General features: G+C 32.5%; 213 protein-coding genes, 1 tRNA gene and 1 rRNA gene (1 of these 215 cut by a window edge). 80 read left to right on the plus strand and 135 right to left on the minus strand.

Annotated features, from left to right (window positions below; translation table 11 throughout):
* From rrf to EV145_RS03265, 3 genes are all read left to right on the plus strand, one after another.
* A 5S ribosomal RNA gene (rrf, locus tag EV145_RS03255) occupies positions 1–91 on the plus strand; the annotation flags it as partial.
* Positions 92–583: 492 nt separating this feature from the next.
* On the plus strand, positions 584–1,036 hold the full coding sequence (locus EV145_RS03260; RefSeq protein WP_133523802.1) for a DUF1569 domain-containing protein: 453 nt from the start codon (positions 584–586) through the stop codon (positions 1,034–1,036).
* Between the two features lie 15 nt (positions 1,037–1,051).
* The gene (locus EV145_RS03265; protein ID WP_133523803.1) at positions 1,052–1,486 is read left to right on the plus strand and encodes a nuclear transport factor 2 family protein; all 435 of its coding nucleotides are present in this window, start codon (positions 1,052–1,054) and stop codon (positions 1,484–1,486) included.
* Positions 1,487–1,489: 3 nt separating this feature from the next.
* On the opposite strand, the gene EV145_RS03270 is transcribed toward EV145_RS03265, so the two are convergent.
* Both EV145_RS03270 and EV145_RS03275 read right to left on the minus strand, forming a co-directional pair.
* On the minus strand, positions 1,490–2,134 hold the full coding sequence (locus tag EV145_RS03270; RefSeq protein ID WP_133523804.1) for an endonuclease III domain-containing protein: 645 nt from the start codon (positions 2,132–2,134) through the stop codon (positions 1,490–1,492).
* Between the two features lie 48 nt (positions 2,135–2,182).
* The gene (locus EV145_RS03275) at positions 2,183–3,049 is read right to left on the minus strand and encodes an alpha/beta hydrolase (RefSeq protein WP_133523805.1); all 867 of its coding nucleotides are present in this window, start codon (positions 3,047–3,049) and stop codon (positions 2,183–2,185) included.
* A 138-nt stretch (positions 3,050–3,187) separates the two neighbouring features.
* Here EV145_RS03275 and EV145_RS03280 point away from each other — a divergent pair, with 138 nt between their 5' ends.
* The 6 genes from EV145_RS03280 (at position 3,188) to EV145_RS03305 (ending at position 12,829) form a co-directional block, all read left to right on the plus strand.
* Positions 3,188–4,615: a glycogen synthase gene (locus EV145_RS03280; RefSeq protein WP_133523806.1), complete on the plus strand. Its 1,428-nt coding sequence runs from the start codon at positions 3,188–3,190 to the stop codon at positions 4,613–4,615.
* A complete protein-coding gene (locus EV145_RS03285) occupies positions 4,605–5,885 on the plus strand; it encodes a glucose-1-phosphate adenylyltransferase (protein ID WP_133523807.1) in 1,281 nt (426 codons plus the stop codon). Before EV145_RS03280 ends, EV145_RS03285 begins: the two co-directional genes overlap by 11 nt.
* Positions 5,886–5,956: 71 nt before the next feature.
* Entirely contained in the window at positions 5,957–7,861 is a 1,905-nt protein-coding gene (gene glgB, locus EV145_RS03290; RefSeq protein ID WP_133523808.1) for a 1,4-alpha-glucan branching protein GlgB, read from the plus strand.
* 201 nt (positions 7,862–8,062) lie between these two features.
* Complete coding sequence (locus EV145_RS03295; protein WP_133523809.1) at positions 8,063–10,462, plus strand: glycoside hydrolase family 31 protein; 2,400 nt, start codon at positions 8,063–8,065, stop codon at positions 10,460–10,462.
* An 85-nt stretch (positions 10,463–10,547) separates the two neighbouring features.
* Positions 10,548–11,360: a M48 family metallopeptidase gene (locus EV145_RS03300; protein ID WP_133523810.1), complete on the plus strand. Its 813-nt coding sequence runs from the start codon at positions 10,548–10,550 to the stop codon at positions 11,358–11,360.
* Between the two features lie 152 nt (positions 11,361–11,512).
* The gene (locus EV145_RS03305) at positions 11,513–12,829 is read left to right on the plus strand and encodes an MFS transporter (RefSeq protein WP_133523811.1); all 1,317 of its coding nucleotides are present in this window, start codon (positions 11,513–11,515) and stop codon (positions 12,827–12,829) included.
* A gap of 130 nt (positions 12,830–12,959) precedes the next feature.
* Here the strand turns inward: EV145_RS03305 and EV145_RS03310 are convergent, their stop codons facing one another.
* From EV145_RS03310 to EV145_RS03325, 4 genes are all read right to left on the minus strand, one after another.
* Positions 12,960–13,682, minus strand: coding sequence for a head GIN domain-containing protein (locus EV145_RS03310; RefSeq protein ID WP_133523812.1), 723 nt, complete (start codon positions 13,680–13,682; stop codon positions 12,960–12,962).
* A 19-nt stretch (positions 13,683–13,701) separates the two neighbouring features.
* Positions 13,702–14,763 (minus strand): hypothetical protein, encoded by a 1,062-nt coding sequence (locus EV145_RS03315; RefSeq protein WP_133523813.1) that lies wholly within the window; start codon positions 14,761–14,763, stop codon positions 13,702–13,704.
* Positions 14,747–15,283 carry an anti-sigma factor gene (locus EV145_RS03320; protein WP_133523814.1) on the minus strand — a complete coding sequence of 179 codons (537 nt, stop codon included), beginning with the start codon at positions 15,281–15,283 and terminating at the stop codon, positions 14,747–14,749. Before EV145_RS03320 ends, EV145_RS03315 begins: the two co-directional genes overlap by 17 nt.
* 89 nt (positions 15,284–15,372) lie before the next feature.
* Entirely contained in the window at positions 15,373–15,927 is a 555-nt protein-coding gene (locus EV145_RS03325; RefSeq protein ID WP_133523815.1) for an RNA polymerase sigma factor, read from the minus strand.
* Between the two features lie 349 nt (positions 15,928–16,276).
* On the opposite strand from EV145_RS03325, the gene lon reads away from it, so the two are divergent.
* The 9 genes from lon (at position 16,277) to rpsA (ending at position 27,746) form a co-directional block, all read left to right on the plus strand.
* Positions 16,277–18,730 carry an endopeptidase La gene (gene lon / locus EV145_RS03330; RefSeq protein WP_133523816.1) on the plus strand — a complete coding sequence of 818 codons (2,454 nt, stop codon included), beginning with the start codon at positions 16,277–16,279 and terminating at the stop codon, positions 18,728–18,730.
* A gap of 215 nt (positions 18,731–18,945) precedes the next feature.
* Positions 18,946–19,965, plus strand: coding sequence for a type IX secretion system protein PorQ (gene porQ, locus EV145_RS03335; RefSeq protein ID WP_133523817.1), 1,020 nt, complete (start codon positions 18,946–18,948; stop codon positions 19,963–19,965).
* Positions 19,966–19,969: 4 nt separating this feature from the next.
* Positions 19,970–20,575 (plus strand): murein L,D-transpeptidase catalytic domain-containing protein, encoded by a 606-nt coding sequence (locus EV145_RS03340; RefSeq protein WP_133523818.1) that lies wholly within the window; start codon positions 19,970–19,972, stop codon positions 20,573–20,575.
* A 283-nt stretch (positions 20,576–20,858) separates the two neighbouring features.
* A complete protein-coding gene (gene cmk, locus EV145_RS03345) occupies positions 20,859–21,551 on the plus strand; it encodes a (d)CMP kinase (RefSeq protein WP_133523819.1) in 693 nt (230 codons plus the stop codon).
* A gap of 69 nt (positions 21,552–21,620) precedes the next feature.
* Positions 21,621–22,997 (plus strand): nucleoside permease, encoded by a 1,377-nt coding sequence (locus EV145_RS03350; RefSeq protein WP_133523820.1) that lies wholly within the window; start codon positions 21,621–21,623, stop codon positions 22,995–22,997.
* A 415-nt stretch (positions 22,998–23,412) separates the two neighbouring features.
* Complete coding sequence (locus tag EV145_RS03355; RefSeq protein WP_133523821.1) at positions 23,413–24,657, plus strand: TPR end-of-group domain-containing protein; 1,245 nt, start codon at positions 23,413–23,415, stop codon at positions 24,655–24,657.
* 45 nt (positions 24,658–24,702) lie between these two features.
* Positions 24,703–25,068, plus strand: coding sequence for a hypothetical protein (locus EV145_RS03360; protein ID WP_133523822.1), 366 nt, complete (start codon positions 24,703–24,705; stop codon positions 25,066–25,068).
* Between the two features lies 1 nt (position 25,069).
* On the plus strand, positions 25,070–25,612 hold the full coding sequence (locus EV145_RS03365) for a hypothetical protein (RefSeq protein ID WP_133523823.1): 543 nt from the start codon (positions 25,070–25,072) through the stop codon (positions 25,610–25,612).
* Between the two features lie 355 nt (positions 25,613–25,967).
* A complete protein-coding gene (gene rpsA, locus EV145_RS03370; protein ID WP_029270489.1) occupies positions 25,968–27,746 on the plus strand; it encodes a 30S ribosomal protein S1 in 1,779 nt (592 codons plus the stop codon).
* A gap of 154 nt (positions 27,747–27,900) precedes the next feature.
* Here rpsA and EV145_RS03375 read toward each other — a convergent pair whose 3' ends face one another.
* The 3 genes from EV145_RS03375 to EV145_RS03385 form a co-directional block, all read right to left on the minus strand.
* Positions 27,901–28,431 (minus strand): ExbD/TolR family protein, encoded by a 531-nt coding sequence (locus EV145_RS03375; RefSeq protein WP_133523824.1) that lies wholly within the window; start codon positions 28,429–28,431, stop codon positions 27,901–27,903.
* A gap of 25 nt (positions 28,432–28,456) precedes the next feature.
* On the minus strand, positions 28,457–28,990 hold the full coding sequence (locus tag EV145_RS03380) for an ExbD/TolR family protein (RefSeq protein WP_133523825.1): 534 nt from the start codon (positions 28,988–28,990) through the stop codon (positions 28,457–28,459).
* Positions 28,991–29,077: 87 nt separating this feature from the next.
* Positions 29,078–30,028: an LD-carboxypeptidase gene (locus tag EV145_RS03385; RefSeq protein ID WP_133523826.1), complete on the minus strand. Its 951-nt coding sequence runs from the start codon at positions 30,026–30,028 to the stop codon at positions 29,078–29,080.
* 353 nt (positions 30,029–30,381) lie between these two features.
* Between EV145_RS03385 and EV145_RS03390 the strand changes: the two genes are divergently transcribed.
* Complete coding sequence (locus EV145_RS03390) at positions 30,382–30,936, plus strand: fasciclin domain-containing protein (RefSeq protein ID WP_133523827.1); 555 nt, start codon at positions 30,382–30,384, stop codon at positions 30,934–30,936.
* An 84-nt stretch (positions 30,937–31,020) separates the two neighbouring features.
* Here EV145_RS03390 and EV145_RS03395 read toward each other — a convergent pair whose 3' ends face one another.
* The 7 genes from EV145_RS03395 to EV145_RS03425 all read right to left on the minus strand — a co-directional run bounded on the left by EV145_RS03395 (position 31,021) and on the right by EV145_RS03425 (position 37,946).
* The gene (locus EV145_RS03395; protein ID WP_133523828.1) at positions 31,021–31,866 is read right to left on the minus strand and encodes an EamA family transporter; all 846 of its coding nucleotides are present in this window, start codon (positions 31,864–31,866) and stop codon (positions 31,021–31,023) included.
* A gap of 74 nt (positions 31,867–31,940) precedes the next feature.
* Positions 31,941–32,081, minus strand: coding sequence for an SsrA-binding protein (locus EV145_RS03400; RefSeq protein ID WP_133523829.1), 141 nt, complete (start codon positions 32,079–32,081; stop codon positions 31,941–31,943).
* Positions 32,082–32,171: 90 nt separating this feature from the next.
* Positions 32,172–34,040 (minus strand): M56 family metallopeptidase, encoded by a 1,869-nt coding sequence (locus EV145_RS03405; protein ID WP_133523830.1) that lies wholly within the window; start codon positions 34,038–34,040, stop codon positions 32,172–32,174.
* A gap of 5 nt (positions 34,041–34,045) precedes the next feature.
* Positions 34,046–34,414, minus strand: a complete 369-nt coding sequence (locus EV145_RS03410; RefSeq protein ID WP_133523831.1) for a BlaI/MecI/CopY family transcriptional regulator — start codon at positions 34,412–34,414, stop codon at positions 34,046–34,048.
* A 77-nt stretch (positions 34,415–34,491) separates the two neighbouring features.
* On the minus strand, positions 34,492–36,189 hold the full coding sequence (locus tag EV145_RS03415; protein ID WP_133523832.1) for a M56 family metallopeptidase: 1,698 nt from the start codon (positions 36,187–36,189) through the stop codon (positions 34,492–34,494).
* Positions 36,190–36,195: 6 nt separating this feature from the next.
* Entirely contained in the window at positions 36,196–36,564 is a 369-nt protein-coding gene (locus EV145_RS03420) for a BlaI/MecI/CopY family transcriptional regulator (RefSeq protein ID WP_133523833.1), read from the minus strand.
* 164 nt (positions 36,565–36,728) lie between these two features.
* The gene (locus EV145_RS03425) at positions 36,729–37,946 is read right to left on the minus strand and encodes an MDR family MFS transporter (RefSeq protein ID WP_133523834.1); all 1,218 of its coding nucleotides are present in this window, start codon (positions 37,944–37,946) and stop codon (positions 36,729–36,731) included.
* A gap of 99 nt (positions 37,947–38,045) precedes the next feature.
* Here EV145_RS03425 and EV145_RS03430 point away from each other — a divergent pair, with 99 nt between their 5' ends.
* From EV145_RS03430 to EV145_RS03450, 5 genes are all read left to right on the plus strand, one after another.
* A complete protein-coding gene (locus EV145_RS03430) occupies positions 38,046–38,645 on the plus strand; it encodes a DUF1684 domain-containing protein (RefSeq protein WP_133523835.1) in 600 nt (199 codons plus the stop codon).
* Positions 38,645–39,295 (plus strand): TatD family hydrolase, encoded by a 651-nt coding sequence (locus tag EV145_RS03435; protein WP_133523836.1) that lies wholly within the window; start codon positions 38,645–38,647, stop codon positions 39,293–39,295. The genes EV145_RS03430 and EV145_RS03435 overlap by 1 nt, the downstream gene beginning before the upstream one ends.
* Positions 39,296–39,471: 176 nt before the next feature.
* On the plus strand, positions 39,472–40,188 hold the full coding sequence (locus tag EV145_RS03440; protein ID WP_133523837.1) for a ThiF family adenylyltransferase: 717 nt from the start codon (positions 39,472–39,474) through the stop codon (positions 40,186–40,188).
* A gap of 137 nt (positions 40,189–40,325) precedes the next feature.
* Positions 40,326–40,988 (plus strand): HAD family hydrolase, encoded by a 663-nt coding sequence (locus EV145_RS03445; protein ID WP_133523838.1) that lies wholly within the window; start codon positions 40,326–40,328, stop codon positions 40,986–40,988.
* 70 nt (positions 40,989–41,058) lie between these two features.
* On the plus strand, positions 41,059–41,901 hold the full coding sequence (locus EV145_RS03450) for a DUF2911 domain-containing protein (protein WP_133523839.1): 843 nt from the start codon (positions 41,059–41,061) through the stop codon (positions 41,899–41,901).
* Between the two features lie 251 nt (positions 41,902–42,152).
* Here the strand turns inward: EV145_RS03450 and EV145_RS03455 are convergent, their stop codons facing one another.
* From EV145_RS03455 to EV145_RS03525, 15 genes are all read right to left on the minus strand, one after another.
* Positions 42,153–42,782 (minus strand): MCP four helix bundle domain-containing protein, encoded by a 630-nt coding sequence (locus tag EV145_RS03455; RefSeq protein WP_133523840.1) that lies wholly within the window; start codon positions 42,780–42,782, stop codon positions 42,153–42,155.
* Positions 42,783–42,816: 34 nt separating this feature from the next.
* Positions 42,817–43,419 (minus strand): hypothetical protein, encoded by a 603-nt coding sequence (locus EV145_RS03460; protein WP_133523841.1) that lies wholly within the window; start codon positions 43,417–43,419, stop codon positions 42,817–42,819.
* Positions 43,420–43,626: 207 nt separating this feature from the next.
* Positions 43,627–43,965 carry a DUF805 domain-containing protein gene (locus tag EV145_RS03465; protein WP_133523842.1) on the minus strand — a complete coding sequence of 113 codons (339 nt, stop codon included), beginning with the start codon at positions 43,963–43,965 and terminating at the stop codon, positions 43,627–43,629.
* Between the two features lie 7 nt (positions 43,966–43,972).
* The gene (locus tag EV145_RS03470) at positions 43,973–45,709 is read right to left on the minus strand and encodes a sodium:solute symporter (protein WP_133523843.1); all 1,737 of its coding nucleotides are present in this window, start codon (positions 45,707–45,709) and stop codon (positions 43,973–43,975) included.
* Between the two features lie 123 nt (positions 45,710–45,832).
* On the minus strand, positions 45,833–48,358 hold the full coding sequence (locus EV145_RS03475) for a PIG-L family deacetylase (protein ID WP_133523844.1): 2,526 nt from the start codon (positions 48,356–48,358) through the stop codon (positions 45,833–45,835).
* Between the two features lie 215 nt (positions 48,359–48,573).
* Positions 48,574–50,199 (minus strand): hypothetical protein, encoded by a 1,626-nt coding sequence (locus EV145_RS03480; RefSeq protein WP_133523845.1) that lies wholly within the window; start codon positions 50,197–50,199, stop codon positions 48,574–48,576.
* Between the two features lie 203 nt (positions 50,200–50,402).
* A complete protein-coding gene (locus tag EV145_RS03485) occupies positions 50,403–50,912 on the minus strand; it encodes a hypothetical protein (RefSeq protein WP_133523846.1) in 510 nt (169 codons plus the stop codon).
* Between the two features lie 196 nt (positions 50,913–51,108).
* Positions 51,109–52,932, minus strand: a complete 1,824-nt coding sequence (locus EV145_RS03490) for a hypothetical protein (RefSeq protein ID WP_133523847.1) — start codon at positions 52,930–52,932, stop codon at positions 51,109–51,111.
* A 40-nt stretch (positions 52,933–52,972) separates the two neighbouring features.
* Positions 52,973–54,073 (minus strand): AI-2E family transporter, encoded by a 1,101-nt coding sequence (locus EV145_RS03495; RefSeq protein ID WP_133523848.1) that lies wholly within the window; start codon positions 54,071–54,073, stop codon positions 52,973–52,975.
* A gap of 109 nt (positions 54,074–54,182) precedes the next feature.
* A complete protein-coding gene (locus EV145_RS03500) occupies positions 54,183–54,713 on the minus strand; it encodes a mechanosensitive ion channel domain-containing protein (RefSeq protein ID WP_133523849.1) in 531 nt (176 codons plus the stop codon).
* 11 nt (positions 54,714–54,724) lie between these two features.
* On the minus strand, positions 54,725–55,309 hold the full coding sequence (locus EV145_RS03505) for a Maf-like protein (RefSeq protein WP_133523850.1): 585 nt from the start codon (positions 55,307–55,309) through the stop codon (positions 54,725–54,727).
* Positions 55,302–56,228 (minus strand): geranylgeranylglycerol-phosphate geranylgeranyltransferase, encoded by a 927-nt coding sequence (locus EV145_RS03510; RefSeq protein ID WP_133523851.1) that lies wholly within the window; start codon positions 56,226–56,228, stop codon positions 55,302–55,304. The genes EV145_RS03505 and EV145_RS03510 overlap by 8 nt, the downstream gene beginning before the upstream one ends.
* 61 nt (positions 56,229–56,289) lie before the next feature.
* Positions 56,290–56,817, minus strand: a complete 528-nt coding sequence (locus tag EV145_RS03515) for a KdsC family phosphatase (RefSeq protein ID WP_133523852.1) — start codon at positions 56,815–56,817, stop codon at positions 56,290–56,292.
* Positions 56,801–57,562 (minus strand): Rossmann-like and DUF2520 domain-containing protein, encoded by a 762-nt coding sequence (locus EV145_RS03520; RefSeq protein ID WP_133523853.1) that lies wholly within the window; start codon positions 57,560–57,562, stop codon positions 56,801–56,803. Before EV145_RS03520 ends, EV145_RS03515 begins: the two co-directional genes overlap by 17 nt.
* A gap of 178 nt (positions 57,563–57,740) precedes the next feature.
* Entirely contained in the window at positions 57,741–59,426 is a 1,686-nt protein-coding gene (locus EV145_RS03525; protein ID WP_133523854.1) for a glycoside hydrolase family 28 protein, read from the minus strand.
* Between the two features lie 314 nt (positions 59,427–59,740).
* On the opposite strand from EV145_RS03525, the gene ccsA reads away from it, so the two are divergent.
* Positions 59,741–62,959, plus strand: coding sequence for a cytochrome c biogenesis protein (ccsA, locus tag EV145_RS03530; RefSeq protein WP_133523855.1), 3,219 nt, complete (start codon positions 59,741–59,743; stop codon positions 62,957–62,959).
* Between the two features lie 83 nt (positions 62,960–63,042).
* Here the strand turns inward: ccsA and EV145_RS03535 are convergent, their stop codons facing one another.
* From EV145_RS03535 to EV145_RS03550, 4 genes are all read right to left on the minus strand, one after another.
* Positions 63,043–63,777, minus strand: a complete 735-nt coding sequence (locus EV145_RS03535) for a DUF3667 domain-containing protein (protein WP_166638402.1) — start codon at positions 63,775–63,777, stop codon at positions 63,043–63,045.
* 28 nt (positions 63,778–63,805) lie between these two features.
* Complete coding sequence (locus tag EV145_RS03540; RefSeq protein ID WP_133523857.1) at positions 63,806–64,189, minus strand: DoxX family protein; 384 nt, start codon at positions 64,187–64,189, stop codon at positions 63,806–63,808.
* A 90-nt stretch (positions 64,190–64,279) separates the two neighbouring features.
* Positions 64,280–65,068: an anti-sigma factor domain-containing protein gene (locus EV145_RS03545; protein WP_133523858.1), complete on the minus strand. Its 789-nt coding sequence runs from the start codon at positions 65,066–65,068 to the stop codon at positions 64,280–64,282.
* Complete coding sequence (locus EV145_RS03550; RefSeq protein ID WP_133523859.1) at positions 65,068–65,598, minus strand: RNA polymerase sigma factor; 531 nt, start codon at positions 65,596–65,598, stop codon at positions 65,068–65,070. The genes EV145_RS03545 and EV145_RS03550 overlap by 1 nt, the downstream gene beginning before the upstream one ends.
* Before the next feature lie 367 nt (positions 65,599–65,965).
* Here EV145_RS03550 and EV145_RS22335 point away from each other — a divergent pair, with 367 nt between their 5' ends.
* Complete coding sequence (locus EV145_RS22335) at positions 65,966–66,112, plus strand: hypothetical protein (protein WP_166638403.1); 147 nt, start codon at positions 65,966–65,968, stop codon at positions 66,110–66,112.
* A 409-nt stretch (positions 66,113–66,521) separates the two neighbouring features.
* Complete coding sequence (locus tag EV145_RS03555) at positions 66,522–67,106, plus strand: glutathione peroxidase (RefSeq protein WP_133523860.1); 585 nt, start codon at positions 66,522–66,524, stop codon at positions 67,104–67,106.
* Between the two features lie 218 nt (positions 67,107–67,324).
* Here EV145_RS03555 and EV145_RS03560 read toward each other — a convergent pair whose 3' ends face one another.
* Positions 67,325–67,822, minus strand: a complete 498-nt coding sequence (locus tag EV145_RS03560) for a GNAT family N-acetyltransferase (RefSeq protein ID WP_133523861.1) — start codon at positions 67,820–67,822, stop codon at positions 67,325–67,327.
* Positions 67,823–67,837: 15 nt separating this feature from the next.
* A complete protein-coding gene (locus EV145_RS03565) occupies positions 67,838–69,013 on the minus strand; it encodes a thioredoxin family protein (RefSeq protein WP_133523862.1) in 1,176 nt (391 codons plus the stop codon).
* A gap of 173 nt (positions 69,014–69,186) precedes the next feature.
* Between EV145_RS03565 and menD the strand changes: the two genes are divergently transcribed.
* On the plus strand, positions 69,187–70,851 hold the full coding sequence (gene menD / locus EV145_RS03570) for a 2-succinyl-5-enolpyruvyl-6-hydroxy-3-cyclohexene-1-carboxylic-acid synthase (protein ID WP_133523863.1): 1,665 nt from the start codon (positions 69,187–69,189) through the stop codon (positions 70,849–70,851).
* Positions 70,852–70,941: 90 nt separating this feature from the next.
* On the plus strand, positions 70,942–71,283 hold the full coding sequence (locus tag EV145_RS03575; protein ID WP_133523864.1) for a DUF2853 family protein: 342 nt from the start codon (positions 70,942–70,944) through the stop codon (positions 71,281–71,283).
* Between the two features lie 57 nt (positions 71,284–71,340).
* Here EV145_RS03575 and EV145_RS03580 read toward each other — a convergent pair whose 3' ends face one another.
* Entirely contained in the window at positions 71,341–72,690 is a 1,350-nt protein-coding gene (locus EV145_RS03580; RefSeq protein ID WP_133523865.1) for a M28 family metallopeptidase, read from the minus strand.
* Positions 72,691–72,833: 143 nt separating this feature from the next.
* On the opposite strand from EV145_RS03580, the gene EV145_RS03585 reads away from it, so the two are divergent.
* The 6 genes from EV145_RS03585 (at position 72,834) to EV145_RS03610 (ending at position 79,515) form a co-directional block, all read left to right on the plus strand.
* A complete protein-coding gene (locus tag EV145_RS03585) occupies positions 72,834–73,691 on the plus strand; it encodes a S1 RNA-binding domain-containing protein (protein WP_133523866.1) in 858 nt (285 codons plus the stop codon).
* 742 nt (positions 73,692–74,433) lie between these two features.
* On the plus strand, positions 74,434–75,267 hold the full coding sequence (locus EV145_RS03590; RefSeq protein ID WP_053473251.1) for a 1,4-dihydroxy-2-naphthoyl-CoA synthase: 834 nt from the start codon (positions 74,434–74,436) through the stop codon (positions 75,265–75,267).
* A 94-nt stretch (positions 75,268–75,361) separates the two neighbouring features.
* Positions 75,362–76,324, plus strand: coding sequence for a 1,4-dihydroxy-2-naphthoate octaprenyltransferase (menA, locus tag EV145_RS03595; RefSeq protein ID WP_133523867.1), 963 nt, complete (start codon positions 75,362–75,364; stop codon positions 76,322–76,324).
* Between the two features lie 27 nt (positions 76,325–76,351).
* Entirely contained in the window at positions 76,352–77,029 is a 678-nt protein-coding gene (locus EV145_RS03600; RefSeq protein ID WP_133523868.1) for a metal-dependent hydrolase, read from the plus strand.
* Between the two features lie 164 nt (positions 77,030–77,193).
* Positions 77,194–78,396 (plus strand): tetratricopeptide repeat protein, encoded by a 1,203-nt coding sequence (locus EV145_RS03605; protein ID WP_133523869.1) that lies wholly within the window; start codon positions 77,194–77,196, stop codon positions 78,394–78,396.
* A 75-nt stretch (positions 78,397–78,471) separates the two neighbouring features.
* Positions 78,472–79,515: an o-succinylbenzoate synthase gene (locus EV145_RS03610; protein WP_133523870.1), complete on the plus strand. Its 1,044-nt coding sequence runs from the start codon at positions 78,472–78,474 to the stop codon at positions 79,513–79,515.
* Positions 79,516–79,599: 84 nt separating this feature from the next.
* Here EV145_RS03610 and EV145_RS03615 read toward each other — a convergent pair whose 3' ends face one another.
* Both EV145_RS03615 and EV145_RS03620 read right to left on the minus strand, forming a co-directional pair.
* Positions 79,600–80,148: a hypothetical protein gene (locus EV145_RS03615; RefSeq protein WP_133523871.1), complete on the minus strand. Its 549-nt coding sequence runs from the start codon at positions 80,146–80,148 to the stop codon at positions 79,600–79,602.
* A gap of 16 nt (positions 80,149–80,164) precedes the next feature.
* Positions 80,165–81,076, minus strand: coding sequence for an OmpA family protein (locus tag EV145_RS03620; protein ID WP_133523872.1), 912 nt, complete (start codon positions 81,074–81,076; stop codon positions 80,165–80,167).
* 186 nt (positions 81,077–81,262) lie between these two features.
* Here EV145_RS03620 and EV145_RS03625 point away from each other — a divergent pair, with 186 nt between their 5' ends.
* Complete coding sequence (locus EV145_RS03625) at positions 81,263–81,739, plus strand: CYTH domain-containing protein (RefSeq protein WP_133523873.1); 477 nt, start codon at positions 81,263–81,265, stop codon at positions 81,737–81,739.
* 3 nt (positions 81,740–81,742) lie between these two features.
* Positions 81,743–82,708: a YpdA family putative bacillithiol disulfide reductase gene (locus EV145_RS03630; protein WP_133523874.1), complete on the plus strand. Its 966-nt coding sequence runs from the start codon at positions 81,743–81,745 to the stop codon at positions 82,706–82,708.
* A 154-nt stretch (positions 82,709–82,862) separates the two neighbouring features.
* Here the strand turns inward: EV145_RS03630 and EV145_RS03635 are convergent, their stop codons facing one another.
* Entirely contained in the window at positions 82,863–84,431 is a 1,569-nt protein-coding gene (locus tag EV145_RS03635) for a protein adenylyltransferase SelO (RefSeq protein ID WP_133523875.1), read from the minus strand.
* 93 nt (positions 84,432–84,524) lie between these two features.
* Positions 84,525–85,055 carry a peptide-methionine (S)-S-oxide reductase MsrA gene (gene msrA / locus EV145_RS03640; protein WP_133523876.1) on the minus strand — a complete coding sequence of 177 codons (531 nt, stop codon included), beginning with the start codon at positions 85,053–85,055 and terminating at the stop codon, positions 84,525–84,527.
* Between the two features lie 182 nt (positions 85,056–85,237).
* On the opposite strand from msrA, the gene EV145_RS03645 reads away from it, so the two are divergent.
* The gene (locus EV145_RS03645) at positions 85,238–86,725 is read left to right on the plus strand and encodes an aminotransferase class V-fold PLP-dependent enzyme (protein WP_133523877.1); all 1,488 of its coding nucleotides are present in this window, start codon (positions 85,238–85,240) and stop codon (positions 86,723–86,725) included.
* A gap of 235 nt (positions 86,726–86,960) precedes the next feature.
* Here the strand turns inward: EV145_RS03645 and EV145_RS03650 are convergent, their stop codons facing one another.
* The 6 genes from EV145_RS03650 to EV145_RS03675 form a co-directional block, all read right to left on the minus strand.
* Complete coding sequence (locus EV145_RS03650; protein ID WP_133523878.1) at positions 86,961–88,703, minus strand: APC family permease; 1,743 nt, start codon at positions 88,701–88,703, stop codon at positions 86,961–86,963.
* 142 nt (positions 88,704–88,845) lie between these two features.
* Positions 88,846–89,316, minus strand: coding sequence for a nuclear transport factor 2 family protein (locus EV145_RS03655; protein ID WP_133523879.1), 471 nt, complete (start codon positions 89,314–89,316; stop codon positions 88,846–88,848).
* 52 nt (positions 89,317–89,368) lie between these two features.
* Positions 89,369–89,893, minus strand: a complete 525-nt coding sequence (locus EV145_RS03660; protein WP_133523880.1) for a hypothetical protein — start codon at positions 89,891–89,893, stop codon at positions 89,369–89,371.
* A 10-nt stretch (positions 89,894–89,903) separates the two neighbouring features.
* Entirely contained in the window at positions 89,904–90,377 is a 474-nt protein-coding gene (locus EV145_RS03665; protein ID WP_133523881.1) for a hypothetical protein, read from the minus strand.
* 6 nt (positions 90,378–90,383) lie between these two features.
* Positions 90,384–91,061 (minus strand): peptidoglycan DD-metalloendopeptidase family protein, encoded by a 678-nt coding sequence (locus EV145_RS03670; RefSeq protein ID WP_133523882.1) that lies wholly within the window; start codon positions 91,059–91,061, stop codon positions 90,384–90,386.
* An 11-nt stretch (positions 91,062–91,072) separates the two neighbouring features.
* On the minus strand, positions 91,073–91,738 hold the full coding sequence (locus EV145_RS03675; protein ID WP_133523883.1) for a spermidine synthase: 666 nt from the start codon (positions 91,736–91,738) through the stop codon (positions 91,073–91,075).
* 66 nt (positions 91,739–91,804) lie between these two features.
* Here EV145_RS03675 and EV145_RS03680 point away from each other — a divergent pair, with 66 nt between their 5' ends.
* On the plus strand, positions 91,805–92,356 hold the full coding sequence (locus EV145_RS03680; protein WP_133523884.1) for a 1-acyl-sn-glycerol-3-phosphate acyltransferase: 552 nt from the start codon (positions 91,805–91,807) through the stop codon (positions 92,354–92,356).
* An 82-nt stretch (positions 92,357–92,438) separates the two neighbouring features.
* On the opposite strand, the gene EV145_RS03685 is transcribed toward EV145_RS03680, so the two are convergent.
* Positions 92,439–92,915 (minus strand): helix-turn-helix domain-containing protein, encoded by a 477-nt coding sequence (locus EV145_RS03685; RefSeq protein ID WP_133523885.1) that lies wholly within the window; start codon positions 92,913–92,915, stop codon positions 92,439–92,441.
* Between the two features lie 312 nt (positions 92,916–93,227).
* On the opposite strand from EV145_RS03685, the gene EV145_RS03690 reads away from it, so the two are divergent.
* The 4 genes from EV145_RS03690 (at position 93,228) to EV145_RS03705 (ending at position 98,139) form a co-directional block, all read left to right on the plus strand.
* The gene (locus EV145_RS03690; RefSeq protein WP_133523886.1) at positions 93,228–94,382 is read left to right on the plus strand and encodes a M14 metallopeptidase family protein; all 1,155 of its coding nucleotides are present in this window, start codon (positions 93,228–93,230) and stop codon (positions 94,380–94,382) included.
* Positions 94,383–94,459: 77 nt separating this feature from the next.
* On the plus strand, positions 94,460–94,939 hold the full coding sequence (locus EV145_RS03695; RefSeq protein ID WP_007805990.1) for an Lrp/AsnC family transcriptional regulator: 480 nt from the start codon (positions 94,460–94,462) through the stop codon (positions 94,937–94,939).
* 90 nt (positions 94,940–95,029) lie between these two features.
* The gene (locus tag EV145_RS03700) at positions 95,030–97,612 is read left to right on the plus strand and encodes a phosphoenolpyruvate carboxylase (protein ID WP_133523887.1); all 2,583 of its coding nucleotides are present in this window, start codon (positions 95,030–95,032) and stop codon (positions 97,610–97,612) included.
* 11 nt (positions 97,613–97,623) lie between these two features.
* Complete coding sequence (locus EV145_RS03705) at positions 97,624–98,139, plus strand: DinB family protein (RefSeq protein WP_133523888.1); 516 nt, start codon at positions 97,624–97,626, stop codon at positions 98,137–98,139.
* A 102-nt stretch (positions 98,140–98,241) separates the two neighbouring features.
* Here EV145_RS03705 and recQ read toward each other — a convergent pair whose 3' ends face one another.
* The 6 genes from recQ to aroB all read right to left on the minus strand — a co-directional run bounded on the left by recQ (position 98,242) and on the right by aroB (position 104,755).
* Complete coding sequence (gene recQ / locus EV145_RS03710) at positions 98,242–100,368, minus strand: DNA helicase RecQ (protein WP_133523889.1); 2,127 nt, start codon at positions 100,366–100,368, stop codon at positions 98,242–98,244.
* A 125-nt stretch (positions 100,369–100,493) separates the two neighbouring features.
* Positions 100,494–100,904: a DNA primase gene (locus tag EV145_RS03715; RefSeq protein ID WP_133523890.1), complete on the minus strand. Its 411-nt coding sequence runs from the start codon at positions 100,902–100,904 to the stop codon at positions 100,494–100,496.
* Positions 100,905–100,913: 9 nt separating this feature from the next.
* Positions 100,914–101,882: a deoxyhypusine synthase family protein gene (locus EV145_RS03720; protein ID WP_133523891.1), complete on the minus strand. Its 969-nt coding sequence runs from the start codon at positions 101,880–101,882 to the stop codon at positions 100,914–100,916.
* Positions 101,883–101,986: 104 nt separating this feature from the next.
* Positions 101,987–103,390, minus strand: coding sequence for a decarboxylase (locus tag EV145_RS03725; RefSeq protein ID WP_026728689.1), 1,404 nt, complete (start codon positions 103,388–103,390; stop codon positions 101,987–101,989).
* 60 nt (positions 103,391–103,450) lie between these two features.
* Positions 103,451–103,630: a hypothetical protein gene (locus tag EV145_RS03730; RefSeq protein ID WP_133523892.1), complete on the minus strand. Its 180-nt coding sequence runs from the start codon at positions 103,628–103,630 to the stop codon at positions 103,451–103,453.
* Between the two features lie 57 nt (positions 103,631–103,687).
* Positions 103,688–104,755 (minus strand): 3-dehydroquinate synthase, encoded by a 1,068-nt coding sequence (gene aroB, locus EV145_RS03735; RefSeq protein WP_133523893.1) that lies wholly within the window; start codon positions 104,753–104,755, stop codon positions 103,688–103,690.
* 268 nt (positions 104,756–105,023) lie between these two features.
* Here aroB and EV145_RS03740 point away from each other — a divergent pair, with 268 nt between their 5' ends.
* Positions 105,024–106,196 carry a proline dehydrogenase family protein gene (locus EV145_RS03740; RefSeq protein WP_133523894.1) on the plus strand — a complete coding sequence of 391 codons (1,173 nt, stop codon included), beginning with the start codon at positions 105,024–105,026 and terminating at the stop codon, positions 106,194–106,196.
* Positions 106,197–106,300: 104 nt separating this feature from the next.
* Here the strand turns inward: EV145_RS03740 and EV145_RS03745 are convergent, their stop codons facing one another.
* Positions 106,301–108,091: an ABC transporter ATP-binding protein gene (locus EV145_RS03745; protein ID WP_133523895.1), complete on the minus strand. Its 1,791-nt coding sequence runs from the start codon at positions 108,089–108,091 to the stop codon at positions 106,301–106,303.
* Between the two features lie 264 nt (positions 108,092–108,355).
* Here EV145_RS03745 and EV145_RS03750 point away from each other — a divergent pair.
* Positions 108,356–108,430 (plus strand) — tRNA-Val (locus tag EV145_RS03750).
* Positions 108,431–108,488: 58 nt separating this feature from the next.
* Positions 108,489–108,740 carry a GIY-YIG nuclease family protein gene (locus EV145_RS03755; protein ID WP_133523896.1) on the plus strand — a complete coding sequence of 84 codons (252 nt, stop codon included), beginning with the start codon at positions 108,489–108,491 and terminating at the stop codon, positions 108,738–108,740.
* 133 nt (positions 108,741–108,873) lie between these two features.
* Here EV145_RS03755 and EV145_RS03760 read toward each other — a convergent pair whose 3' ends face one another.
* Positions 108,874–109,398, minus strand: coding sequence for a hypothetical protein (locus EV145_RS03760; RefSeq protein ID WP_133523897.1), 525 nt, complete (start codon positions 109,396–109,398; stop codon positions 108,874–108,876).
* Positions 109,399–109,906: 508 nt separating this feature from the next.
* Between EV145_RS03760 and EV145_RS03765 the strand changes: the two genes are divergently transcribed.
* From EV145_RS03765 to EV145_RS03780, 4 genes are all read left to right on the plus strand, one after another.
* Positions 109,907–111,211, plus strand: a complete 1,305-nt coding sequence (locus EV145_RS03765; protein WP_133523898.1) for a M20/M25/M40 family metallo-hydrolase — start codon at positions 109,907–109,909, stop codon at positions 111,209–111,211.
* Positions 111,212–111,492: 281 nt separating this feature from the next.
* A complete protein-coding gene (locus tag EV145_RS03770) occupies positions 111,493–112,608 on the plus strand; it encodes a nuclear transport factor 2 family protein (RefSeq protein WP_133523899.1) in 1,116 nt (371 codons plus the stop codon).
* Positions 112,609–113,157: 549 nt separating this feature from the next.
* A complete protein-coding gene (locus EV145_RS03775; RefSeq protein WP_243739194.1) occupies positions 113,158–113,817 on the plus strand; it encodes a GNAT family N-acetyltransferase in 660 nt (219 codons plus the stop codon).
* A 216-nt stretch (positions 113,818–114,033) separates the two neighbouring features.
* Entirely contained in the window at positions 114,034–115,185 is a 1,152-nt protein-coding gene (locus tag EV145_RS03780; RefSeq protein ID WP_133523900.1) for a PQQ-binding-like beta-propeller repeat protein, read from the plus strand.
* 67 nt (positions 115,186–115,252) lie between these two features.
* Here the strand turns inward: EV145_RS03780 and EV145_RS03785 are convergent, their stop codons facing one another.
* A complete protein-coding gene (locus EV145_RS03785) occupies positions 115,253–116,098 on the minus strand; it encodes a class I SAM-dependent methyltransferase (RefSeq protein ID WP_133523901.1) in 846 nt (281 codons plus the stop codon).
* Between the two features lie 325 nt (positions 116,099–116,423).
* Between EV145_RS03785 and EV145_RS03790 the strand changes: the two genes are divergently transcribed.
* Together EV145_RS03790 and EV145_RS03795 are read left to right on the plus strand one after the other, a co-directional pair.
* On the plus strand, positions 116,424–117,290 hold the full coding sequence (locus EV145_RS03790; protein WP_133523902.1) for a chromate resistance protein ChrB domain-containing protein: 867 nt from the start codon (positions 116,424–116,426) through the stop codon (positions 117,288–117,290).
* A 59-nt stretch (positions 117,291–117,349) separates the two neighbouring features.
* Positions 117,350–117,847 carry a hypothetical protein gene (locus tag EV145_RS03795; RefSeq protein WP_133523903.1) on the plus strand — a complete coding sequence of 166 codons (498 nt, stop codon included), beginning with the start codon at positions 117,350–117,352 and terminating at the stop codon, positions 117,845–117,847.
* A gap of 10 nt (positions 117,848–117,857) precedes the next feature.
* On the opposite strand, the gene EV145_RS03800 is transcribed toward EV145_RS03795, so the two are convergent.
* Positions 117,858–118,472 carry a class I SAM-dependent DNA methyltransferase gene (locus tag EV145_RS03800; RefSeq protein WP_133523904.1) on the minus strand — a complete coding sequence of 205 codons (615 nt, stop codon included), beginning with the start codon at positions 118,470–118,472 and terminating at the stop codon, positions 117,858–117,860.
* 38 nt (positions 118,473–118,510) lie between these two features.
* Positions 118,511–118,921 (minus strand): VOC family protein, encoded by a 411-nt coding sequence (locus EV145_RS03805; protein ID WP_133523905.1) that lies wholly within the window; start codon positions 118,919–118,921, stop codon positions 118,511–118,513.
* A gap of 136 nt (positions 118,922–119,057) precedes the next feature.
* Here EV145_RS03805 and EV145_RS03810 point away from each other — a divergent pair, with 136 nt between their 5' ends.
* On the plus strand, positions 119,058–119,501 hold the full coding sequence (locus EV145_RS03810; RefSeq protein ID WP_133523906.1) for a PepSY-like domain-containing protein: 444 nt from the start codon (positions 119,058–119,060) through the stop codon (positions 119,499–119,501).
* A 276-nt stretch (positions 119,502–119,777) separates the two neighbouring features.
* The gene (locus EV145_RS03815; RefSeq protein ID WP_133523907.1) at positions 119,778–121,229 is read left to right on the plus strand and encodes a glycosyltransferase; all 1,452 of its coding nucleotides are present in this window, start codon (positions 119,778–119,780) and stop codon (positions 121,227–121,229) included.
* Between the two features lie 102 nt (positions 121,230–121,331).
* Here EV145_RS03815 and EV145_RS03820 read toward each other — a convergent pair whose 3' ends face one another.
* The gene (locus tag EV145_RS03820; RefSeq protein WP_133523908.1) at positions 121,332–121,706 is read right to left on the minus strand and encodes a hypothetical protein; all 375 of its coding nucleotides are present in this window, start codon (positions 121,704–121,706) and stop codon (positions 121,332–121,334) included.
* A 224-nt stretch (positions 121,707–121,930) separates the two neighbouring features.
* On the opposite strand from EV145_RS03820, the gene EV145_RS03825 reads away from it, so the two are divergent.
* Positions 121,931–123,055: a serine hydrolase gene (locus EV145_RS03825; protein ID WP_133523909.1), complete on the plus strand. Its 1,125-nt coding sequence runs from the start codon at positions 121,931–121,933 to the stop codon at positions 123,053–123,055.
* Positions 123,056–123,078: 23 nt separating this feature from the next.
* On the opposite strand, the gene EV145_RS03830 is transcribed toward EV145_RS03825, so the two are convergent.
* From EV145_RS03830 to EV145_RS03865, 8 genes are all read right to left on the minus strand, one after another.
* A complete protein-coding gene (locus EV145_RS03830; RefSeq protein ID WP_133523910.1) occupies positions 123,079–124,011 on the minus strand; it encodes a transglutaminase in 933 nt (310 codons plus the stop codon).
* A gap of 18 nt (positions 124,012–124,029) precedes the next feature.
* Positions 124,030–124,881 carry a substrate-binding domain-containing protein gene (locus EV145_RS03835; RefSeq protein WP_133523911.1) on the minus strand — a complete coding sequence of 284 codons (852 nt, stop codon included), beginning with the start codon at positions 124,879–124,881 and terminating at the stop codon, positions 124,030–124,032.
* A gap of 50 nt (positions 124,882–124,931) precedes the next feature.
* Positions 124,932–125,405 (minus strand): DUF4265 domain-containing protein, encoded by a 474-nt coding sequence (locus EV145_RS03840; protein WP_133523912.1) that lies wholly within the window; start codon positions 125,403–125,405, stop codon positions 124,932–124,934.
* Positions 125,405–125,797, minus strand: a complete 393-nt coding sequence (locus EV145_RS03845; RefSeq protein ID WP_133523913.1) for a VOC family protein — start codon at positions 125,795–125,797, stop codon at positions 125,405–125,407. Before EV145_RS03845 ends, EV145_RS03840 begins: the two co-directional genes overlap by 1 nt.
* Positions 125,798–125,800: 3 nt before the next feature.
* The gene (locus EV145_RS03850) at positions 125,801–126,241 is read right to left on the minus strand and encodes a DinB family protein (RefSeq protein ID WP_133523914.1); all 441 of its coding nucleotides are present in this window, start codon (positions 126,239–126,241) and stop codon (positions 125,801–125,803) included.
* Between the two features lie 35 nt (positions 126,242–126,276).
* Positions 126,277–127,146, minus strand: a complete 870-nt coding sequence (locus tag EV145_RS03855; protein WP_133523915.1) for a nucleoside phosphorylase — start codon at positions 127,144–127,146, stop codon at positions 126,277–126,279.
* 117 nt (positions 127,147–127,263) lie between these two features.
* A complete protein-coding gene (locus EV145_RS03860) occupies positions 127,264–127,596 on the minus strand; it encodes a translation initiation factor (RefSeq protein WP_133523916.1) in 333 nt (110 codons plus the stop codon).
* A 112-nt stretch (positions 127,597–127,708) separates the two neighbouring features.
* Complete coding sequence (locus EV145_RS03865) at positions 127,709–128,659, minus strand: isopenicillin N synthase family dioxygenase (protein WP_133523917.1); 951 nt, start codon at positions 128,657–128,659, stop codon at positions 127,709–127,711.
* 173 nt (positions 128,660–128,832) lie between these two features.
* Here EV145_RS03865 and EV145_RS03870 point away from each other — a divergent pair, with 173 nt between their 5' ends.
* Together EV145_RS03870 and EV145_RS03875 are read left to right on the plus strand one after the other, a co-directional pair.
* The gene (locus EV145_RS03870; RefSeq protein ID WP_133523918.1) at positions 128,833–130,809 is read left to right on the plus strand and encodes a thiamine pyrophosphate-dependent enzyme; all 1,977 of its coding nucleotides are present in this window, start codon (positions 128,833–128,835) and stop codon (positions 130,807–130,809) included.
* 69 nt (positions 130,810–130,878) lie between these two features.
* The gene (locus EV145_RS03875; protein WP_133523919.1) at positions 130,879–132,621 is read left to right on the plus strand and encodes a DUF885 domain-containing protein; all 1,743 of its coding nucleotides are present in this window, start codon (positions 130,879–130,881) and stop codon (positions 132,619–132,621) included.
* A gap of 191 nt (positions 132,622–132,812) precedes the next feature.
* Here EV145_RS03875 and EV145_RS03880 read toward each other — a convergent pair whose 3' ends face one another.
* The 3 genes from EV145_RS03880 to EV145_RS03890 all read right to left on the minus strand — a co-directional run bounded on the left by EV145_RS03880 (position 132,813) and on the right by EV145_RS03890 (position 134,849).
* The gene (locus EV145_RS03880; RefSeq protein WP_133523920.1) at positions 132,813–133,784 is read right to left on the minus strand and encodes a zinc-binding alcohol dehydrogenase family protein; all 972 of its coding nucleotides are present in this window, start codon (positions 133,782–133,784) and stop codon (positions 132,813–132,815) included.
* Positions 133,785–133,862: 78 nt separating this feature from the next.
* Positions 133,863–134,438, minus strand: coding sequence for a Crp/Fnr family transcriptional regulator (locus EV145_RS03885; protein WP_133523921.1), 576 nt, complete (start codon positions 134,436–134,438; stop codon positions 133,863–133,865).
* Between the two features lie 9 nt (positions 134,439–134,447).
* Positions 134,448–134,849, minus strand: coding sequence for a glyoxalase (locus tag EV145_RS03890; protein WP_133523922.1), 402 nt, complete (start codon positions 134,847–134,849; stop codon positions 134,448–134,450).
* A 115-nt stretch (positions 134,850–134,964) separates the two neighbouring features.
* Here EV145_RS03890 and EV145_RS03895 point away from each other — a divergent pair, with 115 nt between their 5' ends.
* The gene (locus EV145_RS03895; RefSeq protein WP_133523923.1) at positions 134,965–135,393 is read left to right on the plus strand and encodes a hypothetical protein; all 429 of its coding nucleotides are present in this window, start codon (positions 134,965–134,967) and stop codon (positions 135,391–135,393) included.
* 58 nt (positions 135,394–135,451) lie between these two features.
* Here the strand turns inward: EV145_RS03895 and EV145_RS03900 are convergent, their stop codons facing one another.
* Together EV145_RS03900 and EV145_RS03905 are read right to left on the minus strand one after the other, a co-directional pair.
* Positions 135,452–136,711, minus strand: coding sequence for a mechanosensitive ion channel family protein (locus EV145_RS03900; protein ID WP_133523924.1), 1,260 nt, complete (start codon positions 136,709–136,711; stop codon positions 135,452–135,454).
* Positions 136,704–136,997, minus strand: coding sequence for a DUF3817 domain-containing protein (locus EV145_RS03905; protein ID WP_133523925.1), 294 nt, complete (start codon positions 136,995–136,997; stop codon positions 136,704–136,706). The genes EV145_RS03900 and EV145_RS03905 overlap by 8 nt, the downstream gene beginning before the upstream one ends.
* A gap of 105 nt (positions 136,998–137,102) precedes the next feature.
* Between EV145_RS03905 and EV145_RS03910 the strand changes: the two genes are divergently transcribed.
* From EV145_RS03910 to EV145_RS03925, 4 genes are all read left to right on the plus strand, one after another.
* Positions 137,103–137,636 carry a DUF6155 family protein gene (locus EV145_RS03910; protein WP_133523926.1) on the plus strand — a complete coding sequence of 178 codons (534 nt, stop codon included), beginning with the start codon at positions 137,103–137,105 and terminating at the stop codon, positions 137,634–137,636.
* A gap of 108 nt (positions 137,637–137,744) precedes the next feature.
* Positions 137,745–139,283 (plus strand): DEAD/DEAH box helicase, encoded by a 1,539-nt coding sequence (locus EV145_RS03915; RefSeq protein ID WP_133523927.1) that lies wholly within the window; start codon positions 137,745–137,747, stop codon positions 139,281–139,283.
* 187 nt (positions 139,284–139,470) lie between these two features.
* Entirely contained in the window at positions 139,471–140,805 is a 1,335-nt protein-coding gene (locus tag EV145_RS03920; RefSeq protein WP_133523928.1) for a DEAD/DEAH box helicase, read from the plus strand.
* 82 nt (positions 140,806–140,887) lie between these two features.
* A complete protein-coding gene (locus EV145_RS03925; RefSeq protein WP_133523929.1) occupies positions 140,888–142,156 on the plus strand; it encodes an NAD(P)/FAD-dependent oxidoreductase in 1,269 nt (422 codons plus the stop codon).
* Between the two features lie 45 nt (positions 142,157–142,201).
* Here the strand turns inward: EV145_RS03925 and EV145_RS03930 are convergent, their stop codons facing one another.
* Both EV145_RS03930 and EV145_RS03935 read right to left on the minus strand, forming a co-directional pair.
* Positions 142,202–142,486, minus strand: a complete 285-nt coding sequence (locus EV145_RS03930; protein ID WP_133523930.1) for a DUF4242 domain-containing protein — start codon at positions 142,484–142,486, stop codon at positions 142,202–142,204.
* Positions 142,487–142,645: 159 nt separating this feature from the next.
* The gene (locus tag EV145_RS03935; protein ID WP_133523931.1) at positions 142,646–143,875 is read right to left on the minus strand and encodes a multidrug effflux MFS transporter; all 1,230 of its coding nucleotides are present in this window, start codon (positions 143,873–143,875) and stop codon (positions 142,646–142,648) included.
* A gap of 141 nt (positions 143,876–144,016) precedes the next feature.
* Here EV145_RS03935 and EV145_RS03940 point away from each other — a divergent pair, with 141 nt between their 5' ends.
* On the plus strand, positions 144,017–144,436 hold the full coding sequence (locus tag EV145_RS03940; RefSeq protein WP_133523932.1) for a hypothetical protein: 420 nt from the start codon (positions 144,017–144,019) through the stop codon (positions 144,434–144,436).
* Positions 144,437–144,782: 346 nt separating this feature from the next.
* Here the strand turns inward: EV145_RS03940 and EV145_RS03945 are convergent, their stop codons facing one another.
* The 10 genes from EV145_RS03945 to EV145_RS03985 form a co-directional block, all read right to left on the minus strand.
* Positions 144,783–145,244, minus strand: a complete 462-nt coding sequence (locus EV145_RS03945) for a hypothetical protein (protein WP_133523933.1) — start codon at positions 145,242–145,244, stop codon at positions 144,783–144,785.
* 940 nt (positions 145,245–146,184) lie between these two features.
* A complete protein-coding gene (locus tag EV145_RS03950) occupies positions 146,185–147,036 on the minus strand; it encodes a hypothetical protein (protein WP_133523934.1) in 852 nt (283 codons plus the stop codon).
* A gap of 6 nt (positions 147,037–147,042) precedes the next feature.
* Positions 147,043–147,564, minus strand: coding sequence for a hypothetical protein (locus EV145_RS03955; protein WP_065450151.1), 522 nt, complete (start codon positions 147,562–147,564; stop codon positions 147,043–147,045).
* A 99-nt stretch (positions 147,565–147,663) separates the two neighbouring features.
* On the minus strand, positions 147,664–148,266 hold the full coding sequence (locus EV145_RS03960; RefSeq protein WP_133523935.1) for a hypothetical protein: 603 nt from the start codon (positions 148,264–148,266) through the stop codon (positions 147,664–147,666).
* The gene (locus tag EV145_RS22340; RefSeq protein ID WP_166638404.1) at positions 148,259–148,435 is read right to left on the minus strand and encodes a hypothetical protein; all 177 of its coding nucleotides are present in this window, start codon (positions 148,433–148,435) and stop codon (positions 148,259–148,261) included. The genes EV145_RS03960 and EV145_RS22340 overlap by 8 nt, the downstream gene beginning before the upstream one ends.
* A 103-nt stretch (positions 148,436–148,538) precedes the next feature.
* Positions 148,539–148,940, minus strand: coding sequence for a hypothetical protein (locus EV145_RS03965; protein ID WP_065450149.1), 402 nt, complete (start codon positions 148,938–148,940; stop codon positions 148,539–148,541).
* A gap of 114 nt (positions 148,941–149,054) precedes the next feature.
* Positions 149,055–149,531 carry a hypothetical protein gene (locus tag EV145_RS03970; protein WP_065450148.1) on the minus strand — a complete coding sequence of 159 codons (477 nt, stop codon included), beginning with the start codon at positions 149,529–149,531 and terminating at the stop codon, positions 149,055–149,057.
* A 3-nt stretch (positions 149,532–149,534) separates the two neighbouring features.
* The gene (locus EV145_RS03975; RefSeq protein WP_065450147.1) at positions 149,535–150,254 is read right to left on the minus strand and encodes a hypothetical protein; all 720 of its coding nucleotides are present in this window, start codon (positions 150,252–150,254) and stop codon (positions 149,535–149,537) included.
* A gap of 276 nt (positions 150,255–150,530) precedes the next feature.
* The gene (locus tag EV145_RS03980) at positions 150,531–151,724 is read right to left on the minus strand and encodes a hypothetical protein (RefSeq protein ID WP_065450146.1); all 1,194 of its coding nucleotides are present in this window, start codon (positions 151,722–151,724) and stop codon (positions 150,531–150,533) included.
* Between the two features lie 83 nt (positions 151,725–151,807).
* The gene (locus EV145_RS03985; protein ID WP_133523936.1) at positions 151,808–152,134 is read right to left on the minus strand and encodes a hypothetical protein; all 327 of its coding nucleotides are present in this window, start codon (positions 152,132–152,134) and stop codon (positions 151,808–151,810) included.
* A gap of 683 nt (positions 152,135–152,817) precedes the next feature.
* Between EV145_RS03985 and EV145_RS03990 the strand changes: the two genes are divergently transcribed.
* Together EV145_RS03990 and EV145_RS03995 are read left to right on the plus strand one after the other, a co-directional pair.
* Positions 152,818–154,737, plus strand: coding sequence for a DUF294 nucleotidyltransferase-like domain-containing protein (locus EV145_RS03990; RefSeq protein ID WP_133523937.1), 1,920 nt, complete (start codon positions 152,818–152,820; stop codon positions 154,735–154,737).
* Between the two features lie 3 nt (positions 154,738–154,740).
* The gene (locus EV145_RS03995) at positions 154,741–155,337 is read left to right on the plus strand and encodes a 3'-5' exonuclease (protein WP_133523938.1); all 597 of its coding nucleotides are present in this window, start codon (positions 154,741–154,743) and stop codon (positions 155,335–155,337) included.
* A gap of 106 nt (positions 155,338–155,443) precedes the next feature.
* Here EV145_RS03995 and acs read toward each other — a convergent pair whose 3' ends face one another.
* The 7 genes from acs to EV145_RS04030 form a co-directional block, all read right to left on the minus strand.
* Positions 155,444–157,351, minus strand: a complete 1,908-nt coding sequence (acs, locus tag EV145_RS04000; protein WP_133523939.1) for an acetate--CoA ligase — start codon at positions 157,349–157,351, stop codon at positions 155,444–155,446.
* A gap of 495 nt (positions 157,352–157,846) precedes the next feature.
* Positions 157,847–159,316, minus strand: a complete 1,470-nt coding sequence (ilvC, locus tag EV145_RS04005) for a ketol-acid reductoisomerase (protein WP_133523940.1) — start codon at positions 159,314–159,316, stop codon at positions 157,847–157,849.
* A 62-nt stretch (positions 159,317–159,378) separates the two neighbouring features.
* Complete coding sequence (gene ilvN / locus EV145_RS04010) at positions 159,379–159,900, minus strand: acetolactate synthase small subunit (protein ID WP_133523941.1); 522 nt, start codon at positions 159,898–159,900, stop codon at positions 159,379–159,381.
* Positions 159,901–159,989: 89 nt separating this feature from the next.
* On the minus strand, positions 159,990–161,678 hold the full coding sequence (gene ilvB / locus EV145_RS04015; RefSeq protein WP_133523942.1) for a biosynthetic-type acetolactate synthase large subunit: 1,689 nt from the start codon (positions 161,676–161,678) through the stop codon (positions 159,990–159,992).
* A gap of 152 nt (positions 161,679–161,830) precedes the next feature.
* Positions 161,831–163,504 (minus strand): dihydroxy-acid dehydratase, encoded by a 1,674-nt coding sequence (gene ilvD / locus EV145_RS04020; RefSeq protein ID WP_133523943.1) that lies wholly within the window; start codon positions 163,502–163,504, stop codon positions 161,831–161,833.
* 272 nt (positions 163,505–163,776) lie between these two features.
* Complete coding sequence (gene leuB, locus EV145_RS04025) at positions 163,777–164,895, minus strand: 3-isopropylmalate dehydrogenase (RefSeq protein ID WP_133523944.1); 1,119 nt, start codon at positions 164,893–164,895, stop codon at positions 163,777–163,779.
* A gap of 76 nt (positions 164,896–164,971) precedes the next feature.
* The gene (locus EV145_RS04030; RefSeq protein WP_133523945.1) at positions 164,972–166,147 is read right to left on the minus strand and encodes a 2-isopropylmalate synthase; all 1,176 of its coding nucleotides are present in this window, start codon (positions 166,145–166,147) and stop codon (positions 164,972–164,974) included.
* Between the two features lie 155 nt (positions 166,148–166,302).
* On the opposite strand from EV145_RS04030, the gene EV145_RS04035 reads away from it, so the two are divergent.
* Positions 166,303–167,847, plus strand: a complete 1,545-nt coding sequence (locus EV145_RS04035) for a hypothetical protein (protein ID WP_133523946.1) — start codon at positions 166,303–166,305, stop codon at positions 167,845–167,847.
* Between the two features lie 113 nt (positions 167,848–167,960).
* Here the strand turns inward: EV145_RS04035 and EV145_RS04040 are convergent, their stop codons facing one another.
* The gene (locus tag EV145_RS04040; protein WP_133523947.1) at positions 167,961–169,616 is read right to left on the minus strand and encodes a M1 family metallopeptidase; all 1,656 of its coding nucleotides are present in this window, start codon (positions 169,614–169,616) and stop codon (positions 167,961–167,963) included.
* Between the two features lie 167 nt (positions 169,617–169,783).
* On the opposite strand from EV145_RS04040, the gene EV145_RS04045 reads away from it, so the two are divergent.
* Positions 169,784–170,482 (plus strand): carbohydrate-binding family 9-like protein, encoded by a 699-nt coding sequence (locus tag EV145_RS04045; RefSeq protein ID WP_133523948.1) that lies wholly within the window; start codon positions 169,784–169,786, stop codon positions 170,480–170,482.
* Here the strand turns inward: EV145_RS04045 and EV145_RS04050 are convergent.
* The 12 genes from EV145_RS04050 to EV145_RS04105 form a co-directional block, all read right to left on the minus strand.
* A complete protein-coding gene (locus EV145_RS04050) occupies positions 170,443–171,054 on the minus strand; it encodes a hypothetical protein (RefSeq protein ID WP_133523949.1) in 612 nt (203 codons plus the stop codon). The two genes, EV145_RS04045 and EV145_RS04050, sit on opposite strands and share 40 nt — an antisense overlap.
* A 66-nt stretch (positions 171,055–171,120) precedes the next feature.
* Positions 171,121–171,834, minus strand: a complete 714-nt coding sequence (locus EV145_RS04055; protein WP_133523950.1) for a hypothetical protein — start codon at positions 171,832–171,834, stop codon at positions 171,121–171,123.
* A 79-nt stretch (positions 171,835–171,913) separates the two neighbouring features.
* A complete protein-coding gene (gene hisIE, locus EV145_RS04060; protein ID WP_133523951.1) occupies positions 171,914–172,510 on the minus strand; it encodes a bifunctional phosphoribosyl-AMP cyclohydrolase/phosphoribosyl-ATP diphosphatase HisIE in 597 nt (198 codons plus the stop codon).
* Between the two features lie 105 nt (positions 172,511–172,615).
* Positions 172,616–173,371, minus strand: a complete 756-nt coding sequence (hisF, locus tag EV145_RS04065; RefSeq protein ID WP_133523952.1) for an imidazole glycerol phosphate synthase subunit HisF — start codon at positions 173,369–173,371, stop codon at positions 172,616–172,618.
* A gap of 94 nt (positions 173,372–173,465) precedes the next feature.
* The gene (gene hisA / locus EV145_RS04070) at positions 173,466–174,218 is read right to left on the minus strand and encodes a 1-(5-phosphoribosyl)-5-[(5-phosphoribosylamino)methylideneamino]imidazole-4-carboxamide isomerase (protein WP_133523953.1); all 753 of its coding nucleotides are present in this window, start codon (positions 174,216–174,218) and stop codon (positions 173,466–173,468) included.
* A gap of 88 nt (positions 174,219–174,306) precedes the next feature.
* Positions 174,307–174,897: an imidazole glycerol phosphate synthase subunit HisH gene (gene hisH, locus EV145_RS04075; RefSeq protein WP_133523954.1), complete on the minus strand. Its 591-nt coding sequence runs from the start codon at positions 174,895–174,897 to the stop codon at positions 174,307–174,309.
* Positions 174,898–174,998: 101 nt separating this feature from the next.
* Positions 174,999–176,135, minus strand: a complete 1,137-nt coding sequence (gene hisB, locus EV145_RS04080) for a bifunctional histidinol-phosphatase/imidazoleglycerol-phosphate dehydratase HisB (RefSeq protein WP_133523955.1) — start codon at positions 176,133–176,135, stop codon at positions 174,999–175,001.
* 245 nt (positions 176,136–176,380) lie between these two features.
* The gene (hisC, locus tag EV145_RS04085) at positions 176,381–177,427 is read right to left on the minus strand and encodes a histidinol-phosphate transaminase (protein ID WP_133523956.1); all 1,047 of its coding nucleotides are present in this window, start codon (positions 177,425–177,427) and stop codon (positions 176,381–176,383) included.
* A gap of 111 nt (positions 177,428–177,538) precedes the next feature.
* Positions 177,539–178,822: a histidinol dehydrogenase gene (hisD, locus tag EV145_RS04090; RefSeq protein WP_133523957.1), complete on the minus strand. Its 1,284-nt coding sequence runs from the start codon at positions 178,820–178,822 to the stop codon at positions 177,539–177,541.
* Positions 178,823–178,928: 106 nt separating this feature from the next.
* Entirely contained in the window at positions 178,929–179,786 is an 858-nt protein-coding gene (gene hisG, locus EV145_RS04095) for an ATP phosphoribosyltransferase (protein ID WP_133523958.1), read from the minus strand.
* A gap of 324 nt (positions 179,787–180,110) precedes the next feature.
* Entirely contained in the window at positions 180,111–181,496 is a 1,386-nt protein-coding gene (locus EV145_RS04100) for a sensor histidine kinase (protein ID WP_133523959.1), read from the minus strand.
* Entirely contained in the window at positions 181,497–182,162 is a 666-nt protein-coding gene (locus EV145_RS04105; protein WP_133523960.1) for a response regulator transcription factor, read from the minus strand. It abuts the gene before it with no gap.
* A gap of 203 nt (positions 182,163–182,365) precedes the next feature.
* Here EV145_RS04105 and EV145_RS04110 point away from each other — a divergent pair, with 203 nt between their 5' ends.
* Entirely contained in the window at positions 182,366–184,501 is a 2,136-nt protein-coding gene (locus tag EV145_RS04110) for an LTA synthase family protein (protein ID WP_133523961.1), read from the plus strand.
* A 138-nt stretch (positions 184,502–184,639) separates the two neighbouring features.
* Here the strand turns inward: EV145_RS04110 and EV145_RS04115 are convergent, their stop codons facing one another.
* Positions 184,640–185,638 (minus strand): zinc dependent phospholipase C family protein, encoded by a 999-nt coding sequence (locus EV145_RS04115; RefSeq protein WP_133523962.1) that lies wholly within the window; start codon positions 185,636–185,638, stop codon positions 184,640–184,642.
* Between the two features lie 142 nt (positions 185,639–185,780).
* Between EV145_RS04115 and EV145_RS04120 the strand changes: the two genes are divergently transcribed.
* The gene (locus EV145_RS04120) at positions 185,781–186,761 is read left to right on the plus strand and encodes a hypothetical protein (protein ID WP_243739195.1); all 981 of its coding nucleotides are present in this window, start codon (positions 185,781–185,783) and stop codon (positions 186,759–186,761) included.
* 1 nt (position 186,762) lies between these two features.
* On the opposite strand, the gene EV145_RS04125 is transcribed toward EV145_RS04120, so the two are convergent.
* The 21 genes from EV145_RS04125 to EV145_RS04225 all read right to left on the minus strand — a co-directional run bounded on the left by EV145_RS04125 (position 186,763) and on the right by EV145_RS04225 (position 212,893).
* A complete protein-coding gene (locus EV145_RS04125; protein ID WP_133523964.1) occupies positions 186,763–187,728 on the minus strand; it encodes a YeiH family protein in 966 nt (321 codons plus the stop codon).
* A 74-nt stretch (positions 187,729–187,802) separates the two neighbouring features.
* Complete coding sequence (locus EV145_RS04130) at positions 187,803–188,699, minus strand: LysR family transcriptional regulator (protein ID WP_133523965.1); 897 nt, start codon at positions 188,697–188,699, stop codon at positions 187,803–187,805.
* Positions 188,700–188,795: 96 nt separating this feature from the next.
* Positions 188,796–190,823, minus strand: a complete 2,028-nt coding sequence (locus EV145_RS04135) for a hypothetical protein (RefSeq protein WP_133523966.1) — start codon at positions 190,821–190,823, stop codon at positions 188,796–188,798.
* 147 nt (positions 190,824–190,970) lie between these two features.
* Complete coding sequence (fabG, locus tag EV145_RS04140) at positions 190,971–191,717, minus strand: 3-oxoacyl-[acyl-carrier-protein] reductase (RefSeq protein WP_133523967.1); 747 nt, start codon at positions 191,715–191,717, stop codon at positions 190,971–190,973.
* Between the two features lie 166 nt (positions 191,718–191,883).
* Positions 191,884–192,159: a hypothetical protein gene (locus tag EV145_RS04145; RefSeq protein WP_133523968.1), complete on the minus strand. Its 276-nt coding sequence runs from the start codon at positions 192,157–192,159 to the stop codon at positions 191,884–191,886.
* A gap of 147 nt (positions 192,160–192,306) precedes the next feature.
* Positions 192,307–193,650, minus strand: a complete 1,344-nt coding sequence (locus EV145_RS04150; protein ID WP_133523969.1) for a DUF4302 domain-containing protein — start codon at positions 193,648–193,650, stop codon at positions 192,307–192,309.
* Positions 193,651–193,662: 12 nt separating this feature from the next.
* Positions 193,663–194,523, minus strand: coding sequence for a putative zinc-binding metallopeptidase (locus tag EV145_RS04155; protein ID WP_133523970.1), 861 nt, complete (start codon positions 194,521–194,523; stop codon positions 193,663–193,665).
* A gap of 18 nt (positions 194,524–194,541) precedes the next feature.
* Complete coding sequence (locus tag EV145_RS04160) at positions 194,542–196,029, minus strand: RagB/SusD family nutrient uptake outer membrane protein (RefSeq protein WP_133523971.1); 1,488 nt, start codon at positions 196,027–196,029, stop codon at positions 194,542–194,544.
* Positions 196,030–196,040: 11 nt separating this feature from the next.
* Entirely contained in the window at positions 196,041–199,748 is a 3,708-nt protein-coding gene (locus EV145_RS04165) for a SusC/RagA family TonB-linked outer membrane protein (RefSeq protein WP_133523972.1), read from the minus strand.
* Positions 199,749–199,988: 240 nt separating this feature from the next.
* Entirely contained in the window at positions 199,989–201,101 is a 1,113-nt protein-coding gene (locus tag EV145_RS04170) for a FecR family protein (RefSeq protein WP_133523973.1), read from the minus strand.
* Between the two features lie 89 nt (positions 201,102–201,190).
* Complete coding sequence (locus EV145_RS04175) at positions 201,191–201,805, minus strand: RNA polymerase sigma factor (RefSeq protein WP_133523974.1); 615 nt, start codon at positions 201,803–201,805, stop codon at positions 201,191–201,193.
* A gap of 263 nt (positions 201,806–202,068) precedes the next feature.
* A complete protein-coding gene (locus tag EV145_RS04180; RefSeq protein ID WP_133523975.1) occupies positions 202,069–204,600 on the minus strand; it encodes a T9SS type A sorting domain-containing protein in 2,532 nt (843 codons plus the stop codon).
* A 122-nt stretch (positions 204,601–204,722) separates the two neighbouring features.
* Positions 204,723–205,151 carry a hypothetical protein gene (locus EV145_RS04185; RefSeq protein ID WP_133523976.1) on the minus strand — a complete coding sequence of 143 codons (429 nt, stop codon included), beginning with the start codon at positions 205,149–205,151 and terminating at the stop codon, positions 204,723–204,725.
* Positions 205,152–205,292: 141 nt separating this feature from the next.
* Positions 205,293–206,165 carry a succinate--CoA ligase subunit alpha gene (gene sucD, locus EV145_RS04190; protein ID WP_133523977.1) on the minus strand — a complete coding sequence of 291 codons (873 nt, stop codon included), beginning with the start codon at positions 206,163–206,165 and terminating at the stop codon, positions 205,293–205,295.
* A gap of 84 nt (positions 206,166–206,249) precedes the next feature.
* The gene (locus tag EV145_RS04195; RefSeq protein WP_133523978.1) at positions 206,250–206,612 is read right to left on the minus strand and encodes a nuclear transport factor 2 family protein; all 363 of its coding nucleotides are present in this window, start codon (positions 206,610–206,612) and stop codon (positions 206,250–206,252) included.
* Position 206,613: 1 nt separating this feature from the next.
* Positions 206,614–207,543, minus strand: a complete 930-nt coding sequence (locus EV145_RS04200; protein WP_133523979.1) for a UDP-3-O-(3-hydroxymyristoyl)glucosamine N-acyltransferase — start codon at positions 207,541–207,543, stop codon at positions 206,614–206,616.
* Between the two features lie 136 nt (positions 207,544–207,679).
* Positions 207,680–208,246: an elongation factor P gene (efp, locus tag EV145_RS04205; protein ID WP_133523980.1), complete on the minus strand. Its 567-nt coding sequence runs from the start codon at positions 208,244–208,246 to the stop codon at positions 207,680–207,682.
* 94 nt (positions 208,247–208,340) lie between these two features.
* A complete protein-coding gene (gene lpxA, locus EV145_RS04210; RefSeq protein WP_029270176.1) occupies positions 208,341–209,126 on the minus strand; it encodes an acyl-ACP--UDP-N-acetylglucosamine O-acyltransferase in 786 nt (261 codons plus the stop codon).
* Between the two features lie 73 nt (positions 209,127–209,199).
* Entirely contained in the window at positions 209,200–210,588 is a 1,389-nt protein-coding gene (locus EV145_RS04215; protein ID WP_133523981.1) for a bifunctional UDP-3-O-[3-hydroxymyristoyl] N-acetylglucosamine deacetylase/3-hydroxyacyl-ACP dehydratase, read from the minus strand.
* The gene (lpxD, locus tag EV145_RS04220) at positions 210,581–211,624 is read right to left on the minus strand and encodes a UDP-3-O-(3-hydroxymyristoyl)glucosamine N-acyltransferase (protein ID WP_133523982.1); all 1,044 of its coding nucleotides are present in this window, start codon (positions 211,622–211,624) and stop codon (positions 210,581–210,583) included. The genes EV145_RS04215 and lpxD overlap by 8 nt, the downstream gene beginning before the upstream one ends.
* A gap of 39 nt (positions 211,625–211,663) precedes the next feature.
* Positions 211,664–212,893: an HD domain-containing protein gene (locus EV145_RS04225; protein ID WP_133523983.1), complete on the minus strand. Its 1,230-nt coding sequence runs from the start codon at positions 212,891–212,893 to the stop codon at positions 211,664–211,666.
* A gap of 210 nt (positions 212,894–213,103) precedes the next feature.
* On the opposite strand from EV145_RS04225, the gene EV145_RS04230 reads away from it, so the two are divergent.
* From EV145_RS04230 to EV145_RS04250, 5 genes are all read left to right on the plus strand, one after another.
* Positions 213,104–214,657 (plus strand): bifunctional response regulator/alkaline phosphatase family protein, encoded by a 1,554-nt coding sequence (locus EV145_RS04230; RefSeq protein ID WP_133523984.1) that lies wholly within the window; start codon positions 213,104–213,106, stop codon positions 214,655–214,657.
* Between the two features lie 84 nt (positions 214,658–214,741).
* Positions 214,742–215,149, plus strand: a complete 408-nt coding sequence (tsaE, locus tag EV145_RS04235) for a tRNA (adenosine(37)-N6)-threonylcarbamoyltransferase complex ATPase subunit type 1 TsaE (protein WP_133523985.1) — start codon at positions 214,742–214,744, stop codon at positions 215,147–215,149.
* 112 nt (positions 215,150–215,261) lie between these two features.
* Positions 215,262–215,735, plus strand: coding sequence for a GNAT family N-acetyltransferase (locus tag EV145_RS04240; RefSeq protein ID WP_133523986.1), 474 nt, complete (start codon positions 215,262–215,264; stop codon positions 215,733–215,735).
* An 84-nt stretch (positions 215,736–215,819) separates the two neighbouring features.
* On the plus strand, positions 215,820–217,019 hold the full coding sequence (locus tag EV145_RS04245; protein ID WP_133523987.1) for an alanine dehydrogenase: 1,200 nt from the start codon (positions 215,820–215,822) through the stop codon (positions 217,017–217,019).
* Positions 217,020–217,055: 36 nt separating this feature from the next.
* Complete coding sequence (locus EV145_RS04250; protein ID WP_133523988.1) at positions 217,056–217,442, plus strand: DUF4258 domain-containing protein; 387 nt, start codon at positions 217,056–217,058, stop codon at positions 217,440–217,442.
* Between the two features lie 169 nt (positions 217,443–217,611).
* Here the strand turns inward: EV145_RS04250 and EV145_RS04255 are convergent, their stop codons facing one another.
* Positions 217,612–218,283: a uracil-DNA glycosylase gene (locus EV145_RS04255; RefSeq protein WP_133523989.1), complete on the minus strand. Its 672-nt coding sequence runs from the start codon at positions 218,281–218,283 to the stop codon at positions 217,612–217,614.
* A gap of 110 nt (positions 218,284–218,393) precedes the next feature.
* Between EV145_RS04255 and EV145_RS04260 the strand changes: the two genes are divergently transcribed.
* From EV145_RS04260 to EV145_RS04270, 3 genes are all read left to right on the plus strand, one after another.
* Positions 218,394–220,559 (plus strand): endonuclease MutS2, encoded by a 2,166-nt coding sequence (locus EV145_RS04260; protein WP_133523990.1) that lies wholly within the window; start codon positions 218,394–218,396, stop codon positions 220,557–220,559.
* Between the two features lie 309 nt (positions 220,560–220,868).
* The gene (locus tag EV145_RS04265) at positions 220,869–221,174 is read left to right on the plus strand and encodes a GIY-YIG nuclease family protein (protein ID WP_133523991.1); all 306 of its coding nucleotides are present in this window, start codon (positions 220,869–220,871) and stop codon (positions 221,172–221,174) included.
* Positions 221,175–221,180: 6 nt separating this feature from the next.
* A complete protein-coding gene (locus tag EV145_RS04270; protein WP_133523992.1) occupies positions 221,181–221,624 on the plus strand; it encodes a thiol-disulfide oxidoreductase DCC family protein in 444 nt (147 codons plus the stop codon).
* A gap of 216 nt (positions 221,625–221,840) precedes the next feature.
* On the opposite strand, the gene ettA is transcribed toward EV145_RS04270, so the two are convergent.
* The 3 genes from ettA to holA form a co-directional block, all read right to left on the minus strand.
* Positions 221,841–223,532, minus strand: coding sequence for an energy-dependent translational throttle protein EttA (gene ettA / locus EV145_RS04275; protein ID WP_035680920.1), 1,692 nt, complete (start codon positions 223,530–223,532; stop codon positions 221,841–221,843).
* Positions 223,533–223,609: 77 nt separating this feature from the next.
* Positions 223,610–223,786 carry a CAL67264 family membrane protein gene (locus EV145_RS04280; protein ID WP_243739209.1) on the minus strand — a complete coding sequence of 59 codons (177 nt, stop codon included), beginning with the start codon at positions 223,784–223,786 and terminating at the stop codon, positions 223,610–223,612.
* A gap of 70 nt (positions 223,787–223,856) precedes the next feature.
* A complete protein-coding gene (holA, locus tag EV145_RS04285) occupies positions 223,857–224,861 on the minus strand; it encodes a DNA polymerase III subunit delta (RefSeq protein WP_133523994.1) in 1,005 nt (334 codons plus the stop codon).
* Positions 224,862–224,955: 94 nt separating this feature from the next.
* Between holA and EV145_RS04290 the strand changes: the two genes are divergently transcribed.
* Genes EV145_RS04290 through EV145_RS04300 form a run of 3 tightly spaced genes read left to right on the plus strand, consistent with a single transcriptional unit; the run spans position 224,956 to position 227,316 of the window.
* Positions 224,956–225,408, plus strand: a complete 453-nt coding sequence (locus tag EV145_RS04290) for a type I restriction enzyme HsdR N-terminal domain-containing protein (protein ID WP_133523995.1) — start codon at positions 224,956–224,958, stop codon at positions 225,406–225,408.
* Between the two features lie 20 nt (positions 225,409–225,428).
* Positions 225,429–226,448 carry a glycosyltransferase family 2 protein gene (locus EV145_RS04295; RefSeq protein WP_133523996.1) on the plus strand — a complete coding sequence of 340 codons (1,020 nt, stop codon included), beginning with the start codon at positions 225,429–225,431 and terminating at the stop codon, positions 226,446–226,448.
* A 34-nt stretch (positions 226,449–226,482) separates the two neighbouring features.
* The gene (locus tag EV145_RS04300; RefSeq protein ID WP_133523997.1) at positions 226,483–227,316 is read left to right on the plus strand and encodes a flagellar motor protein MotB; all 834 of its coding nucleotides are present in this window, start codon (positions 226,483–226,485) and stop codon (positions 227,314–227,316) included.
* 225 nt (positions 227,317–227,541) lie between these two features.
* On the opposite strand, the gene EV145_RS04305 is transcribed toward EV145_RS04300, so the two are convergent.
* The 3 genes from EV145_RS04305 to EV145_RS04315 all read right to left on the minus strand — a co-directional run.
* Positions 227,542–228,576: a carboxypeptidase-like regulatory domain-containing protein gene (locus EV145_RS04305; protein ID WP_133523998.1), complete on the minus strand. Its 1,035-nt coding sequence runs from the start codon at positions 228,574–228,576 to the stop codon at positions 227,542–227,544.
* 78 nt (positions 228,577–228,654) lie between these two features.
* Positions 228,655–229,275, minus strand: a complete 621-nt coding sequence (locus EV145_RS04310; protein ID WP_127340013.1) for an L-threonylcarbamoyladenylate synthase — start codon at positions 229,273–229,275, stop codon at positions 228,655–228,657.
* 82 nt (positions 229,276–229,357) lie between these two features.
* A protein-coding gene (locus tag EV145_RS04315) for an ATP-dependent helicase (RefSeq protein ID WP_133523999.1) crosses the window boundary here: on the minus strand, positions 229,358–230,686 show its 3' portion. The gene runs 1,008 nt beyond the window's last position; 1,329 of the gene's 2,337 nt are visible here — the last part of the coding sequence; its start codon lies beyond the right edge, outside the window; its stop codon occupies positions 229,358–229,360.

Genomic DNA, 230,686 nt, shown 5'->3' on the forward strand with positions numbered 1-230,686 from the left:
GGGCTCACCTCTTCCCATCCCGAACAGAGTAGTTAAGCCCGCCTGCGCAGATGGTACTGCAGTCATGTGGGAGAGTATGTCGTCGCCTTTCTTTTAAGAATCCTTCCCGATTTATCGGGAGGGATTTTTTGTTTTATGGCTCTTTGTGTTTTTTGGCCGCAAAGGACGCAAAGTTTTTTTATCGATTCTTTATTGCTGTCTTTATCCCGAAAAGGCTTTTCATGGCGGACTTTGCGCAGATCTTTGCGTTCTTTGCGGTTGGACAGCAATAAAAGCATCAGCTTTCTTGTGTAAAGAGTACTTGTTGTTTGCCAAAAAACTGCGTTAGGGATGGGAGCGGCATCCTTTTGCGATACCCTGGACATCTTCCCCATCCTAAAACCCCAAATCGCAAAAGATACAGCGGACAGCCCGGCCCGGAGGGAAACGCCATAATCTCCACTTTTAAATTATATTATTGAAAAACAGCATATTACCATGTGTTCTTTAAAATTTTTGCTATCTATATACGTGATAAAAATTATTATAAAAATGTATTTATCGTTAAATTTTATATTTTTGTTTTCTAATTGAATTTACAGCTATGCAAAATGTTTTTCAGAAAGAGGATTGTGATTTATTTGTGAAAAGAATTAATCTTCTTACGCCAGATTCAAGTGCGCTTTGGGGTAAAATGAGTGTTGCCCAAATGCTTGCGCATTGTAATGTTACTTATGAAATGGTTTATGAAAATATCCATTCGAAACCTAATGGATTTATGAAACTTATTTTAAAATTGCTAGCAAAAAAAACAGTGGTTGGCGACAAACCTTATCCGCGAAATATTAGAACAGCTCCACAATTTATTATAGTAGATAAGCGTGATTTTGATTTAGAAAAAAACAGACTTATTGGTTATGTAACTAAAACACAGGAATTAGGGGAAAGTGAATTTGAAGGAAAAGAATCTCTTTCCTTTGGAAAATTGACTGCTAAGGAATGGAATAATATGTTCGCTAAACATTTAGATCACCATTTTTCTCAATTTGGAGTTTAATAAAAACTAATTTATATGAGAGTTTATTTTATTCTATTTTTTCTTTGCATAGGATTAGTTTCTAATGCGCAAAAACAGGAAGTTCAAAAAAGCATTGAAATTTTTTTTGAGGGGTTTCATCAAAAAGACACTTTGAAAATAAAATCGGTTTGTGCAGATAAAATGATTCTGCAGTCTATTAGTGAGAGTGCTTCAAAGGGAAATAAATTATCTGATGAAACAGCAAGAGAATTTTACAAATCAATTGCATCAATTCCGTCTAACATGAAATTTCAAGAAAAAATTCTAAGTTATACAATTCAAATTGATGTGACAATGGCTCATGTTTGGGCGCCATATGAATTTTATCTGAATGATAAGTTAAGTCATTCTGGTGTGAATACTTTTACTTTATTTAAAGAGAAAGATTCCTGGAAAATTATTTATTTAATAGATACTCGTAGAAAGTAAGTTTTAAAGAACTTCAGTGGCATAATAAAAGCAGATATCAGTCAAGAGACATTCTTCACATTTTGGTTTTGGTCTGCAGGTTTCTCTCCCTAAAAAAGAAATTGCCATACCAATTTCGGACCAAATATTTTTGGGCAAGACCTGCATTAAGTCTTTCTCTACCTTGTTTCCGTCTTTTGCTTCTTTTATTATTCCGATTCTGGGAGCTACACGAATAACATGTAAATCAGCAATAATGCCTTCTGCTGGTTTATTTGTTTCTCTCAAAATAACATTGGCTGATTTTCTTCCAACTCCTTTCAAAGCTGTTAAGTCTTTCATATTTAAAGGAATATCAGTATCATTCTTTATGCTTTTTGCAATTTCTAACAGCCAATTTGCTTTTGTGCCAAAGTTTCGAACTTTACTAATATAAGGTATGAATGTTTCGAGGTCTGTTTTGGATAAACTATTCAGCGTTGGGAATTTTTCGAATAGTGCAGGAGCGATTTTATTAATATTTGCATCAGAATCTTGTGCTGATAAAATTACCATTACTAGTAACTGATAAGTATTTTGATATTCTAAAGGATGCTTTTTTCCTTTATATTTCTTTAAAATGGGTTTTAATTTTGTTTCCCAATCTGATGTTTCTCCAAATAAATCCATTTCAATTTTACTTTAAGTTAGATATATGAAAGTGTAACTATCACAAAATTAGTTAGTTTTGATGAAATCAATGATTTTTTTAATAACATTTTGATTGCCAAGTATTTTTCTATGACCTAAACCATCTGTTAAATATAAAATTCCATTTTCAAGCTGTTGATGAATGTGAATTCCGGCTTTCACAGGAACTTCAGGATCGTCGTTGTCATGAATTACTAAAACGGGTATTTTTACTTTTTGGGCTGCTCTGTAAGCAGAAAAGTCATCCATTTTCACCTGATATTTTTCTTCAAAAAGATTACGAAGACGTTCACTTATTTCTTGTTTTAAGCCTAATTTTGAAATAAACTCATCTAAAATATCCTGAACAATATCACCGCTCCCTATAATAATTGCTTTGTTTGTTTGCAATCCATCTTTTAAAGCATTTAAAACTGACATTCCGCCCAAAGAATGTCCTATTGCAATTTCGAATGGGCCAAATTGTTTTTCAATTTCTAATATAGATGCAATAAATTCAGACATTATTGTCGATTTTCCTCTGGATTTTCCATGCGCTGGAGCATCAAAGCTAACTGTTGAATAACCACTTTTCAAAAGTTCATCTGCTATTTTGAACAGCTGTGTACCTCTTCCGGACCAGCCGTGAACTAATAAAATTTTACGATTACTTTCCCCATATTGATACGTTGCAATGTTTTTGTTTATTGCAGGTACATGAATTATTTTGTGAACACTTTTAGAATCCATTTCAAGTTCTCTTTTTGGAACTTTATGTTTTATAGGTGTTGTAAATAATTTTGCAGCATATCTAGTAACCAATTTGGTAGAAATAAAAGCGCATATTTTACAGGATAGGATAATAAACTGTGGAATTTTTAATGATTTAGTAGGATTGGTTTCCTTTTTTGACATATTGATAATTTTTTTTTGACGGCTGAATTCTCCTTATTTTTTCCTAAATTTAAAAAACATAAAAGTAGCATATTAATGATTACTTGCAGAAAAAAATAAATCAGTTACCACTATTTAATACCGTTATAAATTTTTAGCATGGAAATATTTCATTTAAGTGCAGAGTGTTACCCAATGGCTAAAGTAGGCGGACTTGCTGATGTTGTTGGGGCATTGCCTAAATATCAAACAAATGCAGGCCATCAAGTAAGAGTTGTTGTTCCTTGTTATGATACAAAATTCAAAAAAGAAAACGAATTTGAATGTGTTCACTGGGGAAATGTCAAGTTAGGAAATTTTGATTTTCCTTTCAGTGTTTTGAAAGAGACATCTGACAAATTGGGTTATGAGCTGTATCTTATCGAAATTAAAGAATTATTCGATCGCCCAAATGTTTATGGTTATGAGGATGACATTGAGCGTTTTTTATCTTTTCAAATAGCAAGTTTAGACTGGATTTTGGCTCGTAAAAAGGTTCCTGAAATTATAAACTGCCACGATCATCATACTGGAGTTGTTCCGTTTATGATAAAATATGCGTATAAATATGCAAGTCTCCAAAATGTAAAAACAGTTATCACAATCCATAATGGTTTGTACCAGGGCTGGTTTGGTTTTGACAAATTACATTATTTACCAGAATTTGATTTAAAACATATTGGGTTTTTAGAATGGAATAATTCCCTTAATTCTTTAGCCGTCGGTGTAAAGTGCGCTCATGCAGTTACAACGGTTTCACCAAGTTATTTAAATGAAATTAATTATGCAGCAAATGGTTTAGAATCGCTATTTAATTCAGTGCGAAGTAAGTCCAAAGGGATTTTAAATGGAATTGATATTGAAGTTTGGGATCCTTCAACAGATAAAATGCTGGAATCTCATTATTCAATCGAAAGTTTTGAATCAGGAAAGCAAAAAAATAAGGAAAAACTCTGTGAGCAATTTGATTTAGATCCTGCAAAACCGCTTTTTAGTTTTATTGGCCGCTTATTTGAAGAAAAAGGGGGTGATTTATTGCCACAAGCTTCAGCATTGGCACTATCTGAAAATTTTGAAAATATAAATATTCTGATTTTAGGATCAGGAAATTCAGAAATAGAAGCGCAATTGACACAATTGCGTAATGATTACAAAGGCAACTACAATGTTTTTATTGGTTATAATGAAGAATTGGCGCATTTAATTTATGCTGGTTCAGATTATATTTTAATGCCTTCAAGAGTAGAGCCCTGCGGTTTAAATCAGATGTATGCAATGCGTTACGGAACTGTACCGATTGTGAGAAGAACAGGAGGCTTAAGAGATACAGTGATTGATTTTGGAGATGAAGGAAATGGTATTTGTCATGATCAGGCTTCGGTTGGAGATATTTGTTATTCAATAAATCGTGCCGTGAAACTTTATGATGACAAAATAAATTTCAATACAGTTTTAAAACGAGGAATGGCAGCAGATCATTCCTGGGAAAGAGTGTGCCAAGAATATATTGAGATATACAACCTAATAATTGAGAAAAATGAAATTTAAAAAGAAAAATGTAGTTGCTATTATTTTAGGAGGAGGACAAGGATCACGTTTGTTTCCATTAACTGAAACAAGATCAAAACCTGCAGTACCAATTGGCGGAAAGTACCGATTAGTGGATATTCCTATTTCAAATTGCATCAATTCTGATATTTTTAAAATATTTGTTTTGACACAGTTCAATTCTGCATCATTAAATGCACACATTAAAAACACTTTTAATTTTAGTATTTTCAGTCAGTCGTTTGTTGATATTTTGGCAGCTGAACAGACTCCAGATAATCCAACTTGGTTTCAAGGCACCGCTGACGCCGTTAGACAATGTATGTCGCATTTTTTGAAACACGATTTTGACCATGCATTAATTCTTTCGGGAGATCAATTATATCAAATGGATTTTAACGAAATGTTAGAAGCTCATATTGCTGCAGATGCCGAAATTTCTATTGCAACTTTACCAGTAAATGCTAAAGATGCACCAGAATTTGGAATTCTTAAAACCGATCATGAAAACACGATTCATGCTTTTATAGAAAAGCCAGATGCTTCTTTACTGCCGGAATGGGAGTCTGAAGTTAGTGAACATATGCAGGAAAAAGGCAAAAAATATCTTGCTTCAATGGGAATCTACATTTTCAATAAACCATTGCTAGAAGAGTTAATGTCTAATCCAGAAACGAAAGATTTCGGAAAAGAAATTATTCCCCAAGCTGTTGGAAAACACAAAATTTTAAGTTATCAATATGAAGGATATTGGACAGACATTGGAAATATTGAATCATTTTTTGAGGCTAATATTGGTTTAACCGCTGATATTCCGGAATTTAATTTGTTCGATAATGACAATAAAATCTTTACAAGACCGAGATTGCTTCCTCCATCAAAATTTAGAAATTCGATTATCAATCAATCACTTATATCTGAAGGCTGTATTATAAATGCCAAAGAAATTAAAAGTTCAGTAATTGGAATTCGTTCTCGAATTGGCGTCGGTACTGTTCTTGAAAACTGTTATGTAATGGGTAATGATTTCTATCAAGATTTAGATGAGCTGAATCATGAAGCAAGTGTCAATAAAATTCATGTTGGAATTGGCGAAAACTGTTTTATAAAAAATGCTTTAATTGATAAAAATGTGCGTATTGGAAATAACGTTCATATCAGCGGTGGGAAGCATTTAGATAATTTTACCAATGAATTGTACAGTATAAAAGATGGTATTGTAGTTATTAAAAAAGGAGCAATTCTCGCAGATAATTTTAGAATTGAATAACTTTCAGATTAAATTCCAATAGATCCCGACAGCTATCGGGCCAAATTCAAATGTTGCCTTAAAAACCAAATATGACAAAAGTAATTACGCATTCACTATTTACCGATTTTGATATTGATTTATTCAAAGCTGGAAAACATTTCAAATTGTATGAAAAGTTAGGAGCACATTTAATTGAAGTAAATGGAGTTAGGGGAGTTTATTTTGCCGTTTGGTCACCCACGGCGAAGTCGGTTTCCGTAGTTGGCGATTTTAATTACTGGACACAAGGCGAGCATCAATTACAAGTTCGCTGGGATTCTTCGGGGATTTGGGAAGGATTTATTCCGGACATTTCCAAAGGCACTCTCTATAAATATAAAATTCAATCGAATATTGATGGAGTCGTAACTGAAAAAGCCGATCCCTTTGCGTTATATTGTGAAAAACCACCACATACAGCATCTGTTGTCTGGGATTTAGATTACAATTGGAAAGACAAGAGTTGGATGGACTCCCGTCATGAAAATAATGCTCTTGATAAACCTTATTCGGTTTATGAAGTACATTTGGGATCATGGAAACGTGGTGAACACAACCGATTTTTGACCTACTTAGAATTGGCAGATGATCTAGTCAACTATGTTAAAGAAACTGGTTTTACACACGTTGAATTTATGCCCATTATGGAATATCCTTATGATCCTTCATGGGGTTATCAGTTAACAGGGTATTTTGCGCCAACCTCTCGTTTTGGCAAACCACAGGATTTTATGGTTTTGGTCGATAAACTGCATCAGGCTGGTATTGGTGTTATTTTAGACTGGGTTCCGTCGCATTTTCCTGATGACGCGCATGGATTAGGTTTTTTTGATGGTTCGCATTTATACGAGCATCCAGATCGCAGAAAGGGTTATCATCCAGATTGGAAAAGTCTTGTATTTAATTACGGACGTAATGAAGTTCGTGCTTTTTTAATCAGTAATGCTGTTTTTTGGCTTCAAAATTATCATGCCGATGGACTAAGAGTTGATGCTGTTGCGTCAATGCTTTATCTTGATTATTCAAGAAAGGAAGGAGAATGGGAAGCTAATATTTATGGTGGAAGAGAGAATCTCGAAACGATCAGTTTTCTTAAAGAATTTAATGAAGTTATCTATGCTAATTTTTCTGGTGTTCAAACTATTGCAGAAGAAAGTACTTCATTTCCGATGGTTTCAAGACCAACGTTTACAGGAGGTTTAGGTTTTGGAATGAAATGGATGATGGGCTGGATGCACGATACTTTAAAATATTTTCAAAAAGAAACTGTTTATCGAAAATACCATCAAAATGATTTGACTTTTTCAATGACGTATGCTTTTACGGAAAACTTTATGCTTCCGTTTTCTCATGATGAAGTGGTTTATGGCAAAAAATCAATTGCAAATAAAATGCCTGGCGATGAATGGCAGAAATTTGCTAATTTAAGATTGCTTTACGGATATATGTTCACACACCCCGGAACAAAATTATTGTTTATGGGATCTGAATTTGGTCAGAGCGACGAATGGAATTTTGAAAAAAGTCTGGATTGGCATTTGTTGCAATATGATTATCATTCCGGAATTAAAAAAGTGATCACAGATTTAAATCAATTATATAAATCCACTCCGGCATTGTATGAAAAACAATTTACAGGAGAAGGTTTTGAATGGATTAATTATTCTGATCATCAAAATGCAGTTCTTTCTTATATCCGAAAAGGGAATAATCCAGATGAAAATATTATTGTAGTATGCAATTTTACACAAGTTGTGAGAGAAAACTATAGAATTGGTATCTCTAAAAAAGGAAAATTGGCAGAAATTTTTAATACAGATGCCTCAATTTATGGTGGAAGCGGTGTTGGAAATTCTAAACCATTAAAAATAGACGCTGTTCCTTATGACGGAAGAGATTTTTCTGTCGAATTAATTTTACCGCCTTTAAGTGTTACTATATATTCTTTCGTATAGAAAAGGAAGTTTGATTTTCTGTAATGTCAATTTAGCAGTTTAAGGTTTTTAAATTGTCGAATTATCGATTTTTAGAGTGCTATTTTGCAACACTTTCAGAAAAAACGTTTTCGTGAATAAACCTTTTATTCATAGTGCTTTACCAAGTTTTTTTGTATGTTTGAAATAAGGATAGAGTTATAAATTTAAGATAACAGCGATATGATTACAAATACATCATTAGAACATAAAGGCAACTTGTTTCCGTCAAAAATAGTTTATTATGAACATGAAGGCGATTCAATTTCTTTTTATACAGACAATAATGTAATCTTAAAAGTCACCGTTCTTCGTGACAGTTTAATCCGTTTTCGTTTTACGACAAAAGGTTACTTTAGCAATGATTTTTCATATGCCATTGATAAAACACAACTTCATGGTTATAATTTTCTGAAAGTTACTGAAGATGAAAATTATTTCGAAATTACAACCAGTAAAGTGGTATGTAAAATCAAAAAAGCTGATGTACGTTTGTCTATTTATGACTTAAACAATTGCTTAATTCTTCAGGATGAACTTGGTTTTCATTGGGAAGAAAGTTATGAATATGGCGGAAATGTCGTCAAAATGAGTAAATCTTCAAGAGATGGAGAATGTTTTTACGGCCTTGGCGACAAAGCCACTCAAATGAATTTAAAAGGTAAAAGAGTAGAGAATTTTGCCACTGATCAATACGCTTACCAAAAAGAGCAGGAACCGCTTTATAAAGTTGTTCCGTTTTATATTGGCTTGCATAACAAACAATCTTACGGTATTTTCTTTGACAATACATTTAGAACCTTTTTTGATTTTTGTCAGGAAAGAAGAAATGTAACCAGCTTTTGGGCTGAAGGAGGAGAAATGAATTACTATTTTATTTATGGTCCTCAAATGCAGGATGTTGTCACGACATATACCGATTTGACTGGAAAGCCAGAATTACCGCCGCTATGGGTTTTGGGCTATCATCAATGTAAATGGAGTTATTATCCAGAAAGCAAAGTAAAAGAAATCACTTCAAAATTTAGAGAACTTAAAATTCCGTGTGACGCTATTTACCTGGATATCGATTATATGGAGGGTTTTCGATGTTTTACATGGAATAAAGAATATTTTCCAGATCCAAAAAAGATGGTTACCGAGTTAGCCGAAGATGGATTTAAAACAATCGTTATCATTGATCCGGGAATCAAAATCGATAAAAACTACTGGGTTTATCAAGAAGCTTTAGAGAAAGATTATTTCTGTAAAAGAGCCGATGGTCCTTATATGAAAGGTAAAGTTTGGCCGGGAGAATGTAATTTTCCAGATTATACAAATCCCGTAGTTAGAGAATGGTGGGCTGGATTATTTAAAGAATTAATTTCAGATATTGGCGTAAAAGGAGTCTGGAATGATATGAACGAACCCGCTGTTATGGAGGTTCCAAATAAAACATTTCCTATGGATGTTCGTCATGTTTACGACGGAAATCCTTGCAGTCATAGAAAAGCCCATAACATATATGGAACCCAAATGGCGAGAGCCACTTATCATGGTGTAAAACGTTTTGTATATCCTAAAAGACCATTCGTAATAACAAGATCGGCGTATTCAGGTGCACAGCGTTATACGTCGTCATGGACAGGTGATAATGTTGCAACTTGGGAACATTTATGGATTGCAAATATTCAGGTTCAGAGATTGTCGATTTCAGGAATGGGTTTTACCGGTTCTGATATTGGTGGTTTTGCGGAACAGCCAACAGGTGAGTTATATGCACGCTGGATTCAGTTAGGTGTTTTTCATCCTTTTTGCAGAACACATTCTTCTGGAGATCACGGAAACCAAGAACCTTGGGCTTTTGATGAAGAAGTGATTAATATTACAAGAAAATTTGTAAGTCTTCGTTATCAATTGCTCCCTTATTTATATACTATGTTCTGGCAATATATTGAAGAAGGTGTACCAATGTTGAAACCTTTAGTATATTATGATCAAGATGATACGCAAACGCATTATCGCAATGATGAATTCATCTTTGGAAACCAAATTTTAGTTTGTCCAATTCTTGAACCTAATGCTGTAGGAAGACGTATGTATATTCCTAGAGGTGAGTGGTATAACTTCTGGACAAATGAATTTGCAGTAGGAGGAAGAGAAGTCTGGATTGATACCAAATTTGATGAGATTCCGGTTTTTATAAAAGCCGGTGCTGTGATTCCGAAATACCCGGTGCAACAGTATGTTGGCGAATTAGAATTTGATGAATTAATGCTGGATGTTTATTTTAAGCGAGGCAAAGAGAAATCTGTAGTTTATGAAGATGCACAAGATGGTTACGACTACAAAAAAGGCCGTTACAGCTTTCTGTCTTTCAGAACGATTGGAAAAGAAAAGGAATTGATTATTCAGCTTCATAAAGACGGGAAATATGATACACCTTACAGCAAATATAAAATCAATTTAATTGGGCTTCCTTTTAAAGTAACAGAGATTGAAATCGACAATGAAAAAATCGAATTTGATAAATTAAGCTTTGAGCAAAATAAATTCTTAATTGTTGATAAAGAGTTTAATGAACTACATATAGTTGGTGAATAAGTAAATTCTGATAAATTTTAAGGAAATTATATAAATAACAATTTAATATTAATTGTATTTTTGGATGTTGAAAAATATCAAAATCATGAAGAAACATTTAATATTTGGAGTTTTTATAGCTCTTTTAATTGGAAGCTGCGCAACAAATCCAATAACAGGAAAACAAAATTTAAATTTTGTTTCAAACAGCGAATTATTTCCATCTTCTTTTCAGCAGTACAATCAGTTTTTGACTGAAAATAAAGTTATTACTGGAACAGCTGATGCGAAACTTGTTGAGACAGTAGGGTATAAAATTAAAATGGCCGCCGAAAAATACCTAAATTATTTAGGACAGACACAATACTTAAAAGATTATCGTTGGGAATATAAACTGGTTGATAATAAAGAAGTTAATGCGTGGTGTCTGCCAGGAGGAAAAATAGTTGTGTATTCAGGTATTTTGCCTGTAACACAAAATGAAGCTGGGTTAGCAACAGTAATGGGACATGAAGTTTCGCATGCTTTAGCTAATCACGGAGCGCAAAGAATGTCTGCCGCACAATTGCAGCAAATAGGTGGTGCAGCTTTGGGAGCGGCAACGAGCGGAAAATCTGAATCAACGCAGCAAATATTTGCACAAGCTTACGGAATTGGTTCTGAAGTTGGTGTTATGTTGCCTTTCAGCAGAAGTAACGAAAGCGAGGCTGATAAAATTGGCCTAACATTAATGGCAATTGCAGGTTATAATCCCGATGATGCTGTTGCATTCTGGAGCAGAATGTCTGCCAAATCAGGAGCATCTGGCACTCCCGAATTTATGAGTACGCACCCATCTGATGCGACAAGAATTGCCAATATAAAGGCACTAATTCCTGAAGCTAAAGCTATTGCGCTTAAAGTGGGAACTATAAAATAAAATTCTATTGATCAAATAAATAATTATTAAAGCTATTCTTTATGAGTAGCTTTTTTTATGCTTCATAATTTAATAATGTACGAATCGAATATTTTCTATTTAATTATGATAAAAATTAGATAAATTCGTAGCGTACTAACAACACCATTTCTATGAAAAACCTACAAAAAGGAGATAAAAAATTATTAAATGCCTGGGCGTTTTATGATTGGGCTAACTCCGTTTATACACTTACGATTGCGTCGGCAGTATTCCCAATATTTTACGAACAGTTATTTGCAGACCGTAGTCATTATATTGATGTTTTTGGGATGCATCTTAAAAATTCAGCTTTAATCACTTTTACAACTGCTTTTGCATTTTTAGTAGTTTCTTTTATTTCACCATTATTATCAGGAATAGCTGATTATGTGGGGAATAAAAAGGCTTTTATGAAATTTTTCTGTTATTTAGGTGCTTTATCTTGCATGGGATTATATTGGTTTGATCTCGGAAATATTTATGTAGGTCTAGTATTTTATTTTTTAGGATTAATTGGATACTGGGGAAGTTTAGTTTTTTACAATTCTTATTTGCCAGATATCGCTTTTGACGAGCAACAGGATAGTATTAGTGCTAAAGGATATTCATTAGGATATATTGGAAGTGTTATATTATTGATTATCAATTTAGCGATGATCATGAAACCTGAAATTTTCTCTATAACAGGTGATGACGCCGCTATGAAAGCAATGCGTTATTCTTTTATTATGGTAGGAGTTTGGTGGGTATTATTCAGTCAATATTCTTATTATTATTTACCAAAAGGGAGCAAGGATTCCGGTGAAAAATTGACAAGATCTGTTGTGTTTAATGGTTTCAAAGAACTAAAAAAAGTTTGGGGATTATTACAGGATAATATTCCATTAAAACGTTATTTAGGTGGTTTTTTTGTTTCAAGTATGGCTGTGCAAACTGTTATGCTTGTGGCAACTTATTTTGGTGCTCAGGAAATTCAATGGTCATCTAAAGAAGAAAGTACAATTGGTCTGATAGTTTGTATTTTAATCATTCAATTAGTTGCAGTTGTTGGTGCAGTTATAACATCAAGAGCATCTGCAAAATATGGAAATATTCCAACTTTAATTGTAATTAACGCAATCTGGGCGGTATTTTGTGCACTTGCCTTCTTTATAACTTTACCAATGCATTTTTATGTTATGGCCACAGTTGCCGGATTTGTAATGGGAGGAATTCAGGCATTATCACGTTCAACTTATTCAAAATTATTGCCTGACACAAAAGATACGGCTTCATTTTTTAGTTTTTATGATGTTGCTGAAAAAATAGGAATCGTAATAGGAATGTGTATTTACGGGATTATTGATCAACGAACAGGAAGCCCCCGAAAAGCTATTGTTATTTTGGCAATTTTCTTCGTTACTGCAATTTTTCTGTTATTGAGAGTTAATAAAAAAGAGGCAATTTAAAGTGCCTCTTTTTGTTTTCATATTTTATTGTTTAAAAATAAAAGCTCAATAATAAAAGAGGAATGATTAGTTCGTTTTTTGATTTGATGATTCTTAAAAAAATCTTTTATTATTGAGCTTTATTTAAAATTTATGCTTTGGAAATGCTTCCTGAACCTGAAACTTTTACATCACGTTTTTCAGGGTTTCCTGTATATTTAATATCTCCTGAGCCAGAAACTCTCGCCGTTAAACTTTCGTTGCAGTTTACTTTAACATCACCCGAACCTGAAACCGTTATATTAGCATTTTTTGATTTCAAATTTGTAGCTTCAATATCGCCAGAACCAGAAAGTTTAATAACTAAATCATTTGAATTCCCTTTTAACTTAATGTCTCCCGAACCGCTCAAGCTAAAATCAAAAGAATTTGCTGCAACATCTAAATCAATATCACCTGACCCTGACAATTTTGCTGAAAATTTATCATTTTTAATTGGAGATTTGGCAACAATATCACCTGAACCTGACAAGCTAAGTTCAGATATTTTTTCAAATGGAACTGTTAGTTCTACTTTTTTTCCTGTACTCGGGCGCAAATTTGTTCCTTTTTTTACATAAATTTTTAAAGCGTTATCTTCAACTTCGACTATAATTGCTGACAAGATATTTTGTTCTCCTTTAATTGTAATTTTCCCTTCTTTTCCTGCAACTAAATCAACATCAAAAAAGCCAGAGATCTTAATTGCATCGTATTCTGAAGTTGTTCTTGTTTCAGTTACAATATTGCCATTTCCGTTGATTTTTTCTTGTGCATTAGCTGTATAGCCAAATAAAAATGCTGCGCAAACTACTGATTGAATAATTTTTTTCATGGTTTTTGATTGTTTAAAATTATTGTTTTTTTACTAATGATACGTTTCCGTAAGTTGAATTAATTATTACCTTATTCTGACCTTTCTTTTTATGATAACCGCTTATGCTCTTTGAACTATTTTTGGTTTCATTCACATTGATTTCTAAATCATCACCGTTTTTAATACTAGCATATTTAGTGTTAATGTCAAAATCAAATGCATAATTGTAATTGTAGCCTAATGTAATATCTGTATAGCCCGAATTAATATTGACATTTTTTGCTTTTTCAGTCAAGGTGCCAATGTTAACTTTACTGTAATTGGTGTCTATATTTAAATTATTTGAAACTTCGACTACAGAAACCGTCAAATAATTTCCTGAGCCTGTACATGAATTTACTTTTTGAAATTTCAAATTCCCGTAATTACAGTCGTATTTAATGTTTTGTGCGTCAGAAATAACTAAATCAGTATAATTTGCATCAAAATTCAAATTCCCCGAATCGTTTACTTTTAAACCTGAATAACGTGCTTCGATTAAACCATTTTTGATATAGTCAATTGATGAATTTTGGCAGTATTCAATATTTAGCTTGTTGTTTTGATTGTTTAACTTCCCAAGAGTAACTTTTCCATATTTGCAACTTATATCAGTTGCGCCTTCTAAAATTAGAGATGTAATATTTCCGTACTTATTGGCCAGCTTTACAGTTCCGTTTTTCGGAATTTTGATTACATAATTAATCTCAAAACTATTGCTGCTTCCTCGGCCTTTGTTTGTCGAATTTCCAATTTTAGTAATAGCGGTAACCATTGATTTTAAAGCTGTAATATCAACATCAATTGTGTTTAGTTTTTCGTTTACCCAGTTTTCATTTCCGCCAGTAACTTTGATCGTAATGTCAAGATCAATTTTATCTTCGTCCCAAGTTGAAATTGAAATGTTTCCATATTTGTTGTCAATATCAATTCCTGCATTCGAATTTACGATATAGGTTTTCTTGATATTTTTTTGTTTCGAAACGTTAGTGTCATCATTTGAAAACCCCAAAAAAGGTATCAAGATGAACAGAATTAGTATTTTATAATGTTTTTTCATGGCTTGTGTTTTTTAAATTTTCGTTTTCTTCAATTCTTTTCAAAACCGTCTGCAAAAAAGATATTCTGGTTTGCAGATTGCTTATCATGGCATAAATAATTTGTTTGTTTTCGCCATTTTTTTGCAATTCATTAATGATTTTTTGATAATCGGCATCAAAAACTTTCATTTGTTTTAATGCATCATTTATGATTTGCTCATTTTCAGGCGAACTTTTTTCTTTGAGTTTAACCAGTTCGTTATCAATTAAAATATTGAAAATAGAATCAGTACGCTGTGTTTCTTTAGATGCAAATTTGAATTCCTTAGGTTTTTCATTTTGGTAAAAAACAGCGACTCCAAGCATTAATACGATCGAAGCTGCAATAGAAGCCACAAACCAGTAATTTTTCTTTTTTGGTTCTTTTCTGTTTAGTTTATTCAAAAAAACGTCCTGATGATCTGGATTTAATTCCTGAACATCCCATTGGTTTTCAAATTTGTCGAATAATTGATCTAAATTGTCATTTTCCTTTTTCATATATCCAAATTTTTATTTTTTAGAGGTGATATAAGATATCGCCTTTATATTTGTTTTTTGTTGCCACAAAATTGTTTTAGTTGGCGATTTCATATTTCCTCTAATTTTTTCCGCAAACTTTCTTTAGCTCTGCTTAATGTAGTTCGGCAGTTTTGATAACTGATGTTCAAAATTTCGCTTATTTCTTCCTGATCGTAACCTTCAATGTAAAAAAGTGTCAGAACCATTCGGTAACTGTCTTTCAGACCTAAAATAGTATCTAAAACTTGTTTTACCTTTAAAGTGTTAAAATCAATGGTTTGAGAATAAAAGTCATCATTTTCTTCAATTTTATAAAGCGTCTTGCTCAGATCTTCAACCTGAAAAGCGTTATTCTTTTTATAAAAATCAATACTATAATTGATCACAATTCTCTTCAGCCACGCGCCAAAAGCAACTTCTTGTTTGTAGTCGTTTATTTTTGTAAATGCCTTCAAAAAACCTTCTTGCATGACGTCTTGTGCAAAATGTTCGTCTTTTACAATACGGTACGCCACATTGTACATGGCTTTACTGTAACGGTTGTAAATTTCAAATTGGGCTTTTTGATTGTTCTCTTTACAAAGCGCGATTAATTCTTCGATATTTTGGTTAGTTATACTCAAGTAATATTTGCTAGTTTTTTATAATGACTTTGCTTTTTTTAGTTTGTTACAGTTTTGAAAAAAATATTTTTATTTTTTTTAAGATCTAAATTTTGAGCATTCAATTCTTAATTAGGAATAAGGTTGTATTTAGTATTAAATGTAATCATTTACAGATCATTTTATTCTTGCAATCAGCTCACTTTTACTTCTAATGTTTCTTTTTTGCTTTTGGCACAATGATTGTCTATTTTTATCGCCTGTCTTGTAAAGATAACATTTAGCATAATTTTACTAAAAACTGCTTAAAGGAATGTTACTTTTGTAGATGGTATAAAAACTTTAATGACAAAACGACTTATATACTATTATGTCAAATCATAAAATACTTACTATTGACAATCTGTCACTTCAAGAATTTGATTCAGAAGCAGAATTAATTCCATTATTAACTCCAGAAGACGAAGAGGAAATGAATAACGAGGAACTTCCTGTTTCTCTGCCAATTTTGCCTTTGCGTAATACGGTTTTATTTCCAGGTGTTGTAATTCCTATTTCAGCAGGAAGAGACAAGTCTATCAAATTGATAAATGATGCCAATGCCGGCGGAAAAATTATTGGAGTAGTTTCTCAAATTAATGAAGAAGACGAAGATCCATCTAAAGATGATATTCATAAAATTGGAACTGTAGCCAGAATTCTTCGTGTTTTAAAAATGCCTGACGGAAATGTTACGGTTATTTTGCAAGGAAAAAAACGATTTGAAATTGACGAAGTAGTTTCAGAAGAGCCTTATATTACTGCAACTATCAAAGAAGTTTCAGAAGAACGCCCAGATGAAAATGATACCGAGTTTACGGCTATTTTAGATTCTGTTAAAGAATTGGCTATCCAGATTATTAAAGAGAGTCCGAACATTCCTTCTGAAGCAACATTTGCAATTAAAAACATTGAAAGCCAATCGTTTTTGATCAATTTTGTTTCTTCAAACATGAATTTATCTGTAAAAGAAAAGCAAGGACTTTTATCGATAAATGGATTAAAAGAACGTGCGTTAGAAACTTTGCGATATATGAATGTTGAGCTTCAAAAATTAGAATTGAAGAATGATATTCAGTCAAAAGTTCGTTTTGATTTAGATCAGCAACAGCGTGAATACTTCCTTCATCAGCAAATGAAAACCATTCAGGAAGAATTGGGAGGCGTTTCGCAGGAAGAGGAAATGGATGAAATGGGGCAGAAGGCCAAAACCAAAAAATGGGACGAAAAAACGCAAAAACATTTCGAAAAAGAACTATCTAAAATGCGCCGTATGAATCCGCAGTCTCCTGATTTCGGAATTCAGCGCAATTATTTAGAATTGTTTTTAGAATTGCCTTGGGGCGAATACTCTAAAGATAAATTCGATTTGAAACACGCTCAGAAAATTTTAGATAAAGATCATTTTGGTCTTGATGAAGTTAAGAAAAGAATGATTGAACATTTGGCAGTTTTAAAATTGCGAAATGACATGAAATCACCAATTATTTGTTTAACAGGGCCTCCAGGAGTTGGTAAAACTTCTATTGGACGTTCTGTAGCCGAAGCTTTAGGACGTGAATATGTTCGTATTTCATTAGGCGGTTTGCGTGATGAAGCTGAAATTCGCGGACACAGAAAAACGTATATTGGTGCAATGCCAGGAAGAATTATTCAAAGTTTGAAAAAAGCTGGAACTTCAAATCCTGTTTTTATCCTGGATGAGATTGATAAATTGTCTAGCGGTAACAGCGGCGATCCTTCTTCAGCTTTGTTAGAAGTTTTAGATCCGGAGCAAAATAGTTCATTTTATGATAATTTCCTTGAAATGGGATATGATTTGTCTAAAGTGATGTTTATTGCAACGTCAAATAATATGGCGGCAATTCAGCCAGCGCTGCGTGACAGAATGGAAGTAATCAAAATGTCAGGTTATACTATTGAAGAAAAAGTTGAAATTGCAAAAAAACATCTTTTTCCAAAACAGTTAGAAGCTCACGGATTGACATCAAAAGATTTGACCATTGGCAAAAAACAATTAGAAAAAATCGTTGAAGGCTATACAAGAGAATCTGGTGTTCGTAATTTAGAAAACAAAATTGCTCAGGTAATTCGTAACGCTGCAAAATCTGTAGCGATGGAAGAGGAGTACAACAAAAAAGTTACTGATGAAGATATTGTAACTGTTTTAGGTGTACCAAGATTAGAGCGTGATAAATACGAAAATAATGATGTTGCAGGTGTTGTTACAGGTTTAGCCTGGACAAGCGTAGGCGGTGATATTTTATTTATAGAATCATTAATTTCTGAAGGGAAAGGTTCATTGACAATTACAGGAAATCTTGGAAATGTCATGAAAGAATCAGCAACTATTGCACTTGAATACATTAAGGCCAACGCTAAAAAATTAGGCTTAGCTATTGAGCTTTTTCAAAAATATAATATCCACTTGCACGTTCCAGAAGGAGCAACGCCAAAAGATGGGCCAAGTGCTGGTATTGCGATGCTAACTTCTTTGGTTTCTTTATTAACGCAAAAGAAAGTGAAGAAAAGTCTTGCTATGACTGGAGAAATTACCTTGCGTGGAAAAGTTTTGCCTGTAGGTGGAATTAAAGAGAAAATATTGGCAGCAAAAAGAGCAGGAATTAAAGAGATTATTTTATGTCACGATAATAAAAGTGATATTGATGAAATTAAAGCGGAATATTTAGAAGGACTTACTTTTCATTATGTAAAAGAAATGAGTGAGGTTCTTGCTTTGGCTCTAACAGATCAAAACGTGAAGAATGCTAAGCAATTGAAATAAATTTCAGTTTAAATTACAATACTTAAAATTCCAAATTCCAAACTGCACACCAGCAGATTGGAATTTGGGATTTTTTTTATGCAAAAATGTGTTTTTCAGATTTTAAAACTCTGGTATAAATATTGATTAATAGATAGTTATAAAAATTATTTTTTACGTTATATAATTTTATCTTTGTTCTTGCGTTATTCCCATATAGGAATCGCCCCAAAAACATGTTCAAACGATTTGTTTTATTTTTAATGTTGTTAATCTGTTCGATTTCTTTCGGGCAAGTTGGAGGGCGCTACACCTATCAATTTCTTAATTTAACGTCTTCGCCGAGGCAGGCAGCGTTAGGTGGAAAAAATATTACTATTTATGATGATGATGTGAATCAGGTGATGTTTAACCCAGCAGTATTAAATGAAGATATGGACAATCATCTTGGTATAAATTATGGCAGTTATTACGGAGAAGCTTCTTATGGAACGGCTTCGTATGCTTATACTTATGATAGGCACATTCAGACATTCTATGCTGGTGTGAGTTATGTGAATTATGGCAGCTTTGAAGGTTATGATGAAAATGGCCAGGCAACATCAGATTTTACAGGGAGTGAAGGCGCTCTTACGCTAGGATATGCATACAATATTCCTTATACAGATGTTCATATTGGAGTAAATGGAAAGCTAATAACTTCGACTTTAGAAAGTTATAATTCCATTGGTGGAGCAATTGATGTGGGAATTATGTATCAAATTGAAAAAAATAATGTAAATTTGGCCCTAGTATTTCGTAATATTGGAACCCAATTTACAACTTACTCAGGAATACAAGAGAATTTGCCCTTTGAAATTATTGCTGGTATCTCGCAAGAACTAGAACATGTACCGCTTCGCTGGCATCTTTCATTAGAAAATCTGCAGCAATGGAACATTTCTTTTTCGAACCCCGTTCGTGGAGAAACCAATATTGATGGATCAACAAGTGACGAGAAAATCTCGTTTGCAAATAATGCTTTAAGGCATGTAGTTATGGGTGTGGAACTTTTTCCACAAAGAGCATTTAATGTGCGTTTAGGATATAATTTTAGAAGAGGCGAAGAATTGCGAATTGATGAACAACGCAATTTTTCGGGAATTTCATTAGGATTTGGCTTAAGAATGAATAAATTAAAATTTAACTATTCTTATTCAAGATATACGTTGGCGGCTAATACAAGTCTTTTTGGTTTAACTTTAAATTTTCAGTAATAATATGAAAATATTTACTTTATTTTTGTTCATGACTGTGAGTGTTTTTACGGGAGCTAAACACTATTTCAATGAAGATGAATCTACGATAACCAATGTCGAGATCGAAAGAATTAACAGCAGAATAACAGACATAAAAAACTTGATCAATCAGGATAACAAATACAATTCTAAAATTGCTTTTTTGATTGATATGAAAGTTCCTTCTGGAAAAAATCGTTTTTTTGTTTATGATTTAGAAAAGAATGAAGTTATAGATCAAGGTCTTGTAGCTCATGGTTCTGGTTCTGAAACCGGTATTAAAGGCATGCTGAAATTCAGCAACATGCCAAATTCTAATTGCACAGCACTTGGCAAATATGCAATAGGAAAAACATATAAAGGAATTTTTGGAAAAGCTTATAGATTAGCAGGTCTAGAAGAAACTAATAATAAAGCTTTAGAACGTGCTATTGTATTGCATGCTTATTCTGCAGTTCCATTGCAGGAGCAGGATTATTACATTAGCAACAGTCACGGATGTCCAATGGTAAATGAAGAGTTTTTTAAAAGAATTCAAAAGTTAATTGATAATTCTAAGACTAATATCGTAATGGATATTTACTATTAAAAACAGCATTCAATAAAGCTAAAAGCATAAAACTTTTTATGATCGAGATTAATTTGATTTTCGATGATAAAAAGTTTTTTTTTGTTTAAAACTTATTTCATCAAATGATCTCATAACTATTATAAATCTTCCATTTAAAGAGAAAGATGGTTACATTTGCAGCGTGTTAAATTAGTCCTCTTTTCGGATTAACACTAGAATAATCAAGACTTGATGATTAAATAGCTGATTTTCAAAACACTGTTTTCGGAATTTGAAATAATAAAAATTTAAAAATATAAAATTGAAAAAAATTACAATTGCAATCGACGGATTTTCATCAACAGGGAAAAGTACTTTGGCAAAACAACTGGCAAAAGAACTTGAATATGTGTATGTTGATACGGGTGCTATGTATCGCGCGGTTGCCTATTTTGCTATGCAGAATCAGCTTATTACAATTGATTCTTTTGATAAAAAAGAATTAATAGAAGCGTTGCCGAATATTCAGCTTGAATTTAAATTCAATGCCGATTTGGGTTTTGCAGAAATGTATTTAAACGGTGAAAATGTAGAGAAACAAATTAGAACTATTGAGGTTTCTAATTTTGTAAGCAAAGTTGCAGAAGTTTCTGAAGTGCGTTCTAAGTTAGTAGAGCAACAGCAGGAAATGGGAAAAAATAAAGCAATAGTGATGGATGGAAGAGATATAGGAACTGTAGTTTTTCCTAACGCTGAGCTAAAAATATTTATGACCGCTAGTGCAGAAACCCGCGCACAGCGACGTTTTGATGAATTACAACAAAAAGGTGATGATGTAACGTACGAAGAAGTTTTGAAAAATGTTGTTGATAGAGATTATATCGACACGCACCGTGACGATTCTCCTTTAGTAATTGCCGACGATGCAATTGAAATAGATAATTCTTACTTAAATAAAGAAGAACAGTTTGCAGCTGTTTTAGAATTAATAAATGATGTTGTAAAAACAGCTTAATTTTTTGCAGATATTATTTTAAATGTTAGTTTTACCGCTTCATTTTTATTTTAAAGACAATTTCAATATATGGGAATTAAAAACAGGTTAATCGTGATGAGCTTTCTTCAGTTTTTTGTTTGGGGAGCTTGGCTTATTACAATTGGAAATTATTGGTTTGGAACCAAAAATTGGGAAGGAACACAATTTGGTTTAGTGTTTGGAACCATGGGAATTGCTTCTTTATTTATGCCCACATTAACCGGAATTATTGCCGATAGATGGGTAAACGCTGAAAAATTATACGGAATTCTTCATATTCTTTATGCAGTAGTTTTATTTGGAATTGCACAAGTAACAACTCCAGATAATTTTATCGCAGTAATGCTACTAGCAATGTGCTGTTATATGCCAACAATTGCTTTGAGCAACTCTATTTCTTATACTTCATTAAAATTAAACGATAAAAATATCGTAAAAGATTTTCCGCCAATTCGTGTTTGGGGAACAATAGGTTTTATTGTTGCTATGTGGATTACAAATTTGAGCGGAAGTAAAGCAACTGAATATCAGTTTTATATTGCTGGAGTTGGTGCGCTAATTTTAGGTTTTTATGCTTTTACTTTGCCAAAATGTGAGCCACAGCGTTTAATTAAGGAAAATGCTACGTGGATTGAAACATTTGGTTTAGAGTCTTTTAAATTGTTTGCAAACTATAAAATGGCTTTGTTTTTTGTTTTTTCTATGTTTTTAGGAGGAGCATTACAATTAACAAATGCCTATGGAGATGTATTTTTAGATGAGTTCAAACACTTTCCAAAATATGCAGATTCTTTCGTTATCAAGTATTCTACTATTATTATGTCGATTTCTCAGGTTTCTGAGACATTATTCATCTTGGCAATTCCGTTTTTCTTAAAGCGTTTCGGAATTAAACAGGTAATGTTAATTTCTATGTTGGCTTGGGTGTTGCGTTTTGGATTATTTGCTTTTGGAGATCCTGTAGGTGGTTTATGGATGATTATCCTTTCTTGTATCGTTTACGGAATGGCGTTTGACTTCTTTAATATTTCAGGTTCATTGTTTGTAGAAAGCAATACCGATTCAAAAATACGTTCATCTGCACAAGGTTTGTTTATGATGATGACCAATGGAGTAGGAGCAGTTTTAGGAAGTTTAACTTCTGGTTGGGCTATAGATCGTTTCTTTACAAAATCATTTGCTAATACAACTGAATTAGCAGGATTTTTACAAACTGATGCGACGAACTCTAAAATGCTAGAATTTGTAAAAGGACAAGGGAATTCTATTTCTGCGGAAGGAATTTTCAGCAATCCAATTTTAATGAAAGACTGGCATACGATCTGGTTGTCATTTGCGGCTTATGCTTTGGTTATTGCAATTGCTTTTGCGGTTTTGTTTAAGCATAAACATGATCCTAAGGAATTGGAGAATTTGAGTCACTAAAAGAAGTCTTTTTTTCAAGACCTTTAGTTTTGAAAAAGTAGAAAAAATAAATAAATACAAATACCATAATGATTTCTTAATAGGGAATCTTTGTGGTATTTTTTGTTAAAGGAATAACATAAATGATTGTTATGGCTAAGACTAAAATAAAATCCCATTCTCTTTCTGAAATGAAAGAGAAATATACTGGAAAGATTGGAAGTAAAGAGAGGGATAAATACGAGAAAAAACTTCTCAAGCATATTTCTAAACTTAAATAAGTTTTTAATTAAGCCTTTGTCAAAATTTAAAACTTTGACAAGATGATTACATATCGTAAACCCGACAGTTTTTAAAACCTGTCGGGTTTCTTGTTTTCTGTAGCATTCTGTTTCAAATAAAAACGATAACTTAGTAATTCATTTTTAAAGCTTTAATGATGCAGAAATTTAGATTATTTGTTTTGCTTTTGATTGGAGTTTCTGGTTTTGGACAAACTAAGGTTTTGTACAATCAAAGTGTTGAAGCGTATAAAAGCAAAGATTATGTTTTGTTTTTGAAGTTGGCTAAACAGTTGGACAGTATCCGGCCAACGCATCCTGCATATACTTATAATTTGGCATCAGCTTATTCTTTAAATGGTAAAATTGAAGAAGCTTTATCGGTTTTAAAAAAGATTGTTCTGGCAAATAATACTATTGCTTTTGAAGATGATGCTGATTTTGAATCTATCAAAATGGAGGGAAGTTTTAAAGATTTACTAGCATTGAAAGCTTCTCAATCAAAAACAATTGAAACTTCTGTAGAGAAAATAAGGCTTTCTGAAAAAGATTTGCATCCGGAAGGATTGCTTTATTTACAGAAACGCAAATTTTGGCTGGCATCAAGTATTCGTAATAAAAAGATTGTTTCTTTTGATGAAAATGGAAAATGTTCGGATTGGTTTACAGAATGTTCTTATTCGGTTTTTGCTTTAAAAACAGATTCGGATGAAAAATATTTATGGGTCGCGTGCTCAGCAATCCCGGAGATGAAAGGTTTTTCTAAAGAAATAGATGGGAAAAGTGAAATTTTGAAAATTGAAATTGCCACGAAAAAATTGATTAAACGTTATGCTGTAGATGGAAATCATGTTTTTGGAGATTTAATTGTGACTAAAAATAATGAAGTTTATATTTCAGATAGTGCTGAACCGATTATTTATAAAATTGAAAAAGAGAATTTAGTTGTTTGGAAAGATTTGAGAAAAGAAGCTTTTAATCTGCAGGGAATTGCTTTAAATAAAAAGGAATCGAAATTGTTTGTGGCTGATTATTTGAAAGGAATTATTTCTATTGATATAAAGTCTCAAAAAGGAAACTGGCTAGAATTTTCGGAAGAAACCTCTAAAAAAGGAATTGACGGATTGGTTTTTTACAAGAATTCGTTAATTGCGATTCAGAATGGAGTAGTACCGATTAGGATTGTACGTTATAATTTGGATGAAACCGAAACTAAAATAATTGATTTTAAAGTTTTGGATAATAATAGGGAAGAATTTAATGAACCTGCATTAGCAACTTTGGTTAAAAACAAAATGTATTTCTTTGCCAATTCGCCTTGGAAATTCTATGATAAAGATTTTCAATTAGATGAAAGCAAATTTGAAAATCCGAAGTTGTTTGAATTGGATTTAGATTGATATTATTCTTTTAAAAATTATTTTTGATTTAAAAATTTTAAGATTATGATTAGACAAATTTTAGGAGTTATTATCGGTTACGCCATTTTCGTAATTAGCTCTATATTGCTTTTTAAATTCTCAGAAGTGAATCCGCACGAAGAGACTTCGAAATTATTTATGACTTGGACATTTGTTTACGGAACTGTTTTTTCGTTCATCAGCGGACTTGTAACTCAATTAATTGCAAAGACGAGAAACTTAAAAGTCAATTATGTGCTTTTTATTATCATGGCTGGTTTTGCGACTTTTTCACTTTTTAAGTCAGGTGGTAGTTCCTGGACGCAATTGTTGGCTATTTTTGTTTTTTCGCCGATTTCTGTTTTGGGAGGATTGTTTTGGATTAAGAGAAATGTAACTAGTAAAAAGTAAGATGAGAGAAGTAAAAATGTTTTTTCTGGTTTTTTTATTCTTTTTTAGTGGTAGTATTTATGCACATAAAGATAGGGGAGAGTATCCACAAAGTATTAAATTTATTTTTGCTGATAAAGAGGCTTTAGTCCTGAATTATAATGATCCGAGATTAGAAAATATTTGTAATGAAATAATTTCCGGAAAAAAGAAATTGACTGAAGCGGATGTGAGTTACAAAACTGGCGAAGTAATAACTGCTAAATTTGATGGTGCAAGCTGGACTTCAATTAGTATATTGTATAGAAGTAAAAGAGTATTTGTCGCGGAAAATATCATTAAAAAGATTAAAGAAATTCATTTTTCAACCCTCACTTTGTCTTGGTCATCAGATTATGAAAAGGCTTTTTTATCACCTTATTTTATAATAAGCTTCGATATGGGATCAGAACGTTTTTATGGTGAGTTTCCTAATGTACAACTGTTTTTTGAGAAGCAAGTATTTTCAAGAGCTGAAGTTTGGAAACAAATTAGTGAGAATGGTAGACAAGGTGCTAAATTGTAATTTTTTGAAGTTACTAATGTTTCAACTTCTTCAGTTTATCGGTTCTTAAAAACCACTACTCATTCTTGTCTAGCCCCGATAGAAGTGGAAATCCTTTTGTGCCGGTGTTCGGCGCAAAAGATTGAAACGGATAGCGGGACTGAACGTCTTGAAAAACCTGAAATCTTCTGCTCCTGAATAATTGGCTGATAATCATTTAGAATTGTTTTGCTATTACAAATATTTGTATTAATTTTGCAAACCTTTTGGCAAAGAAGAGTTTCCTTTAGGTATCAACTATTTATGTAAAACAACTTCTGTTTTTTCTACTGCTTTATGAAACTCGAGGAAAACAGAATACAAATTTTTTATCAGCATGTCTGAACAATTAAAATCACAAGAAGAGTTTTTAGCAAATTTTAACTGGCATAACTTCCAAGAAGGAATTGATGCAGTAGACGAGAAAAACTTACAAGAATTCGAAGAACTAGTTTCAAAAACTTTCATCGCTACAGATCAAGAAGAAGTAGTTGAAGGTGTAGTTGTTAGAATTACAGATAGAGACGTTATCGTTGATATCAACGCAAAATCGGAAGGTGTTATTTCTTTAAACGAATTCCGTTACAACCCAAACTTAAAAGTTGGTGACAAAGTAGAAGTATTAATCGACATCCGTGAGGATAAAACAGGTCAATTAGTATTATCTCACAGAAAAGCACGTACTATTAAATCATGGGATAGAGTTATTTCTGCAAATGAAACAGGAGAAATCGTTAATGGTTTTGTAAAATGCAGAACTAAAGGTGGTATGATCGTTGACGTTTTCGGAATTGAAGCTTTCTTACCTGGTTCTCAAATTGACGTTAAGCCAATTAGAGACTACGATGTATATGTAAACAAAATGATGGAATTCAAAGTGGTAAAAATTAACCACGAATTCAAAAACGTTGTTGTATCTCATAAAGCGCTTATCGAAGCTGATATCGAAGTACAGAAAAAAGAAATCATCGGTCAATTACAAAAAGGACAAGTATTAGAAGGTGTTGTTAAAAACATTACTTCTTATGGTGTGTTCATTGACTTAGGTGGTGTTGACGGATTAATTCACATTACTGACCTTTCTTGGAGTAGAATCAACCACCCAAGTGAAGTTCTTGAATTAGACCAAAAATTAAACGTTGTAATCCTTGATTTCGATGATGAGAAAACAAGAATTCAATTAGGATTGAAACAATTAAACGCTCACCCATGGGATGCTTTAGATGCTAATTTAACTATTGGTGATAAAGTAAAAGGTAAAGTAGTTGTAATCGCTGATTACGGTGCATTTATCGAAGTTGCAGAAGGTGTTGAAGGTTTAATTCACGTTTCTGAAATGTCATGGTCAACTCATTTACGTTCTGCTCAGGATTTCGTAAAAGTTGGAGATGTTGTTGAGGCTGTTATCTTAACTTTAGATAGAGATGACCGTAAAATGTCATTAGGTATCAAACAATTGACTCAAGATCCATGGACTGATATTACTTCTAAATACCCAGTAGGTTCTAAACATACAGGTATCGTTAGAAACTTTACAAACTTTGGTATTTTCGTAGAATTAGAAGAAGGAATTGATGGATTAATTTACATCTCTGACTTATCTTGGACTAAGAAAATCAAACACCCATCTGAATTTGTAAATGTTGGTGAGAAACTTGATGTAGTTGTATTAGAATTAGATGTTGAAGGACGTAAATTATCTTTAGGTCACAAACAAACTACTGCTAATCCTTGGGATCAATACGAAGATTCTTTCGCTGTAGGAACTATCCACAATGGTGAAATTTCTGAAATCGTTGACAAAGGAGCTACTGTAGAATTCGGAGATGATATCGTTGCTTTCATTCCTACTCGTCACCTTGAAAAAGAAGACGGAAAGAAATTGAAAAAAGGTGATACAGCTGATTTCAAAGTAATCGAATTTAACAAAGAATTCAAAAGAGTAGTTGCTTCTCACACTGCTATCTTCCGTGAAGAAGAAGAGAAAAACGTGAAAGCTGCAACTGAAAATACTTCATCTAACTCTACTACTAATGCACCAGCTGCAACTTTAGGAGATAACAATGATGTATTAGCTGCATTAAAAGCTAAAATGGAAAAAACTGAGAAAAAATAATTCTTAGTAGAGACGCACTGCTGTGCGTCTCTACATCCATATAGAAAGTCCCACAGTAATAGTGGGACTTTTTTTTTACTTTTTGTTTTAGGTTTCAAGTTTCGCGTTTGTCAGTTCGAGCGGAGTTGAGACACTCTTATGAAAATGATTTCTGTTATTTTGAAGCTAGTAATTTGGTTTCTTCAGGAGTGAAATCATTAACAATCGCATAAGAATTTATTCCTATTATTTTCATTTCATCCAAAATATCGACTAAGTTGCCATAATTTGATTTTTTGCTTGGCTTAATAACTGCAGTAAGTCCTCTTCCAGGTTTTCCCAAAGCGGCGGAATATTCTAAAACTTTTTTATTTCTTTCTAATAATTCTTTTCTAATTCCGCTTTTGCCATATTCGATTTCTTTAGGTCCATCAATAGGAACAAATAGCAATCCAGTGTAAGTGATTATTCTGTTTTTATCATCTAAAAGCAGTGTCATGATTCGTCTTTCGTCCGGCATATTACAAACTCGATGGTAATCTTCATCTATGCAGTCGGGTCTTCCAAATTCCATCACTTTTGGTTTCGATAATTCCCCAACAACCATAAAAAATATAATCAGTAAAAAAGAAACACTGACCATTGCAGTTAAATCAACTCTTGTGCTTAACTTTTTACTTCTAACTTTTTTTGGTAGATTTTGCATAGCGTGAGTTTTAAGTTAATCTGAACTATTTTGAAGCTAATAACTGTGATTCTTCCGTAGTGAATTCATTTACAATTGCATACGTTTCAATATTTATAATAGCCATTTCATCTAAAATATCAACCAAATTTTTAAAGTTTGATTTTTTGCTTGGTTTTATAATTACAATAGGGCCATTTTTTGGTTTTCCCAGTGCTGTTGAATATTCCAGAATTGCTTTCTTTTGATTAAAAAGTTCCTTTCGAATTCCGTTTTGCCCATAATTTATTTCTTTTGGAGCTTTACGAGGATTGAATAAAAAACCTGTATAGGTAATGATTTTATTATTTTCATCTAATAAAACTGTTATAGTGCGTTCATTGCTGCCACTACCACAACCCCAATGATGCCAACCATTTTCATATTTTTCCGGCAGACTCAATGCCATAGCTTTTCCCTTAGATAATTCCCCAACAACCATAAAAAATATGATCAGCAAAAATGAAACGCTGACCATTGCGGTTAAATCAACTCTTGAGCTTAACTTTTTGCTTCGAACTTTTTTCGGTAGATTTGGCATATGAATCTGATTTTGATTTTAAAGTTAATCAAAATTTTATTCAGAAAATAAATCTAGTTTAAATAAAAAATAATTTTAAAGGCTTATTTATTTGTAAGAAATAATTACAGACGATGCATTAGATTCTAATTTAACCTTTTTTCCAAAAGTCATTGCGTGATTGTTTCTGATATGTCCTGCAGGAAAATCGAAAATTACAGGATAATCGTATTCTTTTACTGCATTTAAAATAATCTCACGGTGTGTTCCTCCAAACAAAATATTTTCTTCTTTTTTATAATCAAAATCACCAACAATAATTCCCTTTAAATCTTTCAAAAAGCCATTTCTTTTCAGCGTATACATCATTCTGTCTACTCGGTATAAATCTTCGCCAACATCTTCAATAAATAAAATTTTTCCTTTTGGGTCAATGTCTGAATTACTGCCCAACATCGACATAACAATTGATAAATTTCCACCTATCAGAACTCCTTTACTCGTGCCTAATTTATTGAGCGGATTTGTAATTATCTCATAACTTACATCCTGGCCAAACAAAGATTTATAAAGCGTTTCTTTAGCTTCGGGTGTAGCTCTTCTCATTCCTCCAGGCATTGTAGCGTGAATAGAGGCAAACCCTAATCTGTGAACCTGTTCATGAAGCGTAGTGATATCTGAATAACCAATAATCCATTTTGGATTTTTCTTAAAAGCTGTAAAATTCAATTGATCTACAATTCTAACAGTTCCATATCCGCCTCTGGCGCACCATATTGCTTTAATGTTTTTATTGTCTAAAGCTTCTTGCAAATCATTTTCTCTTTCCAAGTCTGTTCCAGCAAAATGATTGTGTCTTTTGAAAAGATTTTCCCCTAATTTAATATTAAGTCCCCAACTTTTTGCGAGTTCAATTCCTTGATTAATTTCTGTTGAATCCGTTAGGAAACCTGCTGGCGCAACAATCATTATTGAGTCACCTACTTTGAGGTAAGGTGGGATTGTATATTGTTTGATTGCTTTATCTGCTTCTGAAAGATAATTTTCTTGATAATTCATTTTATAAGCTGGGGTTTTACATTGAATAAAAGTTAGTAAGATTAAAACAGAAAAAATCGATTTTGTGTGGTGATTAATTGTCATTTTGAGGTTAAATTATTGAGTGTTTTGACTTTTTACTTCTTATTTTTTTTAGATAGATTTTGTATGAAAAATATGTTTTGAATTTAATAATAAAATGATGTACAATCTGTCTGCACCATAAAAATAATCAAAAATATTTTTTATAATCAATCCGCTGTTTTACAGTATGTTTTGAGAATGTTTCAATATTTTTTTAAATTATTTCAGTTTTTCGTAAAACCAAAACGAATATATCGTCGTAAATGAGCTTATAACTTAAAATATTAATTATGAAAACTAGACAATTTTTAGCCACAGCAATTTTAGCATTAACATTCGGATTTACATCTTTTGCTCAAAAAACAGTAATGGTGGGCGGAGCTGCAATGTATCCAAACAAGAATATTATCGAAAATGCAGTTAATTCAAAAGATCATACTACATTGGTTGCTGCTGTACAAGCTGCAGATTTAGTAGAGACTTTAAAAGGCAAAGGGCCGTTCACTGTTTTTGCTCCAACAAATGAAGCTTTTGACAAATTACCAAAAGGAACTGTTGAGTCATTATTGAAACCAGAAAATAAAAAAATGCTGCAAACGATCTTAACCTATCATGTTGTTGCAGGAAAGATGAATGCTTCAGATATTGCAAAATCAATTAAAGCAGGAAAAGGAAAAGCAACGCTTAAAACAGTTAGTGGTGGAACTTTAACTGCTTGGATGGATGGAAAAGATTTATACATTACCGATGAAAACGGAAATAAATCTAAAGTTACAATTGCCGATGTGAATCAGTCGAATGGTGTTATTCATGTGGTTGATGCCGTTTTATTGCCTAAAAAATAATATTTAATCAGATCCCAATAATTAAAATTCCAAATTCAAATATAAAAGTTGGAATTTGGAATTTTAATTTTGAAATATTTCAGATTATCTTTTTGCAGTTAAAGTACTTCCAGCAGAAGCAATTACGACACATACAACAGCAAGAATTTCATAAAGGCTTAAACTTTCCTGCAGGAAAATAAAAGCACAAATAGAAGCGGCCGCAGGTTCAAGGCTCATCAAAATACTGAAGGTTCTTGGAGGAAGCTGACCTAAAGCTTTCATTTCTAATGTAAACGGAATAGCACTCGATAAAAGCGCAAGAGCAACTCCCATTCCGAAAAGCTTTGGAGTAAGATTGACCAATCCGTTTTCAAAAAAACCGAAAGGCAAAACTAAAATCGCCGCAAATAACATTCCTGTAGAAACGGCTTGACCATCATTCATTATTTTTGAGATTTTGCCTCCAAAAACAATATAAGCCGCCCAAAGCGCTCCCGCCAAAAGTGCAAATAGTACGCCTAGAGAATCTATTCGTTCGTTTGACCAAGGTGCAATTAATAAAATTCCGATTGCAGCAAGAACCACCCAACAGTAATCTACTAAACGTTTTGATCCCGCAATTGCGAGCAATAACGGACCAACAAATTCTAAAGTTACAGCGAGGCCAATTGGAATTCTTTCGATGGCAAAATAAAAGATCAGATTCATTGCTCCTAAAGACAAGCCATACGGAATTACAATTTTCCATTGCTCACGCGTAATTGCTTTTAAATTTGGCCTATAGGCCAGTAATAAAAGTAAAGCTGAAATTCCAATACGTATAGATGCCGTTCCTGCAGCGCCAATTGCTGGAAAAAGTGTTTTAGCAATTGCGGCACCGCACTGCACACTAATTATCGCTAATAAAACCGCTGGAACAGGAGGAAGATTGATTTCTCTATTTTTCATAAAAGTAAAAATGCAGAGAAATAATAAAACTATTATTTTCTGCTAAATAAAATAAATTAAATTTTCAGAATTTATTATCCTAAAGCTTTTTTTGTAACAAAAGCACGATAGCCAATAATAGCAATTTGCCATTTTTTGGCTTTTGAGATGTCTAAACCTTGTTTGGTAAAACTTGGCAAGAGAATTTTATTCAATTTGGCTAAAATTTTATACATTGCAGATTTGTTTTTTCAAAGATATAAAAAAAAGACTTTGCGAGTGGCAAAGTCTTTTGTAGTGATTTTTGGTTAAGGAATTGGTTAGAACTAAGCTTTTCTGTTTTCGTCTCTTTCAGCCATTTTTCTATTCTTTTCCTGTTGTTTCATATCTTTAGCATGCTGTTTCATTTGTTTTGCATGTTCCTTCATTTCTTTTTCATGTTGTTTCATGTCAAGTTCATAGCGTCTCATGTCCAGCTCATATTGCTTCATGTTGTTCTCATATTCTTTAGAGTCACTGCCAAATTTCATTTTCATGTCAATATTGAATTTGTCCATGTTCATATTGAATTTCTGCATCGCAATTTCGTATTGTTCCATTTGTTTTTCAAAAATGGCTTCGCGTTGGGACATTATGGTTTCGATTTGTTTTTCATAAGCCTTCATATCAGGTTCAAAAGCTTCCATTTTTTTCTCAAACTCAGCCATTTCTTTTTCAAACTGAGCCATTGCGACTTTGTCTTTTGCGTCTCTTGGTGCTCTAGGAGGTTTTGGCATTTTAGACATATCAATTGCTGGCGCTGGAGGCAGTGGTCCGGCTGGGAATGCTGGTGCAGCAGGAGGAACAGGAGCAACCATATTGCCTGGAGCGCTTGGCGGAGCAGGTGCATCTGGAGCTTCAGGGGCATCAGCTTCGTTCTTAAAATCGGTAATAACTACATTTTGAGTTTTGACCATTGTTGGAGTAGTAATAGTTTCTCCGTTAACTAAAACAATATTTTTAGTACCATTATCATCTGTATTTAATACAATATTACACTCTTTAATTGCTTGTGTACTATTTACTTGCAAAATTTGTTTTTTACCGTTTTCTTTAACAATCTGAATTTTAATAGAAGTAATTTCGTTGTTGCTGTTTCTTTTTAAATCTGAAATTGTAACATCAACATTATGTTCTGATTTAAGTTTTGCTGTTAAGTCTTTTAATTCTTGATCTGTAGTTGATTTAGTAATTCTGAAAACCTCGGCATCTTGAATTTCTGTGACTGCAGTTTTTTCTGCCAAAGCTTTTTTCTCTTGAGCAATCGTTTTTATTTGAAATAAAAATATAAAAGCTGCAAGGGCCGGAATCACAGCATAATATTTCCAGTAATTCCATTTTTTTGATTGATTTTTGTTTAACATGACAATTCGTTTTTTGATTAATGATTGATAAAAATGATTGGTGATTGCAACACAAGTTTCATGTGTTGTTATTTTTAAAAGTGTGTATTGATACGCTTTTTTGTCTGATAATTTTTTTGAAGCTTCATTATCGGCAATAAATTCTAAATTTTGCAAAATCGCTTTTTTGTAAAGCCAAATAATTGGATTGAACCAGAAAAGAATACAGAAAATTCTCGAAATAATTACATCAACAGTATGATGTTGATCGCTGTGTACTTTTTCATGCTCTAAAATACTTTGTAATTCTGCTTCGCTGTACAGTGATGAGTTGTACACGATGTAATCAAAATAAGAAAAAGGAGCAATGTTCTCCGTGACATCAACAAATTTAAAGTCTTCCTGTTGTTTTACTTTTTTTCCTTTTAAAACGGAATTTAAGCTATAAAAATCGATAGCAAATTTTAGCATAAAAGCAGCAAATCCAATTGCGTAAATAGCAAGTGAAACCAGATTCCAATTTATTTCAAAAGGCTCTTCTTCAATAGCTTGCAATTGATTATACGACGAAACATAATCATGATTTAGAGAAGCAGTTTGAGCAACAGGCGAGTAGAGTATTGGAGCTGGATCAACCCAGACTACTTTTGTGTAAATTACAAAAGGTAATACAACCGAAGTAATTAATCCCGCTAATAAAAAATATCTATTACTGGTAAAGAAAGTCTCTTTGCGCAGTAAAAAATAATAAGCAAAATAGAACAAAGCTATTAAACTGCCTGATTTTATGATAAAAGTGAAAAGTGCTTCCATAACGATTATTTTTCTTCTTTTGGATTTTCAATCATTGCTAAAATTTCGCGTAATTCGTTTGCCGAAATTTTTTCTTCTTTGGCGAAAAACGAAACCATACTTTTATACGAGCTGTTGAAATAATTATCAATTGCTGTACTCATAAAGCCTTTTCGGTATTCTTCAATACTCACAATAGGGTAATATTGATGCGTATTTCCAAAAGCGTTATGACTAACATATCCTTTTTCTTCAAGATTGCGCACAATAGTCGAAAGCGTGTTATAATGCGGTTGTTCTTCTGTAATTTCGGACTGAATTTCTTTTACAAAAGCTTTTCTAAGCTTCCATAAAATGTGCATTATCTCTTCTTCTTTGTTGGTTAATTTTTGCATTATTTTGGTTTTGGCTGTTAAAAATAGTTGGTTAAATGAGCCTCGTATTTATTTTCGATTGTAATGAATCGTAAATTTTAATTTGTTGGATGACCTTTTACAACTTTTCCTTGTAAATCTTCAAACTGACTTTTTCCAAACGTAGTTTTAGTTGTAATTTCGACTACACCATTTTTTGCAATATCTCCATATTTATCTTCAGCAGACTTTCCTAATAAAGTGGTGACAGTGCTGATTTTTTTCTGGTCAATATCACTAATATTAAAATCTGGACTTGCTATAGTGCCATTTATAATAATCAAAGGTTTTTGTTCGATAATTAATTTATTAGAATCATTACTGTTTGTAAATATCATAACCCTGTTACTTGGCTTGCTGTTAGAATTTACGCTAACGCTAACAGATTCATTTGTATTTACGCTTACATTAGTAGCGTTAGTATTTGCATTACTGCTTGTAGTAACGCTTGTATGAGTATTATCAGTAGTTTTAACATCACAGTCTATTTTAGAATTTTGAACATTTTTTACTTCAACCTTTCTCTCTTTATTGACAACTTTCACCTGATTTTCTTGATTTTCAGATAAAAAGTCAATTTTTATCGATCCATCATCTTCTGTTGTAACAATAATTTGGCAATCTTTAATGGCTTTACTTCCTCTCACCATAAAAGTTTGATTTTGCTGAGAACCTTTTTGTACTTCAACTTTAATAGAAGTAAGTTCATTGTTTGAATTTCGCTCTACATCAGAAATAGAAGCTTTAACGTCGTGTTTTTTCTTTAAATTTTCGGCAATTTCTTTTAATTCTTGATCTGTGACTTTCTTTGAGATTTTGTAAACATCGACAGAATTACCTGTTTTAGAAACTTCATTTCTACTGGCTTGCTGTCTTTCTTTTGCAATTACTTCGATTTGAAATAACAAAACAAAAGAGACAAGTGCTGGAATTACAACATAGTATTTCCAAGAATTCCTTTTTCGTGATTGATTCTTGTTTAACATAACAATTCGTTTTTTGATTAATGATTGATAAAAATGATTGGTGATTGCGATACAGCTTTCGTGAGTTGTGATTTTTAAAAGCGTGTATTGATACGCTCTTTTATCTGATAACTTTTTTGCGGCTTCTTTGTCAGCAATAAATTCCAGATTTTGCGCGATTGCTTTTTTATAAAGCCAGATAACTGGATTAAACCAAAACAGCAGACAAAAAATGCGGGCTATCAAAATATCTGCAGTATGATTTTGATCGCTATGCACTTTTTCGTGCTCTATAATATTCTCTAATTCTGATGAAGTGTACATTGATGAGTTGTAAACTATATACTCAAAATAGGAGAAAGGAGCAATGTTTTCGGTGGTGTCAATGAATTTGAAGTCGGCTTGTTGCTTAATTTTTTTCCCTTTCAAAACAGATTGCAAACTATAAAAGTCTAATGCGAATTTTATAAATAAAACTAAAAAGCCGAGTCCATAAATTACTAACAGAATGTAATTCCAATTAACTTCAAATGATTGATTTGAAATATTTTGAGAAATGTTTTGGGAAAGAGATACTTGACCTAATTCAAAATTTGAAACAGGAGTTGGTTGTACAAAAATTGTTTTGGTGTAAACCAAAAGTGGCAATAAAGCAGACGTTCCAAGACCTGCAAGTAAAAACCATCTATTTGTATTGAAAAATGTTTCTTTGCGAAGTAAAAAATGATAAACACAATAGAACATTACAACTAAACCTGCTGATTTTGCTATATATATGAAAAGTGCTTCCATAAACGACTATTTTTCTTCTTGTGGATTCTCGATCATAGCCAAGATCTCACGTAATTCTGCTGCAGAAATTTTTTCTTCTTTAGCAAAAAATGAAACCATGTTTTTATAAGAGCTATTAAAATAATTATCAATAGCGGTTTTCATATACTTTTTACTATACGCTTCTAGAGTGATTATAGGGTAGTATTGATGCGTATTTCCAAAAGCATTGTGCGCTACAAAACCTTTTTCCTCAAGATTGCGAACAATAGTCGAAAGTGTATTGTAATGCGGTTGGTCTTCAGTAATTTCTGCCTGAATCTCTTTTACAAAAGCTTTTTTAAGCTTCCATAAAATTTGCATGATTTCTTCTTCTTTGTTGGTTAACTTTTGCATGTCTCCTAATTTTAATCCAAACCTACAACTATTTTTCTAGTTACACAACTATAAAACTAGTTATTTAACTATTTTTTAAGTTTGAATTGCCATTTAGGCGCATGAGATTATTTCAATTTAAAGGTAATAAATTGAAAATTAATTATTTATGTAAAAATGAAAATTTAAGAAATACGTTCGCGTGTTAAAGCTTTTTTTATCCAAAAACAGCAAAGTGTTGCTACAAATCCGCTACAGGCCATAAAAAGCCAGTTGAATTGATAGTGAAAAACAGCTATAATTCCAAAGCCGACTTTTGAGCTTACAATGTGTGCCAAACTAAAACTCATTGTGTACAAAGCCATATATCTGCCTTCCTGACCGCGCGGCGCACGGCTTAAGGCAAATGCATTTGAAAACGGAAAAGTCAAGATTTCGCCAATTGAAATACAAATCATAGCAATTACAAGAATTCCTGCCCAAATATTTATTAACAGTAACACAAAACTAAAAGCCATTAAGAATGACCCGGCGATTATAATTTTTATTTTAGGAAAACCTTTTCTTTCCATAAAACCAACCGTTGGCATTTCTAAAGAAAAAATCAGAAGTCCGTTTAAAGTCATTAATAAGCCTGTCTGAAATTCACTTAATCCAAATTTCTCATTATGATATAAAGGAAGAGTGGTAAAAAGCTGAAAGAAAATCATGGCCGTGATAAAGCTCACAAACAAGAAAACCCAGAATATTTTATCATGAAAAACCGATTTAATTTCAGCAGCACTTTCGGTTTTATCATTGTGTTCTGTCTTTTTCTTTTCTTTAACCAAAAGTGCAAAAATAGATATCGAAATAATACAAGAAGCACCGTCGACCCAAAAAAGCCCAGAATATCCCATTCCCATAATAATAAGACCACCAAGAGCCGGACCAGCTGCAAAACCTAAATTTACAGCAAGACGAACAAGCGTTAAAGCTCTAGTCCTGTTTTCTGGCTTTGCATAAGCGCCAAGCGATACAAACATTGCCGGTCTAAACATATCAGCAATAGTCATCAATAAAAAAAGTGCGATACAAAGTCCCCAGAATGAGGTTATATATTGAACGAAAAAAAGTGAAACACCGCTGGTGAATAAACTAAAAATCATGATTTTGTAAAATCCAATTTTATCCGATAGTTTTCCACCAACCCATGAGCCTAACATAGAACCTAAACCAAATGAAACCATAATCCATCCCACCTGATTGTAGCTAAAATGAAGATCTTCTTTTAAATATTTAGATAAAAAAGGAAGCACCATTGTTCCGGCGCGATTGATGAAAGTGATTATGGCAAGTATCCAAATTTCTCTTGTAAATCCACGAAAATTATTGATGTAATGGTTTAAAGCAGTTTTGAGCATTATAAAATAGTCTTATTTGCAACAAAGTTAGGAAACTTTGTCACGTATTGCGGTTGTTGCTTTGTTACTTTTAAACTATTTTTGCGTAAAATTTCTAAGATGAAAAAAGCGATTGTACTTGTTATATTGATGATTTTAAATTTTGGCTACAGCCAAAAGAAATTTAGTCAAAGCGAAGCTGAAAAATTTCAGAAGCAAATTAATTCTGAATATGCTGATGCTAAGACAAGTCCGTTAATGGAAGAAGATTTAAAGACTTTTAAAACTTTAGATTTTTACCCGATAAACGAAAAGTATTTTGTAATCGCAAAGTTTGAAAAAGCGAAGAATGAAAAAGTTTTCGAAATGAAAACAACCGGAACAAGAACTCCAAAATATATAAAATACGGAACTTTATATTTTACTTTAAATGGCGTTGCCACAAAATTGAATGTTTACAGAAGTATTGATCTTTCTAAACAAGAACAATATAAAGATCATTTGTTTTTGCCTTTTTCTGATTTGACCTGTGGGAAAGAAAGCTACATTGGCGGAAGATATATTGATTTGAAAATTCCGAAAGGAAACACCATCGCCGTTGATTTTAATCAGGCTTATAATCCGTATTGTGCTTATAATCATAAATATTCTTGTCCACTAGTTCCTTTAGAGAATGATTTGAATATTGAAGTTAAAGCAGGAGTTAAGACTTTTCATTAATGGAATTTTTTAATTTTCATACACATCAATTTACAAATCAATCTGCTATTCTAGAGTTGGTTAATCAATATCCGTTGGAGTTTGATGAATCGATTCCGTTTTATTCGATCGGAATTCATCCGTGGCATATTAAGGAAAATCAAATTGATGCAGAATTAAAAATCATAGAAGAAAAGCTTCAAACCAAAAATTGTTTGGCAATTGGTGAATGCGGTTTAGATAAACGTATTGAAGTACCGTTAAACCTGCAAATCGAAGTTTTTGAAAAACAATTGGCTTTAGCCGAAAAATATAAAAAGTCTGTCGTAATTCATTGTGTTGCGGCTTTTCAGGAAGTTATTGAAATTAAGAAGAAATTAAAAATTTCAGTACCAATGATTATTCACGGTTATTCTAAAAATAGTCAGTTGGCAGAACAATTGATTGCAGCAGGATTCTATATTTCATTTGGAAAATATTTATTGCGAAATCCGGATTTAAAAACCGTTTTTCAGAATGTTCCAAATGATCGTTTTTTTCTGGAAACTGATACAATTGAAGAAAATATTCAAGAAGTTTATGAATTAGCTTCAGAATATAAAACTATAACAATAAAGGAATTGCAAGGTATTATCTCAAGTAATTATAAAAGAGTATTTGAGAAAAGTTAAGAGTGAATAGTAAGTAGTAATTAGTGAATAGTAAATAGTTTTCAGCATGTCACCCTGAGCGAAGTCGAAGGGCGCGACAATTGGAAGTTAGGCTTCGACTTCGCTCAGCCTGACAGGCAGTGAAACCTGAAACTTGAAACAAGAAAAAACAAAAACAAAAATAAACAAAAGAAGAAATGGCAGAGTGGACAGAAAGAGCCGAGCTTTTATTTACAAAAGAAGGATTAGAGAACTTGCGTAATGCAAATGTATTAGTAGTAGGATTAGGAGGAGTAGGATCATTTGCAGCTGAATTTTTAGCTAGAGCAGGCGTAGGAAACATGACGATTGTTGATGGAGATGTTGTGGATATTACGAATATTAACAGACAATTACCCGCTTTGCATTCAACAGTTGGTGAGCCAAAAATTACTATTGTTGGTGATCGTTTAATGGATATAAATCCAGAATTGAAGCTAACGCGAGTAAAAGAGTTTTTGTCACCAGAACGTGCTTTTGAAATTGTTTCTCCAGAGTTTGATTATGTGTTAGACTGTATTGACAGTATTACTCCAAAATTAAATTTAATTATTGCTGCAAAACGCAAAAGAGTAAAAATTATAAGCAGCATGGGAGCAGGAGGAAAGATGCTGGCATCTAAAGTAAAAGTTGCAGATATTTCGAAAACAATAAACTGCTATTTTTCAAAAACAATCCGTAAAAGATTAAAAGCAGCAAAAATCAATAAATTGAAAGTAGTTTTTTCATCAGAAATCCAAGATGAAAAAAGTTTAAAATTAACCGATGGAAAAAACTTCAAAAAATCTTTCTACGGAACAAACAGCTACATGCCAGGATTATTTGGACTTCACGCAGCAGAAACTGTAATTCGATATTTGATAACAAAAGAGTAAAAAAAAGGTACTAAGATGCTAAGATTCTAAGGTGCTAAGATTTTTAAAAGCTTAGAACCTGAGTTCCTCGGAACCTTAGCAACTTAAAAAAAAACTTAGAACCTCAGTCCCTTAGAACCTTAGCACCTAAAAAAAAAATGATTAAAACAGTAATTTTTGATATGGACGGCGTTATTGTCGACACAGAACCCGTTCATCGTTATGCTTATTACAAACAATTTTCAGAATTGAATATTGAAGTTTCAGAGGAAATGTACACTTCGTTTACGGGATTTTCGACTCGAAATACTTTTCAGACACTGAAAGGATTTTTCCCAGTAATTGAACATGAGGTTGAAGATTTAATTCAGAGAAAAAGAAACATTTTTAATAATGCTTTTGATACTAAAGCAGATTTGTTTTTGTTAGATGGAGTTGAAGATTTGATTAAGGATTTATATGCCAACGGAATCCAGATTATTCTGGCTTCATCAGCATCAAAAGTTACCATTGAGCGTGTTTTTACTCGATTCAATCTACATCAGTATTTTTCACATATCGTGAGTGGTGAAGATTTTCCGCAGTCAAAACCAAATCCAGCCATTTTTCTTCATGCAGCTTCTTTGTCAATTGCTCCAAAAGAGGAATGTATTATTATAGAAGACAGCACAAATGGAGTAAAAGCGGCAAAAGCTGCAGGAATTTATTGTGTTGGTTATCGAAGTCAGAATTCAAATTTGCAAGATCTTTCAGATGCTGATTTAGTAATCAATCATTTCAATGAATTAAATGCTCAAAAAATATCACAGATTGTAGTCTGAATTAAGTTAAATTTAACATTTGTTAGCTAATTGAATTTGTAAATTTGAACAGAAACAAATAAAACCTAAAATGAAAAAAATACTTATTGCATTTGCTATTTTATTAGCGCCTTTTGCTTCAGAAGCACAGATAAAAACACCACAGGCAAGTCCAAAAGCTTATATCAAACAAACTGTTGGTTTAACTGATGTTGAAGTAACGTATTCAAGACCGGGTGCGAGAGGCAGAGCGGTTTTTGGGAATTTAGTTCCGTTTGGTAAGTTATGGAGAACTGGCGCCAATGAAAATACAATTATCAACTTTAGTGATGACGTTGTAATTGATGGAAAAACTTTGAAAAAAGGGAAATATTCAATTTATACAATTCCTAAAATTGAAAGTTGGGAGATTATTTTTTACTTGTCAACGGACAACTGGGGTCTTCCAGAAAACTGGAGTGATGCTTATGTAGCCTTGAGAACTACAGTAAAAGAAGATGCATTGCCAACTCCGGTTGAGACTTTCACAATTGGAATTAATGGTTTAGATCCAAATTTTGCTTATTTAGAAATGGCTTGGGAAAATTCTCATGTAGCACTTAAATTTGAGGTTCCAACGGCAAAAACAGCAACAGCAAGTATCGAAAAAACTTTGGCTGGACCAACATCAAATGATTATTATGCAGCAGCACAATACTTATTTTCATCAAATGGAAATATAGATACTGCAAGAACATATGTTGACAAATCATTGGATATGGTTACTGACAAACCTTACTATATCTTAAGACTGAAATCAATTATTCAGGCAAAACAAGGTGATAAAAAAGGAGCAGTTGAAACAGCAAAAGCTTCATTAGCAGCTGCTGAAACGGCTAATAATCAAGATTACGTAAAAATGAATAAAGACAGTATCGCTGAGTGGAGCAGATAATTTGTTTTGAAATTCTAAATATTAAAAAATCCAAAGCTTTATAGTTTTGGATTTTTTTTGCGAGTTTTTTAACCGCAAAGAACGCAAAGTAAAAAAAAACAGTCCCTAATAATACCGCAAAGTTCGCAAAGCATTACGAAATAAGCTTTGTGAGCTTTGCGCAAATCCTTGCGAACTTTGCGGTTAAATTCTCATTTCAACTTGAAACCTGAAACCTGAAACTTTGAAACCTGAAACTTTGAAACAAAAAATCAATTCAAACTAGGCGGTTCCGGAATTTTGATATTTCTTTTGATTTTCTTTACAATCAACAGATAAAAAGTAATACCGCCCAAAATTATCAGCGACGCAATTTCAAGTTGGCCAAGACTGTTGTCGTCATTATACATTGCATTTGCAGCTGCGAGTTTTGCTTTTCCTTCTTTAATCTGAATTTGAGATAAAGATTCTAATATTTTTAAAGCTTCAGCGCTTGAAAAGGCAATTTTATCCCAGTTTTTATTTTCAACCTGACTATTAATTTCTTTACAAGAAGCCAAGAAAGCAACAAAATGCTCCTTTTCTTTATTTGTTAAAACCGTTTTGGCGTATAGTTCGTCAATATTGTGAATGATATCAAGTGTATGAATAATTTCATCTTTTTTGATATTATCATTCAAATCCAGTTTTTCAGCTTCCGATTTTATAAAGTGAAGTTCTTTCGAATATTGAAAAATATAATGCGCCACAACAAGACGGTCGTTATAAATCGCATTAATATTTTCGTTTACTTTTTTAGAATTTTGCAGCGTATTGAAGTTGCTCAAAATAATAATCAGCATCACAATCAGCAAAATAAATGCAGCTTTCGTTTTATTGCTATATTTTTTCAAATCTTTCATGGCGATGCGTTTTATAAAATTAGAAAATGCTTTTTTACGGAATCATTGTGTTTTTTGTAAATTCAATATTTTTTACTGCTTGAACCGAGGCTATTTTTATGGTTTTTGATCCTTTTGTAATATAAAAATAATAAAGACTGTTATTGTTAATTAAACTAACCTGTTGCGATTCACCGCTGTTAAAATTGAGGGTATGTTGGAATTTTAATTTGTTATTTTTAATATCGCGTGATAGAAAATAACCGCCAGCAATTCCGTATGAAAGGAAAAAAGAAGAGAGGACTATTGCAAGAGATTTTATAGAAACATCTTTAAAATAGGTTTTTATTTCAGTTTGAGACATAGCTTCTGTTGGCTTCAATTCAAATGCTTTCTGCACAAATTTTTTCTGGCTGTGTTTTGTTAAAATTTTTGGCAGATAAGAATGAAAAACAAATAAAGAAAGTATTGAAATTAAAATAATTGGGTGCGATGTAAATTCAGCAATAGGACTAATTAAAATATCCATGATGGTTGAATACTTCAAAATATTGATTCCTATTTGATAATAGAAAAAACTCTCTTTTAATATCCCCATTATTACAAGAAAAAGGTAACCGAAAGGAAGCAACTTTTGAATATCGTCTGAAATTTTCATTTGCAGTTTTTTAGTTTGTTTATGGTGGTATTTAAACTTACTAAAATAGTATTTTTTACTTACAAATGAAGAAGATTTATAGTATGAAATATTGCAATTATAATTTTAGGAGCTGTTTCCTGCTGTCCGCTATATCTTTTGTGCCGAACCCCGGCACAAAAGGATGCCGCTTCCATCAGGGCTAGGGCATCTCGGTTCTAAATTCACTTAATTATTTTTTAAACCTTTTTTAGCAAATAACAAAAATGCAATGAAAGTTAAATTCAAAACCGGAATAAAATTAAACACAAGAAAAGCTGGATTTACATTTAAATCTCTTAATCTTCTCGTGGTAACAGCCTGCATCGGAACGAATGTAAACAAGACAATAAAACAGCAGTAAAAGAAATGCAAAATAGTTTCATTATTCAAATCAATTGTACGATGCAAATGCAAAGCCAAGGCGTGTAGCAAAATTGTAAAAAAGGCATAAAGTCCATATTCAATTCTTCCTGATTTTTCAGAAAAGGAAGCATAAAAGAAAATGGCATTTCTGAAATATTTCATCTCGATTTTATTCTACAATCACTTTATCTGCATCCGGCTTTCCTCTAAAAAATAAAAACTGCAGTAACAATGATAGTACAATCGTAAGATTTGCTCCAATGAAATTCAGCCATAAATAGCCTAATTTTTCTTGATCGCTTGGGTAAATATAAATCATGAAATAATAAATGATAAATATAGTAAGCTGGCTTATTAATGCACTGTAAAACATTGGTTTTGCCTGAACACGTTTTAAGTAAAAACCAACCAGAAATATTCCTAAAACCGTTCCATAAAATATAGAACCGATAATATTTACAAGCTGAATCAAGTTTTCGAATAAAGTTCCTACACACGCAAAAAGAATTGCCACAATTCCCCAGAAAAGCGTGAAAAACTTCGTTGCCATCAAATAATGTTTTTCTGATTTTTCGCCTTTTACATTTCGTTTGTAAATATCAATTGCTGTTGTAGAAGCCAATGCATTTAATCCTGAAGCAGTTGATGACATGGCGGCAGAAATAATTACAGCTAGAAGTAAACCAATAAGTCCTTTTGGTAAATAATGCAGAATGAAGTGAAAAAAAACATAATCTTTATCATTTGTTTCGCTGTTGCTGTCGGCTTTAGAAATAATTTCTTTTGCCTTGTCACGCAAATCTTTTTCTTTGTTTGATAAAGCAACTAATTCTTTTCTTAAAATCGGATTGTCATAATCCTGATTTAACTGATCGATATAAAGCAAGTTGATTACTTTTTTGTCTTCAGAAAGTTTGTCAAGTTTCTTTTCCAGCGTATGATATTCCTCTTTAAAAGCTGATTTTTCAATGACAATTTTATTATTCGGATTGAAATTTAGAGGCACTGGATTGAATTGGAAGAAAACAAAAACCATAACTCCAGTCAATAAAATAAAAAACTGCATTGGCACTTTTAAAAGTCCGTTCATGATTAATCCCATCTGACTCTCCTTCACCGATTTTCCAGATAAATAGCGCCCAACTTGCGACTGATCTGTTCCAAAGTAAGACAGTGCCAAGAAAAAACCACCGGTAATTCCGCTCCAGAATGTATATTTTTCTTCTGGATCAAATGAAAAATCTACAATATTCATCTTGTCGTTTGCACCTGCAATATGCATTGCGCTTGTAAAAGTCATATCGTTTGGAAGGTAATGCAAAATCAAGAAGAAGGTAATAAACATCCCTGAAATAATCACAAACATTTGCTGTTTCTGCGTAACGTTAACGGCTTTTGTTCCGCCAGAAAACGTATAAATAATTACCAGAACACCAATAATAATGTTCATTATCGTTAAGTTCCACCCCAATAATGCCGATAAAATAATCGCTGGGGCATAAATCGTAAGTCCAGTTCCTAAACCTCTCTGAACCAAAAATAGGACCGCAGCGAGAGAACGTGTTTTTACATCAAATCGTTTTTCTAGAAATTCATAAGCAGTAAAAACTTTATTTTTATGATAAAGAGGAATAAACGTTATACAAATAACAATCATTGCAATTGGCAATCCAAAATAAAACTGGACAAAACCCATTCCGTCATGATAAGCCTGTCCGGGCGTCGATAGAAAAGTAATAGCACTTGCCTGAGTTGCCATTACCGAAAGCCCTACGGTGTACCAAGGCGTTTCGTTGTTTCCTAAAATGAAATCTTCAACATTTTTACTCCCTTTGGTTTTCCAAGAACCATATCCAACAATGAATAAAAGTGTAACAATAAGTACGATCCAATCAAATAGTTGCATAGGTTATGAATATAATTGCATGATTAAGAAGAAAATAAGAATATAAATAGCATTAGCCACCAAAACATAGGTGTAGCTTTTTTTCCATTTTTTTGTTTTTTTGGCTTCCATTTTACGAATGTTTTATTGCTTAAATTCTTGTTTAGGAGCTTCTATTGGCTGTTTCAGCGAAATAATATTCGACAATAATCGGTATGCGCCGGCTACACCTTCTGGCAATTCTCTAAAAAAGCTTAAACCAGTGTAAATATAGTATCCTTTTCCGTACGGAGCTACTAACAAAGCGCCATCTTTAGGAGATTCACCTTTATCATGAGATGATATGATAGGAGTGAAGGCAGCATCATACTGATCTGGATAATACAATCCTTGTTCCTGAGTCCAGCCTTGAAAATCTTTTTCAGAAATTTTATTTGGCGTATTTAAAACCGGATGATTTGGTGCTAAGAACGTGATTTTAGCATTTTCTTCGGTCACACGGTCATTGGATACTTTTAGCGGATATGGCGCAATTTGATCCGTTACCATTTTGCCATAGGTGTTGTATTGTACAATCATATTTTTGCCACCTTTTACAAAATCAAAAAGTATTTTTTGCTTGTTGGCTAAAGCATTTACGGTGTTGTAAGCACGGATTCCCGTAATGACGGTACTGAAAGAATCTAAACGCTCTGGTGTAATTTCTTCCGGCTTCAAAATAGTAACTCTATATCCCATTTGTGCTAAACTTTCAGGAACTTCATCACCAGCGCCCATAATATAGGCAATGGCGTCGCCAGATGTTTTTAAATCAATTCTAATGCATTTTGATTCAGCTGGTTTTAAGACCATTTGTTTTGTAATATGACTGTATTCGATAATCGTTTCGTCTTTGTCAAAACGTTTGTTGTCTGCGGTTGCAATAGCTTTCACTACAGCTTCTTCTGGATTTACCGGAGGCGTTACTTCAAAATAAAAAGTCTGTTCATTTCCTTTTTTATCTAAAGCAAACGGAATTTCTTTTGGTGAAATTACCCAGCTTTTTGGCAATTCTAATTGAAGATTACCTTTTATTCCGTCTTTTCCGGCACGAACTTTTACCGGAATCATTTTGCTTTTGGTATCTTTAAAAATCAATACTTTTTCTAAGATCGAAGTCGTGATCTCAGGCACAATATCAAGAAAATTATACATTTCGCCTTTCACCCCGTCATTGTATTTATAAACAACGGTACGCTCAAACGGGATTTCAACACCATTTATTTTTACGTTAAAGACAACTTTAACTTCTCTGATAATATCTGGAATTCCAATGTTTTCTTGATTCGAAACCGTGTACATTCCAACAGTTACCTTTTCTTTCAGCCAATACGGTTGTGTATATTCAATTGTGTTAGGAAGCTGTAATTGAAGGCTGATTTTTTGATCGTTATTATTTTTTAAAAGGATATTTTGAACTGTTGTTTTGTTGTCTGGTAAAGTGGTAACACTGTTTAATTGCATTTCAACAGCACATCTGTTAATTGCTTCGAGACTAAGTCTAATTGTACTTCCGGGTGTCGCTTCCTGTTCGCTAGCAACAGCTTCAAGATATAAGCCAGAGCATGATGCTATAATGTTTTTAATTGCATTGGCTTTTAATGGTTTCCAATGATCATCATCTAAAGCTTCAATCATTGTGTAAGCTTTTACCAAATCTGGTATACTTGCCGAGGGATTGCTGAAATCGTATTTTGAGATGATTTTTGAAATTAGATCACCAATTGGTTTTCCGTTTTTTACACGGTTCCAAGAAGTATCAATTCCGTCAAATAAATTATCTCTTTCTGTTGGAGTTTCACCATTAATAAGTTCCAAATATTCAGTTTCTTCACCGCGAGCGCCGGTGCTTCCAAAACCTTGTGACTGATGACGGCTTCGGCTTAAAGCAGCAATTTCTTGATTTGATTTCCCAATTCCGGTATAATAAACTCCAGTTTCTAGTTTTGTAAATTTTGATTTATTGGCTGCTTCAAATTTTTCCTGGCTTCCATAAAACCACCATGATGGATTAAAAAACTGGCGTTTTACTTGCCAAGGCGCAACATATTTTAATTGTTCCGAATATACTTTTGGATCATTAGTCAATTTAAAACTTTCAACACTCAGCATAGCCGATGATGTATGATGACCGTGGGTGGTACCTGGCGAACGGTGATCAAATCGGTTTATGATTACATCCGGCTGAAATTTTCTGATCGTCCAAACAACATCTGCAAGAACTTTGTCTTTATCCCAGATTTCTAAAGTTTCACTTGGATTTTTTGAAAAACCAAAATCATTCGCACGCGAAAAAAATTGTTCTCCACCGTCAATTTTTCGGGCTTCAATTAATTCCTGAGTTCTTATCACACCTAATAATTCACGAAGCTGCGGACCAATTAAATTTTGTCCTCCATCACCTCGGGTCAATGACAAATATCCAGTTCGTGCATTCATTTCGTTTGCCATATAAGAAATTAAGCGAGTGTTTTCGTCATCAGGATGCGCTGCAACATATAAAACGGAACCTAAAAAGTTTAACTTTTTGATTTGATTATAAATCTCTACAGAACTTGGTTTTTGTGGCTGTTGTGCAAATGAAAATGAAATACCTGTTAATAAAATAATCAGTAACTGAATTTTTCGCATAGCGTCGTCTGGTGTTTTTGAAAGTGCATCAAAAATAGTAATTATATTTTTGAAGACTATTTAAATGAATTGTTAATGTTTGGTTATTGATTTCCTTTTTTAAGAAAAACTACTCCACAAAAAAAATGCCATCAGATGATCTCTGACGGCATTTTTTTTAAAGAATTGATTTAACGAATTAAATCAGGTGGTATTTCTTAGGATTACAGAAAAAATTATTTCAATTTGTTTTCTGTGTCGTTGTACGTTCCTGTGATAGTAACGCCACTATTTTTAGTCACTTTTCCGTAAATTGTAATAGACGAATTGTTTCCAATAAAATTAATTTTTGCACCGCTGTTTAATCTAAGGTCTCCCCAAATTACTACTGAACCTTCAATTTGCAATAAAGCATTACTATTGATAATAAGTTCTGTTGGGTTTGATTGTTGGTATTTACCTTGAGCCAAAGTTCCAGTCATATTAAAAGTTCCTCCACTGTTTAAAATCAAAGTATTTTGAACAGAAATTGATCCACAGTGTGTTAGAACTCCTCCAGAATTAACAATAATAGAGTTAAGAGCTGTTGAACCGTTATAAGATTTTACTTCGTTAGAGTTCAAAATCAAATCTTTTCCTTGATTGTAAGTTCCATATGAAGAGCAATTAGCGAAAGTTGTATTTGGTTTTTCCATCTTAATAATTTTCAAACCGCCTTTTCCGCTCGCAACATAAATATAATTTCCGCTAGATTTTACATAGTTTGATGAACCTGTAATTCCAACAGTTCCAACTAAACCAAGTGTAGTTCCAGATTTGTAAACATTTAATCCAGCTGCACCGTTTGCAACAAATGTATAACCATCGTTTACAGAAACTGCATTTGTTACATTATCCCCACCAGCAGCAGCTAATCCAATTGTTTGTAATTTAGAACCGCTGTTGATATCATAAACTCCTAAACCATTATATCCTTCAGATACTAATAACTTTGTACCGTCAAAATCAACTGTTCTTTTTGCAGCACTTACATCACTGCTTGTTGCAAATGATTTTTGAAGTGCAAGAGATGATTCATTATAGATGTTTACACCTTTTGTTCCGCTTAAAGTAACAATTTTGTCAACGCTTATCGCAACTGTACGCAAATCTTGAACCGCAACTTTTGAAGTTACTTCTTTAGAAGAATTGCTTATTTTGAACAAACTTCCTGTATCACCAGAAACCGCAAAATAAGATGATGCGCTTGCGGCAACATCAGTAGTTACTTTACTTTCAAGTTTAGTTACTGTATATTTATCAGTAAGCATTCCAGAACTTAACTGCATATTAATTACAATTGCAGGGTGAGTTAAAGACGCATCTTTATCAATATCTTTTGCTCCAGCAATAATTAAATTTCCGTTAGCGTAGGTAAGCGACGTAATATCTGTATTAGCAATTAATGCTGATGTAAGCAATTTTGGCTTATAAGGATCTGTAACATCAATAACGTCAATTGCTCCAGAATAAGCATCACCCATCATTGTATACGCTACATAAGCATAGTTTCCGTTTACAGCAACATGATTTGCTTGTAAAGTTCTTCCATTACTGTCTGTTGGCGGATTTACTTCGGCAATTTGAACCAAAGGCAATTCGCTTCCTGATTGAGCGCTATTTAATGATTTTGCTGTTGAAACATTAGTAATTGATAACACTCCAGAATTTGTATAATCAAGTCTTTTGTTTAAAGAAACTGCATCATTATTGATGGTAATTCCGTTTTCAACTGCTTGGCCATTAGAGCTATCATCATTATTGTCGCAAAAAGTAAAAAGTGACATTGCTAAAAATGAAAACAAATAAACGCTTTTTCTCATAATCCTTTGGTTTTTAAATTATTGTGCAAATATAAGGTGTATTTGTATTAAAATAAGGTATTTGTCATGAATATAATTGATTTAGATATAATTTTTGAACATTATGCAATAAATTAACATTAATCAATAATACTATGCGTGCATAAAAAAAGAGTATCAATATTATTGATACTCTTTTGTGTTGATTACTAGTTATTTAGTAATTATCTTCTGCCGTGGCCACGATGGTCATCATGGTCATCGTGATCATGTCGGTCATGTTTATCATGATGTTTTTTATCATAATGTTTATAATCTTTGTGGTCGTGACGATCATTGTATCCGTAAACGGGTCTTGCTCTGTATGGTCTTTGAGGCGCTCCGTGGTATCCTTTATAGTATTTTACTCTGTGACGATCAAAATACGTATAAGGTGTTCGTCCGTGATAATCTGTTAAGACTACTTTATAACCTCCATATAAATCATAGTTTCTGTATTGTCTTGGCAAATAAGTTGTTCGAACCCATCTTCCGCCTCCAAAATAAATAAACTGAGAAGCTCGTACATCATAATAGGCTTCAATGTCTGGCAAATAGTAATATTCCATTTCAGAATATCCTGCAGGTCCCCAAGCTGGTGGTGTTCCAATATTAACATTAATCGATACTTGAGCTTGTGTGGCATTTGCAACCAAAAGAAATAATCCGGCGATTGCTATTTTTAGTGTTTTCATTTTTTCTAAAGTTTTTTAATGTTACTCTTGCTTAGTAATATTCATATACTGTGCCAAAAATAAAAACCAAATGCATTTCGTCGGATAAAATTAGCAGTTAAACGAGTGTCAGGATGCTACGGTATTGGTAATTCATTGATAATTAAAATGTTTAGTGAAGTTTAAAAAAGATAAAAAAAATAAAAATATTTTTTGACTATTTGTAATCTACAATTCTTGGTTTTGCCAACTCAAAATTCATTAATCCAAAGTCTGTAGTCTCAAAGGTATTGGTTTTGAAAACATTATCTCCTTCAAAAGGAATACTAGGGTAGTATGACAATGATAATTGAAAAGAACTGAAAACCAAATAATCATTGCTGACGATTACTCCAAGTGTAAATTTTGAATACGCTTTATTATGAGACATTGCATTATTTGGACTTCCTAAAACTGCAACTGAATAATTAAAAAACGGATTTAGACGAAAACCTAAAAGCGAATTTGGCGAGTAAGTTTGCGTCTGCAATGATAAAACCATTTTATTGGTTCCATAAATCGCGCTGTCGAAACCGGCTAGGCCATTTTGTTCATTTATATTTAACTGATCACCTATAATATCTTCGCGATTGACGCCAATAACTATTTTTGGATTTATAAATTGCCTCAATTTCCAAGTTCCAATGCTGTAGAGTTTAGTAAAATAATTGGTTTCTATTGAAAATGCTGTTTCATAAGTTTTTGAGTCATGAAAAAAGGTTCCTGCTTCAAAATTTGCACTAAGAAACCCGAGCCTGTAATAATTTCCAAAAGAAAACCGACCACCAACATAAGGTCTCCACATTTGATTTTTATATTGAGTACCTAAAGTAACACCATAAATCCGGCCAATGGGAACGTCTTCGGTCTGACCGTTTCTAAAAATATAATTGTCTTTAATAAATTTACGAGTGTTCAGTCCAATTCCTGATAAAATGAGTTTTTGGTCCGAATAAAAATTAGTTGGATCGTAAAGTTCAGTTGGTGTTTCGCTGTAGTTTACATTCAGGAAACGTCCTGATACAATTAAATTGGTAATTCCTTTATCATCATCTTCAAAAACTTTTGAAGCTTTACCCGCCCAAAAATCTTGAAAATTATATTTAAAAGGCTGATAAGCATATGACATATCAGGAGCCTGTAAAGTATCTTTTCTAAAATTCTGCCCTACATAAATTCCGCCGGCCCATTTGGTTAAAGGCGAGTAGAACAAACGCTCAATGTTTATACTTTTAGTATAATTATTGTCGAGATCCATTTTGTAATTCAGCGTAGTTCCTATGTAGGTATTTTTAATATTAGGAATCGTGTAGGTAACATCATTTCCGTTTGCACCATCATCAAAACGATTTGTGAAACGATATTCTAACTGTTGTCCTGTTCCAAAGAAATCTTTCTCTTTGAATCCAACAGAAACTTGATTGCTCGAAATCGAAAACCGAGGAATGGTACTCCAGGAATCTAAAACTCTGATGGTAACATCCACAGAATCAGACGCTACTAATTGATGGGTTACTCGAACTGCAGTAACATACTTTTGCGCTCTTATCAAACGTTCTGTTTCCTGAATTTTATAACTATCGTAAACGCTATTTCTTTTAAATAAAAGCAAATTGTAAATGGCAATTTTTTTTGTTTTTAAATGAAGCCTATTTCCCGTTCTTTCACCCCAATTCTTCGGAACTTGCGTGGTATCTACAACAGAATGCCCAAAAGGATCCAATGTAACGATGTTTATTTTTCTAATGATTTTGCCATTGTAATTTGCCGTATCACTTGGAATAAGCAAATCGTCTTTCTTTCTAGGTTTAGTGGTTCTAAAAAGGAGTTTGTGCAGTGTTTTAGTGAAATTATTTTTTTTTGAATAATTTCTAATCTTATTATAAACGTCAGTACTGTCTTTTTTTGGAGTATTGTTTTTTGTTTTATCAGTTTGCCCGTATGTGCTTTGCAGACAAAAGCAAAGTAAAATAAAAACGATTATTTTTTTGTTCACAGACATCGGAGACATTTTTTGAATTTTTTTGAAGAGGTTTATTTTTTTAGTCGATAATTTTAGATCTTCTAATTCTCCATGTAAATTTTCTGGGTACATGATTTCCCATAACATAACCCCAAGCTTCCAAAGATTCGATTCGGTCAAAAATTATTTTTAGAATTGCTAAAAGCGGAATTGCTAAAAACATTCCCGAAATTCCAGCTGCAGCACCGCCAACAATTATCCCCATAATAGAAACAAAGGCGTTGATTTCGACTTTTGAATTAATAATTAAAGGAACCAATAAATTATTATCTATAAGCTGTACAATAACATTTACAATTAAGATTCCGAGAATAATTGAAGTTTCACCAGATCCGGTCAAAGAAGCTAAAACAGTTATTATTCCAGCAATTAATATTCCAATATACGGAATAAGATTCAAAAGTCCTGTTATAAGTCCTAATAAAATAAAATATTTGACACCAATAATCCAAAGTCCTAAGCTTGTCAATACAGACACGACAATCATTTCTAAAATTAAACTCACAATGTAATTGTTGATGGAAACTTTTATTTGTGACAAGATATTTTTAAGTATGATATGATTTTCCTTATTGATTAATTTTGCTAGAAAGAGAATAAAATGATCTTTATAAATTAAAAACAAAAAAGTGTAAATTGGTATTATAGTGCAGTCCAGAAGCAAATCTGTCATAGAGAGAATAGCCGAACCAATTGTTGCGTTTCCATTTTTGACTGAATCTTTAGTTACTGTGTCCAAGTATTTTTTCTGTTCGCCAATGCTGACATGAAATTTCTCTTTGACAAATTTGTGTATGTCTGATATAAAGGCATTTGCATTTTTCTTGATGGTATCAAAGTCATTTGCCATATCTGTGACTTCGTAGGAAATAAAAACCAAGATTCCGACAATAAATGCCGCAAAAGACAGTACACAAATTATTGCTGCCAAATGTCTCGGAAATTTTAATCTGGAATTAAAAAAGGTAAAAATAGGCAACAGTAATACGGCAAATAGAAAAGCCATTAGAACTGGTGTAATTACATCTTTTGCGATACAAAATATGTAAGCGAACGAAATTAGAGTTATTAATATGCAGGCAAGCTTTGCATAAAATGGCAATTTTAATGGCTGAGTCATTTTTAATGGAATATTAGATAAACTAAATTGGTATAACAAATATTACATTTAATAATCGTAATTGTGTTTTACCTTTTTGTCTTTAGTTTATAAAATTTCCATTCAAAAATTAATCAAAAAACTCTTTGTCTTCATACTGGACAGGCATAATAGAGATACCTTTTTGCAGTAAAAGATTGTTTGGGAAAATAATTCGCTCGCCTTCTTTGGTTCTTAAATTGACATGAAAAGCGCTGATATCTTCAATTTCAGCTTCAATAGGGAAGTCTTTGTCGTGAATTTTTATAGTGTCTCCAATCTTGAACGGGAATGAAAAAAACAAAATCATTCCAGAAGTAATATTGCTCAGAATTGACCATTGAGCAAACATTGCGACACCAATTACAGTCGCTATTGAAGATACAGTAAAAAATATATCTTTGGTTTCAACGCCCCAAATTACGATCAGACTAATGGTGACCAATATATTCATTAACAAGTGAATATATTTGATGACTAGATTTGTTCTGTGCTCTAATAACTGACTGCTGCTGGCATAGCGCCTAATTAATTTTGCAACAATAACCCGCAACGCTATTAGAGTAAGAAGCAGTACTAGTGTCGTAATTATTTCTTGGCTATATTCTTTAAAAGAAAACATAAGAGTGAATTTTATACTAATGTACTCAAATATTCGTAAACTTTAGCTGTTGGAAGTCCCATGACATTGGTATAAGAGCCTTCAACTTTTGCTACAGCCATAAAGCCAAACCATTCCTGAATACCATAAGCTCCAGCTTTATCATAAGGTTTGTAATTGTCGATATAATATAAGATGGCTTCGTCTGAGAGTTTGTTAAAAGTAACTTTTGTAACATCATGCAAAAGCGTTGAAGAAACATTGGTTTTAAAACAAACGGATGTTATAACTTCGTGCGTATCGTCGGACATTGATTTGATCATTTCAAAAGCTTCTTCGGCGTTTTTAGGTTTTCCTAAAGCTTTATTTTGATGCCAAACAATAGTGTCGCTGGTCACTAAGATTTCATTTTCTTTTAATTCGCCTTCAAATGCACTCGCTTTTAATTCGGCTAAAAAATCAGTTATTTCAACAGCTCTTAATTCAGCCGGATAAATTTCTTCAATATCTTTTAATCGAATTTCGAAATCAAGATCCAGATCTTTAAAAAATTGCTGTCTTCTTGGAGATCCTGAAGCCAGAATTAAAGTATATTTTTTTAGTTTTTCTTTAAGCATTGTACTTGATATTAAGAGTAATCACAAGAATTGACAAAATTCCGAAAAGCAAAATCAGTTTTAAAACCGTACTTAAATGATGAAATTCTTTTTGAGATTTTGCACTAAATATTTTCACAATAAAATATAACAAAGGTGCAAGAACAAAAGCAAAACCATATAGGGTGGCAATAAAAAGCTTATTTTCCATGAAATAAGTATTGATATAAAGCAAGGACAATATAAATGGAATAATTGCAAATCCTAAAGCTATTTTTGCAGCTCTGTTGATTCCAATTGCAATTGGCAAAGTGTTCATTCCTTGATTGTAATCGCCATTTACATCTTCAATATCTTTAACTATTTCTCTAATAAAATTGATCATAAAAGCAAACAGTGCGTAGTCAATCAAAATGGAAAAAAGGCTAGCCATTTGCGCTTGATTTTCGGCATTAGTTGCGGGAAACAAATCAAAAACACCAATTATAATAACACTTAGCGCTAATAAAAGTGCTACAATAAAATTGCCCAAAATCATGATTTGCTTTAAGCTTGTAGAATAAAAATAAAGCAATGAAGCAATTAAAATGAAAATAGTTGCAAAACTTGGCCTCAAAATAACATTTGATAAATAAAAACCAATAGCAACTCCGGTAATATTGAGTCCTATATAAATATTGTAGGCGCGGGTTTCAGAAATTCCTTTGCCAATAATAACATTATTTGGTTTATTAATCGAATCTGTTGCAACATCAAAAATGTCGTTAATGACATATCCGGCAGCAGCCAATAAAACAGTGCTTAAAACTAACAATGCATATTGCCAGTCGGACAATGCAAGCGGAATATTTTGCTGTTTTAAAAAGGCATAACGAAATAAAACCTGCATAAATGCAAGCATAAGTAAGTTTTGATACCGAACGAGTTTTAGATATTTCATTTTTTGAGGTTCTAAGTGGCTAAGATTCTGAGGGACTAAGTTTTTTACAATTTATAACTAATTAATCGTGTTTTCCATTAAAATATTCCATCCATTTTCCTTGCACTTTCATTACTTGCTCAATTACATCACGCGCGGCGCCACGCCCGCCTTTTACGTGCGAAATATAACGGCAAATATTTTTAATTTCAGGACTTGCATCTTGAGGACAACTTGGTAATCCAACTAATTTCATAACATGAAAATCAGGAATATCATCACCCATATACAACACTTGTTCTGGGTTTATATTGTTACTGTCAGTGTATTCTTTAAATGTTTTTACTTTATCAGGAGTACCTAAATGAACATCTGCAATTCCCAAATTATTCAAACGAATACGAACGCCTTCATTGCTTCCGCCAGAAATAATACAAACATTGTAACCGCTTTCAATTGCTGCTTTCATTGCGTAACCGTCACGAATATTCATTGTGCGAAGCATTTCTCCTTCATTGGTTACAAAAACAGAACTGTCTGTCAGTACGCCATCAACATCAAAAACAAATGTTGTGATGTCATTCATTATTTCTTTATAACTTTTTGCCATTATTTTGTATAGATTGTGTTAGAATTTTATAAATATTTTTTTGATTTTCATTTGTCAAAAAATCCAAATGTGCTTGAATTGTGGTTGAATCATGACGTTTTGCCGGGCCTGTTTGGGCATCAACTGGATCCAAAGCGTTGATTTTTTCAGCGGTCTCTTTAATCAAGGGTTTTAAAACTTCAAAAGGAACTTGGTGTTCATTGCAAATTTCCTGACCAATTTGGTACAAATGATTGGTGAAGTTATTTACAAAAACTGCTGCTGCGTGAAGTGCTTTTCTTTGATCCGAATTAATTGCAAAAACATTGTTTGAAATGCTCTTGGCTGCGGTTTCTAAAATTCGAAAATCAAAAGTATTTTCGGCTTCCAGGCACATTGGAATTGTAGAGAAATCTACCTCTTTGCTTTTTGAAAATGTCTGTAGCGGATAAAAAACGCCCTTTCTGTTTTTAGCATCAAGAGCATCAAGCGAAGCCGCGCCAGAAGTATGAACCACAATTCTATTTTGAAAAGGCAGTTTCTGTGAAACCTCTAAAATTGCATTGTCAGAAACGGCGACAATGTATAAATCGGCTTCGATTAGTTCTTCAAAATCGCTTACAATTTTATCATATTCAACTAAAGAAGCTAAAGTTTCCTTTTTTCTCGAAAATACTTGTACGATTTCGACCGCTTCATTTTTCGCGAAAGCTTTGATTAAATGCTGTGCAACATTTCCGGAACCAATTATTGATACTTGAATCATAGCACAAAATTAACATTATTTTTTTTAAATGTAGTTTGGTTTAATTCGTTTGTCATTCATATAAACTCAATTTTGGTTGGAAAGAACCTTTGTATGAAGATCAAATTAAAAACCCGCTTTCTATAAATTAATTTCAAAATTATAGAAAGCGGGTTTTAGGATATTGGTTTTTATGTATTTAGAATTTCACAGCTCCTTTGGGAACAGTTTCTCCAACGGAAATCTTTTTAGATATATCAAAATTTGGATTTGAAACAAATTCTATATTCTGGCTCACTTCACCATTAATCGAAATGGCTTTTTCTGATTTAGAATTGAATTCAATATTTTTGAAAGACATATTTTTTCCATTAAAAATTTCGAAAACAGCTGGTTTCTGAATGTCTAATTTCACATTACTGATTTTAATTCCGTTTGCGTCAATTATTGAGAACCCGTTTTCAGCTTTTGCTGTTAAGTTTGAAATTTCGATATTTTCAAGATTCATTTCTGGCAATCCTTGTAAAAATACTGCTTGATAAGCTCCGGCAATCGTAATGTTTTTAATCGAAATATTCTTGAATTGTGGCGTTTCTATATTTACAGGCATCATTTTGTTTTCTACTTTCGTTCCGCCTTCAGCCAATGTTTCAGCAATAGATTTTCCTCCATAGTATAAATCAAACGAAATTGCCTGAGATGGAATGTCCGTCATATAAATATTCGAAATAAAAATATTCTCAACAATACCGCCACGTCCGCGCGTACTTTTAAAGCGAAGACCAACATCAGTTCCCATAAAAGTGCAATTCGAAACATGAAGGTTTTTTACACCGCCAGACATTTCACTTCCCACGGTTACGCCGCCATGACCATGATAAACAATATTGTTTTTTACAATGATATTTTCGCACGGAATTCCACGATCACGCCCGTCTTTATCTTTTCCAGATTTTATGCAAATAGCATCGTCGCCCACATCAAAACTTGAATTTTCGATCAAAACATTTTTACATGATTCCACATCAAGACCGTCTCCGTTTTGAGAATACCAAGGATTGCGAACAGTAACATTTCGAACAATTAAATCTTCAATCATTAAAGGATGAATGTTCCAAGCTGGCGAATTTTGAAAAACCGGACCGTCAAAAAGTACTCTTTTGCTGTTTTGAATGCTTACCATTACCGGACGAAGAAAATCATGAATTTCTTCAAACTGTTCTTTTGTTTTTAAATCAAGACGAACGTTTTGATCAGCTCCAACAGAAGCTTTCATAAAAGTTTCAGATGGATACCAACTGTCTTTCTTCTCATTTAAAACGCCGCCCGAAGCCACAAATTTCTTCCATTGACTGTCGGTTAATTTGCTCTTTTTTACTTGTCTCCAAACTTCACCTGAACCATCCCAAACACCATTTCCGGTAAAGGCAACATTTTCAAGATTTTTGCCATAAATAGGAGAGATGCATCGCCACGTATTTAAACCTTCAAAACTGGTTTCTACAATTGGATACAAGCTTTTATCAGGCGAAAATTTAATCAAAGCGCCTGTTTCAGCATGAAGTTCGATATTGCTTTTCAAGATAATCGGACCTGTAAGCCAAATTCCTGGAGGGATGATTACTTTTCCTCCACCTTTTTTTGTAACAGCTTCTATAGCATCGGCGAAAGCCTTTGTATTTAGAACATAGCCGCCGTTTACTGCACCAAAATCTTTTATATTAACACTGTTTTTCGGAATTATTGGCTCTTTTACTTTCGACATTTTAAATTCAATATCACTGTATAAAGTACTCGATTTTGAATTCTGCGCAATAGTTGTGTATGGAAGTCCACACAGTAAAAGTGCAAAAGAAATGACAAAGTTGATTGTTTTGGTTTTCATTTTTAATTATTTTATAAAGAGATAGTTAATAGCTCAAATAGTTAATTTTAGTTCTTTTTTTTGCGGAAATAAAGAATCGGAACTTCAAAAACAGATAAATTCAAAATGTAATCGATTACACAAAACTATGAAAAAATATCAATAATCAAAGAAATTATTAAGTATAAGGGATTTGTAGTAATTAACCTATTTCAAATTTACAATTCATTATATAAAAGCCTCTTTTTTTAGTTTTTATTAACAAATCACAAATATTGGAACTCAACATTTTTAAGTACTTTTGTGGCACTTTTATACAATGTAATTCCTCAAAAATGGATAAAAAAATATTCTCTTTTTTGTTTTCTACACGCTTAATGGCCGTTCTTTTTTTAACATTCGCAATTGCAATGGGTGTTGGAACTTTTATCGAAAGTAAATACAACACCGATACTGCCCGAATTTTAATCTATAATACTTGGTGGTTTGAAGCTATAATGGCAGTTTTTATGCTAAATTTCTTCGGTAACATCAAACGTTATCAATTACTTAAAAAAGAAAAATGGGCTACTTTTTTACTTCACATAGCCTTTGTTTTTATCATTTTAGGAGCTTTTATTACACGTTATATCAGTTATGAAGGAATGATGCCAATTCGCGAAGGCGCAGCAGAAAATCAAATTTATTCGGATAAAACATTTATTACGGTTTTTGCTGACGGAGAATATAAAGGTCAGCCGAGAAGAAGAGTTTTTGATAAAAGCCTTCTGCTTTCACCGGTTACGAATAATGATTTTACACTTTCAGGAAAATTTGACGAAACTCCTTTTGAGGTTAGTTATGTGAACTACATCATGGGGGCAAAAGAAATTATAAAACCAGACCCTAAAGGAACTCTTTATTTAAAATTAGTAGAAGCCGGAGCGGGTGGTCGTGAGGAACATTACTTAAAAGAAGGTGAAGTTCAAAATATTCACAATGTTTTATTTGCTTTAAATAAACAAACTGACGGCGCAATAAATATTAATACGAAAGGAGAAAAGTATACGATCCAAACGCCATTTGAAGGAGAGTTCATGAGAATGGCCGACAAATTTAAAGGGACTGTTACAAAAGATAATGTACAGCCTTTAATGATGCGTTCTTTGTATAGTATTGGAGATATTCGTATCGTTTTTCCAGATCCTGCTGTAAAAGGAGTTGTTGATTATGAGTCAAATAAAGATTTTAAAGCTAAATCGCATACTGATGCTTTGGTAGTAAAAATTAAAGCTGATGGTCAAGAAAAAGAAGTTCGTTTAATGGGGTCTAAAGGAAGCATTGGCGAGCCTCAAACGGTTAAAATTGGTAAAATTGAATACAGTTTATTTTACGGAAGCAAAGCTTATATTTTGCCTTTTAAAGTACGATTAAATGATTTTATTGCAACGAAATATCCTGGAACAGAGAAAAGTTATTCGTCATTTGAAAGTAAGGTGACGGTTCAGGATTCTGCAGAAACTTTTGACGCAGATATATATATGAATCACGTTTTAGATCATAAAGGATATCGTTTTTTCCAATCGTCATTTGATCCAGATGAAAAAGGAACTGTATTATCTGTAAATCACGATTTTTGGGGAACTTCGATTACTTACTTAGGCTATTTTATGCTTTTCTTTGGTTTGATGGCGATTATGTTTACAAAACATTCTCGTTTTGCCGATTTGAAACGCAAGCTTGATACAGTAAAAAAGAAAAAGGAAAAACTGATTACGATTCTTGTTTTAATGATTGGTTTGAGCGGTTTTGCACAACAAAATCCTCATGTTCATTCGCACGAACATGATCATAACCATACTGCAGATCCAAACGATCACGCAAATCACGTAGTGGCACCGCCAAGCCAAAAGCAGTTGGATTCATTGCTTACAATTTATAAAGCTCCAGAAGCTCATGCCGCTAAATTTGGTCGTTTGATTATTCAGGATGCTGGTGGAAGAATGAAACCAATTAATACATTTTCATCTGAATTACTTAGAAAAGTTAGTCACAGTGATAAGTATAACGGAATGAATTCTGATCAGGTATTTTTGTCGATGACGCAATACGCTCAGGTTTGGATACAGATTCCGCTTATTTATATTAAGATGGGAAATGACAGTATCCGTAAAATTATTGGAATCGAAAAAGACGCACAATATGCTCCATTTGTAAAATTTTTCGATGAAAACGGAAATTATAAATTGTCACCTTATTTAGATGATGCTTATAAAGCAGGAAATCCAAATCAGTTTGAGAAAGATTTTATTGAAACAGATAAAAAAGTAAACTTAATGGAATCTGCTTTAAGCGGCAGCATTTTGAAAATTTTTCCTGTTCCAAATGATCCAAACAATAAATGGGTTTCTTTCTTGGAACGTGAAAACAGCGGTTTTAAAGGAATGGATTCAACGTATGTAAAACAAATTCTGCCTTTGTATTTCAGCGCTTTGAACAATGGTTCTATTTCTAAAAACTGGGATACGGCTGATCAACTGGTAGAAAGCATCAATGGTTTCCAAAAGAAATTTGGCGCTAAAGTAAGACCAAGCGAACAAAAAATTGATGCTGAGATTGCTTATAACAAATATGATGTTTTTCAAAAACTATCGTATTGGTATATTACAGCAGCGATATTTATGTTTATTTTTACGATCGTAAATATCTTCTTTGAGAAAAAATGGTTGCGAGTTACAGTAAATGTTTTCCATGTAATTATTGGACTTTTATTTGTACTTCATACTTTAGGATTAATTGCAAGATGGTACATTTCTGGGCATGCACCCTGGAGTAACGCTTATGAGGCAATTGTATATGTGGCTTGGTCAACGATGTTCTTTGGATTGGCTTTTGACAGAAAATCAAAATTAACGGTAGCTTCATCTGCTTTCGTTACGTCTATGATTTTAATGGCGGCATACATGAATTGGATTGATCCAGAAATTGCAAACTTACAGCCGGTTCTTAATTCATATTGGTTAATGATTCACGTTGCGGTTATTGTAGCTAGTTATGGTCCGACTGCATTAGGAATGATTTTAGGTTTTGTAGCATTAGTATTGATTTTCTTTACAACTGAGAAAAACAAAGCTAAAATGGAATTGAACATTAAAGAGATTACTTATATCAATGAAATGGCAGTAACTATTGGTTTGATCATGCTGACTATTGGAAACTTCTTAGGCGGACAATGGGCAAATGAAAGCTGGGGACGTTACTGGGGATGGGATCCAAAAGAAACTTGGGCTTTAATCTCGATCATGATTTATGCTTTTGTAATTCACGCTCGTTTTGTACCAGCTTTACGCGGAAAATGGTTCTTCAATTTAATGACTATGTTTGCGTTTATTTCGATTTTATTTACATATTATGGAGTAAATTTCCACTTAGTTGGTTTACACTCTTATGCAAGCGGAGAAGCGCATTCTTTAAATTGGGTTTATTACTCAATGGGAACAATTGCCCTAATTGGAGCTGTAACTTATCCGAAGTATAGAAAATACTATAAAAGTAAAAAAGTGAAGAAAAAATAATTATCACGGTTATTATTAATTCACAAAAAAAAGAGGTTCAGTTTTTTACTGAACCTCTTTTTTATATAAGTCAATTAAAAAAGTTAGGATGGCAGTTTTCCCATAAAAACTAGTACAATTGCAGTTAGTAGTAAAAAGCAAATCCAAAATATGATATGGCTTAATATAGTTAAGAAGAAAGCTTTTGCTTTTGATAATTTATTGAAAAATTGAATATTCGTCCAAAATATTAATACCATTCCTGTCAAATAAGTTATAGTAGAGAATCGTTCAGCATGGTGCATATTATTTAGATATATTAATATTGGAAATGATAAAATTTGAGCAAAAATTCTTTGTGAGGCTTTAAATGTATTGAGGACAAAAAGTTCAAAAAAATTATAACCTTGTTTTCTAAATACAATATAAGTTCCAACAGTGTAGATTGGTATTGTGGCAATAGTAGTCCACGCAAAATGAGTAGCAATCCATTCACCGAAATCGTGCAAATCTAATTCTGGATCACCAGTCTTAGGAAATAAATCAATATGGAAGTAATGATACAGGAAACTATATAATGCTCCAAGAACTGCCACTAATGACAAAGGTTTAAAATGCTTGACGCGCTTTCCCTCAATAAAATCTCTTATAGAATGGCCAGGTCTGGTTAATAATTGTTTTAGAGTATAGGGAATTCCGGCATCGAAATGCAATAATCCGTGTTGAATATCATGCCATAAAAAGTGGGCATTAATTTTATGTGTATCAGCAGGCTGTCCGCAGTTGTTACAATAATGACCACTATAATGCTGATGACAATTTTTGCAGATTATTTCCATTTTTTCATGTATTTTACTTGAATAATTTTTACTCAACTTTACTTTTAATTCCATCAGGAAACATAATTGCTAATAATACTGCAATTAATAAAAAGTTATATTCAACGCCATTTCTTCCTCCGCCTACAACAAACCATCCTTCTTTAAAATGTACCATGATGATTCCCATAATCAATACAAAAATGGTTACGAAGCCGGCCAGCTTGACATATTTGTTAATAAGTAAAAGTATTGCGGCGATAACATGCGATAATTTAATGCTCCAAGCCAGAAAAACTCCAAAAGGGGCAAAACCAATTTGGTTTAAAAATAAATTCCCGAAATCATTAATACCGTTATTAAACATCCCGAAAACGGAGTGTGTGAGAAGAATAATGGCTACTGTAATTCTTAATAGTAAATTTCCGTTCATGATTTGTTTTTTAATAAGTAATTAAAAATAATAAAAAAACGCACATTAAATAAATTAATATGCGTTTTGAATTTCTATATAAGGTCAGTTTTAAACTTTTCCTAAAGTATATAGTTGTGTCATTGTTGGTGTTAAACTTCCGCCAGCAGGCTCAAGTGTAATCCCAAAAGCTTCTGCTTCATTTGTGCGGTCAACAGCAAATATTTTTTGTGAATTTCCTTCAAAATCACTCAATAAACCAATACTTGTTGGCGTAAGTACCGGACTTAATTTTAATGCCCAAACTTGATAAACCATTCCTTTTGGAGGTTTTGGCAGACCAGCGGCATCAATATAAGTTGTTTTAGTGTCTTTGTTCCAATACACTTTTGCAAAAGATGTTGGAGAAACCGCTTGACCGCCAAGCGTTACACCAGTGTTTTTAATATCTCTTACAATCGTCAAACTTTTTTCAATTTCTTTATTTTGCTGTCCTAAGTAAGCATAATCTCGTTCAATTTTGCTTTTTTCAGTTCCAACAGTAGCAATTGCCTGTTTTGTCTTTGTCAATTCTAAAGTTTGATATCCTAAGCCAAGCAATAAAAGTACTGCTGCAGCCCAGCCAACATATTGCGACCAGTTTGAGGCTGGTTTCATGTCGACTACTTTACCATGTTTAAGTTCTAATCTTGCTTTAATTTTTTCAAAATTAGCGACAGAATGGAAAGGAGAGAAGCTTGACGATAAAGCAACAATAGCTTTTTCTATAGAAATAATTTCCTGTTCCATTTCTGGACTTTTCTTGGCCGCTTCGGCAATTTCCAAATTCTCCGTTTCGGTTAATAAACCATAAACATATAGTTCTAAAATTCCTGATTCAATATACTCTTGTGCTTCCATTATATTTTTAGATAATTTCTTAAATCGTTAATACAGTTTCTGTTTTGTGTCTTGATAGTTCCCAGTGGCATTGCCAATTCTTCTGAAGCTTCTTGTTGGGTATATCCTTTAAAAAATAGCAGGTCAAGAATTTCAATACATTTGGGTTTCAGTTTTTTTACAAATTCTTGAATACCAATTGTATCAATTTTATTGACAAGTTTATTACTGTCATCTAACAGATTTACGAAATTATCGGAGGAAAGGTTTTTTTGACTGTTATTAAAATTTTTAGATCTTAAAGTATCAATAGAAGTATTTCTAGCAATATTAAGGATCCAGGTGTAAAATCGGCCTTTGCTTTCGTTATACGAATCAATGTTTTTCCAGATTTTTACAAAAACTTCTTGTAAAACATCTTCGGCTTCTTCACGATTTTTGATTAGCACATTAATGACCGAAAACAAACTTTTCGAGTACATATCGTACAGATGGGTAAAAGCTCTTTCGTCTTTTTTGTAAATTAAAACTAACAATTCTTCTTGACTCATAGATTTGGATTTTAAAGCTTAAACAAATAATTAATTTGACACTATTTTATTACCTGAGATAAAGATAATTTATTTTTTTGTGAAAATTATAATTTTTTTAACAGGCAAAAACCTAGGTTACATAAGGGTTTGAAAAAAAATCCAACTTTTTTTTATTTTTTTTTCATTTTTTTAAAACCAAACACAATCCAATTACGTAAATGCTATTATAAAAGAAAATCACAGGGCATTATAATAGCAAAAACCCTTGATTTAAGCAGGAAATTTGAAATGCAGCTTTCTGAAAATTGTAAAATCTATGAAGAAAAATAAATTTCAGCAGCGTTAAAAAACGTAAATAAAATCTCAATAAATAAAAAATAGTGTCATGAATAAGATAAATATTTTAAAAATATTGATTGTTGCTCTAACAGGAGTTTTAGCATTTATGAATTTCATCAAAAATGATTTTAGAAAAGCTACTCAGATGATGCATTCTGAGATTTCGATTGACACTATTAAGATGATTTCATAGTTGGTGTCCTCGGACTTCCAAAAAGAAAATTTATTTATACCGTATTTTCAATTTATAAAGAGTTAAAGAATCCATACACGCCATTAAAAATATCAGATGAAAATACGAATTAGGGTTAAAATTAATTTTCAATAAAACCGAGAGGCATCAACTATAATTTAAATAAATACAATAACACAATATCGAGTCCAGAAACAAAGAAGAAACTCTTTTACAAGGTCTCACTTTAATTTATGAAAACGCAATAAGGCATAATAATTAATTCATGGTTTGATTTGTTTGTATGGGGGGAAGCCTAACGTCTGATTAACGTTAGGCTTCATTTTTTTAACGAATCTTTAATATAAAATAAAATCGCCAAAGCCTTTTTGTAAAAGAGATTTTAATTAATTTTATAAAAAATTAAACAATGAAAAAAATAGTATTTTTAGCTTGCAGTGTGGCTATTTTATTTGCTTCACAAGTTCAAGCTCAAACGAGTAATAAAAAATCTAAAACAGAGAAAGCTATGGCAAAAGAAACCATCTATCAATTCAAGGTTGAAGATTTATCAGGAAACGTTTTTGATTTTGCTTCTTTAAAAGGAAAAAAAGTAATGATTGTCAATACGGCTTCAAAATGTGGTTTAACCCCTCAATATAAAGATCTTGAAGCAGTTTACAAAGAATACAAAGACAAAGGTTTTGTAATTGTAGGTTTCCCTGCAAATAATTTTGCATCGCAGGAACCAGGCACAAACGAAGAAATTGCTACTTTTTGTCAGCTGAATTATGGTGTAACTTTCCCAATGATGGATAAAGTTTCTGTAAAAGGCGATGATATGTGCGAGGTTTATAAATTCTTGACTCAAAAAGCTAAAAACGGTTTGCAGGATTCTGAAGTAGAATGGAATTTTCAAAAATATTTAATTAATGAAAAAGGAGAATTAGTGAAAGTAATCAAACCTAAAACATTAGTTACAGAGCCAGAAGTAATCAATTGGATTAAAAGTTAATCATAAGGCCGAAACCACTAAATCCACAAATTTGAAGAAATTCAAGTTTGTGGATTTTTTTTTGACTTTTATATTGTTATTTATAAAGTATGTCATTTCGACTAAGGAGAAATCACACTAGTATTTCCCAAAGAGAATCGACATTCTTTGTGGAGTTTCGAGTGTGATTTCTCGTTCGAAAAATGACAAAAAAAAAGATCTACTTGCGTCCATTGCGGTTAAATCAATATTAATTGCATGAAAACCAAATCAAGCCAATGATCAAATTTATAACCCACTTCACGAATTTTTCCGGTGACTACAAATCCAAATTTTTCATGAAAGGCAATACTTCCGGCATTATCAGCGTCGATTGCGCCAATCATAACATGGTAGCCCTGTTCCTTCGCTAAACGAATCAATTCGGTCAATAATTTGGAGCCAATGCCTTTTCCAATGACATTATCAACAACATACACAGAATGTTCGATGGTATATTGGTATCCAATTTTTTCTCTAAACTGGCCATAACTTCCAAAACCAACAACCTCGCCATTTAGATCAGCAACCACAATAGGAAGGTTTTTAGCTTTTTTATCTTCAAACCATTTAGTTTGTACGTCAAGAGTCTGAATATCATAACTATAATTTGCTGTTGTATGCAAAATAGAATGATTTACTATTTCTAGAATTTTTTCTAAATCATTTTCAGTTGCAGGTCTGAGTGTTACTTCCATTATAATTTTATTGGGTTATTTTGTATTTAGTTCTGCTAATAAAGTATCCACTTCTTTGGTACTCCACGTCATTTCGGTACAAATTATTTTAGCATCATTTGCATATTGCAAAGCTAATTTTTTGTCTTTTACTTTATTATACAGCCTTGCTAATAAAAGGTTTACATCGTAAGAATCATTTATCTCTAATGAATGTTTTACCCAGAAAATGGACTTTTTAAGGCTTTCTGGATCATTGATATGCTTTAAATAAGTCTGTCCGATATCTTTTAAAAAACTAGCGTCATTCCAGACTAATTTTTGAGTGTTTTCTAGAGTTGTTTTTTTATAAAACTGCCATTTCTCAGTTCGTTCTGCCAGTGTGAGATCAAATTTAAAAACCAATGAATCTGTTTTCTGCAGTCGAATTAATTTTGCAATTTCTCTTTGTTTATAATAGTTTACGGTGTCTAAATTATCAACATAAGGGCGAAGCAATTCGGTTACAATACTCTCAATTTTTCGGTCTACACGATTTTGTGAGGCAACAACAGCAAATTCTTTCTGATGTTTTAAAACAAATTGAAATTCTCTTGATTTTATATCGGTAACACCATTGGCAATAATTCTCCAATTTGTTTCGCTGATCAGTTGTGCATCAGATTGTGTATTGAGATAAATATGTGTTGCGGGTGATAAATCGGTTCTGTCTTTTCCTTTTTTTAATGTATTTAAATAAGCGAAAAATTTATCTGAATTACTTGGATCTGAAAGGAATTCTTTTTCTAAATAAGGAAGCTGCATCCTAGAATTCAAAGCATATTTTACTTCGGTCATAAACTCGGGCGATTTCATTTCGCCTTTTAGAGCATATAAAAGCGTTTCATTGGCATCCAAAAACAAAAATGTTGGCAATGATTTCGTATTGTATTTATTTTTAAGCGTAATTCCTTCGTCTTTTTCAATGTTTTTCCAGATGCAAACATAGTTTTCTTTCAAAAAAGCCATGACATCAGGATTACTGAAAACTTCTTTTTTCATTTGATTGCAATGCGGGCACCAATCGGCATAAAGCATTATAAAAAGTGGTTTTCCTTCTGATTTTGCTTTTTCTAATGCAGTTTTATATGGTATATCATCTGGAACAAACTGATTTTGAGATTTTACAGTCTGCAACGAAAGAAAAAGAACAATTAGATATAAGAAACGCATAAGCAGTATATTTTTATTACAAATTTACTTTTACAAATATATTCCCTTTTTCCAAAAAGTGCCTCAATATCTTGCTATTTATAAGTTAAATCAAACATGAAGTTTGTAACTTTGTAATAGTAAAAAGAAAATCAGAATTTTTAGATTTTCTTAAAAAATAATACGCCATAGGAATGATTTACCCCAAAATACCGCTTGCACAAAGCATTATTGAAATTTGTTCAGCAAAAGGAATAACTAATATTATAATTTCTCCCGGTTCACGAAACGCACCTTTAACCATAGGATTTGCTCAAAATCCGAATTTTAAATGCTACAGTATTGCCGATGAACGTTGTGCAGCATTTTTTGCATTAGGAATTGCACAGCAGACCAAGCAGCCTACTGCACTTGTATGTACTTCAGGATCAGCTTTGTTGAATTATTATCCGGCTGTTGCAGAGGCTTTTTACAGCCAGATTCCGTTAATCGTGATTTCTGCAGACCGCCCGCAAAGCAAAATTGATATTGGAGACGGGCAAACCATTCGTCAGCAAAATGTCTATGAAAATCATTCGCTTTTCAATGCAAATTTGACAGAAGAAGCTTCTGATGAAAATGATTTGAAAATCAATAAAGCTATAGAAAGGGCTATGCTGCAAAAAGGCCCAGTTCATATTAATGCACCTTTCGAAGAGCCTCTATATGAGACAGTTGATTCACTTTCTGTTCAGCCAAAAATCACAACTTTGAAAGAAGAAATTCCTACCAAGATTATTGATAACAGCGAAGAAATTGCTTCCATTTGGAATTCGGCTAAAAGAAAACTAATTCTTATTGGAGGAATAAATGAAGTAAACTCTATAGAACAGGAAATTCTGGAAAACTTTGCCAACGATCCATCAATTGTTGTACTTACAGAAACTACTTCGAACTTGCATCATCCGAGTTTTATTAATAGCATAGATACTTTGATTACACCATTTGACGATTGTGATTTTAAAGAGTTAGAAGCAAAAGTTTTAATCACTTTTGGAGGTATGATTGTATCAAAACGTATTAAAGCTTTTTTGCGAAAGTATAAACCTGCACATCACTGGCATATAGATACTTTGCGTGCATATGATACATTTAATGCTTTAAGTAAACATTTTGTAATGGAGCCAAATGATTTTTTTAAAGATCTGCTTCCAAAAACAGAATTTGTTTCTAGCAATTATTTTAAGAAAATCGATAAGATTTACAGTCTAAGAAATGAAAGAAAAGAAGAATATTTAAAGAAAATACTATTTTCGGATTTTAAAGTTTTTGAAAAAGTAATTGAATCTTTACCTAAAAATAGTCAGTTACAAATTAGTAACAGTTCGGCAATTCGTTATGCGCAATTAATTGAGATTGATCCATCAATTGAAGTGTTTTGCAACAGAGGCACAAGTGGTATTGATGGAAGTACATCTACAGCAATTGGAGCTGCCGTGGCAAATACAAAACAGAACGTTTTTATAACAGGCGATATCAGTTTTTTATATGACAGCAATGCTTTGTGGAATTCGTATATTCCTAAAAACTTTAAAATTATTTTGATTAATAATGGAGGAGGAGGAATCTTCAGAATCTTGCCTGGGCATGAAGAAAAGCCTGTTTTTAATACTTATTTTGAAACCTCACATCAATTGACAGCCGAACATTTAGCAAAAATGTATCAATTCAGTTATTTGCAAGCTTTTGATAATGAGTCGTTGACAAAAGGCATTTCTGCTTTATATGCGGATAATGATAAACCAATTATTCTCGAAATTTTTACCCCAACAGCTCAAAATGATGTTGTTTTGAAACAATATTTTAAAGAATTAAATTAAAATATTTGTAAGTTAAATTGTGTTAAAATTTTTTAACTAACCGTTTTTAATTTTAAATTGGCTGCATTAATTGTAACCAATATTAAAATTATGAGCACTAGAGAAGAATTAATTAAAAAGTATGCTGCAGATTTAAAAGAGAAATGTGGTGTTACACCAAACATGGATTTGTTGACAAAAGTTACCATAGGTTGTGGTCCATCAATTTACAATGGAGATGCATCTACAGTTGCAGCGTCGCAACCGTCTGAATTAGAGACTGTAAAAAAGAATTTCTTGATTAAAAAGTTAGGATTGGCCAACACTCCAGCTTTAGACGAAGGACTTCACGCTGTATTAGAAAAATATGGTCATGCAAACAAGCACAAATACAGAGCAGTTGTATATTATTTATTGACATTGCACTTTAAAAAAGAAAGTGTTTATAAATAGAGATTAAAAAAAAAAAGCGCCTTAGTGGCGCTTTTTTCTTTATATCAATTAGTATTATTATTTAATCGGGATTGGGAAAATTGGCAAACTTGCATGTCCCAATGCATCTACTGTTTGTACGGCAAAAAAGTAATTATCTTTAGAATAAGGAATTTCAGCTTGAGTATCTTTTACAAATAATGTTTTTTCCCAATGTGAAGAAGAAGTCTCTCTCATCAAAATTTGATAACCATATTGTACTTTCCCTTCTGGAGCAGACCAAATCAAAGTCGATGAATTAGAAAGTTTTTTAACCTCAATTCCAACATTTTCAGGCGCTTTTGGCGACGAAGCAAGATTTGCTAAAGTGGCCAAATTTGCACAGGTATTTTTTCTCAAATAATCAAAATCCATAAATTCTGGTAAATCGCCATATTTGATATTATTTTCGGTTCTTAAATCTTGATGTTGATGATCAAAGTTTTCATTCATTTCGCAAAAACGAACGGCAGTAAAACCATTTTGGCTAAAAGGCGTATGATCACCGCCGCGTAAAAAGCGATCATTTCTGTACACTAATTTAACTTTCAATTGATCTACGTATTGCTCCGTAACGGTTTTAATATATCGAGCTAAAAGTCTTGACGGACTATCATTATCACGGCTTATAGCTTTACGCATTTTAGCTTCTTCCTCTGTTTCTAAATACGGAATTGTTTCACTAAAAACACGAATTTGAGTATTATCTCTTAAATTCGTACCGCTTGATAAACTGTTGCCAATCATGTCATTATTAAGCATTGCGACAATGTTCCAGTTTTGTTCTTTTGCTTTTTCGGCAAGGTGGCGCGCTCCAATTAAACCTTGCTCTTCGCCAGTTACGGCAACAAATATTATTGTGGCTGGAAAAGATCTTTTGCTCATTACTTTTGCCAGTTCAATAACTGCCGCAACACCAGAACCATCATCATTTGCTCCAGGTGCATTCGCTTTTATATTCATAACATCTGTAACTCGCGAATCAAGATGACCGCTAATAATAAGCACGCGATTATCTGTTGGGTCGGTTCCTTTTAAAGTAGCCATTACATTCCCAATTTGGCTGTCAACATTAATTCGTTTTCCATCAGCTTTTACTGTGAAATAATCAATTTCAGCAGTCAATCGCCCATTAGATTCCAAAGCAAATTTATCAAACTCAGATTTTACCCATTGTTGTGCCGCTCCAATTCCTTTTGTTTTGTTTTTAGGATCACTTAAAGTGTGTCTCGTTCCAAATGAAACCAGTTTGTGAATGGTAGCTTCAAGATTTTCAGCTTTAATTTCACTGATCATTTTCTTTATTTCTGGATCTTCAGAGACTTGTGAAATAGACGATTGAGTGAAAATTAGAAATGCAAAAGCAGTGTAAATAAGAGTCTTTTTCATTGATTTGGGATTAATTATAGGTTTTCAAATTTAACCAAAAGCAACAAACTACAATAAAATGTCAGCTTCTTTTTTTTATCCAGCATATTTTTCGGATTACCATTTTCAAACTTCGTACATTTGCACTTTAGAACTTTATGAATATGATTGAAATAGGAAAATACAATACACTTACTATATTACGTGATACTAAAGTGGGTTTGTTTTTAGGAAATCCTGAAAAAGACCCAGAAGGAATTCACGATGTTTTGCTTCCAAATAAATATGTTCCAAATGAATTCGAAATAGGCGAAGAGCTGGTTGTTTTTGTTTATTTGGATCACGAACAGCGCCCAGTTGCGACAACTCTAGAACCGTACATTTTATTGAATGAATTTGCGCTTTTAAGGGTAAATTACATTAATCAGGTTGGAGCTTTTATGGACTGGGGAATGGAGAAAGATATTCTTGTTCCGTTTAAAGAGCAGGCGCGCCCTATGGAAAAAGGAAAACGCTACTTGGTTTATTTATATTTAGACGAAAAAACAAAGCGTTTAGTAGCGTCAAGCAAAACTAATCAGTTTTTAAACAACGATCATTTGACAGTTGAAAAAGGGGAGGAAGTTGATTTGATTGTTTCGCATATCACTGAAATTGGAATTAATGTAATCATCAACGAACAGCACAAAGGTCTTTTATATAAAGATGAAGTGTATGACGATGCCATACGAACAGGAGACAGAATGCGTGGCTATATCAAAAATATTCGTCCTGATAATAAAATAGATGTTGCATTGCAAGTTCAAGGTTATCAAAGTATTGAGCCAAATTCTGAGAAGATTTTAGACGAATTAAGAGCCAATCGCGGTTTCTTGCGTTTGAATGATAATTCGCATCCAGAAGATATTAAAACCGTTTTAAAAATGAGTAAAAAGACTTTTAAAAAGGCTGTAGGAGCGTTATATAAAGAAAAACTTATTGAAATAAAAGACGATGGAATTTATTTGGTAAAGGAGTCTTAGAATTCAAGAATTCCAATACTTTAAATTTTTATTATAACAAGAAAGGCTGCTCATTACAAGCAGCCTTTCTCTTTTTATTCTAGTTTTAAAAAAAATTGTAATTAAAAAAAAACAGAAATAAAATAATTCGAATCCATTAAAAAAATAATAGCTTTAAAAATTTTAGAAATTACTTTTTCATCTGGGTATGTCTTTTAAACAATCAATACATTCATTTTTCTTTTACAAAAGCTCGAATTCACGGCTAACCCATTTGGTTTGATAAAATAACTTTTAGAAAGTTTCAGTTAGTATTTTTCCTCTTTTCGTAATCAATTCTATACTAATTACATTCAACAATTCTATTGTTTAACCGTAGGTGTTACTATCTCCTTTTTGTAGTTTTCACAAATGCGTAAATCATTTGCTCACTTTTTAAGGCTTTTTTACTATTTAAAACCGTAAAAAAATGAGCGACAAATTTTTTAAATTTTCTCAAAAAAATCATTTTTTAGGTTAATAAATCAGTGAAAGAAAATCAATCTTAGATCAACAAAATTAAATGTATCTCGTTGATTTCTAGGGTGTAAAATTAATTATTATTTTTCAAAACTAATGTTAAAAATTGTTATTTTTTGTCCATAAATACTAATTGTTAACATTCAACGCATTTTTTGAGTTAAGACTTAAATCAAATAGTGTAGGTAAAAATGTAAAAATGCTTTATTTTTACACTATAATTTTTTAAATAAACATATAGAAAATGGATTGGATTACCGCCAGAGAATTTGAAGATATAACCTATAAAAAATGTAATGGAGTTGCCAGAATTGCTTTTAACAGACCAAACGTTAGAAATGCTTTTCGCCCAAAAACTACTTCAGAATTATACCAGGCTTTTTATGATGCACAAGAAGATACTTCAATTGGAGTAGTTTTGCTTTCAGCCGAAGGGCCTTCAACGAAAGATGGCGTATATTCTTTTTGTAGTGGAGGCGATCAAAATGCTCGCGGACACCAAGGTTACGTAGGTGAAGATGGACAACACCGCTTGAATATTCTTGAAGTACAGCGTTTGATTCGTTTTATGCCAAAAGTAGTCATTGCAGTAGTTCCTGGATGGGCTGTTGGCGGTGGTCACAGTTTGCATGTGGTTTGCGATATGACGCTTGCCAGTAAAGAACATGCTATTTTTAAACAAACAGATGCTGATGTAACGAGTTTTGACGGCGGTTATGGATCTGCTTATTTGGCTAAAATGGTAGGACAGAAAAAAGCCCGTGAAATTTTCTTTTTAGGCCGAAATTATTCTGCTCAAGAAGCTTTCGAAATGGGAATGGTAAACGCTGTAATTCCGCATGATGAACTTGAAGCAACTGCTTACGAATGGGCGCAGGAGATTCTTCAAAAATCACCAACGTCTATAAAAATGCTGAAATTTGCTATGAACCTGACAGACGACGGAATGGTTGGACAACAGGTTTTTGCTGGAGAAGCAACTCGTTTAGCTTATATGACCGAAGAAGCAAAAGAAGGAAGAAATGCTTTCTTGGAAAAAAGAAAACCAAATTTTGGCGAAAACAAATGGCTGCCGTAAAGAAGTTATAAAATAGTTTAAAGTTTCAGGTTTCAAGTTACGAACCTGAAACGTGAAACCTCAAACCTGAAACTAAAAATAAACAAAATAAATAATGAAACATTGGATTGAAGCCGCGAGATTGCGCACATTGCCTTTATCAGTTTCTGGAATTATTGTTGGAAGCATTTATGCTTTATCAAATCCAACAGAAACTATTAATACACCAACAGAAGTATTTAGCTGGAAAATTTTTGGTTTTGCACTTTTAACAACTTTGGGCTTACAGGTTTTATCCAATTTTGCGAATGATTATGGCGACGGAGTAAAAGGTACCGATAATGCTGACAGAGTAGGGCCACAACGCGCTATTCAGAGTGGGAAAATTACGCCTCAAGCAATGAAAAAAGCAATTATAATTACATCGTTGCTTACTTTGTTGTCGGCTGTGATATTGATTTATTTTGCATTTGGGAAAGACAATTTCGGATATTCTATTTTCTTTTTATTGCTAGGAATTGCTGCAATTATTTCGGCAATTCGTTATACTGTAGGAAATGCTGCTTACGGTTATAAAGGATTTGGAGATGTTTTCGTTTTTGTATTCTTCGGATTGGTAAGTACTTTGGGCGTTAATTTTTTATACTCTAAAGAAGTGGATCCGCTTTTAATTCTTCCGGCAATTTCAATTGGTTTATTAAGCGTTGGTGTTTTAAACCTTAATAATATGCGAGATGAAGAGTCTGATAGAAAATCGGGTAAAAATACTATTGTAGTACAGATTGGCGGAGCAAATGCTAAAATTTATCATTTTACGCTTATTATCACTGCTATGATTTTAGTGGTTGTTTTTGCCATTTTAAGTGATTATAATTTTGATCAATATCTATTTTTATTGGCTTATATCCCTTTAACTAAACATTTAATTACAGTTGCTAAAAATCAAGATCCGAAGCTTTTAGATCCAGAATTAAAAAAAGTAGCGCTAAGCACATTTTTGCTTTCAATATTATTAACGGTTTGTATGATTTCATTGATTTCAGACATTATTGTTAATCTTTTTCTAGGTGGAAGATAAAATCAGTTCAACTTAAAAAATAAAATCATGAAAATTACATTTTACGGACATGCATCTTTAGGAATCGAAGTTGGAGGAAAACATATTATTGTTGATCCATTTATTACAGGAAATCCAGCTGCTGCATCTATTAACTTGCAAGATTTAAAAGCAGATTATATTCTGCTGACACACGCACACTCTGATCACGTTTTAGACGTTCAAGCAATTGCAAAATTGACTAATGCTGTTATTGTTTCAAATGCAGAAATTGCCAGTTATTACGCAAAATTAGGATTTAATTCACATCCAATGAATCATGGTGGAAGCTGGAAATTTGATTTTGGAAGAGTTAAGTATGTAAATGCGATTCATTCAAGTACTTTTCCTGACGGTACTAACGGTGGAAATCCAGGAGGTTTTGTAATCGAAAGCGAACATAAAAATATTTACATTGCTGGTGATACTGCTCTTACCTATGATATGAAGTTGATTCCGTTAAGAACAAAGCTAGATTTAGCCATTCTTCCAATCGGAAACAATTTTACAATGGATGTTGAAGATGCTATCATTGCTTCAGATTTTGTAGAATGCGACAAAATTCTAGGTTATCATTTTGATACTTTCGGTTATATCGAAATCAATCACGAAGAAGCAATCAAAAAGTTTTTTGATAAAGGAAAAGATTTGATGCTTTTAGGAATTGGAGAATCTATAGAACTATAGTTTTTTAATAAATTAACAGTTTTGGCATAATATATGTCATTTCGACGAAGGAGAAATCTTCGCGAGAAGCTCGACAAAAATAATTTAATTTTGATATGGAGTTTCTGGTGAAGATTTCTCCTTCTTCGAAATAACAAAATTGAAAATGAAAACCATCAATCAATATGAAATTAAAAAGATTAGCCCTATTTCTTTTAATTACAATTTCGTTTAATTCCTTTGCACAAAAAGACGGCTATTGGGATAAAGAACGTGCAACAACAAAAGAAATTATTGTTTCTGCCCGTGATAGAATCACCATAAAAACAGAAGATCTTCCTGTTGGAACAACTGAAATTGTTTACCGAATTACACTTTTAGATGAAAATCAGCAAATGGCAAACAGTCTGGTTTCGGTATTAAAATCAATTCCAGATCCAACCGGAGTTAGTCAGGGTTCAGCTGGAGCGGTATTTTTAATGTCTAAAATTTCTGGAGACGATACTTGTACTTACGCATTATTTACTTCGGCAGAAAATGCTAAAAAGTATATTGAAGACGGAAAAACAGATAAAGCTTGTTATGCGCAAGAGGAACCTTTGAGTAAAGACGCCAAAAGATTATCACTTGATAAATCATCTTGCCTGGGACAAAATGTGAATACGCTTTGGTTTGGATTTCATAGCAAAAACTGGCTTTTAAAGCAAAAAGTGGTTGTTGAAGTTGTGCCTTGGGTAGATACAAAACTAAATCGTGGCTGGAATCAGGACAATAAAAACGAAATTATCAGTTTGTGCAAAACATCTACAATGGCCCAAAAAATGGCCAATTCAGATGATTTCTGCGTTTGTATTTTAGACAAAATCATGAAACAATACCGTTATACGGAGTTTCAAAAATTATTGGCGATCGAAAAAAATAAAGTCTATAAAGATTTCGGAAATGCCTGTTACAAAGACGCTGATATTTCTAAAAATGTTTTTAGTGACTTAAGAAACCAAGCTTCAGTATTAATTAAACAGCAAAAGTACAACGAAGCAATTCCGAAATTAAACACTATTATTAATGAAGGAAAAGCAACTGCATTAGATTACAGTTCAATTGGTTATTGCTATATTTTGACAAAACAATACGAAAAGGCACTGAAATTTTTACAAGAAGGCGAAAAACTAGACAATACAGAGTTACTGGTGAAACTAAATCTGGCGCATTTGTATTTAGTCAGCAATAATTACGGTGAAGCAAAAACTATTTACAAAAAATATCAAGATCAAAATGTAACGGACAGCATTAGCTGGAAAGACAAAACAAAATCAGATTTTACTATTTTTCAAAAAGCGGGTCTGCCGTCAAAAGACTTCGAGAAAGTTTTAAAACTTTATAATTAAGTTGCTAAGATACTAAGTCTCTAAGATTTAGTGTCTCAGTATCTTAGGATCTTAGAACCTTTGCATCTAAAAAAAATGAAAGCATCTTACCAAAAATACATGCTCGAGTTCAAGCGTCCGTCTGGAACGTCACGTGGGGTTATGACTGAAAAAGAAACTTGGTTTATTGTTTTAGAAGAAAATGGTAAAATAGGAATTGGCGAGTGCGGTATTCTTCGCGGATTAAGTGCTGATGATCGTGATGATTATGAAGAAAAGCTTAAATGGACCTGTGAAAATATCCATTTGGGAGAAAAAGAACTTTGGGAGAATTTGCTCGAATTCCCTTCTATTCAATTTGGAGTTGAAATGGCATTTTTATCCTTAAAAAGCGAAAATCCATATGTGTTGTTCCCTTCTGATTTTACTAATAATACAAAATCAATTAACATAAATGGTTTGGTCTGGATGGGAGAAGCTTCTTTCATGAAACAGCAGATCGAAGAAAAATTAGCTGACGGATTTACTTGCATAAAGCTAAAAATCGGAGCCATAGATTTTCAAAAAGAATTGGAATTACTGCAGTTTATAAGAAGTCACTTTTCACCCGAACAAATAGAAATAAGAGTTGATGCCAATGGCGCATTTCCTTTAAGTGAAGCTTTAGAAAAGCTTCATCAATTAAATCAATTTCAGCTTCATAGTATTGAACAACCTATAAAAAAAGGTAATATTCAAGCCATGTCGGATTTATGCAAAACAACTCCGTTTCCGATTGCATTAGATGAAGAATTGATCGGTATATTTTCATTCGAAGAAAAAGAAAGATTGTTGCAGGAAATCAAACCTCAATATATTATTTTGAAGCCAAGCTTCATTGGCGGTTTTAGAGGAACAAAAGAATGGATTGATTTGGCAAATAAATACGAAATTGGCTGGTGGATAACATCCGCTTTAGAAAGCAATATTGGACTGAATGCCATTTCACAATGGACATTTATCCAAAATTCAAAAATGCCCCAAGGATTAGGTACAGGAGCACTTTACACCAATAATTTTGATTGTCCGCTTGAAGTTGCTCAAGGGCAATTATGGTACAATAATTCAAAAAAATGGGATTCTTTTGAAGGTTCAAAGTGACAAAGAAGCAAAAATTCTAAGTTGCAAAGGCATAGATTATAAAAAACTCAGAACCTTAGCAACTTAGAACCTTAGAATCTTTTTTTACTCTTTCCCTCCAAGTAAATTTTCTTGCCAATCTTTTAGTTCCTGCCATTTTCCTTGATAAGCTAATAAAGCCTGTTTAGCCCAAGTGCTTGGATTATGAATAGAATAATTTTCACCGCCGGCATCTAGAATTGACTGTAATTTGTCAGTAGAAGTTTTTGACAATTCATGCCAAGTTGTAATTCCAGCTTCATGATACAAAGCTTCTATTTTTGGACCAATTCCTTCCACTATTTTAAAATCATTTTCTTTTATTTTTTTTCCAAAAATAGTTGCTGCCAATACCCCGTCAAATACTATAAGGGGTGCCGTTGCAGCAAATGACTGAGGAGCTGCAGTAATTTTTGCTTTTGCGGCTAAATCAGCCTCTAATTGTGCTATTCTTGCATTTAAATTTTTGGTATTTGCCTTGCAGGCATCTAAATCTTCCTGTAAAGATATTTCAAGCGAATTGTCGCTTTTTGAATTCATTTTCCCTAGTAAGTAACCTAAAATTCCACAGATTAATCCCACTAATGCTGGTATTAAGATACAAGGTATATTCATGATTATATATTTTTAATTATTTAATTGTAATGACAGTTCTTCTGTTGCTAGCTTTTCCTTCGGCGGTTGTGTTTTCTCCCACTGGCTCGTCTGGCCCTTTTGATTCGGCAGTTATTCGAGAAGCTTCAATACCGTTTTTAGCTAAATAATTTTTTGAAAATTCAGCACGCTTTTGCCCCAGAATAATATTAGAATCGCGATTTCCAACATCATCTGTATGTCCCACAACTAAGACAGAAGCATCTTTCACTTGGTTCATATACTTAACAATATCCGATACTTTTTGCTTTTCGACTGCGGTAAGATTATCGCTTGATTTGTTTGTGTTAAAATGAAGAATTAACGGATCGGCATTTATTTTTTCTTTTAAGATGCTCCATTCGTCATTTGCTGTCGTTGTAGTATCAATAGTCTCAAATTTATAATCGGCTGGACCTAAAAGAGTATCTAAATCGGTTTTCCATTTATCTATAATTTCGCCTTTTATATCAAATTGAGCTTCCAATAAACCTTTAGAAACAAAATAGTTTTTAATATCATTTGCCCTCGCTAAAGCAAGATTTTCAAACTTAGTTGTGTTAGTTTCGTCAGAAGTTGCGTAACCTGTGATAGTCACTTTTTGCTTAGGATTGGAAATTAAAAATGTTTTTAAATTTTCAACTCCAATGGTTACAGAATCACTTACAGGCATAATCAGTGCAGCACTGTTTTTTAAGAATTTGAGGTTGTCATTAATTCTGAAATTAATTCCCGAACCATTAAGAACAAAAGGAACAAAATTATTGTCCTTTACTGCAACTGTTGGTACTTTTTCTGTATCAGCGGCTGGTGTTTCCATGCTGCCATTGCAACAAAATTTCACATACAAAAATGTACCCAAAATAATGGTTAATGCAATGCCTAAGAGATAAAGTGCTTTTTTAGACATAAGTTCACAAGTTAAGATTCTATCAAATTTAGCGAAATAAAAACATGTAACATGTTAATAATCAATTAAATTGATAATGTTTTAAAGTTAAGTTCAGGTATTGTCATCTCTTTTTAGCTTTTTAAAATCATTTCCCGACCTGAATTAAATTAAGTAACTTGCATTAAAATTAATTGAAGTATCAAAATGGTTGAAATTGAAAGAAAGTTTCTTGTAAAATCAGAAGATTTTAAAGAACAGGCTTTTACTCAAAATAAGATTGCTCAGGGTTATTTAAGCTCTATTCCGGAAAGAACGGTTCGCGTTCGAATTAAGGGAACTAGAGGCTTTTTAACCATAAAAGGTATTGGGCATCAAGGCGGTATGTCGCGTTTTGAATGGGAAAATGAAATTCCGCTTGAGGAAGCACAAGAATTGCTGAAATTATGCGAAAAGGGAAAAATTGAGAAAACTCGTTTTGAAATTAAATCTGGAAACCACATTTTTGAAGTTGATGAATTTTACGGAGAAAATGAAGGCTTGATTATGGCCGAAATTGAACTGAAATCAGAAACGGAAACTTTTGAAAGACCAGAATGGCTTGGTGAAGAAGTTACAAATGACGAAAGATATTATAATGCTTATTTGAGCAAAAATCCATTTAAAGACTGGAAAAATAATTGATTTATGGCAGATTATGATTTGATTATTGTTGGTGGCGGTCCAATAGGGCTTGCTTGTGCAATTGAAGCTCAGAAGAAAAACTTACGTTATTTAATTATTGAAAAAGGTGCAATTGTAAACAGTATTTTTAATTATCCGCTATACATGACATTTTTTTCTACTGCAGAACGATTAGAAATTGGAGATATTCCGTTTAATTGCCTGGCACCAAAACCTGGTCGTCAAGAAGCGTTAGAATATTACAGAAATATCCATCGTTATTTTAATTTCTCTATTAATTTATTTGAAAAGGTAACCAAGATTCAGAAAAAGGAGCAAAATCAGTTTGAAATTCTAACGGATAAAAACACTTATACTTCTCAAAACGTAATCATTGCAACCGGTTTTTATGACATTCCAATTACCATGGAGGTAAAAGGAGAAGAATTGCCAAAGGTTCGTCATTATTATAAAGAAGCGCATGAATATGCTTTTCGAAATGTTTTAGTTGTTGGGGCAAATAATTCCTCTGTTGATGCCGCACTGGAATGCTGGCGAAAAGGAGCGAATGTAACAATGGTAATTCGTAAAAATGAGATTAACAACAGAGTGAAATATTGGGTTAAACCCGATATTGAAAACCGAATTGCCGAAGGAAGTATTAAAGCTTATTTTGAATCGAATATTACTGAAATTCGAGAAGATGAAGTTGAGATTGAAACTCCAAACGGAAAAATTACTATTGAAAATGACTTTGTTTTGGCTTTGACTGGTTATAAACCAGATTTAAATTTCCTCGAAAATATAGGAATTCAGCTTTCTGAGGATGAATTAAAAACTCCCATTTACAATACGGAAACAATGGAAACAAATGTAGAAGGTTTATTTCTAGCCGGTGTTGTTTGTGGCGGAATGCAGACGCATAAATGGTTTATTGAGAATTCAAGAATTCATGCTAAAATGATTGTGGATTATATTACTTCGAAATAGTTTTTTAGCCACTAATTTCACGAATTTTTACTAATTTTTTAAAGAACTGTCACATTGAACGAAGTCTAGCTAGATGCGTATTTCCTCTGGATTTCTCTTTAACTAACAATATATAATTTGTGAAAATTCGTGAAATTAGTGGCAAAAAAAAACTTTATGAACTACAAGAAAGCATTGAGCAGCCTACTTTTGATCTTGCCCAATCTGGACGTTTTGCAAACCATTTTTCATATTCCGTCTGTTCGTCATATGGTTTTTGCAAAAGAGTGTAAAGTTCGTCAATTAATGAATAATCTTCTTTTTCGGCAGCGTCGATTGCAAGTTGTGCCATATAATTTCGAAGCACATATTTAGGATTTATCAGGTTCATTTTTTGCGAACGCTCAGCATCTGATAAATGTTCAGCTTTTAATCTTTCCAAGTAATCAGAAAACCATTTTGTCCAGATTTCTAAAATTTCTCCTGAAACTTCTTCTGGTTTGTAAAATGAATATTTAATTTTTTCAATTGCTTCCGGCGCAAAATCTGACTTTTCAACAGTACTCAAATTTCTGAAAAAGATCGTCATATCTGTTTCTGTTAATTGCAGATTATTTTCTAAATCTGAAACTAATTCCTCGTCAGTTTTAGTTGAAGCAAACAATCCTAACTTGCTTAAAAACATGTTTTTATAATCTGAATTAAAATCATTCATAAAGGATTCTAATATCTTTTCCAATGGTTCTGCTTCATTAATAAGCGGATAAATTGCATTGGCTAATTGATATAAATTCCATTGCGCAACTTGTGGCTGATTGCCAAAACGATATCTTCTGTTTTGACTGTCGGTGGTATTTGGTGTCCAATTTGGATCATAGTTTTCAAGCCAGCCGTACGGGCCGTAATCAATTGTGATTCCATGAATCGACATATTGTCTGTATTCATTACACCGTGTACAAAACCAACGCGTTGCCAATGTAAAATCATTTCACGTGTTGTATTGGCAACTTCTTTGAAAAATTGCAAATATTGTTCTTTTGGCTCACCGGTAATTTTTGGAAAATAATGTTTGATTGTAAATTCTACAAACTGCTTTAAATTTTTAAGTTCATTTCTGGCAGTCAGCATTTCAAAACTTCCAAATCTTATGAAAGAAGGAGCTACACGGCAAACAATTGCGCCTTTTTCATACGCAGGATTTCCATTGTATAAAATATCACGCAAAACCTGATCTCCAGATAAAAGTAGAGAAAGCGATCGGGTAGTGGGAACTCCTAAATGAAACATGGCTTCGGCACATAAATATTCTCTAATAGACGAACGCAAAACGGCCAAACCATCCGCAGTTCTTGAATAAGGAGTTTTTCCAGCGCCTTTTAACTGAAGCGTATAAAATTGATTATTGTTTTCAATTTCAGTTAAATTGATTGCACGTCCGTCACCTAATTGTCCAGCCCAGTTTCCAAATTGATGACCAGCATAACACATTGCAAAAGGCTTTGTTTCTGGAAGAATTTCTTTTCCTGAAAAAGCATTAAGAAATTCTTCAGACTGAATTTCTTCTTTTAAAATTCCAATTAATGACGCAACTTCTTCTGAAGCATGAATCAGTTTTGGATTTGAAGGAATTGTTGGATTTACATACGAAAACAAAGTATTTTTTACCTGACGAACTTCATTTGTTATATCTGGATCTGCAGGTAATTCGGCTGTAAATCGATTGTTTATTTTTAGATTTTTCATTTGAATATTTCTTTTGCCACAGATTAAGAAGATATAAAAGATTTTTTAATCTCGATCAATAATAAAAAAATCTGTTTAATCTGTGGCTAAAACTTAAATTAATCTGTCGGCGTACATTTTTTTCAATTTCTGCACTTTTGGATCAATTACGATCTGGCAGTAACGCGCATCCTGATTGTTGTTATAATAGTTTTGATGATCTTCTTCGGCTTCATAAAACACCTCAAAATCAGTTAATTCGGTTACAATTTTGTCATCATAAAAAGGTTTTACCTCTTCAAAAACTTGCTGTGCGATTTCTTTTTGTTCTAAATCATGATATAAAACAATCGAACGATATTGTGTACCAACGTCTGCACCTTGACGATTAAGCGTTGTAGGATCATGACTGGTCATAAATATGAAAATCAAATCGTGATATGAAATTATGTCAGGATCAAACGTAACTTGTATCACTTCAGCATGTCCGGTTCTGCCAGAACACACTTCTCGATATGGCGGGTTCTTAATAAAACCACCAGAATATCCTGATTTTAAAGATTTTACTCCATTCAAACGCTGAATTACAGCTTCAATACACCAAAAACATCCTCCACCAAAAGTGGCTGTTGCTAAATTTCCCATAGAATTTGTATTGTTTAAGTTTCTATTGCCCCATTAATCCGATAGAATATTATGATAAATTACTAAAATAATGTGTATTTAGTTAAATATACTAAACGGTTATGTAATATTTGAAGTTTACAATTGATAAATTCGCAATTTTATAAAAAAGCCTTTATATTTGCATTCAAACTCTCACTGTAATGAATAGCAAAAATAGTACCATCACTTTAGAAACATATTTTCAGGATTTTCGTAAAAATATTGTTGGCATAAATCAAGAATTTACTTCGCCTTATGGCAAAAAGCAAATCATTTATACCGATTGGACTGCCAGCGGGAGGTTATATCGCCCTATAGAAGAGAAGCTTTTGAACCAATTTGGGCCTTTTGTTGCGAATACGCATACTGAAACTACTGTGTCAGGTACTGCCATGACAAAAGCATATCATCATGCCAGACATATTATTAAGCGTCATGCAAATGCTAATCAGGATGATGTTTTAATTACAGATGGAACTGGAATGACTGGCGTTATCAATAAATTTCAGCGTATTTTAGGATTGAAGATTCCAGAGAATCTTAAAAGTTGCACTACTGTTCCTGCAGAAAAAAAACCAATTGTTTTTATCTCGCATATGGAACATCATTCCAACCAGACTTCTTGGTTAGAAACCATTGCAGATGTTGAAATTATTCCTTCTTGCGAAAAAGGACTTTTCAGTCTTGATCACTTAGAAGAGCTTTTAGAAAAATACAAAGACAGAACTATAAAAATTGCGTCGATCACTTCGTGTTCGAATGTTACGGGCTTAAAAACTCCTTTTCATGAAGCTGCTAAATTAATGCACCAATATCATGGGGTTTGTTTTGTAGATTTTGCTTGCTCAGGACCATATGTTGAAATTGATATGCATCCAGCAGATCCTGAAGCGTATTTAGATGCGATTTTCTTTTCGCCTCATAAATTTTTGGGCGGACCTGGAACTTCGGGGGTTTTGATTTTCAGCAAAAAATTATACAATAATATGATTCCGGATTGTCCTGGAGGCGGTACTGTGAGCTGGACAAATCCTTGGGGAGAACATAAATATATTGATAATATTGAAGATCGTGAAGATGGAGGAACTCCAGGATTTTTGCAGGTTATAAAAACAGCTCTTGCAATTGAACTGAAGAAGGAAATGGGAATTGAAAACATTTTGCAGCGCGAGCAGGAAATTGTTGATTATGTTTTTAATGAATTAGAACCAGTTGAAAATATTAAGATTTTAGCAGGTCAGCATAAAGACAGATTAGGTGTTGTTTCCTTTTTTATTGAAAACCTTCATTTTAATTTAGGCGTAAAACTGTTGAATGACAAATTTGGAATTCAGACTCGTGGTGGATGCAGCTGTGCCGGAACTTACGGACACTTTTTGCTTCACGTTGATCAGGAAACTTCAAATAAATTGGTTAATGAAATTACGATTGGTGATTTGATCAAAAAACCAGGATGGATCAGAATGTCAATTCACCCAACAACGACTGATGAAGAAATTGCTTATGTGTGTGATAGCATTAAAGAATTGGCTAAAAACCACGAAACTTGGGCTTTGGATTATTCTTATAATAAAAATACAAATGAGTTTATTCATAAAAATGCAACCTCGTTTGAAGATGAATTAGTGGAAAGTTGGTTTAAATCTTAAGATTTTTTTTAAGCGCAATGTTCGCAAAGAATTACGCGAAGTACGCAAAGTTCAATAAAGCAAACCCGATAGGTTTTTAAAACCTGTCGGGTTTGCTGTTTCTTATGAAAAGATATTTCTAGTTTAGCCCCGATAGAAACGGCATCCTTTTATGGTGGGGTTCACCATAAAAGATATAGTGGATAGCGGGACTTTAGGTCTTGAAAAAACAGATAATTTCTGCTCCTAAAAAAAACTACATAATTAATCGGACGCCTCCTAAGTCTGAAACTCGGTAAGAGAATTTGTTTCCGGGTGAAGCAATGAACATGAAGTTCTTTGGGATATTCCATTTTTTGGAAAGCTCATCGATAAGATCAGGGCCAAATGTACCTTTCATTTCTATATATTCAATATCAATATCATCGTAAGCTCGGTCTAAAACTTCGAGGTCTTTTTTTAAAGCTTCATTGTTGGTCTCGTCAATTTTAACATGTACGATTTTTAGCTTTTTGGTTGTTTCATTATTTTCGACATATTGCAGCACTTTATTTAACATTGCGATGTCGTCGCCTTTAGTGAAAAAGACAAATTCTTGTGAATTAATTTTTACGCTTAAATTCTGGAGATAGCGATTACTCACAATTACCATTCGACGCAAAGGCTGATAGAAATATTCGAGCGCTTCGATTAGAAGTTTGATAAGTGAAACACGGTTGAGCATAACACCAATGAAGATCAAGGACGGAACCATGTATTTTAAAAAGGTGTAAAAGGCATTAATATTTAATTCCATGTTGCCGATAAAAGCTGCAATGACAAAAATAACAGCTGTGACAACTGCAATACCGCGGGCGCGCTCTGGCCTTGGCAGTTTTCTACGTTTGAATTTCAATAATAAATTTCCGATTCCAAATAGCGCCATTACAGCTAGAAATGAAAAAGTATAAACTCCAGCAAGTGATTCTAAATGTCCTTGTGTAGCAAAAAGTACTGAAATACAAAGAATTAAAAAACTGACTACAATTCTATAATGCGAACCTCTTTTATTTTGTTTTAAGAAATAGTTTGGCAAAATTCGGTCTAAAGTCATTCGGTTTAAAAGTCCCGAAACACCTACAAATGAGGTAAGTACTGCACCACATAAAACTAAAACGGCATCGATAGAGATTAACCACGCAAGCCATGAACCGCCAGTTGTTTCACCTAAATGGGCCAAAAGCGATTCTTTGTTTTCGCCAACTTCGCTTAGCGGAATTACACTTATTAATAAAATTGCAATTGCGGGATTAAAAAAACTGACGATCGCCCACATATTACGAAGTGTTTTTGGGAAAACTCCGTGTTCTTGTTCTTCTACGAAATTTGCTGAGCTTTCGAAACCTGAGATTCCCAGCATTGCAGCAGAGAATCCAAGAAAGAGCGCTGTTTTAATATTTCCTGTCGCGAGTGGCGTATGCCAATTTATGCGAAAAGTATCAAGTCCGTTATAAAGTAAAAACCAAATTGACGCGAGCACCAACAGGGTTAAAGTCGTAATATGGGTAATAAAAATGATAACTGCCACAAATGCGGATTCTCCAATTCCTAAAATGGCAAGGAAAGTAAATAAAATCAAGATGATGACTGTAGCAATGGTAACATTTAATCCTTCAAAAATTCCATGCAAATAATGCATGCCTTCTGAAGCTGAAATAACCGCGGTTGCCATGTAAGACAAAACGGTTAATGTTGCAGCGAGAGACGCTAATTTTTTTGTTGAAGTATTTAATAAAACGTTATAAGCGCCTCCGTTTAAAGGAATTGCACCAACAACTTCACCATAAATTTTTCGGAATAGAAATAAAACGACCGCTACAATTAATAAAGAAATCCACGCATATTGGCCGGCATATAATATAGTCAGTGCCGAAACATAAAGACAGGATGAACTGATATCGTTACCACAAATGGCTGTTGCCTGTAACTGATTTAATTTTTTGTGTACAATTTCTTTCATGATTATTCAAGATTACAACACGATTTACTTTATAATTAACAGCGACAAACTATTTAAAATTTTTATCTGCTGGCAGTTTCCTTTGCTATGAAACTGAATTACATTAAGTTAATCTGAATTTTGAATACTCAAGATACGAAGATTATTTGGATTGCTGGAATTTTTTAAGTGAGAGTAAAGCTTGTTCTTGAATTTTATTGTGAAAAAATCCTGTCCACCCTAATAAATAACCGGTTACTCCAAAAGCTTGTTTGGACCATTTCCATACATCAAAATTATCAGTATGCTTGATAATTAATCCGTCTTGAAAAACAAATTCAGCAGCAATATGATTAATTACTTTTCTGTTGGTTTTACTAAAATTGTAAGTAGCCACCCATCTTGCTGACCCAGAAAATTCATCGGCTTTTACATTTGAAAATTCAATTTTAATATTGCCTTTACTTTTTAGAATAAGCATTTCCCACATTTTAGAGACTTGTTCTTCTTTAAGCAATCCAAAAGCAGGATCAATAAAATGTACTTTTGGATGATAGCACTCGCTCATTGTTTTAGCATCGGCGTTTGCAAAAGCGGTATAAAATTTTGTAATTAAACTTTCGTTGGCGTTCATGTAGCTTTTAATTAGAGTATAAATATAATATTTATTATCTTAAGTTTTTTCTTTATAAAACGCTAATTTCTTTTGCAGTATCGAAAGTCTTTTTTGAATTATCGTATGCCGTTGAAAAATAAGAACTTCTGTTTATGGCAGTAAAATACCCAGTTTGATTGCCAAATGAATTTGAAGTTCCGGCAATAATAAATCGGATTGCTTGAATATCTGTTTTTTTAAGTTTGGCCATTTCGGCCGGAGTGAAGTAATAATAAGCCGTTGTTTTTCCGTCTATACTTTCTTTAACATTTTTGTCTACGCAGGGAATCACATCACCGTTTGCTAAATCGACATAAACGCCTCCAGAAATTTTGGCCTGATTATTTGCAGTAGCAATAGTTAGTTTTAAAACGCCACCTTTTTCTGTCTTTGCGATTTGAACATTTGTTTCGCCTGAGAAAGCATATTTTTCACAAATAAAAATATAATTCTGTGTTGCCGGATAAGGTTTTGAACCTTTTACACTAATAGTTTCCTGAGCATTGGCAAAGTTTGTAATCAACAATAATAAAAAAAGCGGTATTTTTAAACTCATATATTTTTTGTTATTCGGTTATTTTAGCATCAAATTTTTCATCCCAATCCATTGATTTTATGGCAGAAATCAAATTGTTTTCATCTACAAAAACTCGAAGTTCCTTATTCGCTACTTTTTTAGAATACAAAGCATGATAACGGTAAATAACTTCTTGTTTGGTTTTATAAACGCCATCCAGCTTCAAATCAATAAAACTTCCGTAATACTGTCTAAACCTTGTGCAGGTTTTAGTCAGTCGTTCTTCAGTTGTATTTTCCATTACTGATTTGGTTACTTCCGTTTCATTAAATGGTTTAAATTTTGAAGTATTGCAGGTTTCTAAAACACGTTTGCCTAATTCATATGCTTTTTTTTGCTGGTTCAAATTAATTTCTGAAACCGCAATTTTTTTAATTTTCAAATCGTCAGTATCTCTGCTGACCGTTTTTGATTTGCATCCTATAAGCAACAACAAACATATAATCAATCCTGCTTTCTTCATAACTATTTATGTTATTTTTAATAATAAGTTAGGGTCGGGGCAATTTTCTATATAAAAATTAAGGTCTCTTGAATTGCATACTCCGGGATAATCTCCCCAGAAATCTTCAATATTTTGTATTATCTGAAAATGAACATGCGGTGCATAATCGCCATTTACAGCTGCGTTGCCAAGAGTTGCAATTTGTTCTCCTTTTTTAAAAAATTTCCCAACGCTTAAGTCGTCTAAACTTTCTAACGATAAATGTCCGTATAAAGTATAAAATTTCACATTTTGTATTTCGTGTTCTAAAATAATTGTTGGGCCATAATCGCCAAGACCAACATTATTTTTGAAACTGTGTACTTTTCCGTCAAGCGCCGCAAGGACTGTGGTTCCAACTTTGGTCCATAAATCAAGACCAATATGGATATTTCGTTCTGGAATAGACTCATTTCTAAAAATAGTACTCCTTTGATATAAAGTTCTGCCTTCAATATAACCGCCAAAAGCAACTTCGGCATTGTTTTTTGATAAATAATCGGAAATAAAAACTTCAAATTCGACAGCATTGTCTGGTCGCACGTCCATTAATTCTTCATTATTGGCAGATAAATCTAATGGGATGTACTTTGAAAAATCGATACTCGAATCAATGATTTTAGTAGGTGGTAAGGCGTTTAAAATTGCGGAAAGGGGTTTCATAAAAATAAAATTTAAGCTACTTTTTCTATTATAATTAATTCATTATGAACCTCAATGCGAGGCAGCATTTTTGAGGAAAACAATTTAGGATTTATTTCTGAAATGTACTTCCTATTTCTAACATTATGTGCTTCGTCTAAAATCATGGTATTAAAAAGTACAAAACCTTGATTGTTTAACAAAGAGCAGACACGTTCACTGAAAAAACGTTCGAACAGAAAATTAGGCATTTTAATATCTTCAAAAATATCAATAATAATTAAATCGTATTTCGCTTTGGTTTTTAAAACAAACTCAAATGCATCATCAATAACTAATTCGAGCTGTTTTATTTTGTTTAAATTAAAATACTGATTGGCAATCTGAATCATTTCAGGGTCTATTTCAACTCCAGTAATTTTACCTTTATATTCAACTTCATCAACTAAAGTTTTTATAACACTTCCGCCCGCAACACCTAATACTAAAATATGATCCATTTCTAAAATAGTATGGTAACCAATGTTTCGCAGACCGTACCTTAATATACGCTGCAAGCTTCCGTACGAATAATTAGTGTTTTCAGAATCTAAAACCAATTCACCGTTTGCCCACGTAACCTCAATTGTTTTGCTTCGGGCCGACTTTTTTTTGAAAATTTTTATTGGAATTAGATAGCTAAATAATTTTTGAATCATTTTATAAGGCTTTTACTCAAAAATACATTTTAAATCTTTTATTTTTGCAGAAATAATAAATTTTTAATGAAAAAACAGTTATACAAATTCATCTTCTTTAAGCTGATGGGCTGGAAAATTAAAGGAATCGAAAATGCTTATGTAAAAAAATGCATTCTCATGGTGATGCCCCATACCAGTAATCATGATTTTTATATTGGTTTGTTTACAAGAGGAATTTCGGGTGTGGAAATGAATTGGGTAGGGAAGAAAGAATTGTTTAAATTTCCTTTTGGTTATTATTTTAAGAGTGTTGGAGGCGAACCGCTTGACCGCACCGGCGGATTGAATAAAGTAGATTCTATTGCGGCAATTTTTGATCGCAAAGAAACTTTTCGTTTGGCCGTTGCTCCAGAAGGAACCCGAAAAGGAGTAACCGAAATTAAAACTGGTTTTTATTATATCGCGCTTAAAGCAAATGTTCCAATTGTTCCTGTTGCTTTTGATTGGGGAAAGAAAGAAGTTAATTTAGGAGAACCATTTTTTACGACTGGCAATTATGAAGCGGATTGGGAAATCTTAAAAAAACATTATAAAGGAGTAGTGGGAAAAATTCCTGAAAACGGAATTCAGATCTAAATTTTCAATATTTTTTGATTACGTGAGAATCGCCTAAATGAAAAATAATTTTAAAAATTTTCAAATACGCGAAATTTGTGAACTATGGGACATACACCTTAAATGTCCCGTTTTTGTAAAAAAACACTATTTTCTCAATTTCTTTTTCTTCCGAGGAAAAAATAGGATTTTTTTCAATAATGGTATTTTTACTTTCTGTAGTTTTTTCTGCTTCATGACCTATTTCAGAAAATAAATCGGTTTCAGAAAAATTTTCGTTAAATAAAGTAGGAGCAGTGCTTTTTTCTATTTCTGAAGCTGAACTGACTTTTGTAATCGAAATTTCGTCAGTGCTTTTTGGAAAATTTCCTTTTCCGTTTAGTAGCCAATATAAATCAACATCAGGAAAAACTTCAAGGATTTTCATAACAAAATCCAAGCTTGGTTTGTTTCTTCCAGATAGGAGGTGAGACATACTAGAACGCTGCACGCCAATTCTGTCCGCAAAAGAAGAGGCATTTATTCCATAATACTCCAGTATAATTTCCAGTCTTTTTACAAAATCATCGATGTTTACCATTGTAAATTATTTTAAAGAATAGCTATGTTTACAAATGTAACAAAAAGAAACTAGACAAGCAATTTTACAGTTGTAAATTATAAAAAGGATATGCTAAAACTATAATTAATACTTTATATAAGTATGTTTAACATATTGAAATATAGTATTTTAAATATTAGTATTATAAAGAGTAACATTTGTCAACTTAGAGAGTTAAGCAATCTTTAAAATAGGTAGAAATACTGTTTACAATTCTAAATTATTAGTTATTTTTAAAGTTTACAATTGTAAAAATAAAGATGTTTACTTTTGTAAACAAATCAAAAGAGAATGAATTTAGAAGAATTATTTAACCAGAACAAAGAACAATCTATATCAGGCCGTTATCTAACATTGGATCATATTGAGCCTTTATTAAATAAATTAAATACCAATAATCAAGTTTCGATTATTGGCAAATCTGTTTTAGGACAACCTATATATAGTTACCAAATTGGTACAGGAACTACGCGTATTTATCTTTGGTCACAAATGCACGGAAACGAAAGCACAACAACAAAAGCATTGTTCGATTTCATTAATGTACTAAGTAACGGATCAGAATTTGCTCAAAAAATGCTGGATACATTTACTTTTTACAGCATCCCGATACTAAATCCTGATGGCGCGAAGTTATATACCCGTGAAAATGCCAATAAAGTGGACCTTAATCGCGATTCTCAAAATCTGACGCAGCCAGAAAGCAACGTTTTGAGAGAGGTTTTTGAGAGCTTCAAACCGCATTTCTGTTTTAATCTTCATGATCAAAGAACAATTTTTGGTGCTGGAGAAACAGGAAAACCTGCAACTGTCTCTTTTTTAGCACCTTCTTATAATGAAGAAAGAGAGATTAATGAAAACAGGTTAACCGCTATAAATTTAATTGCGGGATTAAATGACGAATTGCAAAAATATATTCCAGGGCAAATTGGCCGTTTTGATGATTCTTTTAATATAAATTGTATTGGAGATACTTTTCAGTTTTTAGGCGTTCCTACTATTTTATTTGAAGCAGGGCACTATGAAGGCGATTATGATAGAGAAATCACTCGAAAATTCATATTTTTCTCACTAATTACGGCGTTTAAACTCATCTCCGAAAACGATTTAGTTGATAATAGAATTAATGATTATTTGAATATTTCACAAAATAAAGTGGTTTTTTATGATTTTATGTATAAAAATATCAAAATAAATTATGATGGTATCGAAATTATTACGAATTTTGTCGCACAATACAAAGAAGAATTGATTGAAAATAAGATTCATTTTAATGCTTACATAGTTGAAGCAGGAGAATTAGAAAATTATTTTGGACATTATGAATATGACGCAAAAGGCGCTGTTTATTCTGATGATCATGGTAATTTTCCGAAATCGAATCAAAAAGCAGATTTTTATTTAAATAAAAATACTAAATTTGTTAACGGGTTGATAAAAAGTTAATTTTTATGTGAATTTGTTGTTTTTTATATATATTTTTATACTTTGTAATAGCAATTAGTAATATTAATTAAAGAATTATGAGTAAATTTCGTTTAGATGAAGTAGATCACCAGATTTTAGATATGTTAATAGACAATACGAGAGTTCCGTTTACTGACATTGCAAAAAAACTATTGATATCTGCTGGAACAGTACATGTTAGAGTAAAAAAAATGGAGGATGCCGGAATAATAATGGGATCTTCATTAGCCTTAGATTACGATAAATTAGGGTATTCATTTATTGCTTATGTGGGTGTATTCCTTAATAATACGTCTCAAACTAAATTTGTTTTAGAAAGAATCAATCAAATTCCATTCGTAACAGTAGCTTCTGTAACGACAGGTAAATTCAACATTTTTTGCAAAATTAGAGCAAAAGACACTAAACATGCAAAAGAAGTTATTTTTATGATTGATGATATCGAAGGAGTTTACAGAACAGAAACTATGATTTCATTAGAGGAAAGTATTAACGATAAGAAGCGTTTGATGCATACTATTTTTAAAAATATGTAATATTTTCTTGAATGCTATATTGAAATATAACCTCAAGTTTATTCTTGGGGTTTTTTTATGACTAATTAACCAACCAACTACAACACAATTATGTACACGTTACCAAAAATTGAACGTTTTAATCAAGACGTTCTTTCTAAATATCACATCTATAATAGTGTCTTTATAACTTTGCCATTTGACTCTATTGACAATACAGGAGTCTTACTGCCTTTGTTTACAGAGACTTGCGAAACGGGATTTAAAAAACAAGAGACACCAAAAGAGATTTTTGATTTTTTCTCAAATAAGTTTTTGAACAATGCTTCAGAGACTGAAAAAATCGACTTAATGTTTCGATTTATTCAATATATAGAACGACAAATTGTTTTATTTGATGCTATTGAAGACGCAGCTTTTCCAGAAGTTAATAATATGGAAGGACGTGGTTCTTTGCGTGATATAAAAGAAAAAGCTGATGCAAAGGAAAAAGACGATGAATTAGATGAATTTCTTGAAAACTTCAATGTTCGTACAGTGTTAACGGCGCATCCAACTCAATTTTATCCTGGACCAGTTTTAGGAATTATTAACGACTTGACCGAAGCAATTCGTCAAAACGATTTATTGCAGATCAAACAATTACTGGCGCAGTTGGGGAAAACGCCTTTTATTCAGCATGAAAAACCAAATCCTTACGACGAAGCTGTAAGTTTAATTTGGTATCTTGAAAATGTATTCTATGCTACAGCTGGTGAAATTGTTCATTATCTTCAAAAAAATCTTCATGATGGAAATCCAATTCAGAACCAATTAATCAAACTTGGATTCTGGCCAGGTGGTGACCGCGATGGAAATCCATTTGTCACTACTGATATTACTTTGAAAGTAGCAGATCGTTTGCGTACTTCTATTTTAAAGTGTTATTATATTGAAATGAGAAATCTAAAACGTAAGTTAACTTTCTCAGGTGTAGATGTTTTGGTTGCAGAACTTGAATATAAGCTTTATCGTTCTGTGTTTTATTCTAAAGGTGAAATTTTCATCACTTTGGAGGAATTATTAACGCAGCTGGATAAAATCAGAACAATTATTATTGAAAAACATCAATCTTTATATCTAGACGAATTAGAGGCGTTTTTAGTTAAAATAAACTTATTCGGATTCCATTTTGCCACTTTAGATATTCGCCAAAATAGTAAAATTCATAATGCTGTATTTAAAGATGTAGTAAATTATTATTTGGATTCAGGTTCTGATATTTTTCCTGAAAATTATTATGAATTGACAGAAGATCAAAAAATAAATGTTCTATCAAAAATAAAAGGAGATTTAAATCCGAATGATTTTGAAGATGAAATTACAAGGTCAACTTTAGAGTCTGTTCAGGCAATTAAAACAATTCAGCAAAATAACGGTGAAGAAGGAGCTAATCGCTACATTATCAGTAATAATGAAAGTGCTTTGAATGTAATGGAAACCTTTGCTATGATTCGCTTAAATAACTGGGAAAATCCAACAGTTGATATTATTCCGCTTTTTGAATCGGTTGATGATTTGCAGAACGCACATTCTATTATGGAGCAGTTGTATACCAATCCAGAGTATTCTAAGCATTTGCAAGAAAGAGGAAATAAACAAACTATTATGCTTGGTTTCTCTGACGGAACAAAAGATGGAGGTTATTTAATGGCGAACTGGAGTATTTACCAGGCTAAAATTTCATTGACAGAAATCTCTAGAAAATATGGCATTAAAGCTATTTTCTTTGATGGCCGTGGTGGACCTCCTGCTCGTGGTGGTGGAAAAACACATAAATTTTATGCTTCATTAGGACCGAAAATTGAAAATAACGAAATCCAGATAACGGTTCAAGGGCAAACTATCAGTTCAAATTTTGGAACTTTAGATTCATGCCGTTACAATATTGAAAATTTATTAAGTGCCGGAATTACCAATCAAGTATTTAAGAAAGAAGAAAATGAACTAAGTCCTGAAGAAACAGCAATCTTGACGCAATTAGCTTCTCTAGGATATGATAAGTATTTGAGTTTTAAAAATCATCCAAAATTTATTCCATATTTGGAAAAAATGAGTACGTTGAAATATTACTCAAAAACTAATATTGGAAGCCGTCCATCAAAAAGAAGCAAATCAGAATCTTTGGATTTTGCTGATTTAAGAGCGATTCCGTTTGTTGGTTCATGGAGTCAATTGAAGCAAAATGTTCCAGGATTTTTTGGAGTAGGATCAGCTTTAAGACATTTTGAAGAATCTGGTCAATGGGAAAAAGTAAGTGAATTGTATCATAATTCATTGTTTTTCAAAACTTTGCTAGAGAATAGTATGATGTCATTAGCAAAATCGTTTTTGCCTTTAACAGCATATATGAGAAATGATCCTGAATTTGGTGAATTTTGGCAAATTATCTTTGATGAATTCTCAGAAACAAAACGACTTTTGCTAAAAATTGCCGGACACAAAACTTTAATGGAAAACTATCCTGATGGTATTGCGTCAATTCAGATCAGAGAGCGCATTGTTTTGCCTTTACTGACAATTCAGCAATATGCACTTTTAAGAATCAATGAATTGAATAAAAAAGAGGGCAATGAAGATTTGATCAAAGTATATGAAAAAATTGTTACTAGATCGCTTTTTGGAAATACAAACGCTAGTAGAAACTCTGCTTAAAAATTAAAAAAATGAATTCAGATCAATTGTTAGAAAACGAATATTCTGGCGGATTTGCTACTTATATCCGCGAGGCTGGAAATGTAAATTTGATTGAAGAGTTAGAAATCTCTCTTCACAACTTTATTAGATTTGTGCAAGATATTCCGATGGATAAATTTGATTATCGCTATGCAGAAGGAAAATGGACTATTAAAGATATCATTCAACATATTATTGATTGTGAGCGTATTTTTGCCTATCGCGCTTTGAGATTTTCACGAAATGACAAAACAGCTTTACCCAGTTTTGAGGAAGATGATTACGCGAATAATACTGACTCAAACAAAAGAAGTATTCAAGAATTATTAACTGAATTTTCTGCGTTAAGACATTCAACTTTATTGTTTTATAAAAGTTTATCTGAAGAACAGCTTAAAAGAATCGGAACCGCTTCAAACAATCAGATTTCTGTTCGAGCGCTTGGTTTTGTGGTTATTGGACATCAAAAACATCATCAAAAAGTTTTTGAAGAGAGGTATTTGTAAAATCAAAAATGAATAAAAAAAATCCTGTGAAATTTACTTCGCAGGATTTTTTTTATTCAATCTTGCCAATTCTACTTTGTGGAAATAACAAAAATGAGTGATCTATTGAATAGTTTGATGTTTTCTCTCAATAAACGCCAAACCAAATCTAATTTTATCATAAGACATTTTTTCTTCAAAATGTTCAAAGTACGGCCTTAAAGCAGTAGGGTTTTCTAATTCGATTTGAGCTTTTTCTATTGCAGCAATTTCTTCGTCAGAAACAAACTGACTTAAATCTAAATCATGTCCGTCAACATATAATTTTGCTAAGTGAGAAACAACCGTAGTTTCACCAAGATTTCTTTGTCCAGCAATTTCCTCAATAGAAAGTCCGTTTTGAAATAACTCCAACGTTTTTGAATAGGTACTTTCTTTTTTTTCCTTTTTTTCTTTCTTAATTACTGATTTATTTCTTTGAAATTCAATAATTGCATTTATAAATTCGGTTCCATATTTTTCAAGTTTAGCCTTACCAACACCTTCAACAGCAAGAAAATCCTCATCGCTCATTGGTCTTAAAATTTCCATTTGCCTCAAAGACGCGTCGCTGAAAATCACATATGCAGGAACTTCTTCTTCCTGTGCAATTTCATAACGCAATTTTCTAAGCGTTTCAAATAATGAATTTTTAGTGGTTTTAGCTTTATCTTGTTTTATTTCGTTTTTATCAATTACTTTTTTAACAACAGTTGTCAATTTTACTTTTTCTCTTTCAAATAAAACTTTTTTGGCAAAAGATGTCAAAAGAATTTTATTGTGCTGATGAAAAGCAATTTCGCAATATCCTAAATTAATCAGCTGAATTAAATATTGATTCCAATCGTACCAAGAAACATCAGCGCCAATTCCGTACGTTTTTAAGGTTTGATAATTTTTTTCGTAGATATATGCGTTTTTTGAACCTCGCAAAAAATCTACAATTACAGCTAATGGTTCAGATTCTTGCAATCTCGTTATAGCCGAAAGGGCTTTTTGCGCGAGAATCGTCCCATCGAAAAAAGTTGGAGGATTTTTGCAAATATCACAATTACCACAATTTTCAGTAACTAATTCACCAAAATACGAAAGCAATATTTTTCTGCGGCAGCTTAGCGCATCTGCATATTGTTTCATTCGATCTAATTTGGCAAGTTGCACATCAGAATTCAATCCTTCAGAAGCAAATTTTTGAAGCTGAATAACGTCGGCATAACTTTCAAATAAAACAGTTTCAGCCGGCATGCCATCACGACCTGCACGACCTATTTCTTGATAATAACCTTCAATGTTTTTTGGCAAATTATAATGAATTACCCAGCGAACATTTGATTTGTCGATGCCCATTCCGAAAGCAATTGTAGCACAAACCACTTGACAGTCATCATTGATAAATTCATCTTGCGTTTTAGCTCTTTTTGTATTGTCTAAACCTGCGTGATATGCTTTTGCAGAAATGCCATTTTTAGATAATTTTTCAGCTAGTTCTTCCGTAGTTTTTCTGCTCAAACAATAAATAATTCCTGATTCGTTAGGTTTATTTTCAACAAAATCAATAATTTGTTTTACACGATCTAATGCAGGTCGCACTTCAAGACTTAAATTTGCGCGATCAAATGAGGCAACAAAAGTTTTCGGGTTTTTTAAATTCAATTGCTTTGTTATATCTACACGAGTTGCTTTATCGGCAGTTGCAGTTAGAGCAAGGATTGGAGTAGAAGGGAAGCGGTTTTTTAAATATCCCAAATTTGTATATGCAGGTCTAAAGTCATGGCCCCATGACGAAATACAGTGCGCTTCATCAATTGCAATTAAACTGATTGTCAATTCGTTAAATGCATTATCTAAATAAGATAAACTTTCAGGTGCAATATAAACGAGCTTAAAAGTGTTTGATCTTAAATTGTCGATATAATACTGCTGTTCTTCAGAGGATTGACTGCTGTTAATAAAACAGGCAGAAATGCCATTTGTTTTTAAACTGTCAACTTGATCTTTCATTAATGCAATTAAAGGAGAAATTACAATTGTGATTCCCGGCAAAATAAGTGCTGGCAATTGAAAACAAATTGATTTTCCGCCACCGGTTGGCATAATGGCAAGAGTATCTTGACCAGATAAAACCGTTGTTATAATGGTTTCTTGATTGGGTCTGAATTTTTCAAATCCAAAATTCTCTTTTAATTTGACATGTAATAATTCTGAAGTCATGTAGTAACGTTGTATCTTGATTGATTGTTTTAAAAATTAAATATAATTAATTTCTTACAAATAAAAATAGTAATTGATAAAAAAAAGGAACTCAAAAGAGTTCCTTCGTTTTATAAGTTTAATGATTAATCTTCGTCATCATCTTCATCATCTTCATCAGCTATATCGTCTGTGTCTCTGTCTTCATCATCATCGTCACCGCCATCAGTGTCTGGTTTATCTTGATTGTCATCATCATCGTCATCGTCAGCAGCATCATCATCAAGATCAAGACCTTTTACCGGTTCGATTGTGTCAACATCAAGATCGATATCATCATCTTCGTCATAATTTTCAATTCTGTCAGCAAGTTTAGTACTAATTTTTACTAAATAAATAGTGTCTTCAGTACGTACTTCAACAGCTTCTACTAATTCGTTTTTAGCGTTTCTAAAACGGATAACATCCGAATCATCATAACCATCAGGAAATTTTTCAACCAAAAGGTTTAAAATTTCGTTTGTCAGTTTGGCGTAGTCTACTATAACTCTTTTCATAAAAATATCCTATAAATCTAATAAATATGCAAAAATTAACGGCGCAACAATTGTAGCATCCGATTCGATAATAAATTTAGGGGTTTTGATGTCTAATTTACCCCAAGTGATTTTCTCATTTGGAACCGCTCCTGAGTATGATCCGTAACTAGTTGTTGAATCAGAAATTTGACAGAAATAACTCCAGAAAGGAACATCATGCATTTCCATGTCTTGATATAACATTGGTACAACGCAAATAGGGAAGTCACCTGCAATACCACCACCAATTTGGAAGAATCCGATACCATTGCTGCTGTTTTTTGAATACCAATCTGCTAAGAAAGTCATGTACTCAATTCCAGATTTCATTGTCGAAGCTTTTAGCTCGCCTTTAATTACATAAGAAGCGAAAATATTTCCCATTGTACTATCTTCCCATCCTGGAACGATAATTGGAAGATTTTTTTCAGCTGCTGCATACATCCAGCTGTCTTTCAAATCAATTTCGTAATATTCTTCAAGAACACCAGACAATAACATTTTGTACATGAATTCATGTGGAAAATAACGCTCTCCTTTATCATCTGCATCTTTCCAAATTTTGTAGATATGTTTTTGCAAACGTCTGAAAGCCTCATGCTCAGGAATACAAGTATCTGTTACACGGTTTAATCCTCTTTCAAGGAGTGCCCATTCATCTTCTGGTGTCAAATCACGGTAGTTAGGAACTCTTTCGTAGTGAGAATGAGCTACTAAATTCATGATGTCTTCTTCTAGATTGGCTCCAGTACACGAAATAATTTGTACTTTATCTTGTCTAATTATTTCTGCAAAAATTTTACCAATTTCAGCTGTACTCATAGCACCAGCCATACTTACAAGCATTTTTGAGCCGTTAGCCAGCTGTTGCTCGTACTCTTTAGCCGCATCTACTAGAGAAGCAGAGTTAAAGTGTAAATAATGTTTTTCAATAAACTGACTGATTGGTCCTTTCATTTCTTTTTTTTTTGTTTTTGTTTGAATTAAAAGCTGTTAACCTTTTACGATCTTACTGCAAATTAATAAATTTAAAGATATTAACTTTTTAATTTGCATTATTTTTACATTTTTTTCTTGTAGCCCAAAATTTTCAATACATCATCAGAAGTTTGTTGTTCTGAGAAAACTTCTGTTGCCAGAATTCCATTTTCGTCACGATCTATCAAAATATGTTTTGGCTGCGGAATCAAGCAGTGATGTAAACCACCATAACCTCCAATTGTTTCCTGATACGCACCCGTATTAAAGAAACCAATATACAATGGCTTTTCTTTGTTGTATTTAGGCAAATAAATTGCGTTCATATTCTGTTCAGAGTTGTAATAATCGTCACTATCACAAGTCAGTCCGCCTAATAGAACCCGTTCGTAAGTATCATTCCAGCGGTTGATTGCCAGCATAATAAAACGTTTATTTATAGCCCAAGTATCTGGCAAAGTAGTAATGAACGATGAATCGATCATATTCCATTTTTCTCTATCATTTTGTTGTTTTTGATATAAAATCTGATAGATAGCGCCACCACTTTCACCTACTGTAAACGAACCAAATTCGGTAAAGATATTTGGTACATCAACTTCAGCTTCTTCACAAGCAATTTTAATTTGATTGATAATTTCATCAATCATGTATTGATAATCATATTCAAAAGCAAGCGAGTTTTTAATTGGGAAACCGCCTCCAATGTTCAAGCCATCAAGAGTAGGGCATTCCTTTTTAAGTGCAATGTACACTTTAATACATTTTACAAGCTCGTTCCAGTAATATGATGTATCGTTGATTCCGGTATTAATGAAAAAGTGCAGCATTTTAAGCTCCAATTTATCATTCTCCTGAATTTGTTTTTTATAGAACGAAACGATGTTTTTATAACCAATTCCTAATCTTGAAGTATAAAACTCAAATTTAGGCTCTTCTTCAGCAGCAATACGAATTCCAATTTTGAATTTTCCTTTAATTTCACCCTGAAGCAAATCAAGTTCTTCATAATTATCAATAATCGGAATAGTATTTTTGTGTCCGTTATTAATTAATCGTGCAATATTAGTAATGTATTCGTCTCTTTTGAAACCATTACAGATAACGTAAGTACTTTTGTTGATTTTTCCGTTTTCAAGTAAATTCTCAACAATGTTAACGTCAAATGCTGACGAAGTTTCAATATGAATGTTATTCTTGAAAGCTTCATTCATAATGTATTCAAAATGAGAGCTTTTAGTACAATAGCAATAATAATATTTAGCTTCGTATTTATTCTTTTCCATTGCTTTTCTGAACCAAGATTTTGCCTTGTTGATGTTTTCAGAAATCTGAGGTAAATAAGTAAACTTTAAAGGTGTACCATATTGTTCAACTAGTTTCATCAAATCGATGTTGTGAAACTGAAGGTTGTCCTTGTTTAGTTTAAATTCCTCCTGTGGAAAATAGTATGTTTGGTTTATTAGATCAGAATATTTTGTATTCATTTAATTTTCAATATTTTAATTTGTATTTAAATTTAGTAAAAACGTCGCTAAATCTAAAATTCAAACTCTAATATTGGCAAAAATAATTTGCAGTTTTTCGTGCTCGGCTTTTGAAAATAAGAAAACATCAAAACAAAACGGACTTTTGCTATTGTAAAAACGATTCAGCATTCTTAATAAAGAACTGTTGAGTCTGTTTCTATAAGAGCTGAAATTTCTTTGTTTTCTGTTTGTTTTCATCGAGGCAAATGTAAAAAATAATATATACCTAAAGCAATGCTTTTGATTAAAAAATATTTAAGATTTATAATCTTGAAACGCTTCTAGAATTAATTTATTTTCAACCGATTGGTTGATTTTTATTTTTCCGATACCTTCAATCAGTGCAAACTGAATCAAACCGTATTCATTTTTTTTGTCGTGAATCAATAATTCTAGTATTGGATCAATGTCATTTTCTTCAATAATTACGTCATCATAAATGCTTTTTATAGCAGTTTTGATTTCAGAATATTCGGTAGCAGTGATTAAATCTTTTTGCAACGAAATATAGCTTTCCAGAATCATTCCTATTGCAATTGCTTCTCCATGTAACAATGTAGTTTTTGTTTCGCTTTCTAGAAAGTAACTTTCTATGGCATGTCCGAGGGTATGTCCAAAATTTAAAGCTTTTCTGATGTTTTTTTCTGTTGGGTCCTGAATTACAATATCATTTTTAATTTCAACTGAACGATAAATAAGTTCATCTAATCCATTATAATCAATAGATTTTATATCTAAAAATTGTTCCCAGTACGCAACATCGTAAATAAGGCCATGTTTCAACATTTCGGCTAAGCCGGAACGCATTTCGCTTTGTGATAAAGTCTGAAGGTATTCCGTATCAATTAAAACCATCTTAGGTACATTGATTACACCAATCTGATTTTTAAGATTTCCTAAGTCAACGCCTGTTTTCCCTCCAACTGAAGCATCAACCATTGATAATAAAGTTGTTGGAATATTTATGAAATCAACACCTCTTTTAAAAGTAGAAGCAACAAATCCGCCTAAATCAGTAACAACGCCGCCACCTAAATTAATTACAAGTGATTTTCTGTCGGCTCCAAGTTCTGTAAGTACATTCCAGATTTGAATACAAGTTTCAATATTTTTATTTTCTTCACCCGATTCAAATTCAATAATTTCGATGTTTAAATCAGTTTCAATTTGTGGCAAAAGTTTAGAAAGACAATATTCATTTGTTTTATCGTCTACTATAATAAAGAGATTAGAATACTTATTTTCTTTTAAATGGTTATTTAAGGCTTCGTAGGCATTTTGGTTAAAATGCACCAAATAATTATTTGCTTGAATAGATTTCATACTTCTTAGGTTAATTGAGACCGCAAAAATAAGGCTTTTTAGACTAAATAATATTCAAACTTTAGCCCTAATTTGTTTAAAAACGAATGATTCTAAATTACTTTTTAATTTTAAAATCCAGATTCTGAATAAATTCATAAAGAAGCAGTAAAATTTTACTTCACAATTTTATATATTGATTTGCTGTATTGATAATTTAGAAAAATTTCACACGATTTCGTAAATAATATTCAAAACACTCTATATCTTTGCACAAAAACTAAACTTAATGGAAAAAATATTCGATAACACTCAAGTAGCATTTTCGCTAAAAAGTGATACAGAACTAGATAGAGCTTACTTTCTTTTTAAAATGATTGACAGCGAGCCTCTTGTTAGAATTGGAACTGCTGTAACTAATTTTGCTCTTAAAGCGCACCTTCCGGTAGAAGGATTGATTCGTGCGACAGTTTTTGATCACTTTTGTGGTGGTGTGAATGAAAATGACTGCCTTTCGGTTGTAGATAAAATGTTTACAAAGGGTGTCTCATCTGTATTAGATTATTCAGTTGAAGGAAAAGAAGAAGAAGAACAGTTTGATGCTGCTCTTGAAATGACATTGAGAACTATTGATTTTGCCAAAGAACGTTTGGCTATTCCGTTTGCGGTTTTCAAACCAACTGGTTTAGGCCGTTTTGAATTGTATGAAAAAATAGGAGAAAAACAAACTTTAACTCCTGCAGAACAAGCAGAATGGGATAGAGTGGTAGCTCGTTTTGATCAAGTTTGCGGTGAAGCTCATAAAAAAGATGTTGCTTTATTAATTGATGGTGAAGAAAGCTGGATGCAAGATGCTGCTGATGATTTAGTAACCGATATGATGCGCAAATACAATAAAGAAAAAGCTATTGTATTTAATACTTTGCAGATGTATCGTTGGGATCGTTTAGATTACTTGAAAAAATTGCATGACGTTGCTAAGAATGAAGGTTTCTTTATTGGAATGAAATTAGTTCGTGGTGCTTACATGGAAAAAGAAAATAAACGTGCAGAAGAAAAAGGATATGTTTCGCCAATTTGTGTTTCTAAAGAAGCTACAGATGTGAATTATGACGCTGCTGTTCATTATATGTTAGACCATATTGATACTATGGCTATTTTTGCCGGAACTCACAATGAATTGAGCTCTTATAAATTAATGGAAATGATGGCTCAAAAAGGAATTGCTAAAAATGATAACCGAATCTGGTTTGGGCAATTGTACGGAATGAGCGATAATATTAGTTATAACCTAGCTGAAAACGGTTATAATGATGCTAAATATTTACCATTTGGACCAGTTAAAGATGTTATGCCGTATTTGATCCGTCGTGCTGAAGAAAACACTTCGGTTGCAGGACAAACAAGTCGTGAATTATCGATGATTAAAGCGGAACGTAAACGTAGAAAAGGGAAGGAGTAGTTTTCAGTCTCAGTTTACAGTTTATAGTTTATATAAAAAAGCTCCATTTGTTTTGCAAATGGAGCTTTTTTTTGAATTTAGAATTTCTAAATTGAGATTTTATTTTAAGAATTACTAAACTGTAAATTGCTCAAGTTTTTATAAATTCCGTTTTCAAGGTTTATTAATTCCTGGTGTGTTCCTTCTTCGGAGATTTTTCCGTTATCCAGAACTAAAATTTTATCAGCATTTCTAATAGTTGAAAGTCTGTGAGCGATGATGATGCTTGTTCTTCCTTCCATTAAAACTTCTAAAGCTTCCTGAACCAGCTTTTCGCTTTCGCTGTCTAATGATGAAGTAGCTTCATCCAAAATCAAAATACTTGGATTTTTAAGCAAAGCTCTTGCGATAGCAATGCGCTGACGCTGTCCGCCAGATAATTTTACACCGCGTTCTCCAACTAATGTTTCAAATTTTTCTGGGAAACCTTCTATAAAATTAAAAGCGTTTGCTTGTTTTGCTGCAACCATAATTTCTTCATCAGAAGCATCTGGTTTTCCGTAAGCAATATTTTCTCTGATTGTCCCTCCGAATAAAATTACATCCTGAGGTACAATACTCATATTACCACGTAGATTTTCTAAATCATAATCATGAATATTTTTTCCGTCAACTAGAATTTCTCCTGAGGTAATATCGTAAAAGCGCAATAATAAAGACGAAATTGTCGATTTTCCAGCACCACTTGGACCAACGATAGCAATTTTTTGTCCAAATTCGGCAGAGAAATTGACATCCTTCAAAACCTGAACTTCTTTTCTTGATGGATAATGAAATGCAACATTTTTAAAAGTGACATTTCCTTTTATTTTCTCAATTGCATGTACTTTAGAATTTGTATTGATTTCTTCCGGAGTTTCCTCTAAAAGTTCAAAAACACGTTCGGTTGCACCAACCGCTTTTTGAATTTGAGCATACATCTCAGCAATTCCGCCAAATGAAGCACCAATAAAGGTGGTATAAAGCACGAATGAAATTAAATCACCTACACCTTCAACTTCTCCTTTAATTGTCAATGTAATTCCGTACCAAACAACGGCAACTACACATCCAAAAAGGCATAAAATAATGAACGAAGCAAAATAACCTCTATATTGACCGCCTTTAATAGCGATTTTTACAATCTCTTTGATCTTATTTTTATAACGCTGAATTTCGTACCATTCATTAGCGAAAGCTTTAACGTTGCTGATTCCTTGCAGCGTTTCTTCAACAATAACCTGACTTTCGGCTACTTTATCTTGAGTCTTTTTTCCGTATTTACGAATAAATCTTCCAAAAATAACAGCTGCAACGGCTACAATCGGAACAATAGCCAGCATCATTAAAGTCAATTTCGGGCTAATATTGCCTAAAATGACAAAACCTCCAACAATTAAAATAAACTGACGTAAAAATTCGGCAATTGTAGTAGTAAAAGTGTCCTGCAATTGAGAAATATCAGCGCTGATGCGACTATTTAATTCTCCGACACGTTTTTGAGAATAAAATCCCATTGGCAATTTTACCAGGTTTTCATATAATGCAAAACGAATATTTGAAAGTGAGTTTTCAGTAAAATTTACAAATAAAGAAATTCTAAAGAATGAAAAAATGGCCTGTAACGTTAGGATCACCATAAGTCCAACAGCAATTTCATTTGCTCTGCTTAAATCTTTATTAGTAACACAGTCAACAAGCATTCCCATTAATTTAGGAAAGGCGAGGGCAGTGGCACTAGTAAGTAAGAGGAAAATCAAACCCAGGAAAAATTTCCATTTGTGGCCTTTGCCATATTTAAAAATTCTGATTGCTTTTTGAAGGGAATTGGAGTCTAATTTAGCTTTAGGTAAATCGTTTTCTTGAAATCTAGCCATTTGGATATACAATTAAGGTTTGCAAAGGTATGATTATAGCAAGTGAATACAAAAGAATATTATGAATTAGCTTTTGAGTTTTCGATTTTTAACTAAATTTAAGAGAATGAAGATTTTTTTCAGTTTTTTAATTCGTTGAAAAATAGCTTTCTAAATATTTTATTGAAACTTTCTTCTATTTTTTTTTGAAAAACGCTTGCAAATTCGAATTCTAGCTGTATATTTGCACTCGCAATCACGAAATGATAGCAACCTAGTAAAATAGGGCGATTAGCTCAGCTGGTTCAGAGCACCTCGTTTACACCGAGGGGGTCGGGGGTTCGAACCCCTCATCGCCCACAAATTTCCAAAAACTCCAAAGTCATGTGATTTTGGAGTTTTTTTATTTTCTAAACTCATGGTATTTATTGTTTATATCCTATTTAGCGAAAGCAAAAATAAATTTTATATCGGATTTACTTCGGATCTAGTTGAAAGAGTTATTCGTCATAATCAAAAAAGCAAAGGTTTTACTGGAAGTGTGAATGACTGGAAAGTTGTTTACACGGAAAACTACGAAAACAAAGAACTTGCACACAAAAGAGAATTGCAAATTAAATCATGGAAAAGCAGAATTAAAATTCAAGAATTAATTTCTAAAAAAGATTAGCTCAGGTGTTTCGGAGCATTCCGATTTTTCATCGGAAGTGGTCGGGGGTTCGAACCCCTCATCGCCCACCAAAAAACTCCTTAAGAAATTAAGGAGTTTTTTTTGTTTAAAATCCGCTGACAAGTAATCTTTTTTATCTCTTCCATTTTCCATTTTCAAATCTGTAGATTGCCCAAGGAGAAGAAAGACACATAAAAGCATAACCATAATCTACAATAACGTTTTGATAGTTCTTATCAAAAATTGGTTTTCTGACACATAAAATTCCTTTAGGACAATAATTTGGATCTTTAGCTAATTCTCTTAAAGAATCTAGAGCCACAACTTTAATATTGCCTTGTTTAAATCCTGTAGTATCTAAAACAAAATTATTTGAGACACTTACTAAGCTATCTAGTTCCTTACGGTTTTTCAAATGCAATTTTTCAATCAATACGTTTTCAATTCCGGGTTTAAGATCCTCAATTTTATGTATTTCAATTAATGATTTTGTTGGAATTTCTAATATACACTGACATGACTCTTCTTTTAAAAGTTGTTTTATAACTTCATTAGCTTTTGTATTATAATCTAATTTCGGATGTATCTTTTTTTGTTTACAATTTGAAAAAAGTAAAAAGAGTAATAAACAACCAAGTATTGAAATTTGTCTAATCATATGTTGTCTTAAAATTATTGGCAACTTATTTTTAGTTGCTTTGTATAATAGTTTAACATTGCCTCCAGCGAATATAAAAATATTTATATGATAATTGAGTTACTAAAAACTGTAATTAGAATTTTCTTCATTGAAATTTTCTTTAAATCCTGTAGAAATGGTTCGTAAAAAGGTTCGTAAGGCCCACAGAATTTTCAAAAACTCCAAAATCATATGATTTTGGAGTTTTTTTCCTTTATATACTTTTATAAATTTTATGATTTATATTTTATTTAGTTAAGGCAAGAATAATTTCTATATAAGATTTACGTCCAATTTAAAAGAAAGACTGATTCATCATAATCAAAAAAGCAAAGTATTCAGTGGAGACTTATATGACTGGAAAATAGTATATACTGAAAGTTATAAAACCTCAGTTTTTTCAATTAAAAATTTTTACTACCGCTAAGTTTCGCAGATAATTAACGTACTTTTGGTTTAACTAAAATGCTATTTATAAAAGTAAAATATGAAAAAAATTATTGTAAGTATCTTTGTTTTAAGTCAATGTTTTAATGTACATGGACAATCGATTGATAAAATTATTACAAATAAGGAAGTAACTCGTATAGAGAAAATACTTTCAGCTGATGATATGCAGGGTAGGAGAACTTTTACTCCCGGTATTGAAAAAGCATCGACCTTTATAGAGTCAGAGTTTAAAGCCATTGGTTTGCAAACTTTCAATGGAGCAACGAATTACAGACAAGAATTTTCGATGACTGTCTCTAAAGCAGTTTCTTCAAAAATTACTATTGATGGCAAAGAAATAAATAATAATCAGGTTGCAACATTCTCCTACCTTCCTCAAGTTTCTTTAAATGAAAAAAGCGATATTTCTATTGTAAAAATCAGTAAAGGGGATAACATTGGCGAGAAATTTAATGAATATTATAAAAGTCCGAAAAATCTTTTAGTATTAGTTGACCCTTCATTTGATAAAGTTTTACCGAATATTCAACATATTGATCGAGTAAATGCTACTCCGGGAAACAATACAATTATGTTTGTTTTTGGTACCACAGAAGCGACGACTTTTTCTGTTGAATTAACGAATACAATTTCCAAAAAAGCCTTGAATAATGTTGTTGGAATATTACCCGGAAAAACGAAACCAAATGAATATGTGATTTTTTCAGGACACTATGATCATTTAGGAGTAGGCTCTCCTGAAGAAGGTGCTCCGCATCCTGCAACAGATTCTATTTATAATGGTGCTAATGATGATGCAGCTGGAACAACAGCTGTAATTATGCTTGCGAAATATTTTAAAAAACAAAATAACAACGAGCGTACTATTATTTTTACCACATTTGTAGCTGAAGAAATAGGTGGTTATGGAGCCAAATATTTTTCTAAACAGCTTGCGCCAGAACAAGTGATTGCAATGTTCAATATTGAAATGATAGGAACAGAATCTAAATGGGGTAAAAACTCTGCTTACATTACAGGCTACGAAAAGTCGAATATGGGGCAAATTTTACAAGCTAATTTAATAGGAACGAATTTTACATTTTATTCAGATCCTTATCCCGACCAACAGTTATTTTACCGCTCAGACAACGCTACGTTAGCTAGGCTTGGAGTTCCTGCACATACCATTTCGACTTCAAAAATGGATAATGAACTAACGTATCACACAGCCGACGATGAATTTGAAACGTTGGATATTGATAACATGACCCAAATAATAAAATCAATTGCATTAAGTTCTTCTTCGATTATTAGTGGAAAAGATACGCCAACAAGAGTAAATACTACGCAACTGAAATAACATAAGTAGATCATAAAGAATTGAAATAGCACTGAAAACGATTGGTTTTCAGTGCTATTTTTTATTTATCTTGTTTTTATGTAGGTTGACAATTACTGTTTTATTTATATTAAAAATATTTGATTGTGGACGCAAACGGGTATTGTGTTTTCTGAATTATAAGAAAAAATTACTCCAAAATTATAAATCCGTACTCCTGATATTATAAACTTGGAATGATTTAAAAGTTAATCAATATAGTTTTGAAAAACATTTTTTTAAATCATTAAAATCCAAAGTTTATGAGAAAAATCTTTTTCGCAATCCTATTAGCATTACTATCAAATTTAGCCTTTTCACAATCGGAGCAATCTCTAATTGAGAATTGTATTCAAAATTATATTGAGGGTACATCTTATAATATGCCCGACAGCATTAGTAAGGCTTTTTATCCTGAAGCTAATCTTTTTCTGAGCCACAAGGAAAAACCTTTATGGATAGTTCCTAGTTCAGAATATGTCTCTTGGTTTCAGAAAGGGAACAAAGGAGAATTTAATGGTCGTATAGGAAAAATCATTTCGATAGAATATTTTAATGATATCGCTATTGCGAAAGCCGAAATTCTCATTCCTGAAAGAAAACAAGAATTTATAGATATGTTTTTGCTTAAAAAAATTCTGAGTGAATGGAAAATAATTAGCAAAGCAGCAAGTAGCAAAACAAGTAATAAATCAGGAAAAAAAATATTATTCATTGTCTCTAATGCAAATTATTACGGAAATTCTACAATTTCAACTGGTAATAGTTTTGCCGAAATCGTAAACGCTTATGATACTTTTATAAATTCGGGTTATACAGTTGATTTTGTGAGTCCAAAGGGAGGTGCTATTCCTTTAGCCTATATTAATACCTCTGATGACTTGCAAAAACAATATTTATATAATCCAGACTTCATGTACGCGATAAAACATACGCTGAACCCTAAGGAAGTTGATTATAAAACTTACAAAGCTGTTCATTATATTGGTGGCGGAAGCGCAATGTATGATGTTCCTGAAAATTTAGACATTCAGCGCATTTCTATGCAAGTATATGAAGATAATAACGGCATTATTTCTTCGGTATGTCATGGAACAGCGGGCATTGTTAACTTGAAAACTAAAAATGGAAAATTCTTAGTTGAAGGAAAAAAATTAAGTGGTTATCCTGACTCTTTTGAAAAGCAAGATGGCGAATATCTTAAGCACTTTCCATTCTTAATTCAGAAAACAATAGAAGAAAGAGGGGGAAATTTTAAATTCTCAAAGAGAAATGAATCTTATGTTGAGCAAGATGGCCGAATTGTTACAGGGCAAAATTTCCAATCATCAAACGGTGTTGCCTTAAAAATTATCGAATTGATTGAAAAAAATAATTAGGATAATTTATCAATGTTTAATACACACGCAAGATTCTTAAAATCCAGTTATAAATAACATGAAAGTTCCAAAACAATACTTGGCATTTATGTTCAGTAATCGCTAATATCCCTTTCATTTTGAATAGTTAATCTTATCATTTTGATAGCTTTTTTTCTTTTAAAAAGCTATCAAAATACTCAATATATTGATATACAGTAATTTACTTTTATTTGTTTGTTCTGGCATACCATTTGTTTTAGCAGATACAATCACCATAATAAATTATTGATTTTAATTCAATAGTTTTTTGCAACAACTGTGATAACATCAAAACTAGTTCAAAACATTATTAATCAAAAATAAAGATGAAAGCAAATAAAACGAGAAGTAAAGAAATTACAAAAGTATATCTATCTAAAAAATCTATGAATAATAAAAACAGGTTCATCAACTTAATGGTATTTACCATAGTTTTCTTTATTGCTGTTTTACTAATTTCAAAAATAGTTTAACAATATAAATTGAAATTTTCACTTTGTACATCTGCACCATATAAATTAAACGATTATGAAAATCATAGACCCCATCATAAATTCTAAAATAACCCTAACAAATAAAAACTTCTTTTTTTCTGGCTCATTTCGTAATAGAACAACATTTTCGGCTGTTGAAGAGCCAGAGGAATTAGTTGAATTTACAATCGAAAAAGCAAGATGCGCGCATACTTTCTGGATCAGAGAGATCTGCGAAGTGACGTTATCTTCAGCTATAGCTCGAGGCACGGGTATTTCAGGACGTTCACCGGAGTTTCTCGAAACAAAAATGAAAAAGGGTGAAGCTGTGATAGCTTTTGCTTCAGATGGGCGATGGGCAGGTTTTTCTTTTATTTCTTCCTGGGAGAATGGTAATTTTGTTTCTAATTCAGGACTTATCGTGGCACCCGAATTTAGACATTCTGGACTTGCGAAAAAAATTAAACAAAAGATTTTTGAACTGAGTCGCGAAATGTATCCTGACGCTCGCATATTCAGTTTAACTTCGGGGCTTGCGGTTATGAAAATGAACCATGAACTCGGTTTTGAACCTGTTACTTTCGCAGAATTGCCTGTAGATGAAATGTTTTGGGAGGGCTGTAAATCATGTGTGAACTGTCCGATATTAATGACTAAGGAAAGAAAAAACTGTTTATGTACAGCAATGCTTTATGATCCAAAACAAAATGGATAATAACAAGAAGTACGGATTAATCTAAATTTCTTTGGCCATATTTTAATATTTATTTTTTTATTAAAACTGTAGATGAGAATGTTTATTAGAATTGTTTCTATATTAGCACTAATTTATGTCTGATTCTTATATCAAGTTATTTGCATTTAAAAGAAATAGCAAAAACTTACGTTATAAGAAATAGTTCAAACAATTTTTAATGCCCAAATCTTAAAAATGAAGAAAAAACTAATAACTCTTTTATTTCTATTTACAGTTATAAATATTTTTGGACAAGCGCCAACACTTACTGACGCAGTCTCTAATAAAGTTTTAAGACCGCTTAAAAAAGTGCCTTTAGACGAAGCGTCAATTCTAATTTATGACTATGACGGATCTCTTTTTTCGTATGATTTAGAATCTGAACAAATTGGTTGGACTGTAAAAGCTACAGATGCCTTTACTGAAATGTGCGCAAACCTGGTAACGCTGCATGACGGCATTGTGTATGTTCCGTTCATTAACGGTGAAATTTTTGCAGTTGACAACCAAACCGGGGATATTTTTTGGAAATCAAGATTAGGCAATAGTACAGATCAAATTGTACTGAAAAATCAAGTTCCAATCATCAATAATGGAAAACTTTATATAACTGCTCAAAATGGCAATATATACGCCCTTAACACTAAAGATGGAAGTTTAGCATGGAGCTATAAGCTAGATTCCACTAATAATGATATTCCGGTTCTTTATCTTAACAACAAAATTTTTGCTCAAAGCGCGTCCAGCTTATATAGTTTTGATGCAAATACAGGAAAAGTTCTTGCCCAAAAAACCTTTGAAGTACCAATGTACGGAAAACCTGCAACTGATGGAGAAAATGTATTTATAGCAAATGAAAAAGATGTGCTTTATGCCTTGAGCCCAGATAAATTAGATATTTTGTGGCAGTTTAAATTAGATGAAAATCAGTTCAATGTAAAGGAGCGTATATTCTGTAAAGACAAAAAAGTATATTTTGCAGCACAAGGAACAACAGTTTCTACTTTATATGCGGTTGATTCAAAAACCGGAACTCAAATATGGAGAAGGGATTTTAAAGATGATAATATTGAATACATTACAGAGGATAATGATAATATCTGGGGATATACACGTAAAAAGAAACTTTTTCAAATTGACATAACAAATGGCGAAATAGCATTTGAAATTAAATTAACTACTATGCCTATTTCAAATATTGAGTTTCCTGTTGACGATACTATCTTTTACTATTGTGATGCCGGCTTGATTAAATTTGATTTAAATACAAAAGACGAAGACATGTATTATATGCGAACTTCTCTTAAAGACGATGTTTACAGTGCTTATTTAAAGATAATTAAATAAAAAGAAGCCTTCTCACAACAGAGAAGGCTTTTTTCTTTCTATCAGTTTGCATTGATTTAAAATTGCTTTATTTTTCACCATAGATAACCCAGGTACTTGAATCAATAACAACATTTCCATCGGGATATTTTTCATTTACTTTGGCATAGGTTTCCGTTTTTATTTTTTCATTCATTTCATCACTGGCAGAATCAAGGGCCGCTACAATTGGAGCTGCGACTTCTGTTAACATTCCCCAGTAAGCGTCTACAGTTTTACAATTTAGTTTTCCTGTTACTTCAACCTGAGAAATGTTTTTCAAGCCAGCTTTAGAAAATATATTTGAAATAAAGCCATCTTCAGCACAACGAAATATACCAGGCGAACCGGGAGGCGGTGGCAGAAGCTCCAGATTTTTATTAATTGTTCCCATTGTAGCTGTAATCCAGAAGTTTTTTTCAGGAATATTCCAAACTGCTGTTGCTATTTTTCCGCCAGGCTTAAGAACGCGAACCATTTCATTGGCCGCTAATTGCATATCAGGAAAAAACATAAATCCAAATCGGCAACTTATCGCATCAAATGTATTATCTGGAAAGGGTAGCTCGCATACATCGCACGCAACAGTTTCAACGTTTGTAAGTCCTTTTAAAAGGGCATTTTCATGTGCGATTTTCAGCATATCTTCAGCGAGGTCAGTAATTACAACCTTGCCATCAGGCAATTTTCCTGCAATTGTCAGTCCGGGTTCTCCCGTGCCAGAAGCAATATCAAGAACATAATCATTGCCTTTTGGATTAAGTAATCGAATTATTTCATCTCCCATTGGTTTAAAAAAATCCATTACAAGGTCATCCCATTTCTTCCAGCCTCCAGAAAACTTGTTCCAAGATTGCTTTTGCTGATCGCGAATTTCTTCTAAGTGTGGTTCCATTTTCTCTAATTTTGATGGTTTATAATTGTTTTTGTTTGTTCTAAAGTTAGAGGAGGGGCCAAACTGTTTTATACCAAATTAAAAAATAGAGAAGTAAGTCGAAATGAGCGTGTGTATCCTTGGTATAAATTGATATTTTTCAACACGCTAATATAATGATTTAAAAATATAAATAATTGATTTTTAGGTGATTAATTATTGTTTTACTAATTAAAACCGTTACATGGAATGGTGAAAAAGAAAAACAAAATCAGTGTAATTTATAAATTCTTGAAACCAAATGATTTTGCTAGATTTGAATATCAAAATCCTAAAGATTTAAAAAATGAAATGGATTACCAGAGAACGACCAAAAATAGATCGAATTGCATGTCCTTGGCTAATAAAAAAGTTTGTTGACAATGAAGCTGAATTCATTTATGTTCCATTTAATGAAGTTTTAGAAAAAGCAAAAGAATTAAATGCTACACCGTTTGATATTCCGAATGTGGAATTTACGCACTATGACGATCAAAGCACATTTGATTATATTGTGAAAAAATATGAAATTAACGATCCCGCAATTTCAATAATAGCTCGAATTGTGCGTGGCGCAGATACAGACAGACATGATATTGCAAAAGAATCGGCGGGGCTTTGGGCAATTTCGGCCGGACTTTCTTATAATATTACCGACGATTATAAACTACTGGAAACAGGAGTAATTGTCTACGATGCCTTATACAGCTGGGCAACACACCTTTTTAAACAAAATCATCTGCAAAACAGTCCTTTTGAAAATTTATTGCATGAAGTATATAATAAATTCTTGAAAGACAAGAAGTCTGGAGTAAAAACGCCGGCTTGGGTTAAAGATTTAAAAGAAATTATTCAAGATCAAATTGATGCGCAGTTTGCATTTGATTTGAAGAAAATTTCTAACGAATTAGATTTAAATCCGTCTTATTTATCACGAGAATTTTCGAAGCATTTTGAAGATTTGAATTTTGGCGAATATGTGAGAAAGTTACGCATCGAAAAAGCAATTGTTCTCATTTCAAATTCTTCACATTCATTAACTGAAATTGCTTACATGACTGGATTTTCAGATCAAAGTCATTTTACTAGAATTTTTAAAGCGCATACGGGGAAAAACCCTTCGTCGTATCGAAAAAAAAACAATAAAAGTAATCCAGATACAAAAGGTAAATAAGATTCTATTTTGCTGCATCATTGAAATTTAGTTTTGTAGTTATAATTAAAACTAAACCAATGTATTCAAAATTAATCTTTCTATTTACCGTATTATTATCAAGTATAAATATCTCAGCACAAACCACTTATCCTAAAATAACAGGTTATTTTGGCATTATGCATCCAATTGTAACTTTCAGCAGTGATGAAACAACAGTAAATTTTAGAGATTATTATGCTGTAGGTTTTCCAACGGGAATTAATATTTGGAAAAATCAAAAAATTGGATTTTCGTTTGAAATGGTTCCAAATATAAAAGACGACAACGGTACCAGCAAAGTAACTAATTTGTTATTTCATCCGGGAGTTTTGGTCGCATTAGGAAATGGCTACACATTTGCAGGAAGAGTCGCGTTTGAAACAAGCGGAAGATATGGCTTTACACCAGTTTTTAATAAAACGTTTTTTAAAACCAGCAGTTGCAGTTACTACGCGGCCGTGCCTTTGCCTGTTCGTTTTGGTAATGATCATCCGAGCACTTTTACTATAGGTTTTCAATTTGGAATTGCTTTCTAAGACTATTGTTTTACGTCTTTGAAATTTTCTTAGCCAATACAACCCAATCTCGAGTGGTATTTTCTTCAACAAAATTTTCGATTTCGTATTCTAATTCAAAACCTAAATCTGTCATTAATTCCAAAACACTATTTCTTGACAAACAACTGTAATAAAAGGGTTCTCCAAACATCTTGTCCATATGTTCATCTTCTTTTTTTCCGTGAGTAAAAAGAAAATAGCTATTTGGTAATAGTAAATCATAAATTTTTGAATAAAGTTCTTTCTGACGCTCCTTCGGAAAATGAAAGAGTGAATCCCAAGCAACTATTCCGTCAAATTTTTTATCAGTTTCAAAATCAAAGAAATCTGAGACAATGAACTGGGAGTTTTTAATTTCTTGTGATTTTGCAATTTCAATCATCTTTTCAGAAAAATCTATTCCAATTATAGAATAATTATTTTCGGAAAAATATTTTGCAATTGGATTTCCGGAGCCACATCCAATATCAAGAATATCTCCGTTTGGTTTAATCTTTTCTAAAAAATCTATAATTGGTTTATTTACGGCCGAATTATTTCTGATTTTTGCCCAATCATCAACAATTTTGTTATACGATTTTTTATTTATAGATGCATTTTCCATTATTCTAAAACTTTCTTCGGACTCATTTTATATTTGATTTAATAGATAGGTTCCCAAAGTTCAATTTTATTGCCATCGGCGTCCATTATATGCACAAATCTGCCATAATCATATGTGACGATATCATCTAAGACAGTTACGCCATTCTCTTTAAGCTGTTTTATTAAAGCTTCAATATTTTGCACTCTGTAATTAATCATGAATTCTTTTTTTGAAGGCGAAAAATAGTCATCATTTTTTTTGAAAGGGCTCCATTGAAGCGCTTCTTTTAAATCAGGATTATTAATATTTCTCGATTCAAATGTCGAGCCCCAGTCATTAACGTCAAGCCCTAAATTTTTGGAATACCATTCTCGTGTTTCTTTTGGGTTTTCTGTAAAAAAGAAAATACCTCCAATTCCAGTTACTTTTGGAACTGTATTGTCATGTTGTTTATTTGAGTCTTCCATATTTTTTTGGTTTTAAAAATTTAAATATACTAAAAATGCACTTTGCATAAAAACTAAAAGCTTTCTTAAATTGATTTGAAAATATTGTTAGTTGTTGTAAATTAGCTAGATACGACAATTTTTTAAAATTTAAATTATGAAAACACATCATATAATCGCCACATTATTATTCACTTTTGTAATATCGGCCAGCGCTCAAAAAAAAATCGAAACTTCTGAATTGCCAAAACCGGCGCAAGAATTTCTTCAAAAACATTTTAGTTATACAACTGTAGATATAGCAAAAAAAGATGCAGAACACGGCGAAAAAGGGTACGAAGTCAAATTGAAAGACGGAACCGAAGTCGAATTCTGGAAAGATGGTTCCTATCGAGAAGTTGATGGAGGAAATAATCCAATTCCAACCGATTATATTGCACCAAATATTAAAGATTATATTTCAAAGAATTATCCTAACGAAAAAATCACACACATTGATTACGGACATAAAGATGTCGATGTCGATTTAACAAACCAAATTGATTTAGAATTTTCTAAAGACGGAAAAATTCTAAAAGACAAAAACAATAACATTAAATAATTCTCGTTTTAAAAGCTCCAGAACATCTTGCTTTTGGAGCTTTTTTTCTGTTTTTTGAGTATAAACTTTTCACAACTGTATAAAGTTTATACATTTTATTTTTAGCTCAATTTTGCTAAACTCCTCAGTATCAATTTTTCATTAATTATGGCACGGCGCTTGTAAAAATGGTTGTGATCAATTCTATGTTTTAACTTTTTCGCCTTTTTTCTAAGCGAAGTAAAACCAAGAAAGAATTACTCTAAAAGCCATTTTAAAATTAAAGCAATAGCCTCAATGAAAAGCGAAACAATTATTTCAGAACAATTTTATTCTTCAGATAAAACTTTAAACAGAAAAGAAAAAACAGCAAAAAGTTCCAATTTTATTTCTAAAATCCAATTCTTAAAAAACTCCACACAAAAAACAGCAACACCTTTGGGTTCTCTTGTACTTGCAGGTACTTTTTTATTGATGTTTGGAGGTGCGTTTGTGGTTTATAACCTGCAATCCGATTTTGATCAATTTCAAATCGACCGAATAAACTCAAGCTGGGGACTTCCATTCTTGATTTTAGCTACAGCCTTATTCTTTTTTCAAACGGGATCATTTTTATACAATTTGTATCTCTACTTTAATTACAAGCCAATTGAATCCGTTTCAGATGATTTGCTTCCTACATGTACCGTAATTGTTCCTGCTTATAACGAAGGAAAATTAGTTTGGGAAACCTTATTAAGTTTAGCAGACAGCGATTTTCCTGAACAAAAACTTCAAATACTTGCCATTGACGATGGAAGCAAAGATGATACTTGGTACTGGATGCAACAGGCAAAAGTAAAACTTGGAGATCGTTTGTCAATTTACCAACAGCCAGAAAACAAAGGAAAACGCCACGCTTTACACCGCGGATTCGAACTTGGAAATGGTGAAATTTTTGTAACTGTCGACAGCGATTCTATAGTTAAAAAAGATACTTTACGAAACCTTGTGAGTCCGTTTGTTGTGGATGAAAAATGTGGTGCAGTTGCCGGAAATGTTCATGTTTTGAACAATAAAAAAGCCTTGTTGCCAAAAATGCTTAATGTAAGTTTTGTAATGAGTTTTGAATTTATGCGTTCGGCAGAAAGTATGCTGGGATCAGTTTTGTGTACGCCAGGTGCCGCTGCAGCTTATAAAAGAGATGCTGTATTTGAATGCCTGCCAGAATGGATCAATCAGACTTTTATGGGACAACCTTCAGATATTGGTGAAGACCGAGCAATGACAAACATGATTTTAAAACAAGGATTACATGTTTTGTTCCAAAGAAACGCCTATGTATTGACAAACGTTCCAGAAGAATATAAAGGTTTGTACAAAATGTTTATCAGATGGGGCAGAAGCAATGTACGCGAGAACATTATGATGGCACAATATGTTTTTAAAGATTTTAGAAATGAGTCTAAATTTGGTGCAAGACTTTTATTTTTAAACCAATCTTTAAAAATTGTTATGGCTTATCCGTTCTTATTATTTATGTTGTTTTTTATAGCAGTTCATCCGGTTTTGTTTTTTAGTTCTACACTTTTAAGCATTTTGATTGTGTCAACATTTTCAGTGTTGTTTTATGCTAAAAGATATAGTTTTACAGATGCATTTTGGGCTTATTCCTATAGTATTTTTTATACTTTCAGTTTGTTTTGGATAACACCATATGCAATTGCAACTGCCAATAAAAAAGGCTGGCTAACTCGTGGTTTGTCATAAAGCTAATTTTTAATAAAATAGAAAAACTCCTAAATTTGAGATTATTTAGGAGTTTTTTTTATTCCTTTAATGTGGTTATGTGCTTATTCTCAGCAAAAAAACTTAAATCTTTTTAAGAGTCAGTTTTAATTCATCAGCCTCTAAAGTTAACTGGTCATCAGTAATGGTGCTAATACAAGGCCATGGAGTTCCCGTTTCATCTTTAATTACGAGGCTTTTTCCTTGCTTTGTCAAGGCATAGGTACCGTCTGTAATTTCTCTAAGTAAAAATCCTGTTACATGACCATCTTTAGTAAATGTTAATTGGCCGTTAGCAAGAATTATATTTTTCAATGAATCAGAAAGTGGTTTTTTGTTCGCTTCAACGCTAGTAACTTTCCAAGAACTTACTAATTCATTCCTTTTTGCCATGGTGCATGAAAGAATTAAAACTGCAGATAATAAAATTCCGAAGACAAATAATTTAGATTTTTTCATAATTCTGTGATTAAAAAATTAGACATGAAAAGTTACAAAAAAAATCAATAGTTAAAATATTTATAATCAAATATTTACAAGAGGTATTTAAAAAAGCAAAAAATACGGTCTGAACTGACGTGTTTTATAACAATCTGAAGATAAGTAAACTACAAAATACTTCATTTAAGAGTTAAAACTGAGATGTAATTTTTATATTTGAAATTCCATTTTTAATTTTAATTATGTCAATATTTAAAAAATGTATTTTCTTTTTTGTCGCTTTAGTATTCTTTAGCTGTGGCTCTAAAAAAAATGTTTTAGAAAAAGTTTTAGCTTCTGATGACAAAAAGATAAAAGAAGTAATGAAAGATCCAAAGCAATATGAACTGCAAATCATCTACACTCAAATTGTTAGAAATGAAGGGAAAATTACTTTTAAAGATTATACTTATCATTTAGATGCATCTAATTACTTTTATCCAGCAAGTACCATAAAATTTCCAATCGCAATTCTAGCGCTTGAAAAATTAAATACGATTGCAAATACATCTGTAAATACCAATTTTACCATTGAAGGAAATTCTGAAAAATTAAAATTTGCAGATGAAATCACTAAAGTTTTTGCTGTAAGCGATAATGTGGCCAGCAGTAATTTATTTGAGTTTATAGGTTTTGACTATATCAATCAGAAAATGAAAGAAAAAGGATTAGAACCTTTCAAAATCACACACAGACTTTCTGGATCTGAGCCTTCAAATCCTCTTGTAAAATCGGTTACGCTATATAAAGATGACGGATCAACTGAAGTTTTTCCTTCAAAACTGAACGAAAAAAATACACCGCTAGTTCTTAATAACCTCGTAAAAGGAACTGGTTTTATGAAAGGTGATAAACTTGTAAATGAACCTTTTGATTTTTCTAAGAAAAATTATTACCCGTTAGAAACACTTCATAATACATTAAAAAGAATTATTTTTCCAGAAGCTTTTAATGAAAATGAGCGTTTTAAAATAACCGATAAAGAACGAGAGTTTATTTTATTTTCGATGCAGAATTTACCTCGAAATGCTGGTTATGACCCAAAAGAGTATTTTGACAGTTATTGTAAATTTTTAATGTTTGGCGATACAAAAAATCAAATTCCAGAAAACATAAAAATATATAATAAAATTGGTCAAGCATATGGAACCATGACGGAAACAGCTTATATAGTTGACACCGAAAATAAAGTTGAATTTATGGTTTCAGCAACAATGTTGGTCAATAAAGACGGTATTTTTAATGATAATGTTTATGAATATGATTCGGTTTCACTTCCTTTTTTTGCAGCACTTGGGAGGGAACTATATGCAAAATCTAAATTATAGATCAGGAAATAAACTATGTTATTTTAATTAAGAGTTAATTCTCCTAAAATTTCTTCATATAAAAATGGTCCGCCCGGATATGTAGCGGTATAATCCAGATTCATCCATACCTGACCGCGTTCGTCGATGTGATAATGTATTTTTTTGCCATAACTTTCTTTGACAAAAAGTACATTTTTTATAAGAAAATTGACTTTCTCCAAATCAATTAAAGAACCTATTAAAATTTCAGGATAAATATGCCCTTTGGTATGAATTAGCCTTGGTGTGCCACCAATAGAACGAATTGCTGCCGCCATTAAAATAGAATGATCGTCACAGTCTCCAGAAAAATACTGCAAAGATTCACTTGCAGTTGCAATATAATCGCCTTCTTTTGGATCATTTACATAATTCCATCGGCTATTTATTTCTTTAAAAACGGCAAAACATTGAATTGTAGTTCGATAGTCAGAATATCCTCTAATGCCTTTAAAATGCTTTGTTGTTGCCATGATAGCAAAATTTCGAACCTTCGGATTCTGATATTCTATTGCATTTATAATTTTTGTTTTATTTGGAAAAGGGAGCAGTTTTGCCACAATAATATCTTGCGGAAAAGGATTATCAGACATGGTATAAATCATCGAATTATAGTCTTCAGAAATCTCACTGAAACCATAATTTCCTATCACACTGCCATAAAATAACACCAGCAAGTAAACAGCAACACATAATATAATTATGGTTCGCAAAAGCATCAGCAGAAAAAATACGGCAGCAAAAACAAATAAAAAAATAAACACACGATCTAAATTGAAGGTCCAATTTAAATCGCGCAGATTTTGATGCAGAATGATGAATATCGGGATTGTAATTAAAAGACTTAAAACCATAATAATAACCCTATCCCAAGGTGATTTCACCTGTAATTTGGATTTTAATTGCGGAAAGTCAATTTTAGGGAAATTCATCATAAAAAATCAAAGCAGATTTTACAGCGCTTTTACCGTTTCAACAAAAGTACTTTTTTTATCAATAATTCCCAGATCAAATAATTGATTTTGAATTTTAATAAATGCTTTCTCGCTTAAATGTTTTTGAGACCACTGCGTTAGTTTTAACCATTCTTGAATATCTTCAATTTTTTGGTTAAAAAGCTCTGCTAAAGTTTTATCAATTTCCGGAATTTCGGCAAAATCGTGTGTTGTTTTATTGATGATTTCAAGGATTTTTTCAACCACTTTTGGATTTTTTTTCAAAAATTCATCACGAACCGTAATAACAAATGAAGGCCATGGAGTAGGGCAGTCGCCAACTCGTCTGAAAATACCTTTGTCAACAAGTGGTTTTGTCATAAAACGTTCCCACATAAAATAATCTGCTGTACCATTTGTCAAGGCTTCGACAGCGCCATCAATTGTATTGATAATTTCAAATTGAAGATCATCAGATTCCCAGCCTTGTTCCGCTGCATTGACATAGGCCATTAACTGGGACCCTGACCCAATTCTTGAAATTGCCACTTTTTTGTTTTCTAAATCTTTTACGGTTTGAAAATCTGATTTTGCAGCTACGTGAATTCCCCAAATTAAAGGAGACTGAACATAAATTTGGACAATTTTACTCGGATTTCCAGCTAGAATATCTTTGACAATTCCTTCTGTCAAAATAACGGCAATATCAGCTTCACCACTTCGCAGCATCTGGCACATTTTGCCTGTACCTTCTGGAATATCCTTCCATTGCAAATCAATATTTTCTGCTTCAAATTCGCCATTTTCAATGCATAAATGCCATGGCAAATTGAAGTGTTCGGGAACACCTACAATATTTACAGTTTTCATTACAGTTTAAGTTTAAGTTAAGTTGGTATGCGTATTTTAAGTTTGTTTGTTTAGTTTTTTAATAAATCAGCTCGGTGTTTTTCAGAAATGTACGGTTCTGCAAATTCTATTACTGATTGGTCTTCATATCCAATTAAAACATTTTTAACAATCGCATAATCAACATCTCTCACAATTTCGACTGCCAAGAATGTATCATTCAGACTTTCAGATATGCAATTAATAGCTTGAAGCTTCTCGCTAATTATTTCTTTATCAAAACCGCCTTCTAAAATTAATATCTGAACAATGGAATTACCTGAATGCTCAATAGTTTCTTTATAAACCAGCTTTTTTTCTTCTTCCTCATATTCGGCATAAAACAAATCTCCTGTTGCAATTGATGCCCCAAAAAACGGAATATTATCCAATCTGAAAAAACCTTTTTCAAGATTAATAATTTCGGCCCACATTGTTTCTGAAACGGTTTCTTCTAAAAAACTGCTATAATATTTAAATAAGATTTTTGTATGTCTTTCCTGCATTATTCAATTTCGCTGATTACAGCTTTTAAGGGTGATATAACAATACGATAACCATCTGGATCCTGAATCATTTTTCCGTTTTCATTCCAAAATGGATTAGTTGCAGTTATAGTTGAGATATTTAAATGTATAAGTCTACTTATCAAGTCATTATAATCTGCTATTACTTTTGGATATAGCACAATAACATCATCTTCATCAAAAATATGTTTCGCTACAGATTCTGATTGAGTAAATTCAAAATGCCAGTCTAAACCTGATTTTCCAATAAAAATACCATTGTAATTATTGTGATTTTGAAACTCTCCTAATTGTTCAAAGCCAAGTACATTTACGTAAAAATCTTCAATTCTTTTTAAATCATTGGTATGTCTTGCTACTCTTAAAAACATAAATTACGATTTTATTTGATTGACATGATGCACTAAATGTTCAACGTAATCCGTCATTAGAAACTTTAAATCAATAACTGATTCATCAGCCAATACAATTTTATAATCCAATGCTTTTTGATCAACCGATTTCATGATTCTAACAATTTGTCTGTTTACCGAAAACCACAATTGCGTTAATTCAGCAATAGGAATTGTTTGGTACTGATTCAAATCAACCAAATCCATTTGGCTGTAAGGCCTATGATGATAAGGTTTTTCTAAATAATTTATTTCAGTAAAACGAACTAAATTATGAATTCCGGAATCTATTAAGTGTCCTAAAATTTCTTTTTTTGACCATTTTCCAGGAATTTTTACTTCTAAAATTTCATCATTAAGCGTTGGAAAATAATTGATATTTTCGCTTAATAATTTCTCAAATTTACGAATAGCGTTTTCCATAAATGATCTCATTTTCTAATTGGCAAATTATCTAATTAATTACCGGCAATTTTATTCAAAGTATAAGTAATCAGCTCATCAACAGCTTTATAAGGATCTTCACTAAAAGTTCCTGAAGCACGATTGGCAATGATAGCATTTAAAGATAAGGCATTATGACCTAACAGTGACGAAAGCCCATAAATTGCTGCCGTTTCCATTTCTAAGTTAGTGATTTTATTGCCATCAAAATCAAAATTATCCATTTTATTGTTTAATTCTTCATCTTGAATGTTTAAACGCAAAACACGACCCTGAGGACCATAAAAACCACCGGCAGTTGCCGTAATTCCTTTAAAAATTTTATCCGATTCAATTGTTTTTTCTAAAGTTTCAGAGCAGGCAATTGCATAAGGTCTTCCTTTTCTGATGTCCCAATTGGTGTGCGTAGTAAAAGCATCTTCAATTGCAGCATTAGAAACTTCATCAATTAAATAGGAGCGAAGCATATTATCTAAACCAAGTCCAAATTTTGACATTACAAAACTGTCAACAGGAATATCAGCTTGCAAAGATCCTGATGTCCCAATTCTGATGATATTCAGTGAAGTCAAATTTTCTTTTGGCGTACGTGTTTCCAAATCAATATTTACTAAAGCATCAAGCTCATTTAGTACTATATCAATATTGTCAGGGCCAATTCCTGTAGAAATTACAGAAATGCGTTTTCCCTTGTAAATTCCGGTTTGGGTTTTAAATTCTCTTTTTTGAGTAGAAAATTCTATTTTTTCAAAAAACTGAGTGATTTTTTCAACTCTGTTTTGATCTCCAACAAAAATAATGTCGTGAGCTATATTTTCAGGACGAAGATTTAAGTGGTAAACACTTCCGTCTGGATTAAGTATTAATTCTGAGTTTTGTATCATTTTTTTTGAGGTGCTAAGGTTCTGAGTGGCTAAGGTTCTGAGTTTTCTTTTTGTTTCAAGTTTCAGGTTTCAGGTTGGAGTAACTTGAAACGTTAAACTTGAAACTTGAAACTTTTTTTAGCCTCCTACACGTTTCGTTTTAAATCCTTTTTCTTTTAAAATAGCCATAATCTTGTCACGATAATCGCCTTGAATAATGATTGAAGCATCTTTAAAAGTACCACCAACACTTAATTTTGTTTTAATTTCTTTGGCAAGAACTTTAAAATCTTCATCCGATCCTTCGTAACCTTCAATAATCGTAGTGGCTTTTCCTTTTCGTTTTTCGAATTTACAAATCATTGGTTCTTTTTGAACGTATAATACGTGTTCTTCGGCCTGAATTTCCTCAGGTTCATTCGATTCAACGTGATCTGGAAATAAGTTTTTTAATTGATCTTTAAAGTCCATAATTTTTTTATTCTAAAAATAAATTCCAACCATAAAAGTATTTAAAAATTAAATTCCAAACTCCAATAAAGCTTGGAATTTGGAATTTTAATATTTGAATTTATTTGAATTTTTATTTTTTAATTAAACCTAAATCTACTAAACGTTCGTATAAATAATCTCCCGCTGTAATATCTTCAAATTTCTTAGGATGCTCATCATCGATACAATTTTCAAGACAATCTAAGCGCATATCGCTTACTGGATGCATGAAAAACGGAATAGAATAACGTGAAGTTCCCCATAATTCTCTTGGCGGATTTACCACTTGGTGAATTGTTGATTTTAGTTTGTTGTTAGTATGTCTTGACAACATATCGCCAACATTAATTACTAATTCATCATCTGCAGCAATTGCATCAATCCATTCTCCATCATGATTTTGAACTTGTAATCCTTTTCCTTGAGCGCCCATTAAAAGTGTAATCAAGTTGATGTCACCATGTGCAGCCGCTCTAATTGCATTTTCCGGTTCCGTAGTAATAGGCGGATAATGAATTGGTCTTAAAATTGAATTTCCTTCTTTTGCATAATCATCAAAATAAAATTCATCTAAACCTAAATGCAAAGCTAAAGCTCTAAGGACGTAAACTCCCGTTTTTTCAAGCATTTGATAAGCTTCTTTACCAACTGCGTTAAAACGTGGCAACTCTTTTACTTCAACGTTTTCTGGATATTCTGACGCGTATTTTGAATCTGCATCAACATACTGGCCAAAATGCCAAAACTCTTTTAAATCTCCCTCTTTACGTCCTTTAGCATGTTCTTTTCCAAAAGATACATAACCTCTTTGTCCGCCAATACCAGGAATTTCATAATTATGCTTAGTTTCTACTGGCAAAGCGAAAAATTTTCTAATTTCGCTATAAAGCTCGTCTACTAATTGATCATCTAAAAAGTGACCTTTTAGGGCTACGAAGCCAATGTTTTCAAATGCACTGCCGATTTCATTTACAAATTTTTGTTTACGTTTCGGGTCGTCCGAAAGGAAATCACGTAAGTCTACACTAGGAATGTTTTGCATACTTTACATTTTTTATTTAAAGACGAAAGGTGTTGAAAAACCTTTCAGTAACAAAGGTAGAGAATATTTTAGAATTGAATTTTAAAAGTTATATTAAAATTGAAATATTATAACAAAAACAAATAAAATTGTTATAATTTTTTATATTTGGAACACTAAAAAAAACTAACCCAATGATCTTTTACAGACAAAATCTGACCGACGCTCAATTACTAGATTTATATAAAAAAATTCTCAAACCTCGATTAATCGAAGAAAAAATGCTGATCCTGATTCGTCAGGGAAAAGTTTCAAAATGGTTCTCCGGAATTGGGCAGGAAGCTATTGCAGTGGGCGTAACAGCTGTTTTAAACGAATCTGAGTACGTATTGCCAATGCATCGAAATCTTGGTGTTTTTACAACCAGAAATATTCCACTTTACCGCTTATTCTCGCAGTGGCAGGGAAAGGCGAACGGTTTTACTAAAGGAAGGGACCGAAGTTTTCACTTTGGAACTCAAGAATATAAAATAATCGGAATGATTTCGCATCTGGGTCCGCAATTAGGTATCGCAGACGGAATCGCATTAGCTGATAAACTTCAAAACAACAAAAAAGTAACAGCTGTTTTTACTGGCGAAGGCGCAACCAGCGAAGGAGATTTTCACGAAGCGCTGAATATTGCAGCAGTTTGGAAATTGCCTGTAATGTTTGTTATCGAAAATAATGGTTACGGACTTTCGACTCCAACAAACGAACAGTATTTATGCGAAAATCTAGCCGACAAAGGAATTGGTTACGGCATTGAAAGTCATATTATTGACGGAAATAATATACTTGACGTTTATAATAAGCTTGCTGAATTAAAAGAACAAATGCAGCGTGATCCGCATCCAGTGTTATTGGAATTTAAAACGTTCAGAATGCGCGGGCACGAAGAAGCGAGTGGCACAAAATATGTACCTCAGGAATTAATGGATGAATGGGCAGCTAAAGATCCTGTGACCAATTATCGCAATTATTTGACTGAAAAAGGAATTTTAACAGCCGAATATGACGTAGAGCTTCACAATGAAATCAAGCAAGAAATTGATGAAAATTTAGCCATTGCAAATGCTGAACCTGAGATTGTCCCAACTTATAGCGGAGAGTTAGATGATGTTTATAAAGATTTTGAATATGAAGAATATACGCATGGCGAAGAAGTAAAAAATATTCGTTTTATAGATGCTATCCGAAATAGTTTAGAACAATCTATGTGGCGCAATAAAAACTTAGTCATAATGGGCCAGGACATTGCAGAATATGGTGGGGCATTTAAAATTACAGAAGGTTTTGTTGATGCTTTTGGAAAAGAAAGAGTCCGCAATACGCCAATTTGCGAAAGCGCGGTAGTTTCAACCGGAATGGGATTATCAATTAACGGATATAAAGCGATTGTAGAAATGCAATTTGCTGATTTTGTGTCAACAGGTTTTAATCCGATTGTAAATTTATTGGCAAAATCACATTATCGCTGGGGCGAAAAGGCTGATGTTGTAGTTCGAATGCCTTGTGGTGGCGGTACGCAAGCGGGACCTTTTCATTCGCAGACAAACGAAGCTTGGTTTACCAAAACTCCAGGATTAAAAATAGTTTACCCTGCTTTTCCATATGATGCAAAAGGTTTATTAAATACTTCTATTAATGACCCAAATCCAGTTCTGTTTTTTGAACATAAACAATTATATCGCAGTATTTATCAAGATGTTCCAACTGATTATTACACGATTCCGTTAGGAAAAGCAGCAGTTTTAAAAGAAGGAAATGATGTTACCATTATCGCCTTTGGAGCGCCAGTTCACTGGGCATTGGAGACATTAGCCAATAATCCGGAAGTTAAAGCTGATTTAATAGATTTACGAACATTGCAGCCTTTAGACACCGAAACTATTTTTGCATCGGTTAAAAAGACAGGAAAAGCAATTATTTATCAGGAAGACACTATGTTTGGCGGTATTGCGAGCGATATTTCGGCATTAATAATGGAACATTGTTTTGAATATCTTGATGGTCCGGTAAAAAGAGTTGCCAGTTTAGATTCGCCAATTCCATTTACAAAAGCTTTAGAAGATCAGTTTCTGGCAAAAAACCGTTTTGAAGAAATCCTTTTTGATTTATTGAAATATTAACTATAAAGGTCTTTCCGTTTTGAAGAAAGAACATTTTTTCTATCTTTAAATCGAATAAAAAACCAAATTATGAAAAAACTGTTTGTTTCTATTTTTGCTGTTTCGTTGCTTTTTTCTTGCAATAAAAGTGCTAAAACAACTGTCGACAAAGCTTTAGATGAAAAGTTTGACCGATATAAAGATAATCTCGTTGATAATTTATGGAAGATCTATCCAGGCTGGGCCTCTGGAGTTGGATTTCATAAATACGACAGTCTTTTAGTTGTTCCAGATGCTAAACAAAGCAAAATAGAGCTTGATTTTGCAAATGCACAACTAGATTCTTTAAAAAAATATGATATTGAAAGTTTGTCTGATAACAACAAGACCGATTTTCAAATGATCAAAAATCAGCTTGAAGGAACGATTTTTACCATCAAAGAATTAAAATCATCTGAATGGAATCCTGCAGAATACAACGTTTGTGGCTCATTCGCAGAAATTTTAAACGGAAAATACGATTCATTAGAAGTTCGTCTGCGTGCTTTTAACATCAAAATGAATGCTATTCCGGCTTATTATGAGGCTGCAAAAAAGAATATCAAAAACCCAACAATTGAACATACTGATCTTGCAATTGATCAAAATATTGGAGGTGCTGCTGTTTTTGAAGGTGAATTAAATGATGCCTTATCAAAAAGCAAACTTAATGAAGCCGAGAAAAAAGAAATTCAGGACAAGGCAAAAATTTCGGTGAAAGCGATAAAAGATTACGCAGAATGGCTTAAAAACTTACCAAATAAAACACCTCGTTCATTTAGATTAGGCGCATCATTATATGCAAAGAAATTCAACTTTGATATTCAGTCAAGTTATTCTGCTGATGAAATTTATAAAATTGCCGTTGATCATAAAAATGATCTGCATGATAAAATGTTTGTTATTGCAGATAAATTATGGAAAAAATACAACGGAAACGCACCAAAACCTGCTGATAAACTGGATTTGATAAAACAAGTCATTGATAAAATCTCACTGCAACATACAACTCCAGAGAAATTCCAATCGGAAATTGAAAAACAAATTCCAGAGCTTACGGCGTATGTAAAAGCAAAAGATCTTTTGTATATAGATCCGTCTAAACCTCTAGTGGTTCGTAAAGAACCTGCTTATATGGCGGGCGTAGCGGGTGCTTCAATTTCTGCTCCTGGTCCTTACGACAAAAATGCAAATACGTATTATAATGTTGGAAGCATGTCTGGATGGACTGCTGAAAATGCAGAAAGTTACCTGCGCGAATACAATGATTATATTCTTCAGATTCTAAATATTCACGAAGCAATTCCGGGACATTATACGCAATTAGTTTACAGCAATCAGTCACCAAGCATTATCAAATCTATTTTAGGAAATGGTGCAATGGTTGAAGGTTGGGCAGTTTATGCTGAAAAAATGATGCTGGAAAGCGGTTATAAAAATTCTGATGAAATGTGGCTGATGTATTATAAATGGAATTTAAGAACAACTTGCAACACGATTTTAGACAACAGCGTTCATACTAAAGACATGTCTAAAGAAGATGCGATGATATTGCTTACTAGAGAAGCTTTTCAACAACAGGCAGAAGCAGAAGGGAAGTGGAAGCGCGTAACGCTATCTCAAGTTCAATTATGCTCTTATTTTACAGGATATACAGAAATCTACAACTTGAGAGAAGAACTTAAAAAACAAGAAGGAGATAAATTCAATCTGAAACAGTTTCATGAGAAATTCTTAAGTTATGGAAGTGCACCAGTAAAATATATTAAAGAATTGATGCTTTCTAAAGAGTAAAATTTGCAACTATTTTAATAGAAAAAAGGTTTGATTAGATTTGTTTCTCATCAAACCTTTTTTCATTTATACATTTTGAATGAATTTAAAAGAAGAATTAAACACAAGAATTAAACACAATCTTGTCATAAATGACAAACAGCGTGGATAATTGATAAAAAAAATCCGTTTTATCCTCGTTTAAATTATTTTTAAATAACAACAACAAGCCTTTTACCATCAGTAACTTCAGCATTCCACATTTTTTCAATGTCGACTAAATTGACTTTTTCAATATTTACTTTTAATTTGTTTTGAGAAGCCAAAAGAAACATTTCAGGAAGAATTTCCGAAAACAACAATTTCACTTCGTCTCTCGTCCAGCTTCCTAAACCAGAACCGGACAATTGAAGATCAACGCTTCGTAAAATTTGTGCCGATAATTGAATCAAATCTCCAGACATTGCACCTATAGAAACATATCGCGTTTTATGCGTAAAATTTCCGTTTCCTTTTAAAACAGAAAAAATAAGTTCTGCTGAATGTCCCCACAAATAATCCAAAACAATATCAATTGGCGTATTTTGATGAATTTCTTTTAGTTGAGCAACCAGGCTTTCATCATCTTGTTTTAAAGAAACAATTTCATCGGCACCTAATTCTAAAAGACTTTGAAGTGTTTTGTCATTTCTTCCAGTAACGATTATTTTTTTTGCTCCATAATGTTTCGCAATCTGAATCGCCATTTGTCCTGTAAAACCAGTTGCTCCATTAATTAAAACCGTTTCGTCAGATTTAATTCCGGCTCTAAAACAGAGCGCCATTGCTGAGCCTGCAACTGCATTTGGCATTGCGGCAGCCGTTGCGTCGTCAATTCCGTCTGGCAATGCAACCATTCTGCTTTTTTCAACTAAAGCTTTTTCGGCAATTGTTCCGGAGATACCGCGGGCATAAACTCTGGTTCCGTTTTCAAGCAAACCAATCGCGTCACTGCCAATTATGGTTCCATTCTGATTTTCTTTTTCTGAAGAATAATGTCCTCCGCTTGCAATTCCTTTATCCAGATTTGTAATAGCAACGGCTTTAACTGATATTAAAATCTCGTTTTCATTTGTTGCAATTGGTTCTGGAATTTCTACATATTTAGGTAATTCGTCTTTTCTATAAACTACTGCTGCTTTCATAATTATTAAATTTTATGAAGCAAAATTATAAAGGCGTTTATAGGCAAACGATAACATTTGTTATCAAATGCAAAAGCACTACTTTTTGTGAGCCAATTTACTTTTGATTCGGCTTAAATGAACAGTGGTTACGCCAAGATAAGAAGCAATATAATGCTGAGGAACACGCTGAATAATTTGAGGTCTTTCTTTAATTAAACTTAGATAACGTTGAGTAGGTGAATCTTTTATAAAAGAAACAAAATATTTCATATAATCAAATGTACGCTGAAAAAGCATGTTGATTAATCGATCTCTAAGTTCCGGAATTTCTTTTATTTCTTCCAAAATTTTATCAAGATCATTTTTATGAATCCACCATAAAACAGAAGGTTCGATAGTTTCAACAACAACCGGACTTGGTGATTTTTTTATGAAACTTTCAATCGAAGCCACACTTTGATTTTCGAAAAAAAATTGTGTTGTTAAATCTTTTCCGTTATTATTGAACCAAACTCTAATACAGCCTTTTTCGATTATAAAAAGCTTTTTAGAAATCTCTCCTTCTTCTAAAAGAACAGCTTTAGAAGGAATTTCAATACGATTGAAATAGTTAGTGTATTCAAGCCACTTTTCGTCGGTTAAAGGGAATTTATTTCGGAATTGACTGAACATTTCACTACATTAATTCAATTCCACTTCAAACAATTGCACCTGACTTTTAAGTCTATCAATTAACAAATTCATCATTCTTTTGTTTAAACTGGATGAATTTTGAATATAGGTTTCATATTCTTCAAGAGTAAAAAGCGCCATTACAATTCCTTTTAAAGAGTTTCTGAATTTAATGTCTTTTTGAATGGAATTTTCTATTGTCTGAAGTTTCTTTTCCACAGAATAAGAATAAAAATCGGCTTTGTTTTTATTGACGTAATTTATAAAAACAGCAATAAATAAATCATTTTGCAGTTTTAAAATGGGTCTGATCGTTTGATTTTGAAACAATTCATCTGCCGAAGACTGAGCACTGACAGTTCCTAAAGTTTCACCTCTAAATTCTCTTAAAAAATTATCTCTGTCTGCCATGTTTTTTCTTTAAATTTAGAAAAAATTAGAATACAAAAATTAAATTGAGATATAAGTTATTCAACAAAATATATTAAATATACTTTTATCAAGTATGTGGTTTTAAAAATTTATTATGAACAAAAACTCGTTTCCTTTTTTCCTATTAATTATGATTTTTGTTATTTCTTGCAACTCAAAAGAAAACAAAAATGATTATCAAGAAATCGTTTATCTCGCCGTAAATCAAAAAGACACTGCCTTTTTGACAATCAAAATAAATGAAAAGCGTTTTTATGGACGCTACGAAATTCTTTATCATCAGCTTGGGAAAGATTCTGGCGATGTAAGGGGAGATATCAAAGGAGATACACTAAGAGGTGATTTTCATTTTATTTCTAATGGAGGAAGCTGGAAAAGAGTTCCATTAGCTTTACTCAAAAAAGACAAGAATTTACTTTTAGGAAATGGAGTAGTAGGAACTTATATGAATCTTCCGTGCTTTATTCAAGGAACATTAAATTATAATGAACCAAAGTTTGTTTTTGAAGAGGTTAAGTACTAGTTCAGTCCCAGTCGCAGTATTCAGTTTATAACTGTGATTGAATACTGCGATTGAAAACTTACCTATCTAAAACCTCAATCTTTGAAGGCAATTCAAATATTTCAAGATCAAAATATTCTACAGAAGCCATAACATGGTCAAAAATATCAGCCATGATATATTCATAATTTGCCCAGCGTTTATCACTTGAAAAGGCATAAATTTCTAGAGGAACTCCATGCGCAGTTGACTGCAGCTGACGGCACATAATATGCATATCTTTATTCAATCCTGGATGCGTTATCAGATATTGCATAATATACTTTCTGAACAAACCTAAATTGGTCATATTTCGGCCATTAAGAGCTAGTGTTTTATCAACTCCTCTAAGATCATTGTATTTTTCAATTTCTGCTTGTCTAGAGTCTATATAAGAGGAAATTAACTGCACTTTTTTCATTTGAGCCAAATCTTCATCATTTAAGAATCGGATAGTGCTACTTTTTATTAAAACATGTCTTTTGATTCGGCGTCCGGCTGATTTTTGCATACCGCGCCAGTTTTGGAACGAATCTGAACTTAATGCATACGTTGGAATTGTTGTTATCGTATTATCAAAATTTCGAACTTTTACCGTTGTTAAATTGATTTCGATCACATCACCGTCGGCACCAAATTTGTCCATTGTAATCCAGTCGCCAATTCGAACCATATCGTTTATCGCAACCTGGACACTCGAAACAAATCCAAGAATTGTATCTCTGAAAATCAAGATAATAATGGCCGAAAGTGTCCCTAAAATGGTAAGTAGTTCGCCTTTTTTAATTCCGAATAAAGTCGAAATAATAATCGCAACACCAAAAATCCAAAGGACAATCATGATAACCTGAACAAAACTGTCAATAGGTTTGTCGCTGTATTCAGGTTTTTGCTTTAAATAATCCCGAAGTGAATTAAATATTGTGCGGACAATCCATAATCCCAACAATACAATATAAACGCCTACTATTTTTCCGAAGATAGATTCCCAGTATTCATATTTATCTAAAATAACCGGAACTGCTTTATAAATAAAGAAAAACGGAATTAGGTAAGCCGTATATCGAGTGGTTTTGTTCTGAATTAAATAATCGTCAAATTTAGTTTTAGTTCGTTGCGCAAAAACAGCAGTCAAAGTCACCAAAACAAATTTAGCAGCATAATAAATGATATATGCTAATGCGACTAAAATGACAATATTGAAAATAAGACTGGTATAAGACGCAACATTGCGACTCATTCCCCAATCTCTAAAAAGCGGATATAAAAAATTAAATATTTTATCCAAAAGCTTATGCATTTGCTTTATTTTCTAAATATTTTTTCTCGATGTAAAAAGTTCCAAACGGAATAAGAGAAGCTATCAAAATGATTCCGAACGTTTTTAAATCCCAGTTCATTGATTTTTTTAATAAAAAAGCAAGAATAATGTATCCAATAAACAAAACGCCGTGTGTCATTCCCAGCGGGCGCAGTAAAGTATGATAAAGTTCAGGATTGTTGGTTTTAATAATAAGCATATTTGCAAATAATACTAAATATGATATCCCTTCTAAAATGGCAGTAACTTTAAAAATCTTGAGCATGTATATGTATTTTTTGAATTTATAGAAGCAAAATTAAGTATTATGGTTGGTTTTTGAGTTATGTGTCAGAAAAGTAATTTATTTTTACACTCTTAAACTTTGATAATGAGCAAACGCGATTTAAAAAAATATTTAGCCGAATTAAGTAAAGAACAGCTCGAAGAACAGCTTATTGAGCTGTATGAAAAATTCATTCCCGTAAAAACATATTATAATTTTGTTTTTAACCCAAAAGAAGACAAACTTTTACAGGAATCAAAGGTTAAAATTTCGCACGAATATTTTCCGATTAAAAAGCCAAATGCAAAATGGCGTCCGAAAGCAAAAATGCGTCGTTCTGTTGCTCAAAAAATAATTAAGCATTTTATTTCGCTTGGTGTTGATCCTTTTATAATTGCCGATTTGATGTTATATAATATTGAAATTGCTCAAACTTATTCTTCTCAAAATTTTATAAAGCAGGAATTATTTTACAAAAGCATATTTAATTCATTTGAACAGGCAGTTAATTTTTTAATTTCAAACGGAATTTTAAATGAATATAAAGCAAGAATTATTGCAATTCATGAACAGACTGTTGAACAAAAATGGAAAAATAAATACGATTTTAGCGCTATTTTAGACAAAATCGACCTTTAAATGCACTTCTCATAAAAAATCTTTATTTAAAAAAAACATTATTTTAGGTTAAATTACAATGAATAACTGTTTTTTAGGTGTATTTTTGCAAAAATCCAAAAATAAACAATGTCTCAAAACACTTTAGAAATAGAAAGAGAAGAGAAAAAAGAACTTTATGCGTACCAAAAAGGCGATATTGATGCCATTTTTGACCGCTTAGACAATGCTCCTCAAAAACACCATTTATTGTATCAATTGCCAACTGGTGGAGGTAAAACGGTAATATTCTCAGAAATTGTACGTCGTTATTTATCAAATAATGATAAAAAAGTGGTTGTTTTAACACACCGTATCGAACTTTGCAAGCAAACGTCAAAAATGCTGAAAGGCTTTGGCGTAAGCAATAAAATAATCAACAGTAAGGTAAAAGAACTTCCTGATCAAAATGATTATTCTTGCTTTGTGGCAATGGTTGAGACTTTAAAAAACCGTATTAATGATGAAAAACTTCATCTGGATAATATTGGTTTGGTTATTATTGATGAGGCGCATTATAATTCCTTCAGAAAATTATTAAACTCATTTAAGAATGCTTTTATTTTAGGAGTAACAGCAACACCTTTGAGTTCTAATATAAAATTACCAATGCACCAAAGTTATGACGAACTTATTGTCGGTGATACTATTGGTTCATTGATTGACAAAGGATTTTTGGCCAGAGCAACAACGTATAGCTACGACGTTGGTTTGACTTCATTAAAAGTGGGTATCAATGGAGATTATACCGTAAAATCATCTGATGATTTGTATACCAACACATTAATGCAAGAAAAACTGCTTCATGCATATACAGAACGTTCTTTGGGTAAAAAGACCTTGATTTTCAATAACGGTATTCATACATCATTATATGTATATGATACTTTTAGAGAAGCCGGTTACGATATTAGACACCTTGACAATACAAGCAGTTCTGAAGAACGTAAAGATATTTTGGCATGGTTTAAGAAAACTCCAGATGCAATTTTGACTTCGGTTGGAATTTTGACAACTGGATTTGATGAGCCAACTGTTGAAACGATTATTTTGAACAGAGCCACAAAATCGCTTACATTATATTTCCAGATGATTGGACGAGGATCTCGTAAATTGCCTGGAAAAGACGAATTTACTGTAATCGATTTAGGAAACAATGCAGCCCGTTTTGGATTGTGGAGCGAGCCGGTAAACTGGCAGCACATTTTTAAATCTCCAGAATTTTATCTTGAGAATTTAAGAGATGACACTGAAATTGAAATGTTCTTTAAATACAGCATGCCACCAGAATTGCGAGCAAAATTCAGCAAAACTGCCGATGTTACTTTTGATGTTGATGAAGAACATAAACTGGCAATTAAGCAAAATTTACGTTCAAAAATTGTTTTGGACAAATCATTAGAACAGCATGCGTCAATGTGTGTAGATAATACCGAAACACTGCAGGAAGCAAAATCATTAGGAAAAGAACTTGATGATGATATTGAATGCCGTATTAAGCGTTACGCAAAATGTTTAAGTCAATGCAGTAAAAATTACCGCGAATGGCTAATTGATGATTATAAAAAGAATATGACTTTGTTAATCGGTAAAAAATATCGTGAAAAAATCATGAACGAACCAGATTGATTTTAAAAAAGTTGCAAGTTTTAGATTTCATGTTTCAAGTTGTTGGAATCTAAAACAATATGAATAATTTAAAAGGAGAAATCGCATTTCAGAATAATTCATTTCGAATGTGATTTCTCCTTTGTTAAATTTACCAAGTTTCTGTGTAACTTGAAACCTGAAACCTGGAACAAAAAAACAAAAAGATATGTCTAAACAATTCTCAGCATTAGGAGTTTCAGCGCCAATTTTAAAAGCTTTAGGCGAATTAAGCATTGTTGAACCAACAGAAATTCAGCAAAAAACAATTCCGTTGCTTTTATCTGAAAAGCATGATGTTGTTGGTTTAGCCAAAACAGGAACAGGAAAAACAGCCGCTTTCGGATTGCCGTTATTGCAATTAATAGATACTGAATCACCTGTAGTTCAAGCCGTAATTCTAGTTCCGACAAGAGAACTTGGACATCAGATTTTTAGAAATTTAGAAGATTTTTCTAAACATATTCCAAATATTTCGATCGCAGCAACTTGTGGCGGAATTCCAATTAAACCGCAAATCGAGCGTCTTACACAGCCTACACATATTATTGTTGCAACGCCAGGACGTTTAATTGATTTGATTCAGAGAAAAGCGGTCGATTTAAAACAGACTCAATTCTTAGTTTTAGACGAAGCCGATGAAATGATTTCAATTCTGAAAGAAAGTCTAGACGAAATTATTGCTGAACTTCCAAAAAAACACCGCACACTTTTGTTCTCTGCAACTTTGCCAGGAACAATCAAACAACTGATTCAGAATTATTTAAATAAAAATGTAGTTCAGATAAGTGCCAGCATGGAGACAACTGGAAATCAAGGAATTGATCACCAATACATTGTAGTTGACCCTATTGAAAAACTGGACGTTTTAATGCATTTTTTAAATTCAAAAGACGGCGAACGTGGTATTATTTTCTGCAAAACAAAAGCAGCCGTTAATAAATTAGCTAAAAATTTGGCTATAAATCGTTTTTCTTCAGGAGCAATCCATGGAAGTTTAACGCAGGGGATTCGTGACCGAATTATGGAGCAATTTCGTGAAGGGCATATCAATATTTTAATTGCGACAGATCTTGCTGCAAGAGGAATTGACGTTGCTGCAACTACCTATGTAGTAAATTACCATTTGCCAGATACTTATGAAAACTATGTTCACCGCAGCGGGCGAACTGCTAGAGCAGGAGCAAAGGGACTTTCATTAACTGTTTTACAAGAAGAAGAAGTAACTGAAATTCCTGATTTTGAAAAAGAACTGGGCATTAAATTTACCAAATTTGAGAAGCCTTCGGCATTAAGTTTAGAAGAAAACAATACGCTTTTATGGGCAAAACAAATCTTTAAAACAAAGCCTAATCACGATATTTCAGCCGATTTGAAAACAAAAGTAAAAACTGTTTTTCATCATTTGACAAAAGACGAATTAATCGAAAAATTACTAGCAAATTATGTCCTTCAAAACAAAATCGATGTAGTTGAAAAACCTGTTAAAAAATTCAAAAAGTAATAAATCTGACAATTGTCATTGCATATTAAAGTTGTATATTTATAAGGAATTATTTTATAATCCTACTTAATATACAGCATATATGAAGATAATCATTATAGGAGGCGGTTTTGCAGGAATCAATCTTGCGAAAGAACTTGTAAATCAGCCTCAAATAGAAGTAATCCTCGTTGACAAGAATAATTACAATTTTTTTCCGCCACTAATTTATCAAGTTGCAACGGCTTTTTTAGAGCCTTCAAGTATTAGTTATCCTTTTAGAAAGTTTTTTGCAGGCAAGAAGAATTTGCAGTTTCGTTTGGGAGAATTACTTTCTGTAGTTCCTTCTGAAAACAAAATCATTTTAAATAATGGTGAATTAACATACGATCGTCTGATTTTTGCTACAGGAGCTGAAACTAGCTATTTTGGCATGGAAAACGTTATGAAAAACGCCATTCCGATGAAAACTTTAAATGATGCCATCGAAATGCGTAATGCACTGCTTAAAAACCTTGAAAAAGCAGCTATTTGTAAAGATATGCGCAAACGACGCAAACTTTTAACGATTGTTGTTGCCGGAGGAGGACCAACAGGAGTAGAAGTTTCTGGAATGTTTGCCGAAATGCGAAAAAATATCCTTCTTAAAGAATATCCCGAATTAGAAACATCAGCAAGTAATGTTTATTTAGTTGATGGAGGAGATGCATTGCTTTCGCCAATGAGCGAAGCTTCGCAAAAAGATACTTTAGAGGCGCTAACTAAATTAGGCGTCGTTGTTAAACTGCACACACGCGTTACTGATTATGTAAATGACACGGTATTTTTCGAAAATGGAGAAACCATCAAAACTAAAAACCTAATTTGGGCAGCTGGAGTTTCAGCAAAAATATTCGACGGAATTCCGAAAGAAAGTTATGGCCGAGGCAAACGTATGGCAACAGATCAATACAATAAAGTCAACGGATTAGAAAATATATACGCGATTGGTGATACTGCAATTTTAGCTGGCGATAAAAATTTCCCGGACGGGCATCCGCAAGTGGCGCAGGTTGCCATTCAGCAAGGATTAAATTTGGCCCAAAATTTTAAAGCAATGGTTCATAACAAAGCTTTAAAACCATTTATGTACAAAGACAAAGGCTCAATGGCAATCATTGGAAAAAACAAAGCCGTGGTAGACTTACCAAGTCCGAAATGGCATTTTAAAGGATTTTTTGCTTGGATTATTTGGCTGTTTATCCATTTGATTTCGCTCATAACATACAGAAATAGATTGCAAACTTTCTGGAATTGGATGGTTGCTTATTTCGCAAGTGATCAGTCTCTTAGGATGATTATCCGACCAGATAAAAAACAACAAAGTGAATAAATAAATTAGAACAAAAAGCCAGAATTTAAATTCTGGCTTTTTAATTTAATTCAAAACTTCTTCAGCTGTGGCGGGATCAATTACTCCTAAAATTTGATTTACCGAATTGGCTGGAAAACCTCCCAATTTCGCATGTTCATAAATCATTTCTTCATTTGGCGCAATATAAATACAATAAAGCTTATCGTTTGTTATATAACTGTTTACCCATTGTATTTTTGTTCCTAATTGATTTAATACTCCGCAGGAAGCCTGAGAAATACTTTGAAGTTCGTCAGATGTAAGTTTGCCAGCATTTGGGATTTCTCTTTCAACAACATATTTCGGCATAATAATTCGAAATTTATTCCTACTCGTGTGGCTTTTCGGTTTCGCCCCGTTTTTCAAATGGTATCTGGATTCCATTTAATTTTAAGCACTATAAAATTAATGAAATAAAATGCACGTAAAACGTTATTTATTGATTTTCAAATAAATAAAAATGACTAATTAATGAACAACTACAACATCATCTTCAGAACTAAACTCGACTTTCTTTTTTATAAATCGCTTTCCAACATTTAAAACGATAAAAGCAATAAAGGTTGTGACAGTCATAATAAGAACCATAGGCGCTACAGAATCCTTAACAAAGATTCCAACTGCAAACGATGCAATTGACCCTAAACCTAGTTGAATTGCTCCCATTAAAGCTGAAGCGCTGCCAGCATTTTTAGCAAACGGAGCCATTGTAAGTCCCGCCGTATTTGGGTTTGAAATTCCCAAACAGCCTAAAAACACAAAAAGCATTGCTATAGTCTCATACAATCCTAGTAGATTATTTAAAGAAAGCACAAGAAAAACAATACTAACAACAGATTGCAAAATTAATGCGCCAAAAATCATCTGTTCACTTGAGAATTTCTTCAATAAAATGGAATTTAACTGACTAGAACCTATAAAACTAACCGACATAAAAGCAAAAATCCATCCATAAGTTTTAGCATCAACATGATAAATATTCATAAAAATGATAGGTGAGGCCGCTACATATGTAAATAATCCCGAAAAAGCAATTGCTCCAGTAAATGCGTAAGTGTAAAATTGAGGTTCCTTCAAGACTTTTAAAAAATTCGAAATAATAGGTTTTGGTTTTAATGATATTGAAACATCAGGTTTATAGCTATTTGGCAAACCAATTTGAGAAGCAACTAAAATAGAAATCCCCATAAACATTAGGATAATGAATACGGTATGCCATCCGTAATCTTGAGTCACATAACCGCCAATTGTAGGCGCTAGCATGGGAGAAAGTCCAAGTACAAGCATTAAAAGTGAGAATACTTTTGGAATATCTTTGACAGGAAACAAATCACGAACCATTGCTACAGAAGCAACAGTTGCCGCACAGCTTCCGATTGCCTGAATAAATCGCAACGAAATAAACGTATCAATATCAGTCACATAAGCACAACCTAACGACGCTAATATGTAAACCATCAAACCCAAAAATAAGGGCTTTTTTCGTCCAAAACGGTCTAGTAATGGCCCATAAAGCAATTGTCCGGCAGAAATTCCAATAAAATAACTTGATAAACTCATCGAAACTTTTGCTACGGATGTGTTCAAATCCTTCGCAATATCAGAGAAACCAGGAAGATACATATCGATTGAAAAAGGGCCAAGTGCAGTTAAAGAGCCTAAAATCAAAATAAGTTTAATATATTTTTTTGTTGTCATTTTCTTAAAAAATTGCTTATAATCTCAAATTATCATTTAATATTCACTATCTTGTTAGATATAATAACATTTTAACAAAAAAAATGGCAATTATGTAAGTTTTCAAAAATGTTTTGAAACTTTAACCACAAAATTTAAATTATGAAAAAAATCACTTTATTATTAGCGTTTATTTTTACAACTATTTCATTTGCTCAAACCATTGTATCAAAACAAGAAGATGCAAATGTAGAACAATACGAACTTCTAAAAAAAGTAAATGAATATTATCCGGATATTACGTTAAGCAAAACAGTTACGAATTTTTATGCTGACGGAAATATTATCGATTCGCAACAGCAATTTGATTTAAAAGGCACCAAATTTTCAAGTTATAAACTAGGAATTGAGCCAGGAAATAAAAAATTATTATTTGAATACGTTTCAGACGAAACTGGAAAAGTTTTTGGAGATGTACAACTTTTTAAAGGAAATGCTTTAAGAACAACATTCAGCGACAAAACAAATCTAATTGAAATCTCACTTAACGGAAAATCCGTTTATTCAAAAAAATTAAATTAAATTTTCAAATAAGAGAATTATATAGCATCACGAATCAAACGTGATGCTTTTTTATTGAATTATTGTAGATCAAATGCAACATAGCTTTTAAATAAGAGACAGATTAAGCAGTGCATAGCTACTATATTAATAAATTTATTCATTTGTACACGGATTTAGTTCCATAGAAAGATAATTATATTTGAACTATAATTTATAGTATGATTTGCAGTATGTCCAAGAAGATGTTAACAACTTTATCAACAGCATTTTTAACCCCTATTTTTGAAGAAATCTAATATATAAAAATTTGGAACATAAAAAAAGCCCCGTTTTATTGGGGCTTATTTATTGGATATATTTGAGTTTAATTTAAACCTTTATAGGGATTTTCGCTATAGACTTCCTTGCCATTTTTATATAATTGAACAAAGTTTTTAGTTTTACCTTTTGTTGAAATTTCTAATTTATAAACATTAGAATCGACAAGATATATTGATCCTTTTACTGTTAGATTGCCATTACCTGCTCCATAATTAAGCTCATAATCTAATCTTTTACTATCAGATTGCATAACTATTAAATAATCGTCACACTTATTTGGCGGTTCTTGATATTCAAGATAACTCTCGGCTATCTGCTTTTTATCATCATAAATATTGACAATGCTTGCTGGTTTAGAAAATTCTGGATAATTAACACCAACCATTACCATAAATGCTTGCTGAGGAATAGTTAATTTTTCAGGTGCAGATTGGAAGAACTTCTTTTCCTGAGAATATGAAGAAACACCAAGCAATAAAATAAGTAATAAAGTAATTTTTTTCATGTGGTTTATTTGTGAGTTTATAATTACTAAAGATTTTCAAATATAGTGCCAATAATTTTAATTTCACTTTGTCAATTGCTATAAAAGAATAAATAATTATAAGGCAGTAAGACGCTTCGGCTTTCCAATGTGGGATAGATGTTAATAAGTACTTCTATTGTTTTAAACTAAAGTATTCAAAAAAGCTAATGAAATGTATCTTTCCAAAAATAACGTATTACGGTTAACCCCAGTAAACACAATGTTAATAAGTATTAAAATTAGCAAATATAGAAGCCTTGCCTTTACGAAGTAGAATTTGTATTTTTACAAAACCAAGAACCCCAAATACATGGAGTACTTGGGATAGAAGTTCTTTGGTTTTTAAACTTATGAAAAAGTTATCGCCTTTTTGGCAAAAACTAGCAATTACCTATTCAGTACTAAAGCTTGCATGGCACATAGTTGAATTTGGTATCCTTCATTATTAACTCGCTGATGTAGTTCGAAATACATCTGAGAGTAGGAGAACCTAGCCTTTGTGCTAGGTTTTTCTTCTTTATTAAATTACGGAAAACCGTATTTATGAATTATAATATTTGATAAACGATGTCGTTTTTCAAACAACTTGCACAAAAATACAACTTTATTTATTTATTTCTACAAGCAATAATAATTAATTTATCACGCTTTAATTAAATTTTAACAAAATGATCTTTAACATAATGCGCAAGCCTTTGTAAATTAATACAAAGGCTTATCTATTATATAATCATTGAAGTATTGCCGAGAAATATAATTACCAGTTTTCCTATTATAAATATTAATGTAGTGATAATCAAATCCGACATTTTTACACCAGTTATGCAGATAATATATTGATTTACAAAACTCTACTTTTATAGGTCTTATATTTTTATCTTTATTAAAGATTGTACAACTGTAAGGCGTTGGAGTAGTATTAGCCATAAATATTGGTGATTTGTATCTCTACTTCATGAAGCAGGTTTTTAATCTTAAAACCACCGTTTACACAAACAAACGTTGACATATCAAATTCACCTTTTTTAATGATACTTGTGCCAACTTCTATATAATTGACTAATACCCAAAATTCATTAGTTCGAATATCTGTAAAAATCCAAACTGCCAAGCCATAAGGATATGACGTTTTTGTAGTAGTCATTTTTATGTAATAATCGCCAAACTGAACAATACTACCATTATTCTGAACAGGAAAAGAACTAACTAAATCATAACCATTTCTAATGTAATTTGGACTTTCTCCCTGAAAGTCCACACTATCCAAATGGGTAGAGTTTCTATAAGTGTCAATTCCGAGAGTGTAAAATTTATTATCTCCCTGAATTGTTCCCAATCTCATAAATGAGTAAACCCTTGTATCTACCTGATAACCTGAACCCGCAGTAAATCGACCATCTAAACGAAATTGAGGTAATTTATATTCTTTAAGATATCTTAATGGTTTTTTCTGAAAATCGCTAAAGTTTGAAATCTCAACACTACTTGAACCACTTGAATAAGGAACACTTAAATAAATTTCCGTAAATGCAGTAGCAAAATAATTCTCTGGAATTACATTTAAATCAACATTCCCTAAATCATTAATAACCGAAAGCATAGGTAAACTATCGTAATTTATAAAGTCAACACCTTGAACACGTTTATTATCAATGAATACTGATAATATAAAAAATGGCGTTTGAATACCTCTTACAGAATATCCCTCAAATGCTTCAAGTTCTTTTACTTTAACCGCATAAGTATCATCTATATATTGAATAAAGTTCATATCTGATTAATTAAATAACGGAACTTTTTTCAAGTCCGAGGTTGATAAATATTTTTTCAAATCAGCCTTTAAATCACGTCTTGTAATAACATAATAACAGCCAATTACTAAAGGAACAGTTGTAACTTGTTTTACTTTCAATAACTCGTTAATTGTTTCCTTTTCATTTTCGAAATTAGAAAACGGCTCAGTTATCCAAGTGTACCAAGGTGAATCTTTCGTTTGCTTATTTGTTCCCAACCATACCGCCAATGATTCTGCAATGTCGTGAACTTCTTTACGAGGTGTAATTTTGTTCAATTCAATTTCTTTTGTCATTGGATTAGAAACCGCAATTTTTAAATCTTTTTCTGCATCTTCCAAAGCTTTTTCCTCAGCGTCTTGTGTGAATTTAGCATACCATTTTTTTAACAATGGATAACACACAATTATACCCACGCATAAAAGCCAGTATTTTTGCAGAAAATCAAAGAGCCAAACAGTATTGGCTTGGCTCTTTGTTCTATTAACTATCTCTCTTTGAGCCATAATTATTTTTTCTTAAATAATTTATAAGCTAAAAGTCCTGCTACAGCTACTAATACAACATTTGCTATAGTTTTATTGTTTGCGTAAAAAAGTTTGATTTTATCTAACATCTTGTTTAAATTTTGAATTAATAATTTTTATCTTTTTGGGCGTTTGTTTAGACTGTAACGCTGTAAACAGTATAAAAAAAAGCAGTACAGGAATAATCAAATAATTGAATTTGAATTTCTTTTTAGCCGTTACCGTAACGGTTGCAAGATTGTAATCTCCCATAATATCAATAGCATCCTGAATGTCCGAATCGTAAATTAAATTATGATCAGGCGAGCATTCATGTTTAATAATTGCCCTTGCAATGACTAAGTAAAACTTTGCATCCACAATTTTGATTGTTTGGTCAGGGTCTAAGCCTACAGCTTTTGAAATAACTTCAATATACTTTTGCGTATCATTTTCAAATGGCGGTGCATATTCAGTTATAAGCTTTCTTACTGTATTCTTTCCTTTATCAATGTCATTTGTCAAATCTCGTAACATGGCACGGATACCAAATTTCACTTCTGTAAACTGTTCAAAATGTTTATCGGTATTTTGAGCATTTGGAATTTTTCCCTGCCAAGCAATATTGGTCAAAACCAAGTTACCCGGATTATTATTTCGAATACCTCGAGTTAATTCTTTTCTGCCTAAATAATTACTCATTTTCTTCTGTAATTAAAGGTTTAGCAGGTGTTTGCGGTTCATCCTTTCCGAAATCAAGTTTGCCTAATTCGTCAGAAACTACCTGAATACCTTTTAAAATAGCTGTTACAACAGCACCATATTTAACGATAATACCAATTATCGAAACAATTCCTTTCAAATTTTTCATTACTTATTTTGTTTTAATTGTTTTCTTTTTTCTAAATACTCTTTGAGTAAATCCACCCCCTCATGGAGTATAAGAGGGAGGAATTTTAATATGACCTTAAACATTAGTTCGAGCGAATAAATGTACCTGCGTAACCTCCGTTTTTTGCACGTGGGTTAATGACAAAAGCCATGCTGTCAATTACAACTTTACCGCCATTTTTCTGCATTGTACCCCAGTGGAAAGATTGAACACCCGTTTTAGTGTTAGTAAAAGTGCATGCTACAGAACCAAACCAACCTTTTTCTGAAAGATTTGATTTAGTAGTTGTTACACATTTAATTGCAATCAATTCTCCCTTAGACAATCTCCAACCAGTTGTTAAATGCTGTTCAACACCTTTATTTGGTCCTGAAACAGGCATATAAGTAGTAGACTTAGCACCTGAATGTTTAACTTTTTGTTGGTTATTATTGTTATTATAATTCTGATTATTAGAATTATAATTCTTTTTATTTTGTGCCATTACTTTATAATGTGTTTAATTAATAATATGATTTCAGCAAGTTTTTTAATTATGATTACTGCCGAATCTATCAGAAATACAATAAGATAGATTCGATAGTAATTTTTCGGCTTGCTATCTTTTTCTTGCAACTCTTCTTCCTGAATTATTGCGGTCACGTCTTAAAAACCAAATCAATGCAATAAGACCAGCGACAGCACCTAAAACAATTTTCCAGTTTCTTTGAAACCAAACCTTAATAGTTGAACTTACTACAGTAGCACCAACCTGACCGCTTCCCTGAACAAATCCAGTACTTAAACCGTCATTAATCCCAGTTGTTACGGCTTTTGCGAAAATCTGAGAACCTGCATTTGCTACAGCACCAGCAGTTTGACTTGCTACAGCTAAAGCTTGCTGATTATTATATTCAGCTTGCGCCGCATTGTTTGCTTTTTTTGCTTCGTGGGCATCTTGCAAATTCTGCGAGATGTTTTGAACCGCTCCACCAACAAAAGGTATTGCGCCCATAATAGGAGTAGCGACCTTTACCAAATTTTTGAACGAAACATTTTTCTTAATCGCTGTTCCAATTTTTTTGAAAAATCCCATAGCTTACACAGTTTTTAAACATCTTACGACGAAATTAATAATTGAGCCTTGCGACTTATTGATTTCAATACCAACCACAGCCACTAAAGGCAAGGTTAATCTATCCGTCAAACCTTGAAGGACTTTTCCATCTGCCAAAACAGCTTGAACTGGGTCAATATCACGGCTTAAAGTTTGCAATTCAAATGGAAGATATTTTACAACCTGACCATTTGAGTACTGATAAGACAAATCACTTACTGAATCGTCAACAGTCATAACAGCCAAATCAAATCCCTGAACATCTATTTTTTTGTTGAACTCCTCTGATGCAACAGATTTTTGTTCGAAGAAAAATAAATTGTTGGTTTGTTGTGGCTCTTCAATACCGTGTAAATCGTAACGTTTATCTGCAATTAAATCTTCAAGAGTAATTTTAATACTCTCTTTATCTGCAAGATAAATTGAACCTTCGTCTGCCAATTCGCATAATGCAATCAGGGCATTATCAGCATCGGATTGAGTGTTTTCAGTTCCGTAGGTACTTGCTAAAATGAAATCTTTAAGCAACACTTTGTTTGCTAAAATGACATTCGAACCGTTTCCACGCTCAATGTAAATACTAATTTTTTCAGTTGTTAAGGCTGATAAAGCCAAATCACTTGAAAGAATTAAAGCACCGATTGCTTTTGTTACTTGTAATTCTGGCGATTTTGTAACGCCTGTAATAGTTGCAATTTTCATTTGTTATAAATTTTATTTGTTTAATTTCTTTCACAAAGGTTATTGCAACTATTATTCGACGTTCCCTAAAATTCCCTATAATTCCCTATTTTTCCCTAATTTTCCCTATAATATGCCGTAGTTTATTAAGTCTTGAACGGTTAAATAGTTCCTTTTTAAAGCAAGAGAATCAATAATTGTTTGATATTCTTTACAAGCAGTTTTATAGCTTAATTCAAGAATATGCATTAACTGGGTTTTAGTTACTTTTTGGCTTGTATTCTGTGTTTTCATGGCTTATAGAAATAAAAGTTGATGTTCGTGGAATAATTCAGAATCAAAATCATTTACTAACTTTTCCTTTGTTCTAAATTCGTGCAGATAGAAATGTAATTTGTTTTGAAACCAATTCATAAGTGGTTTTTCTGTAATCATATCTAAATCTTCAAGTAAAAGATTTAGAGCAACGATATAAGATATATCCTGATTGTTTGCGTAATATTCTCTAAATAGAGATTTTGCAAGACGTTTTTTAATTGTTGTCGAAGAAAGAACAACCTTTTTTAAACGTTTGATTATAGGATTGAATTTTGTTATTTGAGATTGTAAAAAATCAAAATCGAACAAAACGATAAGCTTTTCTTTATTGATTTGACTTTTACCAGTATTCTCACGAAGTTCAAAAAAACCTTTATTTGCAATTTTTAATAATTCATAAAGGTTTGCTTTATCAAAAATACCCCAAGTCATTGTTTGACTGATATTTAAATCTAATTTTGAGTATTCATTTAAACCTCTAAAAAACGCTGAATTTAACTGATATTCAAAACGCCAAACATTGTCATTTTTCAAACCATTATTTGCGTAATATTCGTTTATATATGGTTTTTCAGTCAGTTGCAACGACAGCGTTTTGTTATAGCATCGTATTATTTTGTCAGATGTTCTTTTCCCAATTTGGAAACCGTTAAGTATTGATTTTCCTTTATAGGTTTCAAAATAGCTTTGTAAATTTTTAGGACGCCCCGAAATAAGGTAGTTACCTGCAACAACATTACTATATAAATTACGGTAAGAATTGTTGATATCAGACTTATCAAGGCAGATATCCAGTCTATTAACAGACTTAAATATGTAGTTTGTTTCATCGCAAAAAGCATTTATGACACCTCTTAAGGCATCGTTAGACAATGTGTAAAATAAATTGTTTTCGAATTGTAGTTGTGCAAATTGTTCGCTCATGATTGCCGAGCGTGGTATTGCTGTATAAATTCCAATTTTTAAATCTTCATAATATAAATCTGCTCTAAGCTCAAAAATCTTAGTTCCGTATTCATAAGGTTTTAGGCGAAACTTTGAATGTTCGGGAAATTCTCCAAACGGCTGACCCTCTAGATTGATAATTAAGTAGTCTATATTTATAAGAGTAGGTTTTAAATTATTGTTTTTGAATTTAGTTTGGGCTTGATGCCTTTCTTTATATGAAATCATTGTTTTTTAGTAGGTTTGAGTGAGTTAGTTGCCGTTATACCCTACGGCAACAATTGAAAAATCGAAAGGGGAGTAGCAAAAAATTAATTTTCCGAATCCTGCCAAAGTGAATAATGATTTTTAGGTAAATCATTTATTGTAAATTCTTTCTTTGATATAGCTTCGGTTATTTTCTTTTCAACTTCACAAAATTTGTTTTTATAGTTTGAAATCTCAGAATTAAAAAAAACATTTATCTGCTGACCAATTTTTTTAATTTCTCTAATCGTAAAATCATGCTGATGTTTAAGACCAAGTAAGTCGACAGTTTCTACAGGATATTTTGAATACTCGTTTAAATCATGATTTAAACCAGCTAATTCCAAGAGTAAATTTTCTCGTTTTTGAATTAAAAGTATAATTGTTGACATATATTAAGGTGTTAAAAGATTATGTTTAAGAAGTTTTGTAATAAGCGTTTTCTGAGAATTGCAGTAAAAAATAAATTCATGAACACAAAAAGATTGTGTTACTATAAAGCAATCCGTACAAACTTTAATTGTAATTCCTATATTTGAACCACGGATTCTTAGAAATAATGTTTTAAACTTTAAATGAGAGGTTTTGCAAAATGGGCGCATTTTTTTTAAAAATGTTTTTGCATTGAAATTTGTGTGACGCATCTTGTTTAATTCTACAAGTAATAGAGTGTAATTCTCTAAAGAAGATCGTTTTAAAGCCATTTGGTATAGTTAATAAGTTATACCACAAATGAACTATAATTTATATTATGTAAAATAGAATTTATTTGAAACAGATGATACAGAATCACTCATCTATACTTTTGTAAAAAGATTTTAATTAGAAAGCTCTCAAACTATATTATAAAAAATTATAGCTCTCCTCTGTTTGAAAAACCTTTCCAAAAAGTTTTGTATAGAATTAAAAACCAAATAATTATATAATTAAAAAGCTTAAAAAAGTTTTTTAAAGCCTTGAATCCAGTAAATCTTAACATTTCTTTAAAATATTCAGATTCTGACCAAGATGCTTTCATTGTAAGACTTTATTTTATTATTTTTACATTCGATACTTTAAAAAAATTATCAAACGTATGAATACAATTGCTGAGCATATTGCAGATTTTTTAAAAGAATACCCGCCATTTAATAATTTGACTTTTCAGGAATTATCTGATATTGCAAGCAATATCCGTGTACTTAATTTAGAAAAACATACGGTGCTGTTTCAAAACAACGATACACTTCATGATAGTTTTTATGTTGTAGCTTCGGGCGTTATCAATTTAACTACAATTGCTGATGCTGAGGAAACGATTATCAATAAATGTCATGAAGGCGATATTTTTGGGTTAAGACCTTTCTTTGCCAAGAATAATTATATGATGACGGCCAAAGCGCGTGAAGAAAGTATTATATACGCAATTCCTATAGCTGTTTTCAGACCTTTTGTTGCTAATAATTCTGACGTACTGAACTTCTTGCTGGAGAGTTTTGCGACAAATTCAAGAAATACCAAAGATAGTGTCAATTCTAACGGAAAAATGATTTCTGACACCTCTTTTTATGTAGATCAGCAATCAGAAATGCAATATATTCAGTCACTTAACTACAACAATTCACCTTTGACGACTGAAGCAACTCATATTGTTAAAGACGTTGCTATTTTAATGACTGAGGCAATGGTTGACAATATTATTGTTTGTGGCGAAAAAAACCGTCCAATTGGTATTGTTACTGCTACTGATTTGGCTTCGAAAATCGCAACTGGGCGCTATCCTATTACTGAGTCTATTGACAAAATCATGTCATCCCCAGTAGTTACGGTAATTGAAAATGTGTCACTGGCCGAAGCACAATTACTTATGCTTAAGCATAACGTAACTCATTTATGTGTTACTAAAGACGGTACAAGTAAATCTGCAGTAAAAGGAATTATATCTGAGCATGATCTTATTGTCGCTCAAGCCAGTAATCCAGGAGTTTTAATTAAAGAAATTAAGCGTTCTCAGCTGCCGAAAGATTTAAAACAAATTCGCGATCGCCTTTCTGATCTGATTCAAAATTCGATCCAAAAAAATATTCCTATTTCGCATGTCAGCAATATTGCAAGCGAAATAAATCTAGCCATTATCAAACGTTCTGTTGAGTTGTCTATTTTAGATTTAGGCTCACCTCCTGCTCGTTTTGCGTGGTTAAGCATTGGAAGCCAAGGACGTAAAGAACAATTATTGCTTACCGATCAAGACAGTATTTTAATATTTGAAGATGTTACTCCAGAAAAATACAGAGAAGTAAAAGATTACTTTTTAAGACTGGCCAAAAGAACCACTACTATTTTAGAAAAAGTAGGTTATGAATTTTGTCCAAACGGACATATGGGAAGCAATATGTTGTGGTGTAAATCATTGACTGACTGGACAAAACAATACAACAGTTGGATGAATACTCCAGGTGAGAACAGCAATGACCTGAGCAGTATTTTCTTTGATTATGAAATTGTTTTTGGTGAACCAAAAATTGAAGAAGTGATCGAAAACGTGATTTTTAAAAATGCCGTTAACAATACTTTGTTTTTTGACTTTTTAGGAAATGATGCTTTGAAAAAGAATTCTCCATTGAGTTTTTTCAAAAAATTTATTGTTGAAGAAGAAGGACCAAATAAAACGAAATTTGATATTAAAACACGTGCTTTAATGCCATTAATTGACGCAGCACGTTTACTGATTTTAAATGCTAACATAAAAGGAATCAAGAATACGTATTTAAGATTCAAACAGCTGGCAATTACAGATTCTAAAAATGCTGAGATATATTTAAGTTGTGCCGAAGCTTTTTTAACGCTCTCAAAATTTAGAACTGTTGAAGGATTAAAAAATGACGATTCTGGACAATATATTAATTTAAGAGAAATGTCTAAAACAGACAAAGAAAAGTTAAAAAATGCTTTGACCCCAATGAAAGATCTTGAGGAATTAATTAAGAGTAAATTTCAACTTACACAATTCTCGTAAAATATGCTAGACTGGCTAAAAAATATTAATAAAGAATATCCAGATTTTTGGAAAGATTACTTAAATAAATTCGAAACAAAACCTAATCGATTTGTTGTTTTATCAACCGAAACGTCTGGTTTGAACCCGAATAAAGATGTTATTTTGTCTTTAGGCGCATTTTCAGTAGTCGATGACAGTATTGTGATCAAGGATAATTTTGAATCTGTTTTGCTGCAATATAAATTTTTGCAGGATAACGGGCTTTCAAATGAATTTATCATTGAAAGCAAAATGAGTAAAATGCAGGAACCTGAAGCATTGCAGGCTTTTATTAATTTTCTTGGAAATGCCATTTTAGTTGGTCATCATATCAATTTTGATATTGAAATGCTCAATTCATCATTAGAACGTCTCGATTGTGGAAGATTAAAAAATGAAGCTCTGGACGTTGACGTAATGTACAGAAAGTTAATGGACATTAATGACAAACAGTTTTCTCTTGATGATTTATGCGAAATTTATAAAATTCCTAAAAGCGACAGAAACTCATCTGCAGAAGACGCTTACAGAATCGCACTTTTATTTTTAAAATTAAAATCGAGATTAGGGATTAAGTAAATTAAATACCTTTACGCAATGTTGAACTAAGATTTAAATTAGTATAAATAAAAATGCCTCTTAAAATCTAAGAGGCATTTTTTTTATTTTCAGAAGATTGAAATCACTAGATTTTTCCTTGTGTAATTTCTTCTACAATTTCCGGATTCAATAATGTTGAAGTATCCCCAAAGTTAGAGAAATCACCTTCAGCAATTTTACGTAATATTCTACGCATAATTTTCCCAGAACGTGTTTTTGGCAAACCTGATACAAACTGAATTTTATCCAGTTTTGCAATTGGGCCAATGTGATCAGAAATATATTGATTAATTTCTTTAGACAAGTTTTCTTTATTTCTTACTTCTCCAGTTTCTTTTAGAATCACATAACCATATAATGCATTTCCTTTAATATCATGTGGGAATCCAACAATTGCAGATTCTGCAACCGCAGGATGCTCATTAATAGCATCTTCAATTGGAGCAGTTCCTAAATTATGACCAGAAACAATCACAACATCATCTACTCTACCTGTGATTCTGTAATAACCTACTTCATCTCTTAATGCACCGTCTCCTGTAAAATATTTTCCAGGGAAAGCAGAGAAATAAGTTTCTTTATAACGATCGTGATCATTCCAGATCGTTCTTGCAATTCCCGGCCATGGGAATTTAATACACAAACTTCCAACAACTTGATTACCTTCAATTTCATTACGTTTTTCATCCATTAAAACTGGCTGAATTCCTGGTAATGGCAAAGTTGCATAAGTTGGTTTTGTTGGTGTTACAAACGCAATTGGAGAAATCATGATTCCACCTGTTTCTGTTTGCCACCAAGTATCTACAACCGGGCATCTCTTATCTCCAACGTGGTCGTTGAACCAGTGCCAAGCTTCTTCATTGATTGGCTCTCCAACAGATCCAATAACTTTAAGCGATTTTAGAGGATATTTTTGAATATAATCTAAGCTTTCTTTTGCTAATGAACGAATTGCTGTCGGTGCCGTATAAAATTGAGTGATTTTATGTTTTTCGATAATATCCCAAAAACGGCTAAAGTCTGGATAAGACGGAACTCCTTCAAAAATTACAGTTGTTCCTCCGTTTAATAAAGGTCCGTATAAAATATAAGAATGTCCTGTAATCCAGCCAATATCAGCTGTACACCAGAAAATATCATTTTCTTCGTGACTAAAAACATTTTTAAATGTATAAGCAGTATAAACCATATAACCTGCTGTGGTATGAACCATTCCTTTTGGTTTTCCTGTTGATCCTGAAGTATATAAGATAAACAAAGGATCTTCGGCATCCATGATTTCAGCAACACTGTTATCAAGAGCTGCATCTAACAATGGCTGCAACCAGATATCACGGCCTTCTTTCATTTTTACATCTGTTTTAGTTCTTTTGGCAACCAAAACTTTTGTTACAGAAGGACAAGTATCTAAAGCTTCATCAACAATCCCTTTAAGATCAATTGTTTTGTTTCCTCTATAACCTCCATCAGAAGTAATAACCATTTTACACTCACAGTCATTAATTCTTGCTGAAACAGCTGAAGCAGAAAATCCAGCAAAAACAACTGAATGTATTGCTCCAATTCTAGCACAAGCCAAAACAGCAACCGCCAATTCTGGAATCATTGGCAAATAAATACAAACCCTGTCTCCTTTGCGAATACCTTGCTCGCGCAAAACATTTGCCATTTTTGAAACGCGTTCATACAATTCATTATATGTAATATGGATAGCTTCTTCAGACGGATCATTCGGTTCAAAAATAATCGCCGTTTTCTCGCCTCTTTTGCTTAAATGTCTATCGATACAGTTTTTTGTAATATTAACTTTAGCGTCAGTAAACCATTTTACTTCGGCATCGGCCATATTAAAATCAACTACTTTTTCCCATTGTTGGTACCAAGTAAAATTTTCCTCAGCAATTTTACCCCAAAATTTTCTTGGTTCCCTTATTGACTTATTGTAATGTTTAAAATATTGTTCTAAATTTTCAATTTTATAATAACTCATTGTTTCTTGGAATTTTTTTTATAAATGTATTAAATCTCGCTGTATTCTTAAAATTATTTAATTCATAAATTTTGGCAAATAAAAACACATATTAAAAAAAATATCTCTTTTTATTGTGTTTAATACAAAAAAACGCTTTTTTACATTAAAAAGCATATTACAAAAAAGGCGCAGCAAATAAATACCACGCCTTTTTATTTTTAACAATTTCAATAACAATTAATTTTGTAATTCTACAATTACAATACCTTCTTCTATTTTGAAAATAGAAGCATCTTTATTAATTAAAACAGAAATTTCAACAAGTATATTTTTAATATACCCCATTATAAGGGATTAGCTTCACTTAACCTACTTTCACCGAAGTTAAGTGAATGCAATATGCATCTATATCTATTATTTTTAATAAGTGCTTACTAATTCAAAATATTATAAATCATTGATACAGTGCAAATCCCGCAAAATCCGATTTTGCGGGAATTCCCCAATTTTTAATTATCCAATTTTTTTCATTGCAGTCATAGACTCTCTTAACCAAGCTCCTACTTCTTCGATAGGATGCTGGCGAATTTCTTTGTTTACAGCAATTAATACAGCATTATCTACTCCGTTTGAAGTTGAAAATGGTTTTCCAATAATGTTAGTTTCTACAGTTTTCATGAATTCAGTTAATAACGGCTTACATGCATGATCAAATAAGTAGCATCCGTACTCTGCAGTATCAGAAATTACACGGTTCATTTCGAACAATTTCTTTCTTGCAATTGTGTTAGCAATTAACGGCAATTCATGTAATGATTCGTAATATGCTGATTCTTCAATAATTCCAGCCTCTGTCATCGTTTCAAAAGCAAGTTCAACACCAGCTTTTACCATTGCAATCATCAATACTCCATTATCAAAATATTCTTGCTCAGAAATTGGAGCTTCTTGTGGAGCTGTTTTTTCGAAGTTAGTTTCTCCTGTTGCCGCTCTCCATTTCAATAAGTTAACATCGTCATTAGCCCAGTCAATCATCATAGTTCTAGAGAATTCTCCAGAAATAATATCATCTTGGTGTTTTTGGAATAAAGGACGCATAATGTCTTTCAATTCTTCTGCTAATTCGTAAGCTTCAATTTTTGCAGGATTTGACAAACGATCCATCATATTTGTGATACCACCGTGTTTCAAAGCTTCTGTGATAGTTTCCCATCCGTATTGAATTAATTTTGAAGCATAAGCAGCATCGATTCCTTTTTCAACCATTTTATCAAAACATAAAATAGATCCCGTTTGCAATAATCCACAAAGAATCGTTTGCTCACCCATTAAATCTGATTTTACTTCAGCCACGAAAGATGATTTTAAAACTCCTGCTTTATGACCTCCAGTTGCTACAGCATAAGCTTTTGCTTGATCTAAACCAAAACTGTTTGGATCATTTTCTGGGTGAACTGCGATAAGAGTTGGTACACCAAATCCTCTTTTGTATTCTTCACGAACCTCAGATCCAGGACATTTTGGAGCACACATAATTACTGTGATATCTTTACGAATCTGCATTCCTTCTTCAACGATATTAAAACCGTGAGAATATGATAAAGTCGATCCTTGTTTCATTAATGGCATAATTGCAGTAACTACAGCAGTATGTTGTTTATCTGGAGTCAAATTACACACTAAATCAGCAGTTGGAATCAATTCTTCATAAGTTCCTACTTTAAATCCATTTTCAGTTGCATTTTTATATGAAGCTCTTTTTTCAGCAATTGCATCTGCACGCAATGCATAAGAAATATCTAAACCTGAATCTCTCATGTTTAAACCTTGATTCAAACCTTGTGCACCACAACCTACGATAACAACTTTTTTTCCTGCTAATGCTGCGATTCCGTCTGCAAATTCTGATTGCTCCATAAATTCGCAAACTCCTAGTTGCTCTAATTGTAACCTAAGTGGTAATGTGTTGAAATAATTTGCCATTTTTTTTTATTTAATGAATGTGTAATTTTAATAATTGATTTAATATATAACGATAAATGATATTATTTGAAAGTCTCTAATAGCGTTGAAATTTCCATTTTTTCTTTAGAAACCGAAATTCTTCCTGAACGTACAAATTGCATGATGCCGTAAGGTTTGAACTTATCATACAATTCTTCAATTTCAGAACGTCTTCCTGATTTTGAAATCACGAAGAAATCACGAGAAACGGTTACAATTGTAGACTGGCTTTCTTTGATGATATTCTGAATCTGTTTTTCGTCAAAAAGCAAATTTGAAGCAATTTTGAACAAAGCATTTTCTAAATAAATAGTCTCTTCATCTGTGTGATAAAATGCTTTTATAACTTCAATTTGTTTTTCAATTTGTCCAACAATATTCTGAACCCATTTCTCTGTTGTATTTACTACAATGATAAATCTTGAAACATTCTCTATTTCTGATTCTGAAACGTTTAGACTTAATATATTAATGTGACGCTTTAAGAATATTCCTGATATCCTGTTCAACAATCCCACGTTATTTTCTGAATATACCGATATGGTAAATGTTTTATCTTCCATTTTGTTTTTTAGTTTATTTTGTTTCAGGTTTCAAGTTTCAAGTTGTACAACCTGAAACAAAACAAACCTGAAACTTGAAACCTTTTTCTTTAGCTTAATCTAATTTCTGAAACACATGCTCCGGTTGGAATCATTGGGAAAACGTTGTTTTCTTTTTCCACCATGACTTCTAAGAAGTATGAATCTTTAGAAGCAAGCATTTCTGCCACCGCTTCGTCTAAATCTTCACGTTGTGTTACTTTTTTAGATTTAATATGATAACCTTCGGCAATTGCGACAAAATTTGGATTGATCATTTTTGTTGATGCGTATCTATTGTCAAAAAATAATTCCTGCCATTGACGTACCATTCCTAAAAATTCATTGTTCAGAATAACAATCTTAACCGGAACCTTAGTCTGGAAAATTGTTCCTAATTCCTGAATTGTCATTTGGAATCCACCATCACCAATAATTGCTACAACTTCACGATCCGGTCTTCCCATTTTAGCTCCAATTGCAGCCGGAAGTGCAAATCCCATTGTTCCTAATCCACCAGAAGTAATATTACTTTTTGTTGAATTAAATTTAGCATATCGACAAGCAAACATTTGATGCTGACCAACATCTGAAACAATAATTGCGTCACCCTTTGAATGCTTGTTGATCATTTCAATAGTTTCTCCCATTGAAATTCCTTTGCCATTTGTTGGATTTAATTCCTCTTTAATAACCGTATTGTATTCTACTTCTTGCAATGCTTTAAATTCATTGTGCCATAAATCATGAGATTTAGCATCAATTAAAGGCAATAAAGCAGCTAAAGATTCTTTTACATCACCTAAAACTGCAATTTCAGTTTTAACGTTCTTATCAATTTCTGCAGGATCAATTTCGAAGTGGATTACTTTTGCTTGTTTAGCATAAGTAGCTAACTTTCCAGTAACACGATCGTCAAAACGCATTCCGAGAGCAATTAAAACATCACATTCGTTTGTCAATAAATTTGGACCATAATTTCCGTGCATTCCAAGCATTCCAACATTTAACGGATGATCTGTTGGCAAAGCCGATAATCCTAAAATTGTCCAAGCAGCTGGAATTCCTGATTTTTCAACAAAAGCTTTGAATTCTGCTTCAGCCTGGCCTAAAATAATTCCTTGTCCAAAAACAATGAAAGGTTTTTTAGCGCTATTAATTAGAGCCGCAGCTTCAGCAACTTTATCTAATTTTAATTTCGGAACCGGAACATAACTTCTAATTCCTGTACATTTTTCATAACTATAATCAAATTCATCAAATTGCGCATTTTTAGTTATATCAATCAAAACGGGACCTGGACGGCCAGAACGAGCGATATAAAAAGCTTTTGCAATTATTTCTGGAATTTGAGATGCCTCAGTAATCTGAAAATTCCATTTTGTAACCGGAGTTGAAATTCCGATAATATCAGTTTCCTGAAAAGCATCAGAACCTAATAAATGTCTTCCAACTTGCCCTGTAATGCAGACCATAGGAGTTGAATCGATCTGCGCATCTGCGATTCCGGTAACTAAATTTGTAGCACCCGGCCCAGAAGTAGCAATTGCAACGCCCACTTTTCCAGTAGCTCTTGCATAACCTTGAGCGGCATGCGTTGCGCCTTGTTCGTGACGAACTAAAACGTGGTGTAACTGATCCTGAAATTTATATAATTCATCGTAAACCGGCATGATTGCTCCTCCTGGATAACCATAAACCAAGTCTACACCTTCTTCTAACAAACATCTTATAACGGCTTCTGCCCCTGATATTTTCATAGTATTTTTATTTTTCAATGTCAATTCAAAAATCAATTTCAATACTAAAAATTCACTTATTTGTAAATTTTAAATTGAAGTTGCATTTTCTTATTTTCATTGCTATTTATTTGAATTGCTATTGCAATTATTTTTTGCTATTTTATTGAATGCTATTTATCGGTAACACAGCCTGTTGAAGCACTAGAAACCGATCTTGCATATTTAAGTAAAACTCCTCTGTCTACTTTTAAAGGAGGTTGAACCCAGCTCGCTTTACGGGCTGCAAATTCTTCGTCTGATATCTTTAGGTTAATAGTATTATTTACAGCATCAATAGCAATTAAATCGCCATCTTTTACTAGTGCAATACCACCACCATCATAAGCTTCTGGTGTAATGTGTCCTACGACAAAGCCATGTGAACCTCCAGAGAATCTGCCGTCTGTGATTAGAGCACAACTGCTTCCTAATCCGGCTCCAATAATCGCAGATGTAGGCTTCAGCATTTCAGGCATCCCTGGACCACCTTTTGGTCCACAATACCTGATGACGACTACATTACCTGGTTTAATTTTTCCGGCTTCAAGACCTGGAATTACTTCAAATTCACCTTCAAAAACAACAGCTGGACCTTCAAAATATTCTCCTTCTTTTCCGCTGATTTTTGCTACAGCACCTTCAGAAGCAAGATTTCCGTATAGAACCTGAATATTTCCAGTTGGTTTTAATGCTTTTTGAATTTCATGAATTACTTGTTGTCCGTCTTGTAAATCTGGAGTAGAAGCTAAATTTTCAGCAACTGTTTTTCCTGTTACTGTTAAACAATCTCCATGAATCAATCCTACTTTCAATAAATATTTCATTACTGAAGGAATTCCTCCCGCTTCATGAATATCTTCCATCATATATTTACCACTTGGTTTCATGTCAGCAAGAACAGGTGTTCTGTCATTAATTGCTTGAAAATCATCCAAAGTAATTGTTATTCCAACAGAGTGAGCCATTGCAATTAAGTGCATAACTGCATTTGTAGAACCTCCTAAAACTGCTACAATTGTAATAGCATTTTCGAAAGCCTTGCGAGTCATAATATCTCTTGGCTTAATATCTTTTTCTAATAAAATTTTTATTGCAGCTCCTGCAGCAAGACATTCGTCTCTTTTTTCCTGACTTAATGCCGGGTTTGAAGAACTGTATGGCAAGCTCATTCCTAATGCTTCAATCGCAGATGACATTGTATTTGCAGTATACATTCCACCACAGGCGCCAGCACCCGGACAAGCATTTTGAATAACACCTTTAAAATCTTCTGGAGTGATTTCTCCTTTTACTTTTTTTCCTAAAGCTTCAAAAGCAGAAACGATATTCAAAGATTCACCTTTCCATTTTCCAGAGTGAATTGAACCTCCGTAAACCATCATTGCAGGGCGATTTAATCTTCCCATTGCGATTAAAGCTCCAGGCATATTTTTATCACAGCCCGGAATTGCGATTACACCATCGTACCATTGTGCTCCCACAACTGTTTCAATAGAATCTGCAATTACATCCCGAGAAACTAATGAATAACGCATTCCTTCAGTTCCGTTTGAAATTCCGTCACTAACACCAATGGTATTAAAAATAAGTCCGACAAGATCTGCATCCCAAACACCTTTTTTAACATCTTTTGCTAAATCATTCAAGTGCATGTTGCATGTGTTTCCATCGTAACCCATGCTCACAATTCCAACTTGTGCTTTTTTCAAATCTTCTTCAGTTAAACCAATACCGTATAACATTGCTTGCGCAGCAGGCTGTGTCTGATCTTGAGTGATGGTTTTGCTGTACTTATTTAATTCCATTATGTATTATTTTATTTTAATTTTTGTTCAAAAAAAAACCTTCCAGTATTTGGAAGGTTTATAATATAGTCTTTCAATTATATTTATACCATTCCCGACGCAGATGTGCTAATCACATTGACAACAACGACAGAAGTAATAATAATAATTGAGATTTGCATCTTTTCTATTTTTTAGTGTCACAAAAGTATAAAAACTTTGATGACTAAAAAAATAAAAACTCAACATTTTAAAGACTTCTTGTTATTTCTTCTACGTTTTAACAAAAAATATTAAACAATTGTCGATTGTCCAATACTTACATTGTCATTATTAAAATAAAGCAGATCATCTTTGCTGAAAATAAAATTAGAAACAAACTCCCCTACTTCATTTGTACCGAATTTTGAATCTGGTTTTAAATCAACCGTTACTACTTTAAATTCTATTGCTTTTTCAACTGCTTGATAAATCACATTTGCTTCTTTAAACAGGCCAAAATGCTCTAATAACATTGCTGCTGATAAAATTGAAGCAATTGGATTGGCAATATTTTTTCCTTTTGCCTGAGGATACGAACCATGAATTGGCTCAAACAAAGCATTTTTTTCTCCTAAAGATGCCGATGCCAATAAACCTATCGAACCTGTGATAACACTTGCTTCATCTGATAAAATATCTCCAAATAAATTCTCAGTTAAAATCACATCAAATTGTTTCGGATTTAAGATGATTTGCATTGCTGCGTTATCAACAAATAAAAAATCTAAAGCTACATCTGGATAGCTTTCGCCCACTTTCTGAACTACTTTTCTCCATAATCTTGAGGTTTCTAAAACATTTGCTTTATCTACCATTGTTAACTTTTTGCGTCGGTTTTGTGCCGATTTAAAAGCTAAATGTGCAATTCTTGTAATTTCTTCTTCTGAATATTCACATAAATCTGAAGCATGTGTTCCTTCTTCATTTAATGTTTTTGCTCCAAAATAAGCACCACCTGTTAATTCTCTGAAAATAGTAAAATCAGCGCCTTCAATAATTTCTCTTTTTAAAGGAGAAGAATCAACCAATGCTTTATAAGGTTTAATTGGACGGATGTTTGCAAACAGACCTAATTCCTTACGCAATTTTAATAACCCTTGCTCTGGACGAACTTTTGCATTTGGATTATTATCGTATTTAGGATCTCCGATTGCGCCAAATAAAACAGCATCAGTATTCAGGCAAAGATTCAGCGTTTGTTCCGGGAGCGGATTTCCTGTTTTATCAATTGCAACTGCGCCCATAAGCGCTTCTTCAAAAACAAATTCATGATTGTAAACCTCGCCAATTGCATATAATGCTTTTTTGGCTTGTAAAATTACTTCTGGCCCAATTCCGTCTCCTGGTAAAACTGCTATTTTCAAATTCATAACGTCTCGTTCTTTATGATTTAAATCTTTATTTTTTTTCTCTTTCTTCTTTGTTCTATTTTCTTTCTTCTATGAACTAGCTTCTGATTAATTCTCCTTGAATTTTTGAAGCTTCTATAATCTGATGAATATCAGCATCAACAACTTCTTTTTTAATATCAGCGAATTTCAAAAACTCAATATATACAATGTCTAATTGTACTTTTGTAAGCTCGTAGCCTACTTTTTTAGCACGGTAAGCCAAAGCTGCTCTTCCACTTCTTGCTGTCAAAATAATTGACGATTCGTTCACACCCACATCAAGCGGATCCATGATTTCATAAGTCGCTCTGTTTTTGATCACACCATCTTGGTGAATTCCAGAACTGTGTGCAAAAGCATTTGCTCCCACAATAGCTTTATTTGGCTGTACAATCATTCCCATGCTTTCAGAAACTAAACGGCTCATTTCGTTTAATTCTCTAGTATTGATGTTTGTATCTAAATTTAAGTATGGATGTTGTTTGAAAATCATTACCACTTCTTCAAGTGCCGTATTTCCAGCTCTTTCTCCAATACCATTTATAGTACACTCAATTTGTCTTGCACCATTTATAGCGCCTGCAATTGAGTTTGCAGTTGCCATTCCTAAATCATTATGACAGTGACATGAAAGGATTACGTTTTCGATTCCTTTTACGTTTTCTTTTAAATATTTGATTTTTGCTCCGTATTCTTCAGGAAGGCAATAACCTGTTGTATCAGGAATATTTAATACCGTTGCTCCAGATTTGATAACTTCTTCACAAACTTTTGCCAAGAATGCATTATCAGTTCTTCCTGCATCTTCAGCGTAGAATTCAACATCTTCTACATATGATTTTGCATGCGCTACTGCAAATTTTGCTCTTGCAATAATATCTTCTGGAGTGGTTTGTAATTTATGGAGGATATGAGATTCTGAAGTTCCGATTCCGGTGTGGATTCTAGGTCTTTTAGCATGCTTTAAGGCTGCTGCTGCAACATCAATGTCGTTTTTTACGGCTCTTGTTAATCCGCAGACGGTCGCATTTTCTACAATTTTACAAATCTCAGAGACCGATAAAAAATCGCCCGGACTTGACACAGGGAATCCTGCCTCGATAATATCAACTCCCATTTTGTCTAGTCGTTCTGCGATAACTAATTTTTGGTTAGTATCTAACTTACATCCTGGAACTTGTTCACCATCGCGCAAAGTGGTGTCAAAAATTTGAACTTTCTCTCTATTCATATTCATTTATTTAATGTAATTTCACATTGTAATAACAAATATATATTGTACTTATGCAGTACAAAATTCGTTTTAATGAAATTATACTGTTCATAAAACAATTTATACCTAGTTAAAATCCTTATAATCAATAAGTTATATTATTATTTTTTACAATGGCTAACCATCAAAAAGATTTCTTATTTGTTCTGATTAAATCACTTTCCAAATCTGAAAAAAGACAATTTAAAATTTTTGCGAGCCGATTAGAAACCAGTTCGAACACAAAATTTATCGAACTGTTTAATATTTTAGATAAATCTGAAACCTATGATGAAAAGCTTATTCTAAAAAGCGGAAGTATCAAAAAAGTTCAGTTATCTAACTTAAAATCATACTTATACAAACAGATTTTAGTCAGTATCCGCTTAAATATTCCGAGTCAGAATATTCGTTATCAGTTGCGCGAACAAATTGATTTTGCTGTTATCCTTTATAATAAAGGTTTGTATAAACAGAGTTTAAAAATTCTTGATAAAACAAAACAGCAAGCTTTAGAAAATGATGAAAAATATATGGCGTATGAAATTGTAGAATTCGAAAAACTGATCGAATCGCAATATATTACCCGAAGTATTCAAGGACGCGCTGACGAATTAGTAATTCAGGCAAAAGAATTGAATTACCGAAATACTATTTCAAGCAAATTATCGAATTTATCGCTTCAATTGTACGGAATCATGCTGAAAACAGGTTACGTAAAAAGCGATGAAGAATATAAATATATCGACGATTATTTCAACAGACACATTGCAAAACTAGATGAAAGCAAATTTGGCTTTAGAGAAAAATATTGGTTTTACAATGCTAATTTATGGCGCAGTTTCTTGGTTCAGGATTTCTTGGCGAGTTATAAATACGCTTATAAATGGGTAACGCTGTTTTATGATAATCCAAATATGATTTACCTGAATCCAGTATTTTTCTTAAAAGGAAATCACTACTTTTTGGAGTCGCTTTATATGTTGAAATACAAATCGAATTTCAAGAAATACTTAACGCTTTTAGAAGAAACTATCGAAGATCCTAAATTTCCGGTAAATGATAACATTGCTTCACTATCATTTTTATATGTCTACAACAATAAGCTAAATCTTCACATTCTGGAAGGAACTTTTGATGAAAGTGAATACTTGATTCCGGAGATTTTAGAGAAGATTAAAATTCATAGTGAACATCTAGATGAACATCACGAAATGTTGTTTTTCTATAAAATTGCGTCGATTTATTTTGGAAATGAAAAGTACAACGAATGTATATTTTATTTAGACAAAATCATCAATAACAAGAACTTAAGTATGCGCGAAGATTTAATGTGCTTTGCCCGACTTCTGTCATTGATTGCGCATTATGAGCTAGGAAAAGATTATTACTTAGAAAATCATCTTAAAAGTACTTATAAATTCTTGCTGAAAATGAATGACTTGCATGAAGTCCAGAAAGAAATTATAAAATTTCTAAGAAATTTAAATAATTTTTATCCTGCTGATATTAAAAAGGAATTCAAAAAGATGCATGCTCGTTTTGTTGAACTAGAAAAGAACACTTACGAAAAAAGAGCTTTCCTTTATTTAGATATTATTTCTTGGCTTGAAAGCAAAATTGAGAATCGTAAAATTGCTGATATTATAAAGGAAAAGGCGAAATTGAATAGTCGATAGGCGATATTTGTCATAAATGACAAAAATGAGAATAATTTCCTTTTTTCAATAAAAAAATCCCAAATTCCAATTTATGGAGTTTGGGATTTTTTTTATTTGAATTTTAAAAAACTTTATTCAACAATATTAGAACTTGTTACATAAAAATCTTTATCAACTTCTACTTTACGAGTTTCATCAGTTGTTTTTTCAGATTGCCATTCGGTTGTTGGTTTTAACCAAGTTTCCACACCATTTAATTTTACCCTTACCGGCATATCAAATTTAGCAACACAGTTTGTCCAATGGTATCCAAAAGTCCCATTTTTAAACATATATTCAAAAACCGGAACTTGAGTTGTTGTTAAATATTGAGCAAAAACTCTGTTGAAGTTAATTCCAGACTGCTCGTTAATATAATCTTGAATTTGTTTACCTGTAACCGTTTGATGATAAAACGTTTTATTTAAACCTCTTAAAATCGATTTCCATTTTGCATCATCGTTGATTACCTGACGAATCATATGCAACATCGAAGCGCCTTTTGGATACATGTCTCCTGATCCTTCATTATTTACATCATAATGGCCAATAATTGGTGTATCATTATGAATGTTTTTTCTGCATCCAATTATATATTCAGAAGCGGCATCTTTTCCATAATAATATTCAAGAAAAAGACTTTCAGAATAGTTTGTAAAACTTTCATGAACCCACATATCAGCAATATCTTTATACGTGATATTGTTTGCAAACCACTCGTGACCCGACTCGTGAATAATAATGAAATCAAATTTTAATCCCCAGCCAGTTCCGCTCAAATCACGGCCTAAATAACCATTTTTATATTCGTTTCCATAAGTTACAGAACTTTGGTGTTCCATGCCTAAATAAGGCACTTCAACTAATTTATAGCTGTCTTCGTAAAAAGGATAAGGACCAAACCAATTTTCAAATGCCTTCAACATTTTTGGAGCATCTTTAAATTGTTCTTTGGCTTTGTCCAAATTATCTCTTAATACATAATAATTACAATCTAACTTGCCTTTTTCTCCTTTATACACTTCAGAGAAATTAACATAATCACCAATATTGATATTTACACCGTAATTATTGATTGGGTTCGAAACGTACCAATTAAATGTTTTTGTTCCGTCTTTTTCTTTTGTAACGCTTTTCAGTCTTCCGTTAGAAACATCTGTTAAATCTCCTGGAACATTCACGCTGATCATCATATTTTCAACTTCATCATACATATGGTCTTTGTTTGGCCACCAAACGCTCGCGCCTAAACCTTGACAAGATGTTGCAATAAAATCCTTTCCGTTTTTGTCTTTTTTCCAAGAAAATCCTCCGTCCCAAGGCGCTCTTACAGCTTCTTTTGGTTTTCCTCCAAATGAGATTATGATTTCTTTCGAATCTCCAACTTTTTGTTTTTCTGCCAATGTAATAAAGAAAGCATTTCCATCTCTTTCAAACTTTAATGGCAAACCATTCTGAGTCACTTTAGTGATATTCATTGGCTCTTGTAAATCGATTTGCATTCTGTTGCTTTCTGTCAAAACAGTATAACGCACTGTATTTTGGCCTGATATCGATTTATCTGACGGATTTACTTTTACATTTAAATGATAGTATTTTAAATCCCACCAAGCTCTTTCTTTTGTAATGCTGCCACGTAAAGTATCCTGATGCGTAAAAACAGTTTCTGACTTATTTAAAAGTCCTTGAGCATTTGCGCCGAAACCAACTAAAAAGGCGATAAAAGCGCCACCAAAGTATTTTCTCATTATTTATAAATTTGTAATAAATAAGGTAATTAAACCTGTTTAATCTGCAACAAATGTAAACATTCAGATTAATTATTTTAAAATTTTATGATTTCTCATAGAAAAAATTGCACTCAAATTGATTATTGTTCTCTATTTTAGTGCTTTCTAATTATTAGACTTTGAATATGAAATTTGTTACTTTTTTTTCATTTTTTTTATTGACGCTTTCAATTACCGTAAATTCACAAAATATTGCCGTTCATAAAACAAATAATGAAGTGACTGTTGATGGCGATTTATCGGAATGGAAAAACACTTTTTCAGGACCTTTTGTAATTCATAATTCAGGCGAAAAAGCAACTCAAAATACTTTTGTTTCACTTTCGTGGAATAATGAAAACCTTTATATCGCATACCTTTCAACCGACTCTAAAATAATTGGAAAACCACAAAAAAAAGATTCTCAGATTTTTTACACTGATGATTTGGTCGAAATTTTTATTGATGCCGATGGCGATGGAAAAAACTATATTGAAATTGGCGTAAATGCCTATTCTGCTTATTATGATATGCTTTTAAAATGTATTTCGCCAGACTGTGGCGGATGGAAAATGTCAATGGCTTTTAATCTTTCCGGATTTGAAACAGCTAGCAAAATTACGCCAGAAGGTTTTTGTACCGAAATGAAAATTCCGTTTTCAAGCTTAGAAAAAATTAAAAATGGCAATTTCATAAAACCAAAAATTGGCACAAAATGGAGAGGTAATCTTTTTAGAATTGATTACGGAAATAAAACTGAATATCTAGCTTTACAGCCTTATAAAAGTTTAAAATTTGGTTTTCATCAGCCCCAGGAATTTGCTGTTTTTGAATTTGTAGAGTAATTTTTTAATTGCTCAATCGTGAAATTTGTTGGTGTTTCATCAAATTTACAAGAACTCATCACATAATCAGCTAAATAGCTAAAAACACTATTATCGTTTTTTAATCTATAAATTTCAAAAATAGACTTGTTTGACCAAAAATAGACATTTTGCAAAAATCTATCATTTAAATCACCATAACAGCTATAAGTTTCTAAAAACATAGAAATCCCCTTTTTTAAAACAGTCGGATTAGAAAAGTCTTTGGGAAGGAATATGTTGACAAAACGATTATTATCGATATATAATTCGCCTGTACTCTCATTAATTGCATTAAAATTACCGTTCGGCATTTTTTCCAAAAACAACATTAATCTTTGACCAACTTTTAGCTCCTTATTCCTAGGATCACATAACCATTCTTCCCAGATTGCAACATTAATTTTTTGTTGTGATTTTCCTTTAATGAATTGGTTTATAACGAATTCATATTTATCCTTTGAAACTTTTGAAATTGTTCCATCCACAATTAAGTCAGCCTTTGAAATTACAATAGGATAAGGTATCTCCCTTTTTTTATAAGCAAAATTCACAGATGGAATTAAAAGCAGAAATAGACAGACGAAAAGCTTCATAATTAAATATTTTGAAATTTAAGTTTACCCGTAAGATTCAAGCGCAATCTGTGCTCCTCTTTTTAAATTTCTTTTGCCTGCAATTCCGTTGATTAGCAATCCAATACCAGACAAAACAGCGCCGTAAAAAACAATTCCTCCTCCGGTTCCTATTGAAAATACTAAACCAAGAGTTAAAAGAACAATTCCAATTATAATATTTCTAGTAAATTTTCTAGAAAAATCTTTACGTGCGATATCATTTATGCGGTTTATTTTTTTCAGAACTGAAACTGGAATTTCAACACTTCTCTGCTCAATAATATTGCTTATGATGAAATAATTTTCTTTAGAATAACTATCCGTCAATTCTCCAAAGTTTCCAGTTTCTATAATTTTATCCAGAATATCTTCAAAGTTCAAAAGCAATTCGGCATCAGTCAGATCTTTATGATTGTCTTCAATTATGTCCTCGATATTTTCTTCAAATTCAAGTCTTTTTTCAGATAAATATTCAATTTGTTCTAACGGCGAAAGATCTTCAATATGTCTTCTATTGTTTTCTTCTTCCTGCAAATTCGCTTGCCTTTCATTCTCATTTTTAAGAATGGTTTCGATATCAATATTTCTGGCGATTAAAATTTCCTTTGCAACGACAAGCGCGTCAGGATTGTATTTACTGGCGTTTTTGGTCAGCATTAAAATTAAATCTTCATCTGAATGCTCTACAAAACGTTTTCTGAATGTCTCTATATCCATGGCTTAAATATTTACGTAAATATCAAAAAATAAATTTTATTTTAACATAATTTAGTAAACATTTTTTCACAATTTATAATTACTTCTGACGCTTCTTTAAAACTTCGATAACGTCATTTAATTGAAAACCTTTTGCCTGCAATAAAATCAAATAATGAAATAATAAATCGGCACTTTCGCTCAAAAATAAATCATCATTATCATCTTTAGCTTCTATAACGACTTCTACCGCTTCTTCACCTACCTTTTGAGCAATTTTATTAATTCCTTTTTCGAATAAAGAAGCTACATAGCTTTTCTCTGAATCTGCATTTTCTCTTCTAGTTTTAATTGTATTTTCTAACTGCGAAATAAAACCATAATTAGCAGCATTTTCTTCCTGCCAGCACGTATCTGCACCAGTATGACAAGTAGGCCCAACAGGTTTTGCCTGAATTAAAAGTGTATCTCCGTCACAGTCGTTTTTAATACTAACCAAGTTTAAAAAATTGCCACTCTCCTCGCCTTTTGTCCAAAGTCTTTGTTTTGAACGGCTGAAGAAAGTTACTTTTTGAGTTTCAATTGTTTTTTGAAGCGATTCTTCATTCATATAGCCCAGCATCAAAACATTTTTAGTTTCTGAATCCTGAATTATTGCTGGAATTAATCCGTGTGCGCTTTTTATATCTATGTTCATATTTTTAGTCTAAAGTTGTAAAGTCGAAAGTCTTAAAGTCAAAACTAAAGTCGAACTTCTATATTATTTTATATTATTTTTAATCTTGTTTCTTGTTTCTATTTTCTAAAGCCTTACTTCAATAGCATTCTTCCTCAATTCTTCTTTCAAAGTTTTGATTTCGATTTCTTTAAAGTGAAAAACACTTGCTGCCAAAGCGGCGTCTGCTTTTCCTTCTTTAAACGAATCTACGAAATGCTGTATGTTTCCGGCTCCTCCCGAAGCAATAATCGGAATATTTACTAATTCTGAAAGTTTAGCCAAAGCCTCGTTTGCAAAACCATTTTTAGTACCGTCATTATCCATCGAAGTAAATAAAATTTCACCAGCACCTCGTTCTGCGACTTCCACAGCCCAATCGAATAAATTTAATTCGGTTGGCACTTTTCCACCAACTAAGTGCACAATCCATTGTCCGTCAATTTGTTTAGCATCGATAGCCACAACAACACATTGGCTTCCAAATTTCTGAGCCAAATCATTAATCAATTGTGGATTTTTTACTGCCGATGAATTAATCGAAACTTTGTCAGCTCCATTATTCAACAGAATCTCAACATCTTCAATGGACGAAATTCCACCGCCAACCGTAAACGGAATATTGATTTTTTCCGCCACACTTCGTACCATATTTACGAGTGTTTTTCTTCTTTCTTCTGTAGCCGATATATCCAGAAAAACCAATTCGTCTGCTCCTTCAGCCGAATAAATTTCAGCCAACTCCACTGGGTCTCCTGCATCACGCAAGTCAACAAAGTTAACGCCTTTTACGGTTCTTCCGTTCTTTATATCTAAACAAGGTATGATTCTTTTTGCTAACATGTTTTTAATGTGTCAATGTGTCAATTTGATAATTAGTCAATTAGATAATTCTATACGTTTGCTAGATTAATTATCTAATTTTCTAATTAACTAATTATCTAATTATGTAGTTCTCTAGTTGTTTCAAGCTAATTCTTCCTTCATAGATTGCTTTTCCAATTATGGTTCCTTCACAGCCTAATTCAGCTAATTTTGGCAATTCGTCGAAAGTTGAAATTCCGCCCGAAGCGATTAATTTTACTTTTTTAAATATATTTTTATCATCCGTTATTATTGTCGACTGATCTAATATTTTTTTATACAAATCAAAACTAGGTCCTTCTAACATTCCATCTTTGGCAATATCGGTGCAGATTACATATTCAATTCCTTTTTTCATATAATCTTTTATAAACGGAATCAAATCTTCATCAGAATCCTCTAACCAGCCAGAAACTGCAATTTTTTCATCTTTTGCATCAGCTCCAAGAATGATTTTATCAGAACCGTATTCTGAAATCCATTTTTCAAAAATTGCTCTGTTTTTTACTGCGATACTTCCGCCTGTAATCTGATTTGCACCACTTTCAAAAGCAATTCTCAAATCATCATCCGATTTTAATCCGCCTCCAAAATCAATTTTTAGGCCTGTTTGCGTGGCAATTTGTTCCAAAATCTTATAATTGACAATTTTACTTGATTTTGCACCGTCTAAATCTACTAAATGCAAATATTCGATTCCATGGGCCTCAAATGATTTTGCCACTTCAAGCGGATTTTCATTGTAAATTATTTTGGTATCATAATCACCTTTGGATAAACGAACACATTTTCCGTCAATGATATCTATGGCTGGTATTATTCTCATTTTTTTTAGTCTTAAAGTTTGAAAGTCTAAAGTCTTAAAGTCTTTTCTGATTTCAAAAATTGTTATTTTGATTAATATTTAGAATCTATTAATTGGATTTTAGCCGAAGAAAATTTCCTAAAATCTTTTCGCCAACATCGCCGCTTTTTTCTGGGTGAAACTGAGTTCCATAAAAATTATCTTTTTGCAAAGCCGATGCATATTCAATATCATAATTTGTTGTAGCAATAGATTCTAAACAATTTGGCGCATAAAAACTATGAACCAAATACATAAATTCATTTTCTGAAATTCCACTAAACAAATCCGATTTTAAATTATAAATCTGATTCCAGCCCATTTGTGGCACTTTTACATTATTTGAAAATTTCACTACATCCACATCAAAAATCCCCAAACCTTTTGTATTTCCTTCTTCTGTTTTATTACACATCAACTGCATTCCCAGACAAATTCCTAAAACAGGTTGTTTCAATTCCGGAATCAAACTATCCAAGCCACTTTCACGAAGTTTTGCCATCGCTGAACTCGCCTCGCCAACTCCAGGAAAAATAATTTTGTCAGCTAATTTTATTTCGTCTGGATTATTACTCAAAACAGCCTTAAACCCTAATCTTTCAATAGCAAACATAATGCTCTGAATATTCCCTGCTCCGTAATTTATAATTACTATTTTCATTTTGTTTTAGTCTTAAAGTCTAAAGTCTAAAGTCTTAAAGTCTTTTTCCATACGTGCTTTTATGAATCTTTTGACTTTATGACTTTCAACTTTCGACTAATTTAAAGCATTCCTTTCGTCGAAGGCAAAATCATTTTTTCTGTATCTCTTTTTACAGCTACTTTTATGGCTTTTGCGAAAGCTTTAAAAATAGCTTCGATTTTATGATGCTCGTTGATTCCTTCTGCTTTGATATTTAAATTGGCTTTTGCTCCGTCTGTAAATGATTTAAAGAAATGATAAAACATTTCAGTTGGCATTTTCCCCACCATTTCGCGTTTAAATTCGGTTTCCCAAATCAGCCAATTTCTTCCTCCAAAATCAATTGCAGCTTGTGCCAGACAATCGTCCATTGGAAGACAGAATCCGTAACGTTCTATTCCTAATTTATTTCCCAATGCTTTTGCGAAAACTTCTCCAAGCGCAATTGCTGTATCTTCTATGGTGTGGTGTTCATCAACTTCAAGATCTCCTTTTACAAGGATTTCTAAGTCCATTTGGCCATGACGAGAGATTTGATCTAACATATGATCAAAAAAGGCAATTCCGGTGTCGATTTTGCTTTTTCCGGTTCCGTCAAGATTTAGATTGATATAAATGTCTGTTTCATTGGTTTTACGCGTAATAGAAGCTGAACGTACTTCTAATTTCAAAAACTCGTAGATTTTCTTCCAATCCATAGTTTGCAAAACAATAGTTTCGTCTAATTCTTCACGTTTTGACGAAATTTCATTGCTTCCTGCTCCGTCTGTATTATTCATGAAAATCGCTTTTGCGCCAAGATTTTTAGCCAATTCAACATCTGTCAAACGATCTCCTAAAACAAAAGAGTTAGCCAAATCGTAATCCGGATTATTCAAATATTTAGTAAGCATTCCGGTTCTTGGTTTTCTTGTTGGTGCATTTTCTTCAGGAAAAGATCGATCAACAAAAATCTCATCAAACAAAACTCCTTCATTTTGAAAAGCTTTTAGAATAAAATTCTGTGTTGGCCAAAACGTATTTTCTGGGAAACTGTCGGTCCCTAATCCATCCTGATTGGTTACCATTGCTAATTCGTAATCTAATTCATTGGCAATTTTAGCCAGATATTGAAAAGCTTTTGGATAAAATTCTAATTTATCTAAGCTGTCTAATTGTAAATTTTCTGGTTCTAAAACAATCGTTCCATCACGATCGATAAAAAGTACTTTTTTCATAATTTATATTTTCTTCTGCCACGAATTAACGAATTTTTACAAATTTTAAAATCCAAATAATATTTATTAGATGTAGTCCCTACGGGACAACCTTTTAAAACCTTATTTTTTTTACCAATCTTTAACTCCTAACAGAGTATCTCGTAGAAATTAAATATCGGTAGAAAAAAAGATTCCGAAAACTAATAATTGTCCCGTAGGGACTACATTATTAAGAAATCCTTTTAATTTGTGGCTAATATTTTTTATTTCAACAATTTCAATTCTTTAATCAGAACAGTATTTTCTTCTTCAGTTCCAATTGTAAAACGAAGACAGTTTTCACATAAAGGTTGCGTAGTTCTGTTGCGAATTACAATTCCTTTTTGGATTAACTGATCATATCTTTTATTAGCATCATCAACTTTTACCAAAACAAAATTGGCTTCAGTTGGATACACTTTTTCTACAAAATCAACTTCAAGTAAAACTTTAAGTAATTCTTCTCTTTGCTTAATTATAGAGGCTATTTCTTGTTTTATCTTTTCAGAATCTTTTAAACGTTCTTTAGCTCTTTGCTGTGTTAATTCATTTACGTTGTAAGGAGGCTTTATTTTATTTAAAACAGAAATTACAGCTTCTGAAGCATAACAAATTCCTAAACGAATTCCAGCCAAACCATACGCTTTTGAAAGCGTTTGTGTAATGACCAAATTTGGATATTCGTCGATTTCTGTCAACCAGCTTTCTTTCTCCGAAAAGTCAATATAGGCTTCATCAATTACAACCAAACCTTTAAAATTTTGAAGTAATTTCACCACACTTTCATCTGAAAAAGAATTTCCTGTTGGGTTATTTGGTGAACATAAAAAGATAATTTTTGTATTCTCATCAACAGCTTCTAAAATTTTTTCAACCTGTGGCTGAAAATCATTGGTCAGCAAAATTTCTCTATTCTCAACTGCGTTGATGTTCGCTAAAACACCGTACATTCCATATGTTGGTGGCAACGAAATAATATTATCTTTCTTAGGTTCACAAAAAGCTCTAAAAAGTAAATCTAGAACTTCGTCGCTCCCATTTCCCAGCAAAATCTGGTTTTGTTTGGTATTATTGTTTTTTGCTAATATTGCTTTAACCGAATTCTGTTGTGGATCCGGATAACGATTCACACCATTTTGGTACGGATTTTCATTGGCATCCAAAAAAATCATTTCGGCTGTATCAAAATCCTCAAATTCATCTCTTGCAGACGAATACGGCTTTAAAGATTTTACGTTTTCACGTGTTATTGTATTTATATCGAATTTCATTTTTTTATTTTTAAGGAGAGAAAAGAATCAAGAGGCAAGAATAAAGATTCAAATCTATCCTTTAACTCTTTCATCTTGTTTCTTGCTTCTTGCCTCTTAATTCTATTTTCTTTACTCTATACTCTTCAATCTCAAAGTCACAGCATTTTTATGCGCCTGTAATCCCTCGGCTTCAGCCATAACTTCAATAGCTCTTCCGATGTTTTGGATTCCGGTTTTAGATATTTTCTGAAAAGTCATCGATTTCGTAAAACTATCCAGATTTACACCACTATAATTCTTTGCATATCCGTTTGTTGGAAGCGTATGATTTGTTCCCGAAGCGTAATCTCCAGCACTTTCTGGTGTATAATTCCCAATGAAAACAGATCCTGCATTTACAATTCCGTTACAGTAAAAATCATCGTATTCTGAACAGATAATAAAGTGTTCTGGCCCGTATTCATTGATTAAATCAAGTGCAACTTGATCATTTTCAACATAAATTAGTTTCGAATTTTCAATTGCTTTTTTTGCAATCGCTTTTCTTGGAAGCAGCTGCAGTTGCGACTGGATTTCTTCTTCAACTTCAGTGATTAATTTTCTGGAAGTCGAAACTAAAATCACCTGACTATCTGTTCCGTGTTCTGCCTGCGACAATAAATCGGAAGCCACAAAAGCCGGAACCGCAGTATCATCGGCAACAATTAATAATTCTGAAGGACCAGCCGGCATGTCGATTGCTACTCCAAATTGCGTTGCCAATTGTTTCGCAACAGTCACAAACTGATTTCCAGGTCCAAAAATCTTATACACTTTTGGAATTGATTGTGTCCCGAAAGTCATTCCTGCAATAGCCTGAATTCCTCCAACTTTTATAATTTTAGTTACACCACATAAATTTGCAGCGTACAAAATCGCTGGATTTATTTTTCCTGTTTTATCTGGTGGAGAACATAATACAATTTCTTTACAGCCAGCAATTTCAGCAGGAACAGCCAGCATTAAAACAGTTGAGAATAAAGGTGCTGTTCCGCCAGGAATATACAAACCAATTTTTTGAATAGGTCTTTTTTCCTGCCAGCAATTTACGCCTTCAACAGTTTCAATTTCAATTCTGTCTGTTTTTTGAGCGCTGTGAAATTTATAAATATTATCTTTTGCTAATTGAATTGCTTCTTTCAGTTCAATCGGGATCAATTTAATAGCTTCCTGTGTTTCTTCTTCAGAAACTTCATAATTATCTAACGAAATTCCATCAAAAATCGAAGTATATTTTGCTACTGCTTCATCTCCTTTTCTTTGTATTTCTTTAAAGATTTCTTTTACCGTAACCTCAATATCATCAATAGTTTGAGTTGGTCTTTTTAATATATCTGACCAGTTTTCTGGTTTTGGATTGTCTATTATATTCATTTTTTTTTTACGCTTTATGCTTTAAGCTGTAGGCTTTAAGCTTTATTATCGTTGTGTTTTTTTAAGGCTTAAAGCTTAAAGCTTATTGCCTAAAGCGGGCAAAGCCCTAAAGAACCATTTTCTCAATTGGGCAAACTAAAATTCCTTCAGCTCCTACTTCTTTTAATTGGTCGATTACGTCCCAAAAAGTATCTTTATCGATTACCGAGTGAACACTGCTCCAGCCTTCCTGCGCTAACGGCAAAACTGTCAAACTTCTTAAAACCGGAAGGATTTTTCCAACTGCATCAATTTTATCATTTGGAACGTTCATTAAAATATATTTCGAATTTCTAGCTCTTAAAACAGCTTGAATTCTGAATTTTAAAGTATCAATGTGTTTTTGAATTTCTGGAGAAACTTTTGGAGAAACTGCTAGAACCGCTTCACTTTTCAAGATAACTTCAACTTCTTTTAAATTATTTTTGAATAAAGTGCTTCCGCTTGAAACGATATCTACGATTGCATCGGCAAGACCAATGTTTGGAGCGATTTCTACAGATCCTGAAATTTGGTGAATATCAACAGATATACCAAATTGGCTAAAATATTCATTAACGGTATTTGGGTAAGAAGTTGCGATGCGTAATCCAGCTAAATCCTTTACTGAATTGTATTCGAATGTTTTAGGAACTGCTACAGAAACTTTGCATTTTGAGAAACCTAATTTCTGAACTACCTCAATTCCTTTTCCTTTTTCTACTAAAAGATTATCGCCAACGATAGCCAAGTCAACTACTCCATCTATCAAATACTGAGGAATATCCGAATTTCTAAGATACAAAACTTCAAGAGGAAAATTAGAAGCTTCGGCTTTTAACTGGTCGATTCCGTTGTTGATTGAAATACCGCAGTCTTTTAGAATTTGAATGCTGTCTTCGTTTAAGCGACCAGATTTTTGAATTGCAATTTTTAAAGTACTCATTTTTTAGTTGTTTGCTGATTAATAGTTTGAGTACAAAGAATTGGTATAAAAAAACCCGTTTGATGTACTCAAACGGGTTTTAAAATATGATGATTTACATGCATACCATTAACACATCGCTTGAGAGCAATAATGAAAATGATGATGATGTAATTGATTTGAAATCATTGTTTGGTTTGTTTTATAATTCTTTGATTCGGTTGCAAATATACTAGTTAATTTCATAAAAAAGCAATTTTTAATTTAACTTAACGAAAGTTTATTGTTAAAAAAAAGCCCAACTACCATTTTCAATACATATTTTCAATTTACTATATCGTTTTCTTACTTTTCAGTAAAAGTCAATATTACCGTTGTTCCTACTTCTAATTCACTTTCAATTTTAAACTTGATATTCAATAATTGCGTAGTTCTTTTTACAATCGACAAACCTAATCCAGTTCCTTTAATTTCAGGATGATCGGTAGAATTCGATCTAAAAAACGGGTTCAAAATAGCGCCTAAATCGGCTTTTGCAATTCCAATTCCGTTGTCTCTGATTTTTAGTAATATTTTGTCGTTTTGCTTCAAAAGCACAATTAAAATATGACCTCCTCTGTTCGTATATTTTATTGCATTCGAAATAATATTTCTCAAAATAGTAATCACTAAAAAATTGTCCGACTGAATATAACAATCTGTTTCTGAATCAAATTTTACCGCTATATTTTTAGTGTTTATCTTCTCTGAGTTTAAAGTTAAAACATCCAAAATTAAGGCATTCAAATAAACTAATTCGGTGTTAATATTTTGTTTTTGATTCTCAAAACGCGCCATCAAAAGCAACTGATCCACAAGCGTATTTAAGTGGTCAACTTCGTTGATGCAATAATTAATTTTTTCTTCGTATTCCTTGCTATCTCTAGGTTTACGTATAAGTACTTCAAGTGTTCCTTTAATAACAGTTAAAGGTGTTCTCAATTCATGTGATGCATCAGAAGTAAATTGTTTTTCACGCTCGATTGCGTCTTCAATTCTATTCAATAAATTATTGATTGTTTTTGAAAGTGTAAACAATTCGTCTCGGGTTTTAGGCAGCGGAATTCTTGTCGTTAAATTATCTTTTGTAATTATTCTAGATGTATTTATAATGGCGTTTATTGGTTTTATGCTTCGTCCAGCAAAAAAGCGAGCAATTAAAAACAGTAAGACTAAAATAATTGGAAACGCAATTAATAAAGTGTCCAGAAGATTTTTTAAAACTTTGACCGAATCTGCCAGTGACATTGCAATAATCAAATACCCAATTTTCTTTGATTTTATTTGAAGCGGAATCTGAATTTGCCTGATTTTATTGCTTAACAATTGGGTATCAAACAATTCGTAATGATCTTTGCTTTCATGATAAACCAGTACTTCGTTCTTTAAATTAGGCGATTTTTCAATAATTTTCTTATTCAAATCTAAAAATTGGACGAAAACCGGATTCACATCAACAGAATTGTGTTCTCTTTCCTCCCATTCTTCGGCATCCATGAAAACCACTTTGTGATTTTCAATTCTAATTTCTTTCAAATGATCTTGAATTTCGATCATTAAATTTTCATCAATATGTTTATAAACAGTGAATTTTACCGTAAAATAAGTTGCTGAAAAAACCACTAAAATCAGCAAACCAGTTGTGATTATATAGTTTAAGGCAATTCTGTTTTTGAACGAAAGCTGTATCATTTATAAGTCGTTAGCAATGTAACCAATACCTCGAATAGTTTTTATATAATCTTCTTCGATTCTTAAATTTAGTTTTTTTCTAATTGCGTTCATAAAAACATCAATAACACCTGTATCGTACTCAAAATTAATATCCCACACGTCTTTTAAAATTTGATTTCGTGTACAGACTTTTCCTTTATTCTGAATTAAATAAGTCAGCAGTTCAAATTCTCTTTGCGTCAGTGTAACTTCTTCTTCATTTTTAAGGACAATATGTTTCGAGAGATCAATTTTTATTGTTCCTAACATTAATTCCTTATCTTCTTTTTTATGTCTAAAATGAACTTTAATCCGCTCTACAAGCTCTTCAAAACTAAAAGGTTTTTTGATATAATCATTCGCGCCCGCTTTTAAACCGGCAATAGTTTCCTGAACAGTATCTTTTGCTGTCAAGAAAATTATAGGTGTATACTGATCTTTAATTCTTATGGCTTTGCACAAATCCAATCCGTTAATTTTAGGAAGCATCCAATCCAGCAAAATCAAGTCATACTGGTGATTCTGAACTAATTCAAAACCTTTGGAACCATCATTTGCTGTTGTAACCAAATAACCTTCTTCCTGTAATCCTTGCTGTAAAAATTGCACAATTCCTAATTCATCTTCTACTATTAAAATATGCATGTATTTTGATTTAAATTAAGATTAATCTGCCTTAATGATTTGTCAAAGATACCGATTTTCAAGAATAGAAATCATTTAAAATCATTAGAATAAGCAGTATTTCCTCCTCTTAAGAAAACATTAAGTTAACACTAAGCAAGGTAAAAGCCCAACTTCATCTGTCGTTCATTAATGCAAAGTAATTTTGCATAAAATATAATGACATGATTTTTTATAAAAGACTATCACCATTTTACAATCTCGCATTTTTCTATTTTGTTATTAGTTTTCTTTTGCGAATTGTCCTTTTTTTTCATCCAATAACACAAAGCAGTTTTACACTCCTTGAGAGTTTGAAGATTTTTTCATTAGGATTGATCTCGGATTTTTTTGTTTTTGTTTTGATGAGCGTGTTTCTATGGCTGTATCTTGTTTTTATATCCAATATAAAATATGACAAGCCTTACGGATACATTATTCTGGCCTCTTTTGTAGCTTTATTTCTTTATATAGCATCGGGAAAAAGCATTTTTGACGAATATGGCGGCGCTTTGCCTAGAATTGTATTAATTTTCTTAGGAATAAAAACAGCTCTTTTTGCGCTTTTTCTTTATTCACCAAAATGGAGAGACAAAATACGTTTCTGGATGTTTGCTTTTGTTGTTTTTCTTTACGTAGTCGTGATTCTTCAAAATGGCTTGAGCGAATATTTCTTTTGGAATGAATTTGGCGTGAAATACAATTTTATTGCTGTCAATTATCTGATTTATACAAATGAAGTAATTGGAAACATAATGCAGTCCTACCCGGTAATACCGCTATTTTCGGCTTTATTTTTAGGATCCGGAATTGTTACTTATTTTATATTGAAACGCTCTGCCAATTTCATTAAAGAAATTCCCAATCTAAATGAGAAAATTAAATTTTCAGCTCTTTATGCTGTTTTGTTTGTCATTTCACTAGTTGCAATTCCGATGTTTGCCAAAACAGAAAATTCAAAAAATGTTTTTGTAAACGAATTGCAGTCTAACGGATTATATAAGTTTTATTTGGCTTTCGAAAACAATAAACTTGATTATTTGAAGTTTTACAAAACACTTCCAAATCGTCAGAGTTTTGCAAATTTAAGAGAGCAATTTCCTGGTATTTCCGGAGAAAATACAATTCGATCTATTACAGAAGATTCGCTTGAAAACCATAAAAATGTGGTTTTAATTACCATTGAAAGCTATAGCGCTGATTTTATGAAATCGTATGGAAACAAACAAAATATAACGCCATTTTTAGATAGCCTAGCACAAAAAAGTCTACAATTTACCAACTTATATGCTGCTGGAAACAGAACTGTACGCGGTCTTGAAGCGGTAACTTTATGCCTGCCTCCAACTGCCGGAGAAAGTGTAGTAAAACGTGACGACAATAAAAATAAATTTTCAACCGGAGCCGTTTTCAAACAAAAAGGCTACAATGTAAAATTCATGTACGGCGGTGACGCTTTCTTTGATAATATGCAGGATTTTTATTCTGGAAACGGTTACGACATTATTGATAAATCAAGTTTTTCACCTGAAGAAATCACATTTTCAAATGTTTGGGGCGTTTGTGATGAAGATATGTACAACAAGGCAATAAAAGTGATGAATGCGGAGGCAAAGGAAAACAAGCCTTTTTTTAATCATATTATGACGGTCAGCAATCACAGACCGTTTACATATCCTAATAATAAAATTGACATTCCAGGCGACATTAAATCACGTGAAGGTGGTGTAAAATATACTGATTTTGCACTTCGAAGATTCTTTGAAATGGCAAGCAAACAGCCTTGGTTTCAAAATACTGTTTTTGTTATCGTTGCTGATCACTGTGCTTCTAGTGCTGGAAAAACACAGCTTCCGTTGGACAAATATAGAATTCCAGCTTTCATTTATACGCCAAATAAAAAACCATCGCAATACAATCAATTAATGTCGCAAATTGATTTGATGCCAACGCTTTTTGGATTGTTGCATTTTGATTACGAAAGCAAATTTTTTGGACAAGATGTTTTTAAAACCGATTATAAACCGAGAGCTTTCATTGCCACCTATCAGGATTTAGGCTTAATAAAAGACAATGTATTAACCATTTTATCTCCTAAACAAGTGGTCAAACAGTATACCCTAAAGGTTAGACCTACAGAAGGAGTTGCTCCAGAATTCCAAATTTTATATGACGAAATCCCACTAAAAGCTGAAAGAACCGATTTGGTAAATGACGCCATTTCTTTCTATCAATCGGCATCTTATTTATTAAAGGAAAAACGATATCAGTTTGAAGGTTTGAAAGCGAAGAATAAAAAACTATACGCAAATATTCGTTAGAGAGAAAAGATGATAGAAAAAAAGAGAAAGCCTCAAATTCAAATGAATTTGAGGCTTTCTCTTTTATAAGTATCAAATTAAACTAAAGTCAGAAACTTGAAACCTGAAACTTGAAACTTTTAACTTGAAACAAAAAAATCAATCATTCTGATTTCTCATTCCGAATAAATCTCCTTTTTGATACAATTTCAAATCATCTTGCAACGATTGATAATTTCTTTGTGTAACAGCAGGTGCGTCTAAATCGCTTAAATCTGGTTTTCCAGCATTTACCCAGGCTGTGTACCAAAAACTTGCTGTAGCAGCAATTGCTTTTCTCATCTGTTTTTCAACCATTCCATTTAAATCAGTATGCAGTTTGGCAGCGTATTCATCAGCAAAAAGCGCTGTATTGTACTTGCTTTTCATTACTTTTCCGTCAGCATCTAATTTGAAGACTTTATTTTCTGGAGTTGAAGTACGTAATTTTTTGTCGATATCTAACAAAGGCTTTACTAAAGTATGGGTATCATTTATCATATCCCAAGTCGCTTTATGAACATCTTGATAATATTGCGCTTCAGGAACGTTTAATTTATAGTTTTTTGCAAACAATTCAGGCAATCTGCTTTCCCAAAGAGAATGAATTCCTTTTTGGTCGCTCAATTGTCCGTCGTGATTCGCAGAAGTATGCAAAGGCATGTGTGCATCACCAATATAATGACCTAAATCAGCTGCTAAAAATAGAATTTCAGCTCTATTTTTGTCTTTAAATGCTTTAGTTAATTTTGCCATCATATCTTCAATGTACCAAGGCAAGATCCCGTTATCATTCAAGAATTTAGCATTATATTTTTTCTTTGCTTCTTCCATAGTCTGCGGAATACTATCAGCAGAACCAAAGTTTTCCATATCAAAATAATGCCTAGAATTTTCATCCTTATAATTTAAAGCATATTTACGAATGTCTGGAACCGAAGCTTCTTGTGTAATAAAATCAATGTGATTGTAAAAAAATACCTGAACCTGCTTTGGCAAAGCCATTACGGCCGCTTTGTTGATTCGTTCGTGACCGACAATTCCCCATGAAAGGGTGAAAAAACCAGTAACTAATGCGAAAAGAGCGATTAATTTTGGTCTCATTTTGAAGTTTTTCATTTTGTTTTTGTATTTGGAAGGCAAAGTTACTTTATTTAAAGATAATTTAAAAATTTACCAATTAAGATTATGCTAATTTGATTTTTTATATTTTTTATATCATATAACTAAAATAAGTTCATGATGAAACTATTTTATTTGTATGTTTGATATCAAGTTAAATCTTACAAATATGCGCCCGGTTTTTTTAAATTTATTTATTCTAGTTTCTGCTTTTTGCTTCGCACAACGATCTGATTTACAGTTAAAAAACATAAGTGATACTATTTTAAATCCTAAAAGAGTACTTAAAATTTCTGAACCTTTTGATGGAGTGAAAACAATGCAGAAGCTTTTTCCAGGTAAATTATTTAATCTGCCAGATCATAATACTTTTATAAACTGGAGTTGCAAAACTTGCAAACCTTCGCCTTTTACTGATGTTAACGGAGTCGAAGGTGATCAATTATTTCCTTATGCCGAAGGTGTTGCAACAAGACTTCTTGCTAATATTGATTATTCCGATTCGAAAGGAAATTTGTTCAAATTATTATTCTTCAATCATTCACAAGGTGACGAAGATGGATTGCAAACTGGCCGATTTTTTGGAGGTCTTGTAGGCGTTGCCAAATTTGCCAAAAACGGATCAATTTGGGAAATGCGCTCGTTTCAGCCTGCTGTTGCTGCGTTTGGTGCTTTTTCTCAAGCACCAAAACCCAAACTTGTAGAAATTGGCGAAAATCAATACGCCTTTACATTACTGCATGTTAACGGAGGTGCCGGTGGACCTTTTGAAGGATGGCTTTACTTAGTTGCAGGATTTGAAGGCAAATATCAACCAATATTAGAGGTTCCCTATTACCAGCTTAAAAATGTAGCAAGTGTTCAATGGTCAAGCTCTTACACTGTTGTAAATACTAACGCTAAAAAGCATTTCAGAGATATCGTTATTAAAACAAATGGTACTTTTAATAAAGCTGCAAAAGCCGAAGACGAATTTGAAGTCGATTTTCCAAAAGAGATAGCTGCAATGGCAAAAACTAAAAAACAGTTTAATTTTGAAATTGAGCGACATTTTTCATTTAAAGGAAAATTCTACAAAATGATAGGCGACTCAATTGTCAAATTCTCCAACGTAAAGTGATTTAACCTAAATAAATAATTGCCACTAAACTTAAACTAGCAATAAATACCCAAAGAAAAACACCTTGAAGTAAAGGCTTTACTCCTACTGATTTTAAAGTACTTACATTTAAAGTGGCACCAATTAAAAACAAAGTTATAGTTAAACCAATTTTAGCCAGACTTACAATATGAGGCGCAAAAACAGAAACACTTGGAATATAAGAATTCAGCAGCATCGCTAAAACAAACAATCCAATAAAATATGGAATTTTGATTTTACTGTTTTTATTCTTGAAAATTACTGCAGTCAAAATAGAAATCGGGATAATCCATAATGCTCTGGCTAGTTTCACAGTTGTCGCTATCTGCAAAGCTTCGGCTCCGTATTTGTTGGCAGCACCCACAACAGAACTTGTATCATGAATTGCAATCGCACACCACAGACCAAAATCTTTTTGAGATAAATCAAGCTGATGTCCAATAAATGGGAAAACAAATAAGGCAACTGAATTGAGAATGAAGATTACACCTAACGCAATTGAAGTCTGATTTTCATTTGATTTGATTACAGGAGAAATTGCTGCAATCGCGCTTCCGCCGCAAATTGCTGTACCGCATGAAATTAAATGTGATGTTTTTTTCTCTGTTTTCAGCCATCTTCCTAATAGAAATCCGAAAAGCAATGTGCTGAATATTGAAAATACAGTCAAAACAAAACCCTCTTTTCCAGCCGAAAATGCACTTGTCGCATTCATTCCGAAACCTAAGCCAATAACCGAAAACTGTAATAAAAATGTGATTGCTTTGGCATTAAAAGCAACAAACGGATTTCCGAACACATTTACTAGCACAATCCCAAGCAATAAAGCAATTGGCGGTGAGATTATCGAAAATAAGCATAAGAATATTACAACTGCAAAAAATGCCTGCTGAACATAAAGATTAATTTCAAATAATTGTGATGCGGAATGTTGCTTTGTTTTCAAAATAGAGTAATTGATGTTTACTCTGCAAAGTTCCGTCTATTTAATGGAAATCACCAATCGTAAAATACAATTGACTATAACTTCAAGTTATAATGATTGGCAATATTTTGGATAAACAATTCTGATAAAGGATCTGATTTACCTAATAAGGTAATGATGTAAAAATATCTTTCGATTACTAATTTTTCGACATCTAAAACAATTAATTCTTTATTTTTCAACTCTTTACTTACGGCATGAATGGACATAAAAGCAAAACAATCCGAATTTAGTAAATATGATTTTATACTTTCGGTACTTCCTAGCTGCATTTCAATCTGCAAATTCGAAAACTTGATGCCTGCTTTTTTCAATTCAAATTCAATAACTTCAAGTGTTCCAGATCCGCGCTCGCGGGTTATGAATTTCATTGATTTTAAATCATTTAAAGAAATTTCATTTTGTTTTGCAAACGGATTATTAGTACTGCAGACTAAAACCAATTCATCTTTTAAAAATGGGATATATTTTATGGATTGATTTTTAGATTGACCTTCAACGATACCAATTTCGATTTCCTTACTGATTAAGGCATTTTCGATTTGTTCTGTATTTCCATTCAGCAAATTGACTTTTATGTCTTTTTGCTTTTGGTGAAAACGAGCTAAGATTGGAGAAATTATATATTGCGAAATGGTTGTACTTGCGCCTAATCGCAGTAAACCTTGACGTTCGCTGATAAAGGAACTCATTTCAAAATCAATTTCTCTGTAAATTTCGAAGATTTCTTTAGTGTGTTTCAGTAAAATATTTCCTGCCGGAGTTAAAGCAATTTTAGAACCGTTTCGTTCAAACAGCTTAGTTTTATAGGTCTCTTCTAATTCCTGAATATGTTTTGAAACTGCTGGCTGTGTTATATACAATTCCGTTGCCGCTTTAGTAAAATTAAGGCGGAGCGCAACAGTATAGAAAACTTTTAGCCTGAAATCCATAGTTTTATTTTTTGTTGTTTCAGGTTTCAGGTTTCAAGTTTCAGGTTAAAAAAACCTTTGCACCTTTGCACCTTTGTTCCTTTGCACCTTTGCTACTTAAAGCAATCCATTATATTTCCTAACAAACCATTCCGTTGTCAATAAAACTGCAATCAAAATTAACAACCAAACCCAATCAATTATTGGTGTTTTTGTTGAAACGTTTTTTTCTATTGATTTGTATTCCTTATTTTCTAAAAGCGTATTAATTAAATCGTCCGCTTGGTTTTCAAAGAAAGCTTTTCCATTTGTTTGTAAGGCCAATTGCTTTAATTTTAAAACGTCGGGATTTACAAATTGTTTTTCGATATCAAAATCCAAAATCTCAAAATGACTTGAATACGACGTATTTGAATTTAATTCTTTTACCGTAAAATTATATTTTCCGGCTGTTAATCCATCAAGATTTACAGAATAGGAATTATTTCCTTTTAATAAATCGTAGTTTTTACTTTGTTTCGTCTCTGTATTTGTAACTGAAATCGTTAATCTTGCTTTCTCGTCAAACTCGTAGTTTTTATTGAAGTACTGCGCATTGATTACAAGCTCATCCCCCGAATTATAAAAACTTTCATGTGTTACAACCAATGATTTTTTTGAAGTTGAAGTCGCTAAAAACTGAATTATTTTATCTATAAAAACATCATATTTTTCAAATGATTGATTGTCAATGTGACTTTGCAGACGCCATTTCCAGCTGTTTTCACCTAAAAGAAAAGCCGTTCTTTTTCCTTGATTTTCGGCGAAAGCCAATAATGGAGCATTTGTAGATACGTTTCTGATTCTTGAAGAAAGTAAAATCGAAACATTTCCGTTGGTTGTAATAGTTCCGAATGCATTTTGTAGCGGAGGGAAATTTTCAAAACCAATGTCGTCAATCGCAAATAAATTAAACTGCGACTGAAATTCAGATAAATAATCTTCTGTTTGTCCGCTCATTTTAAAAATCAGATTGTTCTGTTGCTGATTTAAAAAATTAAAATCGGTGTTGTTTCCTGTTATAATAAAAGTATTTCTGCCCGCAGCTTTATTGTTGTCAAAAATAGTTTTGAATGATGCATTCGGCTGATACAAAACCAAAACAGATGCTTCTTGTAATTGACTAATATCGTTTGGCTTAACCAAAATCACTTTACGCTGTGCATTAACTTCAATTGCACGTTTTAAAGATGCGATATCAGGATGATTTATTGTTGAAACTATTGCAATCGTCGATTTTTGATCGATTATTTCGACAGCAAAATTTTTGATATTATTATAGCTGTTTTTTTCTTTTGCATTTGAAGAAATTGACGCTCTAAAAAGCTGCAATCCTACTTTATCTGCTGGTAAAAGCAAATTTATAGAAGCCGTTTTTTTAGACGGAGAAAAAGAAACTTTCTCTTTTGCTACAATTGAATTTCCCTGCGAAATTGTAAAATCAGCCGTTGTGCCTTTGTCGCCAGAATACTGCAGAAAAACTTCGACCGGAAATTTATTTTTATGAAAAGCGTATTTATTTACGTTAAGCTGATTGATTTTTAAATCAAAGAAAGTAGTTGTATCTCCCACAACCAAAGGATAAACTTTATTGACAGGATCGAATCGATAAACATAATCGTTTCCTGTAGTCTGATTTCCATCGGTAATAATAACCGTTGGAAAAGTCAGGTTTTTGTTGATGCTTTTTAGATTTTTGGCAACTTCGTCAAGATTGGTTTGTTTTCCTTTAAAATCAAATTTATCAGAAGATTTAAAATCGGTATCAAATTGATAGGACTGAATTTCAAATTTCTCTTTTAGAGCTGGATTTGAAATCAGTTTTTGATATAATTCAACCGCTTTTTTATCAGATTTTAAAGCTTCAATTGAACTTGAATTATCTACAGCAATTGCAAGAGGCGTTTTGGTTATCTCAAGAGAACTTTTAGAAATTATCGGATTTATTAATAAAACCAATAAACCAAAAATGGCTAAAAAACGTAAAAAAGCCAAAAACCAAATCAGATTTGATTTGTTTTTGGCTTTAAAAAAATATTGAAAATACGACAAACCACCAGCTATTACTAAAGAAAGCAATAATAATAAAATCGAGTTTGTAGTCATATTTAATTAGTATTCAGTGTCAGTTTACAGTAATCAGATTGAAAAGTCAATTAATTGAAATATATAGTGTTCAGTATTTTATTCTAGAGTCAGATAAAAACTGATTACTAAAACCTTTGAACCTTTGTAACTTAGAACCTCAGTACCTTAGGTTAGCATTCCTCCGCAAACGTTAAGAACTTGTCCTGTAACGTATGCACTCATATCTGAAGCTAAGAAAAGACAAGCATTTGCTACATCTTCAGTAGTTCCACCACGTTTCAACGGAATTCCGTCTCTCCATCCTTTTACTACATCTTCAGGTAATTTTGCAGTCATTTCAGTTTCAATGAAACCTGGGGCAATTGCGTTGCAACGAATATTACGAGAACCTAATTCAAGTGCTACAGATTTTGTAAAACCAATTGCACCCGCTTTAGAAGCTGCATAATTAGTCTGTCCAGCATTTCCAGAAACACCAACAACAGAACTAATATTGATGATAGAACCAGCGCGCTGTTTCAAAAATGTTTTTTGAATCGCTTTTGTCATATTGAAAACAGATTTCAAGTTAACATCGATAACTTGATCAAAATCAGCTTCAGACATACGCATCAATAAATTATCTTTTGTGATTCCAGCATTATTGATCAAAATATCTACAGTTCCAAAATCAGCTAAAACAGCATCAACAAAAGCTTGTGCTTCATTAAAATCGGCTGCATTTGATTGATATCCTTTTGCTTTAACTCCTAAACTATTCAATTCAGTCTCAAGAGCTTCTGCCGATGCAGCAGATGAACTATATGTAAATGCTACGTTTGCACCATGTTTAGCAAAAACTTCTGCAATTCCTTTTCCAATTCCGCGGCTAGCGCCCGTAATGATTGCTACTTTTCCTTCTAGTAATTTCATATTAAGGTATTCGTTTTTATTTTTTGAAATACAAATATAGATTATTTGGGCGTTTAATAAAATTTGGATTGCAAAAAATGGCATATAATCTTCTTAAACAAGAAAAAAAGCAACTCCAAAACAGGAGTTGCTTTTCGCTCAAAAAAATAAAAACAAAAGTATAAATTTAGATGTGATTTTGTTTCGTTATAAAATAGGCAATTCCTAACATTACTGCCATAATCAGCATTCTATAAATGGCCGATTGAAATTTTACTATTCCGTTTTGTTTGTCTTCTTTTCTCTGTTTTCTAAGATCAAAAATCATTATTGGAAGAATTGCAACAATAGATGAATATAAATAATACCTTGTGTACTGCGGGTATGATTCTGAGAATGTTAGTAAAACTAAACCCCAGAAAAAGAATATCGTGTTTACGGGTGTTATAATTTTTCTTATCATATTATCTGAATATTTTAATTACAATTTTACATTCAAGTTTTCTGTCAAACTCCTTTTTCAAATGATATAAATTCTTCTCTTTAGTTAAAAAAAGCAGCTCAAACTTTTGAGCTGCTTTTCCTCCAAAATTAAAAACAAAACTAAAAATTAATTAAGCTGCCAAGTTGTCATTCTAAAAGGACTTGACGAACTTGTAAAGGTGTAAACAGTATTTGAATAATATAATTTAAAACTTTCCTTTTTCACATAAAGACCGTTAGGATCCATTAAGTTTTTATCAAAACCTGCTAAAAATGCTGGCGTTGCAACAGTAGTATTTCCGTTCCAAGATTTATGTTTTAGAATGATTTTTTTACCAACTGGATCTTCAACAACATCAACATAGTGTTGTAAAGCAGGTCTTCCGTTAAAATAGTAATATATAAAGGTCCCAAGTGAATGATTTACATACAATTGTACATAAGCAAGACTTTGACCTGCCGGCAATGAAGCATTAATTTTATCTACTTCTGCCAAAAACAATTTCGAGTTTGTTGGCGCATCAGCTGTATAATCATCAGGATAATACCCCCATCTTGCATAAACTTTTCCAGGAAGAAGTAATTTATAATCATCCGTTAGCACTAATGGCTTATCAGTATATTTTATAATAGCACTTACTCCATTTGTACCTGTTGCTGTAAAACTTCCGTTTACATCATCATAAACAAATGAGCTTAATTTTTGATCTTTTACGACAACCGCAGGACTTACAATAATTCCTGTTGGTGTGTAAGCAATTCCCATATCGTAACTTTGAGAATATCCAGCTTCAATCGAATTTGCTTCTGCAAAACGAGTAATTTCAGTAAAACTAAAATCAAACTGATGTTTTGTAGTTCCATCATTTGTTTCCAACAATCTAAATAACGGGCGCGCATCAGAACCAATAACATTCTGCTCCATTTCCATATGTTTTGGAAGATTTGCCCAATCAGTTGCAGTTGCTTTTACAAAACGAAGTTCCTGAACAGTTCTGTTTGTTTTAAAAATGATTTCACCATTTTCCTGTCCGTAATACAAAAACTGAAAATCGCCTAAATATCCTTTTCCTCTTAATGCCTCAATAGGATAACTATCTGAATCGGATAAAAGATGAATTCTGTTTTTAGTTGTAAACGTCAAACTTACTGTGCTTCCTGTCTGCACAGCGTATTCACTTTTATAGGTTTTGGTATCGCTATCAAAATCTGAAGCCATTTGAACTGTACCATCGGCAGCAAATTTAAATAAGTGAGTATAACCTCCTAAAACAGTGTTATCTGTAAAATAAACTGCTTTCCATCCGTACTCTGACGTAAGCAAAAGATCGCTTAATTCCTTTTTCTGTGCGTTAAGGCGTTCCGTTGGTGTCTGGTCAAATTTCTGTTCTGCATCAGTACTGCTACAGCCAAAAAACGGCAATGAAATTAGTATTAAAACCAGATATTTCAATATATTTTTTGCTTTCATAATCTTCATTTATTAGTTGTTTATTACAGCGTTAGTATTTTTTTCGGCCTCGTCGCGCAAAGCGTAGAAATCCATGTTATAAGCATCTTTATAATACTTTACCACAAGAGCTTCTTTAGCCTTTATCTGAGCAACTGCTGTTGGATTATTAATTCCGGCTAAAATTGCTGCATATTCTGTTTTAGAATTAATCAGCAGCATTGAAGCCATTTCTGCAAAATCTTCGTTGATATTGTTTCGAGCGTAATTTGTTATAAAACCAATTTCTCTTGATTCTTCATCTGTATATAAATGCCAGCTTGCCGTGTATCCTGAAGGCGTAATTGCTGCCCATGATTTCTCGTCAAAAGGTTTGTTTTGATTCAAAATATGAACATATTCATGCTGAATGGTATGAAGAAACTGCTTGATATTATCTCTGTTCTTTTTATCTACATAATCCGTTTCAAAAAGAGTAACACGCTGTCCACCTTCTGCTAAACCTAAAGTTTTAGTTCCAACCGTGTTTAAGTTTACACCTCCAACCAAAACAAATTCTCTTGGAGCCACTTTCTTTACAAAATCAGGTCCTCCAATTGTTTTATAGCTTTCGAGCCAGATTTTTTGAACGATTTCAAGTGCAGGCTGTACTTTTTCTATCAGTGGAGGAAATAAATATCTGTTATTATCAACTGTATTCTGATTCCATTTGTATTGCACATTAATATTATACGGAGTCAAATAATTTGTTGTGATCCAATTATCCAAAGCCGTTTTTGTTGGCTGTGTAAAATCTAATTGGCTTTCTCCCGGCTGCTCTTCACTAGCGCAGGAAACCAGTGTTATGATTAATAAAAACAACCCTGCTGTTTTATTGTATTTTAATATTTTCATATCTCTTGAATTAAATTTTTATCTAGGATTTGACTCAATACCATTGCTTGAAGCGTGAAGCGGAATTTGGATTGCTCTACGTTTATCATCTTTCACAAGCGTGTTTGTTGGTTTGTTGAAAATTTCATGTTTTACCACGATATTAAATCGTTTCACATCAAACCATCTCATTCCTTCGTGAATAAAATCTCTTCTTCTGGTTTCGGTAATAGCTTTAATGTAAGAAGTCTGAACCGGTGTCATCGTGTAAAATGGAGTTAGTTCATTTTCAATAACTGGATATTTTGCTACTACTTTAGCCTCAGTAAGTTTATCAGTTGTGGCATTATAACCTACTGTTCTTGTTGAAAGAAAGTATTCTAATTCCGCATTTGCTTCTGCAATTTGGCCTTTCATAACATGTGCTTCAATTCTGTTCAAGAAAAACTCATCGTTGCTCAATAAAACTTCGGCCAAATAACCGTTTCCAACATTTGCTGTTACGTTCGTATATTTGAAATACTCATAAAATTTAGGCACAAAAGCTGTGATGAAACTATTACGCGAATAAATCAAATAATGCCATTGCTTTCCAAAAATATTAGTTGGCGTCCCAATTATATCACCGTATTTTGTTCCTGAAAGGAAAAAGCGACTTGCGCTAGATCCAGAATAAGAAGCTCTAGCGTAATAGGATTCTGGAGAAACAACCAACAGGTTTGTAGGATCATTGCTGCTTGCATAAAGCATATTTTGTGTCTGAAAATCATATAGCTTGTAAGCGGCGTAATCTCTAATTTTTCCAACAGGCTTAGAACCTAAGTCGTTAGACAATTCAATTACTCTGTCCCAATTTCCTTTAATTAAATAAAAACGGCTTGCAAAAGCTTTTCCGGCCTCTTTATTAAAATGGAATTTAGGTTCTGAATAATCATTCGTTAAAAGTGGCAAACCTTCTTCAAGATCTTTTTGAATAAAATCAAAAACTTCTGCTACAGTGTTTCGCGTGTATTTTGTAATCAAAGCCGTTTCTGGTTTTGTTACGTATGGAATTCCTAAATCTTTATCAGCTGTTGCAGGATTGTAACGCTGTGACCAGAAAGAAACCAACATAAAATGCGAATAGGCTCTAGCAAGCAACGCCTCCCCTTTTTGCGGATTAAGACTTTTAGTACTTCCTAATTGCTCAATTGCTTCTAATGCTTTGTTTGCGTGTGCAATTGCTCTGTAGCAAGCATCCCAATAAGCAGCCTGACTGTCAGTATCAGTTTCGCTTTGAATTTCCCAATTGTAGTTCTGCTCGTTTTTTCTCAAAGTATTAGCCAAACCACTGTCAAAAACGTTGTCCGACATTGTTTCTGCAAAATCAAAATAACTATCCTGCGGATAAGCATTTACTAATAATTCAGAGATTTTTTCAGGAGTATCTATTTCGGTTCTATTATCTGGTTTTTCAGAAAGAAAATCATCACAACTAGTAATACTTAGAAGTACTAATAGAAATAAAGTTATTTTTATCTTTTTCATAATTTTAAATATTATAATGAAATGTTTAGAGTAAAAGTATATTGAGACGTAACTGGCAACGCAACACCACCAGAATTTCTAAATTCAGGATCTTGTCCGTTTAGTTTTTTATCTGAATAAACCAACCACGGATTCACTGCAGACCCTTTTAAAGTAAATGTGCTTACGCCAATTTTCTTTTTGAAATCTTTAGGAAATTCCCAGCTTAATGAAATATTTTTCAATCTCACGAAATCACCACTTGCAATTCTGACATCAGAATAATTATAAGTATTGTAAGCTCTTGCAAGCGTACGCTCTCCTCCATAATTTGCATTAAGTCTCTGATCTGCAATTACTGGAACATTTGTAAAGTTTTCGTCACCAGGATTTATCCAACGGTTTGTGAAATCTTTTGTAAATACAGTCAAATCATCATAAGTACTGTCATAAACTGGATTCAAACGAACTTTATTTCCGCCTGACCCAACAAAAAAGATGTATAATGACCAGTCTTTATATGTAAATGTATTAGCAAGACCAAGTGATTTATTTGGTTCAATTGAACCTTCATATTTCAAGTATTTTGTAACATCTTTATTATCCTGAAAATCAGCTCCAGTTATATTATCAGTTTCTCCTTCTGGCATAATAAAAGTTGGAAGTCCTTGTTCATTTAAGCCTGTAAACTGGTACGAATACAATGAATTTCTTGGATGTCCAATGGTATTTCCACCATTTCCGTCAATCAAATCAAATGTCGTTGGTTTGTTTTCCAGTTTTGTAATTTTTTGACTGTAAACAGAGAAGTTAAGGGTTGTGGACCATTTAAAATTATCAGCTACAATATTTCTGGTAGTAAAACCAACTTCAAGACCTTTTGTCTCCATGTTGGCATTATTTCCTTGTTTAATTCTTTGTCCTCCAACACCCGAAGTAATAACGTAATCAACCAAGTCAAATGCTTTACGACGGTAAATATCTGTAGTTAATGCAATTCTGTTTCTGAACATTCCAAGATCAACACCTAAGTTGGTTTCGTATTGTTTTTCCCAAGTCAAATCACCGTTTTGCAATTCATCAATTCTGATTCCAGTTTCTCTGTCATCAAGATTCAAACGATCTGTAATAAAACTTTTGTAAATCGCCAAAGAGTTTGTTGCAGGTCCAGCAGTTGCGGTTAAACCGTAAGATCCTCTTAAACTTAAATTGTTTACAGATTCAACATTTTTCATGAAATTTTCTTCAGAAAGATTCCATTTTCCACTGAAAGTATAGGTTGGAAGCCATCTTGACGAACCGCTGTCTCCTTGTCTGTTTGATCCGTCATAACGTCCTGTTACCGAAGCAGTATAACGACGATCATAAGTATATCCTACTTTCCCAAAGAAACCAACTGTTCTTTCTTTCTCTTCATTAAAACCATAATAAGAATCTCCGGCATTTATGATTTTTTCTAATAATCTTGGATCAGTAAAAGCCGTAAGCCCTCTATCATACTGAATTCCTGCTGCAACGAAGTTGTCACTGCTTCTGTCCACAACTCTCATCTCTGTTCCAAAGAAACCTTCAAGTTCATGTTTTTCGTTAAATGTGTTTCTGTAATTAACACTGTTTCTGATATTATAAGAAGTCATATCGTTAGTGAACTTTCTTAAAAATCCTCCATTTGGCAATACCGAAACTTTCGGTGCAGTCAAATCATTTGGATCTTGGTATAAAAAGATATTAGCATCTCTTACAAGAGTATTTTCCATTGCATTGTAAGCACCAACAACATTCGAGCCTTCTAAAATTTTATGCTCACGTGTTGTATTTGCGTAACGTGCAGAAGCTGTTAAATTATAATTCCAATGCGGATTTATTTTGTAATCTAAATCCATCTGGAAACGAATATCTTTTACTTTAATCTCCATGAAGTTATTAGCCAATTCATTGATGATGTTCATTGGAGCCCAGTTATTTCTGTAATACTCCAAATTTCCATTCTCATCATAAGGTCTAAGCGTTCTGCTCGTATTCAAAACATAATTGAACGGGTTGATATCAAAATCACGAGTCACTTTTCCAAAAACAACATCTTTTTCACTTTCATAACTTCCAGGAGCGCCTTGATCACGAATAGAAGCAAGTGTTGATAATGTAATATTCAATTTATCGTTGATATAAAATGTTCCTTTTATGTTTGATGATAATTGTTTTACATCATCAGCAATAGTCCATCCTGGATCTGTATAATATCCTAAAGAGGCGTAAAACGTATTGTTTTTTCCTCCACCCGAAAAACTTAAAGAGTGATTTTGAGTCAATGAAGGTCTGAACAAAGTTCCAAACCAGTCTGTATTTGCCAATTCGTATTTCTTTAAGAAATTATTTCGGCTAACTGGATCATTGTTCACTAAATAGCTGTTAGTTTCAGGAATATAAGTATTAATTGCTCGGCCTAACAGATTGTATGCTCCACCATATCTTCCGTTAACAGTCGACGGAAGATCAAGATATCCCTTTCCTTCCATTTCTTTAAAAATACTCATTGATTCCTGCGAATTCAAAATATCGTATTGGCTGTAATTAGGCACCGTTCTCGCAGTCTGCTCTATGGCATAACTAATTTTTAAAGGAGAATCTCTGCGTCCTTGCTTTGTAGTTACAACAACAACACCATTTAAAGATCTTGAACCATAAATTGACGTAGCCGATGCATCTTTAAGAATTTCAATGCTTTGAATATCATTTGCATTTAAACCTGCAACAGATGAACTCAATAAAGTCTCAGAATTACCAGAAGCTAAATCAGCAAAACTTAGATTTATAATATCCTCTTGAACAACACCGTCAATTACCCAAAGCGGTTTTGTATCTCCAAAAATTGAAGACGAACCACGAACTGTAATTTTAGGAGCTGTACCAAAAGTTCCGGTAACATTCTGCACTGTAACTCCGGCCGCTTTTCCTTCGATCATTCGGCTTACGTCAACTACACCATCAACTTTTAATTCGCTTCCAGAAATTTTACTGATTGCTCCAGTAAAGGTTCTTTTAGATGTTTTTTCATAACCTGTTGTCACCACAACTTCTTTCAAATTTTGACCTAATTCAGTCAAAACAATTGTTGGTGAAGTATTTGAAGTGCCAATTTCTTTTGTCTCCATTCCTACATAAGAAATCACTAAAGTGGTGCTGTTTGCCGGCATTTCAATAGAGAAATTTCCATCAAAATCGGTCAAAACTGCAATCTTAGTCCCTTTTGCCATTACTGTCGCACCAGGAAGCGGACTCCCTGTAACATCTGTAACTTTCCCTTTAATAATAGGACCTGCCGTAAAAATATTCGATAAAGCATCATGATTTGCTGTCGCAGAAAATGGATCTGTTATCGCATTTTTTTGCAAAACAATCTGATTGCTGACTTCAGAAAAAGTAATATTAAAAGGCGCTAGAATTCTATTAAGAATACTAGACAAAGTTTCTTGATTTGCCTCAATGCTAACTTTTTGGTTTAATTGAGGTAATCTTGAATTATAAGAAAATTTTACTTGTGCTGACTTTTCAATTTTAGATAATGCATTGTCTAGAGTTAAATTTTCAACTGTAATTGTAACTTTAGTATCTAATTTTTTTTGCCCATTTACACTGTTTGCCATTGTAACACTTGAAAATATAAGTGCTAAGACAAACTGAAATAGTGTTATTTTCATGATTCGATGGAGTAATCGTTGTTTACCAACTGGTTTTTTCATAATTTTGGTTTGTTTTGATTAATACTGATTCGCGTGTATTTTAAGAAACGAACTGAATTGCTCTTTACAGAGAGGAATTCAATCTAATAAGTGTCGATAATGTTACAGCATTTCGGCACTTTTTTTATGCATTTTATTTTACATAGGCTTTTACTATTAGTTTTTGTTTTTGGTTAATTTTTGGTTTTTATTTTTAAGAATGAAATCAAAATGCCTGTAATTACAGTTACAAAGCAGTAATTAATTACAACCTTCAGAAGTTATAATAATCTGATTTCCATTCATTTCGAAATTAGTTTCTACACTGATACTTTTACAAACAATTTTTAGTTTTTCAGGCAAAGGCTGATCGCTCAGCGAAGTGGTCAGGTGGCAGTCTTTTAATTTATTTTTAGGATAATCGATTTTAACCTGATAAGCCTGTTCAATAGTTTCAAAAATTTGAGAAACAGGAATATCACTAAATTCAAAACTTAATTGTTCAATATTCCCCACACTCTGCACTAATGCTTTGTCTTGTGTAATATTTGTGATTTTGTTGAATTTTAAATCACTTCTAAAAAAACGAAGCGCCTGATTAGGAAGAAGTATCACTTCCTGATGATCTGATTTCGAAACCAAATCATTCGACCTTACCTTAACTTTACCGGTGCGAACAAGAACTTCAACAGCAGGCTGATCAGAATAAGCTTTAACTCTAAAACTAGTCCCAACTACCTTTGTGACAATCTCATTAGCGTAAACGAAAAAAGGCTTTTTAGGATTTTTACTAATTTCAAAGAAACCTTCGCCGGATAAATACACCTTTCTTTCGTTCCCGGTAAAGATTTTAGGGTAACTTAATTTACTATTTGGCTGTAATAAAACAGAACTTCCGTCTGACAATGTGATAATTTGAGGATTGCTTGAATTATTTGTCTGTTCAACTAATCCTTCACTATTTTCAGCTATCAGCTCTTTATAAGTAACTATATTATCAGCGGAGTAATAATTTTTATAATACCAGACAGTTAGCAGACAAAAGAACAAACTTGCTGCAATTCCAGTTAAAAAATAGTTTTTGAAAAACTTTGTACCGGCATTTTTGCCAAAAAGAATTTGATTTTCTTTTTCTTCTATTTTATGCCAAGTATTTTGAAGTGCTTTTTGAATATCCGATTTTGATAGATCAGCTTCTGGAACTTTCATTGCCAAAAGTAAATGTCTGGCATCCTGAACAAGTTTTGCACGATGACGACTCTCTAAAGTCCATTCTTCCCAGCCGTCTTGATCAGTTTTTAGCAAAACCCAAGACTGGAATGATTCGTCAGACAAGAAGTCTTCAATTTGAGTATATGTGTTACGTTTTTGCATCTAAAAATAAGGTTACAAAAACATAGAGGACAGGACTCTTATTATATACTCACTAAATTATGATTTTTTTTATTTTTTTTGAAAGAAAATTAAAAACCGCTTGCGGATAGCAGAAGAAATAAGCAAAAACTGCCCTTCCAATCTCTTCGCAACGTCATTAATCCACGATGCAACAAATTACTAGCCGATTGATAATTCACATCAAGCATTTCGGCAATTTGTTCTACACTAAGACCTTGATGATAACGAAGATACAAAGCTTCTTTTTGTCTTGCAGGCAATTCATTTAGGAGATTGTTCAAGTGAATTATTTTTTCTTTGGCATCATCATCAGCTTCATCTAAAAGTTGATGATCTACTGAAAATTCAAGAAGAAAAGCAATAGAATCTGTACTTGCAGTTTTTCGAAAAATATGATCCCGTTCGTGCAAACGTGCAATTCGTTTGCGTACACTGGATAACAAGTAGGCTTTTACAACAACTGAAGACTGCAAAGAATTTCGATAAATCCAAATATCGGTAAAAACATCCTGAATACAATCCTGAACTTTTTCTTCGAATGGAGAGAGCGAATTTCCATATCGCACTAAATCGGCATAATATCGTTCGAACAGCATTGAAAATGATTTTTCATCACCATCTTTCAATTTATTCCAAAGCGTATTATCATCAACAACATTAAATAGTAAAGTAGGAGTCTTCATGGTATTTCGGGGCAAAATTCTCTTCTTTGAGATTTACTTAATACAAGGATTTTATTTTTTTAACATTATCCTTTAATTTTGTTCGATAAATATATAAAAGCAATCTTTTAAAAACAATTATTTTACAAAAAAGACACATTATTTTAATAATAAACCTTACGCAATCGATTACATGTAGAAGTATCAATAAGCGAATAGCTAATTAAAAGCATTCGAAAAATTTAAAGAGAGAAATGTAAGATTAAACTATTTTTAGCCTTTCCTTATCTTTTTATAAACTTAAAACTCGAACTTCCCCTATCCGAACTAATTTTTAAAATATAATTTCCACTCTGAAGTTTGGAAACATCAATTTTTGATACATTCTCAGCATTTAAAACCGAAATAATCGTTTGCCCTAAAACATCAAATATTTGCATTGACTTTTTTTGAATTGTATTTTTAGAATCAATATTCAAAATATCTTGAACGGGATTTGGATAAATATTGAAATATTCTGAAAACTCAAAATCTTGTCGTCCAAGTGCCTTAAATGTGGAAGTCGCTTTATTCGTTAATATTGGAAAATTATAATCAAAATAGATATTAGCTTCATTTTCAAAAGTATCTCCTTTTTTTAAGGTTGGCAATGTTTTGATTTTAAAAGCGATATATCCATTTCGGTTAACATTATTAAAAGGAAGGTTAATATTTTCAAAGATAAATTCGACTTTATTTCCATCAGAAATTTTTGTTGTATACGAATGGCTTGCACTAGTTGGAACTAAAGTCGAAATATCAAATTTTGAAAGATCAATCATATCCTTAACCACAATATTTTGAGCCATATAAGTCCCTGTGTTTTCAAACCGAATCATATAGTGAACATATTCTCCAATTAAAGTCGGAGTAATAACGTTTCCTTCAAGACAAATTTTATCATTTGGATCATAAGAGCCAACTACAGTTTCATTATACACAAAAGTATTATCTAAAGACGTTTCATCAACAACGGATGAAGTTATTGCAGCTGTATAAGAAAGAATATCACCATTATTTACTGGAGGAGTTTCGATTGGAGAGTTTACATCAAAATTTAATAAAATCTGTCTTGATTCAAAAGGTTTTAAATTAGTAAAATCCCATGAAATTTTATTTGATGCTGTTGTAGAAACTGAAGGATTTGAACCAGTTAAATCAAGCACAGCATCATCAAATGCTAAACTAAGCGTTCCTGATTGAGCTACATTCCCTTTATTCTTATATACAATTTTATATCTCGCAGCAAAACCTGGTCTTGATGGCCAAATTGGCAAGAATGTCACTTCTAAGTCATTATGTATTCCTATTGCTTTAACACAAAAATCTTGTAAAAATGGACTTGAAACTGTTGGAAACTCCACTTCCATTGAGGCTGGTGAAATTGAAAAATAACTTGGATTTTCAAAAATTGGAGTAACTTTATAATTTCCAGCTACAACTTTTGCATCATACTTCCCTGCTTCATTACTTATAAAATTTCCTGATTTGATCCCATTATCAATTTTGAACTTTAAGAAAGATGCTGGGATATCCAAAGCATCGCATCCATTATTATTCAGATCATTACGATTTGTCAACTGGATCGAATAACTTTCCCCTCCTGGCTCAAAAAAACAATAGGAATTGACCAAACAATTATTATAGTTGTAAGAAGATAGTATGCTTTGAACTTCAGACAACTGATCATCATCTGCACAAATATATTTTAGATTTGGCGTCTCATTCATAAATATCTCATTTTCAATGCTTCCATTTTTCATAAAAACAGTTTCTAACAATGGATTCCAATCAAAATTAAAAGATTTTAGATTTGACAAATTGCTTACATCTAGTTTTTTAAATTTATTACTGGAGCAAATTAAATATTCTATAAAATTAAGATTTGTAAGATCTAATTCCTCTAGGTTCAGCGATGGACACGATAGCATTGTTAATTTTTTAAACTTGGAAATGTCAAATTTCGTAATACCAGTATTACCACATTCTAGAAAATCCAAATTTGGCATATTTAGTTTACCAAGATCAATATTTAATAACGGATTATTTTCAAAACGCAGTGTTTCAAGTTCAACTTTATCATCTAAATTAAGTGCTGAAAGTTTATTTCCACTTACGTTTAAATGCACAAGTTTTAGACCTAACAAATCTAAGTTCGAAATTTCATTATTTGCACATCTTAAATTTATTAATTTTGGATTGCCAGTCAAGTCTAGTTTTTTTAATCTATTACTTTCACAAAATAAAAAAACTAAGTCCGCTAAATTCGAAACATCTAAATCTTCAATTAAATTATTATAACACTCTATTTTATCTATCCTATTTAATCCAGTTAAATCTAAACTTGTTAAAGAATTATTGGAACAATTTATATCCAACATTTTAGTACAACCATTTAAATTTATCGAAGTCAACTTGTTATCATAACATGAAACTGATACTAAATTTGGTAAATTGCTTAAATCCAAACTTGTCAATTGGTTTTGGCTACATTGTAAATTCCATAAATTAGTGAATTTTTTAATTCCATCTAAACTGCTAATATCACTGAAAGGTATCTTTAAAAAGCGTACTTCCAAAGCTTCATTTTCCTGAATTACACCATCTCCGTTTGAATCAATTTTGATATTGTTTTGATTATTATCTTTAGCAATGTCATTGACAACATCGGCCTCTAGCAATTTTGCCTTAAATTTAGCGTCCGGAATATTAATTATTTGAGAATTTACTGAAGAAAAAATGCACAAAGTCAGCAACAGCAAGTAATTCTTAATCATAGGTTTAGTTTGGTTTTGGTTTTTAAATATATAAAATTCAAAAATCAAAACCTAAAATTTCATAAAAAAAGCCTTACTAATTAAAGTAAGGCTTTTTAATATTTTTATATTATAAAATAACTTTAGAAAGCTACATTCCATCTAGGCAATTTAGCATTTTCATCTAAGAAGTTTTGCAAAACCTGTCCTTCAACAGCTGTTGGAATTGCTTTAATATCTGCATTAAAAGTTTCGTACCAAACTACTTCAAGAACAGAAATATTCTCTAACTTCATTTGTGCAGGCCAAGAATATTTTCTTCCAGTTTTAGCAAATTGATGACCATTAACAATTTTATCGTAAAGACCTCCATTTTTGCTTTTTAGAGTTCCGTCATTCTGAACAGTTCCTGTAGAACCAACCATAATAAGTTCTTTCTCTGCCCCTTCAACAGCATAAACTACAAAAATTCCAGCACTTCCTTCTGGCGCATTACAAACTTCTTCTAAACTGTCTTCAATAGTAAAAGCAAAACTGCTGCTTGCTTTAAACTTTTCTAATTCTTTATACATACTTCATTTTTAAGCTCCTAAGATACTAAGGATCTGAGATGCTAAGTTTTTTATATTATACCTTAGTATTTTAAAATGTAAAAAAGTCTCAAGTAAATATTGAGACTTTTTTTGGAAATTTTTTATTTCAAATATTGGAGATTATCCAAGTACTTCTTTTACTTTTTTACCAATTTCAGCTGGTGAATCAACAACGTGAATTCCGTTGTCTCTCATGATTTGTTTTTTAGCAGCTGCTGTATCGTCAGAACCTCCAACAATAGCACCAGCGTGACCCATTGTTCTACCAGCAGGAGCAGTTTCTCCAGCGATAAAACCAATAACTGGCTTACGGTTACCATCAGCTTTTACCCATTTAGCAGCATCAGCTTCTAATTGACCACCAATTTCACCAATCATAATGATTACTTCAGTTTCTGGATCATTCATTAATAATTCAACAGCTTCTTTAGTTGTAGTTCCAATAATTGGATCTCCACCAATTCCAATAGCTGTAGTGATTCCTAAACCTTGTTTTACAACTTGGTCAGCAGCTTCATAAGTTAAAGTTCCTGATTTAGAAACGATACCAACTGTTCCTTTTTTGAAAACGAAACCTGGCATAATACCAACTTTAGCTTCTCCTGGAGTGATAACTCCTGGGCAGTTTGGCCCAATTAATCTTGAATTTCTTTCTTTAACATAATTATTTGCTTTAATCATGTCTGCAACAGGAATTCCTTCTGTAATAGCAATAATTACTTTAATTCCGGCATCAGCAGCTTCCATAATTGCATCAGCAGCAAAAGCTGGCGGTACAAAAATAATAGATGTATCAGCTCCAGCTTGATCAACAGCGTCTTTTACTGTATTAAAAACTGGACGATCTAAATGGCTAGTTCCTCCTTTTCCTGGAGTAACACCACCAACAACATTAGTACCGTACTCAATCATTTGAGAAGCGTGGAAAGTTCCTTCGCTTCCTGTAAATCCTTGAACAATTATTTTGGAATCTTTATTAACTAAAACACTCATGATATATATTTTATGTAGTTTTTAAAATTGTGATGCAAAAGTAAGGTTTTGTAACGTATTTTACCTTTTTATTCTCAAAAAAAATTAAGAAAATTGACTCATTTGATAACCTCGATAGAGTTTATCATCTTTTATTTGCCATATAGTCGCAAAATGGGCTAATAACATCTCTTCTCTCGGATTCTCAATCGTTTTCACAAAATGAGAATAACGTATTGAAACTAAGTCATCTTCAGCAATGATATGACTGATTCTTACCTTAGAACGCACATATGCACGACTTAACTCATTAGCCATTGCAAGCATCGAATCATAATCCATTTCAATCAATCCTTTAGTGCTGTTCCAATCTAATTTTACATCAGGATGCAAATAAATTTTCATGATTTCGCTATCAATTAAGGCATCTGACTTATAAAATTTTTGAACAAATTCTTTAATAGACATATTATTTCAATTTATTTAGAATTTCAGGAATCTTTTTGATATTAGCCAATTGTTTCAACTTTTCTCTTGATTCTTCGATTGGAGTTCCAAAATAAGACTTTCCACCTTCAACCGACTTAGTAACGCCTGTTTGTCCCATAATAACAGCCTTTGCTCCTATTGTAATACCACTTGTTGTTCCAACTTGTCCCCAAATTGTAACTTCATCTTCAATAACAACACAACCTGCAATACCTGTCTGCGATGCAATTAAACATTTTTTTCCGATAATTGTATCATGTCCAACATGAACCTGATTATCTAATTTTGTTCCTTCTCCAATTGTTGTATCACCGGTAACTCCTTTATCAATTGTGCAAAGAGCCCCTATTCCAACATTGTCCTCAATAACAACTCTTCCACCAGAAATTAACTGATCAAAACCTTCAGGACGTTTTTTATAATAAAATGCATCAGCTCCTAAAATTGTTCCAGCATGGATAATAACATTATCGCCAATTACTGTATAATCGTAAATCGAAACATTTGAATGGATTAGGCAGTTTTTACCAATTTTCACATGGTTCCCAATAAAGCTATTAGGCTGTATAAAAGTACCTTCTCCAATTTCTGCAGATGATGAAATTGACACATTTGCAAATTGAAAAGGCTTAAAATGCTTTGTTAAAGTATTAAAATCTCTGAAAGGATCATCAGAAATTAAAAGCGCTTTACCTTCTGGACAGTCTACTTTTTTATTAATTAAAACAATAGTTGCTGCAGATTGCAAAGCTTTGTCATAATATTTTGGATGGTCAACAAAAACAATATCACCGGGTTCTACCACATGAATTTCGTTCATGCCTAAAACCTCAAAGTTTTTGTCACCAATAAATTCGCAGTTAAGCAAATTTGCAATTTCTTCTAAAGAGTGAACTTTTGGAAATTTCATATTTTTAAATTAGAAAATTTGTCAATTAGAAAATGTGTCAATTAGAAAATGTGTCAATTAGAAAATAAAAATTATTCAATTTCTGCGTAAGCATCAATTTTCTAATTGACTCATTGACAAATTATCTAATTAAAAATTACTCTTTTACACGCTCCATGTAATTACCAGAAGCAGTGTCAATTTTAATTTTATCACCTTCGTTGATGAACAACGGAACATTTACAGATGCTCCAGTTTCTACTGTTGCATTTTTTGTAGCATTTGTAGCTGTATTTCCTTTTACTCCTGGCTCTGCATATGTAACTTCAAGGATTACAGAAGATGGCATATCTACTGATAAAGGCAAATCAGTTTCAGTATTTACCTGAACCATTACACTTGTTCCTTCTTTCAATAAACCTGGAGCGTCCAAGATGTTTTTATTTAAAGAAATCTGCTCAAAAGATTCTGTATTCATAAAATGAAATTCATCTCCTTCAGCATATAAAAACTGATAATTATGTGTTTCTACACGAATAACGTCAATTTTATGTCCCGCAGAAAATGTATTATCTAATACTCTTCCTGTAGTTAAACTTCTTAATTTTGTTCTAACGAAAGCTGGACCTTTTCCAGGCTTAACGTGAAGAAATTCAACTATTTTATAGATATCGTGATTAAATTTAATACACAATCCGTTTCTAATATCTGATGTAGATGCCATTTTGTTTGTTTGTTTTTTTAATTTGTTGAATCGTTTATTCCTTTATTTGTTTATTCAATTAAACGATTAAACAAATAAACAGTTAAACGGTATTTTAATAATTTCCTGAATAACCTTTCATAATTCCTCGTGATGAATTTCTGATAAAATCCAGAATCTCATCTCTCTCAGGAGTCGCTTCCATTTCAGCTTCAATAATACTTAAAGCTTGAGTTGTATTGTAATTTTTTTGGTATAAAATTCTGTAGATCTCTTGAATTTCTCTGATTTTTTCAGTACTGAAACCTCTTCTTCTTAAACCAACCGAATTAATTCCAACATATGACAAAGGCTCTTTTGCTGCTTTTGTATAAGGGGGAACGTCTTTTCTAACCAAAGATCCACCAGAAATCATAGCATGATCTCCAATATGAATAAATTGATGAATAGCCGCTAAACCACCAATAACAGCGTGATTACCTACAACTACGTGTCCTGCCAAAGCTACACCATTTACAATAATCGCATTATTTCCAATTTCGCAATCGTGCGCAATGTGAGCATAAGCCATTACTAAACAGTTGTTTCCAAGAATAGTTTGTCCAGATGCAACTGTACCTCTATTGATTGTAACACATTCTCTGATAGTACAATTATCTCCAATAATAGCAAGAGAATCTTCTCCGCCAAATTTTAAATCTTGTGGCACCGCAGAAATTACAGCTCCTGGAAAAATATTACAATTTTTTCCAATTCGCGCACCTTCCATGATGGTCACGTTTGAACCAATCCAAGTACCATCACCAATAACAACATTATTGTGAATTGTTGTAAAAGGCTCAATTACAACATTTTTAGCGATTTTAGCGCCAGGATGAACATATGCTAATGGTTGATTCATCTGTAAGTTTTATATTTTAAATTTAAAATAGTCTAATTTGAGGGCAACAAACCTAAACAATAAATTTGATTAATTATTGTTTTCTTGCGATTTGTGCCATTAATTCTGCCTCAGTAACTAATTTTCCGTTTGCATAAGCGTTTGCCTGCATGTGGCAAATTCCTCTTCTAATAGGAGAAATCAATTCACATTTGAAAATTAAGGTATCACCAGGCAATACTTTATGTTTGAATTTAACATTATCAATTTTCATGAAATATGTCAAATAATTTTCAGGATCCGGAACCGTGCTTAAAACTAAAATTCCACCTGTCTGTGCCATTGCTTCAACAATTAAAACTCCTGGCATAACTGGTGCTTCTGGAAAGTGTCCTACAAAGAAATTCTCGTTCATAGTAACGTTTTTCAACCCAACAACATGACGATCAGACATTTCTATAATTCTGTCAATTAACAAAAATGGAGGTCTGTGAGGAAGCATTGCCATAATTTTATGAATATCCATCAATGGCTCTTGATTTAAGTCATAAACAGGTACATGATTACGCTGCTCTATTTTGATAATTTTTGCCAGTTTTTTAGCAAACTGAGTGTTTACAAAATGACCTGGTTTATTTGCAATAATTTTTCCTTGAATACGAACTCCAATAAGCGATAAATCTCCAATAACATCAAGAAGTTTATGTCTTGCTGCCTCGTTTGGATAGTGCAAAGTAAGATTATCTAAAACTCCATTTGGTTTTACAGAAATTTCATCTTTACCAAAGGCTTTCTTTAAATTTTCCATTGTAGACTCAGAGATTTCTTTGTCTACATAAACAATTGCATTATTTAAATCACCGCCTTTAATTAAGCCATGTTCTAATAAAGACTCTAGTTCGTGCAAGAAACTGAAAGTTCTTGAACTTGCTATTTCAGTTTTAAAATCTGATATACTTTTTAATGTAGCATTTTGTGTACCTAAAACTTTTGTACCAAAATCTACCATTGTTGTCACTTGATAATCATCGCTAGGCATCACAAGGATTTCACTTCCAGTTGCTTCGTCAGTAAATGAAATTACTTCTTTTACCACATAAACATTACGGCTTGCATCTTGTTCTTCGATTCCAGCTTTTTCAATTGCTTCAACAAAATATTTTGATGAACCATCCATAATAGGAAGTTCAGAGGCATCTAATTCAATAATAATATTATCCAAATCGCAACCAACTACTGCAGCTAAAACATGCTCTGGAGTCTGTATTTTTACACCTAATTTTTCTAAATTAGTACCTCTTTGCGTGTTAACAACATAATTAGCATCAGCCTCAATGACTGGCTGACCTTGCAAATCTACTCTTACAAAAGTGAAACCATTATTAATTGGAGCTGGTTTAAAAGTCATTGTAACTTCTTTTCCAGTATGTAATCCAACTCCTGTTAGTGAAATTTCATTTTTGATGGTCTTCTGTTTAACCATTATTTCCATTTTTTGGGTTTATTATTTGTTTTTTTAATTCTTCTACTTCGGCTACAATTTTAGGGAAGTTTTTAAAATGAACATATGATTTATTAAAATCGCTATATCCAAGTGATGGCGAACCTTGTAAAACTTCATCATCTTTAATGTTTCTTGCGACACCAGACTGCGCCTGAAGCCTAACATTATTCCCTATAATTAAATGGCCTGCGATACCAACCTGCCCGCCAATCATACAGCTTTCTCCAATTTTAGTAGAACCAGCAACACCACTTTGAGCAGCAATTACTGTGTTTCTACCAATTTCAACATTATGAGCGATCTGAATTTGATTGTCTAATTTAACTCCTTGTCTAATAATTGTAGAACCAAGAGTTGCTCTATCAATTGTTGTATTTGCACCAATATCAACATTATCTTCAATGATAACATTACCTATTTGTGGTACTTTACTATATACTCCTTCTTCATTTGGCACAAAACCAAAACCGTCAGCTCCAATAATAGTTCCTGAATGAATCGTACAATTGTTTCCAATTATAGTTTCAGAATAAATTTTTGCACCTGCAAAAACAAAAACGTTATCACCAATTGTCACATTGTCTCCAATAAAACTGTTTGGATAAATCTTAACATTATTTCCTAAAACTACATTTTGACCTACATAACTAAAACTTCCTAAATATAAATTTTCCCCATATTTAGTTCCTTCAGACATAAATGACTGAGGTTCGATTCCGTTTTTATTTAATTTTACTTGATTGTAAAAATGCAAAAGTTTAGAAAAAGCCGCGTAAGCATCTTCTACTTTTATTAAAGTTGTAGTAATATCCTGTTCTGGAATAAAGCTGTCGTTAACAATTGTTACTGTTGCTTTTGTAGTATATATGTAGTTAACATACTTTGGATTAGCCAAAAAAGTAAGCGACCCTTCTTCGCCTTCTTCGATTTTAGATAGCCGAGAAACTTCTGCATTGGGATTCCCAACAACTTCTCCTTCTAAAATTCCCGCTATTTGTTCTGCTGTAAATTTCATTGCGACAAAAATATAAAAAATAGATTTTAAATGTTAATTTTAGATAAGTTGTTTTGGAAAACAGATGTAATATTTTGTTACCAATTTAGATAACGATTTCAAATTCAGCTGATCAGAGGCTTCTACAACATCTTCAATTGTTTTATCTTTTTTCAAAATTCGTATCGGTTCAGCTGCTTTACTATAGGCTTGGTTTTTAATTTTTCCTCTAAAAATAAAATAACCGGCATCTACTGCTGAAATATGATGATCTTCTGCAAATTCTTCTTTTAAAGATTGAGATTCTTCCAACGGAATTTTTTCTGCACTCATTTTTATTTTAAGCAAATCCCTGTTAATGATCATTTTACTTAATGTCGAAAGTATAAAATCATCTTGTCTTTGCCATGCTTTTAAGGCACTTATAATGTCAAAATCGTCTAATTGCGAAAAAAGATCTAGTTTTTCGGCATCAAAATCTTCAAGCGTGATTTTGTTTTGCATAAAATACAAAAGCGGTTCACTGCAAGGAAGTATCATCCCTTTAAGAGTCAGTTCTTTTGCTCTTTTTAAGACTTTCATCAAAATTAACTCGGCCACTAAACTTGTTTTATGCAAATAAGCTTGCCAATACATTAAACGTCTGGAAAGCAGAAATTTTTCAACCGAATAAATTCCTTTTTCTTCTATAACCAATACATCAGCAACTACATTCATCATCTGAATCAGTCGTTCCGAATTTACATTACCTTCAGCAACTCCTGTGTAAAAACTATCACGTTTTAAATAATCCATTCGATCCATATCTAATTGACTTGAAATCAATTGCAACATGAATTTTCGATGATATTCACCTTTAAAAACCTTAATAGCCAAACTAAGTCTTCCGTCAAATTCATCATTTAATTGATGCATAAATAATAACGAAATCGCTTCATGATTTACATCTTCAACAATACTTTTTTCCATCGCGTGCGAGAATGGTCCGTGACCAATATCATGCAATAAAATGGCAATCAGTAAAGCATTTTCCTCTTCTGATGATATTGCAACACCTTTAAAACGAAGTGTATCAACAACTTTCTGCATTAAATGCATGCAACCTAATGCATGATGAAAACGTGTATGATTAGCTCCTGGATAAACCAAATACGACAGTCCCATTTGCGAAATACGGCGTAAACGCTGAAAATATGGATGCTGAATTAGGTCGTAAATAAGTTCGTTCGGGATTGTAATAAACCCGTAAATGGGATCATTGAATATTTTTAACTTATTAATATGAGTCACTATTTGGTTATTTTTAGGTCAACAAATATAAGTAAATAACTATACTTTTTCATTTAAAAGTTGACATTAAATTCAACTGATTTTGAGACAAATACTTAATATTCAAAAAGATTTTATCTAAAAATTAGGTTTCGTTTTTCTGAAATTTATACTATTTTTAATACTTTTTAAGTTCTATAGCTCTAAATTGCATTAAAATTAATTTTGTTTATGGATAAGATAAAAATACTTTGGGTCGATGATGAAATCGATCTTTTGAAACCACATATATTATTTCTGGAGAAGAAAAACTACTCGGTAACTACTTGCAACAATGGCCTTGATGCAATTACTTTATTCGAAGAAGATAATTTTGATATTGTTTTTTTGGATGAAAATATGCCCGGAATGAGCGGTTTGGAAACACTTTCGGAAATGAAGGAAAAAAAATCGGCCATTCCGATGATTATGATCACCAAAAGCGAAGAAGAATATATAATGGAAGAAGCGATTGGTTCTAAAATCGCTGATTACTTGATAAAACCCGTAAATCCAAATCAGATTTTATTGAGTTTAAAGAAGAATTTGGACGATTCGAGATTGATTACTGAAAAAACAACTCTAGATTACCAGAAAGAATTCAGAAAAATTTCGATGGAGTTAGCCATGGTCAATTCGTATGAAGACTGGGTTGAATTGTATAAAAAACTGCTTTTTTGGGAATTAAAATTAGAAGATATCAATGATACGGCGATGATCGAAATTCTTGAATCTCAAAAAGTTGAAGCCAATTCTCAATTCGGAAAATATATTGAAAGAAATTATGAAGACTGGTTTGCTCCCAAAGCGGATAAGCCAATTCAATCCCACAATTTATTTAAAGAATTGGTCGTTCCAGAACTTAAAAAGAAAGACAAACCCGTTTTATTTGTTGTGATTGATAATTTACGTTACGATCAATGGAAATCATTTGAAACGGTTGTTTCTAACTATTACAAATTAGAAAAAGAAGTTCCCTATTTCTCTATTTTACCAACCGCTACACAATATGCTAGAAATGCTATTTTCTCAGGCTTATTACCAATTGAAATGGAAAAACAATTTCCGCAATATTGGAAAAATGATGTTGAAGATGGCGGTAAAAACCTTTATGAAGCAGAGTTCCTTTCAGCTCAATTAAAACGTTTAGGATTAAACCTTAAAGAAGATTATTTTAAAATCACCAATTATGCGGGTGGAAAAAAATTGGCAGAAAACTTTAGAGCTTTAAAAGAAAATGACTTGGTTACAGTTGTTTACAACTTTGTAGACATGCTTTCACACGCTAAAACCGAAATGGAAGTAGTTAAAGAATTAGCTTCTGATGATAAAGCCTATCGTTCATTGACTTTGAGTTGGTTTAAAAATTCTCCTTTATTAGAGATTATACAGCAAGCACAGCTTTTGGGTTTCAAATTAATTCTAACCACAGATCACGGAACAATAAATGTAAAAAACCCTTCAAAAGTTGTTGGAGATAAAAATACAAGCTTAAATTTGCGTTACAAAACAGGACGCAGTTTAACGTACGAGCAAAAGGATGTTTATGTGGTAAAAGAACCGAAAACAATTGGCTTACCAGCAATAAATATGAGCAGTTCGTTTATTTTTGCCAAAAATGATTTTTTCTTGGCGTATGTAAACAACTACAATCATTATGTGAGTTATTACAAAAACACCTACCAGCACGGTGGCATTTCGTTAGAAGAAATGATTATTCCGTTTTTGGTATTTAATCCGAAATAAAAAAAAGTTTTCAGTCGCAGTATCCAGTCTCATTCTGGAAACTGAATACTGCGACTGAGACTTATATATAAATAGACATAAAAAATGAACATCGCTTTTTCATTAGATCAAATTCAAGAAGTTGCCAATCAAATATTAGATTCAAATCCTAAAAAGATCATTCTTTTTAATGGAGAAATGGGCGTTGGGAAAACAACTTTAATCAAACAACTATGCAAAAGTTTAGGAGTTCAGGACGCAACCAGCAGTCCAACCTTTTCTTTAGTTAATGAATATTATACCTCTAACAATCAAATCGTTTACCATTTTGATTTTTACAGATTAAACAAAGAAACCGAAGCGCTTGATATGGGCGTTGATGATTATTTATATTCTGGAAATTGGTGTTTTATTGAATGGTCTGAAAAAATCGCAAATTTGCTTCCTGAAGAATATTCTACAGTTACCATTGAGTTATTGACGGATGGAAAAAGAAGCTTAGAGCTAGTTTAAAATTCCACAGAGATTCTCGAAGATTTCACGGAGATTCGCAGAGCTTTTTTACTAATTCTTTGTGTTGCCCTGCAAAAACTTCGTGTATCTCTGTGAAACAACTAATATTATCATGAATACCCAAAATACACTAGAAATAATCCCTTTTTCCTCCGATTTAAAAGAGCATATCAAAACTTTAAATATTGCCTGGCTAGAAAAATATTTCAAAGTCGAAGAAAAAGACAAACTCACACTCTCAAATCCGCAGGAAGAAATTATCGATAAAGGTGGCATGATTTTCTATGCCAGATATAATAATGAAATTCTAGGGACAGCTTCTTTAATGAAAGTTGGTAATTCAACATTTGAATTAAGTAAAATGGCAGTTTCAGATACTGCGCAAGGCTTAGGAATTGGTACCAAACTTCTTGAACATTGCTTTAATGTGGCCAAAGAAAACAATATCAAAACACTCATTTTATATTCTAATACTATTTTACTTCCGGCAATTCATTTGTATAGAAAATTCGGTTTCAAAGAAATCCCTTTAGAAATGGGCATTTACGAAAGAGCGGATATAAAAATGGAGAAAAAAATATCTTAACATTGTCATTACAGTATTAGCAGAATTTTTACACTAATTTTAAATCTTTTTACGTAATTTGTACCTTTAATTTTTGCACAACCCATGTCAATCACGTTAACTCCATTTACAAAACAACAATTACTGCCACAGGAAGAAAAACTTGAGGTTGGTCGTTTTAAAAGAGAACTTTTTATAGGAATTCCTAAGGAAACAAGTTATCAGGAACGCCGTATTTGCCTTACTCCAGATGCCGTAAATTCCCTAACTTATGAAGGACATCGCGTTATGATTGAATCTGGCGCGGGCGAAAGTTCGAGTTATACTGATAAGGAATATGCTGATGCTGGTGCAGAAATTACAAAAGATACAAAAAGAGTTTTTGGCTGTCCGTTTTTACTAAAAGTAGAACCACCGACGTTAGCCGAAATTAAAATGATAAATCCAGAAACGGTTATCATTTCTGCTATTCAATTGAAAACCAAAAAGAAAGAGTATTTTGAGGCTTTGGCACAAAAGAAAATTACTGCTCTCGCTTTTGAATATATTAAAGATGAAGACGGATCCTACCCAGCTGTAAAATCTTTAAGCGAAATTGCCGGAACTGCTTCTATACTAATTGCTGCCGAATTAATGATTACAGATGAATTCGGAAAAGGGCTTTTATTTGGAAATATTACTGGAGTTCCTCCTACTGAAGTTGTAATTTTAGGAGCAGGAACAGTTGGTGAATTTGCTGCAAAAACCGCAATTGGACTTGGTGCAAACGTAAAAGTTTTTGATAATTCGATTACAAAATTACGCCGTTTACAAAATAATTTGAATCAGCGAATTTTCACTTCAACTATTCAGCAAAAAGGCCTTTTAAAAGCTTTAAGACGCTGTGATGTCGCTATTGGTGCGATGCGTGGTAAGGAACGTTGTCCAATTGTAGTTACTGAAACTATGGTAGAACACATGAAAAAAGGTGCCGTTATTGTTGACGTCAGCATTGATACTGGTGGATGTTTTGAAAGTTCTGAAGTAACCACACATGAAAAACCTACCTTCATTAAAAACAATGTTTTACACTATTGTGTGCCAAATATCCCTTCTCGTTATTCCAAAACAGCCTCATTATCAATAAGTAACATCCTGACACCTTACCTGCATCAGATAGCCGAAGATGGTGGTATAGAAAGCGCAATCAGATGCAATAAAGGGCTTAAAAACGGAATTTATTTGTATCATGGAATCTTGACAAATAAAGCAATTGGCGACTGGTTTGATTTGCCAGACAACGATATTAATTTACTTGTATTTTAAAGGAACTTTAATGTACCTTTGCAAAAAATTTATTTCATGAAGTTCGTACACCGTTTTGCATATTATTTGATTGGTTTGGTTATGGGATGCTTTTTTGTAGCCCTTGTATTTAGCGGAAAAGACACGCGATGCAATTACTTTCCGAATGCTAGAGTTTTAAACAATTTGAGAACAAAACCTTTTCAATATTCAGATAAAGCAATTCAAACTTTAAACGAAAAATGGATCGATACTGCCGATATTAAAAATACTTTAACTTATGGAGATGTTGATTTTGACCAAAGCAATGTTCCATTCAAAAAAGGAAAACTTTATATCATTGAAGGAAAAACAGCTAAAAATCAAGAGATTATCTTAAAAGTGGTGAATTTTGAAAACAAAGCTGTTTTAGAAGAGATTATCAAGAAACCTGAAGATAAATAGTCTATAAGATATTAATTTATCAAGCTTTTTGTCATTTCGAGGAACGAGAAATCCTCACTAGAAGCTCGACAAAGATTGCGTTTTAGTTACGGAGTTACTTGCGAAGATTTCTCGTTCCTCGAAATGACAAGATTATGAAAAATTCGTGTAAATCGGTGTAATTAGTGTTTCACAACCAATCAATTTCTTTAATTTTCTTCGATTTCAAAAATTCATTTGTTTTGCTGAAATGTTTATTCCCAAACCATTTTCCCTGATTAGCACTCATTGGCGAAGGATGTCCAGACTCTAAAACATAGTGTTTTGAGCGATCAATTTTCAAGCCTTTTTTCTGCGCGAAGCTTCCCCATAAAAGGAAAACAACATTTTCTTTTTGGTCAGAAATAGTTTGAATAACAGCATCTGTAAAAAGATTCCATTTTAAATGTTTATGACTATTTGGACTGTCTTTTCTTACGGTCAATGACGCATTCAAAAGTAAAACGCCTTGCTGTGCCCATTTTTCGAGATTTCCAGATGTTGGCATAAAAATCGAATGAAAATCGGTGTTTATTTCTCTGAAAATATTACGAAGCGAAGGTGGAATTTTGACATCATCATTTACAGAAAAACTTAAACCATTGGCCTCTCCTTCTCCATGATAAGGATCCTGACCAATAATTACAACTTTTAAATCCTCAAAAGTGCAATTGTTAAAAGCTGAAAAAATCAATTCGGCCGGCGGATAACAAGTATGCGTTTTATATTCGATATCCAAAGCATCCATTAATTCAGTGAAGTACGGTTTTTGAATCTCGTCTTTTAAAACTGTTTGCCAATCTGAGGATAATTTAATTTTCATTTTAAAATTTTATTACAAATTACGCAAAGTTTTACTCAAACTGCCAATTATTAGTGCAATTTCGTTTTAAAACTTTGTAACTTTGAAATCTTTACAACTCACAATATATAATGATATCTATTACAGAAAAAACATTACAAGATTTACAATTTCCAACAGTGCTTGAAACAATTTCAGCAGGCTGCAACACAGACATTGGAAAAGAAAAAGCTTTACAAATAACACCTTTCAGAGATAAAGAAACCTTGATGCAGTCTTTAATGCAGACATCAGAATATGTGTCTTCATTTCAAAATAATAACGCAATTCCGAATCATGGTTTTGACGCCATCACGCACGAAATCAAATTTTTAGCTATTGAAGATAGTTTCCTTGAAGTTGGAAGTTTTAGAAAAATCGCTAATCTTTCGTCAACAACAAATTTCTTGCTTAACTTTTTAAGAAAGTTCGATGATTATTATCCAAATTTAAATGCGAGAGCTTCTCGTGTTGAATTGACAAAAGATATTATCACAGCAATTGATGCCATCGTCGATAAATACGGAGAAATAAAAGACAATGCTTCACCAGCTTTAGCCAGCATTCGTCAGAATATGAATTTAGTTCGAGGTAAAGTAAACCAAAGTTTTGGTGTGGCTTTAACTCAGTACAACGGCTTGGGTTATTTGGATGATATTAAAGAAAGTTTTGTGCAAAACCGTAGAGTTTTAGCGGTTTTGGCAATGTACCGCCGTAAAGTAAAAGGCTCAATTTTAGGAAGTTCCAAAACCGGAAGCATTGCTTATATTGAACCAGAAGCTACTTTAAAATATTCAAGAGAATTAGCGAATTTAGAGTATGAAGAAAAGGAAGAAATTACGAGAATTCTAAAAAATTTATCAAATGTAATTCGACCGTTTTTACCTTTATTAGTTGAATATCAAGATTTTTTGAGTGACATTGATGTCGTTGCCGGAAAAGCAAAATATGCCAACCGAATCAATGGAATTTTACCAACCATCACTGAAGAAAGAAGATTGTTTTTTAGAGAAGCATATCACCCTATTTTATACCTTAATAATAAGGAGAAAAAAGAAATTACGCATCCTCAGACAATTGAACTAAAACAAGAAAACCGAATTATTGTAATTTCTGGACCAAATGCCGGAGGAAAAACTATTTCCTTAAAAACGGTTGGATTATTACAGTTAATGCTTCAGTCTGGAATTTTGATTCCGGTTCATGAAAGAAGCGAAACTTTCTTGTTTGATCGAATTTTAACTGATATTGGAGACAATCAATCTATTGAAAATCATTTAAGTACTTATAGTTACCGTTTAAAAAACATGAATTATTTCTTAAAAAAATGTAACAAGAAAACCATGTTTTTAATTGATGAATTTGGTACAGGTTCAGATCCAGAATTGGGAGGTGCTTTAGCTGAAATTTTCTTAGAAGAATTTTATCATCGTGAAGCTTTCGGAATTATCACAACGCATTATTCTAATTTAAAAATTCTTGCAAACGAATTGCCTTTTGCTACAAATGCCAATATGATGTTTGACGAAAAGTCATTAGAACCAATGTATAAACTGGCTTTAGGCCAGGCAGGAAGTTCTTTTACTTTTGAAGTTGCTCAAAAAAATGGAATTCCCTTTGGATTAATCAATCGTGCAAAAAAGAAAATTGAAGTCGGAAAAGTTCGTTTTGACAAAACTATTGCGACACTTCAAAAAGAAAGATCGAAGCTCGAAAAAACTTCTTTGAATTTGAAAGAGGAAGAAACTCGTGCGCGTGAGGAAAGCAAAAAGATGGAAAACATCAATACGAGAATTCAACAAAAACTGGAAAGCTATCAGGAATTATACGACAGTAACCAGAAGATAATTTACATTGGACAGAAGATTGATGATATTTCCGAAAAGTATTTCAACAACAAAAACAAAAAAGAACTTATTGGTGAATTTTTAAAAATTGTCGAAATTGAAAATTCAAAACGAAAAAAAGCAACTCCAAAAGAAGTTAAGGCAAAAGTTGAAAAACAAAAAGAAATCATTGCTGAAGTTCAAGTAAAAGTTGAAGAAATTCGTCAAGAAAAAAAAGAAAAGAAACTTAAACCTGTTGTTGAAAAACCAAAACCAATTTTAAAGGTTGGCGATCGTGTTAGAATGTTAGATGGAAGGTCAATTGGAAGTATTGATTCGATCGAAAAAAATAAAGCAACAGTAAATTACGGAATTTTCACTTCGAAAGTAAGTTTGGATGAATTGGAATTAGTAGAAGCTGCAAAAAAATAAAGCTATCAGTCACAGGCGCAGTTTTCAGATCTTAAAATTGGAAATTTTCAACCAAAATCAAAATAAAGCGATTTAAAGAGTTGTTTTTAAAATTATAATAAAAGAGTTGTTTGTTTTCTAAAAACCCGTTTAAACCAATTTATTAAAACCGATTACGATTTATAAAATTTATTCTAAAATTAAATTCAATAGCTTTAAATAATATATAATAAAAATATTACAAATTATACTTAGTTTTGTCATTGCGAGGAACGAAGCAACCGCACTATTAATAGTCAGTATTTTTCGGCAGCGATTAAATTAAAAATAATGAAACCTGGATTTGTATATATAATTACTAATAAATATCAAACAGTTGTTTACACTGGTGTTACCTCTAATCTTCCAAAAAGAATTCTAGAGCATAAAAATAAAAAATATCCAAAATCATTCTCAGCTCGTTATAATGTAAATATTTTAGTTTATTACGAACAATTCCAATGGATTGAAGACGCTATAACAAGAGAAAAACAAATAAAGGCTGGATCACGAGAAGCAAAAAACAATTTAATTCGTTCATTAAATCCAACGTGGAAAGATTTATTTGAAGAGATTGAGAATATAATGACTATCTAATGCAATATGGAAAAGTATAATGAGATTGCTTCGTTCCTCGCAACGACTGCAAAAAATAAAAAAATAATTCTCTTTGATGGAGTTTGCAATCTCTGTGATTCGGCTGTTCAATTTATTATCAAGAACGACAAAAAAGATATTTTTAGATTTGTAGCATTGCAATCAGAATTAGGAATTTCAATTTGTAAAAACTTAGGAATTAGTTTTTCGAAAATGGACAGCATTATTCTATATGATCCTGGAACTGCCTATTTTTATAAATCTTCTGCTGTTATTGAAATTGGCAAAAATTTTGGCGGACTTTGGAAACTGATTTTAATCTTTAGAATTGTGCCCATTTTTATTAGTGATTTCATTTACGATTATGTTGCAAAAAAAAGATACAATTGGTACGGCAAAAAAGAAAGCTGTATGATTCCAACTCCGGAATTAAAAAGTAAGTTTCTTTAAATTTTAAATTTCATTTTGCACAATATTATCATTTCGACGAAGGAGAAATCTTCGCAAGTAACTCCGTTCCAATAAGCCAATCTTTGTAGAGCTTCTCGTGGAGATTTCTCCTTCGTCGAAAATGACAAACTTAACGCAAAAACATACAAAATAGAAAAATCCCAAACTCCGATAAAATTGGAATTTGGGATTTTTTATTGAAAATTTAGATTTTGATTATCTAATCAATTTTCTGTATTTCAAACGTTTTGGAGTTAAATCACCACCAAGACGTTTCTTTTTGTTTTCTTCATAATCAGAGAAACTTCCTTCAAAGAAATAAACTTCAGAATCTCCTTCAAAAGCTAAGATATGCGTACAAATTCTATCCAAGAACCATCTGTCGTGAGAAATAATTACAGCACAACCAGCAAAATTTTCCAAACCTTCTTCCAATGCACGAAGTGTGTTTACATCAAGATCATTCGTAGGCTCATCCAGTAAAAGTACGTTTCCTTCTTCTTTCAAAGTCATTGCTAAGTGCAAACGGTTACGTTCACCACCTGACAACATAGAAACTTTTTTATTCTGCTCTCCACCACCAAAGTTAAAACGAGATAAATAAGCTCTAGAATTCACTTGCTTTCCTCCCATCATAACCAATTCCTGACCGTCAGCAAAGTTTTCCCAAATAGATTTATTCGGATCAATATTAGAGTGCGACTGATCTACGTAAGCAATTTTCACAGTTTCACCAACTGAAAATTCTCCACTGTCAGTAGCTTGTTCACCCATGATCATTTTGAAAATGGTAGATTTACCAGCACCGTTTGGTCCGATAATTCCAACAATTCCAGCTTGTGGTAAAGTAAAATTCAAATTATCATAAAGTAATTTTTCACCAAAAGCTTTTGCAACGTTTTTAGCTTCAATTACATTAGTTCCTAAACGTGGACCGTTCGGGATATAGATTTCTAGATTTTCATCTAATTGTTTTTGATCTTCATTTAATAATTTGTCGTAGTTCTGCAAACGTGCTTTTTGTTTAGTCTGGCGACCTTTAGCGCCTTGACGAACCCACTCCAACTCACGCTCTAAAGTTTTTCTACGTTTAGAAGCCACTTTTTCTTCTTGAGCCATACGGCTTGATTTTTGATCTAACCAAGAAGAATAATTCCCCTTCCACGGGATACCTTCTCCTCTATCCAACTCAAGAATCCAACCAGCAACATTATCCAAGAAATAACGGTCGTGCGTTACAGCAATTACAGTTCCTGCATATTGCGCCAAATGTTGCTCTAACCATAGAACTGACTCAGCATCAAGGTGGTTGGTAGGCTCATCCAGAAGCAATACATCAGGCTGTTGCAATAACAAACGACATAAAGCTACACGACGACGCTCTCCACCAGAAAGGTTTTTAATTGGCGTATCACCTTCAGGTGTACGTAAAGCATCCATTGCAATTTCTAATTTTGTATCGATTTCCCAAGCACCAAGAGCATCAATTTTGTCTTGCAACGCTGCTTGACGGTCCATCAATTTATCCATTTTATCTGGATCTGAATAGTTTTCTTCAAGACCAAATAAATCATTAATTTGATTATATTCTTCTAAAACTGCCATAGTTTCTGCAGCTCCTTCACGAACAATTTCGATTACTGTTTTAGAATCATCAAGAATTGGTTCCTGCTCTAAATAACCAACAGTGTAACCAGGCTGAAAAACTACATCACCTTGATAATTTTTATCAACCCCTGCAATAATTTTTAAAAGAGAAGATTTTCCAGAACCGTTAAGTCCCAAAATACCAATTTTAGCTCCGTAAAAGAAACTCAAATAAATATTTTTAAGTACCGGTTTGTCTGCTCCCTGATAGGTTTTACTCAATTTCTGCATTGAGAAAATTACTTTCTTATCGTCTGACATTTTCTATATTTTATTTTAATTATTTAATTAGATATGATATTGACATTGCAAATTATTTTTGCAACTACTATTGAAAATTAAACCCTGCCTTTTAAAGCATTGAATACCCAAGCATTAGCTAAAAAACCAACTCCAACAGCAGCAAATCCCCAGCCTGATACTTCACTGTATCTAAAAATACCAAGACCTATAAGCAACAATCCCATAAGTACCATTATAAAAGTAGCCCATCCTAAAACGGTATTTTTATTCATTCCCATAATTGTGTAATTATTTTTAAGTAGTAAAATTTTTAGAAACGCAAATATCGTGAATTTTAATGGCTTAATTAAATATTTTATACAGCATTTCTTTAAGTAAATCTGATTGAGGCAAAGCATTGGCCCCCACACCTTTACTCTTAACATCAATATCCCGCAAAGCGCCAACAATCTGACTTACTTTTCGCATTGGATAATTTTTAACCGCTAAATCATATTCTTTCAAGAAATATGGATTGACTCCAATTGCTGCAGCGACATTTTTTGGATTTTTATCTTTTAAACCATGATATTTTAAAAGCTGTACGAAGAACCCAAATACTAACCCAGTCGTCATTACTAAAGGATATTCTTTAGGATTATGTGCAAAATTCTCTGCTATTTTATAAGCTTTCAATTGATTACGTTCGCCAATTGCTTTTCGCAATTCGAAGACATTATAATCTTTACTAAAACCAATATTTTCCTCAATATGTTGTGGCGTAATCATGGTTCCTTGTGGCAAAATAATTTGCAGTTTTTCAAGTTCGTTATTAATTTTACTTAAATCTGTTCCTAAAAATTCAACCAGCATTGCGTTTGCTTTTGGGTCAATTGTGTATTTTTTTCCCGCTAGAACGCGTTTAATCCAGTCTCCTACCTGGTTTTCGTATAATTTTTTGCTTTCGTAAACCAAACCATTTTGAGCCAATACCTTCGTTACTTTCTTACGTTTGTCAAGCGTTTTGTATTTATAACAAAAAACCAAAACCGTAGTTTCCATCGGATTATTGGCATATGATTCTAGTTTATCAATATTTCTTGACAAATCTTGTGCTTCTTTTACTATAACCACTTGACGGTCAGCCATCATAGGATAGCGCTTGGCCGTTGAAACAATATCTTCAATAGAAACATCTCTTCCGTATAAAACTGTTTGATTAAAACCTTTCTCTTCTTCGGCAAGAACATTCTCCTCAATATACTCCGATAATTTATCTATATAATAAGGTTCTTCACCCATTAAAAAGTAAATTGGTTTTATATTTCCTGCTTTGATATCGTTAACAATTTTTACAACTTCGTCCATTAAATATTTTGTTTCAAGTTTAAAGTTTCAGGTTCCAGCTCCAAAACTTGAAACTTTAAACCTGAAACCTGAAACTATTTTATATTTTTGCTTTATGCTTAAACTTAATTTCCCAGCTTACACTTTCCGATTCAAAAATAGCGAAAATAAAGTGTCTATTTTTGATGAAATCAGAAAAAAATTTATCATTCTTACCCCAGAAGAATGGGTTCGGCAGCATGTTGTTCATTATTTGATTATTGAAAAAAAATACCCTAAATCACTCATTAATGTCGAGAAAGTTTTAAAAGTCAACGGGTTAAGAAAGAGGTATGATGTTGTAGTTTTTAATCCAGACGGCTCTATACACATACTAGTAGAATGTAAAGCACCCGAAGTAAAAATTTCTCAGGCAACTTTTGATCAAATTGCCCGTTATAATATGACAATGCAGGCACGGTTTTTGAATGTCACAAACGGACTAAACCATTTTTATTGTCAAATGGATTTTGAAAACGAAAAATATGAGTTTTTAAGAAATCTGCCTGATTATAAAGAAAACCATTAAAATAAATAATTTAAGAACTATTGGATAAAATAGCAGTTGTCATTTTAAATTGGAACGGAGTAAAATTGTTAGAGCAATTTTTACCATCTGTTATCCAATTTTCAGAAGGAGCAACAATATATGTTGCCGACAATGATTCTACAGATACTTCAGTTGAATTTGTTCAACAAAATTTCCCTACAGTTAAAGTTGTAAAAAATACGGGCAATTATGGTTTTGCAAAAGGCTATAATGATGCTTTAAAACATATAGATGCAGAAATTTATGCATTAGTCAATTCAGACATTGAAGTAACCAAAGATTGGCTTAAACCAATCCTTGAGACTTTTGATAATGAAAAACAAACGGGTATTATTCAACCAAAAATCCGTGATTTTAAAAACAAAGAATATTTTGAATACGCTGGTGCAGCCGGTGGTTTCATCGATAAATTCGGTTATCCATTTTGCAGAGGAAGAGTCTTTGAAACTATCGAAAAAGATAATAACCAATATGATGATAATTGTGAATTATTCTGGGCTTCTGGCGCTTGCTTTTTCATCAGAAAAAATGTTTTTCAAGAATTAGGCGGTTTTGACGAAAGCTTTTTTGCACATCAGGAGGAAATTGATTTGTGCTGGCGTGCTTTAAATGAAGGACATATTATTAAGTACAATTATCAGTCATTGGTTTATCATGTTGGCGGTGCGACTCTCCAACAGGGAAATCCAAAAAAAACCTATTTGAATTTTCGAAATTCTCTTTTAATGCTTGTCAAAAATCTACCAAAAAGAGGACTGTTTTGGGTGATTTTTCTACGAATGGTTTTAGATGGTATTGCAGGTATCCGTTTTCTTACACAAGGGAAATTCGGTCATACTTTTGCCATTTTAAAGGCACATTTCTCTTTTTATTGCCTATCTTTAAAGTATCTTAAAAAAAGGAAAGATTTTCAAATACAGCAATACTATACCGTAAAAAGTGTCGTTTACCTTTATTACATAAAGAAATTACTGGTTTTTAAAGAAATCTTTAACAGTAATCAAAATATTAAAAACTAAATTTGTAATCAACGTTTAATTAAATATAATACCTATGAGAAAAATAGTTATCGCACTATCAGTATTAATGGCCTTAACTTCGTGTGTATCGAAAAAGCAATACGCTGCACTAGAAGCTAAGAACAAAGAGACCCAAGATTTATTAAACTCTTGCACTGTAAAATTAAATTCTTGTTTAGAAGAAAAAGCAGGTTTAGCTGCTACAGCTGAAAGCTACAAACAACACAATCAAGACTTAATCAATAGTTCAAAAGATTTAACGGTTTTAACTACTAAAGGAGCTGAAAACCTTGAAAAATCTCTAGAAAGCTTAAAAGAGAAAGATTTGAAAATCTCAAGACTTCAAGATGCTCTTACAAAAAAAGACAGTGTAACTTTAGCATTAGTTACAAGCTTAAAAGGAGCTGTTGGAATCAACGATCCAGATATCGAAATCAATGTTGAAAAAGGAGTTGTATTTATTTCTATCGCTGATAAATTATTATTCAAAAGTGGAAGTTATGACGTAAGCGACAAAGCAAAATCTGTTTTAGCTAAAGTTGCAAAAGTTGTAAATGACAAACCTGACTTTGAATGTATGGTTGAAGGACACACTGATGATGTTCCTTACAAAAGCAACGGAATTATCTTAGACAACTGGGATTTAAGTGTTAAACGTTCTACTTCTATTGTTCGTGTGTTAACAAATGATCTTGGCGTAAACCCTGCAAAATTAATTGCTGCTGGTAGAAGTTCATATGTACCATTAGTTGCAAATGACACTCCAGAAAACAAAGCGCGTAACAGAAGAACTCGTATTGTTGTTATGCCAAAAATCGATCAGTTCTACGATATGATTGAAAAAGAAATGAAAAAACAAGCTAAATAATTCTTGTTTTACATATTATAAAAACAGAAAAAGCAGGTCTTACGACCTGCTTTTATGTATCCTTAATTTTTTTAATAACCAATTAAATATAAATCAAGAATAGCATTATTTTTAATCAACTAACTAAATTTTAACTATTAATAAAGTTAGGAATTATTTTTTAACTTTTATACAATTTCAGTTTTTTTTTACAAATATAGCATGTTGCCATTTTCAGTATTACAATTATTCTATCCCATAATTTAAAGGCAACATATCTCCAACTCTTTTTTCAGAAATTTTCCCTGAAAAAAGTATATCTTGAATATTTGAATTATTTCCATACTTATAAATATAAAAATTATCTGTTTCAAAACTGATCCTCGATGTTTCCTTTTTGTCAAAGAGAAGATTATATGTTACCATATTTTTTGAGTTTAGATTTGTGGTCTCACCTTTATCTTGAGGAATTAATTCTACTTTTGCAAAATCTCCTTCTTTAGTTATTTTGAAGCATTTAGTTGGATCCTGATTATATTTATCCTTAAACAATAAAAATTTCTTTGCCCCCCAATCAGTATTTGCTAAATTTCTGAAAAACTGAATTTGAGATCCCTGATATGTTTTTTCTCGTTTTTTTAAAACTTTAGCGCTATTATCAATTTCTTCAAATCGGCTCACGCCACCGTAAAAATTCTTACTCGCATCTATTGAATTAATACTAAATCTATTAAAAGAAACTTCAAAAATTACCAATTCAAAATCAATTTTATATCCTAAGGCTGGATTTATAATCACCAAAGGTTTATCTGAAGAGGCTGTAAAAAGTAAATTCTTTTTATCATACTTAAATTTAATATCATCTTCATTTTTAATAATAGCTGATTTCGCATTACTAGTTTTTCCCAAAAAATATTCTCTAAACAACTTTAATTTCTGAGCTCTTGTAAACTGTTGATTATTATTGACTACAACTTCTTTAAGTTCATTTTCCGAAATCTTCATCGTTATATTTAATAACTTCGAAACATCTAATCCCGACAGATACTCTGTCTGGTATCCCATTGAACTAATCACTAAAATACTATTCGCATTAGGTTCATACTTGATAGAAAATTTTCCATCAGCATCTGAAATTGTAGAAATTGTTGTACCATCATAGTAAACATTTACTCCTTCTAACGGCATATTATCTTTGCCTATAATTTTACCTTTAAGATTCTCTTGCGAAAATATAGTGACCGCAGAAAACAAAAATAAAAGAGTAAGTAGTTTTTTCATTAAAGTCAAAAGGTTTGATTAATTAGTAGCTAATTAACCAAACCTTTTTGTATTATCCTAATGAATCTATTTCTTTTCTTACAAAATATCAATATCGCCTTTACCTTCTCTCACGATAACTGGTTCATGTTCTGAAAGGTCAATAATCGTCGAACCAACATTATCACCATAGCCTCCATCGATTACCAAATCTACTAGATTTTGCCATTTCTCGAAAATTAATTCCGGATCTGTTGTATATTCAATTACATCATCTTCATCACGAATTGAAGTCGAGACAACTGGATTTCCTAATTGACGAACAATCTCTAATATAATATTATTGTCAGGAACACGAATCCCCACAGTCGTTTTCTTTTTAAACTCCTTAGGCAAATTATTATTACCTGGTAAAATAAAGGTATAAGGCCCCGGCAATGCTCTTTTTAAAATTTTAAAAGTCGACGTATCTATCTGACGGACATAATCTGATAAGTTGCTTAAGTCATGACAAATAAATGAAAAATTTGCTTTCTCTAATTTAACTCCTTTAATTTTTGCGATTTTTTCCAACGCTCTAGAATTGGTAATATCACAACCCAAACCGTAAACAGTATCTGTCGGATAAATTACCAAACCGCCATTCTGAAGCACTTTTACAACTTTTGCAATTGCAGCTTCACTAGGTTTATCTGGATATATTTTTATGAATTCAGCCATAATTTTTAGTTTATTTTGTTTCAGGTTTCAAGTTGCAAGTTGCTTTGCATAATCTGAAACTAAAACTTGAAACAATATTTTTTTAACCTACTACATCTAATTTAGCAAATCGCAGCAAAAGTTTCTTAATTCCTCCTACTTCAAATTTGATTTCTGCTTTTTTATCAGCGCCAACACCTTCTAAATTAATCACTTCACCTTTTCCAAAACGCTCGTGCATGACCACGTTTCCAACCGTTAATTTGCTGTCAAATAAATTGGGAGCACCGGCATTTGGGTTCGTTCCTGTTACGGGTTTTAATTTTCTAATATTTAGATCTGGTTTCGGATTATTATCTGTAATATGTTTTGGAGGTGTTCCTCCTACTGGTTTTGCCAGTCTTAATTTAGACTTATCGACATCTCCAAAAATATCACCGTCAATTGGCGATTTATAACGATAATTGCTTTCAGACGGAGTTAGATATTCTAAAAATTGACCATCAATTTCTTCAATAAATCTTGAAGGTTCACTATCAGTCAATTTTCCCCAGCGGTAACGCGACTGCGCATAAGTCAAATACGCTTGATGTTCTGCACGAGTTAAAGCTACATAAAATAATCGACGTTCTTCTTCTAATTCACTTCTGGTACTCATACTCATGGCACTCGGAAACAAATCTTCTTCCATACCAACCACAAAAACATGAGGGAACTCAAGTCCTTTCGCTAAGTGAATAGTCATTAGCGCCACTCGATCTTCATCATTTGTGTCTTTATCTAAATCTGTTGCTAGTGCCACATCTTCCATAAATTCCGAAAGTGCACCTCTAGCTCCATCAATTTCCCGTTGACCTTCGGTAAAATCTTTAATACCGTTTAAAAGTTCTTCGATATTCTGAATTTTTGCCATTCCTTCTGGAGTAGTATCTTTTTTCAATTCTTGAACTAAACCTGTTTTTTTTGCAACGTGGTCTGTTATATAAAATGCATCCTGATTTTGATCAATAACCTGAAAACTCTGGATCATAGTAACAAAATCTTTCAATTTGTTTTTTGTTCCAGCATTCAGTTTCAAGTCAATTTTATCGATATTAACCATTACTTCCCAAATCGAACGTTTGTAATGGTTTGCCGCAATAGTCAATTTTTCTACGGTTGTATCTCCAATTCCACGCGCTGGATAATTGATCACACGAATTAACGCTTCTTCGTCTTTTGGATTAATTACCAAACGCAAATAACACAATACATCTTTGATCTCTTTACGCTGATAGAAAGACAATCCGCCGTAAATTCGATACGGAATATCACGTTTTCTCAAAGCATCCTCCATCGCACGGGACTGGGCATTCGTACGATACAAAATTGCAAAAGCCCCATTATGAAGCTGGTTTTGCATTTTCTGTTCAAAAATGGTACTAGCAACAAA

The organism is Flavobacterium sp. 245 (genome assembly GCF_004362055.1).
GTDB lineage: Bacteria > Bacteroidota > Bacteroidia > Flavobacteriales > Flavobacteriaceae > Flavobacterium.

Bases quoted from the DNA above. Each gene is read 5' to 3' on its own strand.
- EV145_RS03260 (WP_133523802.1), top strand. From the start codon at position 584: ATGCAAAATGTTTTTCAGAAAGAGGATTGTGATTTATTTGTGAAAAGA.
- EV145_RS03265 (WP_133523803.1), top strand. From the start codon at position 1,052: ATGAGAGTTTATTTTATTCTATTTTTTCTTTGCATAGGATTAGTTTCT.
- EV145_RS03270 (WP_133523804.1), bottom strand. From the start codon at position 2,134: ATGGATTTATTTGGAGAAACATCAGATTGGGAAACAAAATTAAAACCC.
- EV145_RS03275 (WP_133523805.1), bottom strand. From the start codon at position 3,049: ATGTCAAAAAAGGAAACCAATCCTACTAAATCATTAAAAATTCCACAG.
- EV145_RS03280 (WP_133523806.1), top strand. From the start codon at position 3,188: ATGGAAATATTTCATTTAAGTGCAGAGTGTTACCCAATGGCTAAAGTA.
- EV145_RS03285 (WP_133523807.1), top strand. From the start codon at position 4,605: ATGAAATTTAAAAAGAAAAATGTAGTTGCTATTATTTTAGGAGGAGGA.
- glgB (WP_133523808.1), top strand. From the start codon at position 5,957: ATGACAAAAGTAATTACGCATTCACTATTTACCGATTTTGATATTGAT.
- EV145_RS03295 (WP_133523809.1), top strand. From the start codon at position 8,063: ATGATTACAAATACATCATTAGAACATAAAGGCAACTTGTTTCCGTCA.
- EV145_RS03300 (WP_133523810.1), top strand. From the start codon at position 10,548: ATGAAGAAACATTTAATATTTGGAGTTTTTATAGCTCTTTTAATTGGA.
- EV145_RS03305 (WP_133523811.1), top strand. From the start codon at position 11,513: ATGAAAAACCTACAAAAAGGAGATAAAAAATTATTAAATGCCTGGGCG.
- EV145_RS03310 (WP_133523812.1), bottom strand. From the start codon at position 13,682: ATGAAAAAAATTATTCAATCAGTAGTTTGCGCAGCATTTTTATTTGGC.
- EV145_RS03315 (WP_133523813.1), bottom strand. From the start codon at position 14,763: ATGAAAAAACATTATAAAATACTAATTCTGTTCATCTTGATACCTTTT.
- EV145_RS03320 (WP_133523814.1), bottom strand. From the start codon at position 15,283: ATGAAAAAGGAAAATGACAATTTAGATCAATTATTCGACAAATTTGAA.
- lon (WP_133523816.1), top strand. From the start codon at position 16,277: ATGTCAAATCATAAAATACTTACTATTGACAATCTGTCACTTCAAGAA.
- porQ (WP_133523817.1), top strand. From the start codon at position 18,946: ATGTTCAAACGATTTGTTTTATTTTTAATGTTGTTAATCTGTTCGATT.
- EV145_RS03340 (WP_133523818.1), top strand. From the start codon at position 19,970: ATGAAAATATTTACTTTATTTTTGTTCATGACTGTGAGTGTTTTTACG.
- EV145_RS03350 (WP_133523820.1), top strand. From the start codon at position 21,621: ATGGGAATTAAAAACAGGTTAATCGTGATGAGCTTTCTTCAGTTTTTT.
- EV145_RS03355 (WP_133523821.1), top strand. From the start codon at position 23,413: ATGATGCAGAAATTTAGATTATTTGTTTTGCTTTTGATTGGAGTTTCT.
- EV145_RS03360 (WP_133523822.1), top strand. From the start codon at position 24,703: ATGATTAGACAAATTTTAGGAGTTATTATCGGTTACGCCATTTTCGTA.
- EV145_RS03365 (WP_133523823.1), top strand. From the start codon at position 25,070: ATGAGAGAAGTAAAAATGTTTTTTCTGGTTTTTTTATTCTTTTTTAGT.
- rpsA (WP_029270489.1), top strand. From the start codon at position 25,968: ATGTCTGAACAATTAAAATCACAAGAAGAGTTTTTAGCAAATTTTAAC.
- EV145_RS03375 (WP_133523824.1), bottom strand. From the start codon at position 28,431: ATGCAAAATCTACCAAAAAAAGTTAGAAGTAAAAAGTTAAGCACAAGA.
- EV145_RS03380 (WP_133523825.1), bottom strand. From the start codon at position 28,990: ATGCCAAATCTACCGAAAAAAGTTCGAAGCAAAAAGTTAAGCTCAAGA.
- EV145_RS03385 (WP_133523826.1), bottom strand. From the start codon at position 30,028: ATGAATTATCAAGAAAATTATCTTTCAGAAGCAGATAAAGCAATCAAA.
- EV145_RS03390 (WP_133523827.1), top strand. From the start codon at position 30,382: ATGAAAACTAGACAATTTTTAGCCACAGCAATTTTAGCATTAACATTC.
- EV145_RS03395 (WP_133523828.1), bottom strand. From the start codon at position 31,866: ATGAAAAATAGAGAAATCAATCTTCCTCCTGTTCCAGCGGTTTTATTA.
- EV145_RS03400 (WP_133523829.1), bottom strand. From the start codon at position 32,081: ATGTATAAAATTTTAGCCAAATTGAATAAAATTCTCTTGCCAAGTTTT.
- EV145_RS03405 (WP_133523830.1), bottom strand. From the start codon at position 34,040: ATGGAAGCACTTTTCACTTTTATCATAAAATCAGGCAGTTTAATAGCT.
- EV145_RS03410 (WP_133523831.1), bottom strand. From the start codon at position 34,414: ATGCAAAAATTAACCAACAAAGAAGAAGAGATAATGCACATTTTATGG.
- EV145_RS03415 (WP_133523832.1), bottom strand. From the start codon at position 36,189: ATGGAAGCACTTTTCATATATATAGCAAAATCAGCAGGTTTAGTTGTA.
- EV145_RS03420 (WP_133523833.1), bottom strand. From the start codon at position 36,564: ATGCAAAAGTTAACCAACAAAGAAGAAGAAATCATGCAAATTTTATGG.
- EV145_RS03425 (WP_133523834.1), bottom strand. From the start codon at position 37,946: ATGCTCAAAACTGCTTTAAACCATTACATCAATAATTTTCGTGGATTT.
- EV145_RS03430 (WP_133523835.1), top strand. From the start codon at position 38,046: ATGAAAAAAGCGATTGTACTTGTTATATTGATGATTTTAAATTTTGGC.
- EV145_RS03435 (WP_133523836.1), top strand. From the start codon at position 38,645: ATGGAATTTTTTAATTTTCATACACATCAATTTACAAATCAATCTGCT.
- EV145_RS03440 (WP_133523837.1), top strand. From the start codon at position 39,472: ATGGCAGAGTGGACAGAAAGAGCCGAGCTTTTATTTACAAAAGAAGGA.
- EV145_RS03445 (WP_133523838.1), top strand. From the start codon at position 40,326: ATGATTAAAACAGTAATTTTTGATATGGACGGCGTTATTGTCGACACA.
- EV145_RS03450 (WP_133523839.1), top strand. From the start codon at position 41,059: ATGAAAAAAATACTTATTGCATTTGCTATTTTATTAGCGCCTTTTGCT.
- EV145_RS03455 (WP_133523840.1), bottom strand. From the start codon at position 42,782: ATGAAAGATTTGAAAAAATATAGCAATAAAACGAAAGCTGCATTTATT.
- EV145_RS03460 (WP_133523841.1), bottom strand. From the start codon at position 43,419: ATGAAAATTTCAGACGATATTCAAAAGTTGCTTCCTTTCGGTTACCTT.
- EV145_RS03465 (WP_133523842.1), bottom strand. From the start codon at position 43,965: ATGAAATATTTCAGAAATGCCATTTTCTTTTATGCTTCCTTTTCTGAA.
- EV145_RS03470 (WP_133523843.1), bottom strand. From the start codon at position 45,709: ATGCAACTATTTGATTGGATCGTACTTATTGTTACACTTTTATTCATT.
- EV145_RS03475 (WP_133523844.1), bottom strand. From the start codon at position 48,358: ATGCGAAAAATTCAGTTACTGATTATTTTATTAACAGGTATTTCATTT.
- EV145_RS03480 (WP_133523845.1), bottom strand. From the start codon at position 50,199: ATGAGAAAAAGCGTTTATTTGTTTTCATTTTTAGCAATGTCACTTTTT.
- EV145_RS03485 (WP_133523846.1), bottom strand. From the start codon at position 50,912: ATGAAAACACTAAAAATAGCAATCGCCGGATTATTTCTTTTGGTTGCA.
- EV145_RS03490 (WP_133523847.1), bottom strand. From the start codon at position 52,932: ATGTCTGTGAACAAAAAAATAATCGTTTTTATTTTACTTTGCTTTTGT.
- EV145_RS03495 (WP_133523848.1), bottom strand. From the start codon at position 54,073: ATGACTCAGCCATTAAAATTGCCATTTTATGCAAAGCTTGCCTGCATA.
- EV145_RS03500 (WP_133523849.1), bottom strand. From the start codon at position 54,713: ATGTTTTCTTTTAAAGAATATAGCCAAGAAATAATTACGACACTAGTA.
- EV145_RS03505 (WP_133523850.1), bottom strand. From the start codon at position 55,309: ATGCTTAAAGAAAAACTAAAAAAATATACTTTAATTCTGGCTTCAGGA.
- EV145_RS03510 (WP_133523851.1), bottom strand. From the start codon at position 56,228: ATGAAATATCTAAAACTCGTTCGGTATCAAAACTTACTTATGCTTGCA.
- EV145_RS03515 (WP_133523852.1), bottom strand. From the start codon at position 56,817: ATGGCAAAAAGTTATAAAGAAATAATGAATGACATCACAACATTTGTT.
- EV145_RS03520 (WP_133523853.1), bottom strand. From the start codon at position 57,562: ATGATTCAAGTATCAATAATTGGTTCCGGAAATGTTGCACAGCATTTA.
- EV145_RS03525 (WP_133523854.1), bottom strand. From the start codon at position 59,426: ATGAAAACCAAAACAATCAACTTTGTCATTTCTTTTGCACTTTTACTG.
- ccsA (WP_133523855.1), top strand. From the start codon at position 59,741: ATGGATAAAAAAATATTCTCTTTTTTGTTTTCTACACGCTTAATGGCC.
- EV145_RS03535 (WP_166638402.1), bottom strand. From the start codon at position 63,777: ATGGAAATAATCTGCAAAAATTGTCATCAGCATTATAGTGGTCATTAT.
- EV145_RS03540 (WP_133523857.1), bottom strand. From the start codon at position 64,189: ATGAACGGAAATTTACTATTAAGAATTACAGTAGCCATTATTCTTCTC.
- EV145_RS03545 (WP_133523858.1), bottom strand. From the start codon at position 65,068: ATGGAAGCACAAGAGTATATTGAATCAGGAATTTTAGAACTATATGTT.
- EV145_RS03550 (WP_133523859.1), bottom strand. From the start codon at position 65,598: ATGAGTCAAGAAGAATTGTTAGTTTTAATTTACAAAAAAGACGAAAGA.
- EV145_RS22335 (WP_166638403.1), top strand. From the start codon at position 65,966: ATGAATAAGATAAATATTTTAAAAATATTGATTGTTGCTCTAACAGGA.
- EV145_RS03555 (WP_133523860.1), top strand. From the start codon at position 66,522: ATGAAAAAAATAGTATTTTTAGCTTGCAGTGTGGCTATTTTATTTGCT.
- EV145_RS03560 (WP_133523861.1), bottom strand. From the start codon at position 67,822: ATGGAAGTAACACTCAGACCTGCAACTGAAAATGATTTAGAAAAAATT.
- EV145_RS03565 (WP_133523862.1), bottom strand. From the start codon at position 69,013: ATGCGTTTCTTATATCTAATTGTTCTTTTTCTTTCGTTGCAGACTGTA.
- menD (WP_133523863.1), top strand. From the start codon at position 69,187: ATGATTTACCCCAAAATACCGCTTGCACAAAGCATTATTGAAATTTGT.
- EV145_RS03575 (WP_133523864.1), top strand. From the start codon at position 70,942: ATGAGCACTAGAGAAGAATTAATTAAAAAGTATGCTGCAGATTTAAAA.
- EV145_RS03580 (WP_133523865.1), bottom strand. From the start codon at position 72,690: ATGAAAAAGACTCTTATTTACACTGCTTTTGCATTTCTAATTTTCACT.
- EV145_RS03585 (WP_133523866.1), top strand. From the start codon at position 72,834: ATGATTGAAATAGGAAAATACAATACACTTACTATATTACGTGATACT.
- EV145_RS03590 (WP_053473251.1), top strand. From the start codon at position 74,434: ATGGATTGGATTACCGCCAGAGAATTTGAAGATATAACCTATAAAAAA.
- menA (WP_133523867.1), top strand. From the start codon at position 75,362: ATGAAACATTGGATTGAAGCCGCGAGATTGCGCACATTGCCTTTATCA.
- EV145_RS03600 (WP_133523868.1), top strand. From the start codon at position 76,352: ATGAAAATTACATTTTACGGACATGCATCTTTAGGAATCGAAGTTGGA.
- EV145_RS03605 (WP_133523869.1), top strand. From the start codon at position 77,194: ATGAAATTAAAAAGATTAGCCCTATTTCTTTTAATTACAATTTCGTTT.
- EV145_RS03610 (WP_133523870.1), top strand. From the start codon at position 78,472: ATGAAAGCATCTTACCAAAAATACATGCTCGAGTTCAAGCGTCCGTCT.
- EV145_RS03615 (WP_133523871.1), bottom strand. From the start codon at position 80,148: ATGAATATACCTTGTATCTTAATACCAGCATTAGTGGGATTAATCTGT.
- EV145_RS03620 (WP_133523872.1), bottom strand. From the start codon at position 81,076: ATGTCTAAAAAAGCACTTTATCTCTTAGGCATTGCATTAACCATTATT.
- EV145_RS03625 (WP_133523873.1), top strand. From the start codon at position 81,263: ATGGTTGAAATTGAAAGAAAGTTTCTTGTAAAATCAGAAGATTTTAAA.
- EV145_RS03630 (WP_133523874.1), top strand. From the start codon at position 81,743: ATGGCAGATTATGATTTGATTATTGTTGGTGGCGGTCCAATAGGGCTT.
- EV145_RS03635 (WP_133523875.1), bottom strand. From the start codon at position 84,431: ATGAAAAATCTAAAAATAAACAATCGATTTACAGCCGAATTACCTGCA.
- msrA (WP_133523876.1), bottom strand. From the start codon at position 85,055: ATGGGAAATTTAGCAACAGCCACTTTTGGTGGAGGATGTTTTTGGTGT.
- EV145_RS03645 (WP_133523877.1), top strand. From the start codon at position 85,238: ATGAATAGCAAAAATAGTACCATCACTTTAGAAACATATTTTCAGGAT.
- EV145_RS03650 (WP_133523878.1), bottom strand. From the start codon at position 88,703: ATGAAAGAAATTGTACACAAAAAATTAAATCAGTTACAGGCAACAGCC.
- EV145_RS03655 (WP_133523879.1), bottom strand. From the start codon at position 89,316: ATGAACGCCAACGAAAGTTTAATTACAAAATTTTATACCGCTTTTGCA.
- EV145_RS03660 (WP_133523880.1), bottom strand. From the start codon at position 89,893: ATGAGTTTAAAAATACCGCTTTTTTTATTATTGTTGATTACAAACTTT.
- EV145_RS03665 (WP_133523881.1), bottom strand. From the start codon at position 90,377: ATGAAGAAAGCAGGATTGATTATATGTTTGTTGTTGCTTATAGGATGC.
- EV145_RS03670 (WP_133523882.1), bottom strand. From the start codon at position 91,061: ATGAAACCCCTTTCCGCAATTTTAAACGCCTTACCACCTACTAAAATC.
- EV145_RS03675 (WP_133523883.1), bottom strand. From the start codon at position 91,738: ATGATTCAAAAATTATTTAGCTATCTAATTCCAATAAAAATTTTCAAA.
- EV145_RS03680 (WP_133523884.1), top strand. From the start codon at position 91,805: ATGAAAAAACAGTTATACAAATTCATCTTCTTTAAGCTGATGGGCTGG.
- EV145_RS03685 (WP_133523885.1), bottom strand. From the start codon at position 92,915: ATGGTAAACATCGATGATTTTGTAAAAAGACTGGAAATTATACTGGAG.
- EV145_RS03690 (WP_133523886.1), top strand. From the start codon at position 93,228: ATGAATTTAGAAGAATTATTTAACCAGAACAAAGAACAATCTATATCA.
- EV145_RS03695 (WP_007805990.1), top strand. From the start codon at position 94,460: ATGAGTAAATTTCGTTTAGATGAAGTAGATCACCAGATTTTAGATATG.
- EV145_RS03700 (WP_133523887.1), top strand. From the start codon at position 95,030: ATGTACACGTTACCAAAAATTGAACGTTTTAATCAAGACGTTCTTTCT.
- EV145_RS03705 (WP_133523888.1), top strand. From the start codon at position 97,624: ATGAATTCAGATCAATTGTTAGAAAACGAATATTCTGGCGGATTTGCT.
- recQ (WP_133523889.1), bottom strand. From the start codon at position 100,368: ATGACTTCAGAATTATTACATGTCAAATTAAAAGAGAATTTTGGATTT.
- EV145_RS03715 (WP_133523890.1), bottom strand. From the start codon at position 100,904: ATGAAAAGAGTTATAGTAGACTACGCCAAACTGACAAACGAAATTTTA.
- EV145_RS03720 (WP_133523891.1), bottom strand. From the start codon at position 101,882: ATGAAAGGACCAATCAGTCAGTTTATTGAAAAACATTATTTACACTTT.
- EV145_RS03725 (WP_026728689.1), bottom strand. From the start codon at position 103,390: ATGAATACAAAATATTCTGATCTAATAAACCAAACATACTATTTTCCA.
- EV145_RS03730 (WP_133523892.1), bottom strand. From the start codon at position 103,630: ATGAAAACAAACAGAAAACAAAGAAATTTCAGCTCTTATAGAAACAGA.
- aroB (WP_133523893.1), bottom strand. From the start codon at position 104,755: ATGAAATCTATTCAAGCAAATAATTATTTGGTGCATTTTAACCAAAAT.
- EV145_RS03740 (WP_133523894.1), top strand. From the start codon at position 105,024: ATGGAAAAAATATTCGATAACACTCAAGTAGCATTTTCGCTAAAAAGT.
- EV145_RS03745 (WP_133523895.1), bottom strand. From the start codon at position 108,091: ATGGCTAGATTTCAAGAAAACGATTTACCTAAAGCTAAATTAGACTCC.
- EV145_RS03755 (WP_133523896.1), top strand. From the start codon at position 108,489: ATGGTATTTATTGTTTATATCCTATTTAGCGAAAGCAAAAATAAATTT.
- EV145_RS03760 (WP_133523897.1), bottom strand. From the start codon at position 109,398: ATGATTAGACAAATTTCAATACTTGGTTGTTTATTACTCTTTTTACTT.
- EV145_RS03765 (WP_133523898.1), top strand. From the start codon at position 109,907: ATGAAAAAAATTATTGTAAGTATCTTTGTTTTAAGTCAATGTTTTAAT.
- EV145_RS03770 (WP_133523899.1), top strand. From the start codon at position 111,493: ATGAGAAAAATCTTTTTCGCAATCCTATTAGCATTACTATCAAATTTA.
- EV145_RS03775 (WP_243739194.1), top strand. From the start codon at position 113,158: ATGAAAATCATAGACCCCATCATAAATTCTAAAATAACCCTAACAAAT.
- EV145_RS03780 (WP_133523900.1), top strand. From the start codon at position 114,034: ATGAAGAAAAAACTAATAACTCTTTTATTTCTATTTACAGTTATAAAT.
- EV145_RS03785 (WP_133523901.1), bottom strand. From the start codon at position 116,098: ATGGAACCACACTTAGAAGAAATTCGCGATCAGCAAAAGCAATCTTGG.
- EV145_RS03790 (WP_133523902.1), top strand. From the start codon at position 116,424: ATGAAATGGATTACCAGAGAACGACCAAAAATAGATCGAATTGCATGT.
- EV145_RS03795 (WP_133523903.1), top strand. From the start codon at position 117,350: ATGTATTCAAAATTAATCTTTCTATTTACCGTATTATTATCAAGTATA.
- EV145_RS03800 (WP_133523904.1), bottom strand. From the start codon at position 118,472: ATGGAAAATGCATCTATAAATAAAAAATCGTATAACAAAATTGTTGAT.
- EV145_RS03805 (WP_133523905.1), bottom strand. From the start codon at position 118,921: ATGGAAGACTCAAATAAACAACATGACAATACAGTTCCAAAAGTAACT.
- EV145_RS03810 (WP_133523906.1), top strand. From the start codon at position 119,058: ATGAAAACACATCATATAATCGCCACATTATTATTCACTTTTGTAATA.
- EV145_RS03815 (WP_133523907.1), top strand. From the start codon at position 119,778: ATGAAAAGCGAAACAATTATTTCAGAACAATTTTATTCTTCAGATAAA.
- EV145_RS03820 (WP_133523908.1), bottom strand. From the start codon at position 121,706: ATGAAAAAATCTAAATTATTTGTCTTCGGAATTTTATTATCTGCAGTT.
- EV145_RS03825 (WP_133523909.1), top strand. From the start codon at position 121,931: ATGTCAATATTTAAAAAATGTATTTTCTTTTTTGTCGCTTTAGTATTC.
- EV145_RS03830 (WP_133523910.1), bottom strand. From the start codon at position 124,011: ATGATGAATTTCCCTAAAATTGACTTTCCGCAATTAAAATCCAAATTA.
- EV145_RS03835 (WP_133523911.1), bottom strand. From the start codon at position 124,881: ATGAAAACTGTAAATATTGTAGGTGTTCCCGAACACTTCAATTTGCCA.
- EV145_RS03840 (WP_133523912.1), bottom strand. From the start codon at position 125,405: ATGCAGGAAAGACATACAAAAATCTTATTTAAATATTATAGCAGTTTT.
- EV145_RS03845 (WP_133523913.1), bottom strand. From the start codon at position 125,797: ATGTTTTTAAGAGTAGCAAGACATACCAATGATTTAAAAAGAATTGAA.
- EV145_RS03850 (WP_133523914.1), bottom strand. From the start codon at position 126,241: ATGGAAAACGCTATTCGTAAATTTGAGAAATTATTAAGCGAAAATATC.
- EV145_RS03855 (WP_133523915.1), bottom strand. From the start codon at position 127,146: ATGATACAAAACTCAGAATTAATACTTAATCCAGACGGAAGTGTTTAC.
- EV145_RS03860 (WP_133523916.1), bottom strand. From the start codon at position 127,596: ATGGACTTTAAAGATCAATTAAAAAACTTATTTCCAGATCACGTTGAA.
- EV145_RS03865 (WP_133523917.1), bottom strand. From the start codon at position 128,659: ATGCAAAACATTCCTAGTGTAGACTTACGTGATTTCCTTTCGGACGAC.
- EV145_RS03870 (WP_133523918.1), top strand. From the start codon at position 128,833: ATGATCTTTTACAGACAAAATCTGACCGACGCTCAATTACTAGATTTA.
- EV145_RS03875 (WP_133523919.1), top strand. From the start codon at position 130,879: ATGAAAAAACTGTTTGTTTCTATTTTTGCTGTTTCGTTGCTTTTTTCT.
- EV145_RS03880 (WP_133523920.1), bottom strand. From the start codon at position 133,784: ATGAAAGCAGCAGTAGTTTATAGAAAAGACGAATTACCTAAATATGTA.
- EV145_RS03885 (WP_133523921.1), bottom strand. From the start codon at position 134,438: ATGTTCAGTCAATTCCGAAATAAATTCCCTTTAACCGACGAAAAGTGG.
- EV145_RS03890 (WP_133523922.1), bottom strand. From the start codon at position 134,849: ATGGCAGACAGAGATAATTTTTTAAGAGAATTTAGAGGTGAAACTTTA.
- EV145_RS03895 (WP_133523923.1), top strand. From the start codon at position 134,965: ATGAACAAAAACTCGTTTCCTTTTTTCCTATTAATTATGATTTTTGTT.
- EV145_RS03900 (WP_133523924.1), bottom strand. From the start codon at position 136,711: ATGCATAAGCTTTTGGATAAAATATTTAATTTTTTATATCCGCTTTTT.
- EV145_RS03905 (WP_133523925.1), bottom strand. From the start codon at position 136,997: ATGCTCAAGATTTTTAAAGTTACTGCCATTTTAGAAGGGATATCATAT.
- EV145_RS03910 (WP_133523926.1), top strand. From the start codon at position 137,103: ATGAGCAAACGCGATTTAAAAAAATATTTAGCCGAATTAAGTAAAGAA.
- EV145_RS03915 (WP_133523927.1), top strand. From the start codon at position 137,745: ATGTCTCAAAACACTTTAGAAATAGAAAGAGAAGAGAAAAAAGAACTT.
- EV145_RS03920 (WP_133523928.1), top strand. From the start codon at position 139,471: ATGTCTAAACAATTCTCAGCATTAGGAGTTTCAGCGCCAATTTTAAAA.
- EV145_RS03925 (WP_133523929.1), top strand. From the start codon at position 140,888: ATGAAGATAATCATTATAGGAGGCGGTTTTGCAGGAATCAATCTTGCG.
- EV145_RS03930 (WP_133523930.1), bottom strand. From the start codon at position 142,486: ATGCCGAAATATGTTGTTGAAAGAGAAATCCCAAATGCTGGCAAACTT.
- EV145_RS03935 (WP_133523931.1), bottom strand. From the start codon at position 143,875: ATGACAACAAAAAAATATATTAAACTTATTTTGATTTTAGGCTCTTTA.
- EV145_RS03940 (WP_133523932.1), top strand. From the start codon at position 144,017: ATGAAAAAAATCACTTTATTATTAGCGTTTATTTTTACAACTATTTCA.
- EV145_RS03945 (WP_133523933.1), bottom strand. From the start codon at position 145,244: ATGAAAAAAATTACTTTATTACTTATTTTATTGCTTGGTGTTTCTTCA.
- EV145_RS03950 (WP_133523934.1), bottom strand. From the start codon at position 147,036: ATGAACTTTATTCAATATATAGATGATACTTATGCGGTTAAAGTAAAA.
- EV145_RS03955 (WP_065450151.1), bottom strand. From the start codon at position 147,564: ATGGCTCAAAGAGAGATAGTTAATAGAACAAAGAGCCAAGCCAATACT.
- EV145_RS03960 (WP_133523935.1), bottom strand. From the start codon at position 148,266: ATGAGTAATTATTTAGGCAGAAAAGAATTAACTCGAGGTATTCGAAAT.
- EV145_RS22340 (WP_166638404.1), bottom strand. From the start codon at position 148,435: ATGAAAAATTTGAAAGGAATTGTTTCGATAATTGGTATTATCGTTAAA.
- EV145_RS03965 (WP_065450149.1), bottom strand. From the start codon at position 148,940: ATGGCACAAAATAAAAAGAATTATAATTCTAATAATCAGAATTATAAT.
- EV145_RS03970 (WP_065450148.1), bottom strand. From the start codon at position 149,531: ATGGGATTTTTCAAAAAAATTGGAACAGCGATTAAGAAAAATGTTTCG.
- EV145_RS03975 (WP_065450147.1), bottom strand. From the start codon at position 150,254: ATGAAAATTGCAACTATTACAGGCGTTACAAAATCGCCAGAATTACAA.
- EV145_RS03980 (WP_065450146.1), bottom strand. From the start codon at position 151,724: ATGATTTCATATAAAGAAAGGCATCAAGCCCAAACTAAATTCAAAAAC.
- EV145_RS03985 (WP_133523936.1), bottom strand. From the start codon at position 152,134: ATGTCAACAATTATACTTTTAATTCAAAAACGAGAAAATTTACTCTTG.
- EV145_RS03990 (WP_133523937.1), top strand. From the start codon at position 152,818: ATGAATACAATTGCTGAGCATATTGCAGATTTTTTAAAAGAATACCCG.
- EV145_RS03995 (WP_133523938.1), top strand. From the start codon at position 154,741: ATGCTAGACTGGCTAAAAAATATTAATAAAGAATATCCAGATTTTTGG.
- acs (WP_133523939.1), bottom strand. From the start codon at position 157,351: ATGAGTTATTATAAAATTGAAAATTTAGAACAATATTTTAAACATTAC.
- ilvC (WP_133523940.1), bottom strand. From the start codon at position 159,316: ATGGCAAATTATTTCAACACATTACCACTTAGGTTACAATTAGAGCAA.
- ilvN (WP_133523941.1), bottom strand. From the start codon at position 159,900: ATGGAAGATAAAACATTTACCATATCGGTATATTCAGAAAATAACGTG.
- ilvB (WP_133523942.1), bottom strand. From the start codon at position 161,678: ATGAAAATATCAGGGGCAGAAGCCGTTATAAGATGTTTGTTAGAAGAA.
- ilvD (WP_133523943.1), bottom strand. From the start codon at position 163,504: ATGGAATTAAATAAGTACAGCAAAACCATCACTCAAGATCAGACACAG.
- leuB (WP_133523944.1), bottom strand. From the start codon at position 164,895: ATGAATTTGAAAATAGCAGTTTTACCAGGAGACGGAATTGGGCCAGAA.
- EV145_RS04030 (WP_133523945.1), bottom strand. From the start codon at position 166,147: ATGAATAGAGAGAAAGTTCAAATTTTTGACACCACTTTGCGCGATGGT.
- EV145_RS04035 (WP_133523946.1), top strand. From the start codon at position 166,303: ATGGCTAACCATCAAAAAGATTTCTTATTTGTTCTGATTAAATCACTT.
- EV145_RS04040 (WP_133523947.1), bottom strand. From the start codon at position 169,616: ATGAGAAAATACTTTGGTGGCGCTTTTATCGCCTTTTTAGTTGGTTTC.
- EV145_RS04045 (WP_133523948.1), top strand. From the start codon at position 169,784: ATGAAATTTGTTACTTTTTTTTCATTTTTTTTATTGACGCTTTCAATT.
- EV145_RS04055 (WP_133523950.1), bottom strand. From the start codon at position 171,834: ATGGATATAGAGACATTCAGAAAACGTTTTGTAGAGCATTCAGATGAA.
- hisIE (WP_133523951.1), bottom strand. From the start codon at position 172,510: ATGAACATAGATATAAAAAGCGCACACGGATTAATTCCAGCAATAATT.
- hisF (WP_133523952.1), bottom strand. From the start codon at position 173,371: ATGTTAGCAAAAAGAATCATACCTTGTTTAGATATAAAGAACGGAAGA.
- hisA (WP_133523953.1), bottom strand. From the start codon at position 174,218: ATGAGAATAATACCAGCCATAGATATCATTGACGGAAAATGTGTTCGT.
- hisH (WP_133523954.1), bottom strand. From the start codon at position 174,897: ATGAAAATAGTAATTATAAATTACGGAGCAGGGAATATTCAGAGCATT.
- hisB (WP_133523955.1), bottom strand. From the start codon at position 176,135: ATGAAAAAAGTACTTTTTATCGATCGTGATGGAACGATTGTTTTAGAA.
- hisC (WP_133523956.1), bottom strand. From the start codon at position 177,427: ATGAAATTCGATATAAATACAATAACACGTGAAAACGTAAAATCTTTA.
- hisD (WP_133523957.1), bottom strand. From the start codon at position 178,822: ATGAATATAATAGACAATCCAAAACCAGAAAACTGGTCAGATATATTA.
- hisG (WP_133523958.1), bottom strand. From the start codon at position 179,786: ATGAGTACTTTAAAAATTGCAATTCAAAAATCTGGTCGCTTAAACGAA.
- EV145_RS04100 (WP_133523959.1), bottom strand. From the start codon at position 181,496: ATGATACAGCTTTCGTTCAAAAACAGAATTGCCTTAAACTATATAATC.
- EV145_RS04105 (WP_133523960.1), bottom strand. From the start codon at position 182,162: ATGCATATTTTAATAGTAGAAGATGAATTAGGAATTGTGCAATTTTTA.
- EV145_RS04110 (WP_133523961.1), top strand. From the start codon at position 182,366: ATGATTTTTTATAAAAGACTATCACCATTTTACAATCTCGCATTTTTC.
- EV145_RS04115 (WP_133523962.1), bottom strand. From the start codon at position 185,638: ATGAAAAACTTCAAAATGAGACCAAAATTAATCGCTCTTTTCGCATTA.
- EV145_RS04120 (WP_243739195.1), top strand. From the start codon at position 185,781: ATGTTTGATATCAAGTTAAATCTTACAAATATGCGCCCGGTTTTTTTA.
- EV145_RS04130 (WP_133523965.1), bottom strand. From the start codon at position 188,699: ATGGATTTCAGGCTAAAAGTTTTCTATACTGTTGCGCTCCGCCTTAAT.
- EV145_RS04135 (WP_133523966.1), bottom strand. From the start codon at position 190,823: ATGACTACAAACTCGATTTTATTATTATTGCTTTCTTTAGTAATAGCT.
- fabG (WP_133523967.1), bottom strand. From the start codon at position 191,717: ATGAAATTACTAGAAGGAAAAGTAGCAATCATTACGGGCGCTAGCCGC.
- EV145_RS04145 (WP_133523968.1), bottom strand. From the start codon at position 192,159: ATGATAAGAAAAATTATAACACCCGTAAACACGATATTCTTTTTCTGG.
- EV145_RS04150 (WP_133523969.1), bottom strand. From the start codon at position 193,650: ATGAAAGCAAAAAATATATTGAAATATCTGGTTTTAATACTAATTTCA.
- EV145_RS04155 (WP_133523970.1), bottom strand. From the start codon at position 194,523: ATGAAAATATTAAAATACAATAAAACAGCAGGGTTGTTTTTATTAATC.
- EV145_RS04160 (WP_133523971.1), bottom strand. From the start codon at position 196,029: ATGAAAAAGATAAAAATAACTTTATTTCTATTAGTACTTCTAAGTATT.
- EV145_RS04165 (WP_133523972.1), bottom strand. From the start codon at position 199,748: ATGAAAAAACCAGTTGGTAAACAACGATTACTCCATCGAATCATGAAA.
- EV145_RS04170 (WP_133523973.1), bottom strand. From the start codon at position 201,101: ATGCAAAAACGTAACACATATACTCAAATTGAAGACTTCTTGTCTGAC.
- EV145_RS04175 (WP_133523974.1), bottom strand. From the start codon at position 201,805: ATGAAGACTCCTACTTTACTATTTAATGTTGTTGATGATAATACGCTT.
- EV145_RS04180 (WP_133523975.1), bottom strand. From the start codon at position 204,600: ATGATTAAGAATTACTTGCTGTTGCTGACTTTGTGCATTTTTTCTTCA.
- EV145_RS04185 (WP_133523976.1), bottom strand. From the start codon at position 205,151: ATGTATAAAGAATTAGAAAAGTTTAAAGCAAGCAGCAGTTTTGCTTTT.
- sucD (WP_133523977.1), bottom strand. From the start codon at position 206,165: ATGAGTGTTTTAGTTAATAAAGATTCCAAAATAATTGTTCAAGGATTT.
- EV145_RS04195 (WP_133523978.1), bottom strand. From the start codon at position 206,612: ATGTCTATTAAAGAATTTGTTCAAAAATTTTATAAGTCAGATGCCTTA.
- EV145_RS04200 (WP_133523979.1), bottom strand. From the start codon at position 207,543: ATGAAATTTCCAAAAGTTCACTCTTTAGAAGAAATTGCAAATTTGCTT.
- efp (WP_133523980.1), bottom strand. From the start codon at position 208,246: ATGGCATCTACATCAGATATTAGAAACGGATTGTGTATTAAATTTAAT.
- lpxA (WP_029270176.1), bottom strand. From the start codon at position 209,126: ATGAATCAACCATTAGCATATGTTCATCCTGGCGCTAAAATCGCTAAA.
- EV145_RS04215 (WP_133523981.1), bottom strand. From the start codon at position 210,588: ATGGTTAAACAGAAGACCATCAAAAATGAAATTTCACTAACAGGAGTT.
- lpxD (WP_133523982.1), bottom strand. From the start codon at position 211,624: ATGAAATTTACAGCAGAACAAATAGCGGGAATTTTAGAAGGAGAAGTT.
- EV145_RS04230 (WP_133523984.1), top strand. From the start codon at position 213,104: ATGGATAAGATAAAAATACTTTGGGTCGATGATGAAATCGATCTTTTG.
- tsaE (WP_133523985.1), top strand. From the start codon at position 214,742: ATGAACATCGCTTTTTCATTAGATCAAATTCAAGAAGTTGCCAATCAA.
- EV145_RS04240 (WP_133523986.1), top strand. From the start codon at position 215,262: ATGAATACCCAAAATACACTAGAAATAATCCCTTTTTCCTCCGATTTA.
- EV145_RS04245 (WP_133523987.1), top strand. From the start codon at position 215,820: ATGTCAATCACGTTAACTCCATTTACAAAACAACAATTACTGCCACAG.
- EV145_RS04250 (WP_133523988.1), top strand. From the start codon at position 217,056: ATGAAGTTCGTACACCGTTTTGCATATTATTTGATTGGTTTGGTTATG.
- EV145_RS04255 (WP_133523989.1), bottom strand. From the start codon at position 218,283: ATGAAAATTAAATTATCCTCAGATTGGCAAACAGTTTTAAAAGACGAG.
- EV145_RS04260 (WP_133523990.1), top strand. From the start codon at position 218,394: ATGATATCTATTACAGAAAAAACATTACAAGATTTACAATTTCCAACA.
- EV145_RS04265 (WP_133523991.1), top strand. From the start codon at position 220,869: ATGAAACCTGGATTTGTATATATAATTACTAATAAATATCAAACAGTT.
- EV145_RS04270 (WP_133523992.1), top strand. From the start codon at position 221,181: ATGGAAAAGTATAATGAGATTGCTTCGTTCCTCGCAACGACTGCAAAA.
- ettA (WP_035680920.1), bottom strand. From the start codon at position 223,532: ATGTCAGACGATAAGAAAGTAATTTTCTCAATGCAGAAATTGAGTAAA.
- EV145_RS04280 (WP_243739209.1), bottom strand. From the start codon at position 223,786: ATGAATAAAAATACCGTTTTAGGATGGGCTACTTTTATAATGGTACTT.
- holA (WP_133523994.1), bottom strand. From the start codon at position 224,861: ATGGACGAAGTTGTAAAAATTGTTAACGATATCAAAGCAGGAAATATA.
- EV145_RS04290 (WP_133523995.1), top strand. From the start codon at position 224,956: ATGCTTAAACTTAATTTCCCAGCTTACACTTTCCGATTCAAAAATAGC.
- EV145_RS04300 (WP_133523997.1), top strand. From the start codon at position 226,483: ATGAGAAAAATAGTTATCGCACTATCAGTATTAATGGCCTTAACTTCG.
- EV145_RS04305 (WP_133523998.1), bottom strand. From the start codon at position 228,576: ATGAAAAAACTACTTACTCTTTTATTTTTGTTTTCTGCGGTCACTATA.
- EV145_RS04310 (WP_127340013.1), bottom strand. From the start codon at position 229,275: ATGGCTGAATTCATAAAAATATATCCAGATAAACCTAGTGAAGCTGCA.